A 203,273-nucleotide genomic window follows, 5' to 3' on the forward strand; every position below is an offset into this window, starting at 1 on the left:
CTTCCCAGCCGTAGTCGCCGATCTTCACGGCCCCGGTGTAGCCTACGTTGCTGCCGCTGACGGTGCCCGTGCCACTGTAAAGCCAGAGGGAGCCGTCAGCCCGCCTTGCCAGCAGGTCATTCTTGCCATCCCCATTGAAATCTCCGGTTCCCGTCAGAGCGGTGAAGACATCCCAGCCGTAGTCTCCGATTCGCTTCGGGGCCGAGAAACCTGAGCTCGTGGCGTCCACGCGCCCGGTGCCGGGGTACAGCCAGAGGGAGCCGTCGGGCTTGCGGGCCAACAGGTCATTCTTGCCGTCACCGGTGAAGTCACGGATGCCGATCAAGGAGTTGAAGGCCTCCCAGCCGTAGTCGCCAATCTTGCGTGCCGTTCCGTAGGCGCCGTGTCCGTTGCCAGGGTAAAACCAGAGGCTTCCGTCCGGCTTGCGCGCCAGCAGATCCGCGATCTTGTCTCCGTTTAGGTCTTCAGCGGCCGTCAGGGAGTCGAAGGCCTCCCAGCCGAAGTCGCCGATTTTCCGGGCACCAGTGTAGCCCTGGTCCCTCATAGCGGTCCCGGCAAAGAAGAAGACGCTGCCGTCGGCCTGGCTTGCCACAAAGTCAGCGGTACGGTCCCCGTTGGCGTCGCCGGTGCCCATGATGGTGGTATAGATGCCCCAGCCCGTTCCAATCTGCTGGGGACTGACGAGCTTCGCCGGACCGGAGTTCGAGTACAGCCAGAGAGAGCCGTCAGGACGCCGTGCGGCGAGGTCATTGGTTCCGTCGCCGTTGAAATCCTGAATCGGGATCAGCTGGTCGAAGACTTCCCAGCCGTAGTCGATATTGCGGGGTGTCCCCGGGCGGCCCGTGCCCATGCCCGGGTACAGCATCAGTACACCGTCAGGGCGACGGGCCAAGATGTCCGGCTTGCCGTCGCCGTCAAAGTCACGGACGCCCAGCAGCACGTCGAAGGCGTCCCATCCGTAGTCGCCGATTTTCACCCCGCTGAGATATCCCTCGCTGGCGCTGGAAATCCGGCCGGTGCCGGCATAGAACCAGAGGGAGCCATCGAACCTCCTGGCCACCAGGTCGTTCCTGCCGTCACCGTTGAAGTCGCCCGTGCCGAGGATACTGGTGAAGACTTCCCAGCCGGTCCCAATTCGTTGGCCCGTCCGGGACTTGCCGGTGCCGTCGCCCGGGTAGAGCCAGAGTTCGCCGTTGGCCTTGCGCTGAATGAGGTCTGCGATTCCGTCGCCGTTGAAATCGCCGGGGGCGACCAGAACCGGCTTGGCCGGCGGCAATGCATCAATCGTGATGCCTGCAGCCGAATTCGAGATCCAGTCGATGGTGACCTTGGTCCCTGCGTGGGTCTTGAAAGTCTGTCCGGGCTGCCATGCCTGGTTATAGCTGAAGTAGCCGTTGAACGTGGTGGTGCTGGGCTGCAGGGCGATGGAACCCGCGCCGTAAGCTTGGACGACTTTGACTCCGCGGTTGCCGCCGACGGCCGTTGCCGCATCGTTGCCCACCGGAAGACGAAGTTCGAGATAGTATGTCTCTCCGCTGACGGGATCCGCGAACCTGATGGCGCGGTTGTCGTCCGCGCTTCCCCAGGCCTTCAACTGATAGGAGTTCTTCCCGGCTACCTTCCCCAGGTTCCTAACCTCGTTGCCTGAGCCGAATCCGCCAAACTCATAAATGGGGGAGCTCACCACCGGCTGGCTAGGCTGTGAAACACCCATCAGGTCAAGATTGTCCTTGTATTCTTCGGTGCTGCACGAACCGTTGGCGAATGACCCGTCTGCGTTGCTGGCCGTGTCCACGGCTCCGTTTGTGCAGCGAAGCCTGTTCGCGTGCATCAGCCCCAGGACGTGCCCGAATTCGTGGGTCAGGACGCTCCTGGTCAGCGTCGCCGGGAGCGGCATAAGGACGCGTCCGCTGGTTCCGTTGTAGCTCCAGCCCGCCCCGTACGCCCCGTCCGAGAGTGTGGGTGCGGAAACGAACACCACGAGTGCCGTGTAGGCGCTGGGGACCCAGCCGATTTCTCCGGCGATGGTGTTCATCATCGAGGAATAGCTCTGGGTCGACGTCGCTCTGCTGGTCCTGTTTTCGACCTCGGTGACGCTCATCAGCAGTCTGCCGTTGGATATGGCGCTCCAATAGTCACTGCTGGTGTTGACTGCTGCCCGCGCGGCCGATTCTGAGATGGCCGCTTTCCTGTCCGCCAGCTGGACCATTACCAGCTTCACCTTGATATTGCCACCGCGAGCAAGGGAAAAAGCCTCGGTGGTTGCTTCGTGTGGGGCAGCCCCTTTTTCTCCGTGTGCCGACGTGCTCTCCACGGAGGAGCTGGACGAGGGGCGACTGCCCCCAATGACTTCAGTGAACAAGGGCTCCGGAGTTACCAAGGCCTGCGACTCTGCCGCTGCATGGGGAGCCGTGGTTGCCGGTTGAGAAGGTGCTGGTGTGGGCGAAGTTATGGCCTCGGGGGAGACAGCGGCCGTCGGCGTCGCCTTCGCCGTTGGCGTGGCCGATGCAGTCGTGGTGGGGGTCGACGCCGGATCAGCCAAGGCAGGCGAGAGCGTCACAGCGGTGAGCGAGGCAAGAGTAACAACAAACGCCGTCAGAAGCGCTGTCGTCTTCCGTATTGAATTCACTTTTTGTCTTTCATGAGTCCGCCGCCACACTGAAGCCTCAGCGTGGCGGCGGGGGGAGACCGGGAAGTGAGGTCAGTCTATGGAGGGTACGCCACCAGACTCGGCATGCTGCAGCAATCTTGCGGCTTAGGTAGCGAATCGTTGCCGAATCTTGAGCAAAGCCTGTGTCACCCTCAAAAAGTGCTGGCCCTTATCCGCGCAGCTCCAGCTCCAGGGCATTCGCCTCGACGTAGTCCAGGGCGTGCCGGATGGCGCCGACAGTGACAATCGCATCGCCCAGCGGGGAGACCGTCACGCGCGGCGGGGTTGCGGTGAAGCGGGGGAGCAGGGCGGTAATGCCGGGCAGCAGCACGCCCGCGGATTCCGCCACGGCGCCGCCGATCACCACCTGCTCGGGGTTGATGAAGCTCGCCACCGTGGCGATGACGCGCGCCATCCGCTCCGAGATCCGGTCCAGGATCGCCAGCGCCGCCGGGTCGCCGGCGGCGGCGTCCGCAAACACGCGCCGCGCACTCGCCGTGCCGCCGCCTGCCGCGGACCATTGCCGGGCCAGGCTCGCAATGCCGTCGCTCGAGCCCACACCCTCGACCATGTCCAGGTATCCCATTTCGCCGGCGGCGCCGCTGCGGCCATGCTGCAGCCGGCCGGACTCCAACACCCCGGCGCCCAGCCGTTCGCCGGCCAGAAGCACAACAAGGTCGTCCACCCCGGCGCCGGAACCCCGCCAGCGTTCGCCGAGTGCGGCGAGGTTCGCGTCGTTCTCCAGCAGTACCGTCCAGCCGTGCAACTCCTTCAGGGCGGCGCGGAGCCCGACGTCGAACAGGCTCCAAAAGTGCTGGGTCACCAGCACGTTGCCGTCGCGGTCCACCGGGGCCGCAATGCCTGCCCCGGCTGCGAGCACCTGACGGGCGTCGGTCCCGGCGGCTTCAAGGGCCTGCCGGCAGACCCGGTCCACGACGTCGATGCGCTCCGCGGCGGGGATGTCGGCGGCCCGGAAGCTCTCGCTGGACCGCCCGAGGACGCTGCCGCGCAGGTCCGCGACGGCCGCGGTGGTGGTCGCGGCGCCGATATCGATCCCGAGGACAAACCCGGCCCGGGAATTGAGCTCGAAGCGCCGGGCCGGGCGGCCCTTCCGCGGGTTGCCGGGCTGTTCCTCGTCCCGGGCCTCCAGCTCGCGGATCCAGCCCCGCCGGATGAGGTCCTCACAGACGGCGATGACCGAAGCGCGGGTGAGCCCGGTACGCGCCATTAGCCCGGTTCCGGTGGCCACGTCGGTGCTCCGGATGAAGCCCAGCACTGCCTGGGCATTCACCCGGCGCAGCAGCCGGGGTGTGGCGGCGCCCGCCTTCGGCTTCAAATCTTGACCTCTTCCGGATCCGGACCCATAATTGTTCAGGCAATATATTTAGCTTGTATCTAAAATACTAAAATAACAGAAACCGTTTCGAGCTCCGAAGGATCATCCCTTGCCCAATACCGCCACGCTGGCAACCCTGTCCGGTTCCGACCTCGCCGCCGACCCCAACTGGTGGCGCCAGGCGTCCGTCTACCAGATCTACCCGCGCAGCTTCGCCGATTCCAACGGTGACGGCCTCGGCGACATCAAGGGCATTACCGCGAAGGTCCCGTACCTGGTGGGCCTCGGGATCGACGCCGTCTGGCTGAGTCCGTTTTACCCCTCGGCTCTCGCCGACGGCGGCTACGACGTCGACGACTACCGCGACGTGGACCCCAAGCTCGGCACCCTGGATGACTTCGATGAGATGTCCGCCGCCCTCCACGCCGCCGGCATCAAGCTGATTGCGGACATCGTCCCGAACCATTCCTCCAACCGCCACATCTGGTTCCAGGAAGCCCTCGCATCCCCCCGCGGCTCCGACGCGCGTGAACGCTACATCTTCCGCGACGGCACGGGCGAAAACGGCGAGATCCCTCCCTCGGACTGGGAATCGGTCTTCGGCGGCCCGGCCTGGGAACGCATCACGGAACCCGACGGCACCCCCGGCCAGTGGTACATGCACATCTTCGCCAAGGAGCAGCCGGACCTGAACTGGTCCAACCGCGAAATCCGCGACGACTTCCTCAAAACCCTCCGCTTCTGGTCCGACCGCGGCGTGGACGGCTTCCGCGTCGACGTGGCACACGCGCTGACCAAGGACCTCACCGAACCGCTGCTGTCCAGGGTCGAGCTGAATCCCGCAGGCACTGGCGCTGACGGGCACGACGACGGCTCGCACCCGTTCTGGGACCGCGACGAGGTTCACGAGATCTACGTCGAGTGGCGCGAAGTCTTCAACGAGTACAACCCGCCGCGCACCGCCGTTGCCGAGGCCTGGGTCCACGCCAGCCGCCGCGGCCGCTACGCGAGCCCGCAGGGCCTGGGCCAGGCATTCAACTTCGACCTCCTGCAGGCCGACTTCGACGCCGAGGATTTCCACGAGATCATCACCCGGAACCTGGCCGAGGCCACGCAGTCCGGCGCGTCGTCCACCTGGGTCTTCTCCAACCACGACGTCGTCCGGCACGCCACCCGCTACGGCCTGCCCAAGGGCGGCGGCCGGCATGCCAAGGGCCAGGACGGCAAGGGCTGGCTGCTTGCCGGCGCCCCGGCGGAGGAGCTCGACGTCGAACTCGGCCTGCGCCGTGCCCGCGCCGCCACCCTGCTGATGCTGGCACTTCCCGGCTCGGCGTACCTGTACCAGGGTGAGGAGCTGGGGCTGCAGGAAGTCGCCGAGATCCCCGACGCGCAGCGGCAGGACCCCACCTTCTTCCGGAACAAGGGCGTCGAGATCGGCCGTGACGGTTGCCGCGTGCCACTGCCATGGACTCCCGAAGGCTCTTCGTTTGGCTTCGGCGACGGCGGCGCCCACCTGCCGCAGCCGGCCTGGTTCAGCCGCTACGCCGTTGCGGCCGAGGACGGGGTGGAGGGCTCCACCCTGGAGCTCTACCGCAAGGCACTCAAGCTGCGCCGTGAACTGCAGACCTCGGAGGAACTGGACTGGCTGGAATCCGGCAGCGACGACGTCCTGCACTTCAGCCGGCCGGGCGGCTGGCAGACGGTCACCAACTTCGGCGACATGCCGGTGGGGCTCCCCGCCGGCGAAGTGCTGGTCAGCAGCGGGCCGCTCGACGGGAAGCTGCTGCCGGGCAACACCACCGTCTGGCTGCGGTGAGTCCCTCGGCTTCCAGGACCGGGCCGCTGAGCAGCCGGCCCGGCCAGGAGCTGATCTACGGCTGCATGGGCCTCGGCGGCAGCTGGTCGGCGGAACCGTTCTCGTCCGCACAGGTGGACGAGGCGGCTGCCGCCGTCGACGCAGCCCTCGAAGCCGGCATCACCCTGTTCGACCATGCGGACATCTACCGCAGCGGCAAGGCCGAGGCGGTATTCGGCGAGGTCCTGGCGAACACCCCGGGCCTGCGCGACAAGATCCGGCTGCAGACCAAATGCGGCATCCGGCTCAATGAACAGGGGCTGGACACGCACTACGACCTGAGCCGGGACGCCATCCTGGCCCGGGTCAACGAAAGCCTGGCGCGGCTGCGCACGGATTATGTGGACGTGCTGCTGCTGCACCGCCCGGATCCGTTGATGGACCCTGCGGAGGTGGCCGCCGCCGTCGGGCAATTGATGGCGGAAGGCAAGGTGCGGGCCCTGGGCGTGTCCAATATGTCGGGTGTGCAGATCGACGCGCTGCAGGACCAGCTGGAGACCCGGGTGGTCGCCAATCAGCTGGAAATGAGCCTTTCAAAGCGGGCCTGGCTGGAAAGCGCTGTGCTGGTCAACCACGCCGACGCTACGGACTACAGCTTTCCGCACGGCACAGTGGAGCACTGCGTCCGCCACGGGATCACTTTGCAGGCCTACGGCACACTGGCCCGCGGGCTGTACACGGGGTCGCCGGCCGCGACGCCCAGCGACGCGGAGGAAGCCACCTCCGCTCTTGTCGCCGAACTGGCCGCGGAGAAGAACACAACCGGCGAGGCGGTCCTGCTGGGTTGGCTGATGAAGCACCCGGCCGGGATCGCTCCCGTGATCGGCACCGCCAACCCGGACCGCATCCGGGCCTGTGCCGGTGCCGCGGATGTCGCCGCAGCCATGACCCGGGCCGAGTGGTACCGGCTCTGGGTTACGGCGCGCGGCAGCAACATCCCGTAGCCGGACTCCGTCCTGCCCCACCCAAGTAGCTCACAGTTGGGGCGGGACGTGATTTTGGTCGTAATGGTCGCCCTGAGGACGGGATCGCTTGGCGGGAGTCGCCCCGGAACGGCTAGCGTAGATACATGACCTCTACCACCACTGCCGGGATCGTCCGGCCTCAACGCAACGTTCCGGCTGAAATCGCCCGCTCCTGGCTCCTGGTCAATGCGATGAAACGTGAGCTGTTCGATCAGTCCGCCGTCTCCCGTGCCGACGCCATCATCCTGGATATCGAGGATGCCGTGGATCCTTCCCAGAAGGACGCCGCCCGCGCCCACGTGGTCGAGTGGCTGGCCGCCGGCGGCAACGCCTGGGTGCGGATCAACGACGCCACGAGCCCTTTCTGGGCCGACGACCTCGCCGGCCTCCGCGGCACCCCGGGGCTGTTGGGCGTCATGCTGGCCAAGACCGAGTCCGCGGACCAGGTCACCGAAAGCTTCCACAGGATGGACGGCAAGACTCCGGTCATACCGCTCGTCGAGTCCGCCGTCGGCATCGAGGAGGCCAACCACATCGCCAGGGCCCAGGGTGCGTTCCGGCTGGCCTTCGGCTCCGGCGACTTCCGCCGCGACACCGGCATGGCGGCCACCGCCGAGGCCATGGCCTACCCGCGCGCCAAGCTTGTGGTGGCCAGCCGGGTCGGCAACCTGCCGGGGCCCATCGACGGACCCACGGTGGGCACCAACCACCCGATCCTGCGCGAGCAGACCGGCATCACCGTGATGATGGGCATGACCGGCAAGCTGTGCCTCGCCATCGACCAGACCAGCGTCATTAACGAGGTCATCAGCCCGACGCCGTCCGACGTCGCCTGGGCCACGGACTTCATGGCCGACTTCGAGGCCAGCGGCCGCGTCATCCGGGACGGCTCGGATCTGCCCCGCCTGGGCCGCGCCGAGAAGATCATGAAGCTCGCGGTAGCGTTTGGCGTGCAGCCGGCCCTGTAGCCGCCACCCGGAGCAGAGAAGACCCCGTGACCGCTCCCTGACGGCCGGGTGGTCCGAATCCTCGCAGTCGAGGCCTGAATTTCCTGGCGACGCGCAAAATACCGGACGCGCCCGTATTTCCGCGTCGCCAGGTAATTTGAGTGTCGCCAGGAAGTTTGCGCCTCGCGGCGTTCCGGTGCGCCCCGGTAGACTGGCCCGGTGCTGAAAGAATTCTGGGACTCCGCGCCAACCACTTACAAGGTGCTGGTTTTCAGTGCCATGGCCCTGATTGCCGCCGGCATCGTCCTCAATCTGGTGGGCAACTCCACGGGTAACCAGGCCCTCAGCGTAGCCTCGCTGCCGGTCATCGGCCTGGGCCTGGTCCTTCACATCGCCGGGATTGTGGTGCGCGGCCAGACCATCCGGAAAAACCTCAAGCGCTAGCCTCGGCGTTCCGCCGGACATGGCTCCGGGCATGCTCCACGGCGTCGGGCAGGGACGAGAACAGGTGCTTGTGATGCCGCAGTGAGCGGATCACCCCGACGTTTGTCACAAGGTCCAGGTGCTGCGGCTGGACACCTTTAAGCAGGACCGTGATGCCGCGCAGCTCCAGTGCCGAGATGACTTCCACCAGGGTGTGGGCGCCGGTGGCATCAAGCATTCTGACCTGCGAGAGCCGGATGATGGCGACCTGGATGTCCCTGACCTGGCTGATTTCCTGCAGCACGCGTTCCGCGGCGCCGAAGAACATGGCCCCGTCCAGCCTGAAAATGGCGATGTGCCCGTCCCCGGGGATGGATGTCCCGGGAATCTCCTCGCGCCGGACCCCACTCAGGGATGCGAACTTCCGCAGCGTGAAGACGGCAGCGGCGACAAACCCGATTTCGATTGCGACGATCAGGTCGAAGGCCACGGTGATAATGGCAGTCAGCACAAAGACGAAGGCGTCGGCGCGGGTGGAGCGCATGATGGCGGTGACCGTGCGCTGTGAAACCATGCGGGTTGCCGTCACCATCAGGATGCCGGCCAATACCGCCAGCGGGATCTTCCCGACGAGCCCGGCTGCGAGGTAGATGATGGCGAGCAGCACCAGCGCGTGGACGATCGCGGAGAGCCGTGTCTTGGCGCCGGAGCGGACGTTGACAGCGGTCCTGGCGATGGCGCCGGTTGCAGGCATGCCGCCGAAGAATCCTGCCGCGACGGACGCCAGCCCCTGGCCGGTGAGCTCCCGGTCCGGGCTGTAGGCCCCGGAGGGCCTGCCGTCCGGACCCACCATGCCGGCGGCCACCCGGGCAGAGAGCAGGGATTCTATGGCGGCGAGTGTCGCGATGGACACCGCGGGCATGAGCAGCCCGCCCAGCGCACCCGGATCGAGGGAGGGCATCGTAGGCGCGGGCAGGGAGTGCGGCAGGGCGCCGATCCTGGGGATGTCGAGCCGGAGCAGCTCGGCGGCGACGGTGGCCAGCAGCACCGCGATCAGGCTCGCGGGCAAGGACTTGTGCAGCTTCGGCAGCAGGTACATCACGGCCGAGACCCCCACGACGACGGCGAGCGTCTGCAATACGGTGGGTGACGACGCGCGGGAGGCACTCTCGAGGGCGGCCAGCAGGGTGTTGTGGCCGGGGATCCCCTCGGTGCCGGTGGCCATGGGCACCTGCTGGAGGAAGATAATCAGGGCGATGCCGAGGGTGAAACCCTCCACCACCGGCCAGGGGATGAACGCCACGGCCCGGCCCAGCCCGCTGAGGCCAAGGAGGATGACCAGCACGCCGGCCATCAGCGAGACCAGGGCGATGCTGCCGACGCCGTGGATTGCCACCACCGGGGCTAGCACCACCACCATGGCGCCCGTCGGGCCGGAGACCTGGACATGGGAACCGCCCATAACGGCGGCCACGAGGCCGGCCACCACCGCGGTGATGAGTCCGGCCTCGGCGCCTACGCCGGAGCTGACGCCGAAGGCGAGGGCCAGCGGCAGGGCCACGATGCCGACCGTGATGCCAGCCACCAGATCAGCTTGCCAGGATGAGCGCAGTCCGTCGTAGTCGCGGCGGGACGGCAGGAAGGTCCGCAGCGAAAACCGCCGGCCCCCGCCGGGCTGCACCCCGTCGGCCAGCAGCGTGCGGGGGTCTTTCCCGGTGGATCTGCCGGCGACGCGGGGCTCTGGCGGAATGCTCATAATGCCGATCCTTTCGTGGGGGAGGAGACTGGTCCTTCGGCCGGGGAAGCGGCGCCGCCGACGCGGACTGCGAGGTGTCCGCCCGGCAACTCCTGCGCCAGCCGCAGCTGTTCGTTGGAGCCGGCCAGGCTGTCCAAAAGGAAGGTCCTGGCGATGGAGAGCAGCTCTGAAATCATCGGATGCGCCAGCCGGTAGGTCACCGCGTTTGCTGTCCGCACTGAGGTGACTACCCCGTGCCGGCGGAGCGTGGCCAGATGCTGGGACAGGTGCGAGGCTTCAAGGCCAGTCTCTGCCAGCAGGTAGCTGACCGGCGCCGAGTTCTCCGGGGCCGCGGCCAGGAGTTCCAGCACCCGGATTCGGGCCGGGTGGGCGAGAGCCTTGAACAGGTTGGCTTTGATCTCATACAGAGGGCTTTGTGCTACTGAAATCACGGTTGGTCCGCTCCCTCTCTGTGCCGCGGGCTGGAAAGAGTCCGCATGAATTGATGAATTTATGTTTTCATCATACCGTGGTGGCCGGCGGGTGTCATAACAGATGAGCTGCGCGCAGGCCCGATAGGCTGGAACCATGACTATCAATCCGGATCTGCAGGGCAGAAGCTACCCTGCCGCAGAGGTGTACGATGTCGGCCGCGAGAAGATCCGCGAGTTCGCGCGCGCCGTCAAAGCCACCCACCCCGCCCACTTCGAGGTCGTCGCGGCAGCGGCCCTGGGCCACCGCGATTTGGTGGCGCCGCCCACCTTCGCGATCATCGTCGCGCAGCGGGCCGACGCCCAGCTGATCGAAGACCCGGACTCCGGCATCGACTTTTCCCGCGTGGTCCACGCAGACCAGCGCTTCATCCATCACCGGCCGATCATCGCCGGCGACCGGCTTGTCGCCGAACTGCACGTCGACGGCGTCCGCTCCATGGGCGGCGGCGCGATGATCACCACCCGCTCGGAAATCTTCGCCCTGGCCCCCGACGAGTCCCCCGACGGTTCCGGCGTCGAATCCCGCGAGGCCGTAGCCACCGCCACCTCGTCCATCCTGGTCCGCGGAGAGGGACAGTAGACATGACACCCACATTCTCGGAACTCACGGTCGGTCAGGTCATCGGCAGCCGCAGCATCGACGTCACCCGCTCGGACCTGGTCAGGTACGCCGGTGCTTCCGGCGACTTCAACCCGATCCACTGGAACGGCTCGTTCGCCACCGGCGTCGGGCTGCCGGGGGTCATCGCCCACGGCATGTTCACCATGGGCGCAGTGGTCCAGCTCGTGACTGACTGGGCAGGCGACCCCGCCGCCGTCGTCGACTTCCAGACCCGCTTCACCAAGCCCGTCCCGGTGGCCGACACCACCGGGACGCCCGACGCCGGTGCCGTGATCGAGGTCAGCGGCGCCATCGGGGCGCTCGACGCCGGGGCCGGCACCGCGCGCGTCGACCTCACGGTCGTCTCGGCCGGCCAGAAGGTTCTGGTGAAGGCCCAGGCCGTCGTCAGGCTGGCCTGAACCCGCCTGTCGCTGCAGTGAAGACAGAAACTGCAACGGCTGCAGAGACCACCCGCTGGCGCAACGCCGTCGTCGCCGCCTACGCGATGAGTGGCATTGCCTTCGCCAGCTGGGTGTCCCGGCTCCCGGCCATCCGGGACGGCCTCGAACTCACACCGGGGAACATCGGGCTGCTGCTGCTCAGCATGTCGTTTGCTTCCTTCATCTCCGTGTCCGCCTCCGGGCTGATCGTGCTGCGCTTTGGGTCCAAGCAGACCATCCGGATCGGCAGCATCATGGTCGGCGCCGGTCTGGTTCTCGCCGGGTTCGGCACCTCGGTACTGGTCAACCCGCTGGTCGTGGCCGCCGGACTCACCGTCATTGGTCTGGGCACCGCCAGTTGGAACACGGCCTCCAACGTCGAGGGCGCCGCAGTGGAACGGGCTGTGCGCCGGCACATGATGCCGCGGCTGCACGGAGCCTTCAGCCTGGGCACCGTCGCAGGCGCAGGGGCCGGGGCATGGGCCGCCGGCGCGAGTGTTCCGGTCTTCTGGCATCTCGCCGCCGTGGGGATCATCGTGGCATTCACCGTAGCGACCGCCGCGGGGTGGTTCCTGGCTGACATCACGCCGGTGGAGGCCCCACAGAACGCCAGACCGGCTACACCGGACACCTTCGAGGATCCCTCGACCGGCCCGCTGGCCATCATCACGGCCGCCACCAGCCCCGGAGTGCCACTGGACAACAAACGCCGGATCGCGCAGGCCTGGCGGGACCGCCGGACCCTGCTCCTCGGCGTCCTGGTGCTGGGGCTTGCCCTAGCCGAAGGGGCGGCGGCGGACTGGGTGGCGCTGGCGCTCGCCGACGGCCACGGCCAGTCCGACGCCGCGGGAGCCGCCGGGTATGGCCTCTTCGTCACCTTCATGACCGTGGGCCGCTTCGCCGGAACTCTGGTCCTGGATCGCTTCGGCCGCGTCCCGGTGATGCGCTGGTGCGCCGCGCTGGCCGTGCTCGGCCTCGGCCTGTTCGTCGTTGCGCCGGTGCCGTGGCTGGCTTACGTGGGGCTGGCCGTGTGGGGGCTGGGCGCCTCGCTGGGCTTCCCGGTGGGCATGTCCGCCGCCGCCGACGACCCCGTCAAGGCAGCCGCCCGCGTTTCCGTGGTTTCCACGATCGGCTACGGCGCGTTCCTCTGCGGGCCGCCGCTGCTGGGCCTGCTGGCGGAACACGTGGGAATCCTGCACTCGCTGCTGGCCGTCATGGTGATGCTTGTGGTCAGTTTCCTGCTGTCCCCGGTGGCGCGGAAGGCCGGCCCGGCGTAGCCCTGGCGGGCGGGCCACGGAACCGGCTCATCCCCGTTAGGCTGGTCGGGTGACCCAGATTCTGCTTTCTGACTTGACCACGGCTGCCGTCGGCGGCCCCGCCGGCACTTTCGTCGAAGCCCGCACCGAGACCGAAATCATCGACGCCGTCCGCTCGGCCGACGCCGCCGGCGAGCCGCTGCTCATCATCGGCGGCGGCTCCAACCTGCTGGTGTCCGACGACGGGTTCCCCGGCACCGTGCTGAAAATCGCCTCCGAGGGGTTCACCGTCAACGCGGAGGACTCCTGCGGCGGCGTCGCGGTCGTAGTCCAGGCCGGCCATAACTGGGACGCCTTCGTCGAACACGCCGTGCGGCACGCCTGGTCCGGCATCGAGGCGCTGTCCGGCATCCCGGGCGCCACCGGCGCCACACCGGTGCAAAACGTCGGTGCGTACGGCTCGGAAGTCTCCCAGACCATCGCCGCAGTGCGGACCTGGGACCGGGAGCGCACGGCCGTGAAGACGTTCACCAACTCGGAGCTGAAGTTCGGCTACCGCGACTCCCTCCTGAAACAGACCACGGTCCACGGATCCCCGCGCTATGTGGTGCTCACCGTCGAGTTCCAGTTGCCGCTGGGCCGGATGAGCGCCCCGATCCGCTATGCAGAACTCGCCCGGGTACTCGGCGTCGAGACCGGGCAGCGGGCCTACGCGAACGAGGTCCGCCGGGAGGTGCTGCGGCTTCGGGCGTCCAAGGGCATGGTGTGGGATGCGGCAGACCGGGACACCTACTCCACCGGTTCCTTCTTCACGAACCCGATTGTGCCAGCCGATGTGGCCGCGCAGCTGCCGGCGGACGCGCCGAGCTATCCGGGTGGCGCGGAGGGGATGACGAAGCTCTCGGCGGCCTGGCTGATCGACCAGGCCGGCTACGGCAAGGGATTCGGCCTCGGGCAGGACAGCATCTCCGGCGGCCGGGCATCGCTGTCGACCAAGCACACCCTGGCCATCACCAACCGCGGTGGTGCCAGCACCGCGGACATGCTGGCGATCGCACGCGAGGTACGCCGCGGCGTCGTCGAACGCTTCGGCATTGAACTGCACCGGGAACCGCTGCTGATCGGCGTCGAGCTTTAGGAAGTCGGGCTCTAGGCAAGTCGGGCTCCGGGAAAGTTGGGCTCCCGGCTGCGGAGTCAGTCGCTGCTGCCGGGAGGGGCCGTCTCGGGCGGGCCTACCTTGCTGAAGAGCATAAAGGTGAAGCCGGACGCCGCGGCGCCCAGCAGGAAGACCTGGCAGAAAGCCACGGACTGGGCGCTGGGCCCGCTCCGGAGCAGCAACCCGGCGCAGGCGAAGGCGACGGCCCCGGCGAGCAGCGCGAGGGAACCGAGCAGGAAACTCTGCACCGTGGCGGGAAAGTCCGCGGGGGAATCAAAACGGAGTTCCCGGTCGCGCTGCCGGGCCTCGTGCGGTGTCCCGGCGCGGGGCTGCAGCGTGGCGGCCGTGACGAAACTGGTGACGGACACCGCCATGCACACCCCGGCCGTCAGCTGCAGGGTGCTCATCATGGGGGAAAGCCGGGTGCCGCTGGCGATCGCGACGGCCAGGCCGGCGGCCATGCCGGCCGCGCTGGCGGCCCAGCCCAGCACAGCCAGCCTCCTGCTCAGGGGCCGCAGCCGCGGCCACATCTCACTCATGGTCATCCATCAAGGGTAGGCAGCTCTGCTGGACGGTGGCTGGGAACGGCATGGGCCGGAGCCGGGCCGGGCGGGGAATGACGGTCCCCGGCCCTAGGATATGTCCATGGCAGCAGCGGCTAACTCCCGGCTCAGTAAGGGCATCATCGGCAGGCTCCGGCTGGCGTCGCAAGGTCTGGTGGGGCCGGGTTTCAACAGCGCCGCGGACGCCGTCCGGTGGATGACGGCGATGCAGGGCCAGGATCTGCAGGCCGCCCTCTGGGCCGTCGGGCAGCGGGTCCCGGGCTCCCGCATCGGAGATGTCCGGTCGGCGATTGACCGGGGCGAAATTGTCCGGTCCTGGCCGATGCGCGGCACGCTGCACCTGCTTGCCCCCGAGGACCTGAAATGGATCCTGGGCATTACCGCCGATCGGCTGCTCCGGGGTATGGCCGGGCGTCACCGGGAGCTCGAGATTTCCGCGGCCGACGTCGGCGTCGCGGCCGACGCCGCGCAGCAGCTGGTCGCCGGCGGATCAGCCGCCAGCCGCGCGGAGCTGTTCCGGGCCTTCGGACGGGCCGGGCAGTCCAGCGCCGGCCAGCGCGGCATCCACCTGCTGGGGATCCTCTGCCAGCGGGGATGGCTGGTGCAGGGTCCGCTTGCCGGCAACCAACAGCTCGTCATGGCCTTTGACGACTGGGTCAAAGACTCGCGCACCCTGGACCGGGCAGAGGGCATTGCGGAGTGGCTGCTGCGGTACCTGCGCAGCCACGGTCCCGCCACCGAGCGTGACTTCTCCTGGTGGGCGGGTATCCCGCTCACCGAGGTCCGGGCGGCGCTGGCCGAAGTCAGGGGACAACTGGTGGAGCTTGAGTTTGACGGGACCAGCTACTGGCTCTCCCCGGAGACGGCGGCGCTGCTCGACGGCGGTGTCCCCGGCGCGCGGACGGTGCTCGCGCTGCCGGGCTTTGACGAGTTCCTGCTGGGCTACACCGACCGGTCCCTGGTAGTGCCGCCGGAGCATGCGGACAGGATCGTGCCGGGCGGCAACGGCGTGTTCAAGAAGACCATCGTGGCCGGCGGCGGGGTGATCGGCACCTGGGCACGCTCCGCGACCGGCCGGGGCGCCGTCGTCGTGCCCGAGCCCTTCGACGCCGTTAACGGATTGCGGCCCGCCGCTCAAAAGTCCTTTGAGCTGCAGGCCGCGAAATACCGGAGATTCCTGGGACCCTGAACGGCGGCGGGTGAACGTCCCTAGAGTGTGCCGGTGGCGATGTTGAGCATACGCCGCAGCGGCTCGGCCGCGCCCCACAGCAGCTGATCTCCGACCGTGAAGGCGCTGATGTACTGCGGGCCCATCTCCAGCTTCCGGATCCGGCCCACCGGGATGTCCAGGGTGCCGGAGGCCGCCACCGGGGTGAGGTCTGCCATGGAGGCCTCCTTGGTGTTGGGCACCACCTTGGCCCACTGGTTGTCAGCGTCGAGGAGCCCCTCGATCTCGGCGACGGAGAGGTCCTCCCGGAGCTTCAGTGTCAGCGCCTGGGAATGCGAGCGCATGGCGCCGATCCGGATGCACAGGCCGTCCATGATGATGTGGTCATCGCCGGCGGTGCCCAGGATCTTGTTCGTCTCCGCCCCGGCCTTCCACTCTTCCCTGGACTGGCCGTTGCCGAGGTCCGCGTCGATCCACGGGATCAGGGAGCCGGCCAGCGGCACCCCGAACTGCGAGGCATCGATGCCGCTGCGCTGGTGCGCCAGGACCTTCCGGTCGATCTCGAGGATGGCCGACGCCGGGTCGTCCAGTTCGGTGCTGACCTCGGCGTTGAGCGTGCCGAACTGGCTCAGGAGCTCGCGCATGTGCCGGGCGCCGCCACCGGAGGCCGCCTGGTAGGTCATTGAGGTGCCCCACTCCACGAGGCCGTTTTTGAACAGCCCGCCGAGGCCCATCAGCATGCACGAGACCGTGCAGTTGCCGCCGATGTAGTCCTTCACACCGCCGGCGAGGCCGGCATCGATAACGTCACGGTTGATCGGGTCCAGGACGATGATCGAGTCGTCGTTCATCCGCAGTGTGGAGGCGGCATCGATCCAGAGGCCGTCCCAGCCGCGGCTGCGCAGTTCGCCGTGGACCTGCTTGGTGTAGTCCCCGCCCTGCGCGGTGACGATGATCGGCAGCTTCGCCAGAGTGTCGACGTCGAACGCGTCCTCGAGCCTGCCAGTGTCGCCGGCGGCTGGACCGGCAAGGGCCGGGGCGGCACCTCCGGCGTTCGAGGTGGAGAAAAATACCGGGTTGATGGTGGCGAAGTCGCCCTCGTCCTGCATACGCTGCATCAGGACGGAACCGACCATGCCACGCCAACCGACCAGTCCGACGGACGGAGTAGCTGCTGTAGTCATTGGGCCAGTTTAGACTTCGCCGGCGCAGTGGCGCAGCCGGTTACGTCACCGCGGCGCTACAACCGGCCGTCCCGTTACTCGACGGGCCTCGGGAGGTTGCGCGTCTTGCGCAGTTTCTCGGCCCGGCGCTCCTTGGCGAAGCTGGTCCACGCGACCAGCGGCACCAGGATTCCCACCGGGATAGTCCACCAGATGTCGCCCAGCATCTCCCAGGTGCCGTCAACCGCCATGCGGGCCAGGCCGTAGGCAACCCCGCCGGCGAAGAGCGAGGCAAGGATGGCCAGGAAGAGCAGACCGCCGGAGGAGCTGACGGGTTTGACCAGCCCGTGGCCGCGGTCCTTCCGGACCCCGTACTCCTCGGCGGTGTAGGCAATCAGTTCGCCGTTTCCGGCCCGGCGCTGGATGCGGCCGTCTTTCCCGGGCCGGGCGTGCGGGTAGCCCGGTTCCTGGGGCACATCCGAACTACGCCTGGCCACGGATGTCCTCAATGGTGCGCAGCAGCCCGCCGTCGTCCAGGCCTTCGGTTTCCGTGACCTCATCGGCGGCGAAGTCCGGAATGCCCGTGGTCCACGAGCTTGCCTCGCGGCGGACAAGCAGGTGCTGTTCCGCGTCGAGGGTCTTGACGACGAGGTAGGCGGAGCCGCCGGCGTGCTGTTCTACATGCTGGCGCACCAGGCGGAGCGTCGCTTCGGCGGAGCTGATAGCGGGGTCCTGGGCGAAGACGAACCAGGTTCCCAGGAGCCGCGGCTGCAGCATGAGGGCCACGCCGGGAGCCTCGATCAGCACTACGTTGTCCATGGTGTCCCCGGTGAGCAGGGATACTTCGGTCCACCGGGTTGCCTTGCCGAGGGCCGTGGCGACGGCCGCGGCCACCCCCTTCACGCCTAGGTCACCGTCATCATCGATGCTGGCCATGTCCCGCGCCATCAGGGACGATGCTCCGGCCGTGGACAGCGTGACATCGTCCACCATGTCCGCGGCGCGGAAGACGCTGACCGAACGCTCCCGGCAGGGGCCCTCGAACACGTTGAGCAGGTAGGCGAATTCGCCCACGCCAAAGCCGATCACATCGACGCCGAGCCGCGGCTCCTGCGTTGTCTCGTTCTGCATCGTCTCGTTCTCGACAGTCATAGTGGTCTCCTAATCCCCGAAGCCGAAGAACTTCGCCACGGATTTGCCTGCATCTTTGGCGGTATCTGCCGCGTCACTGACGAACTCGCCGGGATCCTGCACCGCGTTGACGATACCCTCCCCGATGTTCTTCCCGACGCTGGAGATGGTGTCCCAATTCTCGTAGATTGCAATCCCCACGCTGGCGACCTGGCAGACGGTGCCCGCGGGCGGCGGCAGGAAGGAGCCGACCGCGAGGAGTCCCTTTCCCGCGCTGGCCATACCGCCTTTGACATCGCCATCAGCGAAACTCCGCACGGAGTCGACTGCGCTGAAGCCGACGCCGGCCCAGCCGAGACCGCGGGCGAGCCCGGATTTGCCGAGCCACTCAAGCTTGGTGCCGGCTCCGAGCCAGGGTTTCTCCTCCAGCAGCGGCCCGAACCTGGCCAGCGGCCCGATGTACTGGTTGAGGTTCTTCAGCGACGCGATATCTGAGACCTTGTCGATCGCGGCGAGGCCGCGGTTCGCTGCTGCGGAGCCCTTGAGCAGGTTAGCAAGGGCCGGGTTGCTGATCAGCCGGTGCGGGGCGAATCCGGGACCGCCGATCCGGTGCTTCCCCTGCGCGAAGGACCTGACAAAATCCGCGCGCTGGTTGTTCAACACCCAGCCCAGCTGGCCGGTGTGCTTGGCCAGGGTCAGGGGCGCCTTGATGAGCTTTTGCACGCCCATGGCGACCCTGAGCCCGCCGACTCCGCCCACCAGTGCTCCGCCGAGCAGCGCCCAGCCGCCTGCGCCGTTTCGGGCCCCGCCGATGGTTCCCGGCCCCCCGCCGGATCCGGTGGTCCCAGGCCCCCCGGCGGCGCTGGCCTTCTCCTGCTGGTCCGCGTGCGTCAGCAGCCGTTTGGACTCTTCCTTGAGCGCCCGGGCCGTCTTCTGGATAAGCGCGCGGTGGCTCCCGTTCCATTCAGACGTGAAGCGGGCGCCGTCGGCACCCTTCCAGGAGGAGCTGTTGTTGATGGCCGACGTGAGTGTGGTCGACTGCTGCAGCAGGGTCTCGGACGTCTTACCGAACTGCTCCGCGAGCGTGCGCAATTGGGTCACGTCGGCGCCCCACAAATTTCCTGCCATTTCGGCTCCCCCTCTCTGTGCACCAGCCCCGCCGTGCACCAGCCTGGACCTGATGTCTTCCGGCACTGGTATCTAACCGGCTCCAATGTAGCCGGAATGGCCGAATCCCGCGATGGGGTGATCTCCCCATTCGGGCCCGCCCGGCCACGGCGGCGCCGCCGTTACTCGCCCTTGTGCTCCGAAAGCAGCGCGTGTTTGCGCTTCCGCAGCGCAAACACCGCCCCGAAGACGAACACCTGGGTGACCACCACGAGAACGATTGCCCCGACGATCCTGCTGTCACCCAGGATCATGGTCAGTCCCACAATCGCCGAGAGCAGTGCCAGCAGCGGAAGCAGCATATAGCCGAGGACAAAGAGGGTTTCGGGTTTCTTCAGCATCCCTCAGCCTTCCGTCCGGCGCCACACATTGATGCGGTAACGGGTGCCGTTGTCGGCGGCCTGCCAGCCGTCGGGCGGCAGGGCGGATTCCGCTGTCCAGTCGTAGCCGAGTTCCGGGGCGAAGGTGTCGCCTTCCGTGGTGGTGTCGATTGTGGTGATGACGGCGACGTCGGCGAGGTCCATGGACCGGCCAAAGATGGTGCCGCCGCCGATGATCCAGACCATGTTGTTGCCCGGCGCGAACGCGGACTCCAGCAGCGCGTCATCCAGGGACTTGACCGCGATGGCGCCTTCCGCCCCCGGCGTGCCGCCCCAGCCCTCCTGCCGGGTGATGACGATGTTCGTCCGCCCGGGCAGCGGGCGGTATTTGTCCGGGAACGATTCCCAGGTCTTCCGGCCCATGATCACCGGGTGGCCGGTGGTGAGACGGGTGAAGTGCGCCATGTCCTCCGGGAGGCGCCACGGCATGCCGCCGTCCTTGCCGATGACCCCGGTGCTGGTCTGGGCCCAGACGACTCCGAGCCCGGTGAGGGCAGCCAGCGTGCCGGCAAAGTCGGCGGGCGGTGCGCCCTGTGTTTTGTCGTTGCTCATACGGCTATCGGGGCCTTAATCGTCGGGTGGTGCCGGTATCCCACCACTTCAAAGTCCTCGAGGGTGTAGTCGAGGATGGACTGCGGTTTACGGGTGATCACCAGCCGCGGGTAGTCGTAGGGCTCACGGGTCAATTGCTTGAGGACCTGGTCCATGTGGTTGTCATAGATATGCACATCGCCGCCGGTCCAGACGAATTCGCCGGGTTCCAGGCCGGTCTGCTGGGCGATCATGCAGGTCAGCAGGGCGTAGGAGGCGATGTTGAACGGCACACCCAGGAAAGTGTCCGCCGAGCGCTGGTAGAGCTGGCAGGAGAGCTTGCCGTCGGCCACATAAAACTGGAAGAACGCGTGGCACGGGGGCAGGGCCATGTCCGTGAGTTCGGCGACATTCCAGGCGGAGACGATGTGTCGGCGCGAGTCCGGGTTGGTCTTGAGGTTCTCCACCAGTTCTGCGATCTGGTCGATGTGTCCGCCGTCGGGCGTGGGCCAGGAGCGCCACTGGACGCCGTAGACCGGGCCGAGTTCGCCGTCGGCGTCGGCCCATTCGTTCCAGATGGTCACGCCCTGGTCCTGCATCCACTTCACATTTGTCTCCCCCCGGAGGAACCAGAGCAGCTCCACGGCAACGGACTTGAAGTGCACGCGCTTGGTAGTGATCAGGGGGAAACTCGTTGCCAGGTCGAAGCGCAGTTGTCGGCCGAACACGCTGAGCGTGCCCGTCCCGGTACGGTCCGATTTGTGCGTGCCGTGTTCCAGGACATCGCGCAGCAGATCTTCATAGGGCGTAGGAATGCTCACCGTCACAGTCTACTGAGCTATCCGGGAGCCCCGCCCAGTGTTAAGGCCGTCAGTCGTCGAAGGGCCTGAACCGCTCCACCGCGACCACTTTGTTCTTGCTGCCGCGCGCCACATGGCACACCACGATCTCGCCGGGGGCCAGGAACGGATCGGAGTCCGGCAGCAGGGCACGCAGCCGGGCGCCCATGTGCTTTCCGAGCTGGGCAAACACGGTGGGCAGGGCCGGGCGGTGGGTGCAGAGCGCCACGGCCCGCTGCTTGTCGAACAGGCCCTCGACGGCGGCCGCCGTCTTGTGCGGATGCCGGCCGTGCCGGTGCTCGGTGAGGGCGTCATTGAGCTTGACCTTGGCCCCGGAGGCCTTGGCATAGGGGGCGATCGTGGCCACGCACCTGCGCCACGGGCTCGAGACGATGCGCAGGGGTTTCCAGACCTGCAGGAGCCGCCCCACCGCCTGCGCCTGCCGCACCCCGGTGGCGGCCAGCGGGCGGTCCCCTTCGGCCTTGGTCCAGGAGGAACGCGGCTTGGCTTTGGCATGCCGCACGATCACCAGCGGCCAGGTGTCCAGTTCGCCGCGGGCATGGGCCGCCGCCAGCTGCTCCAGCGGGCCGACGTCGCTCGGGTTGCTCAGCAGCCGGGCGGCCTTCTCCGGCGGACACCACATCACGCTGTCCACCTCTTTACCGTCGGGCACCAGCGCGGCGCCGTCGACGTCGACCGCCCAGTAGTGGACCACCTTCAGCCCGGCCGGTACGCGGTAGCGGATCGGCGGGAGCGGGATACCCAGTGTGGCCTTCAGCCCGATTTCTTCCTCCACCTCGCGGATGGCACATTCGGGAACCGTCTCGCCGGGGTCGATCTTGCCCTTGGGCCAGGACCAGTCGTCGTACCGCGGGCGGTGGATCAGCAGGACCTCAAGCTGGCCTTTGTCGCCCGGATTCGACGTCAGGCGCCATGGCAGGGCACCCGCCGCCGTCACGGCAATCTCCTCGCCGGAATGCTCTGTCTGGTCGGCGAGCGGGGAATCGCTACTCAATGCCAGAGCCCCTACCGCAGGCCGGTGGAGCGTTGGCGCGAGCGCGACGCCAGCAGCCAGGACTGGATGTCCGCCAGGTTCCGGCCGTCCTCCGCCAGGTGGTGGCGGGTCCATTCCCCGCCGTTGTCCAAATGCCAGCTTGCCGTCGCCGGATCCATGTAGCGGCGCAGCAGGTCCATGACGTACGTCGTGTCGTCCCCGCTGGTGAGCTGGACCAGGGCTTCCACGCGGCGGTCCAGGTTCCGGTGCATCATGTCGGCCGAGCCGATGTACACCACCGGATCCCCGCCGTTGGCGAACGCGAAGACGCGGGAGTGCTCCAGGAAGCGGCCCAGAACCGAGCGGACCGTGATGTTCTCGCTGAGGCCGGGAATTCCGGGGCGCAGGGAGCAGATGCCGCGGACGATGATATCCACCGGGACGCCGGCCTGGGACGCGCGGTAGAGGGAATCGATGAGTGCCTCGTCCACGATCGAGTTGACCTTGATCTGGACCCGCGCGGCGAGGCCCGCCTTGGCGTTGCGGATTTCGGTTTCGATCCGGTCAATGAGACCGGACCGCACGGAGCGGGGTGCCACCAGCAGCCGCTTGAAGGTCGACTTCGGGGCGTAGCCGGAGAGCTGGTTGAAGAGCTTGGAGAGGTCCTCACCCACTTGCTCGTTCGCCGTCAGCAGTCCAAGGTCCTCGTAGTAGCGGGCCGTTCGCGGGTGGTAGTTGCCGGTGCCGATGTGGCAGTAGCGGCGCAGGCCATCCACTTCCTGGCGCACCACGAGGGAGAGCTTGCAGTGCGTCTTCAGCCCCACGATGCCGTAGACCACGTGGACACCGGCCTGTTCGAGTTTCCGGGCCCACGAGATGTTGGCCTGCTCATCGAAGCGGGCCTTGATCTCCACGAGGGCCAGGACCTGTTTGCCTGCCTCGGCGGCGTCGATCAGGGCATCGACGATCGGGGAGTCACCGGAGGTCCGGTACAGGGTCTGCTTGATCGCCTGGACCTTCGGATCCGAGGCGGCCTGCTCGAGGAACGCCTGGACCGAGGTGGAGAAGGAATCGTAGGGGTGGTGCAGGAGGATGTCCCGGCGGCGCATGGCCGCAAAGACGTTGGCCGGCTTGGAGGTCTCCGACTCATTGAGGTAGCGGGAGGTGTGGGGGACGTGCTTTGGGTAGTGCAGGTCCGCCCGGTCGATCCCCGCGATGACCGAGAGACCGCGCAGGTCCAGCGGCGCCGGGACGGAGTAGACCTCGGATTCCTCGACGCCGAGCTCGCGGATCAGCAGCGCCCGGATGTTCGGGTTGATGTCATTGGTGACCTCGAGCCGGACCGGAGGGCCGAAACGGCGGCGCAGCAGTTCCTTTTCCAGCGCCTGCAGCAGGTTCTCGGCGTCGTCCTCTTCGACCTCAAGGTCCTCGTTGCGGGTAACCCGGAAAGTGTGGTGCTCCAGCACCTCCATGCCGGCAAACAGCTGGTCCAGGTGGACGGCGATGACTTCCTCAAGGGCGATGAAGCGGGCCACCCGTCCCGGAATGGAGCCGGCGCGCGGGCCGTCCACCGAGATCAGCCGGGGGAGCTGGTCCGGGACCTTGAGGCGGGCGAAGAGTTCTTTGTCGCTGACCGGGTTGCGGACCACCACGGCCAGGTTCAGGGACAGCCCGGAGATGTAGGGGAAGGGGTGCGCGGGGTCCACGGCCAGCGGCGTCAGGATGGGGAAGACCTTCTCCGCGAACATGGCGCTGAGCTGGTCTTTGGCCTGGGAATCGAGCTCATCCCAGTGCATGAGGTGGATGTGTTCGTAGGCCAGCGCAGGCCGGATCTGATCGGCGTAGACCTGTGCGTGCCGCTGCTGCAGCCGGCGGGCCTCCTCGCCGATCTGCTCCAGCACCTGAACGGGGCTCAGTCCGGCGGGGGAGGGCACGGCGAGGCCGGTCGCGATCCGGCGTTTGAGCCCGGCCACCCGGACCATAAAGAACTCGTCCAGGTTCGACGCGAAGATGGACAGGAAGCTGACACGCTCCAGCAGATGCAGATCCGGGTCTTCGGCCAGTTCCAGGACGCGGGAGTTAAAGGCAAGCCAGCTCAGCTCCCGGTCCAGGAAGCGGTCCGGGCTGATGTCGCCCTCCGGTTCCAGGTTGGGGGCGAACTCGGGGATGTCGATCCGGTCCTGGGTGGCGCGTGAGGCCGGCACTTCGGACGAGCCAAAACGGGCACGCACCGGAAGTGCTCTCTTCTCCGAGGTTGCGGGGTCAGACGTGGCGGTCCGGGCGGCGTCCGGTTGCATGGTCTCTCCTAATGCTGGCGCGATTTAGTTTCAACCATACAAGCATTCGCCGCACGGTCACGTTCCGCAGAGTCCGGGTTCCGGCCGGTACGGACCTGAAGTCCGGCGCCTTGATTAACGCTGCTCCAGGGGTGCGTACATAACGTCGACGTCCCAGCGGGCGAAGCCGAGCCTCCGGTACAGCGACACGGCCGGAACGTTGTCCGCGTCGACGTACAGCATGACCGCGTTCAGACCCAGGTTCTGGAGGTACCTGATGCCAGCGACGGTGAGCGCCTTGCCCAGCCCTGTTCCCTGCGCTTCCGGGGCGACGCCCACCACATAGACCTCGCCGATGGCCGGGTGCCCGCCGTGCCGGGGGTGCACCTTGGTCCAGTGGAAGCCGAGGAGCCGGCCCGAGGCGTCCACGGCCAGCAGGAAGCCGGCGGGATCGAACCATGGCTCGGCCATCCTGGCGTCGAGGTCGGCGCGCGTCATGGTTCCCTGTTCCGGGTGGTGCGCGAACGCCGCCCTGTTCGCCACGAGCCAGGCGTCCTCGTCCTGGCCCGGGACGAAGGCGCGCAAGCTGACGCCGTCGGGCAGGGCAGCGTCCGGGAGGGCGTCGCCGTCGGGCAGGTCGACGTCGGACGGGGCGGCCGCAGCGGTGGTGAGCCGCATCTTCCACAGTTCACGGACCGGTCCGTAGCCGTATCGGGCCGCCAGGTCCGCGGCGGCCTCGTGGTTGCCATGGGACCAGGCGCTAAGCCCGGCGAGACCGCGGGTGTCCCGGAGCTCGGCGACGAGCCGGTCCGCCGCACCCTGGTTGCGGTAGCTGGGATGCACGGCGATTTCCAGCACCCCGGTGCCGTCCGGTTCGCCGACGACGACGGCGACGCCCGCCAGATCCTGCGCTGTGGCGGGGTCGGACTTGTCATCGGGCGAGTAGAGGGCGAGGGTCAGCACGGTGTGTTCGCCGGCGTCGGACGCCCGGAGCGTCACCAGGGTCTGCTCGGACAGCGGCGGGTTGCCGTCGGACTCCTCGGCGGCGGTCACGAGGGCCAAGACGTCCCTCCACAGCTGTTCATCCACAGCTCCCACGGCAGCGAGTACGGGCCAGTTTTCCGGATGCGCAGGACTCATGGTGCAAGGCTATACGCTGGCGCCGAAGCGGGGCCGGTTTTGTTGTTTCCGGAACTGTTACGTATAGTCGTTATCTCATCCGGCCTGCGAGTGACTTGCTGCGCCGGAGGCGAGGGGGATCCACCACTGGGGTGGCCTCGATACGTTCGACCCGTATGTCCTCCACCAAAGAAATTCCGCAGTGAACACGGCGAAAGCCCCGGACCCATGGTCCGGGGCTTTCGCTTTCGCCGTGGCGTTTGAGCCGGTGATTCCGCATTCGACGGCGTGCCGGCTCGGTAGTGGGCCGGGCTGAACCTGTCTCATCTTCCGATGGCGAGCACGCGGATATCCGACGTCGAGTAGATTGACCATTTTCTTCAACCGTGGACCGCACGGAACTACTGCGGTACTCGACTTGTGGGATGAACGCGAGACAACGCAGGTCATCGCCGCCCTCGATGAGGTGCCTGACCCGAGGGCGCGACTTTTGCGGGACGCTTATACTTCGAGCGGGCGCTCAAAGTGGTGGACTAGTCTCGCTCTGAATGGTTTCTTGGAAACGCTCACAATAGTGTACTAAACCAAGCTGCGCGGGACTTTTATCTCAATGGGCGGGTACAAGAGAGACGCATCATCGATTACTCAATCGACGAGCTCTTCCCGTCGTTCGCTATGGCAACGTGAATGCGCCGTATTCGAGCCGAATGCGCGAGATGTAGGTGGTGAGGAACGAACTGACTCGCCGCCACACCGAGCGTGAGGCAGGGCGGACCTCCATGTGACTCGATACTTCAGGCTCGGGTCTTCATAGCCGCTGGTCGGTTCGTGGCTCATCTTTCATGCTCCCTTTAGCGTGTGGAGCGACGTCAGCATCTTCATCCTTAGCCGTCGAACGGAAATGCAGAGCAGAAAGCGCGGCACGATCCCTGAACGGGCGTCCTTGGGGGTTCGACCCGCTGGTGTCTGGCGTTGGCCGAACGCGAGACCTATATCCCCAGGATTAGTTTGGCGAGCCTCTTAGGTTGGCTGATGAAGGGTGAATGGCTCGAGTTCAAACTGACATTGTTGGTGCATCGGCCGGCCATACGTTCCTGAAGGACTGGGTTGAGCGCCTTGTCCAGTTCGCAGTTAATATAGGTGCTCTCGGTGGTTGCCCAAGCAATACGGCTGGGTACGCCACGACCGTGACCCGGTTGTTGAGGCACGAGGAGCGAGGTTGCCCATGCGCCGTCGGCTTCGGAGCAATCGTCGTACAGAACCTCGCGAGCCCGTTCCGGATGGATGCTGGTCGACCCGTCCTCGTTGTGCCGGACGGCGTCGTTGACCAGTGCTGAGGGCCCACCTAACATCGCGCCGCTTTCACCGGCTGCAGGTACGAACGCGGCAACGTACAAGAGGTGCCTGACCCGTTCGAGGCCCGTGATGACAGATCCGCCGTACGAATGGCCAAGGACATTTGGCGTCACGACACATCCATCGACTATCTCCTGTACGACTGCAGTGTCCGCAGCAAGCGAGCCTCTGTGCAGACGAGGAACATGCACGCTGGCCCCTTGGTGGCGCAGATCGTCCGCCAACCGGTCGAAGTGGGCCGGCTGATGCCACAGTCCATGGACGATTACGACTTCGGTCCGCTGATTCATTCAGCCAGCTACGTTTGGAGACACAGCTTGTGGTGAGCATGGGAAAGCATGAGTAGGTCATTGAGCTGGCTGACAGGCCGCAATGCCGGTTCCACGATGGCTTTGCGCCGGGCGTAGACCGCCTTGCCCTTCTTCGTTTTCAGTTTCCGGGCCATCCGCTCGGCTAGGAGAGTAAGGCTCGGGGAACGGGGCAAGGCAGTTCGAAACAACGGCATGCCAACGTCCGTCCCGATCAGGGTTTCCGCAAGCGGTCCGGCTGGCCGTTCGGCAGGACGGCCAGTGGCGGTTACCGGATCGCGTGGTCCGGGTTTTGCTGGTCGTACAGTTCCCGTGATTGCCCGATGGAATCCTTATGTTTCAGTGACCAGTCCGCAAGCTGTTTGACCAGATGGGTGAGGCCGCTTCCGCGCTGCGTGAGCTCGTAGGTGACCTGTGCGGGGACCGTGGGGTAGACGGTCCGGGTGACTAGGCCGTCGCGTTCGAGCCGCCTGACGGTGAGGGTCAGCATGCGCTGGGAGATACCGTCGATCGCGCGCTGCAGTTCCCTGAAGCGCCTGGTGCCGGAGGCCAGCTCCACAATCACCAGCACCGACCATTTGTCGCCGATCCGGTCGAGCACGTCACGGATACCGCAGTCCGGATGACCGGCATCACCGCACGGCTCAAGCAGGGCGGTTACTTCCGTGTGACTGTCCAACACCAAAGTGCCTCCTTGTGTATATTCAGCTGGTTACCGAGGATGAGTCTAGTTACCGAAGAGTACCAGCGGAAAGAGCGCATCCATGATTCTCGTTACCGGGGCCTCCGGCCACCTCGCCACAGCGGTCCTCGAGCACCTCGCGGAATCCGGTGCGCCGGCAGTCGGGGGAACCCGCAACCCCGCTGGAAACCCGGAGCTCCGTCAGCTGGACTTTGATGATGCCGGAACGCTCAGTATGGAAGGGGTGGAAACGCTGGTTCTCATCTCCGCCGGCACCGCCGAAGACGACGTGGTCATCGACCGGCACACGAACGCCATCGCGGCCGCGGAACGCGGCGGGGTACGGCACATTGTTTACACCAGCCTGGCTGGCGACGGCGACCATCTTGGCTTCGCCCTGGCCCACCGGTGGACCGAACGCCGTCTCCGGAGCGGAAATGTCGCGTGGACGGTCCTGAGGAACGGCTTGTACGCCGAGCTGATCGGTCAACTCCTTACGCCACGCGAGGGCGTGATTACTGCCCCCTTCGGCCGCGGCGGGGTGGCGGCCGTCGCCCGGCAGGACCTCGCCGAAGCGGCATCCATCGTCGCCCACAACCCCCGGCTGCACAGCGGCCGGACCTACAATCTTGTCGGGAACCGGGTGATCACGGCCCAGGACGTCGCCGACGAGCTGGGCGTGACGTACCGGCCGGGCACGATGGAGGATCTACGGCAGTCCCTGGACGCGGCAGCACTCCTGCCGTTTCAGCCCTCCATGCTGCTGTCCATCCACTCTGCCGCAGCCCATGGATTTCTCGAAGGAACCGCCACCGACGTCGCACACCTCCTTGGACGGGAACCGCGTGACCCGCTGACTGTTGCCGCCGCCGCCGCACAAAACTGATAGCAATCGAGAAGGCGTCCGCTCAGGGTTCCTCTATCGGGACACAGGGATTGCCAGCTTCGATTAGCCGTGAAAGATGGTGAGCATGACACATGACCCGTGGGAGTGCACTGAATTGTCGGAAGCTTCTCAGGATTGGATACTTGCCTCCGAGAACGGCTGGGGCGCCCTGGTCCTCTGGGCTGCCGGTCCTGGGAACTTTGCGAGGGTACGCCCAGCAGCGCGTGACCGTTTCGGTTCGATTGTCCGTCGACTACCAGGGGGCGGAGAACAAAGACACCCATTCATGCTGACTGAAGCCGACCTGTCATCCATCGACGACGACATTGATGACTACCTGGCCGAGGCGGACATCCCGCCGAGACCCCGCGGATTCGATTGGTTCATACGTCGCCCATCCAATTACGACCTGGACGACGAGACGTTCTGGGATGTCGTATGGGCGGCCACGACCGAGAGACTTCCTGACGATGGACTGCGTCCGTTGACGATGGCAGGTCGCGCGAAAGAGGCCATGGCTAGCTTTTACCGCGATTGAGCGTGTCTCAGCCAACCCGATCGACAAATTCGGTCCGCCGAGGGTTCCGCTTGCGGGACGGCGCGGGTCGTCGGTGTAGGGACCACACGGTCAGGCTGTCGGGTGGTCTAGCGCTGCTGCTTGGACGGCCTCGGCGTAGGCCGCGTCGAGTCGTCCACCGACGGACGGCCGCCCGGTGTCCGGTGCCGGGATGCCCAAGTGACGTTCACGTAGCTCGTTCATAAAGTCATCCCATAACGCGGGGCCTCCGTCGTGCAGAATCTGTGCGCGCACGCGCAGCAGTTCGGTCGTGGGGCGGTGACGCAGTCCCCACCAGCCGAGTTCGGCCAGTACGGGAACCAGCTGTATCGCGGCTTCGGTGAGGCTGTAGGCGGCACGGCGGCCGGCGCCGGGATCCTCCCGAGTGAGCAGGTCTGCGGCGACGAGGCCGTGGAGACGGCTGGCGAGGATGTTCGAGGCGATGCCCTCTTCTGATCCGCGCTGGAGAGTTCGGAAGTGGCGTCGGTCGCCGAACATGATGTCGCGCAGAACGATGAGGCTCCAACGGTCGCCGAGCACCTCGACGGCGACGTTGATGGGGCAGCCCGACCGTGGCGTGATGGTCAACTTGGCCTCCTAAGGGCGACTGCTTGCAATCTACCATCACCTGTGCTCCGCTAGAGGTGCTTGCAAATGACCATCACCGGGAAGGACACCTTCATGATTCGCAGCGTGTACGCAAACTAATCCGTCACGGACCTGGATCGCGCCGACGAGTGGTACACCCGTCTGTCCGGTCGCGAGCCCGCAACCCGACCGCGGAGCGCATATCCTGCCGCTTTCCGATCCCGACGGCAACAGGGTGGATCTCACCGGGGCCCGAGCGACAACGTCACAAGAGAACGACTCGACGAAGGCACCGTCAGACGTTCACGCCGAAAGGAACAGCGCATGGATCTAGCCCACGACACCCTCCGCTTCACTCGCAAGGTCGAAGCACCAATCGAGGCGGCATGGGTGGCCTATGCCAGTGTGGAGGACCGGTGTCGCTGGTCGGCCCCCGACGGTGAGCAGATCGTCTATGACACTGCCGACTTCACCGAAGGTGGTGAAGACAGCTACCGATGTGGCCCACCCGAAAACCTGTTGAACGTCGGAGCTCACCGCTATCACCTCATCGAGCCACCCCATCGCCTCGTCTACTGCGACTCGATCCAACGCAAAGGTCAGCTGATGGCCATCGCCGTCTTGACCTGGATATTCGAGGAGAGCGAAGGGGGGACTCGGATCACCGTCGTCGATCAGGTCACCTCGCTCGCCGGCCAAGGCATGATCGACGGGCACCGCAACGGCCACGCCAAGACTCTTGACCAGCTCGTGCAATGGCTCACCGGCGCCGCCGGCGCGAACGCACGCAGCCTGGACGAACCAACACTTCACGCAGGAGACGAAGCCCGATGAAGGCGCTGCTGTACTCACTCGACCTCACACCGGACATCGCCGCGGCATTAGCCGGCCTGGTCGGACGCAGGCCCGATGAAACCCGGGTGGCGGCCATCGAGAACGCCGCAGACGTGGTGACCGAAGGGCCACCCGGTTGGGTCGAGGTGATCCGACGGGGGCTCACCGACCTCGGCTATGACGTTCTCCCCGTCGACCTCCGCAAGTACGAAACAGGTGCCACCACAGAGCTGGCCACACTGTTCGAGCACGTCGACGTCATCTGGGTCGGCGGCGGGAACGCCGCTTACCTGAGTTGGCTCGTTCAGCGTAGCGGTGCGCGCGAGCTCATCCGCGCACGAGTGTCCGCAGGGACTGTGTACGCCGGGTGGAGCGCCGGCGCTGTCCTAGCTGGACCTTCGCTTCGCCACATCGACAAGATCGAGGACGTCACAGTCGTTCCTGGCCACGTCCCCGAGGACGGGCTGGACCTATACGATCACGTAATCATTCCCCACACGGGCAACCCCGACTTCGACACAGCCAACAGAGCTTGGAGGAACGCGCTCGTCGCGGACGGGATTCCGACCCGACCACTCGGCGACCAACAAGCGATCCTCATCCAGGACAGCGACGTCCGCGTACTCGGCTGAACAAACATCAGCCAGAACAACAACCCTGAAGTCCAACCTGCCCGCCAGGGCAGACAGTCGTTCCGCAAAGGGATCCCCCACCGGAAACGGGCTGCGGGTGGAAAACCCACTCTGTCCGGCATGGTCGGGTGGACCTTGAGCAGCACGGGACGATGACCACGGCGATAATCGACGTATGACTGAGCATTTACCGTCCTGGCCGACCACACCACTGACCTGCGGTTCAGTGGTCTTGCGCGAGTTCACCGACGACGACGTGCATCTCGCCTTCGAGTTGGGGGACGATCCTTACATCCCTCTCATTGGCAGCCTTCCCCCACTCCCCACCGCACAGCAGGCTCTGGAGTGGATCTACCGGCAGCGCGGCCGGTTAGCCGAAGGAAGAGGGCTGTCCTTCGCCATCGCCGATGCCGAGTCCGACAACGCCGTCGGTGCCATCGGACTGTGGCTTCAGAATATGTCGGCCGGCCGCGCAACGGTCGGCTACTCGGTTGCCCCCGCGCACCGGGGCCGCGGGATCGCCAGCAGCGCGTTGAAGGCACTGACCGCGTTCACTTGGACCATCCCCACACTGCACCGGATCGAGCTGTACATCGAGCCGTGGAACAGCAACTCAAGTCGTGTTGCCGAGGCGTCTGGTTTCCAGCGTGAGGGCCTGCTCCGCAGCCACCAGGAGATTGGTGGCACCCGGCGCGACATGCTGCTCTATGCGATAACGCGGCCTTGACCGCATCTTGGCTGTTGGTGTTCGTTTCTGCTCAGCCGGAGTGTCGCAGCAGAGTCCGCTTTCGTAATGGTGAGGCGTCCCGCAGCAGGTTCCCCGAACGGGCAGCTCGTCGAACGAACTATCTTGCCACTAGGTGCTTGGGCTCGCCTTGGACCAGACGGGAGCCAACTGCTTGACGTCAGGGGGGCCCAGGAGCAGAGGGTTGACCTCTTGCTCGTAGTCGCAGTAGGCGGCAGTGGTCAGAAAAGCAGCGGAAGCGGCGGCATCGCGGTACACCTGAAAGGCGCAGACGACGTCTTTGTCAGCGGGGTCAACGCAATAGAAGTACGCGGCATGGCCATCGTTGGCCTGGATGGCTGGGGCCATGTGCCGTTGCCAGATGGCACGAACGGCATCACGTTGACCGGGCTTGGTCCGGTGCGTAATGAACAGGGCGATCTGAGACATAAACAGTCCTCTCCATTTCTCCGAAACGAAACGTTTCGTTCCGAAGACTACACGAGTCGTTTCGTTTCGATAGGATCACTTTGTGACCAATCAACGGCGAGAGAAGCCGATGCCAGCGTCGCGGCGTTCTTCGCGCACACAGGCGGCAGTGTTGCGGGCCGCGATCGGGCTATTTGACGAATCTGGATACTCACGCATGACCGTCGACGCGATCGCGGACCGGGCTGGCGCGAGCAAGGCGACCATCTACCGGTGGTGGCCGGGCAAGGGAGCGATACTGCTGGAGGTGTTCTTGTCCGAGGTTCAAACCGACCTTGCCTTTCCGGACAGCGGATCCCTGCGGGAGGACCTTGTCGTACAGTTATCCGCTCTCGCGCGCGTGCTCGGACAAACCAGCATGGGGCAGATGGCTATAGCGCTCTTGGGAGAAGCCCAGCACGACACCCAGCTGGCGACGGCCTTCCGGTCAGGCTGGCTGGAGCCGCGTCGGAAAGAAGGACGCGAAGTCCTCAACCGCGCCATTGAACGTGGTGAACTGCGTGCCGATCTCGACCACGAAGTAGTGCTCGACGGCCTGTACGGACCCGTGTACCTGCGGTTGTTGTTCGGACACGGGCCCCTGAACCGGACCACGGTGGAGGCGTTGGTAGATCAAGTGCTGCACGGAATCGCGCAGCCAGACCAGCGTGCTGAAATGACGTAACCGTCAGCTCACAGACCCACGCGAATCAGTTGGTGAGTCCGGGGCCGACAGGCCAGCAACCCCGATTCTTGCTCGTTCAGGGGCTATAAGAAAGGTAACGGGGGGCTAAACGCTACATTCAACACCATGACCGGACTCCTCTGGATACCTGATGTCGAGGTGTGACCGATGAGCATCAGAGCGGGTACAGACGGGCCTTGAGCAGGCAGAACTCATTGCCTTCAGGATCGGTCAGGACATGCCACTGCTCCTGCCCTGTCTGGCCGATGTCGGCCGGGCGCGCACCGAGCATCAGAAGGCGTTCGAGCTCGGCGTTCTGATCGCGGTCGGTGGCGTTGACGTCGACGTGCAGCCGGGATTTCCCCGTCTCCGGCTCATCCCGGCGACTGAGGATGATCGTCGGCTGCGGAGCGCCGAACCCTTCGCGCGGCCTGATCTCCACGGAGCCGTCGTCCTCGCGATCGAGCACCACGAAGTCCAGGACCTCGCACCAGAACCGCGCCAGCACCTCAGGGTCGCGGCAACCGAGCACCAGCTCACTGATACGACATGCCATTAACGAGACCTGCGCTCAGCCTGGGAACTGCCGGGGAGGCACACGCGAACCTCATGCTGAGAAACACGACCTAGGCTTCGGCCAGCTCTCCCTCTGGGTGGCGGACCAGGGTCAGGCGGTAGCCGACGTTCCGCACGGTGCTGATCAGGTTCTCATGATCCGCGCCGAGCTTCGCGCGCAGGCGCCGGACGTGGACATCCACGGTTCGGGTGCCGCCGTAGTAGTCGTAGCCCCACACCTCGGTGAGCAGCTGCTGGCGGGTGAAGACGCGTCCGGGGTGCTGGGCGAGGTACTTGAGAAGTTCAAATTCCTTGAACGTCAGGTTCAGTGCCGCGCCGTTGACGCGGGCCGTGTAGCTTGCCTCATCGATGACGACGCCAGCGGCCCGGATCTCCGTCGGGGCATCGTCCTTGGCCGGGACGGCGCGCGCCATCCCCAGACGGATGCGGGCTTCGACTTCGGCAGGCCCTGCGGATTCGAGCAGGATGTCATCGACCGCCCAGGCCGAGGAGACTGCCGCCATGCCGCCCTCGGTGAGGATGAGCATAAGCGGGGCGCTCAGGCCGGTGGCCTTGAGCAACTGGGTGAGGGAGCGGGCTCCGACAAGGTCCTTGCGGGCGTCCAGCAGGACAATATCGCACGGATCGGTCTCTAGCAGGGCCGTAGGCTCGGCCGGAAGAATGTGTACTCGGTGGTTCAGCAGTTCCAGAGCAGGCAGAACATCCACCGATGAGCCGGTGCTGTTCGTCAGGAGCAGGATGTGCGACATGGTTCCTCCAAGGGGTGTCCGCGCATCTTTGGGCGTCTGTAGCTGATGCCGAGTATACCCAAAGGCCCCTTTCCGGACACGGTCCCGTCACCTGGAGCCGGTTCCTTTGCGACATAAAACGGTCACATAGGGCAGGATTGATCCGTCAGGGCCCGCAGCCCTCCGAGGTTGATCAGGTCGAATTGGGGTCCGCAGTGAGCGAAGGTACGGATTGATGGCGGGTACGCAGTGAAGTCGTGGAGCATCGGATTCATCGGCCTGGCCGGGCTCGCGGCCATTGTCGGCGCCGCGTATTCCTCGCCGGAGGCCCTGCTGGTAGTCGCTGTGCTCACGGCCGCCGGCGTCGGTATCGGCTGGCCGCATTTCCTCGGCATCCCGGCCAAAAAGACACTGGCCGCCCTGATCGCGCTGCCTGGCATCGGCTCCGCCGTGGCCGCCACCTATCTTCCCGCCCCGGGCTTCCTGGATTGGACCCCCGGCTTTATGGCCGCCGGTGTCATGGCGGTCTTTGTTATGCAGCTGATCCGCGGCACCGGCCAGGCCCAGCGCCTCGAATCGACGCTCGGCTCCAGCGCCGGAGTGATGCTGTCCTGCCTGGGTGCGGGCTGGATCGCCTGCTCCCGCTTCAACGGCGTGCGGGAAATGCTGCTGGTCGCCGCCATCAGCTCCGCGATCGCACTGATGGCCGGCCTGATCCGCTGGCCGGACCGGATTGTGGCGCCGCTGGGGATTGTCGGCGCAGGGCTGGCCGGGCCTCTCGCCGGGCTCGTGTTCTCCGACATCGCCGTCCTTCCGGCTGCGCTCGTCGGCGTTGTGGTGGGGGCCGTGCTGGTGAGCTTCCGCCGCCTCGTGATCCTCCGCGGCGAATCGCTCAACCTTGCGGCGGCTTTGGGCATGGGTCTGGGGCCGGTCTCCGCCGTCGGCTCTCTGGCTTACTTCATAGACAAACTCCTCATCTACTAAGCGTTAGGATGGCATCATGTCCGTACTTGCCTTTGAAATCTTCTTCCTTGTTCTGCTTGGCATCGCCAGCCTCTCCATGGCCTGGTTCGCCGGCTTTGTGGTGTACCGCCTCTTCAAGGGCCAGAAGTAAAGACCCCACACTTTCCGCCCGTCGTTTCCAGAGGTAGCTGCTGTGCCGATTGAAATACCCACAGATCTGACCCCCGAAATCGTCCCGCTGTCATGGCTCATTGGTGAGTGGGAGGGCGGCGGCCGGCTGGGCGCCGGGGAAGAGGATTCCGAGCACTTCGTGCAGCGAGTCTCCTTCACCCACAACGGTCTGCCGTACCTGCAATACCGGGCTGAGAGCTGGCTGACAGACGACCAGGGGACCAGGCTTCGTCCGCTGACGGTCGAGACCGGGTTCTGGGCCCTGGAACGCACGCAGCGCGAAGAGGACGGCGGCCCCGGCCTGGTGCCGGCCGACATCGTTCCGGTGCTCAAAAGCGCCGATGAGGTGGAGGCCCTGCGCAACAACGACGGCGGTTTCGACATCGCCGTTTCAATTTCCCATCCCGGCGGCATCTCCGAGCTGTACTACGGCCAGATCAAGGGTCCGCAGATCCAGCTCAGCACCGATATGGTGATGCGCGGCAGCCACTCCAAGGAGTACGCGGCGGCCACCCGGATCTTCGGGCTCGTGAACGGGCAGCTGCTGTGGCGCTGGGACGTTGCAGCCGGTAAGAGTACGACGCCGGGCGGCGGCCTGGAGGCCCATGCCTCCGCCATGCTCAGCAAAGTCAGCTGACACGGCCGGTAGCGTCCCGCCGCCGGGTTCGAAGTGTCAATGGTTGTCCGTAGTCCGCAGCGACCGTAAGGAGCACTACCGTGAATGCCACACCAACCGAGGCTTTGAAAAAAGCTGATTACAGCGATCTCAAAGCCGTGTACTTCAACGGCACCCTCAAGAAGTCGCCCGAGACCTCGAACACCGAGGGATTGATCGACGTCAGCCGCCGGATCATGGAGAAACAGGGCGTTGGCACCCGCGTCATCCGGACGGTGGACCACGACATCGCCAGCGGCGTTTACCCGGACATGCGCGAGCACGGTTGGGAAACTGATGAATGGCCGAGCCTGTATCCCGCCGTCCTGGCAGCCGACATCGTCATTGTTGCCGGACCCATCTGGCTGGGCGACAATTCCTCCGAGACCAAAAAGCTGATTGAACGGCTTTACGCGCATTCGGGCCAGCTCAACGCCAAGGACCAGTGGGCGTTCTACCCGAAGGTGGGCGGCTGCCTGATCACCGGCAATGAGGACGGCATCAAACACTGCGCCATGAACGTCCTCTACAGCCTCCAGCACGTCGGCTTCACCATCCCGCCGCAGGCCGACGCCGGCTGGATCGGCGCCGTCGGTCCCGGTCCCAGCTACCTCGACGAAGGCTCCGGCGGCCCGGAGAGCGATTTCACCAACCGCAACACCACCTTCATGACGTGGAACCTGCTGCACCTGGCCCGGATCCTCAAGGACGCCGGCGGCATCCCCGCGTACGGCAACCTGCCTGAGGCCTGGGAAGCCGGCACCCGGTTCGACTTCGAAAATCCGGAATACCGCTGACACCGCCGGTGGACAACGCTGCGGTGCCCGTGCCAGCCGAAACCGGAATACACCCTGACCAAAGGATGTTCCCTTGAATATGACAATCAAGAGCCCCCTGCTGTCGCGCCCGGGTGCCGTCGAAGCCGGAGGCGCTGACGCCGGCGTCGCCTCCCACTACGGCGAGCCGCTCCGTGAGCAGCGGGCGCTGGCCGCCGGCACCGCCGTCGTCGATCTGTCCCACCGCGGTCTGGTCACCGTGAGCGGGCCAGACCGGCTGAGCTGGCTCAACACCCTGTCCTCCCAGCAGCTCACCGATCTGGTCCCGGGCCGGTCCACCGAGCTGCTCCTGCTGAGCGTGCAGGGCCGGATCGAGTTCGACGCCGGTGTGGTGGACGACGGCGAGACCACCTGGCTGATCGTCGAGGCCGCCGAAGCCGCCCCGCTGGCAGAGTGGCTGAACAAGATGAAGTTCATGCTCCGGGTCGAAATCAGTGACGTGACGGATGACTGGGCGGTACTCGGCTCCACCCGGCTGACTCCGGAATGGTCCGCGCTTCAGGTCTGGGAAGATCCCTGGCCGCACGTCGGCGCCGGCGGCTACTCCTACGCCGTCGTAGCCGAGGAGTCCCACCCGGGGATCGAACGGCCCTGGTTCGAATACCTCATCCCGGCGGCCGACCTCGAAGCCACGGTGGGCGACCGGCCGCTGGCCGGCGTCTGGGCTGCCGAGGCGCTGCGGATCGCTGCATGGCGGCCCCGCTGGGGCGCCGAGACGGACGACAAGACCATCCCGCACGAACTCGACCTGCTCCGCACGGCCGTGCACCTGAACAAGGGCTGCTACAAGGGTCAGGAAACCGTGGCGCGCGTCCACAACCTGGGCCACCCGCCGCGCCGGCTCGTGTTCCTCCAGCTCGACGGCTCCCAGCACACGATGCCCGCCGTCGGCAGCGAGGTCCGCGTCGGGGGCCGCCTGGTGGGCGCCGTGACCTCCGTGGCGCAGCACTACGAGATGGGCCCGGTGGCCCTGGCCGTCGTCAAACGGTCCGTCGCCCCGGACCAAGTACTGACCGTGCTCGACGGCGAGGAGCCGTACACCGCAGCGCAGGAAGTCATTGTGGCCCCCGACGCCGGCCAGGTCGTGGGGCGCCAGACCGGATTCCTGCGGGGACCGCGATGACCGGCGACGTCGCAGCGGCCGGCACAGCGTCGGGCACAGCGCCGGATGACGAGACGCTGGCGCTGGCCCATCGGCTCTTTGACGCGGCGCGTGAGGGGAACTCTGCGCTCCTCGGCGGCTACCTCGCCGCGGGCGTGCCTGCCACACTGACCAACGACGCCGGCGACACGCTGCTTATGCTCGCCGCCTACCACGGCCATGCAGGCACCGTCCGGCTGATTCTGCAGCACGGCGGCGACGCCAACACCGCCAACGACCGCGGCCAGACACCACTCGCCGGCGCCGTGTTCAAGGGCTATCCGGAGGTTGTGCAGGTGCTCGTGGCGGCGGGTGCCGATCCCGACGCCGGGACCCCTTCCGCGCGGGCGTCGGCCCGGATGTTCGAGCGCAAGGATATCCTCGCCCTGCTCGGCTGACTCTTTCCGCCACAACCACGGCAAGACGCTCACCCAAAGGAACCGGATGGAGAACGTAGCAAGGCCGTGGCCGGCACTCTGGTCCCTGGTGATCGGATTCTTTATGATCCTGGTCGACACCACCATCGTCTCGGTGGCCAACCCCAGGATCATGGAGGGCCTGGACACGGACATCAACTCGGTGATCTGGGTGACCAGCGCCTACCTGCTGGCCTACGCGGTCCCGTTGCTGATCACCGGCCGGCTGGGAGACCGCTTCGGCCCGAAAAAGCTGTACCTGACGGGGCTCGTGGTCTTCACCCTGGCCTCGCTCTGGTGCGGGCTGTCCGGCGACGTCCAGACCCTTATCGCGGCCCGGGTGCTCCAGGGCTTTGGCGCGGCCATGATGACGCCCCAGACCATGGCCGTCATCACCCGGATCTTCGCGCCGGACCGGCGAGGCGCCGCCATGGGTATCTGGGGCGCCACCGCCGGCGTTGCCACCCTCGTCGGGCCGATCCTCGGCGGCGTACTCGTCGACGCGCTCGGCTGGGAATGGATCTTCTTCATCAACGTCCCGGTGGGAATCGTCGGGTTTATTCTGGCCCTGCGCTTCGTGCCCGCGCTCAGTACCCACCCGCACAAGTTCGACATCCCCGGCGTGCTGCTCAGCGCCGTCGGGCTCTTCCTGCTGGTGTTCGGCATCCAGGAAGGCGAGACCTATGACTGGGGCACCATCACCGGCCCCATCACCGTCTGGGGGCTTATCATCGCCGGGACCGCCGTGCTCACCGTCTTTGTGGTGTGGCAGCGGTTCAACAAGGGCGAACCCCTGCTGCCGCTGTCCCTGTTCAAGGACCGCAACTTCTCGCTCGCCAACATCGGCATCACCACGGTCGGCTTCACGGTGACGGCCTTCAGCCTGCCGCTGATCTTCTACTACCAGATCGTCCGCGGCCTGACGCCTACCCAATCCGCGCTCATGATGGTGCCCATGGCGGTGATCTCGGGAGGACTCGCCCCCTTGGTGGGCAAGATCATCGACCGGGTCAACCCAAAGTTCATCACCGCCACCGGCCTGGTCCTTATGTCCGTGGCGCTTTTCTGGAATGCCGCCCTCATGCACCCGGACACGCAAATCTGGTTGTTCCTGCTGCCGAGTGCGGTCCTGGGATTCGCCAACGCCGGCATCTGGGCGCCGCTGAGCACAACCGCCACCCGGAACCTGCCGCCCCGGCAGGCCGGCGCCGGTGCCGGCGTCTACAACACCACCCGGCAAATCGGGGCGGTCCTTGGCAGCGCCGCGATCGCCGTGCTGATCCAGGCGCGCCTAGCGGCGGAGCTCCCCGCGGCTCCGGGGGGATCCGGAGGGGCCGGTCCGATGTTGTTCGGCGGCACCCTGCCCGAGCCCTTGCGTGCGGGCTTCTCGACGGCGATGGGCCAGTCCATCCTGCTGCCCGCCGCGGTTATCCTGCTGGGCGCCGCGGTGGCCTTGTTCTTCACCAAGCCGCAGCCGGTGCACGGCTGGGGCGCTCCGGGCCCGGTGCCGGCGGCGTCAGCCGGCGCCCGTTCAGCCCAGCAGCACGCTGGTCTGGATGCCGCCGGCGGTAAAGCCCAGGCTCCGGGCGATGGCCAATGAGCCCTTGTTGCTGACTTCGGCACGCCACTGCAGGGTCAGGCCGGAGGCGAGGGCCTCGTGGGCCGCGATGGAGACAGCCAGCGATCCCACCCCGCGGCGCCGCCACTCGGGTGCGACCAGCACGCCCATGTGCGCCAGGATGCCTTCCCACTCGGTGTAGGCCGCGCATGCGACGGGTGACCGGCGGCCGTCGTCCACATGCATGATGGTGAAGCGGTGCTCAAGCTCCGAGAGACCGACTTCGTTGACGTCATCCGGCGGGCAGGCCGCTTCCAGCTGGAACGCTTCAGGGTTTCCGTGCGAGACGGTCAACTCCTCCGACGGCTGCCGCAAGGGCAGATCGTCAGCGAAGAACAGTGCGGCGCCGCCAAGCCCGTGCCCGCCATGGCTGCGGGTGATGGTCAACAGCGTGACATGCTGCGCGAGCTCCTCGTCGGCCAGCCCGGCGGCGGCATCCAGGGCCCACTGCGGACCCACCAGGGCGGAGTTGCCGAACAGGCGGACAAACTGGACGGCACGGGCCGCGTCGTCGGCCCGCGTGAGGCGTTCGCCCGCGGCGGCGGCAAACGCGCCGTCGTCGAACCCCAGGCGGCGGGCCCAGGCGAGCTGGACGATGTCGGCGGAACCTGGCTCAAGAGTCATGACTCAACCCTACCCACGCCCCCTTCCCGTGCACCGGCGGCGGCGGCTGGGCACTTGCGTCGGGCGCCCGGGCACTCGACGTCGGCTCAGCCGAAGAGGACTGCGGCTTCGTCGTAGCGGTGCTGCGGGACGGTCTTCAGGTTGCCCAGGGCCGCCTCGAACCCCACATGGACGATGTCCGTGCCGTTGAGGGACACCATGGTGCCCCAGCGCCCTTCCACCACGGAGTCGATGGCGGCCATGCCGAGGCGGGTGGCCAGCACCCGGTCGAAAGCCGTCGGAACCCCGCCGCGCTGGATGTGGCCGAGCACGGTGGCGCGGGTCTCGATGCCTGTCATGGCCTCCAGCTCGGGGGCGAGCCGTTCGCTGATGCCGCCGAGCCGGGGCCGGCCGAAGGTGTCCAGGCCGCGTTCGGAGTGCGGCGTTTCCTTGCCGTCGGGGACGAAGCCTTCCGCCACGACGACGAGGGGAGCGCGGCCACGGTCGCGGGCCGAGAGGACCCACTCCGCGATCTGGTCCATCGAGGCTTTCTGCTCGGGAATCAGGATGGCGTGCGCGCCGGAGGCCATGCCCGCGTGCAGCGCGATCCAGCCCACGTGCCGGCCCATAACCTCGGCGATCATGCAGCGGTGGTGGGACTCTCCGGTGGTGCGCAGGCGGTCGATTGCCTCGGTGGCGATCTCCACGGCGGTGTCGAATCCGAACGTGTAGTCGGTGGCATCGAGGTCGTTGTCGACCGTCTTGGGGACGCCGACGATCCTGAGGCCGGCGTCGGTGAGGCGCTTGGCTGCGGCGAGGGTGCCCTCGCCGCCGATCGCGATGATGGCGTCGATGCCGAGCCGGTCCATATTGGCCTTGATGACCTCGGGGCCGCCGTTGTTTTCGAACGGGTTGGTGCGGGAGGTGCCAAGGATGGTGCCGCCCTGCTTAGCGATGCCGCGGACCATGGCGCGGGGGATCTCGACGATGTCGCCCTCGACGACGCCGCGCCAGCCGTCCAGGAACCCGACGAATTCGTGGCCGTGAACGGCGATGCCCTTGAGGACGGAGCCGCGGATGACGGCGTTCAGCCCGGGGCAGTCTCCGCCGCTGGTGAGAATTCCAATTTTCATGACTCGGCTCAAATCCTGGTTCGAAGGGGTACAGGCAGAGCGCCACTCTGAGCTCACCAAGAGTCTAGTGGGGGATGTGGGGAAGGACACAAATGGTTACAGCACCAAGTGCCCCCGTCTGAGCGGCGGGGGCACCTCGTTTTTGCTGATGGGCCGGGCCCGGTGGGTGCGCTTCGCGGACGGGCCTCAGAGCCGGGGGGAGCGCTTGTCCAGGAAGGACTGGAGGACTATTGCGTTCCGCTGGTCCGGGAGGAGCAGCCAGGCTGCGAGGTAGGCCACAAACGCGGGTCCGGGGAGCAGGGAGAGCAACAGGAAGGCGATCCGGACGAACGCCACATCGACGTTCAGCCGGGCGGCGATGCCGCCGCAGACACCACCCAACCAGCGTTGCGGACCACGTTTCAGGCCGAGGCCCCTGACGGTGCTGAAGAATTTATCCATGGTTCAAGACTTCCTTGTCGACGACTCTTTGTCACGTCCGCGGGCCGAGAGGAGCCCGCCGATCACGAGTGCTGCCCCGGCGCCGATCATCAGGCCGATCAGCACATAGGTTCCGTTCAGGGCGACCAGGCCTAGCCGGGAGATGATGACCAGTGCGGCGAGGGCCAGCACGATCAGCCCCCAGACGACGGTTCCCACGCGGGCCGGGGAGTCCTCCCGCGGTTCCGGGTCCCCGGACTGCAGGGGAGCGGCCGGCCCGCTGACCGTCGATTCGCCGGCGCCGGGAGTCGACTTGCCTGTCGACTTGCCTGTCGGTTCGTCAAAGCTGCTCATGTCAGTTCCCTTCCTGGATGGTCACGTTGCTGGCGGTGCCGGAGATCTTGAGGATCAGCCGGGCCCCCGGCATGCCTGTGTTGTAGTCGCTTTGCCGGGTAGTCATCCCGCCCTGGCTCCGGCCGCCCTCGTTGAGGTTGCCCATTGTCATGTCTGCCTGGATCTGTACGGGAACGGTGTCCGGGATGAGCACGGTGAGATTGCTGGCGGTGGCGTCGATGGGGACCACGACGTCGGTGCCCAGCGGCGGGTTGAGAGCCAACGTCCTCAGATCCGCCGTCCCGGTGCCGCCGGTGAGCTCGAACCCGTCCCGGGCCTGCTCGATGCTGGCCGGAGACCAGTCGGCGTTCTGGAAGCGGAACCTGTCGCCGTTCGGGACAACGTTGAAGATTCCTCCGATGATCAGGGCCACCGCAGCGAAGAATCCGAGGATTCCCGAGGTGCGTCCCCTGAGCCCGGCGACGAGGATCCCGAGTCCCAGGACGGCCGCCCCGCCCGCCCAGACCACGGCGTTACTTGAATCGCCGAGGTTGACTACGCCGGCGGCGTCGAGCGCCTTGATGCCGCCGCCCACCAGGAGCGCGATTCCGGCCGTGACTGCCACGGCGGGCGCGCCGGGGCCAAGGTTGCGGGCTTTGGCCGGCGTTACCGGACCCGGCGGGACGGGACCCCCGCCGGGGACGGGACGGTAGCCGCCGCCTGGCGGGAGCGTGGGTCCGGACGGCAGGGGTGCGCCCCACGCCGGGCCGGGCACGGTGGAATAGTCATACCCGGACGCGCCATAAGCCGGCAGCGTGCTGCTGGTCTGGCCATGGCTCGCCGGGGTGGACATGGCGGCTGTTCCGTTCCGGGTCTTCTTGCGTTGGGTCAGGTAGTAGGCGAGGTAGATGGCGCCGCCTACCCAGAACACGGTCCAGACGAAGCCGCCGAAGCCGTAGCGGTCCCAGCCCCAGACTCCGCTGCCCAGGCTGGGAAGGCCGATGATCGTGGTGATCAGGGCGCCGGTCATTCCTGAGGTCCACCGGCCGGCGGCGGCTTCCTGGACATGGATGCGTCCGTCGGGTTCGGGCAGCAGCGCCCAGGCGATGCCGTAGAGGAGTACGCCGACGCCCGCGAAGATCGTCAGGACAATCAGGATGCCGCGGACAATCAGGGGGTCGATGCCGAGCCGCTGGGCGATGCCGCTCGCGACGCCGCCGATCCAGCGCTCGCGTCCGCGGTAGATGCCGTGGCTGCGGATCCAGTCGAAGAAATTCTGCGGCTGTGCCCCGGCAGGCGGAGGGGTGGGTCCGTAGTAAGGCGGCAGAGGCGCCCCGGGTCCGTCCGGCTCGGCGACGGATTGCCCACCGGTCTGTCCACCGGTCTGTCCACCGGTCTGTCCACCGGGCTGCCCTGCCGGGCTGCCGGAGGGGTCGTTGCTTTCATCGGGGTGCGGAGTGTGCGGATTCATACTTCGATCCTGCCGTCGGTGGCGGTTCCGTTCTACTGGGGAACACCCTGAACTGTCCCTGAGCCGCCCCCGGTTAGAGCCGTAGACCGGTCCGGGGAACCCTGATCCGTGCTTGGATTGATCCATGACAACCGCCGTATCCCGCCCGCCGCTGGTCCGCGGCGGCGACCGTGTGATTGCCGGCGTCTGCGCCGGCCTCGCCAATCATCTGGGCTGGCCGGTCCGGATGGTCCGGATCGCCATGGTGGTCGCTGCACTCGCCGGCGGCGCCGGCGTCGTGCTCTACGCCTGGTTCTGGATTATGGTCCCCACCGCCGATGAAAGCGCCAAGCGCGACGCCCGCCGGCCGGCGTCGCCCATCGCCCCTGCAGTGAGCGCACCATATTCGGGCTTTCCCGCACCCTCCACCCCGGCGCCCCAGCCGCCGGCCCCAGCGCCGCGGGTCCCGGTGCGGCCAGGCCCGGCTGCACCGGAGCAGCCTGCCGCACCGGAGCTGGCGGCCGCCACGGAGTCCTGGCGGAGCCGGGTCAGCGGCGTGAGGTACGGCAAGGAGATCCTGCTCGGCGCGGGTCTGCTCCTGGCCGCCGGGATCCTGATCGCCCGGTTGCTGGGATTCGACATCCCGCTGGGCACCCTCATCCCGGTGGCGGCGATCCTCGGCGGCGCCGCCATCGCCTGGATGCAACTGGACGAAACCCGGCGGGCGGGGCTTGTGGACAAGACCAAGGCCGATCAGGCCGGCGGCTGGGCCCGGCTGGCGGCCGGGCTGGCGCTGGTGGTGGCCGGCGTGCTCGTGATGGTGTCGGGTTCGGGGTCCTGGGAGCAGACCTGGCTGGCCTTGCTGTCCTCCGTGGCGGTGCTGGGAGGCGTGGCCCTGGTGCTGCTCCCCTGGGGGCTGAAGTTCTGGCGTGATCTGGAGACCGAGCGCGCCGGCCGCGTCCGCGCCACCGAACGGGCCGAGATTGCCGCCCACCTGCACGACTCGGTTCTCCAGACCCTGGCCCTGATCCAGCGGCGTGCCGGCAACGAGCACGACGTCGTCCGCCTGGCCCGTGCGCAGGAACGCGAGCTGAGAGGCTGGCTGTACCGGGACCCGGGCAAGGAGGCGGGCCAGCTCTCCGAACGCATCAGGGCCGCGGCCGCGGAAGTCGAGGACTCGCTCGGCCACGCTGTCGAAGTGGTGAGCGTGGGCGACGGCGCCATGACCGACCGCCGCGAGACCCTGGTCCAGGCCGCCCGCGAGGCCATGCTGAATGCAGCGCGTCACGGCGGAGGCGCGGTGTCCGTGTACCTGGAAGTCACCGACGACGCCGCTGAAGTATTCGTCAAGGACCGCGGCCCCGGCTTCGATCCGGACACCGTCCCCCCGGACCGGTTCGGCGTCCGCGAATCGATCGTCGGCCGGATGAGCCGGCACGGCGGCACCGCGGCTATCACCAGCGGCCCGGACGGCACCGAGGTGCGCCTGCGGCTGCCGCTGGCCGCGGACCATACCACCGCTGCCGCCAACACGGCCGGCGCCGACAACGGAGAGGCAAGAGTGTGAATCACGCAGAAGCAGGGAGCCCGGCCCCCGGGATCCGGGTGGTGATCGTGGATGACCACGCCATCTTCCGGTCAGGCCTGAAATCCGATCTCGATCCCAGCATCGTCGTCGCGGGGGAGGCCGGAACGGTCGAAGAGGCCATCGCGGTCATCGCCGCCGTGCGCCCCGACGTCGTCCTGCTGGACGTGCACCTGCCCGGCGGGCTCGGCGGCGGCGGGCGCGAGGTGCTGGCCGGTTCGGTGCCGCTGCTGGGCAGCACCCGGTTCCTTGCCCTCAGCGTCTCCGACGCCGCCGAAGATGTTGTATCCGTGATCCGGGCCGGGGCCCGCGGCTATGTCACCAAGACCATTTCCGGGGCGGAAATTTCCAACGCAGTGCGCCGTGTGGCCGGAGGAGACGCCGTCTTTTCGCCCCGGCTGGCAGGTTTTGTGCTGGACGCGTTCGGCACCGCGCCCGCGGACATCGCCGACGACGAACTGGACCGCCTCTCCGCCCGTGAGCTCGAGGTGATGCGGCTTATTGCCCGCGGCTACAGCTACAAGGAGGTCGCGAAAGAGCTGTTCATTTCGATCAAGACGGTCGAAACCCACGTCTCGGCGGTGCTGCGCAAACTCCAGCTCTCCAGCCGGCACGAACTCACCCGCTGGGCCGCCGAACGCCGCCTCCTCTGACTAGGGATGCGCTATCACTTTTGGTCCCTTTGGGGCAGGCTTAAGGACCATAAGTGCTAGCGCATCGGGGTTGTCGGGTTATGTGGCCTTGCCCAGGAAGTCCTGCAGGCGGGCGACGCCGGTGGCCAGGTCTTCGTCGCCGAGGGCGTAGGACAGGCGGAGGTAGCCGGAGGGGCCGAACGCCTCGCCCGGAACCACGGCCACCTCGATCTCGTCCAGAATCAGGGTGGCCAGCTCGGCCGACGTCGAGGGCCGGACCGGGCCGTTTGCGGACGGGAATTCCTTGCCCAGCAGGGCGCGGACGTCGGCGTAGACGTAGAAGGCGCCCTTCGGCGTCGGGCATTCAAGGCCTTCGATGGCATTCAGGCCGGCCACGATCGCCTTGCGGCGACGGTCGAAGGCGAGCTTCATCTCATCGACGGCGGTCAGCGGGCCGGACACGGCGGCCAGGGCGGCCATCTGCGGAATGTTGGAGACGTTGGAGGTGGCATGCGACTGCAGGTTCGTGGCGGCCTTGATGACGTCGGCCGGGCCGATCATCCAGCCCACGCGCCAGCCGGTCATGGCATAGGTCTTGGCGACACCGTTGAGGATAACCACCTTGTCGCCCAGCTCGGGGACGGCGGTGGCGATTGAGGTGAAGGGCACGCCGTCGTAGGTCAGGTGCTCGTAGATCTCATCGGTGACCACCCACAGGCCCTTGGCGGCGGCCCACCGGCCGATCTCCTTGACTTGTTCCGGCGGGTAGACGGCACCGGTGGGGTTGGACGGGGAGACGAAGAGCAGGATCTTAGTGCGGTCCGTCAGGGCGGCGTCGAGCTGTTTGACGGTGACAAGGTAGTCCTGTTCCGGTCCGGCGAACACCTCGACTGGTACGCCGCCGGCGAGCCGGATGGCCTCCGGATAAGTGGTCCAGAACGGTGTGGGGACGATGACCTCGTCGCCCGGATCGAGCAGCGTGGCGAAGGTGTTGTACACGGCCTGCTTGCCGCCGTTGGTGACGAGAACCTGCGATGCCCCGGCTTTGTAGCCGGAATCCCGGAAGGTCTTGTCCGCGATGGCCTGCTTCAGCTCCGGCAGTCCCCCGGCAGGGGAGTAGCGGTGGTATTTGGGCTGGCCGGCGGCCTCGATGGCGGCCTGCACGATGTACCCGGGAGTTGGAAAGTCCGGTTCGCCGGCGCCGAAACCGATGACCGGGCGGCCGGCCGCCTTCAGCGCCTTCGCCTTGGCATCAACAGCCAAGGTGGCGGATTCGGCTATGGCGGAAATGCGCTGTGAAATGCGGGCGGCAGGCATAACAGGTCCATTCTTCGCTTACAGCCGGAAGGCTGGTTGTGGGATTCGACGAAATCTACTCTATGCCGTACAGCGGATCGTCCGGGGTGACGGCGTGGAAATGAGACTGCAGGCAGTCAGCGGCTTTCCGCGGCGTGCCAAGGGGGCAGGGTGAGGCCGGTTCGACGTGGGCGCAGTTGTTGCGTAGACTATATTTCCGGTGTTGAAAACACGATGATGGCCTGCGCCTCAGAGAATTCTGGGGATCAAGCGGCCGGAATGGTTTTTCGATCCTTAGGGTAGTGGCGCAATTGGTAGCGCAGCGGTCTCCAAAACCGCAGGTTGCAGGTTCGAGTCCTGTCTGCCCTGCGCAAGCTGTTCCGGGCACTCCGGAGCAAGCGCAGCAACCATGGTTCAGTTCAGAGCCGGGAATCCGACATTGCGAGGATGAGTGAGGGACCAGGTGACCGAAACAGCTGCCAGCAGCTCCAAAGGCCGCCCCATCAAGAATGCCGCCAAAAAGGCAGGCTTCTTCGCTCGAATTGCGCTCTTCGTCCGCCAGGTCATCGGCGAACTGAAGAAGGTCGTCGCACCGACGCGTAAAGAACTGATCAACTACACGCTGGTGGTGCTGGTATTCGTGGTCATCATGATGATCATCGTCACCCTGCTGGACCTGGCCTTCGGGACCGGAGTGAGCTGGGTCTTCGGCGGCACTGGCCCCACGGACCGCTAAGGCGGCCGGTCCGCAGACTGCGTGGATTTCCCCGGTATACCGGAGGCTCTGCGGGGTGTGCGGAATTGAGTCATTTAAATAGGCATGTTAGGCAATGAGGAAGCAGGAGACCAAGTGTCTGAGCAGGAGCTCGAGGTAACTGAGACTGAGCTGGATAAGAGCCAGGACGCCGCGGTGGACGCCGGGGATGAGTCCCAGGCCGTGTCTGCTGCGCCCGAATCCGACGTCGCTGACGAGGCTGTAGCCGGCGAAGCCGCCGGGACAGACGAAGAGTCCGACGCCGTAGCCGAAGAGTCCACCGACGCTGAAGCTGCAGAAAATGCGGACGCTGAAGGCGATGCATCCGATGCCGGGGAAGGCGAAGCGTCCGACGACGCGCTGGCCGCTGCGGCCGCCGCCGCCGAGGTTGATCCGGCCGATGAGTTCAAGGCCAGGCTGCGCCGCCAGGAAGGTGACTGGTTCGTCATCCACTCCTACGCCGGCTACGAAAACCGCGTCAAGGCCAACCTTGAGACCCGAATCCAGACCCTGGACATGGAAGAGTACATCTTCGAAATCCAGGTCCCGATGGAGGAAGTCGTTGAGATCAAGAACGCTCAGCGCAAGGTGATCAACCGCGTCCGCATCCCCGGCTACGTTCTGGTCCGCATGGACCTGACGGATGCCTCCTGGGGTGCCGTCCGCCACACCCCCGGTGTGACCGGATTCGTGGGCAACGCCCACAACCCGGTTCCGCTGCGCCTCGACGAGGTCTTCTCCATGCTCGCCCCGGTCTTCGAAGAAGAGCAGGCCGAGAAGGGCAAGCCCATCAAGCACGCTGCCGCGCAGATCGACGTCGACTTCGAGGTGGGCGAGTCTGTCATCGTCAAGGAGGGCCCGTTCGAGACCCTTCCGGCCACGATCTCCGAGATCAAGGTGGATTCCCAGACCCTCGTGGTGCTGGTCTCCATCTTCGAACGCGAGACCCCCGTGACGCTGGCATTCAACCAGGTCAGCAAGATCTAGTTTTCCGCAAAGAATTCGCCCCGGGCTGCCTGCTTAGCAGCCACGGAGCGGCAGGCCGCCTCGCCATGGCGGCCACCAAGCTGAGGCACGCTCCTGTGTCCCAGGACGTATTTGAAAGAAGGACCTACATTGGCTCCCAAGAAGAAGGTCACCGGCCTCATCAAGCTGCAGATCCAGGCAGGTGCCGCTAACCCGGCCCCGCCGATCGGTCCTGCGCTTGGCCAGCACGGTGTCAACATCATGGAATTCTGCAAGGCGTACAACGCTGCGACGGAAGCCCAGCGCGGCAACGTTATTCCGGTTGAAATCACGGTTTACGAGGACCGCTCGTTCACGTTCATCACCAAGACCCCGCCGGCTGCGGAGCTCATCAAGAAAGCTGCAGGCGTTGCCAAGGGTTCACCGACCCCGCACACCGTCAAGGTTGCCAAGCTGACGCAGGCGCAGGTCAACGAGATCGCCACCACCAAGATGGAAGACCTCAACGCCACGAGCCTCGAAGGCGCCGCGAAGATCATCGCCGGCACCGCCCGTTCCATGGGTATCACCGTCGAGGGTTAATTCCCCACCGCTGAGGCGCCGGGTTCGGGAAACCGATCACGACGCCGGTCAGCACCGCCGGGCAACCGGCACCACCCAATCATTGAAAATGTTGGAAACCCGGCACGGATAAACCGGCCGAAATCCCGACTGTGGCAGGGCCCAGCGCGGTCCGCAGACCACAACTGCACAAGGAGAATGAGCAGCATGGCAAAGCGCAGCAAAGCATATGAGGCAGCCGCAGCCAAGATCGACGCGGAGAAGTTCTACGCGCCGTTCGAGGCAGTGACGCTGGCCAAGGACAGCAACCCGTCCAAGTTCGACGCCACCGTTGAGGTCGCTTTCCGCTTGGGCGTTGACCCGCGTAAGGCCGACCAGATGGTTCGCGGCACCGTGATCCTGCCCCACGGCACCGGTAAGACCGCCCGCGTCCTCGTCTTCGCAACGGGCGTCAAGGCCGAAGCAGCAATCGCTGCCGGTGCCGACTTCGTCGGTTCCGATGACCTGATCGAAAAGATCGCAGCCGGCTGGACCGACTTCGACGCCGCCGTCGCCACCCCCGACCTCATGGGCAAGGTTGGCCGCCTCGGAAAGGTCCTGGGTCCGCGTAACCTGATGCCGAACCCGAAGACGGGCACCGTGACCGCCGACGTCGCCAAGGCTGTCAACGACATCAAGGGTGGCAAGATCGACTTCCGCGTCGACAAGCACTCGAACCTGCACTTCATCATCGGCAAGGTTTCGTTCGACGCCCTGAAGCTGGCCGAGAACTACGCAGCCGCTCTGGAAGAGGTTCTTCGCCTCAAGCCCTCCGCTTCCAAGGGCCGCTACATCCAGAAGGCCACTGTCGCCACCACGTTTGGCCCGGGCATCTCGGTTGACCCCAACGTCACCAAGGTCCTGACCGAGGTCTAATCCTCACCAGTCGTACTGCAGGCCACAGAAAAGACCGCCCCGCATCCGCGGGGCGGTCTTTTCCGCATTCCGGCGCCCGGTTAGGCTGTGCCGGTGACTACAGCGCCGTACCTCATAGAACCGCTCGTCCTCCCGGCCGCCCTTGACGCACCTGACTCCGGCGACTTCCGGGACCTCGGGGAGCTGTGCGATGCCCTCACGCTCGAAATCTGGGGCAGCCTTGACCGGGCTACCCCGCCCGCTGCACGGTTGCAGTTCTGGCGGGACGATGCCTACAGGCGGATGAGGATCTTCTTCGTACGCCAGAACGGGCGGATGGTGGCTCGGTCCTGGGTGCGCTGCGAACTCCAGGAAAACCTGGGCAGCTCCCTGATCCATGTCCAGGTCCTGGCGGAGTTCCGCGGGCGTGGGATCGGCCTGGCCCTGCTCCGGCATGCAGAAGGGCTGGCCGCCGCGGATGGCCGCACTATCCTGCAGAGCTTCACCGAACACCCTGCCGACTTCGACGTCGATGGGCCCGGTCTGGTCCGGCCGGCCACCGGAACCGGCGCTCTGCCCGCTGCGGCCCGGGGCGTCCGCTTCGCGGTGGAGGCGGGCTACCGCCTTGAGCAGGTGGAGCGCTTCAGCGCACTGGATTTGCGGGAACATGACGCCGCGTGGGATCCGCTGGAGGGCGAGGCCCTGGCCAAAGCGGGGCCGGAGTACGAACTTCTGGCCTGGACGGGCAGCTGCCCGGAGGAGGCGGCGGGGCAGCTCGCGGTCCTGATGTCGCGGATGAGCACCGACGCGCCCACCGGAGAGCTGAGCTATGACCCGGAACAGTGGGACGTGGCGCGGGTCCGCCACGTCGAGGACACTTGGCAGCGGGCCGGCCTGACCGCCCTCGTTGCGGCCGCCCGGCACCGCGGCAGCGGCGAACTGGCTGCCTACTCGGTACTGCAGCTGACGCCGTCGAAACCGTGGCTGGCCGACCAGGACGACACCCTGGTGGCCGCCGGCCACCGGGGCCACCGCCTCGGCATGCTGGTCAAGCTCCGCAACCTCCGCCGGCTCCGCTCCGAGTACCCCGCGGTGGAACGGGTGGTCACCTACAACGCCGCGGAAAACGACCATATGCTGGCCATCAACGTCGCGCTCGGCTTCCGGCCCGCGGGGTACGACGGCGAATGGCAGCGGGCGCTGACGGCGTAACCCCGGACGGGCCGACCGGCCGATGGATCGGCGGCGTAAACAGGCATATGCTGTCGCTTGAAAGCCCGGCCAAAGCCGGGTTTCCGTTACCCGTAGTGGATGGCAGAACGGCGGGGATGATGCCCTCTATGTCAAGCGATGTGCGGATTGAACAGCTGTGGATTCCCGATTCCCTGGACGGGCCGGACGCCGCGGACTTCGTTGCCGCCGTCGAAGTCGGCCGCAAGGTGCGGATGCAGACCTGGGGGAGCGACGACCTCGCGTATGCTCCGGGGGAAAAGCTCCTCGAGATGGCGGACCCGTACGAACGCCAGGTGATCCTTGTGGCCAGGATCGGCGGTGAGATTGTCGGGACCGTCCACATCGCGCTGCCCCTCGCGGACAACCTCGACCTCGCGGAATTCACCCTCGATATCCTGCCCGAGTTCCAGCGCCGGGGCGTCGGCCGGCAACTGCTCGAGGCCGCCGAGCACTTCGCCCGCGACGAAGGCCGGCACACGATCCTGATTGACACGAACCATCCGGGGGCGTCACTCAGCGACAGCGAGTCCGGCCAGCTGGTGCCCGGGAGCGGAACTGGCTTCGTCCCGCTGGGCAGCCGCGAGGTGGAGTTCGCCCGGCACACCGGCTACACGTTGCAGCACATCGAACAGTTCAGTGCCTGCCGGCTTCCCCTGGACAGCAGACTCGTCGTCGAGCTGGCGGCCGAGGCCGCGGAGGCCAACGGCGGCCGTTACCGCCTGCACCACTGGACGGACCGCTGCCCGGACCAGTGGCTTGAGGCCGTCGCGACGCTGGAAAACAGCGCCGGCGAGGACGGCGTGCCGGGGGTCGAGGACCCGGAGATGGTGCTCGACGGCGGCATCCTGCGCCAGGCCGAAGAGGTCGCCATCGCGCAGGGACGCCGGACGGTGGTGACCGCCGTCGAAGACCTCAACAGCGGATTGCTCGTTGGCCTGACCACCATCAGCGTCCTCGCGCTGCGCCCCGACGTCGTATTCCAGGACGACACGGTGATGCTCCAGGCCCATCGCGGCAACAAGTTGGGCCTGCTGATGAAGGTCGCCAATATGGAGCGGCTCACCGAGCAGTTCCCGGGCGCCCGGGTGCTTTACACCTGGAACGCCCCGGAGAACCGCTATCTGCTCAAGGTCAACCAGCAGCTCGGGTTCACGACGGCGGGCGTGACCGGCATCTGGCAGAAGGAGCTGCCGGACTTCGGGCCCAGGGTCAGCTGACCCTGACCCTGACCCTGACCCTGGGTCGGGCCCCTGGTCTGGCCGATTTGGAGCAGGCGCACGGTGTCCCGTAGGCTGGGGGGACCAAAGACCGTCGGTTGTTGGACATCCACTCTCCCAAGCAAGACTCACTTCTGCAGTCGCGCCGGGGAGAGCCAGTGGATCTCCGGACGAAGGACCCTGAACATAGGGCGGCCGGCGCAGGTGAACGAAGCGAAGCTCCGCGGTCATGGACCGCGTCGTGACAAGCCCCGTGCATCTGCGCGGGGCGTTTTTTTGTTTTAGCTCTGTTGAGCGGGGACCCGGAAACACCGGCACTATCCCCGGAAGGAGGGTTATGGCAACGCCTAGCAAGGTTTCAGCAGTAGCTGAGATCACTAACGATTTCAAGGAATCGAACGCCGCTGTCCTGACCGAATACCGCGGGCTCACCGTTGCACAGCTCAAGCAGCTGCGTGTCTCTCTCGGCCAGGACACCAAGTTCTCGGTCGTCAAGAACACCCTGACCGCCATTGCAGCCAAGGAAGCCGGTGTCGAAGCATTCGACGGCCAGCTCGCCGGCCCCACTGCAATTGCGTTCATCAAGGGTGACGCAGTTGCCGCTGCCAAGAGCCTGACGGATTTTGCCAAGACCAACAAGCAGCTGGTTATCAAAACCGGCTACTTCGAGGGCAAGGCACTGAACGCCAGCGAAGTTGCTGCCCTGGCAGCACTCGAGTCCCGCGAGCTGCAGCTCGCCAAGGTTGCAGGCATCCTCAAGGCTCCTGCTGCCGCCGCTGTTCGCATCATCGACGCACTGCGCCTCAAGCTTGAAGAAGAGAACGGTGCCCCGGCAGAAGCCGAAGCACCCGCCGCTGAAGAAGCCCCGGCCGACGCTGAAGCTCCGGCTGAGGCACCCGCAGCAGATGCAGCAGTAGAGGCTGAAGCTCCCGCTTCTGCCGCAGCCCCCGAAGAGAACTAACTCTCTAAACCAGACTCCGGTGTGAAGGCATGGCCCCAGGCCGCCGAACACCACTATAGGAAGGACGCCACACCATGGCGAAGCTCACCAACGAAGAGCTCATTGAAGCTTTCAAGGAACTGACCATCATCGAGCTCTCTGAGTTCGTAAAGCTCTTCGAAGAGACCTTCGAAGTTACGGCCGCTGCTGTTGCAGTTGCTGGCCCCGCTGCCGGTGGCCCCGCCGAAGAAGAAGAGCAGACCGCATTCGACGTCATCCTGGAGCACCCGGGCGACAAGAAGATTGCAGTCATCAAGGAAGTTCGTGCAATCACTTCCCTGGGCCTCAAGGAAGCCAAGGACGTTGTTGACAGCGCTCCGAAGGCCATCCTCGAAGGCGTCACCAAGGAAGCTGCCGAGAAGGCTGTTGCTCAGCTCGAAGAAGCCGGCGCACGCGTTACCCTCAAGTAACTCGCTGTTCCGGCAGCACGGGAACGTTCATTTCCTGCGCTGCTCCGGGAACCCCGTCCACTCCGGTGGACGGGGTTTTCTGCGTCCCGGGCGGTATCCGGGCAGAAACCAACAGCCTATGAAGTTTGCAAAAAAGATTGCGAACTCTCTATTCCACGGTCTGCCGTCCCCCTAGACTTTGGCTTTGTGCCAACAGGCCGCCAACGTTGAGGAGTTCACACAATGACAGACCCCAATACTTCGCTCTCCCGCCGCGCCATGCTCAGCGCGGCCCTTGTGGGCGGCAGCGCCGCCGCCGCGACCATGGCCGGGGCCCCCGCCGCCCAGGCCGCGCCCGGCGTCCCGGCCAACGGCAAGAAGCAGTTCACCCTGACGATTCTCGGCACCACCGACCTGCACAACAACGTCTTCAACTGGGACTACTTCAAGAATGCGCCCTATGCGGACAACGCAGGGAACAAGATCGGCATCGCCCAGGCCTCCACCCTCATCAAGGCCATGCGGGCCGAGCGTGGTGCGGCGCACACCCTCACCATCGACGCCGGCGACACCATCCAGGGCACGCCCCTGGCCTACTACTTCGCCAAAATCTCGCCCATCTCAGCAACTGTCAAGCACCCCATGGCGCTGGCCATGAATGCCGTGGGCTACGACGCCGTCGGCCTCGGCAACCATGAATTCAACTACGGCATCCCGCTGTTGCGCAGCTGGGAAAAGCAGCTCGACTTCCCGCTGCTCGGTGCCAACGTCCACGACGCCGTGACCGGCCGGCGCGCCTTCACCCCCTACGTCCTCAAGCGGGTGAAGACGGACAACGGCTGGCTGACCGTGGGCCTGGTGGGCTTCGTGACCCCCGGCTGTGCGCTCTGGGACCGTGACAATGTCCAGGGCAAGCTGGACTTCAACGGCATCGTCGAGGAGGCCAGGATCGTCATCCCGCAAATGAAGGCGGACGGCGCCGACGTCGTGATCATTTCCAGCCATTCAGGCGCGACGCCGGGCTCCTCTTACGGTGACGCCCTGCCGTTCCCGGAGAACGCTTCCACGCAGCTCGCCGAAGAGGTCCCCGGCATCGACGCCATCCTGGTGGGCCACGCCCACCAGGAGATTCCGGAACGCTTCGTGACCAACAAGGCCACCGGCAAGCAGGTGCTCCTGACGGAACCGCTCAAGTGGGGCATGCGGGTCTCCGTCATGGACCTCGAACTGGCCAAGGTGAAGGGCTCCTGGTCTGTCACCGCCGCGCACTCGCACCTGCTTGACGCCCGGACGGCCGACGCCGATCCCGCCGTCGTCCGCGCCGTGCAGGCCGGGCACGAGGCCACGGTGAAGTACGTGAACGAGGTGATCGGCACGTCCACAGGTGCGCTCAGCACCGCCACCGCCTGCTGGGAGGACTCTGCCGCGATCGACGCCATCAACTATGTCCAGGCCAGCACCATCAAGGCGGAGCTGGCCAGCGGGCCGGCCGCGGGCCTGCCCGTGCTGTCCATCGCGGCGGCGTTCTCGCGTGCGGTGGATGTCAAGGCCGGGCCGCTGACCATCCGCGACGTGGCCGGGCTCTACATCTTCGACAACACCCTGCTGTCCGTCAAGGTCACCGGGGCCCAGGTCAAGGCCTATCTGGAGTGGTCCGCCCGGTACTTCAAGCCGGTGTCCACCGCCACGGCCCGCGCCGCGGATGTCACCAACGCCGTCACGGCAATGGCGCCGGGCGGAACGCCGGACTACAACTACGACGTCGTCTACGGCCTGGACGCGCCGCTGAACTACGAGATCGACCTTGCCAGGCCGGTGGGGGAGCGGATCGCCAATCTCACGTACGGCGGCGCAGCCCTGCGGCCGGACCAGGAGTTTGCGCTGGCCATCAACAACTACCGCCAGAGCGGCGGCGGCAACTTCCCCGGCGTGAAGACGGCGCCGGTGCTCTCCAACAGCCAGCAGGAGATCCGGCAACGCATCATCGACTACGTCGTGGACCACGGCACCCTGGAGGTGGCTGTGTTCAGCCAGAACAACTGGCGGCTCACCGTGGACGGCCGGGCGCTGTCAGTAACCCCATAGGCCCACCCCCAACAGCAACGCGGGGTCACATATGGCCCATCCCACCCGGTGGGATGGGCCATATGTGACCCCGCGTTTCTTGTTGGCCGGGGGAGCCGTGCGGATCAGTCGCGGAACAGCAGCAGGGCTTCGCCCTGACCGCCGCCGCCGCACAGGGACACGGCCGCCTTGCCCGTGCCGCGCCGCTTCAGCTCGTGCGCGGCGTGCAGGGCCAGGCGGGCACCGGACGCGCCGATCGGGTGGCCCAGGGCGATCGCGCCGCCGTGGATGTTGCATTTCTCCAGCGGGTAGTCGAGGTCCTTGAGGGACTGGACGGCGACGGAGCCGAACGCCTCGTTGATTTCGATGAAGTCCAGGTCGGCAGCGGACCAGCCCGCCTTGCCCAGCGCGCTCGTGATCGCGTTCGAAGGCTGGGAGTGCAGTGAGTTGTCCGGCCCGGCAACCTGCCCGGGCTTGCCGACGACCGCCAGGTATTCCAGGCCGTTGTCTTCGGCGAACTTCCGCGAGGACAGCACGAGGGCGGAGGCGCCGTCGGACAACGGAGAGGAGTTGCCGGCGGTGATGGTGCCGTCCGTGACGAACGCGGCCCGCAGGCCCGCGAGGGACTCCACCGTGGTGTCGGGCCGGAGGCCCTCGTCCTTGGCCACAACCACCGGCTCCCCCCTGCGCTGCTTGACGCTGATGGGGGCGATCTCGCCGTCGAAGATCCCGTCCTTGGCGGCCCGGGCGGCGCGCTGGTGTGACATGGCCGCCACCTCGTCCTGCGAGGTGCGGTCGATACCGAGAGTGAAGTTCTTGGTCTCCGTGGACAGGCCCATGGACTGCCCGTCGAAGGCGTCGGTCAGACCATCGTGGGCGGCGACGTCGAGCGCCTGGATGGCACCGTAGGTCCAGCCCTGCCGGGATCCCGGCAGGATGTGCGGGGCACGGGTCATCGACTCCTGGCCGCCGGCGACGACGACGGTGGCGTCACCGCTGCGGATCATCCTGGCCGCGTCGATCACGGCGGTGAGACCGGAAAGGCAGACCTTGTTGATGGTCACGGCGGGGACATTCCAGCCGATGCCGGCGCCGATGGCGCCCTGCCGGGCGGGGTTCTGCCCGGCGCCGGCCTGCAGGACCTGGCCCATGATGACCGCGTCCACCCGCTCCGCCGGCACTCCACTGGCGGCAAGGGCCGACCGGATGGCATGGGCTCCGAGTTCGACGGCCGTGAAGCTGGCCAGCTGCCCGTTGAGGCGGCCCTGGGGGGTGCGGGCGGCGGCGAGGATCACAACATCATTGTTGTCTGCGGGGCTGGTCATGGTAGGTCTCTTCCGATCTGTAGCGAGGTAGGACAAGGCTATCGTGAGCCCCGTCACCTGGCCATTTCGGCCGTCGTCCGGCGGTCCTTCAGCGGTCCTTCAGTGAAAGACCGGGGCCGCGCCCGGTGCTTGCAATCGCGCCGGAAGTGGGGTAGACAAGTAGGTTGCTTTACCGTATTGTAGATATTTGCGTCTTCCCTGTTTACCTTCAGCCTTCATATAGCGGTGGGCTTAGCCTGGCAGCTGCGCCATTGATGTGCCGTCTATACGCGCACCACCATGGCCAGTGCCGGGTTCCGGGTCATATAGCGGAACCGGACTGGTAGCACTGCGGAGTCACTCCGCAGGGTACATAGCGGGGAAGATCTGAAAACGCCTGAAGGTCTGTGGAAGGATCCCTCTTGGTCGCCTCGAGCACCTCTAATGTAAACAACGCTACCGCTATCAATGCCGACAGCACCGACGGTGCAACCCGCCGGCTCTCATTCGCAAAGATTCACGAACCTCTTGATGTTCCGAATCTGCTTGCCCTGCAAACGGACAGCTTTGACTGGCTGGTCGGAAACGAACGCTGGCAGGCACGCGTGGCGAAGGCCACCGAAGAAGGCGACCTCAGCGTCGCCACCTCCTCGGGTCTGTCTGACATCTTCGAAGAGATCTCCCCGATCGAGGATTTCCAGGGCACCATGTCCCTGAGCTTCTCCGAGCCGGAGTTCGCTGATCCGAAGTACACCATGGCCGAGTGCAAGGACCGGGACGCCACGTACTCGGCTCCGCTGTACGTCAAGGCCGAGTTCATGAACAACAACACGGGCGAAATCAAGCAGCAGACCGTGTTCATGGGTGACTTCCCGCTGATGACCGAAAAGGGTACCTTCGTCGTCAACGGCACCGAGCGTGTTGTTGTCTCCCAGCTGGTCCGTTCCCCGGGCGCCTACTTTGAGCGCACCGCGGACAAGACCAGCGACAAGGACATCTTCACCGCGAAGATCATCCCGTCCCGCGGCGCCTGGTTCGAACTCGAAATCGACAAGCGCGACCAAGTCGGCGTTCGCCTCGACCGCAAGCGCAAGCAGTCCGTCACGGTACTGCTGAAGGCCCTCGGCTGGACCGAAGGCCAGATCCTCGAAGAGTTCGGACAGTACGACTCCATGCGCGCGACGCTGGAGAAGGACGCCACCGAGACCCGTGAAGACGCGCTGCTGGACATCTACCGGAAGCTGCGACCGGGCGAGCCGCCCACGGTCGAGGCTGCCCAGTCACTGCTGGACAACCTGTACTTCAACTCAAAGCGCTACGACCTGGCGAAGGTTGGCCGTTACAAGATCAACCGCAAGCTCGGCATCGACCGTTCCCTTGGTGACAAGGAAGCGTCCGTCCTGCACGTTGAGGACATCGTTGCCATGATCAAGTTCCTCGTGGCGCTGCACGCCGGTGAGAAGACCCTCACGGGCAAGCGCGACGGCCAGGACCACGAGCTGCGCGTTGAGATCGATGACATCGACCACTTCGGCAACCGCCGCATCCGCGCCGTCGGCGAGCTCATCGAGAACCAGGTCCGCACCGGCCTGTCCCGGATGGAGCGCGTCGTCCGCGAGCGGATGACCACCCAGGACGTCGAGGCCATCACGCCGCAGACGCTGATCAACATCCGCCCCGTCGTGGCAGCCATCAAGGAGTTCTTCGGAACGTCCCAGCTGTCCCAGTTCATGGACCAGAACAACCCGCTCTCGGGTCTGACCCACAAGCGCCGCCTGTCGGCTCTTGGCCCGGGTGGTCTGTCCCGTGACCGTGCCGGCATGGAAGTCCGCGACGTGCACCCGTCGCACTACGGACGTATGTGCCCCATCGAAACCCCTGAAGGCCCGAACATTGGCCTGATCGGTTCGCTGGCTTCCTACGGACGCATCAACCCGTTCGGTTTCATCGAGACTCCTTACCGTCTCGTGTCCGAGGGCGTTGTGTCCGATGAGGTGGAGTACCTCACGGCCGACGACGAAGCCGAGGTCCTGATTGCCCAGGCCAACGCGCCGCTGGATGCGAACAAGAAGTTCGCCGAAGAGACCGTCCTGGTCCGCGCCCGTGGTGGTGGAGGCGAGCCTGTGCTGGTTCCCGCCGCCGAGGTCGAGTTCATGGACGTCTCCCCGCGCCAGATGGTGTCCGTGGCTACCGCCCTGATCCCGTTCCTCGAGCATGACGATGCAAACCGCGCCCTCATGGGTGCCAACATGCAGCGCCAGGCCGTGCCGCTGGTCCGTTCCGAGGCACCGTTCGTCGGTACCGGCATGGAGCGCGCCGCCGCCGTCGACGCCGGTGACGTCACCATCGCGAAGAAGGCAGGTGTGGTTACCGAGGTCTCCGCCGAGCTGGTCATCATGCTCAACGACGACGGTACGGAAACCAACTACCGGATCAACAAGTTCGCCCGCTCCAACCAGGGCAACTGCTACAACAACCGTGTCCTGGTGAACGAAGGCCAGCGCCTTGAGGTCGGCGGCATCATCGCCGACGGCCCGGCAACGGACCAGGGCGAACTGGCCCTCGGAAAGAACCTGCTGGTGGCATTCATGTCATGGGAAGGCCACAACTTCGAGGATGCCATCATCCTGTCCCAGCGCATCGTGGCCGAGGACGTCCTGTCCTCCATCCACATCGAGGAGCACGAGATCGATGCCCGCGACACCAAGCTTGGTGCCGAGGAAATCACCCGTGACATCCCCAACGTGTCCGAGGAAGTCCTGGCGGGCTTGGACGAGCGCGGCATCATCCACATCGGTGCCGAGGTTGAAGCCGGCGACATTCTGGTCGGAAAGGTCACGCCGAAAGGCGAGACCGAGTTGACCCCGGAAGAGCGCCTGCTGCGCGCCATCTTCGGTGAAAAGTCCCGCGAAGTGCGCGACACCTCCCTGAAGGTTCCGCACGGCGAGTCCGGAACCGTGATCGGTGTCCGCGTCTTCGACCGCGACAACGACGACGAGCTGCCCCCGGGCGTCAACCAGCTGGTCCGCGTCTACGTGGCTGCCAAGCGTAAGATCACCGACGGCGACAAGCTCGCCGGCCGGCACGGCAACAAGGGCGTTATCTCCAAGATCCTTCCGATCGAGGACATGCCCTTCCTTGCCGACGGTACCCCCGTTGATATCGTCCTGAACCCGCTGGGTGTTCCGGGCCGGATGAACGTCGGTCAGGTGCTGGAAACGCACCTCGGCTGGGTTGCCAAGACCGGCTGGAAGATTGAAGGCGAGCCCGAGTGGGTCAAGCAGCTGCCGAACCTGCCGCGCGAGAGTGGCTCCACCACTGTTGCAACGCCGGTCTTCGACGGCGCGCGTGAAGAGGAAATCACTGGTCTCCTCGACTCCACCAACGTCACCCGCGACGGCGTCCGCCTGATCAACTCTTCAGGCAAGACCCGGCTCTTTGACGGCCGCTCCGGCGAGCCGTTCCCGGATCCGATCTCGGTCGGCTATATGTACATCCTGAAGCTCCACCACCTGGTGGACGACAAGATCCACGCGCGCTCCACCGGCCCGTACTCCATGATCACGCAGCAGCCGCTGGGTGGTAAGGCACAGTTCGGTGGCCAGCGCTTCGGTGAAATGGAAGTGTGGGCGCTCGAAGCCTATGGCGCCGCCTACACGCTCCAGGAACTCCTCACGATCAAGTCCGATGATATCCACGGTCGTGTGAAGGTCTACGAAGCCATCGTCAAGGGCGAGAACATCCCGGAGCCGGGCGTTCCTGAGTCCTTCAAGGTCTTGATCAAGGAAATGCAGTCGCTGTGCCTGAACGTGGAAGTGCTTTCCACGGACGGGACCACAATTGAAATGCGTGACTCTGATGACGCAGTCTTCACGGCTGCGGAAGAACTGGGCATCGATCTGTCTCGTGCAGAGCCCAGTTCCGTAGAAGAGGTCTAGCAGGGGCGCCGAGAAAAGCAGTCGGACCATCCGCGCTGACTTTTCTCGGGGCTCCTCCCTCTTCCCGTAACCCAAGACCTCAGAATTTAGCGAACAAGAGAGAACAGGGACCATATGTCCAGCGAATCCTCCTTCGGCCTCATGCAGATCGGCCTCGCCACCGCGGAAGACATCCGTGGCTGGTCTTACGGCGAGGTTAAGAAGCCGGAAACCATCAACTACCGCACGCTCAAGCCTGAGAAGGACGGCCTCTTCTGCGAGAAGATCTTCGGCCCGTCCCGCGACTGGGAGTGCTACTGCGGTAAGTACAAGCGCGTGCGCTTCAAGGGCATCATCTGCGAGCGGTGTGGCGTTGAGGTCACCCGTGCGAAGGTGCGCCGTGAGCGCATGGGCCACATCGAGCTGGCCGCCCCGGTCACGCACATCTGGTACTTCAAGGGTGTTCCGTCCCGCCTGGGCTACCTCCTTGACCTGGCGCCGAAGGACCTCGAAAAGGTCATCTACTTCGCCGCTTACATGATCACGAGCGTCGACGCCGACAGCCGCCACGAGGAACTGCCCAACCTCCAGGTTGAGCACGACATCGAGAAGAAGCAGCTGATCGACAACCGCGACTCGGACATTGCCACGATCGCCCGCGACCTCGAGAACGAGATTGCCCGTCTCGAAGGCGAAGGCGCCAAGGCTGCCGACAAGAAGAAGGCCCGCGACTCCGCTGACCGCCAGATGGCCAACGTCCGCAAGCGCGCGGATGCTGAAATCGAGCGCCTCGAGCAGGTCTGGGACCGCTTCAAGAACCTGAAGGTCGCTGACCTCGAAGGCGACGAAGGCCTGTACCGCGAACTGCGCGACCGCTACGGCATGTACTTCGAAGGCTCCATGGGTGCGGAGGCCATCAAGAAGCGTCTTGAGAACTTTGACATGCAGGCCGAGTCGGACATGCTCCGCGACATCATCGCCAACGGCAAGGGCCAGCGCAAGACCCGCGCCCTTAAGCGGCTCAAGGTTGTCAATGCCTTCCTGACCACCAACAACAGCCCGCTCGGCATGGTGCTGGACGCCGTCCCGGTGATCCCGCCGGAACTGCGCCCGATGGTCCAGCTGGACGGTGGCCGCTTCGCGACCTCCGACCTCAACGACCTCTACCGTCGTGTGATCAACCGCAACAACCGCCTCAAGCGCCTGCTTGATCTCGGTGCCCCGGAGATCATCGTCAACAACGAGAAGCGCATGCTTCAGGAAGCCGTTGACAGCCTCTTCGACAACGGCCGCCGCGGCCGTCCGGTCACCGGACCGGGCAACCGTCCGCTGAAGTCCCTGAGCGACATGCTCAAGGGCAAGCAGGGCCGTTTCCGCCAGAACCTCCTGGGTAAGCGCGTTGACTACTCCGGCCGTTCCGTCATCGTCGTGGGCCCGCAGTTGAAGCTGCACCAGTGCGGTCTGCCGAAGCAGATGGCCCTGGAGCTCTTCAAGCCGTTCGTGATGAAGCGCCTGGTTGACCTCAACCACGCCCAGAACATCAAGTCGGCGAAGCGGATGGTGGAGCGCTACCGCCCGCAGGTCTGGGATGTCCTCGAAGAGATCATCACCGAGCACCCCGTGCTGCTGAACCGTGCACCCACCCTGCACCGTCTCGGCATCCAGGCGTTCGAACCGCAGCTTGTTGAAGGTAAGGCAATCCAGCTTCACCCGCTGGTTTGTGGCGCTTTCAACGCAGACTTCGACGGCGACCAGATGGCAGTGCACCTGCCGCTGAGCCCCGAAGCCCAGGCTGAAGCCCGCATCCTGATGCTGTCCTCGAACAACATCCTGAAGCCCTCCGACGGCCGCCCGGTGACGCTGCCTTCGCAGGATATGATCATCGGCCTGTACCACCTGACCACCAAGCGTGTCGGTTCAGCTGGCGAGGGCCGGATCTTCTCCTCTGTGTCGGAAGCCATCATGGCGTTCGACCTGCACGAACTGCACCTGAACTCCCAGGTCAAGATCCGGCTTGAGGGCTTTGTCCCCTACGCCGGCTGGGAAGCTCCGGAAGGCTATGAGCAGGGTCAGACCGTCCTGGTCCAGACCTCGCTGGGACAGGTCCTCTTCAACGAGACCCTGCCCGCCGATTACCCGTGGGTGGAGAACGTTGCGGACAAGGGCGAACTGTCCACGATCGTCAACGACCTCGCCGAGCGCTACCCGAAGGTGGTCACGGCGGCAACGCTGGACAACCTGAAGGATGCCGGTTTCTACTGGGCCACCCGGTCCGGCGTCACCGTGGCCATCTCCGACATCGAGGTGCCGAAGGACAAGCCGCGGATCCTCGCCGGTTACGAGACCATGGCCGCCAAGATCCAGGGCCAGTACGACAAGGGCCTGATCGACGACGACGAGCGTCGCCAGGAACTGATCGAGATCTGGAACAAGGCAACGAACGAAATCGCCCAGGCGATGCGTGACAACCTGTCGCCGATGAACACCATCAACCGCATGGTGTCCTCCGGTGCCCGTGGTAACTGGATGCAGGTCCGTCAGATCGCGGGTATCCGTGGCCTGGTGGCCAACCCCAAGGGTGAGATCATCCCGCGTCCCATCAAGTCCTCCTACCGCGAGGGCCTGTCGGTGCTGGAATACTTCATCGCCACGCACGGTGCCCGTAAGGGTCTGGCTGACACCGCGCTGCGTACCGCCAACTCGGGTTACCTGACCCGTCGTCTGGTGGACGTGTCGCAGGACGTCATTGTCCGTGAGGAGGACTGCGGCACCGAGCGCGGCCTCATGACGGCCATCGCGGTGGCTGACGCCAACGGCGAGCTGGTCCTCGACGAGAACGTCGAGAACAGCGCGTACGCCCGGACCCTGGCCGTGGACGTCGTGGACTCCAAGGGCAAGGTCCTGGCCGAAGCCGGCACCGACTGCGGCGACGTGGTCATTGCCGAACTGTTCGCAGCCGGCATCACCGAGGTCAAGGTCCGCTCCGTACTCACCTGTGAGTCCGGCGTCGGCACCTGCGCCCTGTGCTACGGCCGTTCGCTGGCCACGGGTAAGACGGTGGACATCGGTGAGGCAGTGGGCATCATCGCCGCACAGTCCATCGGTGAGCCGGGTACCCAGCTGACCATGCGTACGTTCCACACCGGCGGTGCTGTTTCCTCCAGCGGTGGCGACGACATCACCCAGGGTCTGCCCCGTATCCAGGAGCTCTTCGAAGCCCGTACTCCGAAGGGTGTCGCACCGATTGCTGAAGCAGCCGGCCGCATCACCATCGAAGAGTCCGAGCGCCAGATGCGCCTGGTCATCACCCCCGATGACGGATCCGAAGAGATCGCTTACCCGGTGCTGCGCCGTTCACGTCTCCTCATCGAAGACGGCGAGCACGTCAGCGTCGGCCAGAAGCTCATCAACGGTCCGGTCGACCCCAAGCAGGTTCTGCGCATCATGGGCCCCCGTGCCGCGCAGAAGTTCCTGGTGGACGAAGTCCAGGGCGTGTACCGCAGCCAGGGCATCGGTATCCACGACAAGCATGTCGAGGTTATCGTCCGCCAGATGCTGCGCCGCGTCACGGTCATCGAGTCCGGCGAATCGGATCTGCTGCCCGGCGAGCTCGCCGAGCGCAGCCGCTTCGAGGATGCCAACCGCCGTGTTGTGTCCGAGGGAAAGACGCCGGCATCCGGGCGTCCCGAGCTCATGGGCATCACCAAGGCGTCCCTGGCGACCGAGTCCTGGCTGTCCGCAGCTTCCTTCCAGGAGACCACCCGCGTCCTTACGCAGGCGGCCATGGAAGGCAAGAGCGATCCGCTGCTCGGCCTCAAGGAAAACGTCATCATCGGTAAGCTCATCCCGGCCGGCACGGGTCTCCCGCGCTACACCGAGGTCACGGTGGAGCCCACTGAAGAAGCAAAGGCCAATCTGTTCACCGGCCCCAGCGCGTTCAGTGACTTCTCCTACGATTCCCTGGGCGGCGACGGGGCTCCCGAGTTCCACGCCATCCCGCTGGATGACTACGACCTGGGAAGCGACTTCCGCTAGCGGGTAGGTCAAAGCCTGCACCATGGGATGGTCCCGCACCGCAAGGTGGGGGACCATCCCCTTTTAAACCCGTCGATTGCTCCCCACCGGCTCCCTCGCCTCGCAAGCTCGGCCAGGGAACCCTGCCGGCGTGGGCCCACCGCCCTTTTGAGTCCTCAAAACGGCGGTATCGGAGCAATCGACGGGAGGGGAGTGGGCGCCGATTAAGGGCTGGGGGCCGTCCGTGTTAGTCTTAGTTCTAATTGTTTTGTGGCAGTGGATGAGTGCGCCGGCTACAGCTGAGAAGCTGGGTCAGGACGACGTTTCCGGTTTGCAGGGTTCCTGTGCAACGTATGCCACATTTTCGCATGCCTAGGGGCACTCCAGGATGTAAATCCGTGAGTCCCGGCGTGCGGTCCGACTATTAAGGCTTCGCCACAGCTGCCCCGGAGAGAACTTCAAGGCTCGGGCGGCGGGGCGCAGCGACAAGAGAGCGGCTGCCACCGGCCGCTCCGGATAAAACGGAGAACACGAGAGTGCCTACGATTAACCAGCTGGTCCGCAAGGGCCGCACGCCTAAGGTCAAAAAGACCAAGGCTCCCGCGCTTAACGGCAGCCCGATGCGCCGCGGTGTTTGCACCCGCGTGTACACCACCACCCCGAAGAAGCCGAACTCGGCTCTCCGTAAGGTGGCACGTGTGCGCCTCAACGGCGGCGTTGAAGTCACCGCTTACATCCCCGGTGTAGGTCACAACCTCCAGGAGCACTCCATTGTGCTGGTACGTGGCGGACGTGTTAAGGACCTTCCGGGTGTCCGCTACAAGATCGTCCGTGGCGCCCTCGATACCCAGGGTGTCAAAAACCGTAAGCAGGCTCGTAGCCGCTACGGCGCAAAGATGGAGAAGAAGTAATATGCCTCGCAAGGGTCCGGCCCCTAAGCGGCCGCTAGTTCTAGATCCCGTTTACGGCTCCCCGCTGGTCACCCAGCTCATCAACAAGGTGCTGGTTGACGGCAAAAAGTCCACCGCAGAGCGCATTGTCTACGGTGCCCTTGAGGGTGCCCGTGCCAAGTCCGGCGGCGACCCCGTTGCATCCCTCAAGAAGGCCATGGAGAACGTCAAGCCTTCCCTCGAGGTCCGGTCCCGCCGCGTCGGTGGCGCCACCTACCAGGTTCCGGTTGAGGTTAAGCCGGGCCGCTCCACCGCCCTCGCCCTGCGCTGGCTGGTCGGCTACTCCAAGGCCCGCCGCGAGAAGACCATGACCGAGCGCCTCCAGAACGAGATTCTGGATGCATCCAACGGTCTCGGTGCCGCTGTGAAGCGTCGCGAAGACACCCACAAGATGGCCGAGTCCAACAAGGCCTTCGCACACTACCGCTGGTAATACTTCCCGGACGCCGCCGGCTCAACCGAGCCGGCGGCGAACGTGCAGTCCATCCGAAAGGGAGACACCGTGGCACAGGACGTGCTTACCGACCTTAGCAAGGTCCGCAACATCGGCATTATGGCCCACATCGATGCCGGCAAGACCACTACTACCGAGCGCATCCTGTTCTACACAGGCGTGAACCACAAGATCGGCGAAACGCACGACGGCGCGTCGACGACTGACTGGATGGAACAGGAAAAGGAACGCGGCATCACCATCACGTCTGCCGCCGTGACCTGCTTCTGGGAAAACAACCAGATCAACATCATCGACACCCCCGGCCACGTCGACTTCACGGTCGAGGTGGAGCGCTCCCTGCGCGTCCTCGACGGTGCAGTTGCCGTATTCGACGGCAAGGAAGGCGTGGAGCCGCAGTCTGAGACTGTCTGGCGCCAGGCCGACAAGTACAACGTTCCGCGCATCTGCTTCGTCAACAAGATGGACAAGCTCGGCGCTGACTTCTACTTCACCGTGGACACCATCATCAGCCGCCTCGGCGCCAAGCCGCTCGTTATGCAGCTTCCGATCGGCGCCGAGAACGACTTCATCGGCGTCGTGGATCTGCTCTTCATGCGTGCGCTGGTCTGGCCCGGCGACTCCAAGGGCGACGTCACCATGGGTGCCAAGTACGAGATCCAGGAGATCCCGGCTGACCTCAAGGAAAAGGCCGAGGAGTACCGCGCGACGCTCGTTGAGACCGTTGCGGAGTCCTCCGAAGAGCTGATGGAAAAGTACCTCGAAGGCGAAGAAATCTCCGTCGAGGAGCTCAAGGCCGGCATCCGCAAGATGACGATCAACTCCGAGCTCTACCCGGTCTTCTGCGGCTCCGCGTTCAAGAACCGCGGCGTTCAGCCGATGCTCGACGCCGTCGTGGACTACCTGCCGAACCCGCTCGACGTCCCGCCGATGATCGGTCACGATACCCGCGACGAAGAGAAGGAACTGACGCGCAAGCCGTCCTCCGAAGAGCCGTTCTCGGCCCTGGCGTTCAAGATTGCTACGCACCCGTTCTTCGGTCAGCTGACCTTCATCCGCGTGTACTCCGGTCACGTGGAAGCAGGCTCCCAGGTTGTCAACTCGACCAAGGGCAAAAAAGAGCGCATCGGCAAGCTGTTCCAGATGCACGCCAACAAGGAAATGCCGGTTGACGGCGCTACCGCCGGCCACATCTACGCAGCGATCGGGCTCAAGGACACCACCACGGGAGACACCCTGTGCGACCCGGCAAACCAGATCGTCCTTGAGTCCATGAGCTTCCCGGAGCCCGTGATCTCTGTTGCGATCGAGCCGAACACCAAGGGTGACCAGGAGAAGCTCTCCACCGCCATCCAGAAGCTCTCCGCTGAGGACCCCACCTTCCAGGTCTCCCTCAACGTGGACACCGGTCAGACCATCATCGCCGGCATGGGCGAGCTCCACCTGGACATCCTGGTGGACCGCATGCGCCGCGAATTCAAGGTCGAGGCGAACGTCGGCAAGCCGCAGGTTGCTTACCGCGAAACCATCAAGAAGGCTGTAGAGCGTCACGACTACACGCACAAGAAGCAGACCGGTGGTTCCGGCCAGTTCGCGAAGATCCAGATCGCGATCGCACCTTTGGACACGTCCGACGGCGAGATGTACGAGTTCGAGAACAAGGTCACCGGTGGCCGCATTCCGCGCGAATACATCCCGTCCGTCGATGCCGGTATCCAGGATGCGCTGAACGACGGCGTCCTGGCCGGCTACCCGGTTGTCGGTATCAAGGCCACGCTGATTGACGGCGCGTACCACGATGTTGACTCCTCGGAAATGGCGTTCAAGATCGCCGGCCGGATGGCTTTCAAGGAAGCCGCACGCAAGGCGAACCCCATCCTGCTCGAACCGCTGATGGATGTCGAGGTCCGTACCCCTGAGGAATACATGGGTGAAGTAATCGGTGACCTCAACTCCCGCCGTGGCCAGATGCAGTCCATGGAGGATGCCCAGGGCGTCAAGGTCATCCGTGCGCACGTCCCGCTGTCCGGCATGTTCGGCTACATCGGCGACCTGCGCTCGAAAACCCAGGGCCGCGCTGTGTACTCCATGACGTTCCACAGCTACGCCGAGGTCCCGAAGGCGTTTGCCGACGAGATCATCCAGAAGAACCGCGGCGAGTAGTCCCCAGGACTTTTCGCAGCAGCAAACTCGGTGGTGTTTCCGGTTCCGGAAATTCACCTGGTGCAGGTGGCCGGCTCCGGCCTGTCCGGCCGGCCATCTGCACCGACAGGCTCGAGGGACTAGTGTTAGTTCCTGAATCTGCAATTTCATCAATCCAAAGCCCCCCAAGTAGACTTACTGAAGTTTCGCCGCGACAAGCGCGGTCGAAGGGTAAGTCATTTGAAAACGTTCTAGGAGGAACCTGTGGCAAAGGCAAAGTTCGAGCGGACTAAGCCGCACGTCAACATCGGCACCATTGGTCACGTTGACCACGGTAAGACGACGTTGACGGCCGCGATTTCCAAGGTGCTGTACGACAAGTACCCGACACTCAACGAGCAGCGCGACTTCGCGTCCATTGACTCTGCTCCCGAAGAGCGTCAGCGCGGCATTACCATCAACATCTCCCACGTTGAGTACCAGACCGAGAAGCGCCACTACGCACACGTAGACGCTCCGGGTCACGCTGACTACATCAAGAACATGATCACCGGTGCTGCCCAGATGGACGGTGCAATCCTCGTGGTTGCCGCCACTGACGGCCCGATGGCTCAGACCCGCGAGCACGTTCTGCTGGCCCGCCAGGTTGGCGTTCCCTACCTGCTGGTGGCGCTGAACAAGTCGGACATGGTCGATGACGAAGAGCTCCTCGACCTCGTCGAAATGGAAGTTCGCGAGCTGCTTTCGGCTCAGGGCTTCGATGGCGATGAGGCTCCGGTTGTTCGTGTTTCCGGTCTGAAGGCTCTCGAAGGCGACCCGGTTTGGGTCAAGTCCGTCGAGGACCTCATGGAAGCCGTGGACAACTCCGTTCCGGACCCGGTGCGTGACCGTGACAAGCCGTTCCTGATGCCGATCGAAGATGTTTTCACGATCACCGGCCGTGGCACCGTTGTAACGGGCCGCGCCGAGCGTGGAACCCTCGCTATCAACTCCGAGGTCGAGATCGTCGGCATCCGCCCGATCCAGAAGACCACGGTTACCGGTATCGAGATGTTCCACAAGCAGCTCGACGAAGCATGGGCCGGCGAGAACTGTGGCCTCCTGCTCCGCGGTCTGAAGCGCGATGACGTAGAGCGTGGCCAGGTTGTCGTCAAGCCGGGGTCCATCACCCCGCACACCGACTTCGAGGCCAACGTCTACATCCTCTCCAAGGACGAAGGCGGGCGTCACAACCCGTTCTACTCCAACTACCGCCCGCAGTTCTACTTCCGCACCACGGACGTAACCGGCGTTATCACCCTGCCGGAAGGCACGGAAATGGTTATGCCCGGCGACAACACTGAGATGACCGTTGCGCTCATCCAGCCCATCGCCATGGAAGAGGGCCTCGGCTTCGCTATCCGCGAAGGCGGCCGCACCGTTGGTTCGGGACGCGTCACCAAGATCGTCAAGTAATACTTGAAGATCTTTGTTTAGATCTCTGACCGGTTCGGCCGTCTGACGGCCGCCGTGACGTCTGGAACAGCCCCGCTGCACTCGCAGCGGGGCTGTTCTTTGATATGATTTCTCTATTCATTGGATTTATGGGCTGAGCGGAGCAGGACAGCCTTCGTAGAGAAGGATTTTCTTATGTCGACGGCTGTCCAAACTCTGCTGATTCTATTGCTGCTCGCGGGGGCTCTGCTGTTGGGGATCCGTTGGGGGAGGGACAGGGAACGCCGAAGGGCCGCCGACGTCGGGAATGCAGCGTTCGCCGCCGGTTTCCGTGCGGGGCATCTCCGGGGCTGGCACGATGCGTGCGCCGCCGCGGAACAGCGGCCAATTCCTGTTGCCGCCGTGGCGCCGGCCCCCGTGGAGCCGCCGGTTGCCTCGGCGCCCCCGCGGCGGCAGCAGCCGCCGGTACCGTGGTTCCCGCCGGGGCAGGCGGCGCCGCAGCGACAGCAGCCGGCCCCGCGCCCGGCCCCGGGGCCGGCTCGGCTTCCGCAGGCCGCGTGGCCGGTGCGGACGCCACAAGCTCCGCCACAAGCTCCGCCGCCCGAGTCGGCCGGGGAGCGCGCCGCCCGGAAGGAACGGCGGGACCGTCAGAACATCAACATCACGCTCTACATTGCCAGTCTGCTGCTGGTGGCCGCAGGTGCCCTGTTTCTGGGAACGTCGCTGCCGGAAGTCCTTCGCTTCGCCGGAGTCTGCGCCATCACGGCCCTGTTCTACGGTTCGGGCCTGGTGCTTCATGCCCGGGTCCCGCGGCTTAGGCCCGCGGCCGTGGCGTTCGCGGGAACGGGGCTGGCGCTCGTTCCAGTGGCCGGCCTGGCCATGTACAACTTTGTCCTCCACGACGGCCCCGCCGCCTGGCTGGTGACATCCTTTGTAGGAACAGTGGCCTACATCGCCGCGGCCGTGCGGATGGACAGCCGGATCCTCGTCTTCCTGTCCCTCACCTTCCTGGTCTCCACCACCTACTCCGGTATCGCGGTCCTGGGCGGCGCGCTGGTCTGGTATTTCGCGGCCATGATCGGCCTTGCCGCAGTCCTGACGCTGCTTGCCCAGCTGCGGCCCCGCTGGCTGCCGCCCGTCTACCTCAAGCCGCTGATGGATCTCCACCCCTTCGTGGTCCCTGCCGTAGCGCTGGCCGTGACCTTTGTGCCGCAGTTGCTGGGCGAGGGCGAGTACGCCTTCATCATGTTCCTCTGTGGGGCCTTCTTTGCCCTGATGACGGCTGTGCCGCAGGGCCGGTTCCGTGTCGCCCAGTACTACGGTGCGCGGCTGAGCCTGACGATCGCGGCCGCCGTCGGCGTGTGGGCCGTGAGCGGTAGCCTGCCCGGGCCACTGCTGGTAGCGCTCATGCTGGCGGCCCTGCAAGCGGCGCTGCTCGCCTCCGGCTTGAACCTCCTTCCTGACGTGCTGCTGGGATCTGCCGGCCGCCGGCGGGCGGACGCCCTCGGCACCTACGGGCTGCAACTGTTGCTGACCCTGCTCTGGTCAGCGGCGACCCTCTTCGACGCCGCCGGGAGCCCGGCCGCCGACGTCCCCCTGTGGGGGCCACTCCTGCTGGCGCTACTCACCGGAATGATCATCGCGCTGCGGTTGGGCGGTGCGGCGGAGTGGGCTCCGGTTCCGGCCCTGATGCTTGCCGGGACCTTCGGTGACAGTGACAGGGCCGCGGTCTGGGCGCCGTCCGGCTTCCTCGTCCTGGCCGTGCTGTTCTGGTCCCTGCGCTCCCGGCCCGCGGCGGAACCCCTGCGCCGGCACTTCGTCCTTGCCGCCCGGATCGTCGCCACGGCGGCCGTCCCCACAATCGCCGCCGCTACGATCGGGGACGGCCCCGACGAGGCCGCGGCGATCGTGTTCGCCCTCTCGCTGGCACTGATGGCTCAACAGCTCGGCACAGCAGCTCTTCTTCGGGCGGGCGTGGCGACGTTTGCCCCGAACGCCAGCCTCTTCGGCTTCTCCGCGGCAGCCGTCCCGGCCCTGGCCGTCCTGGCGCTGACAGACCCCTCGGACGGGAGGACCCTCACCGGAGCTGCCGTCGTACTGCAGCTTCTGGCGTCGTTTGGCGCCGGCTGGGCACTCAACCGCCGTTCCGATGCCGCGGCGCCCTGGCGTCCCGCCGTCGCAGAACTGCTGCCTGTGGGAATGGCGCTGGCGCTGGCCGGCATGGCGTTTACCGCCGTATCCCTGGGGTGTGGAAACCTCGCCCTCGTCCTGACCGTGCTCTATCTGGCCGCGACCGGGCAGCGACGCCGGGCGATTCAGCAACGATGGGGCTACTGGTGGCTGGGACGGGCAGCCGGCACCGTCCTGCTGCTAACAGCTTTCCACCAGCTCAGCCGGGCAAGCGGACCGCTGCTGCTCGGCGGCGAGGAAATCGCTCTGACTACGGTCGCCGTGTTTGCGCTGGGGCTGCAGCTCGCCCTCCCGCTCCTGGCGGAGGTCCGCGGCAGGGCTCCCCGCGGCGTCCTCGCCGACGCCGCTGCGGTGCTGGCGCTGGAGGTCCTCACACTGCTGGTGTTGCTGGCCGACGGTTTCCGTGGCCCGGACGCCGGGGGATGGCAGCTCACCGCGGCGGTAGTCATCATCGCCGTCGGCGCGGCGGCCTCGGGCTTTGTGATGCGGGCGCGTGCCGGCGCGGTGGCCTTCGCGCCCGCCGCTTTGGCCGTGCTGCTCCTGGCCCGCGCGGGAACGGCTCTCGACGTGGAGCTGGTGCTCGGCATCATGGCCGTCTTCAGCGCCGTTATGGTGGTCTCCGCCGTCGGCCGCACGGCGAAGGGCGCGTACTTCGCGGCCGCACGGGTGCTGGCCCTTGCGCTGGCACTTGTGCTCAGCTACGACGCCACAGCGTCGGTGACTGCGGTGTCGGTGACTTTTGCGCTGGTGCTTGCCGCACAGCACGTGGTCCGCTGGCTGATGCGGCACCGCCTTGAGGAGGTCCCCTTCCAGCAGGCCGCGGTCTGGATCACCCTGGCCGGCCAGGCGGTCCTTCCCGTCAGCTACCTGACGGCCCAGGCGGACGACGGCGGCCGCTGGGTCGTCCTGCTGCAGCTTGCCCTGCTGCTGGTCTCCGCCGCGGTGGCGAGCCGGCTGTTCGCAGCCCGCGGGGCGGCCTACCTGACCGTCCCCGCGGCGGTATTCGGCCTAGTGGTACTGGGGCCGGTGCCGGACTTCGAGGGCACCTCGTCGGCGGAAGCGTTCCTCGCCGGGCCGCTGCTGAGCCATAACGGCGTGGTCCTGGGCCTGCTGGGGCTCTCCATCGCCGCGGTGGCGGCCGGACTCCTGAGCCGGGGCAGGGCCCGGACGGACGGGGAGCGCTGGCTCTGGCTGGCAGCGGCGGGTGGCTTCGTCATTTCGGCCGTGGCACTGGCGCCGTTTGCTTCCGGCTGGCTGACGGGGGCTTCCTTGTTGGTGCTGGCAGCCGTCTGCTTCACGGCCTCGCACCTGGAACGGTGGCCCATGCTCTACCTTCCGGCCGCAGTTGCGGTGCTTGCCGGGGCAACGCTGGTAGTGTCCGGACTAACGGACGCCGTGCCGGGCCCTTGGGGCGGCTTCCTGCCGTGGCTGGCAGGCTGTGGACCGGCCGCCGCCGCACTCTACGCGGCCCGGTTGCTGGGCCGCGACCCGCTGGCCACTGACCGCGTCCGTCGCTGGTCGCTGGCGGGGGCGGCCAGCCTCGGCCTGGCCTTGGCCGCTGCCGCCGGACTGCGGCTCGACGCAACTTCCTGGACAGGGGCTGTTCTGGTGGCAGCCACCGCCGCGGTGGTCAGCGTCGAGGTGCCCGCGAAGGACCGGAGGCTGAGTGCCGAACTGGGGCTTTTTGCGACGACGGCGGCGTTCCAGCGCGCCGTGCTCTTAACCGGTCCCGGTGGGCCCGATCCCTTCTGGGCGCTGCAGTGGTATGTGATCCTCGCCGCGGCGCTCGGGGTGCTGCGGATGTTTTCCGGGGACCGGACGGCGGGCCGTATTCTGATCTCAGTTGCCGCCGGGCTGCTCTCATTGGGCGGCCTGGGGATTATTTTCGGTGGCGACGCCGGGCAACAGCTCTGGACGCTGGCGCTTCTCGCGGGGCTCCTGGTCGCCGGTCTGGCCTACAGTGAAAGGCTGTTGGTCTGGTGGGGCGCCGCGGGCGTGGCACTGTGCATCATGTGGGCCATGCGCCAGTATACCTTTGCACTGCTGGCACTCATCGCCGCGGCCCTGATCGCCGTCGCGGTCTGGCGGCTCAACCGCGACAAGCCGGCGGCCGCCGAGCCAGCCGTGGAGCGCCAGCCTGCCGACCATTTTTAGCGGGCAGCGGGCACTGATATCGTTGCTCCCAACGAAGGGAGCTCACCGTGGGCTGGATCATTTTCCTGTTGGTGGCCGTTGCCGTTGTCGCGGCCGTCTTTTGGGCCAAGAAGCATTTCCGCCACGAGATTGACCGCGCCAAGCGTATCAACCGGGCCAATAAGGAGCAGTAGCACCCGGCGACCGGGAGGGCCCAGCCCGCTCAGCCTTTCCTGGCCCGGCTGAGTGCCTGGTACCAGTAGTAGGAATCCTTGGGGGTGCGCTCCTGGGTGTCGAAGTCCACATGGACCAGTCCGAAGCGCTGCGAATATCCCGCCGCCCACTCGAAGTTGTCCATCAGGGTCCAGACGTAGTAGCCCAGCAGTTCCACGTCCTCGGCGATGCCGCCGGGGCCGGTGGCGTCAAGTGCATGGTTGAGGTGGGCCGCAATGTAGCTGATCCGGTCCGCATCCGCTATCGGCCCGTCGACGTGATCGGGTTCGGGGAAGCTGGCGCCGCTTTCGGTGATGTACAGCGGGGGGAGCTGCCCGCCATAGCGGTCCTTCAGTTCGCGGAGCAACGGTCCCAGGTGATCCGGTGCCACCGGCCAGCCGAAACCCGTGGTCGCGTATTCCGGGAAGGCCGCGAGATGGAACGGCATCTTGAGCATGGCGTCCGCAGCGCCGGCCGGACTCTCGCCGGGGCCGCGTCCGGTGGCAACCTTGACCGGGTAGTAGTAGTTCAACCCGTAGAAATCCAGCGGCTGGTGGATGGTCCGCAGATCCGCATCGGAGATCTTGCCCATCGACCGGAACCACGGCCTGGCAATCAGCGGCACCTTCGGGTACCGGCCCAGGAGGATCGGGTCCGCGTAGACCCGGTTCAGGACCAGATCGAAGATGTTTGCGAGGAAGCGGTCCGTCACCGAGCGGGAAGCGGGCCGGACCGGGGAGTGCAGATTGGTGACGCCCACGGCGCCGGTGACTCCCTCAGCACGCAGCGCCTGCACAGCCAGTCCATGGCCGAGGAGCTGATGGTGGACCGAAGGCAAGGCGTCGAAGAGCAGGCCGTGTCCCGGGGCGTGGACCCCCAGTGCATAACCGTTGAGGGTCACCGAAACCGGTTCGTTGAGTGTTACCCATTGGGCAACGCGGTCGCCGAAGCGCCGGCCGGCCGCCGCACTGTACTCTGCGAAGCGCTCCGCGGTGGAGCGGTTCAGCCAGCCGCCGCGGTGCTCCAGCGGCAGGGGAGTGTCCCAGTGGTACAGGGTGGCCATGGGGGAGATGCCTGCCTCGAGCAGCTGGTCGATCAGCCGGTCGTAGAAGTCGAGACCTGCACGGTTGAACGGGCCGGTACCGTCAGGCTGGATCCGCGGCCAGGAGATGGAAAAACGGTAGGAGTCGATCCCCAGGGCGCGCATCAGTTCGACGTCTTCGGGGGCTCGGTTGTAGTGGTCGCAGGCGACGGCGGGGGAGTGGCCATCCTGGATGCTGCCTGGTTTCTCGGCAAAGGCATCCCAGCCGGAGGGCCCGCGGCCACCGGCCGAGAGGGCGCCCTCTATCTGGAAGGCAGCCGAGGCAACTCCCAGCTGGAACTCCGGGTCCAGGCGCGCGGCGAGGGCCTGAACAGCTGCAGAATCCTGCACAGTCATGTCCCCATCATCCATTCGAAGGTTGCTGGGGGCAATGAGCGGACGGCTGCCGCCGTCGTCGGGAACCTGCCGCCGCAGGCACCCCCCCTTAGTCTGGCGCTGATTCGCTTCTGTCCGTATATTCCGGCATACTAGATGAGTTGTTCAAGCGCTCCTTCGCGTCCCGATCCGGATAATGCCGGGTGTCAGGGTCCAGGTGGGAGACCAAACATAACCAACTCCCCATGGAACTGCGGACGAGTACGCGTAAAAAGCGCGACACGCCCGACCGCGGGGGTCGGTTACGCCGGCAGGTTGAGGAACCCGGAGTTTTCCGGATTCAGCTTGTGCGGCGGGTGGTAGTTACGACTTCAATTGCTTCGGCAGCCACATGCAACACGCAAGTAAACAGAGCAGCCCTCACCGGAGCAGCACTAACTGAAAGAGAGTCAGGCGACATGGCGGGACAAAAAATCCGCATCCGGCTGAAGTCATACGACCACGAGGTCATTGACTCTTCAGCACGGAAGATCGTTGAGACGGTCACGCGCGCAGGCGCCACGGTAGTTGGCCCTGTGCCGCTGCCGACGGAGAAGAACATCTACTGCGTCATCCGCTCTCCGCACAAGTACAAGGACAGCCGTGAGCACTTCGAAATGCGGACTCACAAGCGTCTGATCGACATCATCGACCCCACGCCCAAGGCTGTTGATTCGCTGATGCGTCTCGACCTGCCGGCCGACGTGAACATCGAAATCAAGCTGTAGGGAGGTGCTGAGAGACTATGACCGCAACCCGTAACGTAAAGGGCCTGCTGGGCACGAAGCTCGGCATGACCCAAGTCTGGGACGAGAACAACAAGCTCATCCCCGTCACTGTGGTCCAGGCTGACTCAAACGTCATCACGCAGCTGCGTAATGCAGCCACTGATGGCTATGTCGCCGTTCAGATCGGCTACGGCCAGATCGATCCCCGCAAGGTCACCAAGCCGCTGGCTGGTCACTTTGACAAGGCAGGCGTCACGCCTCGCCGCCACGTCGTCGAACTGCGCACTGCAGATGCTGACTCTTACGAGCTGGGCCAGGAGCTTTCTGTTGAGCTCTTCGAAGCCGGCCAGAAGATCGACGTCGTTGGCACCACCAAGGGTAAGGGCTTCGCCGGTGTTATGAAGCGTCACGGCTTCCACGGCGTTGGTGCTTCCCACGGTGCACACAAGAACCACCGTAAGCCCGGTTCAATCGGTGGCGCATCCACCCCGAGCCGCGTCTTCAAGGGCATGAAAATGGCCGGCCGCATGGGCGCCGTGCGTCACACCACGCTGAACCTCACGGTCCACGCGGTTGACGTCGAGAAGTCGCTGCTCCTCATCAAGGGCGCCGTTCCCGGCGCCCGCGGCCAGGTCGTCCTCGTACGCACCGCCGTGAAGGGAGCCTAGTTCAATGACTAGCACTGTCAAGGTTGACCTGCCTGCAGAGATCTTCGACGTACAGACCAACGTGCCGCTGCTGCACCAGGTCGTCGTTGCCCAGCTCGCTGCTGCTCGCCAGGGTACCCACAAAACCAAGACCCGCGCCGAGGTTTCCGGTGCAGGTCGCAAGCCGTTCAAGCAGAAGGGCACCGGCCGCGCCCGTCAGGGTTCAATCCGTGCTCCTCACATGACCGGTGGTGGCGTTGTCCACGGCCCCACGCCGCGTGACTACAGCCAGCGCACCCCCAAGAAGATGATTGCTGCTGCACTGCGCGGAGCTCTCTCTGACCGCGCCCGCAACAACCGCATCCACGTTATTGCTGAACTGGTGGCCGGCACCAAGCCGTCCTCCAGCGCTGCACTGGCAACTCTGCGGGGTGTCTCCGAGCGTAAGAACCTGCTCGTCGTCATCGAGCGCGCCAACGATGTTGCTGCACTCTCCGTGCGCAACCTCACGGATGTTCACGTTCTGTACGCAGACCAGCTGAACACCTACGACGTTCTCGTTTCCGATGACGTTGTCTTCACCAAGGCTGCCTACGAAGCATTCGTTGCTGACCGGGCAGTGGCAAAGAACGGGGAGGATGCCAAGTGAGTGCAGCCACCATCAAAGACCCGCGCGACGTGGTGCTTGCACCCGTCGTCTCGGAAAAGAGCTACGGCCTGATCGATGAGGGCAAGTACACCTTCCTGGTGGACCCCCGCTCGAACAAGACCGAGATCAAGCTGGCCGTGGAGAAAATCTTCTCCGTCAAGGTCGACTCGATCAACACCATCAACCGTGCCGGTAAGCGCAAGCGAACCAAATTCGGATGGGGTACCCGCAAAAACACCAAGCGTGCAATTGTGAGCCTCAAAGAAGGCACGATCGACATCTTCGGCGGTCCGCTCTCGTAGCGGAGACCACTTTAACGAGGAAATAAATTATGGGAATCCGTAAATATAAGCCGACTACCCCGGGCCGACGCGGCTCGAGCGTAGCGGACTTCACTGAAATCACGCGGTCGACGCCGGAAAAGTCGTTGGTACGTCCCCTCCCGAAAAAGGGTGGCCGTAACAACACCGGTAAGATCACGACCCGTCACAAGGGTGGTGGACACAAGCGCCAGTACCGTCTGATCGACTTCCGTCGCCACGACAAGGACGGCGTCAACGCCCGCGTTGCCGAGATTGAGTACGATCCGAACCGTACGGCTCGCATCGCACTCCTGCACTACATTGATGGAACCAAGCGTTACATCATTGCCCCGAACAAGCTGGCCCAGGGCGACACCGTAGAAGCAGGTGCCAACGCTGATATCAAGCCTGGCAACAACCTGCCGCTGCGCAACATCCCGGTGGGTACCGTTATCCACGCAGTCGAACTGCGTCCGGGCGGCGGCGCCAAGATGGGCCGCTCCGCCGGCGCATCGATCCAGCTCGTTGCCAAGGAAGGCCGTTTCGCCCAGCTGCGCCTGCCCTCCGGTGAAATCCGCAACGTTGACGTGCGCTGCCGCGCAACCGTCGGCGAGGTCGGCAACGCCGAGCAGTCGAACATCAACTGGGGTAAGGCCGGCCGTATGCGCTGGAAGGGCGTTCGTCCGACCGTCCGTGGTGTCGCCATGAACCCGGTTGACCACCCCCACGGTGGTGGCGAGGGTAAGACGTCCGGTGGACGTCACCCCGTCAACCCGAACGGTAAGCGCGAAGGCCGCACCCGCCGTCCCAACAAAGAGAGCGACAAGCTTATTGTTCGTCGCCGTCGTACTGGCAAGAACAAACGATAGGAGTCTGGACACATGCCACGCAGCCTGAAAAAAGGTCCTTTCGTTGACCAGCACCTCTTTGTGAAGGTAGCAAGGGAAAACGAAAAAGGCACCAAGAACGTCATCAAGACCTGGTCCCGCCGCTCGATGATCATCCCCGACATGCTCGGGCACACGATCGCCGTGCACGACGGACGCAAGCACATCCCGGTGTTTGTCACTGAGTCGATGGTCGGGCACAAGCTCGGCGAATTCGCTCCCACGCGGACATTCCGCGGCCATGTCAAGGACGACCGTAAGGGCAAGCGCCGCTAGGCGCCTGCACTTACGTCAAAGACGAGAGAAGGAAAGCAATGGAAGCCAAGGCAATTGCGCGTCACATCCGCGTAACGCCTATGAAGGCCCGGCGCGTCGTCAACCTTGTTCGTGGTAAGCAAGCGAATGAGGCTCTGGCAATTCTGAAGTTTGCCCCGCAGGCAGCTTCGGAGCCGGTATTCAAGGTAGTTCAGTCGGCAATCTCCAACGCCCGGGTCCTCGCGGACCGCGACGGCGTGGCGTTTGACGAAGGTGACCTCATCATCAGCGAAATGTATGTTGATGAAGGCCCGACCATGAAGCGGTTCCAGCCGCGAGCCCAGGGTCGTGCATTTCAGATCAAGAAGCGCACGAGCCACATCACCGTGGTAGTCGCTACCCCGGAGAAAGAGGAGGCTCGCTAAGTGGGACAGAAAGTTAACCCGCACGGGTTCCGACTCGGCATCACCACCGATCACGTATCGCACTGGTTTGCTGACAGCACCAAGCCCGGCCAGCGGTACAAGGACTTCGTCCGCGAAGACATCCGCATCCGCCAGCTCATGTCCACGGGTATGGAGCGCGCCGGTATCGCCAAGGTTGAAATCGAGCGCACCCGCGACCGTGTCCGCGTGGATATCCACACGGCACGTCCGGGCATCGTTATCGGCCGCCGCGGCGCAGAAGCAGACCGCATCCGCGGCGAGCTCGAAAAGCTCACGGGCAAGCAGGTCCAGCTGAACATCCTCGAGGTCAAGAACCCCGAGATGGAAGCTCAGCTTGTTGCCCAGGGCGTTGCTGAGCAGCTGACTTCCCGCGTGGCTTTCCGCCGTGCGATGAAGAAGGCCATGCAGTCCGCACAGCGTGCCGGTGCCAAGGGCATCCGGATCGCTTGCTCGGGTCGACTGGGCGGCGCAGAAATGTCCCGCTCGGAGTTCTACCGCGAAGGCCGTGTGCCCCTGCACACCCTCCGCGCGAACATCGACTACGGCTTCTACGAGGCCAAGACCACCTTCGGCCGCATCGGCGTGAAGGTCTGGATCTACAAGGGTGACGTCACCGCCAAGGAATTGGCTCAGCAGGCAGCTGCTGCTCCGTCCCGTGGCCGTGGTGCCAGCGACCGACCGGGCCGCCCGGGTGGCGCTGACCGTGGTGGCGCTGACCGCGGTGACCGCCGTCGTCGTCCCGACCGCCCGGCCGAGGCTGCACCTGTTGCTGCCGAAGCTCCGGCTGCCGAAGCCGCTACCGCAGCTGCACCGGCAGTAGAAGGAGGACAGGCTTAAATGCTTATCCCACGTCGAGTCAAGCACCGTAAGCAGCACCACCCGGGTCGTTCCGGGGCTGCTACGGGCGGCACCAAGGTCTCGTTCGGTGAGTGGGGTATCCAGGCTCTGAGCCCGGCATATGTCACGAACCGTCAGATCGAGTCTGCCCGTATCGCGATGACCCGCCACATCAAGCGTGGCGGCAAGGTCTGGATCAACATCTACCCGGACCGTCCGCTGACGAAGAAGCCGGCCGAAACCCGCATGGGTTCCGGTAAGGGTTCTCCGGAATGGTGGGTCTCAAACGTCAAGCCGGGCCGGGTTCTCTTCGAGATCTCCGGTGTCGATGAAGAAACTGCCCGCGAGGCACTTCGCCTGGCGATCCACAAGCTCCCGTTGAAGGCACGCATTCTGCGTCGCGAAGGTGGTGAATAGAAATGTCAGTAGGATCCAAGGAACTTGCATCCGCACAGCTGGACGGTTTCGACAACGAGCGACTCGTTGAAGAACTCCGCAAGGCCAAGGAAGAGCTGTTCAACCTGCGTTTCCAGTCCGCCACCGGTCAGCTGGAGAACCACGGTCGGCTGCGCGCGGTAAAGAAGGACATCGCCCGCATCTACACCGTTCTCCGTGAGCGTGAGCTGGGCATTCGTGCCGAGGTTGCCGCACCGGTTGTGGAAGCCAAGGAAGAAAAGAAGTCCAAGAAGTCCGCAGCCAAGGCTGAAAAGGCTGAAAAGCCGGCCGAGGCCAAGACTGAGGAGGACGCCAAGTGAGTGAAAAGGACGAGAACGTGACGGAAACTGTTTCCGACGCAGCTACGGCTGCCGAGCGCGGTGACCGTAAGACGAAGCGCGGCTATGTGGTCTCGGACAAGATGGAAAAGACCATCGTTGTCCAGGTCGAGGACCGTGTGAAGCACGCCCTCTATGGCAAGGTCCTTCGCCGCAACACGAAGATCAAGGCTCACGACGAAGAGAACAGCGCCGGCATCGGCGACCTCGTTCTCCTCGCCGAGACCCGCCCGCTCTCCGCTACCAAGCGGTGGCGCCTGGTGGAGATCCTCGAGAAGGCCAAGTAACACCTGCAGCCCCGCTGCAAGTAGACGCTTGAGTGAAACCCCCGTTCCCTTCTGGGAGCGGGGGTTTCTGCGTTCCGGAGGGTTCCCGCCGCGCGCCGCGTCACGCCGTGCAGGTTTTCATCAGGCGTACGACGCCGGCGGGCCCGGTTCCCGGGGGAGCGGGCAGCCGTGTGGTCAAGAATCTGTCGTGCGTGACGCCGTCGTCGGTGGCATTTCCTGATTCTGCCCACCGGGCCAAAACGTGCTAAGATCTTGAGTTTGTATGGCGCCCTCTGTGCGCCATCGTCAACCTCGTAAACTTCGGTGCCACGGCATAGTGCCCCCTTGAACCCGACTCGTCGGGATCCGCCTGGGAAGCAAATGTTTTTGGCACGGGATTTTAGGCCTGGTCTGGCAAAATCCAGGCAGGTCAAGAGACACCCCGATCAACCGTTCCGCAAGGCTCATTCCGTAGGAAGATTTTCGGTCTGAGAACCAGCGCGACGCAAGGAGTAAATAGTGATTCAGCAGGAGTCGCGACTCAAGGTCGCCGACAACACGGGTGCTAAGGAAATCCTTACCATTCGCGTTCTCGGTGGATCTGGCCGTCGCTACGCAGGCATTGGCGACGTAATCGTCGCTACCGTCAAGGACGCAATTCCGGGCGGCAACGTAAAGAAGGGCGATGTCGTCAAGGCGGTCATCGTCCGTACCAAGAAGGAACGCCGCCGTGCGGATGGTTCCTATATCAAGTTTGACGAGAACGCAGCTGTGATCCTGAAGAACGACGGTGACCCCCGCGGTACCCGTATCTTCGGACCGGTTGGTCGTGAACTTCGCGATAAGAAGTTCATGAAGATCGTTTCTCTGGCTCCGGAGGTGCTGTAGTCCATGGCTAAGATCAAAAAGGGTGACCTGGTTCAGGTCATCACTGGCGCCAAGGCTGAGCGCGGCGGCGACAAAGGCAAGCAGGGCAAGGTTCTGCGCGTTTTCCCCGAGAGCAACCGCGTGTTGGTCGAAGGCATGAACCGCGTAACCAAGCACACCAAGGTCGGTCAGTCGCAGCGCGGCACCAAGACCGGTGGCATCGAGGTCGTTGAGGCTTCAATCCACATCTCCAACGTGGCTCTGGTTGACCCCTCCACCAAGAAGCCCACCCGCGTCGGTTTCCGCACCGAGACCGTTGAGCGCGATGGCGTGAAGCGCGACGTGCGTGTCCGCGTGGCCAAGAGCTCAGGGAAGGACATCTAATGACTGAGACTCTCGAGACTCCGGCAAGCAAGATGGTTCCTCGTCTGAAGACCAAGTACGCGGATTCCATCAAGAGTTCGCTCGTTGAGGAATTCAAGTACGAGAACGTCAACCAGGTTCCCCGTCTGGTCAAGGTCGTTGTGAACATGGGTGTTGGAGATGCCGCCAAGGACTCCAAGCTGATCGACGGCGCCGTCCGCGATCTGACCCTGATCACCGGCCAGAAGCCGCAGGTAACCAAGGCCCGCAAGTCGATCGCACAGTTCAAGCTGCGCGAAGGCATGCCGATCGGTGCACACGCAACTCTGCGTGGGGACCGCATGTGGGAATTCCTGGACCGTCTGGTCACGCTGGCTCTGCCGCGTATCCGTGACTTCCGGGGCCTCAGCGGCAAGCAGTTCGACGGCAACGGCAACTACACCTTCGGTCTGACCGAGCAGGTTATGTTCCACGAGATCGACCAGGATTCCATTGACCGCGTGCGCGGCATGGACATCACCGTCGTGACCACTGCCAAGACCGACGACGAAGGCCGCGCGCTGCTCAAGGCACTTGGCTTCCCGTTCAAGACCGACGATTAATCTAGCTACGTAAAAGGTCCGCCCGCGCCGGTTCCCGAGCCACGTTCGGGAAAAGCCGCACGGCGGAAACCGTTATGAGGAAGGGCAAGAGCCCACCATGACAATGACAGATCCCGTCGCAGACATGCTTACGCGTCTGCGCAACGCAAACTCGGCATACCACGATTCCGTGTCTATGCCTTACAGCAAGCTCAAGGCACGCGTTGCCGACATCCTGAAGGCCGAAGGTTACATCGCCTCCTGGAAAGAAGAAGACGCTGAGGTTGGCAAGAAGCTGACCCTCGAGCTCAAATTCGGTCCGAACCGCGAGCGTTCAATCGCTGGCGTTCGTCGTATTTCCAAGCCGGGACTGCGCGTTTACGCAAAGTCCACCAACCTGCCGCACGTGCTCGGTGGCCTGGGTGTCGCAATCCTGTCCACCTCTTCCGGCCTCTTGACTGACAAGCAGGCCGGCAAGAAGGGCGTGGGCGGCGAAGTCCTCGCTTACGTCTGGTAACGGGAAAGGAAGAGAATAATGTCACGTATTGGACGTCTCCCCATCACCGTTCCTGCCGGCGTTGAGGTCAAGGTTGACGGCTCTGCCGTCAGCGTCAAGGGTCCCAAAGGCGAGCTGAGCCATACTGTGCCCAGCCCGATCGAGGTTTCCCTGGAAGATGGCACCCTGACTGTCGCCCGCCCGAACGACGAGCGCGCCTCCCGTTCGCTGCACGGCCTAACCCGCACCCTGATCGCCAACATGATCCAGGGCGTCACCGCAGGCTACGAGAAAAAGCTTGAGATTGTCGGTACCGGTTACCGCGTCCAGGCCAAGGGAACTGATCTGGAGTTCGCTCTGGGCTACAGCCACCCGGTTAGCATCACGGCACCGAACGGCATCACCTTTGCAGTAGAGACCCCGACCAAGCTCTCTGTTTCAGGTATCTCCAAGCAGCAGGTCGGCGAGGTTGCTGCCAACATTCGCAAGCAGCGGAAGCCGGACCCCTACAAGGGCAAGGGCATTCGCTATGCAGGCGAAGTCATCCGCCGCAAGGTCGGAAAGGCTGGTAAGTAACCATGGCGATCGCAATTAACAAGAAGCGTACGAACAAGAGCAAGTCTGCCCAGCGCAGCCGCCGCCAGCTTCGTATCCGTAAGCGCATCTCCGGAACGGCTGTACGTCCTCGTCTGGTCGTCAACCGTTCCGCACGTCACATTTTCGTCCAGGTTGTCGATGACACCAAGGGCCTGACTGTAGCGAGTGCATCCACACTGGAAGCCGACCTTCGTGTATTCGACGGTGACAAGACTGCCAAGGCCAAGCGCGTTGGCGAGCTCGTCGCCGAGCGTGCCAAGGCTGCCGGTATCGAAGCAGTTGTCTTCGACCGCGGTGGTAACAAGTACCACGGCCGGATCGCCGCCGTCGCTGACGGCGCACGTGAAGGTGGGTTGTCACTGTGACCGAAAATAACGAAAAGGACAAACAGGTGACTGAAGCTGTAGCCGCTCCGGCAACTGAGACCGCTGCGCCCGCTGCCGCTGATGACCGCCGTGGTGGCGCTCGTCGTGGCGAGCGTGGTGGCCAGGGCCAGGGCCAGGGCCGTGGCGACCGCGGTGGCCGTGGTGGCCGCGATGGTGGCCGCGAAGCCGAAAAGAGCCAGTTCGTAGAGCGCGTCGTCACCATCAACCGTGTTTCCAAGGTCGTCAAGGGTGGTCGTCGCTTCAGCTTCACCGCCCTCGTCGTCGTCGGTGACGGCAACGGAATGGTCGGCGTCGGCTACGGCAAGGCCAAGGAAGTTCCCGCCGCCATCGCGAAAGGCGTCGAAGAAGCCAAGAAGTCCTTCTTCCGCGTTCCCCGCATCGGCAGCACCATCCCGCACCGCGTTCAGGGTGAGGCCGCTGCAGGCGTTGTTATGCTGCGTCCGGCTTCCGCCGGTACCGGTGTTATCGCCGGCGGTCCGGTCCGTGCAGTACTGGAGTGCGTGGGCATCCACGACATCCTCTCCAAATCGCTCGGATCTTCCAACGCCATCAACATCGTTCACGCGACCGTTGACGCGCTGAAGCGCCTCGAAGAGCCGGCAGCAGTGGCAGCACGCCGCGGCCTGCCGCTCGACGAGATCGCTCCGCCGGCCATGGTGCGTGCACTGCTCAACCAGAAGGCAGGTGTCTGAGTCATGGCTAAGAACGTGCTTGTCTCCGACGCTTCGTTGGAGATCACTCAGATCAAGTCCGCCATTGGCGGCAAGCAGAACCAGCGCGACACCCTGCGGTCCCTCGGCCTGAAGCGGATCGGACACACCGTTGTCCGCACCGCCGACGCCGTCACCGTCGGAATGGTCAACACGGTTCCGCACCTGGTAAAGGTAGAGGAGGCGAAGTAATGGCAGAGAACAAGACCGCCGAGAAGGCACAGGGCGCCGCTGCTGAGAAGCAGAACGCACTGAAGGTTCACCACCTGCGTCCCGCCCCGGGTGCCAAGACCGCTAAGACCCGTGTGGGTCGAGGTGAAGGTTCCAAGGGTAAGACCGCCGGCCGTGGTACCAAGGGTACGAAGGCCCGTTACCAGATCAAGGCTGGCTTTGCCGGTGGCCAGCTGCCGCTGCACATGCGCCTGCCGAAGCTGCGCGGGTTCAAGAACCCGTTCCGGGTTGAGTACCAGGTGGTAAACCTGGACAAGCTCAACGAGCTGTTCCCGGAAGGTGGCTCAGTTACTGTGGAGAACCTGGTAGAAAAGGGTGCCGTTCGCAAGAACCAGCCCGTCAAGGTGCTTGGCACCGGCGATATCACCGTCAAGGTTGATGTCACCGTCCACGCATTCTCGGCCAGTGCCGCAGAAAAGATTGCCGCAGCAGGCGGAAGCACCACCGCCCTCTAACGAGGCGGCGGGGCAGTTGCCCGTTGTTTGAAACTCCCGGTACCAGGGGCTCAGGCCTCCGGTGCCGGGAGTTTTCTTAATTCCGGCCTGGCCGATTGTCCGCAGGACGCATCTACCCGTTAGACTCGGTTGTTGGGTTTATTTGACCTGTCTCACACGACTTTACTTATTCATCAGGAGGACGCTTGCTTAGCGCATTTGGCCGGGCCTTTCGCACGCCTGATCTGCGACGCAAGTTGTTGTTCACGCTGGGAATCATCACAATCTTCCGCTTGGGTGCCTTCATTCCCTCGCCTGGTGTGAACTACCAGAATGTCCAGCAATGCTTGCAGAGCGGTTCGACCTCGGGCGGTATCTACCAGCTCGTCAACCTGTTCAGCGGCGGTGCATTGCTGCAGGTCTCGGTCTTCGCGCTCGGGATCATGCCGTACATCACGGCCAGCATCATCGTGCAGTTGCTCCGGGTGGTCATTCCCCGGTTCCAGACGCTCTATGAGGAAGGCGCCTCCGGCCAGTCAAAGCTGACGCAGTACACGCGCTATCTGACCATAGCCCTGGGTCTGCTCAATGCCACCACCCTGGTGTCCCTGGCCCGTTCCGGCCAGCTGCTGCCGAACTGCCAGCTGCCCATCATCCCGGACACAAGCATCGTCACCACGATCCTCATCATCATCACGCTGACCGCCGGCACCGGCCTCATCATGTGGATGGGGGAGCTCGTAACCGAAAAGGGTGTCGGCAACGGAATGTCGCTCCTCATCTTCACCTCCATCGCCGCCAGCTTCCCAGGCTCGCTTGGCGCGATCTGGAGCTCGCAGGGCCCCGGAACCTTCTTTATGGTGCTTGCCATCGGCCTGTTGACGGTGGCCGCGGTGGTCTTCGTGGAGCAGTCCCAGCGCCGGATCCCGGTGCAGTACGCCAAACGCATGATCGGCCGCCGCACCGTGGGCGGCACCAGCACGTATATCCCGATCAAGGTGAACATGGCCGGCGTCGTGCCCGTCATCTTCGCCTCCTCGATGTTGTACCTGCCGGGCCTGATCTCGCAGTTCAACCAGCCGAAGCCCGGCGAACCGGTCGCGCCCTGGGTTGAGTGGATCAACAACAACCTCACCACGGGTGACCACCCGATCTACATGGCCCTCTACTTCGCCATGATTGTGTTCTTCACGTACTTCTATGTTGCGATCACTTTCAACCCTGAAGAAGTATCTGAGAACATGAAGAAGTACGGCGGCTTCATTCCGGGAATCCGTGCCGGCAAGCCGACGGCGGACTACCTGCAGTATGTCCTGTCCAGGATCACCCTGCCCGGTGCCATTTACCTGGGCTTTGTGGCACTGATTCCGCTCGTTGCCCTGGTCCTGATCAACGCCAACCAGAACTTCCCGTTCGGCGGCACCTCGATCCTGATCATGGTGGGCGTGGGTTTGGAGACCGTCAAGCAGATTGACGCGCAGCTGCAGCAGCGTCACTACGAAGGGCTTTTGCGATGACGAGAATGTTGATTATCGGACCTCCCGGGTCCGGCAAGGGAACACAGGCGGAACGCATTTCGGAGCGCCTCGGCGTCGTTGCGATCTCCACCGGAGACATCTTCCGGGCCAACGTCAAAGGTGAGACGCCGCTGGGCGTCGAAGCCAAGAAGTACATGGACGCCGGCGACTTTGTCCCGGACACCGTGACCAACAAGATGGTCCGTGACCGCCTCAAGGAGGCCGACGTCGAGAACGGCTTCCTCCTGGACGGGTACCCGCGCACCACCGCGCAGGTTGACTACCTCGACGACATCCTGGCCGACGGCAACCAGAAGCTCGACGTCGTCCTGCAGCTCACGGCCGATGACGAGGAGCTCGTCACCCGCCTGCTGGGCCGTGCGAAGGAAACCGGCCGCACGGATGACAACGAAGCCGTCATCCGGCACCGCCTCGACCTGTACCGCAGCCAGACGGAAGCGGTGGTCGCCAAGTACGCCGACCGCGGCATCCTGACCCAGGTCGACGGTATCGGCGGCATGGACGAGGTCACCGACCGCGTTATGCAGGCCATCGGAGCGGCCCAGTCGGCCTGACCGCCCACCATCTTCGAGGCCCCTCCCGGACCACTGGGAGGGGCCTCAGCCATTTGGCCGCGCAGCCCTGGAGGCAAGCGCGGCTCCACCGAAAGGAAGCTGCAGATGGCCTTCGGCCAGCCCCGCATCGAATACAAGACCAACGCCCAGATGCGCACCATGCACGAAGCCGGTCTGGTCCTCAGCCGCGCCCTCGATGCCGCCGTCGCGGCAGCGGCCCCGGGGAGGACCACCCGGGACCTCGACGCTGTGTTTGCGGCCGTGCTCAAGGACGCCGGCGCCACCTCCAATTTCCTGGGCTACCACGGCTTCCCGGCCACCATCTGCACCTCGGTCAATGAGGAAGTGGTCCACGGTATCCCGGGCGACCGCGTCCTGCAGGACGGAGACATCCTCTCGATCGACGGCGGGGCGATCCTGGCCGGCTGGCACTCCGACTCGGCCCGGACCGTCATCGTGGGCACCGCCGATCCCGAGGATCAGCGGCTCTCCGATGTCACCGAGACCGCAATGTGGCACGGCATCGCGGCACTGGCCACGGGCAAGTTCGTGGGGGACATCGGCAACGCCGTGGACGACTACGTGTCCTCCGTCCAGGGCAAGCCGCTGGGCATCCTGGAAGACTATGTGGGCCACGGGATCGGCTCCGAGATGCACATGTCCCCGGACGTCCCGAACTACCGCACGGGCCACCGCGGGACCAAGATCCGGCCGGGGCTCTGCCTGGCCATCGAGCCCATGCTGGTCCGCGGCAGCATTGACACCGCCGTGCTCGCGGACGACTGGACGGTGGTGACGACGGACGGCAGGCGGTCCTGCCAGTGGGAGCACGCTGTGGCGGTCCATGAGAAGGGAATCTGGGTGCTTTCGTCGCCCGACGGCGGTGCCGCGAAGCTGGCGCCGCTCGGCGTCGTGCCCGTTCCGATTCCCTGACGGCTGCGCACCCGGCGATACACAAAGTCGCCCGCGACACGGGAAATCCCTGGCGACACGGAAATCCCCTGGCGACGCGGAAATCCCTGGCGACACGGAAATCCCCTGGCGACGCGGAAATCCCCTGGCGACGCGGAAATCCCCTGGCGACGCGGAAATCCCCTGGCGACGCGGGAAAACCAGCATCGCCAGGGATTTTCTGCGTCGCCAGCGTTTTTGTGCGTCGCTCGGGGAACACTAGCCCTTGGTCAGGGGGACGACGGTTGCTTAGGTGCCCCCGGGCTGGGGCCAGCGATGCGAAAAACGCCGGGCGGCGCCGATCCGCCGCCAGTTGCGGTCCCGGCGCGCACAATGGAGCCATGACTGCTTTGACTGCCATGACTGCCATGACTGCGATTACGGACGTGCCGGGAATACGGGTGGGCCACTCGACGAAAACGGCTGACGGCTGGCTCAGCGGGGTTACCGTGGTGCTTCCCCCTGCCGGGACTGTCGGGTCCGTTGATGTGCGCGGCGGTGGCCCCGGAACGCACGAGACTGATGCCCTCGACCCCACCACGCTGACTTGCACCGTCGACGCCGTAGTCCTCACCGGGGGCAGCGCCTACGGCCTGGTGGCCGCGCACGGTGCCCAGCGCTGGTGCGAGGAAAACGGCCGCGGCTTCGCCGTTACCGGGGGCGTCGTCCCCATTGTCCCGGCCGCGGCCATCTTTGACCTCGGACGGGGCGGGGACTTCACCGCACGCCCGGACGAGGCCATGGGCCACGCGGCCGCCGCGGCCGCCGCGGCCAGGCAGAACGGGCACGACGTCGAACGCGGCAACATAGGCGCCGGCACCGGAGCAACAATCGGCCGGGGCACATACAAAGGCGGAGTAGGTACAGCCTCCATGACTTTAGACAACATCTCCAGCGAGGGCCCTGTGGTGGTCGGCGCGATCGCTGTGGTGAACGCGCTGGGACTGCCATGGGGCACATCGCCGGAGCGGACGGAACCCGGCAGCGTGCGTCTAAGCGAGGGACGAGCGAGCACGCCGAGGGTTTCGGCCGCTGCGGCGGAGGCCGGGAACGGCGGCATCGGCGCGCCAGCCCGTGGCGAAACGGGCCCCCCGCCCCTCAACACCACACTCGTCGTCGTCGCCACGAACGCGGTCCTGGACAAGGCGGAGTGCAAGCGCACAGCGTCGGCCGCGCACGCAGGGCTGGCCCGGGCGCTGAACCCGAGCCACACCCTCGCGGACGGGGACACGGTGTTCTGCCTGGCCACGGGAATTGTGGCACTGGACCGCAGCAGCGAGGCCGCCAGGCAGGTGAGTCACATCACCCTGCAGAGTGCGGCAGCCGACGTCGTCCGCCTGGCCATCCTCGATGGGATCGCCCGCGCGGAGGCTGTGAGCACTCCTGCCGGTGAAATTGCGGCATACGGCGCCCGAGTGCGCTAACATGGCCGGATTTAACATTCGGCCCGCAATGGCGTAACGTTGCCTGTTGGTTGTCTGCCCTGTTGTGCCCTTTTGTGGCCGGGAGGCATCAGCCAATCAATCAAAAACGTCCGCAGTCATTTCCGGTGCAAAGCCGGCAGGCTGTGGCAAACAACAGTTAGCGGAGGGTATGGCCAAGAAGGACGGGGTCATTGAGATCGAGGGCGTTGTGACTGAGGCGCTGCCCAACGCGATGTTTCGCGTTGAGCTCACCAACAAGCACGTCGTTCTGGCACACATCTCTGGAAAGATGCGCCAGCACTACATCAGGATTCTCCCTGAGGACCGGGTAGTGGTGGAGCTGAGCCCGTACGACCTGACACGTGGTCGTATCGTCTACCGCTACAAGTAAACACTGGGTGGCCAGAGCAATAGCCGAAGGCCGGTCCAGTCGACCAACTGCAACACGCAAAGGAACGCCATGAAGGTCAAGCCGAGCGTCAAGCAGATCTGCGAAAAGTGCAAAGTGATCCGCCGTAATGGCCGGGTCATGGTGATCTGCGAGAACCCGCGCCACAAGCAGCGCCAGGGCTAATTTCCCTTTCGGGAAAACCCTGGGTTGCTAACCCACGCAAGTAAATAAAGGCAGCACAAGCTGATCTGGGACATATGGGCCCGTACAGCTAACCCCCGGTCGGAGGCTGGGGCCGCACCAACCGTGCGGGTGTACTGCCTACGACCTCCGGTTTATTCAAGGAGCACTGCCTCTATGGCTCGTCTCGCTGGCGTAGACATTCCCCGCGAAAAGCGGTTGGAAATTGCGCTTACTTACATCTACGGCGTGGGCAAGACCCGTGCACACGAAACCCTGGCTGCCACCGGCATCAGCGCGGACGTTCGGGTCAAGGACCTGTCCGACGCCGAGCTGGTCCAGCTGCGTGATTACATTGAAGGCAACTACAAGGTTGAGGGTGACCTTCGCCGCGAAGTAGCAGCAGATATCCGCCGCAAGGTTGAAATCGGCAGCTACGAAGGTATTCGCCATCGCAAGGGCCTGCCAGTGCGCGGACAGCGTACGAAGACGAACGCGCGTACCCGCAAGGGTCCGAAGCGCACCGTCGCAGGCAAGAAGAAGACCCGCTAAACCCCATTTTCCCCTTGAAATTGCTGGCGTAATTTCGAGGAACCCGGTGAATGAAGGAACAAGCGTTCGTCTTCCCCGATAACTTTCTGTAGGAGAAAAAATGCCCCCGAAGACTCGTGGCGCGGTTCGCAAGCCGCGTAAGAAGGACAAGAAGAATATCGCGCTGGGCCAGGCGCACATCAAGAGCACCTTTAACAACACCATCGTTTCCATCACGGATCCGAACGGTGCTGTCATCTCCTGGGCTTCGTCCGGTGAGGTTGGCTTCAAGGGCTCGCGTAAGTCCACCCCGTTCGCTGCCCAGATGGCTGCCGAAGCCGCCGCAAAGCGTGCACAGGAGCACGGTATGCGCAAGGTTGACGTATTCGTTAAGGGACCGGGTTCCGGACGCGAAACGGCAATCCGTTCACTGCAGGCTGCCGGCCTCGAGGTTGGCTCCATCCAGGACGTCACCCCCAGCGCCCACAACGGCTGCCGGCCGCCGAAGCGCCGTCGCGTCTAAGGCTTTCCAGCGCTCAGGAGCTTGCCCGGACCCGCAACGGTCCGGGCAGGCCCAGCCGCGTTAAGTCTTCAGACCGATCTTTCCACCACCTGTGTTGCGTCATATAGCGGATGCTCGCCGAAAGGAAACCTAAGTGCTCATTGCACAGCGCCCCACCCTCTCCGAAGAGGTCGTCTCCGAAAACCGTTCCCGTTTCATCATTGAACCGCTGGAACCGGGTTTCGGTTACACACTCGGAAACTCCCTCCGCCGTACCCTGCTCTCCTCCATCCCCGGCGCTGCTGTCACCAGCATCCGGATCGATGGCGTGCTGCACGAGTTCACCACGGTTCCGGGTGTCAAGGAAGATGTCACTGAGATCATCCTGAACATCAAGAGCCTGTCGGTTTCCTCCGAGCACGATGAGCCGGTTGTTGCCTACCTGCGCAAGCAGGGCCCGGGAGTCGTCACCGCCGCGGACATCGCGCCGCCGGCCGGCGTCGAATTCCACAACCCGGATCTGCACATTGCCACGCTGAACTCGAAGGGCAAGTTCGAACTCGAACTGACCATCGAGCGCGGCCGCGGCTACGTTTCGGCAGCTCAGAACAAGTCCGGCGATTCCGAGATCGGCCGCATCCCGGTCGACTCGATCTACTCGCCGGTCCTGAAGGTTACCTTCCGCGTGGAAGCTACCCGTGTTGAGCAGCGCACTGACTTCGACAAGCTCATTGTCGACGTCGAGACCAAGCAGGCCATCGCCCCGCGCGATGCCGTCGCTTCGGCAGGTACCACCCTGGTGGAACTGTTCGGTCTGGCCCGCGAGCTGAACACCGCAGCCGAAGGTATCGAGATTGGCCCGTCGCCGACGGATGCTGCCCTGGCAGCTGATATGGCCCTGCCGATCGAGGATCTGGATCTTACCGTCCGTTCCTACAACTGCCTCAAGCGTGAGGGCATCCACACCGTGGGTGAACTCGTGGCCCGCTCCGAGGCTGACCTCATGGACATCCGTAACTTCGGTGCGAAGTCCATTGACGAGGTCAAGGCAAAGCTGGTTGAACTGGGCCTGTCCCTCAAGGACTCGCCTCCCGGTTTTGACCTCGCAGCCCGCGCCGCAGCAATTGAAGAGGACGACGCCGCGTTCAGCGACGACGAACTCTAACAAACAGATCTTGGCCGGCGGGCTGACTGCACCATGGTGCGTGACCAGTCCACTGGCTTCCATATGAGGAGAAACTATTATGCCTACCCCCGCTAAGGGTCCGCGCCTCGGAGGCGGAGCAGCTCACGAGCGTCTGATGCTCGCGAACCTGTCCGCCGCTCTTTTCGAGCACAAGCGGATCACCACCACGGTCACCAAGGCCAAGCGCCTGAAGCCGTACGCCGAGCGCCTGGTGACTTTCGCCAAGCGTGGCGACCTGGCTTCCCGCCGTCGTGTACTCGGTCTGATCAGCAACAAGGGCATCGTCCACGAGCTGTTCACCGACATTGCACAGGCAGTGGAGAACCGCAACGGCGGCTACACCCGCATCACCAAGATCGGCAACCGGAAGGGCGACAACGCTCCCATGGCTGTCATCGAACTGGTTCTCGAGCCGGTTTCCGCCAAGCAGGCAGTGGTGGCCGAGGCTTCCTCCGCCGCCAAGCGCGACGCTGACAAGAAGGATGCCGCCAAGACCGCTCCGGTTGCTGCAACTGAAGTTGTTGAGACCGAAGTTGTTGAGACCGAAGAGGCCCCCGAGGCTGAGGTCGTTGAGACCGAAGCTTCAGCTACCGAAGAGGCTCCGGCCGCTGAGGAAGCAGCCGAGAAGTCTGAGAAGGACGCGAAGTAATTCACTGAATTCTTCGCCTAGACTCAAGTCTATGAACCACCAGAAACCCGCCGTCCCCTTGAGAGGGGGCGGCGGGTTTTTGCGCATCCGGCTGGATCTCGCGTACGACGGCGGGCCGTTCAGCGGCTGGGCCGTGCAGCCGGGCCGGCGCACCGTTCAGGGCACGCTGGAAGAGGCCCTCGGGATGCTGATCCGCCGCCCGGTCCGGGTCACCGTCGCCGGCCGCACCGACGCGGGGGTGCACGCCCGCGGCCAGGTGGTCCACCTTGACCTCAGCGGTGCCGAGTGGACGGGCCTGAACCGCGGTGTGGAGCTGGATCCTGCGGTTGCCCTGCTTCGGCGCCTCCGTGGTGCTCTCAGCCATGGGCTGGGGGACCTCACCGGGGCGATCGAGGTCCACAAGGTCTCCATCGCACCTGCAGGCTTTGACGCCCGTTTTTCAGCGCTCTGGCGCCGCTACAGCTACCGGATTGCCGATGGCCCGGAGCTCTGGGACCCGTTGGGCCGAACCTCGACCCTCTGGCACGAGGAACCGCTCGACGTCGGGCTGCTCAACGAAGGCGCCTCCCAGCTGCTCGGTTTGCAGGACTTCAGGTCCTACTGCAAGCCCCGCGAGGGCGCCACGACGATCCGGGAACTGCAGCGCTTCGAGTTTGCCCGCGGATCCGACGGGGTGATCGTGGCCACCGTCCAGGCCGACGCGTTCTGTCATAACATGGTGCGCTCCCTCGTGGGTTCGGCGCTGTTTGTGGGAGCGGGGGTGGAATCCCCGGGCTGGATGTTGGACCGGCTGCTCGCCCGCCAGCGGGACGCCAAGTCCGTGTTGGCTGCCCCGCATCCGCTGGTGCTGGAGAAGGTGGACTACCCCTCTACCAGCGGCCTGCTCGCCAGGGCTGAACTGACCCGGGCGAGGCGCCGGTAGCGGCTGCCCCACCGAGGCGCGGGGTCACACATTCGTGAGGCGCCGCCGCCAGCTAGGTCGCCGCGGGTGTGCGGTCGGCGGGGAGCGCAACGGTGAACGTGCTGCCGTGCCCCGGCCGGCTGTTGCAGGTGATCGTTCCGCCATGTTCCTCGACGATGGCCTTCGTGATGGACAGGCCCAGCCCCGCGCCCGGAATGGAATGGGCGCGGACAGCCGGGCTCCGGAAAAACCGGGTGAAAGCCTGCGAGGCATCGGCCGCGGTCATTCCCATGCCGGTGTCCTCAACATGAAGCCGCACCCAGCCGTCCCCGGTACTGGCATAGACCCGGACGACGCCGCCATCCGGGGAATACTTGATGGCGTTGGAGACGAGGTTATCAAGTACCTGGCCGATTCGCAGGGGGTCGGCCTCTGCCCACAGCGGCGCGGAGACGTCGGCTGAGAGCACCACCCGCATTGAGCTGGCACGCGCCTGGGCCGAGCTCAGCGCTGCGTCCACCAACGCGGCCAGATCGCTGCGGCGCGGGTTCACCGATACCGCCGGGCGGCCCGGCATCAGCAGGTCAGAGACGAGGGCCAGCAACCGTTCCGCGTTGCGTTGGGCGATCTCGATGCGGCGCACAGCAGGATCCGGAAGGCCGTCTGCGTCGCCGAGGACGAGGTCCAGGTTTCCGATAATCGAGGTCAGGGGGGTGCGCAACTCGTGCGAGAAGTTGGACACCACCTCATCCTTGGCGGCCAGCGACTCGACGAATCCCGTCACCTCGTTGAACTGCACCACGGAGCCGCCGGATCCGCCGTCGGCGTCGGTGAAGGGGCGGCCCCCGGCGGACACCACTCTTCCGCCGGGGGTGTCGCCGAAACACACAAGGTAGTCCGCAAACGTCTCACCGGCAGCGGCCCGCTGGATGGGACGACGGCCGAGGGGGAGCGGTGTAGCCTGGCCGTGGCTCGTCAGGATCAGCTCCGCTTCCTGTACCGGAGACGACGCGGCGCAGGGCGCCGCCGAGGCCTCCAGCTGCGACTGCCAGCTGTTGGTGAGCAGCCGCCTGCCGTCGGTATCGAGGGCGACGATTCCGACGTCGACGGTATCGAGGATCTGGCTCAGCAGGCGCTCGCGTCCGGTGCCGTCCGCGAGCAGGGAGTGCAGCTGGGCTTCCTTGGCCGCATTCCCTCGTTGCTCGCGCCGCAATCGCGAACCCACCAGCCACACGGCCAGGGACACCCCCAGCATCATGAAGGGCACCAGCACAGCCGAGGCGATCCGGCCCGGCGTGGGGCTGGACCCTGGCTCGAGCAGCCATGGCAGTCCGGCGAGCAGTGGGCCGAAGAAACTCAGCGCGAGGCTCACGGGGGCCGGGAGGCGCGAGCACGAGATCCACACCACGGGAAGGACGGCGAGCACCCCCAGATCCGGGAGGCCTTCGACGCCGCCGCCGCGGGCCAGGCCGATTGCTACGAGGTCCAGCACCGGGATGGCGAGCGGAGCATTCGGCCCGAATCGCTGCCAGGGCACAAGGACGGAGGCCAGGAGCAGCCCCGTCAGCAGGGCAAAGGCGGCGCGGCCCGGGGCGTCGCCGAGCAGGCCGGGCCAGAAGGCTGGCGCCGAAATAGCCACGGCGGCCATGACCAGCGTCAACGGCAGTTGATACAGCAGCACCTGGAAACGTGGCGGCACTGCCCGGAAGTAACCGTCCGGAGCCCGGACCAGTTGCTGTTCACTCAATGCGCGTGTACCTCTTTCTCCTGCTCCAGTTTTACACCTTTTGTCACAAAGTTGACACCATGAATCGGCATTCTGGTGCGTGTTGCTGCGGCGGATGCAATTTTAGGCCCTCGGCGTGGGTATTCTGACAGGGCCGATGCAGCGCAAACGGGCAGTTCACGGGGACTGCTCCGGCGCATCCGCCGCAGAGGCAGCAATTCCAGATGTGAGGGGGGCCATGAGTGACCTTGGAACCGCCGTCGTTGTTGAAGACGACGAAGACGTTCGTAACCTTATCCACGCCGTGCTGAGCCAGGCCGGATTTGAAGTCCATTCCGCAGCCTGCGGAAAGGACGGAGTGGACATGGTCCGGCTCCGCGAGGCCAGCGTCGTGACCCTCGATGTGGGCTTGCCGGACATCGACGGCTTCGAAGTTCTCCGCCGGATCCGGCAGTTCAGCGACGCCTATGTGGTGATGCTGACGGCGCGGACCGATGAACTGGATACCCTGACCGCCCTTCATACCGGGGCGGACGACTTCATGACCAAGCCCTTCCGGCCGCGTGAACTGCGGGCCAGGGTGGCGGCGATGATGCGGCGGCCCCGCCAGGACAAGCCGGGCGGCCGGCCCCTTGACGCGGCCCCGCAGGCAGCGGCGGATCCGCCGCCCGTCGCCGATGCCGTATTCCGCCACAACGGGCTGGCGCTGAACCCGGACACCCGATCGGTAACGGTCGACGGCGACGCCACCAGCCTGACGCGCAGCGAGTTTGATCTCCTGCACGCCCTACTTAAGGGGGCAGGCGCCGTCCGGTCCAAAACCGATCTGGTGAGGGTGGTGCGCGGCGAGTACTACAGCGCCGACGCGTACATCAGCGAATCTGATGAACGGGCCGTGGAAGTCCACATCGGCAACCTCCGGCGGAAACTGCGCGAAGACTCGCTGCGGCCGCGCTGGCTGCAGACCGTCCGCGGAGTGGGCTACCGGCTGGCGCCGGAACGGATCTAGTTTGGCCTCGTCCCGTATGGCCTCGTCCCCTGTGGCCTAGTCGCGCGGATGCGGGGCGGTGCTGTCCCGGAGGACGTAGCCGAACTGCAGTTCGTCCACGGTTTCGCTGCCGCGCTCCGCCACGTCATCCAGCATCGAGTGTGCCTGGTCCATGTGACCATCCCGGACGGCGTCCTCAAGCTCGCCGGCGAGCTGGGCCAGCTGGACGCCTCCCACCATCGTCGAGGACGTCTTGAGGCTCAGCACGGCGTCCAGGGCCGCAGCCTGATCGCAACGGTTGACCGCCGAAGCAATCGAGTCGTAGCGTTGGTCCCACATGTTCGCGTAGTCACGGGCGAAGCCCTTGGCCACCGCAGCGCTGTCCAGCTGGACACCCAGCTCCTGCAGGGCCGCCGGATCCACGAGCGGTGCCGCCGCGGCAAGGGTCGCATCTCCAACAACCAGCCCGGCTCCGCCGGGGGAGGACTCGGGAGAAAGGTTAGTGTTCGCGTCGCCGTCGACTGGGGCACTTAGGAAAGACATGCTCCTAGGCTACTTCCTGCCGCGGACGCCGCCGCAGACTCCGGGCATTCCTGCGGAAAACTTGTGGCACCCCGGGGAAGCTCCCTCTACATTCCGCTGAAAGTCTCGATGGCGTTAATGGCGGCCGGGCCGAGCAGTGCGATGAAGAGCACGGGCAGGATACAGAGCATGAGCGGGAAAAGGACCTTGACGGGGATCTTCATGGCTTGCTCCTCGGCCCGCTGCCTGCGCTTGCGACGCATTTCGCTGGCCTGCGTCCGGAGTACCGCGGAAATCGAGATTCCGTACCGGTCCGCCTGCAAGATGGCGTTGACGAAGCGACGGAGGTCCGGCGCGCCGGTCCGGTCCGCGAGGGCCAGGTACGCCTCGCGACGCGACATCCCGATGTGCATATCCTGCAGGGTCCGGACCAGCTCGGCGGCCAATGGCCCTTTTCCGTTTTGGCCGGTCCGTGACATGGCGGCGTCGAACCCCAGGCCGGCTTCTACGGCGATGGTCATCTGATCCAGCGTGTCCGGCAGCTCCAGCCCGATGGCGGCCTGGCGCTCAACCCCCCTGCTGTAGATCAGGAGATCGGGAAGGAAATAGCCAACCACGGACACGGCGATCGAGAGCCACAGTGTCTTGGCGCTGGGATCACCTCTGATCAGCAGTAACCCGACGACGACGGCGATGACGGCCGCGGCGAATTTGGCGGCCATGAGCCGCCTGAGCGGCCACGCGGGAGGACGGCCCGCCAGGGCGAGCTGCCGGTCCAGGTTTGCCACCAGACGCCGGGGGGTGAACCGTCCGGCGAAAGACTCCAGTACCGAGTTCCTCGCTTTGACGGGCTTCTTGGCGGGAACAAGCCCCCGGGACAGGTTTGCCTCGATGGAATCCTTCCCGGCGACACGCGTGCCGACGACGGCCCACGATGCCAGGGCAATAGCCGCCATGATCAATCCGATAGCTACAACAGCCGTCGCCGACATAAAGAAACTTCTCCTCTCAGGCCTTCGCTAGAACTTGAACTGAACGACTTTGCGCAGCCAGAGGCCGCCCAGACTGAAGAGGACTGCCGCGGCGCCGACCATCGCCAGGCCCAACGGGGTGGTCACCATGGGATCCATGTACCCCGGGCTGATGACCATCAAGGCTCCCGTGATCGCCACCGGCAGCAGCATCAGGACCAGCGCCGAGATCTTCCCTTCGGCGCTGAGAGCCTTCACCTGGCCGCGGATCTGGCTCCGCTCCCGGATGGTCTGGCCCACCTGGTCCAGCACGTCAGCCAAGTTGCCGCCGACCTCCCGATGGATGGCGATGGCTTGGGCCACCCAGGAAAAATCCTCCGAGCGCATGCGCAGGGCGGCGTCGTCCAGAGCCTCGCCCAGGTCCCGGCCGAGCCTCGTTTCGTTGATGATCCGGGCAAACTCAGCGGTGGTGGGGGCCTCGGCCTCCCCGGCCACCGCATCAATGGCGCGCAGCAGGCTGTGGCCGGCGCGCAGGCCGCCGGCGAGAAGCTGCAGGGTCTCGTCGAGCTGTTCGGCGAATTTTGCACGGCGGCGCGAGGCCAGGAACCGCAGGATGAAGCGCGCACCGAACGGCGAGAGAAGCAGGACGATCAACGCCGGGAGCGGACCTAGCACGGCCAGCGCTACAGCGCCGATGATGGCCGCGCCGGCCAGTGCGAGCACCACAAATTCCGGGGCCTTCATGCTGAGGCCTGCCTGTTCCAGCGATGCCGCCACCGCAGCAGTGTAGTTCCGCCGCTTCAACAGGGATTCCACGGCGGCAGTGGCACGGGCCCCCACACCCCCGGCCAAGGTGCTCCGGCCGGGAATTGCGGCGGCCCGCCGGTTCAGCAGGGTGGCCGGTCGGCGCGGCGCCACAACGAACAGGACGGCAACGCCCAGGGCCGTGTAGCTCAACAGAAATCCCAGCATCATTTCCATGAGTTAGCCTTCGTCATCGGGCCCGGGCTAACACGGGAGCAGGATTGAAGATCCCGGGGGAGAGTTCTATGCCGAGTTCCGTGAAGCGGTCCGTAAACCGCGGGCGGACCCCGGTGGGCATCGGCTTGCCGAGGAAACGGCCGTTGGCATCGAGTCCCGCGCTGTAGTCGAAGACAAATGCGTCTTGAAGGGTCACAATCTCGCCTTCCATGCCCTGGACCTCGGTGACATGGGTGACGCGGCGGGTGCCGTCGCGGAGCCGGGTGAGTTGGACGATCACGTCCACGGCGGAGGCTATCTGTTCCCGGACTGCGCGCAGCGGCAGGTCCATCCCGGCCATCAAGACCAGGGTTTCGAGCCGGGCGATGGCGTCCCGGGGGGAGTTCGAGTGGACCGTGGACAGGGAACCATCGTGGCCGGTGTTCATGGCCTGCAGCATGTCCAGGGTCTCTCCGCCTCTGACCTCACCCACCACGATCCGGTCGGGCCGCATCCGGAGGGAGTTGCGGACGAGGTCGCGGATGGTGATTTCGCCTTTACCTTCAATGTTGCTGGGCCTGCTCTCCAGCCGAACCACATGGTCCTGCTGCAGTTGGAGCTCGACGGCGTCCTCGATGGTGACGATGCGTTCGCCCTCCGGAATGAAGCTGGAAAGGACGTTGAGCAGCGTGGTTTTGCCCGTCCCTGTGCCGCCCGAGACGATGATGTTCAGACGGGCTTTGACGCAGGCGTCGAGGAGCTCGGCCATTTCCGGAGAGAGCGTGCCGAAGCCGATGAGGTCGTGGACCTGGAAGGGGTCGGTGGCGAATTTGCGGATTGTCAGTGACGACCCGTTGACGGCTAGCGGCGGGACAACGGCGTTGACTCTCGATCCGTCGGCCAGCCGGGCGTCCACCAAGGGCGAGGATTCATCGATGCGCCGTCCCACCCGCGCAACGATGCGCTCGATGACCTTGCGGAGGTGCGCTTCGGAGGCGAAACGGACCCTGCTGCGGGTCAGTTTCCCGTCCTGTTCGACGTAGATCATGTCCGGGCCGTTGACCATGATCTCCGTGATGCTCTCGTCGTCGAGGAGGCGCTGCAGGGGTCCGTAGCCCAGGACGTCATCGCTGACGCCCTTGATCAGGCGTTGCCTTTCATCCTTCGTCAGCGGCACCTGCTCGGCCTCGACCACCTCGATGAGCTCTTGCTGCACCAGCGCGTGCAGTTGGTCCTCGGTCAGGGACGTATCAATCAGCCGGGTGCCCAGCCGTTCGAACAAAATGGAACCGGCCCGGTCTTTCAACTTCGCCAGGGCGTCCCGGGCTGGGGCGGCCTCCGCCGGCGCCGTTTTCCGGGGACTCCCGGCGGCGTACGGGGGAGCCGGCTGGGTGGTGCCCGCCGCGCGAACGGAGCGGGTGTCCGGCGCACGCTTGACCGGGACAGGGACAGGGACAGGGACAGAGGTCGGGTCCGGGGCGGGGGTCCGTGAGGCTGCCGGCGCGGGACGGTCCGGACGTGCGGGTGCCTCAGGACGGGGCTGCTGCCCGGATGTATCGCGGGCAGCCTGCAGGCGCTGGGCGAGATTCATCAGGCTCCCACCCGGTGGCGGGGCCCGAAGCGCCGGGGCGGGACTGCAGGGGCGACGAAGCGGGCCAGCAATTTTTGCAGCGCTTTGGTGGCCGGTCCGCGGACCGTCCCGTTCAGCAGGGGAGATCCCTGGTTGGTGGAAAGAGCGACCGCACGGGAGCGCGGTATCACCACGTCCACGCTGGTTCCCAGCGCAGTCTCCACGTCGCGCAGTGAGACGCCGGCCTTGAAGTCGGCGCCGTTGAGGACCATATGCCGCTTGAGCGGATGCATCCCCAGCTCGGCCAGCACGTCCAGTTCCCTGCGCATACCCCGGACGCCCGGCACGTCGGGACCGGTGACGAACACGAAATCCGTGGCTTGGTCTAGGGCGGCAAGGGTGTGGTCGGACAGGCCGGGGGCGGTGTCCACTACAACATAGCGGTACTGGCTGGCCAGTTGGCCGAGCAGGTGGGCAACGTCCTCGCCGGTCAGTCCCTCGGCGGCATCGGGGGAGTCCGGGGCGCAGAGTGCATAGAGGCCACTGGGATGGGCGCTCAGGAACGTCTTGAGCACCATGGTGTCCCGCCGTGCGGGACCGTGTACGGCGTCGGAAACCGAGTGTTCAGCGGAGATGGCGAGTGCGCTGGCAACGTCGCCGAACTGCAGATCCAGATCCACCAAAACGGTTCCGTGCGGCGCTGACTTGGCGAGGCCCACTGCGAGATTGCTCGCGATGGTCGTCTTTCCGACGCCGCCCTTGGGTGAGACGACGGCGATGACCCGCCCGGCAGGCGCCTCAGACTTGGTCTGTTCCACGGGCACGGCTCTGCGGTACAGCGCGGCGCTACGCACGGCACGGTGGAGCAGCGCCGCGACCTCGTCAGCACCGGCCTCCGGTTCCAGCAGGTCAAGGACTCCGGCGCGCAGCGCCGCCAGCACAACGCCGGGGTCCGGCTGAGCCGCCAGGAGCACCGCCACTTCGGGGCATTCGACGTCGAACGCCGTCGCGAGCGTCAGCGCCAGCTCCAGCGGCATGCCCGAGCCAAGGATCAGAACCTCAAGATCAGCGGGGCGTTCCAACTGGCTGCGAACCTCGGCAGGGCGGCCCGGAAGCCTGCCGCCCTGCCAGCGGTGGACGTCTCCTTGCAAGGGCCCCGTTGCGGCTGCCCCGATCCGGCCCGGCAGGCCAGGATCATCGGTTACTACAACGTAGCGGCTCACTTGTAGATCCCCTCGCGGGTCAGCTCGCGGGTGCCGTCTTCCCCTGCGGTTGAGGGTTCGTCGGAGAGCCAGATGGTGCCGAATTCCTGTCCGTAGACAAGCTTCTCCGCGTTCGCGGCGGTCAGTGCCAGGGTGACCATCACGGCCTCGGACGCGGCGCCGGGGCTGGCTCCGGAAGTCGAGTCTTCCGGGGCCGCGACGGGGGCTCCCTGCACGGCGGTGACAAGGACTTTGTGCAGCGTCAAACGCGTGACTTCAGTCTTCAAGGAAATGAAAACCCCAACGGTGTCCCCGGCCTTGAGCAGTCCGCCCACCGCGCGCTGCGGTGCCAGCAGGATTGAGACCTCCTGCATCCCTGCCGGCACGGCGGTGGTCCCCGGGTCCTGCATGGTGGCCGGATCGCGGAATCGGGTGCGCAGGAGCTGTTCACCGGGCACCAGGTCCACGGTGCTGACGAGTCCGCTGATGGCTGCAGGATCGGACACGGCGTCAGCCGGGAGAGTTTTTGCCGGTACTGCCTGCCGCGTGGCGCTCTGCAGCACAACGTCGGCCGGGGTGCCGGCGGGCACTGCCGTGCTGACGATGAGCACCTCGGCGGTTTGGACGCCAGCGAAAGCGCGCTGCTCTGCGCCGTTGGTGTAGGAGATCAGCAGGATGCTCCCGGCCACTGCCAGCACGACGGCTGCTACCGCTGCCAGGACTCTGCTATTCACTCTGATTGCTCCTACAGGCTTAGTGCGACGAAGAAGGCGTTGAGGGACTTTCCGTCCAGCTCTTCAACGCCGAAAGACTGGAGATCCGCGAGGGAGACCAGCGTGATGAACTTACCCTTGATGCCGGTGCAATTGTTGCAGCCGGCCTCCGATCGCTTCTCGCTTGGCCAGCTGTGCGCCGAAACTTTGAAGGCGGCGAAACCGTCAATGACGTAAGACACGTTGTTGCCGTTGCCGGAGGCGCTGGCGTAGACCGGAAGGAGGATGGTTGTGCCATCGATATCGCAGTTCTGCGGGCCGCTCTTGCCAGGCTCGCCGCCGATGACCTGGTCAACGTCGACGGAGGTCCGGCAGCTTTTCTTTGCGTCTTCGTCTAGCCAGCCGAAAGCGCCCGGCAGGGTCTGGCCGCCCGGACCGGTGCAGGAGGACGTGCTGGTGATCCAAAATTCATTCGTGGGCGCAGTATCGAACACGCAACGGGGGGCCGTGAAGGGAAACACCGTGGCTTTTGACGGGCTGCCCCAAGATGCTTTTGCGACAGCCTCTACTGTGGTGGAATCTATGCCCAGCACCGGGGCAAACCAGTGCTGGACGGCACTGCCACCGTCCGGGGTGGCGGTGCTGGTCCGGACCGTCACGGTTTTGCCGGAGATGACAGCGGTGGCGGCAGACACACCGTCATGCGCGTTCTTACCTGCAAGCAGATTGGCCGTGGCACCGGGGTTGGCGCACCTTCCCGCGGCACAGTCCTGGGCAATCGCCAGTGCGGCGGCGTCGGCCCCGTTTTGCAGTTGGAACCTTTCCGCGTAGACCATGCCGACGTCCACCACGATTGCGGTGATGCCGAGCAACACCACCATAAAAAGTGCCGTGATCACGGCCACGGCGCCGTCTTCCCTCGTGCTTGGCCGCCTTGTTACCCGCCTGTTCAGCCGCCGCATCGCATCACCGCCCGTCCGGTAAGCGGAACCGCATCGGCGAAGAGTCCGGACAGCAGATCCACCGAATATGTGATGGTGACCGTCACATCCGTGGCGGCGGCGCAGGACGCCGGCGTGACCTGGACGTTCCCGGCGGTGAGCCGGGGGTTAAGGTTTGGCGCCGCGGCGATCGCCGTGTTGATCGCCGTGCCGGGCTGCTTCTGGATGGCCATCACCCGGACTGATTCCCGGGCCGCGGCGCTAAGCTGCAGCTGCGCATTGAAAACCCGGCCAAACTCGATGACGCCCAGCAAAAGCAAAAGAAGCAACGGAACGATCAGTGCGAACTCGACCGCGGCGGCGCCGCGTTCAGAGGATGATCGTTCCATTGCTTCTTTCCTAAGGAAATGCTGGACGGCGTCGGCCGAGGCGCCGCGACGTCCTCTATGAGGGCCGGCTTTCCGGCCCGGACTGGCTAAGGCGTGAACTTAAGCGATTTTCCGAGGCCGTTGAAGAAGGTGTTCAGCTGCCCACCGAAGGCGCCGACGCCGGCGATCAGGACCACGGCGATCAGGGCCACCATCAGGCCGTACTCGACGGCCGTGGCGCCCTTTTCGTCGTTGCGAAGGCGGGACTGGAGCGTGAAACCGAGGGTGTGCAGGTTTGCTGCCAGACGAGCGAACATAAGGACTCCTGAAGAGAGATGCGGCTGGCCCAGCGCCAGCTCCAGTTGATACATTAGAACGCGCCAGGACGCTCCGGGACGGCGCTGCGCGCAACCTGCGCAAAGGCTTGACTTACGGGCTGTTCCTGCGCCGGACCTGTGCCTACGCTGGGAATTGGAGCGCTCCTGGCGGGCTACGACGTGAACAAAATAAGCCCCAGGGCCGCCGCGAGCAGAGAGGGCCCGAAAGCAACTTCGGCCGCTCGGCCCGGTATCTGTCGCCGCATCGCGACCAGGGAGACAATTCCGCCGATGACGAAGCCCAGGGCCCCGCCGTAAAATACCTGGCTCCAACCCAGGAAACCCAGGTACAGGCCCACCGGCGCGGCGAGCTTCACATCTCCCATTCCGATGCCGTGCGGAGACACGAGCGCCAGGATCAGGAATACGACGAACAAGACCGTCGCTCCGGCCACTGCGCGAAGAAACCCGAACCAATCGGTCGTGGCGGCGCTGCTGACAGCGAAGAGCGCCAGGCCGGACACGAGCAGGGCGCCCACGAGCGGATTTGGCAGCAGGCGGAAGGACAAGTCGATGCGGGCCAGCTGGACGGCGAGCACGCCAAGCACCAGAAAGGCTGGCAGCGACCAGCCCATCCCGAACCGCAGTGCCAGGGCGGCGCAGAGAAGGCCGGTCAGGGCCGCCGTCGTGATTCGTGTCCGTCTGGCCGGCAATACGCCAAGGCGGGGGAGCGAGCGGGCGATCACCAGCTCGGAGAGCATCCCCGCGAACAGGCCGAACAGCCCTGCGGAGATGACGAGAAGCGGCCCGGCGCTGGCTGCTATACCTGATAAGGACACAAGGACTCCCTGACTGGAGCAGCCCGGGCGGGCCGGGCTGACCGTGCACTGTGCACGGGGACATCCCATTTTGACCCAAGCGCCCGTCATCGGCTATTCTTGGTAGTCGTTGTGCGTGTCCTTTCTCGATGATGCGTGCCCGTATGAGAATCCGGTTGCAGGATAGCTACTCATCGTGCACATTCGGGACCAATAGGACTACTGGTTGCATGGAGCCCTCACCTCTGTTCCGGTAGCGCATAGATAGTAGGTGCACCTTCGCGTGACGCCTAAAACAAGAACGCCAGAACAAGAACGAGGCAAACACCGTGCGTACGTACACCCCGAAGCCCGGCGATATCAACCGCCAGTGGCACGTCATTGACGCCACAGACGTTGTCCTTGGTCGCCTCGCGAGCCAGACCGCAATCCTGCTGCGCGGCAAGCACAAGGCCACCTTTGCGTCCCACATGGACATGGGCGACTTCGTCATCATCATCAACGCTGAAAAGGTTGCCCTCACCGGCGCCAAGCTGGAGCAGAAGCGCGCATACCGCCACTCCGGTTACCCGGGCGGCCTGACCTCGGTCACCTACGCGGAGCTGCTGGAATCCAACCCGGTCCGCGCCGTGGAGAAGGCCATCAAGGGCATGCTCCCGAAGAACTCCCTCGCTGCACAGCAGCTGGGCAAGCTGAAGGTCTACAAGGGTGCAGAGCACCCTCACGCCGCCCAGCAGCCCAAGACATACGAAATCACCCAGGTCGCCCAGTAGTCCTGGCCACCAACCAACTTTTAATCAAGGAGAATCGTGGCTCAGAACGAAGAACTGACCACCGAGGCCGTTGTGGCTGAGGAAAACCTGACCAGCTACACCTCGGAAAGCGGTCCTGCGGAAGCAGAAGCGCCCAAGAAGGAACGCCCGGCCCTCACGGTCGCCGGCGCAGCAGTTGGCCGTCGCAAGGAAGCCGTCGCACGTGTTCGCATTGTGCCCGGCACCGGCAAGTGGACCATCAACGGCCGCGAGCTGGCCAACTACTTCCCGAACAAGCTGCACCAGCAGGACGTCAACGAGCCCTTCAAGATCCTCGATCTTGATGGTGCCTACGACGTGATGGCCCGCATTCACGGTGGTGGCATTTCCGGCCAGGCCGGTGCCCTGCGCCTCGGCATCGCCCGTTCCCTGAACGAGATCGACACCGAGAACAACCGCGCCACCCTGAAGAAGGCCGGCTACCTGCGCCGTGACGCCCGCGTCATCGAGCGTAAGAAGGCCGGTCTCAAGAAGGCCCGTAAGGCTCAGCAGTACTCCAAGCGCTAGACAGCGCCTTCCCTACAGATGGCCGCTGGCGCGACCGTCTGTTGGGGCCCGCGGCGTTTTCGAGCGCTCGGATCCCCAAGCGCTAGAAAGCGCTCCAAGCGCATTTGGCGCTTGCACGAAAGCCCGTTCCGCCCCTTCTGGCGGGGCGGGCTTTTGACGTTGACGCCGCCCGTCGGGTGCCCCGGACGGGAGGCCGGGCCGGAATATTGCGGCCATCGTCTAAGCTTGATTCGATGTCTAGATTATTTGGAACAGATGGAGTCCGAGGTTTGGCCAATGGCCTGCTGACTGCCGAGCTGGCTTTGCAGCTGGCCCAGGCCGCCGCCGTTGTGCTTGGCCATGACCGCAATACCAACGGAACGCGGCCGCGAGCTGTGGTTGCCCGCGACCCCCGCGCCAGCGGTGAATTCATTGCAGCCGCCGTCGAGGCGGGCCTGGCCAGCTCCGGCATCGATGTCTACGATGCCGGCGTGCTGCCCACCCCTGCGGCGGCCTACCTCGTGGCCGATCTGGACGCAGACTTCGGCGTGATGATCTCCGCCTCCCACAATCCCGCCCCGGATAACGGCATCAAGTTCTTCGCCCGCGGCGGCCAGAAGCTCCCCGACCACGTCGAGAACGCCATCGAAGAGCAGCTGGGTAAGGACCCGTTCCGCCCCACCGGCGGCGAAGTCGGCCGCATCCAGCGCTTCTCCGACGCTGAGGACCGCTACATCGTCCACCTGCTGGGCACGCTCCCGCACCGCCTCGACGGACTCAAAGTCGTCCTGGACTGCGCGCACGGAGCGGCCAGCGGCTGTTCCCCGCAGGTCTTCAAGGACGCCGGCGCTGACGTGGTGGTGATCGGCGCCCAGCCCGACGGCCTGAACATCAACGAAGGCGTCGGTTCCACGCACCTGGGGCCGCTAAAGCGCGCTGTCCTGGAGCAGGGAGCGGACCTGGGTATCGCCCACGACGGCGACGCGGACCGCTGCCTCGCCGTGGACCATGAAGGCAACGAGGTTGACGGCGACGAAATCATGGCCATCCTCGCCGTGGCGCTCAAGGCATCCGGGAAGCTCACGGACGATGTACTGGTAGCCACCGTGATGAGCAACCTTGGACTCAAGATTGCGCTCCGCGAGGCCGGCATCGTCCTCCGCGAGACCGGGGTTGGTGACCGTTACGTGCTAGAGGAAATGCGTGCCGGCGGCTTCAACCTCGGCGGTGAGCAGTCCGGCCATGTGATCTTTGCCGACCACGCGACCACCGGCGACGGCGTCCTCACCGGCCTTCAGATTGCAGCGCAGGTGGCCCTCACCGGACGTCCGCTGAAAGAGCTTGCCAAAGTGATGACCAAGCTCCCGCAGGTGCTGATCAACGTCAAGGGCGTTGACCGCACCAGGGTGAACGGCGACGAATCGGTGGCCGGGGCTGTCGCCCTCGCCGAAGCCGAACTCGGTGACACCGGACGGGTCCTGCTGCGGCCCTCCGGCACCGAGCCGGTGGTCCGGGTGATGGTGGAGGCGGCAGACCACGACACCGCCCAGTCCGTGGCCGAACGCCTGGCCCTGGTGGTCCGGACCGAGCTGGCCCTAGCGCTCGTCTCGGACTGAGCCGGCGCAAGCCCCACGGGGGCGCCTAAACGGCGGCGCCGTCGCAACATGGCAGTATCAGGGCATGGGGAAAATTTACGGCGCGCTAGCGCGTGCCATCGACGGGCCGCCACGAAGTTGGTCTGATTTCGCGTCAAAGTATCCGCTATTTATGAGGCTGGCGGTTTTCCTCATCTGGCCCCTGGGTTTGCTGTATGCATTTATGTCACTCCGGGCAGCGTTCCTGAGTGATGCGCTTGGGCAAGACGCACATGCCTACTGGCTCGCAGCCCAAGGCGAGCTTGACTACGAGAGGGCTCCGGGCCAAAGAGACGCTTACCTCTACTCGCCCGCCTTCATTACGGTGCTGAGGCCCTTGGCGATTCTCCCTTGGCAGCTCTTTCTGGCGATGTGGATCTGCCTCGAAGCAGTAGTCCTTTGCTGGCTCCTCAAGCCGCTGCAGCTCCGATGGTCGGTCCCGACATTCATGCTCTGCCTGCCGGAGCTTGTGGTGGGCAACATCTACATTTTGCTTGCCGCCGCCGCTGTTGTAGGCATGCGGACGCCAGCCATGTGGTCCTTTCCCATCCTGACGAAGGTCACGGCCGGCGTCGGCCTTCTATGGTTTGCGGCACGCGGCGAGTGGCGCCAACTCCGGCGTGGCGTTGGCGGTCTGACCCTCATTGTCCTTGTTTCCTATGCCCTGGATCCTATGGGTTGGCAGGCGTGGCTGCAGTTTCTTGTCGAACACAGGGAGGGCACGCCGGATTCCCGAACAAGCTTCATCTTGCGTTGCCTGCTCGCCGTAGCGCTGGTGCTGATTGGGGCGCGAAAGCAGTGGCCGCTGCTTGTAGCTCCCGCTATGGTCCTGGCATCCCCGATACTTGTTGGCTTCATCCCGCTGACCCTGCTGGCCGCGGTGCCCAGGCTCACCGGGATGGCCTCCAAAGGGGCGGAAGTTTCCTCGTCCTCTGACGATGCTCGTCTTGGACTGAGCTGAGCGGCCAGCGTACCCGGCCGGGCCTACTTCCGGAGCGCGTCGCGGATCTCGGTCAGGAGGGCGATCTGCGGGTCCTCGGCCGCTTCCTCCTTGACGTTCGGGTTGATGCCGAGCCGGCGGTTGCGGCGTTCGATCATGTGGTTCATGGGCACCACAACAACGAAATAGATCGCGGCCGCGATGAGGAGGAAGTTGACGATCGCCGTCAGCAGCACGCCAAACTTCATGTCATTTCCGTTCAGGGTGACGACGGCAAACCTGTCGAAGTTGGGCGCACCGACCAGCCCGGCAATGAACGGCATAAGGACGCTCTGGACGAGTGCCGTTACCACCGCGCCAAATGCGGCGCCGATGACTACTGCGACGGCAAGGTCGACGACGTTGCCTTTGAGAATGAAGTTCTTGAATCCGGTCAGCATGATTCCACGGTAGCCCAGGGGCATGAACGCGGCGTGGCGCGCAGATGAGGCGCATGGCCCGTGTCGGCCGTCCCGCCGGACGGTTTCCGCTGTTCGACCCGGACAGGACCGCTACAGGTAGGCCGGTGCCGCTTCGAGCCCGAAGTATTCCTCAAGCGTCGCGATGCCGCGCTGGTGCATGTCCGTTGCCGCGTCGACGCCGATGAAGCGCAGGTGCCAGGGCTCGTAGTAGTAGCCGGTGATGGGGTGCAACAGCCACGGATAGCGCACCACAAAACCGAAGCGGTGGCAGTTCGCCTTGGCCCAGACCGCTGCCGGCTGCCCGGCGAAGCAGGGCTGGAAGCTGCACGCGCCCCCGCCGTCGCCGATATCGAAGCACCAGCCGGTCTGGTGTTCGGAGTGGCCGGGACGCGCGGAAGCGGTGTCGGCCTCGGGCTGTCCCCGCGAGTCCACATAGCTGTTGTAGGTGAGTGTCTGCGTCGCGAAGGACCGGTAGCCGCTGGCCAGGGTCAGCACGACGCCGGCGGTGGCTGCCGCCGCAAACATCCCTTCCGCCGCTGCCGCCGTCGAACTGTTCAGCAGGGCTGCCTCACCGGATACGGCGAGGCGGACGGACGGCTGGACCAGGTCCACCGGTACGTAAGCCGCGGGGGAGAGCGGCCGGTGCTTGTTGACCACTACCCAGGGGCTCTCCGGATCGGAGAGTGAGTGCCGAGCCGCGGCCCCGGCGGCGGACGGTGCGGGGGCTGCCGGAGGCGTTTCCGGTGCCGTGCTGGCGGAGGTAGCCGGGACGGACTCCGTCGGGGAAACGGCTGCTGCGGTGGACGGTGCCGCCGGGCTGGGCTCCGTCGTCGCCGTGGCGGTACCGGAGGCGGACGACGGCGGCGGCATCGGTTCTGGGGTGCAGGCGGCCAGGGCGGCGAGGCCGGATCCGGCGATCAGGAGCCGGCTGAAGGTCCGTCGGTTCGGGGTCTCCTGGGGCGGGTGGTCCTGGCTTGCCGGCGGAGTCCCGGCAGTGCCGGATCCGTCGTGGCACATCTGTGCTAAACCTTCCGAAGAAGCATGCGCCGGATGGAGTGGTCAGCATCCTTCGTGAGGACCAGCTGCGCCCGGCCGCGGGTGGGCAGGACATTCTCTTCCAGGTTCGGTTCGTTGATGCGCTTCCAGATTTCGCGGGCGGTCTGCTCAGCCTCCGCGTCCGAGAGCGTGGCATAGCGGTGGAAGTAGGACTCTGGCTGCGCGAACGCAGTGGTGCGAAGCTTGCGGAAGCGGTCCACGTACCACTCCTCAATGTAGGGCGTTTTGGCATCAACATAGATGGAGAAGTCGAAGAAGTCACTCAGGGCCAGGCCCTGGCGGCCGTCGTGCCGCGGGCGGGCCGGTGCCAGGACGTTCAGTCCCTCGACAATCAGCACGTCGGGGCGGCGCACCACCACTTCCTTGCCCGGGACGATGTCGTAGGTCACATGGGAGTACCAGGGGGCCCGGACTTCCTCGGCGCCGCCTTTGATTTCGCTCACAAAACGCAGCAGTGCGCGGCGGTCATAGGACTCCGGAAAACCCTTGCGCTCCAGCAGCTGGCGGCGCTTGAGCTCGGCCAGGGGGTAGAGGAATCCGTCCGTGGTGATGAGTTCCACGTTGGGTGTTCCCGGCCAGCGGCGGAGCATCTCGCGGAGGACCCGGGCGATGGTCGATTTGCCGACGGCCACCGAACCGGCCACGCCGATCACGAACGGGGTGCGTTGGGTCTGCTCCCCGAGGAAGGTGGTGGTGGCCGCGTGCAGCTGGCCCGCGGCCTCCACATACAGGTGCAGGAGCCGGGAGAGCGGCAGGTAGACGTCGCGGACTTCCTTCATGTCGAGGGGATCGCCGAGGCCGCGGAGCCGGAGCACGTCCTCTTCGTTCAGGGGCTGCTCCATCTGGGCCGCGAGCCGGGACCAGGTCTGCCTGTCCAGCTCCACGAACGGGGAGGCGCCGTCGCCGTTCGCTTCATTGCGTTGCAAAGTCACCCTAGAGATTCTGCCCTTCACGGGGCCGAGAGCGAAATGGGCCGGCCGGGCAAGCCCCGTCCGGGCCGGAGGAGGGGGCCATTGCCGCGGCGCAGCCTTCGTTTGCGGTCCGGGAAACCCGCTAGGCTTATGCCCATGTGTGGAATCGTTGGATATGTGGGCCACTCAACTGGCCGGGTAAATACTGGACACAATGCCCTGGACGTTGTTCTTGAAGGATTGCGGCGGCTGGAGTACCGCGGCTACGACTCGGCGGGAATCGCGGTGGTGGCGGACGGAACCATCTCCGCACGCAAGAAGTCGGGCAAGCTGCTCAACCTGCTCGCGGAGCTGGAGGACAATCCCTTGCCGGCGTCCCTGACCGGCATCGGTCACACCCGCTGGGCAACCCACGGCGGCCCGACGGACCAGAATGCGCACCCGCACCTCTCCGACGAAGGCAAGCTGGCGGTGATCCACAACGGCATTATCGAAAACTTCGCCGAGCTCAAACTGGAGCTCGTGCGCAAGGGTGTGAAATTCCTCTCCGAGACGGACACCGAAGTGGCAGCGGCGCTGCTGGGCGATATCTACCGCAACCAGCTGGGCGGCGACCTCTCCAAGGGTGGCCTGACCAAGGCCATGCAGCTTGCCTGCCAGCGCCTCGAGGGCGCCTTCACCCTCCTTGCAGTGCACGCCGACCAGCCCGACGTGGTTGTTGCGGCGCGCCGAAACTCCCCGCTGGTGGTGGGCCTCGGCGACGGCGAGAACTTCCTCGGCTCCGACGTTTCCGGTTTCATCGATTACACGCGGCGCGCCGTCGAGCTGGGCCAGGACCAGATCGTCACCATCACCGCAGACACCGTGGAGATCACCGACTTCTACGGCGCCCCGGCCGAAGGCAAGGAATACCACGTCGACTGGGACCCGGCCTCGGCAGAAAAGGGCGGCTTCCCGTCCTTTATGGAAAAGGAAATCCACGACCAGCCCGACGCCGTCCTGCAGACCCTGCTGGGCCGCTCCGACGTCCACGGCAGGCTGACCCTCGACGAACTCCGGATCGATCCGGAACTGCTCAAGAGCATCGACAAGATCATCGTCCTGGCCTGCGGAACCTCCGCCTATGCCGGGCAAGTTGCCAAGTACGCGATCGAGCACTGGTGCCGGATCCCCACCGAGGTGGAGCTCTCCCACGAATTCCGCTACCGGGACCCGATCGTGGACGCCAACACGCTCATCGTGTCGATCTCCCAGTCCGGCGAGACCATGGACACCCTGATGGCCGTCCGCTATGCCAAGGAACAGGGCGCCAAGACGGTCTCCATCTGCAACACCAACGGATCCACGATCCCGCGCGAATCCGACGCCGTGCTCTACACCCACGCCGGCCCGGAAATCGCGGTGGCTTCCACCAAGGCCTTCCTCGCGCAGATCACCGCAGCGTATCTGCTGGGACTGTATCTGGCACAGCTGCGTGGCAACAAGTTCCAGGGCGAGATCAAGGACATCCTGGCCGATCTGGGCAAAATCCCGGCCAAGATCCAGCAGATCCTCGACAACGAGGGCCAGATCAAGGCACTCGGCGAGTCCATGGCCGACGCCAAGTCGGTACTGTTCCTGGGCCGCCACGTCGGGTTCCCGGTGGCGATGGAAGGCGCGCTCAAGCTCAAGGAGCTCGCCTACATCCATGCGGAGGGCTTTGCGGCCGGCGAGCTCAAGCACGGCCCGATCGCGCTGATCGAAGAGGGCCAGCCCGTTTTCGTTGTGGTCCCGTCACCCCGCGGCCGGGATTCGCTGCACGCGAAGGTGGTCTCCAACATCCAGGAAGTCCGCGCCCGCGGCGCCATGACCATCGTCATCGCCGAAGAGGGCGACGAAGCGGTCAAGGCCTACGCCGAGCACGTTTTCTACATCCCGGAGTCGCCCACCCTGCTGGCGCCCCTGCTCAGCACGGTGCCGCTTCAGATCTTCGCTCTCGCCCTCGCCTCCGCCAAGGGGTACGACGTGGACCAGCCTCGCAACCTCGCCAAGAGCGTGACCGTAGAATAGCGCCATGATTGTTGGCATTGGCGTAGACGTCGTAGACATTGAACGGTTCGGCCGGCAGCTGGAGCGCACCCCCGGGCTGCGCGACAGGCTGTTCGTCCCCGCAGAGCGCGAACTGAACACGCGGTCCCTGGCGGCACGGTTTGCCGCGAAGGAGGCCGTGGCCAAAGTGCTGGGGGCGCCGGCCGGCATGAACTGGCAGGACTGCTGGATCGGACTGGACCAGAACGGTCCCACCGTGCAGATCAAGGGCACAGTGCTGGCCGTGGCAGAATCCAAGGGCGTCAAGCGCTGGCACCTGTCGATAAGTCACGACGGCGGGATCGCCACCGCGACCGTCCTCGCCGAAGGCTAAGCATCGCCGGCGTGTCGAGGACCGCACTTCCCGCAGCCACTGCACCGCGAATGGACTGAACCCATGATCAGCGCCTACACCGGAACCCAGATACGCGCGGCCGAAGAGCAGTTTATCCAGGCAGAACCGGCCGCCGACGCGGTCCTGATGCAGCGGGCCGCCTACGGGCTGGCCAACGCCGTCGTCCGCGAACTGCACAGCCGCGGGAGCCGCCTCTACGGTGCCAGCATGACGGTACTTGCAGGAACGGGCAACAACGGCGGGGACGGGTTGTTCGCCGCCGCGCTGCTCGCCGGCCGGGGCATGCGGACGACGGCGGTGCTCACCGCGGGCGGGGCCCACGCGGCCGGACTTGCGGCGTTCGAACGGGCCGGCGGCCGGGTGGTTCGCCTGACTCCTGACAACGTCACCGAAGTATCGGCAGCCGCCGCGCGGACCGACGTCGTGATGGACGCGGTCCTCGGAACCGGCGCCCGGGGCGGGCTCCGGGGCCCCGCCGCCGCGCTGCTGGGGCGGCTGCAGGTCTCCCGGCCGGGCCTGGTGATCGCCTGTGACATCCCCAGCGGGGTCGATGCCGACACGGGCGAGGCCCACACACCCGTGCTTGGTGCGGACCTGACCGTGACTTTTGGCGCCGCTAAAGCGGGCCTGCTGGCCGACCCCGGAGCGGACTTCGCCGGACGAATCCATGTCATCCCGATCGGCATTGAATCGGCGCTTCCGTCGCCTGCTTTGCGCCGGCTGGAAGCCGAGGACCTTGCCCTGCTGCTGCCTCGTCCGGAACGGCGGTCCCAAAAGTACTCGCGCGGCGTGCTGGGTGTGGTGGCCGGATCGCAGCGGTACCCCGGCGCCGCCGTGCTGGCCTGCAAAGGCGCCCTGGCGGCCGGCGTCGGCATGGTGCGGTACCTCGGCCCGCCGGAAGTCGCGGACCTCGTCCGCCGGGCCTGCCCCGAGGTGGTCTGCGGCCCGGAACGCCCGGCGGAGACCCATGTCCAGGCCTGGCTGCTGGGTCCGGGCCTCGACGCGGACGCCCATGATCAGCTGGACCGTGTCCGCGAGGCGGCAGCCACCGGGCTTCCGCTCGTGGCCGACGCCGGAGCACTGCCGGCCCTGCCCCGAGTCCTCGCTCCGCACACGGTCCTGACGCCGCACGCCGGCGAACTGGCCGCCCTGCTGGCGCGGTACGGCGCGGAAGCCGGCCGCACCGGGGTGGAGAACGCAACGCTCGCCGTCGTCGTGCAGGCCGCGTCACTGACAGGAGCCACCGTGCTGCTCAAGGGCGCTACCACTGTTGTGGCGGCCGCTTCGGGAACAATTTTCAGTCAGGCAGAGGCAAACCCCTGGCTGGCCACGGCCGGCAGCGGGGACGTCCTGGCCGGCGTGCTCGGTGCGCTGCTGGCGCAGCTGTCCGGCAGCGGGGAGGCGTTCGCGGCGCATGGGATAGCGGGTTCGGACCGGTGGGCGGCGATGGCGGCGATGGCCGCGAGCCTGCACGGCCGGGCCGGAAGCTCCGGATCGGCCGGGGGGCCGGTGACCGCCACCGAGATCGCGGAGTCCGTCCCGGCGATCCTGCGGGGGCTGTAATGAAGAGGACACCCGGCGTCCCGACAAGGATGCTAACCCTACTTACCAGTAGTCTGTCTAGAGATTGTCCGCATCACACGAGGAGAACACATGGAAGTCTGGCCCGGAATGGCGTACCCGTTGGGAGCCACTTTTGACGGCACCGGCACCAACTTTGCCCTGTTTAGCGAACTCGCCGAGCGGGTGGAGCTCTGTATCCTCGCCGATGACCTGACCGAGACCCGGATCGAGCTGACCGAAGTGGACGGCTACGTGTGGCACTGCTACCTGCCGCTCATCCAGCCCGGCCAGAAGTACGGCTACCGTGTCCATGGCCCGTACCAGCCGGAGACCGGGAGCCGTTTCAACGCCAACAAGCTGCTGCTGGACCCCTACGCCAAGGCCATACAGGGCCAGATCGACTGGGACCCGGCCCTCTTTTCCTACGAGTTCGGCGATCCGGACTCGCGCAACGACGGCGATTCCGCGCCGCACACCATGCACGGCGTGGTCATCAACCCGTTCTTCGACTGGGACGGCGACCGCCTCCTGCGCATCCCGTACCACGAATCGGTCATCTATGAGGCCCACGTCAAGGGCCTCACCGAGCTGCACCCGGAGATCCCGAAGGAACAGCGCGGCACCTACGCCGGAGTGTCGCACCCGGCCGTGATCGACCACCTGAAGAAGCTCGGCATCACCGCGATCGAGCTTATGCCCGTGCACCAGTTCATCAACGACGGCACCCTCGTGGAAAAGGGCCTCAACAACTACTGGGGCTACAACACCATCGGCTTCTTCGCCCCGCAGAACACCTACAGCTCCTCCGGCGACGTCGGGCACCAGGTCCAGGAGTTCAAGGCCATGGTCCGCGATCTGCACAAGGCCGGCATCGAGGTGATCCTGGATGTGGTCTACAACCACACCGCGGAGGGAAACCACCTGGGCCCCACCCTGTCCTTCAAGGGCATCGACAACCAGGCATATTACCGTCTGGTTGACGACGACCAGAAGCATTACATGGACTACACCGGAACCGGGAACTCGCTCAACGTCCGGCACCCGCACTCGCTGCAGCTGCTGATGGACTCCCTGCGCTACTGGGTGACGGAAATGCACGTGGACGGCTTCCGCTTCGACCTGGCCTCCACCCTGGCCCGCGAGTTCTACGACGTGGACAAGCTCTCCACCTTCTTCGAACTCATCCAGCAGGACCCGATCGTCTCCCAGGTCAAGCTGATTGCAGAACCGTGGGACGTCGGCCCCGGCGGCTACCAGGTGGGCAACTTCCCGCCGCAGTGGACCGAGTGGAACGGCAAGTACCGCGACACCGTTCGTGATTTCTGGCGCGGTGAGCCCTCCACCCTGGGCGAGTTCGCCTCGCGCCTGACCGGCTCGGCGGACCTGTACGAAAGCTCGGCGCGCCGGCCGGTCGCCTCCATCAACTTTGTCACCGCGCACGACGGCTTCACCATGCGCGACCTGGTCTCCTACAACGAGAAGCACAACGACGCCAACGGCGAAGATAACAACGACGGCGAATCCCACAACCGCTCCTGGAACTCCGGCGCCGAGGGGGACACCGACGACCCGAAGGTGCTGACCCTCCGGGCCCGCCAGCAGCGCAACTTCATCGCCACTCTGCTGCTCTCCCAGGGTGTCCCGATGCTCCTGCACGGCGATGAGCTTGGCCGCACACAGCAGGGCAACAACAACACCTACTGCCAGGACTCCGAACTGAGCTGGGTGCACTGGGAAGCGATGGACCAGCCGCTGGTCGAATTCACGGCCTTTGTCAACAAGATCCGCCACGACCACCCGACCTTCCGGCGCAGCCGCTTCTTCGAGGGCCGCCCGGTGGTCCGCGGTGAGGGCGAGAAGCTGCCGGACATCGTCTGGCTGAAAACGGACGGCACAGAAATGCGACCGGAGGACTGGGACAGCGGCTTTGGCCGGACCATCGGCGTGTTTTACAACGGGCACGGCATCCAGGAGCAGGACTCCCGCGGGCGCCGGATCACCGACGACAGCTTCCTTCTTGGCTTCAATGCCCACGACGACGACGTGGACTTTGCGCTGCCGCCCGAGGAATACTCGCGGTTCTGGGACGTGCTGGTGGACACCGCGGACCAAGCCGACACCGAGCAGCCGCTCAAGGCCGGATCGGTGCTGAAACTGGCCGCCAAGTCCATGGTGGTGCTCCGCGCGCACTCCGGCCCGGAGGTGGAAGTGGACTACTCCGCGGCCGCTTCCCTGGCCGCCATGGCCGAGCATGAGGACGAGGAAGAGGGCACCCGCACCTTGACCGCGGTGGAGGAAGCTCACCCCGTCACCATCGTTGCCCCCGCAAAGGCCGCCACGGAGGACCCGGCTTCATGAGGACGCCAGTCTCCACCTACCGGCTGCAGATCCGGTCCGGCTTCACCCTCCAGGATGCCGCCGACGCCGTGCCGTACCTGAAGTCACTCGGTGCGGACTGGATCTACCTCTCGCCGATCCTGACGGCGGAGAAGGGCTCGGACCACGGCTACGACGTGACCGACCCCTCCGCGATCGACCCCGACCGCGGCGGGCCCGAGGGGCTCGCCGCGGCGTCGGCGGCCGCCCGGAAAGCCGGCATGGGAGTGCTCGTCGACATTGTGCCCAACCACGTCGGCGTCGCCACCCCCGTCCAGAACCCGTGGTGGTGGTCGCTGCTGAAGGAGGGACAGCAGTCCCGCTACGCGCCGGCGTTCGACGTCGACTGGGACTTCGGCGGCGGCCGGATCCGGATCCCCGTGCTGGGATCAGACTCCGACGTCGACGCGCTGGAAATCGAGGACGGGGAACTGCGGTACTACGACCACCGTTTCCCGCTCGCCGAGGGCAGCTACGCCGAGGGGGATGACCCCCGTGAGGTCCACGACCGGCAGCACTACGAACTGGTCGGCTGGCGGCGTGCCGACAACGAGCTGAACTACCGCCGGTTCTTCGCCGTCAACAGCCTCGCCGGGATCCGGGTGGAGCTCCCGGAGGTCTTCGACGAAGCCCACGCCGAGATCGTCCGCTGGTTCCGGGACGGGCTGGTTGACGGGCTGCGGATTGACCACCCGGACGGTCTTGCCGACCCGGAAGGCTACCTCCGACGGCTGCGCGAGGCCACCGGCGGCAGCTACCTGCTGATCGAGAAGATCCTCGAGCCGGGCGAGCAACTCCCGGCCGGCTTCGACTGCGAGGGCACCACCGGCTACGACGCCCTCGCGGACGTGGACCGGGTCTTCGTTGACGCCGCAGGCCAGGAGCTGCTCGACGCGCTCGATTCCGGGCTGCGCGGCGGGACGGCGGACTACGAGGACATGATCCGCGGCACCAAGCGGCGGATCACCGACGGGATCCTGCATTCGGAGATGCTCCGGCTCGCGCGCCTGGTGCCTGCAGACGCCGGCCTCACCCCCGACGCGGCCGCCGACGCACTGTCCGAAATCATCGCCGCGTTCCCGGTCTACCGCAGCTACCTTCCGGAGGGTGCGGACGTCCTGAAGGAAGCCTGCGGGCTTGCCGTCCGCCGCCGTCCGGAGCTGGCCGGCGCCGTCGGGGTGCTGCTTCCGCTGCTGCTCGACGCCGGTCCTGACGCCGGCGCGGAACTGGGGCGCCGTTTCCAGCAGACCTCCGGCATGGTCATGGCCAAGGGCGTGGAAGACACCGCGTTCTTCCGCTACACCCGGCTGGGCACCCTCACCGAAGTCGGAGCCGATCCCACCGAGTTCTCCGTCTCGCCGGCGGAGTTCCACACCCGGATGGCCCGCCGCCAGGCCGAACTCCCGCTGTCCATGACCGCGCTCAGCACCCACGACACCAAGCGCAGCGAGGACACCCGGGCGCGGATCTCCGTGATAGCCGAGCGTCCCGCCGAATGGAAAGCCGCCCTGTCCCGCCTGCAGGAACTGGCGCCGCTGCCCGACGGGCCGCTCGCCAACCTCTTGTGGCAGGCCGTTGCCGGCGCGTGGCCCGCGGACCGTGAGCGGTTGCAGTCCTTCGCCCGGAAAGCCGCCCGCGAGGCGGGGAACTCGACCGATTGGCTGGACCCGGACGCGGCCTTCGAGGACAAACTGGCGGCCGCCGTCGACGCGGTCTTTGACAACAGTGATGTCCGCGCGGAGCTGGACTCCCTCGTGGCCCTGCTGGAACCCTACGGTGCGGCCAACTCCCTCGGCGCCAAGCTGGTGCAGCTGACCATGCCGGGGGTACCGGACGTCTACCAGGGCACGGAATTCTGGGACCGCTCGCTGACCGATCCGGACAACCGCAGGCCCTTCGACTTCGGTGCGCGCCGCGCGGCCCTGGCCGCGCTCGACGCCGGTGAGCAGCCGGCGTCGTACACCGATGACGCAGCGAAACTGCTGGTCACCTCGCGGGCGCTCCGCCTGCGCCGGAACCGCCCGGAGCTGTTCACCGGCTACACCCCGGTCCAGGCCACCGGCGCTGCCGCGGCGCACCTGCTTGGCTTCGACCGGGGCGGGACCGCAGGCGGCGGGGCGGTCACACTCGCCACCCGGCTGCCGCGCGGACTCGAACGGCAGGGCGGCTGGCAGGACACCGCCGTCGAACTTGCCACGGCCATGACGGATGAGCTGACCGGGAACACCTTTGGTCCCGGCCCGGTGCGCGTGGCCGGCATCCTGCGCGACTACCCGGTGGCCCTCCTGGTGCCCGCCGCCTAAGCAGTCCTTGAAGAACCGACATGGGGAACGGAAGAATGCCATGACCTTGCCTGCACACGGAACCGAACGCTTCGATCTCTGGGCGCCGGACGCTGAGTCAGTGACGCTGCTCGCCGACGGCCGGAGATACCCGATGAGCCGGGTCGTTGGAGCCGGCCGGGCCGCCGGAGGTACGCCCGGAGCCGGCCCGGACGGCGACAACCACGACGGCTGGTGGACGGCCGCCGGAGCCCCCGCCACCGGCGAGGTGGCCTACGGCTACCTCCTGGACGGGGACACGACCCCACTGCCGGACCCGCGGTCCCGTCGGCAGCCCGACGGCGTGCACTCGCTGTCGCGGACCTTCGACGCCGGCAGCCACGCCTGGGCTGACGGGCAGTGGTTGGGACGCGGGCTGCAGGGTGCTGTGATCTACGAGCTGCACCTGGGAACCTTCACCCCGGAGGGGACCCTGGACGCGGCGATCGGGAAGCTCGGCTACCTGGCTGAGCTCGGCGTCGACTTCGTGGAGCTGCTCCCGGTCAACGGCTTTAACGGCACCCACAACTGGGGTTATGACGGCGTCCTGTGGTACGCCGTGCACGAAGGCTACGGCGGACCCGCCGCGTACCAGCGCTTCGTGGACGCGGCCCACGCCGCCGGCCTGGGAGTGATCCAGGACGTCGTCTACAACCACCTCGGGCCCAGCGGGAACTACTTGTCACGGTTCGGGCCGTACCTCAAATCGGGGGAGGGCAACACGTGGGGCGACTCTGTCAACCTCGACGGCCCCGGCTCCGACGTCGTGCGCCAGTACATCCTGGAGAACGCCGCCATGTGGCTCCGGGACTATCATGTGGACGGGCTGCGGCTCGACGCCGTGCACGCCTTCAAGGACGAACGGGCAGTCCACCTCCTGGAGGAGTTCGGCGCGCTCGCGGATCACATCTCCGCCGAAACCGGGCGTCCTGCCACGATGATCGCCGAGTCGGACCTCAACGATCCCCGGCTGCTGTACCCCCGGGAGGTCAACGGCGACGGCCTGGCCGGGCAATGGAGCGATGACTTCCACCACGCGGTCCACGTCAACGTCAGCGGCGAGGCCACCGGCTACTACGCCGACTTCGAATCGCTCGGGGCGCTGGCCAAAGTCCTGGTTGACGGGTTCTTCCACGACGGCGGCTACTCCACTTTCCGGGAACGCCACCACGGCCGGCGCATCAACACCGGCATCGTCCACCCGTCGGCGCTGGTGGTCTGCAGCCAGAACCACGACCAGATCGGCAACCGGGCCACCGGTGACCGGCTGTCCCAGTCGTTGGGCTACGGGCAGCTGGCGCTCGCGGCCGTCGCGACCCTGACGTCGCCGTTCACACCGATGTTGTTTATGGGCGAGGAATACGGTGCGACGACGCCGTGGCAGTTCTTCACGTCGCACCCGGAACCGGAGCTCGGCAAGGCCACCGCCGAGGGCCGGATCAGGGAATTCGAGCGGATGGGCTGGGACCCCGCCGTCGTGCCCGACCCGCAGGACCCCGGGACCTTCACCCGTTCCAAGCTCAATTGGGCCGAAGCCGCCGAAGGTGACCACGCCCGGCTGCTGGAACTCTACCGCTCGCTGATCGAACTCCGGCGCTCGACACCGGAGCTCGCCGGTCTGGGGTTCGAGGACACCGCGGTGGACTTCAGCGAGGCGGACGGCTGGCTCCTGTTGCGGCGCGGCGGCGTGGAAGTAGCGATGAACTTCTCCGCCGAACCGCGCGGTGTCGCCGTCACCGGTGCTTCGGTTGTGCTGGCCACCGACGACGGCGTGCGGCTCGGGACCGGGCGGCTGGACCTTCCCGGGCACAGCGCCGCAATTCTCTCAAAGTAGTTCTCTGCAAGTATTTTTTAGATGAGGCAGGATGGAATGTATGACTTATTCGGCAGCTGACACCCGCTATGACACCATGCCCTACCGCCGCGTGGGACGCAGCGGCCTGAAACTCCCCGCGATTTCGCTGGGCCTGTGGCACAACTTTGGGGACGACAAGACGTTCGAGGCCCAGCGCGCCATCCTGCGCCGCGCCTTCGATCTCGGCGTCAACCACTTTGACCTGGCCAACAACTACGGCCCGGCGGCCGGTTCGGCCGAGACCAACTTCGGCCGCCACCTCAAGGACGACTTCCGTCCCTACCGTGACGAGCTGGTCATCTCCACCAAGGCCGGCTACAACATGTGGCCGGGCCCGTTCGGCGAATGGGGCTCCCGCAAATACCTGCTCGCGAGCCTGGACCAGTCCCTGAACCGGATGGGCCTGGACTATGTGGACATCTTCTACAGCCACCGGCCTGACCCGGAGACCCCGATGGAGGAGACCATGGGCGCCCTGGACCAGGCGGTCCGCTCGGGCCGGGCCCTGTACGCCGGCATCTCCTCCTACACCCCGGAACAGACCCTCGAGGCCGCCCGCATCCTCAAGGAGCTCGGCACCCCGCTGCTGATCCACCAGCCCAGCTACTCCATGCTGAACCGCTGGACCGAGAACGGCAGCCCCAACCTGTACGAGGCGCTGGAACAGGTGGGTGCAGGATCCATCGCTTTCTCGCCGCTGGCGCAGGGCATGCTGACGGACCGCTACCTCAACGGCATCCCGGCCGATTCCCGCGCCGCCCAGGATAAGTCCCTGGACCAGTCGATGATCACGGAGGAAAACCTGGAGCGCGTGCGGGGCCTGCGCCGGATTGCCGAGGGCCGCGGACAATCGCTCGCCCAGCTGGCCATCGCCTGGATCCTGCGCGAGCAGGGCAAGGGCTCGTCCGTGACGTCCGCGCTCGTGGGCGCCTCCAGCGTCCGGCAGCTCGAAGACACCCTGTCCGCCATCAACAGGCTCGACTTCACGGCCGGGGAACTCACCGCAATCGACGAGTTCGCCGTCGAGTCGGACATCAACCTGTGGGCCCAGAAGTAGCCCGCTGAGCGCCTGCGGTAAGAAATTCGACGGCGGCGCCGGGAAGTCGGCGCCGGGAACAAGCGGAGCCCCGGCGCCGTTGAGTAGAATGCTAAGGGCGCCGTATGGCGCCGTGCCCGTCTGCCGCCGTCGCGCATCAGAGCGCGTCCGCGCCGGGCATAAGAAGTTTGTCCTCAAAGGAGTTCCGTGTCTTCACATCCGATTCGTGTTGCAATCGTCGGCGTAGGTAACTGTGCCACCTCGCTGGTCCAGGGCGTCCAGTACTACAAGGATGCTGATCCCCAGGCCACGATCCCGGGTTTGATGCACGTGGAGTTCGGCAAGTACCACGTCAACGATGTGCAGTTTGTCGCCGCTTTCGATGTGGATGCCAAGAAAGTCGGCCAGGACCTGTCCGCAGCCATCCTGGCCAGTGAGAACAACACCATCAAAATCGCGGATGTCCCGCCGGCCGGTGTCATCGTGCAGCGCGGCCCCACCCTCGACGGGCTCGGCAAGTACTACCTCGAGACGATCGAGCAGTCCGCGGAGGAGCCGGTGGACGTCGTCCAGGCCCTTAAGGACGCCAAGGTGGACGTTATGGTCTGCTACCTGCCCGTCGGTTCGCAGGAAGCTGCCGAGTTCTACGCCCAGTGCGCGATCGATGCCGGCGCGGGCTTCGTCAATGCCCTGCCGGTCTTCATCGCCGGGACCAAGGCGTGGGCGGACAAGTTCACCGCCGCCGGCGTCCCGATCGTGGGCGACGACATCAAGAGCCAGATCGGTGCCACCATCACGCACCGGGTGATGGCCAAGCTGTTCGAGGACCGCGGCGTCACCCTGGACCGCACCTACCAGCTGAATGTCGGCGGCAACATGGACTTCAAGAACATGCTGGAGCGGGACCGCCTCGAATCCAAGAAGATCTCCAAGACCCAGGCCGTCACTTCCAATGTGGAGGCTGATATTGCGCCGCGCGACGTCCACATCGGCCCGTCGGACTACGTCCAGTGGCTCGACGACCGCAAGTGGGCCTTTGTCCGCCTTGAGGGCCGGAACTTCGGCGACGCCCCGGTGTCGCTGGAATACAAGCTGGAGGTCTGGGACTCGCCCAACTCCGCCGGCGTGATCATCGACGCCATCCGTGCCGCCAAGATCGGCCTGGACCGCGGCATCGGCGGCCCGTTGCTCTCGGCTTCGAGCTACTTCATGAAGTCCCCGCCGGAGCAGTTCAACGACGATCTCGCCCGGGAAAAGGTCGAGGCCTTCATCCGCGGCGACCTCGAGCGCTAACCGGCCTCCCCCTCCCTCCTCCTCTCGGTTGCCCTATCACTTACGGTCCCCAAACCCCCGGTTTGGGCGCCGTAAGTGATAGGGCAACCGGCGTTTAATGGCCGCGGAGCGCGATCCGGACTCTTCGGACGGCATCGTGGAAGTCATCCGCGAGGTCGTCGGCATTGAACTTGAAGTAGCGCCAGCCGGCCGCATTGAACGATTCGTCGCGGCGATTGTCGCGGGACTGTTGTTCTTGGGTGAGGTGGTGGCCGCCGTCGTACTGGATGGCGATCCTTTGCCTCCGGTAGCCAAGGTCCGCAGCGGGGGAGTAACGGTCGCCCGGCACAATCCGAAGCTGCAACTCGGGCTCGGGCAGCCCGGCAGCGGTCAACGCCAGGCGCAGGAACGTTTCCGGTGCGGAGTCGGAGCCCGGCCGGATGAGCTCCAGTGCCAAGCGCGCATTGACGATTCCTTTAAGTTTCGGGTGCCGTCTGAGCATCGCCGCGAGCTGGGGGACCGTTGCCCACGGCTCCGTGCGGTCCTCAAGCTCAGGGCGGGGCCGGCGCACCAACTGGTCGCCGAGCGCGACAAGATCCTTCAACGGCAGGATGCGGGCCAGATCCAGCCAGGTCCGGGCGGGAGTTGAAATCCGGATTCCGTCCCAGACCGTGAGTTCGGCGTCGAACGCCAAGACGGTGTGTCCGACCACGCCGGCACGCCGGACCGGCGGGAGCGCCTTGGGCTTGCTCAGATGCAGTTCCCGGCACCCTCGGAACCACGACGGGAGCCACAGGCCCAGCAACATTGCAGCCGTGAGGTGCGAAATCCATGCGCCCGGCGTCGCGGCGGAGAGAGCTCGGGTCAGGCCGCGGAGTTCAAATTCCCAGCCCGTGGGCAGATAGAGCAACCGGCCGGCCGTCGCGAGATCGGAAGCACGGAGCCGGGAGCTGCCCAGGGCCGCAGCCCGCGCCTCATAGACAGTGAACGGGGCTGAGGCGAGATGGGCCGGCAGAGCTGCTGAGGGTCGCATGCGGACCATTCTTATCCGAACGCCGGTTCGCCGCTCGCGTTATCCACAGGGGCCCGTTGCGCTATCACTTTTGGTCCCCATTCCCCGGGAATGGCAGCCAAAAGTGATAGCGCAACGGAGATTAGAAGAGGCCGACGGGGTTGCCGTCGGCGTCGACGTCCATCCGCATGGCGGCCGGGACCTTGGGCAGGCCGGGCATTGTCATCACAGCTCCGGTGAGGGCCACAATGAAGCCTGCCCCGGTCTTGGGAATGAGGTCCCGTACGTGGACCGTGAAGCCCTTGGGCGCGCCGAGTTTGCTTGCGTCGTCGCTGAAGGAGTACTGGGTTTTCGCCATGCACACCGGGAAACCCGACCAGCCGTTCTTCTCGATCTCCGCGAGCCGCTTGAGCGCCGGCACCGAGAAGTCCACGCCGTCGGCCCCGTAGATTTCCTGCACGATGGTGCGGATCTTGTCCTCCACCGACATCTCCAGCGGGTACAGGTGCCGGAACGTGTGCGGCGCCTCGATGGCTGCGGCAACCTTGGCCGCCAGTTCGTCCCCGCCATCGCCGCCGCCGCCGCGGCCCCAGACATCCGCCACGGCCGCCTGGACACCCTCGGCCGCGCACCAGTGGAGCAGCCAGTCCAGTTCCGCCTGGGTATCGGTGGTGAACTTGTTGATCGCCACCACGGGCGTGATACCGAACTTCTCCACGTTCCGGACGTGCCGCCGGAGGTTCGCGACGCCGGCGGCCAGCGCCTCGACGTTGGGCTCCTTGAGCCGGTCTTTAGCGATGCCGCCGTGCATCTTGAGGGCCCGGATGGTTGCCACCAGGACCACGGCGGACGGTGCGACGTCGGCGATCCGCGCCTTGATGTCCATGAACTTCTCCGCCCCCAGATCGGCGCCGAACCCGGCCTCCGTGACGACGATGTCCGCCAGGCTGCGGGCGGTCTGCGTCGCGATCAGGGAGTTGCAGCCGTGCGCGATGTTGGCGAACGGGCCGCCGTGGACCAGCGCCGGGGTGCCGGCGATGGTCTGCACAAGGTTGGGCTTGATGGCGTCCTTGAGCAGCATGGTCAGGGCGCCCTGAACGCCAAGGTCGGCCACGGTGACGGGCCGACGGTCGTAGGTGTAGCCGAAAGTGATCCGGCCGAGCCGTTCGCGGAGGTCGGCGATGTCCGTGGCGAGGCAGAACACGGCCATGATCTCCGAGGCCACGGTAATGTCGAAACCGTCCTGCCGCGGGATGCCCTGCGCCGGGCCGCCCAGGCCGATCACGACCTCCCGGAGGGACCGGTCGTTCATGTCCAGAACCCGTTTGAAGGTCATCCGGCGCGGGTCGATGTTCAGTTGGTTGCCCTGGAAGATGTGGTTGTCCACGAGCGCCATCAGGGCGTTGTTCGCCGAGGTGACGGCGTGGAAGTCGCCGGTGAAGTGCAGGTTGATTTCGTCCATCGGCAGCACCTGGGAGTAGCCGCCGCCCGTGGCCCCGCCCTTCATGCCCAGGATGGGACCCAGCGAGGGTTCGCGCAGCGCGATCATCACCTTGTGTCCGGCCCGGGCCAGGGAGTCCGCGAGCCCCACCGTGGTGGTGGACTTACCCTCGCCGGCGGGCGTCGGTGACATCGCGGAGACCAGCACCACTTTGCCGGGAGCACGGGCCGGTGCGCCGGCCTGGGACGCTGCCAGCATCCCGGGATCGATCTTGGCCTTGTAGCGGCCGTAAAACTCCAGCGCCTCGGCGTTGATGCCGGCCGCGGCGGCGATTTCGCCGATCGGCCGCATCGTGGCCCGTTGCGCGACCTCCAGATCGCTAAGCGGAGCGCTTGAGGCGGCGGCCTCAGCGGCGGCCCCGGTATGCGTAGGTTCAGACATCGTTGTCCTTCGGCTCGTGGCGTCGGTGGGTTTTCCGGCCAATGATTGCCGGCCGGCTGTTACCGGCCGATTGCCCCGGCTGCGGGCAGGTGGCCCACCGGGACGGTCAGGTTTCCAAAATACTGGCTCAGGGCCGTGTGATAGCTCTCCACAGTAATCGCGGCGGTTCGTTGCCAGCCGAATTCCTGGGCGTGCAGGGAGGCGGCCCGGCCCATGTCCGCGCGGGTAGCCGGGTCGTCGTACAGGGCCTCGAGGGTATCGGCCCAGTCGGCGGCCTTGTGGCCGTCCACCAGCAGGCCGGTGCGGCCGTCGAAAATCGCGCGGGACAGCCCGCCCACCCTGGTGGCAACCACGGGGGTCCCGCAGGCCTGGGCCTCGAGGGCCACAAGGCCGAAGGACTCGCTGTAGGAAGGCATCACGACGACGTCGGCCGAGCGGTACCAGCCCGCGAGCTTCGGCGCGCTCACCGGCGAGTGGTGCGTGACGACGTCGTCCATTCCGGCGGAGCTGATCAGCGACTTTAGGTCAAAGTCCTTGGCCCCGCTCACCGCGCCCAAAATGGTCAGCTGCAGGTCGATGTCCGGGCGGCGGGCCCGGAGCAGCGCGGCCGCCTTGATGAGGATCTGCGGGCCCTTGAGCCGCTGGATCCGCCCGGCGAACAGCAGGTGGAACCTGCCCGGCGGCACCCCGTGGTGGGCCCGGGAGCGGCTCCGGAAGGCCGGTGTAAAGATAGTCAGGTCCACGCCGGGCGGCGCCACATCGATGCGGTCGCTCTCCGCGGTGTAGTGCGAGACGAGCTCGCCGGCTTCCGTGCCGGTGTTGGCGATCAGCCGGGTGGCGCCGTCGACGATCCGCTGCTCGCCGTCCTCGCGCCGGCGCGGTTCCGGCTGCTCACCGGATTCCAGCAGCAGGTTCTTCACCTTGGCCATGGTGTGCATCGTGTGCACCAGCGGCACCCCCCACAGCCTGGCGAGCTCCAGCCCGGCCACACCGGACACCCAGTAATGCGAATGGATCACGTCGTAGCGGCCGTGCGGCTGGAGCCGGCGGATCCTGTCGATCTCGGCCACCATGCTGTGCAGCAGTTTGGGCAGCTCCTCCTTGGGCAGCTTCCGCGGCGGCCCGGCCAGGACGTTGTGGACGCACACCCCCGGGGCAGGATGTTCGACGGCGGCCTGCCCGGCGGCGGTGGACCGGGTGAAGATCTCCACCTCGACGCCGGTCTCGGCGAGGGCCGCGGCCAGCGCGCGGATGTACACGTTCATGCCCCCGGCGTCGCCCGATCCCGGCTGCTCCATGGGCGAGGTGTGGAGCGAGAGGAAGGCGACGCGGCGGATCAGTGACATCCTGCTACCCTCCTGACCTGTGCAACACCTGAACATGGATTCGATAAAACACTACTCCTGAAGTGCGGGCGGGTTCACCGGAGGGCTTTACCGGCCGGCGGCTGGTGCTAACGTGGCCGCTGTGAGCAGAAGCACGGAAACTGGCTCCCTGACGGCCGGCTGGGATATCCGGGAGGCCACGGCACAGGACTGGCCCGCAATCTGGGGGATCCTCGAGCCCGTTATCCGGGCGGGGGAGACCTTCACCTGGGACCGCGGCACCACCGAAGAGCGGGCCCGCGAACGGTGGTTCAAACAGGCCCCGGGACGGACGTTCGTCGCCGTCGGCCGCGGGGATCTCGACGGCGTCGTGCTGGGCACCGGGGAGCTGCACGCCAACCAGGGCGGCGCGGGAAGCCACGTGGCCAATGCCGGCTACATGGTCCACCCGGCGTACGCGGGCAAGGGCGTGGCGCGGGGGCTCTGCACCTATTCCCTCGACGCCGCGCGCCGGGCCGGTTTCCGCGCCATGCAGTTCAACGCTGTAGTGGAAAGCAACGTCCGGGCCGTCGCGGCATGGCAGGGCCTGGGCTTCGAGGTGCTCGCCACCGTTCCTGAGGCGTTCCTTCACCCGCGCCTGGGCTATGTGGGCCTGCACCTGATGCACCGCACGCTGTAGCCTACGCTTCGTGCCAAAGCCGCTTCAGCTCCGGGAATGCGGCCTCGTAGCCGGTGAGCAGTTTCCCGCCGAGGACATCCGAGTCAACGAGGGGATGCCGGGCGAAGGCTGCCTGGGCCGCTTCCCGCCGGCCGGCCCCCGACGCCGGGCCGCCGCCTGTAGCCGGGCCGGGCCCCGACGCGGGCGGGAGCCCCGACGCCGGGCCGGGCGAGGTCGCCTGGACGACGAGCCGCTCCACGTCCTTGATCCGCCGCATCAGCGTCAGTTCCGCCTCCGCCGGGCGATCCTGCGGCAGCGGCGCAACGCCGTCGGGCGTCACCCGGCATGGCACTTCGACGACGGCGTCCGCGGGCAGCCCCGGAATCGCGGGGCCCGCCGCGTCCGCAAGCGTGTTGGGTGTATTCAGGATCAGCTCCGCCCCGCCCCCGCCGGCGAGGGCGCGCATGACAGCCAGCGCGACGCGCTCGTAGCCGCCGCCGGCAAGGTCCGTCTCGTCCCGGCGCTCGCCGGCTGGCCGCGCCTCGGCGAGGTAGCCTTCCTCACGGGACCTCCGCGCGGCGTCCCAGAGCCTGAACGCCTCCGGACCCGCCGCCGCGAGCCGCGGGTAGAGCTCCGCCTGCTGCCGGTCAATGGACTCCCCGCGGGTCCGGGGGGAGGAACGGATGCCGGCCAGGGCGCGGGCGGTCTCGTAGTAGTAGTAGAGGTACTCGTTCGGCAGGCAGCCCAGCCCGGCGAGGAAAGGCTGCGGAAACAGCCGGCCCTCCTCGAAACCGGCCAGGGCGCCGGCATCGGCCAACAGCCCCGGCAGCAGATCCCGTCCGCCGGACTCCAGCCGGTACAGCCAGCCGAGGTGGTTGAGGCCGTAGTAGCCGACGCCGTCGAGCCTGCCCTCTTGCAGCTCGACGCCGGCGGCCCGCGCCGCGCGGTGCACGAGCCCGCTGGCGGAGTCACAGATGCCGATCACTTTGGCGCCCAGCATGGGGGTCAGCGCCTCGGTGACCATGCCTGCCGGGTTGCTGAAGTTCAGCAGCCACGCATCCGGGCAGCGGCGGCGCATTTCCGCGGCGAGTTCCAGCATCCGGGGGATCGACCGCAGCGCGTAGGAGATGCCGCCGGCGCCTGTGGTCTCCTGGCCCAGGAGCCCCAGCCCCAGGGCGACCCGCTCGTCGGCGATGCGGCCGGCAGTGCCGCCGGGGCGGATCGCGGCAAACACCAGGTCCGTGCCGTCGAGGGCTTCGGGCAGGGACGTGGTGGCCCGGACCGCAGGGGGGTGGCCGCCGGCGGCCGGGGCCTGCCCGGAAATGGCCTGCCCGGAAATGGCCCGCCCGGCCGGGGCCTGCCCCGCCAGGGCGGCCAGGACCGCCTCGATGGCGGCCAGCCGGCCGGCGTCGACGTCGTAAAGCACCAGTTCACGGACGAGCCCCGCATAGGGCCCGGCGCAAAGTGCCCGGTAGACCAGCGGTACCCGGAATCCGCCGCCGCCGGCAATCATGAGCCGCATGCCGACAGTCTAATCATGCTGCCTCCCCCGGGCCGGGCGCACACCTTTCCAGCAGTACCTGGACGGCGTACTGTGCCATACATGGACGCGATGCCGACGCGGCGATTTGACCCACTTTCCTCCGTCCGGACCCCGGCGGCGGAAGGCTTTGACCTGCTCCTGACCGGGACCGTGTTCCAGGACATCATCTTCACCGGCCTCCCGCACGCTCCCGTTGCCGGAACCGAGATCTGGAGCGAGGGAATGGGCAGCTGCCCCGGCGGCGTGGCCAACCAGGCCATCGCGGCTGCCAGGCTGGGCCTGCGGACCGGCCTGGCAGCCGCCTTCGGCGATGACGGCTACGGTGACTACAACTGGAAGATCCTGGCCGGGCAGGAACACGTGGACTTGTCCCTGTCCCGGCGCATCCCCGGCTGGCATTCGCCCGTCACGGTGTCCCTGAGCGTTGAGCAGGACCGGTCCATGGTGACGCACGGCCATCCCGCCCCGGTGAGCTCCACGGAACTGATCGGCTGCCCGCCACCCGCGCTCGCCGCCGTCGCCGGCCTTGATGAGGAAATGGAGCCGTGGGCACTCGACGCGCACAAGGCCGGAGTCCGGCTGTTCGGCGACGTCGGCTGGGACCCCACCGGGGCGTGGGCGCCCGCCCGGCTGGACAACCTGCAGTACTTCCACGCCTTTATGCCCAACCAGCGCGAGGCGATGGCGTTCACCAAGCGCGACAATGCGTGGTCTGCGCTCTACTCGCTCGCGGACAAGGTGCCTGTCGCGGTGGTGACCCTGGGCCCGCAGGGTGCCATGGCCGTGGACTCCGAAACGGGGGAAGAGGAGTGGGTGCCGTCCCTTCCGGTCTCGGCCTTTGATCCGACCGGGGCGGGGGACTGCTTCGGCGCCGCCTTCATCGTCGGTTGCCTGGCCGGCTGGCCGCTGGGGGACAGGCTGCGGTTTGCCAACCTGTGCGCGGCGCTGGCTGTGCAGGAGGTCGGCGGCTCGCTGGCCGCACCGGGCTGGGGCGATATTGCCGACTGGTGGCAGCGCGCCAACGCCCGGAAGGAACGGCAGGGCAGCCAGTGGCTCCGGCGCTACTGCTTCCTGGAAGAGATCATCCGCGACGTGCCGCAGGAGGCGCTGCGGAGGGCGACGGCGACCATCGCGCACCTGTCGGACGCGTAAGTGTCCCGCCTTCGTGCGTAATCGCGGCTGGACATGTCCTCCGCTGGGGCGCTGGGATGGACATGGTGCCACTGTGCGCACTGCTTGGCGCGAAGAATGGGCATGTCCCGTGCCCGGGAGTGGCTCCGGTTCTGGTTGCCGTGGGACATGTCCTCTGCCCGGCCCGGGGGATGGACATGGTGCCATTGTGCGCACTGCTTGGTGCGAAGAATGGGCATGTCCCGCGGGCGGGGTTGGCCGCTGCTCACGAATTCAGTGCTGCGCGCTGCCGCCCCTAGAATCGTTAAGTGACTTACCCAGCAGCAACAGGCGACTCCAGGCCAGTTTCGGGAGCCGTGCCGGCCTACGTCGAGGAACGTTCGGCAGTAATCGACCTCGAGGCCATCCGGCACAATGTGCGGCGGCTCGCAGCCATGGCCTCGCCCGCCCAGCTCATGGCGGTGGTCAAGGCCGACGCTTACGGCCACGGCGCCGTTCGCGTGGCCCGGGCCGCGCTCAGCGCCGGTGCCAGCTGGCTGGGAGTCGCCCACATCTCCGAGGCCCTGGCCCTGCGCGCCGCCGGTATCGAGGCGCCCCTGCTGGCCTGGCTGCACACCCCGGAGAGTAACTTCGCCGCCGCCGTCGCCGCCGGAATCGACATTGGCTGCTCCGGCTGGGAACTGCAGCGGATCGTGGCGGCGGCCCGCGCCCAGGAACGGCCCGCCCGTGTCCATCTGAAGGTGGACACCGGTCTGGGCCGCAACGGAGCCACCCTCGATGCCTGGGACAGCCTCGTCGGCGAAGCCATGGAATACCAGGACCAGGGGCTGCTGCGGGTGGTGGGGGTCTTCTCACACCTGGCGGTAGCGGACGAGCCGGACCGCCCGGAAACGGATGAGCAGCTTGAGACCTTCCGAGAAGTCCTCGCCATCGCGCACGACGCCGGCGTGGACCCCGAGGTCCGGCACCTCGCCAATACCCCGGCCACGCTGTCTCGCCCCGACACGCATTTTGACCTGGTCCGCGTGGGACTGGGCCTCTACGGGCTGTCCCCGTTCGAAGGGCAGAGCTCCAAAGAACTGGGCCTGCGCCCCGCCATGACACTCCGGACGGTGGTCTCGCATTGCAAGGACGTTCCCGCCGGCCAGGGCGTCTCCTACGGACTGAACTACCGGACCCGCGGCGCCAGTACGCTGGGGCTCATCCCCCTCGGCTATGCCGATGGCGTTCCGCGCGCCGCCACCGGCGGCCCGGTCCGGGTGGAAGGTGTTAACTATCCCGTGGTGGGCCGCATCGCGATGGACCAGATGGTGATTGACTTCGGACCGCTCCACGTCTCGGCCGGCGGGCGCAGCCTCCTTGGCGCCGAGGCCGTGCTGTTTGGCGACGGCGCCGACGGCGGGCCCACGGCGGACGACTGGGCCGGGGCTGCCGGCACCAACAACTACGAGATTGTCACCCGGATCAGCCCCCGGGTGCCGCGCCGCTACGTCAATGAGGAACCGGACCGCAGCGCGGCGAAGGACGTCACGGCAGGACCGCGGCAGTGACCGCCCCGGCCTGGGAACGGACCCTCAACGTCCGGACCGCGGAGCAGACGCACGCCCTCGGCGCGGCCCTCGGTGCCCGGCTCGGGGCCGGCGATCTGCTGGTCCTCACCGGCGAACTCGGCGCGGGAAAGACCACCTTCACGCAGGGACTCGGGGAAGGACTGGGCGTCCGTGCCGGCATCATCTCCCCGACCTTCGTGCTGGTCCGAATCCACCCGAACCTGCCCGACGGGCTGCGTCCCGGCGGGCCGGACCTTGTGCACGTGGACGCCTACCGGCTGGGTTCGGCCGCCGAAATCGACGACATCGATCTGGAAAACACCATGGACAGTGCCGTGACAGTGGTGGAATGGGGCCGCGGCCGGGTGGAGCATCTGAGCGACAGCCGGCTCGAGGTGGATCTGGTCCGCAGCCTCGGCGGTGCCGCCGCCGCTGTCACCCTGGACTTTGATACGGACGACGACGACGAGCCCCGCACGGTCCTGATCCGCGGCTTCGGCCCGCGCTGGGTGCACGCGCCGGTACTGCCCGAGCCGGCACTGCCCGAGCCCGGGCACGATCCCGAGCCCACGCCCAAGCCCACGGAACGGAACTCCCGATGCTGATTCTCGCCATCGACACCTCGGCCGTGGCCAGCGCCGCCCTCCTCTCCGACGACGCCCTGGAATCCCTGATCGGCAGCTTTTCCACCGCGGATACCCGGAGCCATGCCGAAGTCCTTGCCCCGGGCATCGAGAAGCTCCTCGCCGTGGCGGGCCTGGGCGGAGCCGACATCGACGCGATCGTCACCGGGGTGGGCCCGGGCCCGTTCACCGGCCTGCGCTCCGGAATCGTCACCGCCCGCACCCTCGCTTTCGCCTGGGGCAAACCGCTGTACGGACTGATGAGCCTGGACGCCATCGCCCTTGAAGTGGCGGAGTCCACCGACGCGGCGCCGGAGTTCCTCGTGGCCACGGATGCGCGGCGCAAAGAGGTCTACTGGGCCCGCTACGCCCAGGCCGGCGGCCAACTCCCGCAGCTGACGGACGGACCCCATGTGGGATTCGCCGCGGACCTCCCCGGGCTTCCGGTCTACGGTGCCGGGGCCGGAATCTACTCCGACGTCGTCAAGGCAGTCCCCGGGTTCAGTACCCGGCAGCCTGAAGCTCTCTCCCTGGGCCAGTTTGCGCTGGCCCGGCTCGCAGCCGGGGAAAAGCTGCTGGACTCGACCCCGCTGTACCTGCGCGAGTCCGACGCCCGGGTACCGGGCCCCCGGAAGAGGGCACTGTGACCGGCCCGGCAGAAGTTCGGGCCCCGGGCGAGGCAACGCTGCGGGAAATGACCGCCAGGGACATTCCCGCGGTTCACGAACTCGAGCGCCGGCTGTTTCCGGTGGACGCCTGGCCGCTTCAGATGTTCGTCGATGAGCTCTCGCAGGCCGAAACCCGGCACTACCTCGTGGCCGAGCACGCCGGGACAATCGTCGGTTACGCCGGGCTGATGTGCATGCAGCCGATCGCGGACGTCCAGACCATCGCCGTCGTACCCGAGCAGGAGGGAAAGGGGATCGGCTCCGCCCTGCTCACCGGGCTCATCCGCGAGAGCCGGAGCCGCCACGCCGAGGACGTGCTGCTGGAAGTCCGCGCCGACAACCCCCGCGCCCAGCAGCTCTACCGCCGTTTCGGATTCGAACAGATCCATGTCCGGCCGCGCTACTACCGCGACGGCGTCGATGCACTGATCATGCGGCTCCGGCTCACCGGCGCACGCTCCGACACCACATCCCGGGAAGCAGGCCGCCCATGAACCGCCCCCAGCACAGAGACGGGCCGCTGGTCCTTGGCATTGAGTCCTCCTGCGACGAGACCGGCGTCGGGATTGTTCGCGGGACCCGGCTGCTGAGCAACACCGTGGCCTCCTCGATGGAGGAGCATGTCCGGTTCGGCGGCGTCATTCCCGAGATCGCCTCCCGAGCCCACCTCGACGCATTCGTCCCGACCATCCGGGAGTCGCTGGCCAACGCCGGTGTGACCCTGGCGGACCTCGATGCCATCGCCGTCACCTCCGGTCCAGGACTCGCCGGAGCCCTGATGGTCGGCGTCTGCGCGGCCAAGGCCCTCGCCGTCGCCACCGGCAAACCGCTGTACGCGATCAACCACCTTGTGGCGCATGTCGGCGTCGGCCTGCTCCGGGCGGACGACGGCGGGGCGGCGCCGCCGCCGTCGGGGGCGCTGCCGGAGACCCTGCCGGAGACCTTTCCGGAGACCTTTCCGGAAAATTTGGGCGCGCTGCTGGTCTCCGGCGGCCACACCGAGATCCTGCGGATCCGGAACATCACGGACGACGTCGAACTGCTCGGCTCCACGATTGACGACGCCGCCGGCGAGGCCTATGACAAGGTGGCGCGGCTGCTGGGCCTGGGCTATCCGGGCGGCCCGGCCATCGACAAGCTGGCGCGCACCGGCGACCCCAAGGCGATCCGATTCCCGCGCGGCCTCACCCAGCCGAAGTACATGGGCACCGCCGAGGAACCCGGACCGCACCGCTACGACTTCTCCTTCAGCGGACTCAAAACCGCCGTCGCCCGCTGCGTCGAGCAATTCGAAGCCCGCGGCCAGCCGGTCCCGGTGGCGGACATCGCCGCAGCCTTCCAGGAAGCCGTGGTGGATGTGATTACGTCCAAGGCCGTGCTGGCCTGCCGGGAGAACGGCATCACGGAGCTGCTGCTGGGCGGCGGTGTGGCCGCGAACTCGAGGCTGCGCCAGCTGACCGAACAGCGTTGCAGTGCCGCCGGGATCCGTCTGACCGTCCCGCCCCCGGGTCTGTGCACCGACAATGGCGCCATGGTGGCGGCCCTCGGGGCCCAGCTGGTGATGGCCGGGATTGCGCCGAGCGGCATCGGCTTCGCACCGGATTCGTCCATGCCGGTCACCACCATCTCCGCCTGAGCCGCAGCGTCCCGCGCGGGATTCCGGGTGTGCCCCGCGCGGGATAAAAGATGCGCCCACAGGCCGGCCGCGCCGCGAAGACGCGCCGGAGTCAGGCTTTGGGGCCCTTGCGCATCTGCTTGACCAGGTCCAGGACGACGGCGCGCAGGTCGCCGCCGTGCTCTGCCGCCACGCGGCGCTGCCGCTGGTAGCCGGCACCGCGCTCAATGATCGTCAGGACATCGGCCAGCTCGGCGGAACAGTTGAGCTTCACCGCGACGGGCTCAAGCCGCTTGACCGTCTCGCGGATGTGGTCCGTGACGAGTTGTTCGTTGCCTTCGGCATCGAGGATGATGATGGCGTCCAGGCCGTAGCGGGCCGCCCGCCACTTGTTTTCCTGAACATGCCAGGGCGGCATGGTGGGAATGGTGCCGCCGTCGTCCAGCGTGGTGGAGAACTCGTCGACCAGGCACTGGGTCAGGGCAGCGATGGCGCCGACCTCCTCCAGAGTGGCCAGGCCGTCGCAGATGCGCATCTCGATGGTGCCGAGGTTGGGGACCGGCCGGATGTCCCAGCGGATCTCGGAGAGCGTGTCGATCACACCGGTGGTGAACATGTCCTGGACGTAGGACTCGTAGTCCTCCCAGCTGGAGAACTGGAACGGCAGGCCGGCGGTAGGCAGCTGCTGGAACATGAGGGCACGGTGCGAGGCATAGCCGGTGTCCTCGCCGCCCCAGAACGGGCTGGACGCGGAGAGCGCCTGGAAGTACGGGAAATAGTTGACCAGGCCGTCCAGCACGGGAAGGACCTTGTCCCGGCTGTCGAGGCCGACGTGCACGTGGACGCCGTAGATGACCATCTGGCGGCCCCACCACTGGGTGCGGTCAATGAGCTTCGCGTAGCGAGCTTTGTCGGTCACGGGCTGGAGCTGGGGCGGGCTGAAGGGGTGGCTCCCGGCGCAGAAGATCTCAACACCCATAAGATCAGTGACTTCCCGGACCGCGGCCAGCGAACTTTCCAGGTCAGCTTTCGCTTCCGCAACCGTGGTGCAGATCCCAGTGACCAGTTCCACGGTGTTCAACAGCAGTTCCTGCTTGATGTGGGGGTGCTCGTCGTCCTCGTTCAGCTCGGGATGCCGGGCGGCAACGCCGCGGAGCACCTCATTGGCGACCGAGGACAGTTCGCCGGTTTCCGCATCGACGAGGGCAAGCTCCCATTCCACACCAAGAGTTGATTGCCTTGATGAAGCGAAATCAATCTTCATGTGGTCCCTTCACTGTTCTGCTGTGACGTTGCCGCAACTCCGGCTGGCAAAGTCACGGGCGGAGTCGCCGGACAGTTGGCAGGGCAACGGTGGTCCAAGTCTAGTGCAGGGGCAGCGCCGGGACGGTGGCCAGGTTGCGGCGAAGAAGTGAAAGTGTTCACAAATGGACCCCGGCCGCTTCGGCGCTCAGCGCAATCCTGGCGCGGGCCCCCGCGTCCGCCGCTTGCCCGGTGCGTCTTTACCGCCGCGTCGCCACCGGCTCCGCCGGCCACTGGCCTCTCTGCCGTCGCAGCGCCGCGCCGCCGTTTAGTGCGCGCTGTCGTTTAATGAAGGGGTGCCCATCCTGGATAAAGATATGACCCTGTGCATCTCCCTCTCGGCCCGCCCGAGTAACAACGGGACGCGCTTCCACAACCACTTGTATGGACAGCTGGGCCTGAACTGGATCTACAAGGCCTTTGCCCCGACCGATCTGGCGCAGGCGATCGCCGGCGTGCGCGGCCTCGGAATCCGCGGCTGCGCGGTCTCAATGCCCTACAAGGAAGCTGTCATTGCCCTCGTGGACGTGATGGACCCGTCCGCGAAGGCCATCGACTCGGTCAACACGATCGTTAACGACGGCGGCCGGCTCACCGCCTACAACACCGACTACACGGCCATCGAGGAGCTGCTGCAGCGCAATGCCGTGCCGACTTCGTACTCCGTGCTGTTGAAGGGTTCCGGCGGCATGGCCAAGGCCACCGTGGCAGCGCTGCGGGACGCCGGATTTACGGACGTCACGGTGATCGCCCGCAACGAGGCCGCCGGGCGGACGCTCGCGGAGCTGTACGGCTTCAAGTGGTGTGCGGAACTGGGCTGTGCAGATGCCGACGGCGGTGCCGGCACCGGCATGGCGGACATGCTCATCAACGTCACACCCATCGGTATGGCAGGGAGTGTGGCGGGCGGCCCCGATGCGGGGGCGCTGTCCTTCCCGCAGGAAGCCGTCGACGCCGCGACGGTGGTGTTCGACGTCGTTGCGCTGCCGGCGGAAACTCCGCTGATCCGGGCCGCCCGCGCGGCCGGCAAGACCGTTATTACCGGCGCCGAGGTGGCCACCATCCAGGCGCTGGAACAGTTTGTCCTCTACACAGGCATCCGGCCCAGCGATGAGCAGATCCGGGCCGCCGAGGAGTTTATGCGGGCGCAGTAGACATGGTGCAGTAGACCGGGCGCGGCGGCACGCCCCTGGGGCAGGCCCGGCCCGGGTGCTCCACTCCGTTACCCCTGGACCTCAACCCCCGACGAACCAACCAGAGTGGCTCCTAGACCGGCTCCACCGAGATGGCTACCCGGTCCTCGCCGATCCTGGTGAGGACCAGGGTGGCTGTTTTCCTGGCGGCATTTCCTCCAGTTTTCCCTCCGGACTTGCCACCGGACAGCAGCTGCTTGCGCAGCTCCTCCGGAGTGACCGAGGTGCCGCGTTTCTTGATGTCCAGCACACCGATGCCGTGGTCCTTGACCCAGGCCTTGAGCGACTTGACGTTGTACGGCATCACCTCCAGGACCCGGTAGGCCCGGGCAAACGGGGTGTCCCGCAGTTCCGGGGCGCAGATGTAGGCGATGTGCTCGTCCACGAGGTGCCCGCCCAGCTGGAGGGCGACGTCGGCCACCAGCCCGGCGCGGATGACGGCGCCGTCGGGCTCATAAAGATAGCCCTCGACCGGGCCGACCGGTGCAACCGGGCCGCCGGCAAAGTCCTCAGCGCTGGTGAGTTCCGCCGCACCCTCGGAGCCCAGCAGGAGGGCGGCACGCCTGATCCCGGGGCGCCGGACCGCGTTGAACCACAGCGCCACCTCGGTGACGTCCCCGCCCACCGAGACCCACTGCGCTTCACAGCCACCGGGCACCGCGTCGTGCGGCATGCCGGGGCCCATTTTGACGCCCACGGCGAGTCCGGTGCCGGCCAGGGACTCGACAAAGGACAGCGGCGGCGAGAAGTCTTCCGGGTCCCAGAGCCGTTTGGTGCCCGAGGTGGAGGTGGTGCGACGGGCCGGGTCCAACCAGACGCCGTCGATGCCGTCGAGGGGCACGGAGGTGGCGTCCGAGTGGACGACGGTGGCATTCCGGAACGGGATCAGGTTCATCGTGGCGCAGGCAGCCGTGGTCTCGTCCATTTCCACCGCCGTCACCTGGATATCCAGGGATGCCAGGGCCATCGCGTCGGCGCCGAGGCCGCAGCCAAGGTCCGCGACGTGGGCGACGCCGGCTGCCAGGAACCGCTGGGCGTGCCGGGCCGCGACCGGGAGCCTGGTTGCCTGCTCCAGTCCGGCCTGGGTGAAGATCATCTGCCGGGCGAACTCGCCGAACTTGGCTTCGGCCCTGGTCCGCAGCCGGGACTGGGTGAGCACGGCGGCGACCAGTTCGGGGGAGTGGCCGGCCTTCCGGAGCGAGGCATTCAGCCGGAAGGCATCGTCCTCCCGGTAGGGTCCCAGCGACGCCAGGAGATCCCAGCCCTCGGGATTGAGGAGCGGTGCGATCTGGTCCTGCGGTGCGTCAGCCATGCGATCAAGCCTAGGGCAGACACGGTTGGGGCGCCGTCCGCCCGGTGCGCCCGGTCCTTCCGGTCCGCCCGATAGGGTTGACGGCATGGATGACAGCGGCACGGCGAACAGCGGCACGGACGAAAACTTCCCGAACGACGACGCCGCCGACCAGGACGCCGACGGCGGCCGGCCCGCCCGCCGGGGACTCGCCCCGTACGCCCGGCCGGCTTTGATCGCGGGCAGCGTCATCGCCGTCGTCTGCGTGGCGCTCCTGGTCATCATCTTCTTCCTGGACACTTTCAACGCGACCATCTATTCCGTCGGGGGCCAGGACGTCACGGACGCCACCGACGAGGCACGCAACATCCGCGAGACTTACGCCGCGGCCCGGGTTGGCGGCGTCGTCTTCCTCGGCGCCGGCGTCCTCCTGGCCGCCGCAGGCGCCGTCGTCGTCTACCGCCACCGCAACGAGCGGAGCCCGGACGCGGGCGAAGAAGACGGCGAAGACGTGGACTTCGACGATCTCGGAGAACGGTAGCCGGGGGTATTACCCCGCCCCGATCCGGGCCCGTCCCAGGCTGCGCCGGCGTTCACCCGCAACGAACTTCTGGCACTCGCCTTGACCGAGTGCTAACTCCTTACATAGAGTCATCATTAGCACTCTCCCTAGGAGGGTGCTAACACCTGAAGCCCTATCAGCCAGGCTGCTGCCGGCACCGCGACGACGGTCTGTACGCCATGGCACCGGAGCTTCACAGTCCACGAATTTGCTGACGAATAGGAGAGGTCCTTGTCGGTCTCTATTAAGCCTCTTGAGGATCGTATTGTTGTCCGCCCGCTCGAAGCCGAGCAGACCACGGCCTCCGGCCTGGTTATCCCGGACTCCGCGCAGGAAAAGCCGCAGGAAGGCGAAGTTGTTGCAGTAGGCCCCGGCCGCTTTGACGACAACGGCAACCGCGTCCCGATCGATGTTGCCGTCGGCGACATTGTCATCTACTCCAAGTACGGCGGAACTGAAGTCAAGACCGGCGGCACCGAGTACCTCGTGCTGTCCGCCCGCGACGTTCTGGCGATCGTCGTAAAGTAACTCTCTTGGACCCCCGCGCCGCCGATCCCTCTGGTCCATCCCGGACAGGTCAGCTGCGCGGGGTTCTGTCTTTGAAAGGACAAAACCATGGCAAAGCAGCTCGCGTTTAACGACGCTGCCCGCCGGTCGCTCGAAGCCGGCATCGATAAGCTCGCCAACACCGTCAAGGTGACGCTTGGCCCGCGCGGCCGCAACGTCGTGCTGGACAAGAAGTGGGGCGCCCCCACGATCACCAACGATGGTGTCACCATCGCCCGTGAAGTCGAGCTGGATGACCCGTACGAAAACCTTGGCGCGCAGCTTGCCAAAGAGGTCGCCACCAAGACCAACGATGTTGCCGGCGACGGCACCACCACAGCAACCGTGCTGGCACAGGCCCTCGTCAAGGAAGGCCTCCGCAATGTTGCGGCGGGCGCTGCCCCCGGCGAGATCAAGCGCGGCATCGAGGTCTCAGTCGAGGCCATCGCAGCCCGCCTGCTGGAAAATGCCCGTCCGGTCGGCGGCACCCAGGTAGCCAACGTCGCTTCCATCTCCGCCCAGAGCGACGAGATCGGCGAGCTCCTGGCCGAGGCGTTCGGCAAGGTCGGCAAGGATGGTGTGATCACCATCGAGGAATCGTCCACCACGCAGACCGAACTGGTCCTCACCGAGGGCATGCAGTTCGACAAGGGCTACCTGTCCCCTTACTTCGTCACCGACGCGGAACGCCAGGAAGCAGTCCTCGAAGACGCCCTGATCCTGATCAACCAGGGCAAGATCTCGTCGGTCCAGGATTTCCTGCCGCTGCTTGAAAAGGCACTGCAGAGCTCCAAACCGCTGTTCATCATTGCCGAGGACGTCGACGGCGAGGCGCTCTCCACGCTGATCGTCAACCGCATCCGCGGCACCCTGAACGTCGTTGCCGTCAAGGCGCCGGGCTTCGGTGACCGCCGCAAGGCCATGCTGCAGGACATCGCCACCCTCACGGGCGCACAGGTTGTCTCTGCGGAACTGGGCCTCAGCCTGGACACCGTCGGCCTTGAGGTGCTGGGCACCGCCCGTCGAATCACCGTCACGAAGGACAACACCACCATCGTCGACGGCGCCGGTTCGGCCGAGGACGTCGCAGCCCGGGTTTCCCAGCTGCGCGCCGAGCTGACCCGCACGGATTCCGATTGGGACAAGGAAAAGCTGCAGGAACGCCTGGCCAAGCTGGCCGGCGGCATCGGCGTGATCAAGGTCGGCGCAGCCACCGAGGTGGAGCTAAAGGAAAAGAAGCACCGCATCGAAGATGCTGTCTCCTCGACCCGCGCAGCCCTCGAAGAAGGCATCGTGGCCGGCGGCGGCGCTGCCCTCATCCACGCCCTCAAGGCGCTCGACGAGGATCCGGCCGTGAAGGCGCTCGACGGCGACGCAGCAGCAGCTGTCGGCATCGTCCGCCGGGCACTGACCCAGCCGCTGCGCTGGATCGCCCAGAACGCCGGCTTCGACGGCTACGTTGTCGTCGCCAAGGTGGCCGAATCCGCCGACAACCACGGCTTCAACGCCAAGACCGGCGAATACGAAGACCTGATCGCCGCCGGAGTCATCGACCCGGTAAAGGTTACCCGTGCGGCCCTCCGCAACGCTGCCTCCATCGCGGCCCTCGTTCTCACCACGGAAACCCTCGTGGTGGAGAAGCCTGCCGACGAAGACCAGCACGCAGGCCACCAGCACTAAGCCTGGCCGACGGCGCCCTGACCGGCACCGCAGCTCCACCAGCACATAGAAGAAGGGACCGGACCAGCGCGAGCTGTTCCGGTCCCTCTTTTCGTGACAGGACACTTGAGTCAGTGCCGGGAGCGGAGCGCCCTTCGGCGAAGCCGCAGCGCGGCGTCCCGCGGAAGCCGCCTGGTAATCAGCCGGTAGAAGATCAGGACGGTAACAGCCGCCACCACGATTCCCATGAGATTCAACCCCAGCTGGAGCGCCGATCCGGCCGCCTTCTGGTACTCGCCCAGGACCAGTGCCACAGCCACGAATCCGGCGGCCGGGACCGTCGTGACGGAGATGAAGACGCCCACCAGGGCTGCGGACCGGCGGCTGATCACGGACAGCATTCCGGCGATCCCGGCCAGCACGGCAACGATCAGCGAATAAGGCCCCGGGTGGTAGATGAAATCGACCGCGGAGCCGCGGTCGAGCACGTCGGCGGGAAAAAGACCGAGCGGCACGGACAGCCAGGCCGTGAGGGCCGCCGCGAGCATGGCCACCGGGAAGCCGACGCCGAGCGCGAGTGCCGCGCCGCGGCCGAGCTGCCACTGCCGCCGGACGAGTGCCACCGCCAGGGCCGCCAGCGGGCCGAACTCCGGCCCCACCGCCATCGCCCCGACGATGGCGATGGTCGAATCCGTGACGATGCCGATGGCCGCCAGCTGGGTCGCGAGGACGAGGAACGCCAGGTAACTCCAGGTCAGCCGCGAGTCCTCACCCGTCTGCCGGGACACCTCGTCCCAGATCACGGCGTCGGCACCTTCGCCCGGGGCGGCCGCCTCAGCATGGTCCGCCCGGTCCGAGAGCACCAGCTCCGGCGTGGTGACCGAGATCGAACCCGCTTCCTGGACTTTCAGCGCATGGAGTTTCTCCACCAGCCGCTCCACGGATTCGCGTGCCAGCAGGACCTGGATGACGTCGCCCGGTGGAACGAGGGAAGCGCCGGAATGGCGTGCGACTTCGGCGACGCCGATCTCGCCGGAGCAGCAGTCCACCACAACCGGGGACAACTTCTCCGGGACACAAATTCGCAGTTGCACGATCACGGGCCCACCTCCTTCGACTCCCACCACACTGACATGAAATGCGGTAACCGTATCCCGGTGACGCGGGGGTCCGGCGGGCTTGTATGGGGACCGGTCGTCATCCGGCCTTTTGGAGGGGTTCGGGGGTCACCTGCCCGACGCCCTCGACGGCGGTGAGCATCGCACAACTGTTCCTGCCGGGCTTTGCGGGATCGCGAGGTTCTTCGTGGACCCGTCATCAGGAGCAAGACGGCGGAGGACTCCAGCTCGCGGAGGCCAGACGTCGTCGGTGCCGATATCGCTTTGCTGGACCAGGACCAGGACCCGGATTCCCCATCTGCGCCGGCGGCCGGCGAAGCCCGTGCGGTTGCTCACATTTCCGCCCCGGAATATGGGGATCGCCGCCAAGGTTCTACTATCTATTCAACACTTCTGCACAGGCCATGCCCGTAATGACGGGCTGGTCATCTGCTGCAACCCCTACCCGTGACACCCTGCAACCAAGGTAAGAGGCGCACTCATGACCCAGCCCGGACACGACCCCTTCGGCTTCATCGGCCTGACCTATGACGATGTCCTGCTCCTGCCGGGCCACACGGATGTCATTCCCTCTGAGGCGGACACCTCATCCCGGATCTCCAAGCGCATCACGGTCCAGACGCCGTTGCTGTCCGCCGCCATGGACACCGTCACCGAGTCCCGGATGGCCATCGCGATGGCCCGCCAGGGCGGTCTCGGCGTCGTGCACCGCAACCTCTCGATCGCCGATCAGGCCGACCAGATCGACCGGGTCAAGCGCAGCGAGTCCGGCATGATCACCAACCCGCTGACCATCGGTCCCGAGGCCACACTGGCCGAGCTGGATGAAATCTGTTCGCACTACCGGGTCTCCGGGCTGCCCGTCGTGGACGAGGGAATGCGGCTGCTGGGCATCGTCACGAACCGCGACACCCGCTTCGTGCCGGAGGCTGATTTCCCGCTCCGCCTCGTCAGCGACGTTATGACCAAGATGCCCCTCGTCACCGGGCACGTCGGCATCAGCCGCGAGGAAGCCTCGCACAAGCTGGCCACCAACAAGATTGAGAAGCTCCCGCTGGTGGACGAGCAGGGCCGGCTCAAGGGCCTCATCACCACCAAGGACTTCACCAAGGCCGAGCAATACCCGCTGGCCACCAAGGACGAGGCGGGCCGGCTGCGTGTCGGTGCCGCCATCGGGTTCTTCGGCGACGGCTGGGAACGTGCCATGACCATGATCGACGCCGGCGTGGACGTCCTCTTCGTCGACACCGCCAACGGCCACTCGCAGGGCGTGCTGGACATGATCAGCCGGCTGAAGGCGGATCCCGCCGCCGCCCACGTGGACATCATCGGCGGCCAGGCCGCCACCCGCGAAGGCGCCCAGGCGCTCATCGACGCCGGCGCCGACGGCATCAAGGTGGGCGTGGGCCCCGGATCGATCTGCACCACCCGTGTTGTCGCCGGCGTGGGTGTACCGCAAATCACCGCCATCTACGAATCCGCCAAGGCTGCCATCCCCGCCGGCGTTCCGCTGATCGCCGACGGCGGCCTGCAGTACTCGGGCGACATCGGCAAGGCGCTGGTGGCCGGAGCCGACACCGTAATGCTGGGCTCCCTGCTGGCCGGCTGCGACGAGTCCCCGGGCGACCTGATTTTCGTCAACGGCAAACAGTTCAAGCTCTACCGCGGCATGGGTTCCCTCGGCGCCATGCAGACCCGCGGCAAGAACACCTCCTACTCCAAGGACCGGTACTTCCAGGCGGACGTCTCCGGCGATGACAAGCTCATCCCGGAAGGCATCGAAGGCCGGGTGGCCTACCGCGGCCCGCTGGCCTCGGTGGCGCACCAGCTGGTCGGCGGCCTCCGCCAGACCATGTTCTACACCGGAGCACCGACGATTCCCGAGCTCAAGGCCCGCGGCAAGTTCGTCCGCATCACGCCGGCCGGGCTGAAGGAATCCCACCCGCATGACATCCAGATGACAGTGGAGGCACCGAACTACGGTTCGCGCTAGTCCCCACCCGCTCCCTGACCTGCAAGTCCGCACCGGCTCCCGGCCCTCGCAAGCTCGGGTCGGGGCCCTCGCCGGAGCGGCTCCACGCACCGGCTCCCGGCCCTCGCAAGCTCGGGTCGGGGCCCTCGCCGGAGCGGCTCCACGGCCAGGGAACCCGGCGGGCGTGGCCCCAGGGCAGACGCCGCGACACGCAGGCCATGGGGACCTCTCCCCATGGCCTGTTAGTTTCTGCGCACGGTAGCGTCGAGGGTGAACGGCGGTCCCGGGATTTCCTGGCCCGCGGCCCATTGGCGCCGGCTGTACGGGGATGGCACATGGCTGTTGGATTTCAGGGGGCGGATACTGCCCAGCTCAGGCGGCTGGGCGCCCAGATGGGTTCTTCCGGCCGGATCCTGCTTTCGCAGCTGGGCACCCTGGGCGCCGGTGTGGCGCAGGCGCCGTGGCCGGGGCCCGACGCCGACAGGTTCCGCCATGACTGGCAGTCCGGCCACAGCCGGGCGCTGCGCCAGGCCGCCGCTTTCCTGAACGCAGCGGGCCAGGAACTGGTCCGCAACGCCGACGAGCAGGAGCAGGCCAGCCGGGCCGGCGGATCCGGAGCGGCCGGGGGCCCACTGTCGACGGCGGTGGCCGCACCGAACCCCTCCGCTCTGGCGGGCCTGGCGCCGGCCCGGATCCGGTCCTGGTGGGACGGGCTGGCTGCCGGGCAACGGACCGCCTTCATCGCCCGGTACCCGGTCCTGGCCGGAAACACCAACGGCATCCCGTTCGAAGACCGTATCCGCGCGAACGCCTTCAATGCCCGGCACCGGATCGACTGGCTCGGCAGCTCCGATCAGGAGCCCACATTCAATCCGCTGATCATTGCTGCCGGGTATCCCGCGATGTACGCGAAAGAGCACGACGCGTGGGCGGCGCGGCAGGCGGGTGCGGCCTACCTGCAAAAGGTGGTCGACGGGAAGATCAAACTCGTGGCCTACGATCCGGAGCACAGCGCGATTGTGGAAATGATCGGGGACTACGACGCCGGCACCACGACCGTGGTCACTTACGTACCCGGAACCCGAACGAACGAGCAGTCGTTCTACGGCGGCGGCCCGCAGTCCGTTGCACAATGGCTGGTTGGCGCTGACCCGGCAAAGGGCACAGTCGCCCTGGTCTACAAAGGAACCGAATTTCCCGACGGCCCCTTTGCGGAAGCCTTCTTCGACGAAGCCAAAAGCAACGAATTCGTGGCTGAGACGGCCCCCGCGCTCCGGGATTTCCAGACCGCCGTCGAGCTGGAGAAACCGGCCGGAGCGCAGACCGTTGCCGTCGGCCACAGCTGGGGGCTGCGGAACGTCACCGGGTCCGAGGCCGCCGGTGCCCACTACGACAGGGTCGTTGCCTTGTCGGGAGCCGCGATGCCTCCCGGCTGGACGGCCAGCGCCGGCACCCAGTACTCCAGCTACACGTATCCTGACATCCTGCTGACAGCAGAACTCAGCGGAGTCGGGGGAGAGAACTACCCCATGAAGGAGCCCGCCTTTGAAAAGCATGTCTATGCCCCGCCGGGAGGCTGGAACTGGCAGGAGGCCTACAGCATCGATAACCACAGCCTCATCGCGACGACGGATCCGTTCAATGCGCCCGTCCTGGAAGATGTCCGAAGCGAGATTCATGCGAGGTAGCAGGCGGTGGTCCCCCCTGGCCCGGATGGGGTGCGTGCCTTTGGCCATCAGCCTCGGCCTTGGCCTGGCCGGCTGCGGAACAGAAACAGGAACAGGTCCACAAGAGGGGGAAACGATGTCACCAGCAACGTTGGAAACTGCCAAGTCCAAGCTCCTTGCCGTTCAGCACGAGATCATCGGGATGGTGCCGGCCGATGTGGTCGTCTCGGTTTTCGAGAACGACACCTCGAGCCTGATGCCATGCCGGGGCGAGCAAAAGAAGTGGGTGGGCACCGGCCAGGTCGGGCTGCGGCCGGGCCTCGACCGAACGAAGTTCCTGGACGAGGTTCGGGATTCACTCTCCGGACAGACTGGCTGGTCCGCGACGGATGGCACGGACAACGACGGTAACCGTCGGGTGGACCTCCTCCACAACGACGGCACCCAGTTGCTGGTGTCCTTTTGGGACGATCCGGAGAGCCTCCAGATCGGCAGTTTCAGCGCCTGCTTCGACTTTCCGGAATACCAGTACGGGGAGAAGTACTAGCCGGCATTCACGTGTCGCTGCCCGCAACTAGGCTGGTGGCATGTCCGAACTCGTGCCCGCGCGTGAACCGACGCGCAAGCTGGCGCTGAGGCCCTACGCCCGGGCCGTCGCGCAAGTGCTGCGCGTAAGCTTTCGGGCCTCGCCCGCCGCCGTCGTGATGAAAGTGGCAGGCTCGCTGATTTCGGCGCTGCTGCCGCTGGTCACCACGTACTTCGCTGCCCTGACCACGACGGCGCTCGCGGCCGCCTACTCCGGCGACGCCGCGGCCGGCCGGCAGGCGATCATCTACGTCATCATCACGGCAGTGCTGGGCCTCTTCTGGGGGGCTTTCAGCAGCGTGGACCGCTACATCCAGCAGCTCATGAGCTTCAAGGTGGGCGCGATTGTCGGCGACCTCATGTATGAACGGTTCCTTGCCCTCGAATTCTGGCGCTACGACGACAAGGAAACGGTCGACCTGTACGACCGTGCCAAGCGCTTCTCCGATTCCTACGCCAGGGTCCTGGACCGGATCGCCGCCATCTTCACTCAGCTGGCCTCGGTGATCCTCGCGATCGGGGCGCTGCTGCTGGTCAGCTGGTGGATAGCCCTGATCGTCCTCGTGGCGATCGTGCCGAGCGTCTACCTGCAGTTCAAACTCTCCCGCGAACAGATCGCGCACTGGAACACCCAGATTGACTCCCGCCGCCAGCGGCGGATGATCGAAACCAACCTCCTGCGCCCCCAGCACATCGCCGAGATGCGCCTCTATGGGATCGTCGGCTACCTGATGGGACTGCGCTCGCGGCTGCGGGACGCCGACGAGAAGCGCCGGCTGGATTTTCAGAAACGCTACATCCCCAAGCAGCTCGCCGCCGACGCGCTGCAATACGGGGCCGAGGTTGTGTCGCTGATCTGGGTGGTGGGCCAGATCATCGCCCGCGCGCAGCCGGTGGGCCAGTTCCTCTACGTCCAACAGATAGTCAGCCGTGCGCTCTCCACCGCCAACAGCCTCGTGTCCTCGCTCAGCTCCATCGACGAGGACCTCGCGAACCTCAAGGACTACGAGCTGTTTATGGCCCTGCCGGTGCACTCCGACCACGCCCCGCCCCTGCTGGAGTCGCCCGGGACGGTGGAGCTGCGGGACATCCGCTTCACCTACACCGGCAGCGAACTGGAGGTCATCAAAGGGATCTCGCTGACCATCCGAGAGGGCCAGCACATCGCCATCGTGGGGGAGAACGGTGCCGGCAAGTCCACCCTGATACGCGTCCTGGCCGGACTCTACCGGCCGGATTCCGGGCAGGTCATGCTCGACGGCGTCGACCTCGCCGCCGTCGACGTCACCTCCTGGCACCGCCATCTGGCTGTGCTGAGCCAAGAGTTCCTCAAGTACGAGTTCGCCACCGCGGCGGAGAACATTTTCTTCGGCGACGTCGACTCGCCGCGGGACGATGAGCGGATCCGCCGGGCCGCCGGCGCCGCGGAGGCCCTGTCTTTCATCAACAAGCTGCCCAACGGCCTGGACAACCACGTCAGCAACTGGATGGAGGATCCGCGCGGGCGGAAGGGCAGCGGGCTGTCAGGCGGGCAGTGGCAGCGCCTGGCGATGGCCCGGAACTTCTACCGGAACGCCTCGTTCATGGTGATGGACGAGCCGACCTCGGCCATCGATGCCCTCGCCGAGCACCGCATCTTCAGCCGGCTCTTCGCCGACCGCAGCAGCACCATCATCGCCATCAGCCACCGGCTCGCGACGATCGAGAAGGCGGACATCGTCTACATGCTCGAGGACGGCAGGCTTGTGGAGCAGGGCACCCACAAGGAACTCGTCGCCCTGCGCGGCCGCTACTTCCGGATGTTCGAGTCCCAGCTCACGGTGGATGACATCGGAGGCGTCTGACCGCTCGAGGTGTCTCACCGCTCAATTGGGGGTCCGCCGCCACGGGACATGCCCTCCGCTCACCCTGTCCGCTGGACATAGCGCCCATATGTCCGCTCCCGGGCACGAAGAATGGACATGCACCCTGCCTGCGGCGTCTGCGGGACATGATGCCCATAGGTGATGTCCAGGCGCCCACTCCCGGGTGCGAAGAATGGGCATGTCCCTTGCCTGCCGCGTCGGCCGGACATGATGCCTGTATGTCCGCTCCCGGGCACGAAGAACGGACATGTCCACCCGGGGACCGAGGGCACGCCCATTCCTCGTGCCTCGGCCGGCGCGGCCCGGCTGGCCGGGTCAAGTAAAGTGGGGACGTGACTTACGAGATTGAGCTTGGCCGTGGCAAGCGTGGGCGTCGTGCCTACTCCCTGGACGACATTGCGATCGTCCCCAACCGACGAACGCGTGACCCCAAGGACGTATCCGTAGCCTGGCAGATCGACGCCTATAAGTTCGACATGCCGGTCATCGCGGCGCCGATGGATTCGGCCATGTCGCCGGAGACCGTCATCGCCCTGGGCCGCCTCGGCGGGCTCGGCGTTCTCGACCTCGAGGGCCTCTGGACCCGGTATGAGGACCCGCAGTCGGTCCTGGACCAGATCGGTGCGCTGCAGGACGAGACCAACAGCCCCGCCGTCACCCGGCGCATGCAGGACCTCTACCAGGCGCCGATCCAGCCCGAGCTGATCACTTCGCGGCTCGCCGAGATCCGCGCCGCAGGCGTCACAGTCGCCGGTTCCCTCACCCCGCAGCGGACCCAGGAACACTACAAGACGGTCCTGGCCGCCGGCGTCGACATCTTCGTGATCCGCGGCACCACCGTCTCGGCTGAACACGTCTCCAAGGACGACGAGCCGCTGAACCTCAAGCAGTTCATCTACGAACTCGACGTCCCCGTCATCGTCGGCGGGGCCGCCGGCTACACCCCGGCGCTGCACCTCATGCGCACCGGCGCCGCCGGCGTGCTGGTCGGCTTCGGCGGCGGCGCCACAAGCACCACCCGCCGTGCCCTCGGCATCCACTCGCCCATGGCCTCCGCCATCTCCGACGTGGCCGCTGCCCGCCGCGACTACATGGATGAGTCCGGCGGCCGCTACGTCCATGTGATTGCCGACGGCGGCATGGGCTCCTCCGGCGACATCGTCAAGGCCATCGCCATGGGCGCCGACGCCGTGATGCTGGGCAGTGCCCTCGCCCGCGCTGAAGAGGCCCCGGGCAAAGGCTGGCACTGGGGCCAGGAGGCGCACCACCTCGAACTTCCCCGCGGCGACAGGGTCAATGTGGGCACTGTCGGACCGCTGAAGGAGGTCCTGTTCGGTCCGGGCCACCACACCAACGGAACGTCCAACCTGATCGGTGCGCTGCGCCGTTCGATGGCGACTACCGGCTATTCGGACCTGAAGGAATTCCAGCGGGTCGACGTCGTCGTCTCGCCGTACGCCGGCAACTAGACGCCCCCTGCCCATCCGGGGAAGTTGGAAGTAGTGTGGTGCACTACGAGCTTTGATCCGGATGGAGGCGTGACATGAACAGTTATCCCGGCGGTTCACCCAAGGCAGGCGGTGCCCTTGGTCCTGCGGAACGCGAAGCGTCACTCGCGGTACTCAGGGGCACCACCAGTCCGGGGAAGGAACTCGACATCCTCATTGTCGGCGGCGGCATCGTCGGCACCGGCGCCGCCCTGGACGCAGTCACGCGCGGCCTGAGCGTCGGCATCGTCGAGGCGAACGACTGGGCTGCGGGCACCTCCTCCCGCTCCTCGAAACTGATCCACGGCGGCCTGCGCTATCTGGAGATGCTTGATTTTGCGCTCGTCAAAGAGGCGCTGCACGAACGCGGCCTGATCCTCTCGGTGCTCGCCCCGCACCTGGCCCGGCCGGTGCCGTTCCTGTATCCGCTGACCAAACCCTTCTTTGAACGGCCCTACGTCGGCGCCGGAATCGCCTTGTACGACGCCATGTCCATCTCCAGCGGCCAGCGCCGCGGCGTGCCGTTCCACAAACACCTGAGCCGCCGGGGCACGCTGCGGGCGGCGCCGAGCCTCAAAGACGACGCCTTCGTCGGCTCCATCCGGTACTACGACGGACAGGTCGACGACGCCAAGTACTGCGCCAACCTGGTCCGCACCGCGGCTTACCACGGCGCCCACGCGGTGAACCAGACGTCAGTGGTCTCCTTTCTCCGGGAAGGCGAACGCGTGGTTGGCGCCAGGGTGGTCAACCATGAGGACGGCTCCACCTTCAATATCAGGGCCAAGCAGGTCATCAACGCCACGGGCGTCTGGACGGACGAAACCCAGGCCATGGTGACCGACCGAGGTCAGCTCAAGGTCCGCGCCTCCAAAGGCATCCACCTCGTGGTGCCGCGGGACCGCTTCCAATCGACGGTGGGGCTGATCCTGCGGACCGAAAAGTCCGTTCTTTTCGTCATCCCTTGGGGCCGGCACTGGATCATCGGCACCACGGATACCGACTGGCACCTGGATAAGGCCCACCCGGCGGCGTCCAGCAAAGACATTGACTACATCCTTGAACATGTGAACAAGGTTCTGAAACGCCCGCTCACCCGCGAGGACGTCGAGGGGGTCTATGCCGGGCTCCGCCCACTACTGGCCGGCGAAAACGACTCCACCGCCAAACTGTCGCGCGAACACATCGTGGCTCACCCGGTCCCCGGCCTCGTGGTGGTGGCCGGCGGCAAATGGACCACCTACCGGGTTATGGCCAAGGACGCCGTTGACGAGGCGACCCGCAGCATGGACGAGCGCGTTCCGCCCAGCTGCACGGAATCCATTCCGCTGCTGGGCGCCAGCGGATTTAAAGCCGCGTGGAACAAACGGAACCGGATGGCCGAGGAGACCGGCGTCCATGTGGCGCGGATCGAGCACCTGCTCAACCGTTACGGTTCGATGACCCCGGAGGTGCTGGCTCTCATCACCGAGAACCCGGAACTGGGCGAACCGCTGCCCGGTGCTGACGACTACCTCGCCGCCGAGGCCGTGTACGCAGCTTCCCACGAGGGCGCCCGCCACGTGCAGGACGTGCTGACCCGCCGGACCCGTGTATCCATTGAGGCCTGGGACCGTGGTGTGTCCGCGGCGCCGGTAGTCGCTAAACTGATGGGAGATGTCCTCGGCTGGAGCGATGCGCAGCGCGAGGGCGAAATCAAGCACTACCTGGCCCGGGTCGACGCCGAACGGCTCAGCCAGGAGCAGCCGGACGACGAATCCGCCGACGCCGCACGACTGGGTATCGAGGACATCGTTCCGTTGCGCTGACGGGCCGCGCTGACGGTCAGCCAACTGGCTGCCGGTCGGTGCAGCGACGCCAACTTCGAAGGGATACCTCTTGGCGGAACCACTGGACCGGTATGACGCCGAGCTCACCACCCCTGGAATGGTGATCCTCGAGATGGACGCCACCGACAAGCTCGACGCTGCCTCCCAGCTCGCGGAGAGGATGCACGCCGCCGGACGTATCTCCGATCTTTCGGGATTCCTCCGGCACGTCAACGCCCGGGAACACCAGCTGGCCACCGGGCTGCCGGGCGGAATCGGATTGCCGCACGCCCGCAGCGAATTCGTCTCCCGCACGTCCATCGCCGTCGGCATCACCAAATACGGCAAGGCCCTTGACTTCGGCGCTGCCGACGGTCCGGCCACGGTGGTCCTGCTGATCGCGACGCCGGCCAGCTCCTTCTCGGAGCACCTGGAAGTGCTGGCCACCCTGGCCCGGTCCTTGTCCAAGGAATCGTTCCGCGAGTCGCTCCGCCGGGCCTACGACCCCGAAGTGATCGCGGAACTCATCAACTCCAGCCTCGTCTTTTTCGACCACTGAAAAGTGGGCCCGGCAGGACCGTTTCGTTGTTCTACATGCGGACGAAGTACGGTTAAGGGGTGCTGAAAACTGCCCTCAAACCCCGCTGGATCGCAGGCCTCGTGTTTGCGATCGTGATTTCAGGGATGTTTGTGCTGCTGAGCCAATGGCAGTTCGGCCGCTCGACGCAGCCGGAGGCACCCGTCGCCACCACCACCGAGGAACGCAAACCGCTGACCACGGTGCTGCAGCCGGGGGACTTCTTCCCCGGTTCGGTCGCGGACCAGATGGTCACCGCCACCGGCAGCTATGATCCGCAGAAGCAGGTCCTGGTTCCCGGCCGCCTGAACAACGGCGCCAAGGGCTACTGGATTGTGGCGGCCTTCGCCGTCAAGGATGCGCCCGTCCTGACCGGGGCCGGAGCCTCGCCGCAGACCTGGATCCCGGTGGCCCGCGGCTGGGTTGCCGACCCGGCGGACGCCGTACGGCCGCCGTCGGGCAGCATCGAACTGACCGGCCGGCTGCTGCCCTCCGAGGCCCCGCTGGCAAAGACGGATGCCGGCCCCGGGCGGGCCAGCGCCGTCTCCGTCGCCGAGATCATTAACATCTGGGAAATCAGCAGCTACCCCGGCTTTGTCGCCGCGAGCTCCGAGGTTGCCGGCGGCAGCGATGTCGGTGCCGCGGCGTCCGGCGGAGAACTCAAGCCCCTCAACATCGGCACCCAGCCGCCGCCCCAGCAGTTCAACTGGCTGAACCTCTTCTACGCCGCCGAGTGGGTTGTCTTCGCCGGATTCGCGCTGTTCATCTGGTGGCGGCTGGTCAAGGACGACTACCGCCGGGAACGTGAGGACGCACTGGATGAGGAGCAGGAAGCCGCCGGCGCACGGGCTGCCGGCGGCGCCACCGAGTCGCATCCGAACCTTCAGCCCACCGACCCGAAAGTCCAACCATGATCGAGCCCCAGCCGGCCGTCCAGCCGCAGCAGTCCAACGCAACGGGAAGCGCGCGCGGCAAGAAGCGCCGCTTCGGCGGAACCGAGGCCCAGATCCGCTCCGCCCTCAAGTTCTACAAGGTACTCGCGTACCTGACGGGCAGCATGCTGCTTCTGCTCTGCGGGGAACTCATCGCCCGGTACGCGTTCGGCCAGTACCTGTTCGCGGGCGGCACGGACGCCGTCACCGGGCAGCCCCACTTCTTAGGATTCGCTGACGCCGAGCCGGCCGGAGTCCTCGGCGGCGTGAACCTCTCCGTCGCGGTCCTGATTGTGCACGGCTGGATGTACGTCGTGTATCTCATCTCCAACTTCCGGCTGTGGTCGCTCATGCGCTGGCCATTTGCCAAGCTCATCATCCTGGCACTCGGCGGCGTTGTGCCGCTGCTGTCCTTCTTCGTGGAGAAGAAGTTCCACGCCGAGGTGGAAGCGGAACTGGCCGCGAACCCGCAGGCGCCGAAGCGCTACTGAACGGCCCCCGGCTCAAGGCGCATCCCGCCGTCGTCCGCCCTGATCTTCCTCCGCGGCGGCGTGTTCCCCTCCAGGCCCGGCTCCGGTGTGAGTTCGCTTACCCGGCGGCCGGTTCCGGGGCCGGACCGGCATCCCGATGTGCGGGCGGACGGCGGCGCAAAGTAGGCTGGGACGGTGACTATTCCCACTGCATCCCAGACGTCCCACAGGCCCGTGCTGGTTGTTGACTACGGTGCCCAGTACGCGCAGCTGATCGCCCGCCGCGTCCGGGAAGCGAATGTGTATTCGGAAGTGGTTCCGCATACCTACAGCACCGAGCAGTTGCTGGCGAAGAACCCGGCCGCGATCATCCTTTCCGGCGGCCCCGCAAGCGTCTACGCCGAAGGCGCCCCAGGCGTCGGCGCCGAGCTGTTCGAGGCCGGCATCCCTGTCCTCGGCATCTGCTACGGCTTCCAGGCCATGGCCAACGCCCTCGGCGGCAAGGTGGCCCGGACCGGACTCCGCGAGTACGGCGCCACCGAGACCACCATCATCGGTGAAGGCCGCTCCATCCTCGCGGGCATGCCCCAGCACCAGAGCACCTGGATGAGCCACGGCGACTCCGTCCACGAGGCGCCCGATGGCTTCGAGGTCCTCGCGACGACGGCCGGCGCCGAAGTGGCAGCCTTCGCCAACGAAGAAAAGTGCCTTTTCGGCGTGCAGTGGCACCCCGAGGTGAAGCACTCGGCCTACGGCCAGCAGGTCCTGGAAAACTTCCTGTTCAAGGGCGCCAAGCTGGAACCGAACTGGACCGCGGGAAACATCCTCGACGAGCAGATCGAGCGGATCCGCGCGCAGATCGGTGACGCCCGGGTCATCTGCGGCCTCTCCGGCGGCGTCGATTCCGCCGTCGCCGCCGCCCTCGTCCAGCGCGCCGTCGGTGACCAGCTGACCTGCGTGTTCGTGGATCACGGCCTGCTGCGCGAGGGTGAAGCCGAACAGGTGGAACGCGACTTCGTTGCCGCCACCGGCGTCAAGCTCTATGTCGCCAACGAGCAGGAGCGCTTCCAGTCCGCGCTGGCCGGCGTCAGCGACCCGGAAACCAAGCGCAAGATCATCGGCCGCGAATTCATCCGTGCCTTTGAGGAAGCCGAGCTGGCCATCATCGCCGAGGCTGCGGCCCACGGCGAGAAAATCAAGTTCCTCGTCCAGGGCACCCTGTACCCGGACGTCGTCGAATCCGGCGGCGGCGAAGGTGCAGCAAACATCAAGAGCCACCACAACGTGGGCGGACTGCCGGAAGACCTGCAGTTCGAACTCGTCGAACCCCTGCGGGCACTGTTCAAGGACGAGGTCCGTGCCGTGGGCGCTCAGCTTGGCCTGCCGCAGGAAATCGTGGGACGCCAGCCGTTCCCCGGCCCCGGCCTCGGCATCCGGATTGTCGGCGAAGTCACCAAGGAGCGGCTGGACCTGCTGCGCAAGGCGGACGCCATCGCCCGCGCGGAACTGACCGCCGCCGGCCTGGACAACGAGGTCTGGCAGATGCCGGTGGTGCTGCTGGCGGATGTCCGCAGCGTCGGTGTCATGGGCGACGGGCGCACCTACGGCCACCCGATCGTGCTGCGCCCTGTGTCCTCCGAGGACGCCATGACGGCGGACTGGTCACGGCTGCCGTACGATCTGCTGGCCCGGATCTCGAACCGCATCACCAACGAGGTGGACGGGGTCAACCGCGTGGTGCTGGACGTGACCAGCAAGCCGCCGGGAACCATCGAGTGGGAATAGCGCCGGCGTAAACGGGCCGGTAAATGGGCCCGTGACACGGCCGGTCTCCGCTGGGGGCCGGCCGCTTCGTGTCCGGGCTGCCAGGAGTCTCCGGACCGGGTTTGGGCCGGAGCCGGGATCCTGTGAATTCGGCCCAATTTGGGTCCCGCCAGTGTTGCGGACTCTCACCGGGGCCGGATTCGGGCTACCCTCGAAAGCATGCCGGTATGGTCCAGGACGTCCCGCGCGAGTACAAAACACGCGAGCACAGAAAAGAAGGCAGCAGTGTCAGTTGGTCAAGGCCACCCCGAGGGTTCCGAGGAGCTCCGGAAATGGCTGTCCGGGCTGAAGCCCGTCACGGGAGCAGACACGATGCTGCGCTTCACCAAGACCCCTGAGGGTTCCATCGACCTGACCCACGCGCATCCGTCCGGCCTGGCCCAGCTGATGGCAGGGCGCCGCACCCGGCTGTCCACCCTGATCCGCGACCGCCAACAGTACATCGTGGCGGCCGGAGCCTCCCGTAACCTGCGGTCCAAGATCTTCGAACTCGCCAACGACCGTGGCATTGATGCAGGCTACTTCTCGGCGGGCACGGTCGTTTGGACCTCTGCCGTGGGGGGCAAGCCGCAGCGGGTCTCCGCTCCGGTCATGCTGGCGGCGATCTCGCTCACCATGCGCGCGGGCGAAGACGACTACGAACTGCAACTCACCGAACAGGCCAGGATCAATCCGGCCCTGGTCCGCCACCTAAAGACCATCCACGGGATCGTCTTCGACGTCAACGCCGTGACCCGGATGGCGTACAGCACCGCACGGTACGACCCGCAGCCGGTCATGGACCGGCTGGGCACACTCATCCAGCCCATCCACGGCGCCGAGGTTGAATACAACCTTCTGGTTTCCACCTTCGCCGATCTTTCCGGCAACCTGGATGACCCGTGGATCAACGAGAACAACGCGCTCGTGACCGCCTTGGGACGCGCCGCCGGGGGCGAATCCGTGGCTGTCCCTGAACTCAAGCCCGGCCGCTTCCCGAGCACCGACGAGCGGGACCCCGCGGACGAACTCCTGCTGCTCGACGCCGACACGGACCAGCAGTACGTGGTGGATGCCGTCCGCGCGGGGGACTCCCTCGTGGTCAGCAGCCCGCCGGGAACCGGCCAGACCCAGACGGCCCTTAACACCATCGGCGCGCTCGTCGATGAAGGCAAAACCGTGCTGGTGGTGGGGGACAGACGAGCCAGCCTGGGCGAAATCTCCGCCCAACTGGACACGCTGGGACTCGACTCGGCCCTGTTCCAGCTCACCGGGAACGCCGCTCCGCTGCAGCTCAAGGGCCAGCTTGTGCGGGCCATCGTGCGCAACGAGAAGTCCCTCGAGCCCCAGCTGGGCAACCTTCATGCGACCCTGACCGAGCACCGTCACGCGCTCAGGGACCACGTAGCGTCGCTCCACAATGTCCGCCAGCGCTGGGACTGCTCCCCGTATGAGGCCATGCAGTCGCTGGCCGCGCTGACCTCCATCCAGCCGGAGGCCCCGGCCACCACCGTCCGGCTCAAGCGCAGCGTGCTGGACAGCATCCGCGACCGCGAGGAACTGGCCGGACGGCTCCGCCGCGCCGCCGAGCTGGGCAGCTTCAGCCGGTCCTCGACCACGAGCCCCTGGCATGGCGCACGGCTCCTCACCCGCAAGGAAACCCAGGAAGCCCAGCAGGTTGCCCGGTCCGTGGCGGAAAGGCTGCCGGAATTGCGCGGGCGGATGGACGGCGTCGCCGACCACGCCGAGATCCGCCTCGGCGAGACATTCTCCGAGTGGGGCGACCAGATCGAACTCCTCGTAGCGGTCCGCGAAAGTCTCGACAAATTTACCCCGGACATCTTTGACCGCCCGGTCCACGACCTCATCTCCGCGACCGCCGCCTCTTCCTGGCGCCGCGAACGGAACATCGAGATGCCATCCATGCAGCGCTCCCGCCTGCGCCGGGTGGCAAAAGAGTACGTCCGGCCCGGTGTGCACATCGCCGATCTGCACAGCTCCCTGGTCCTCGTGCAGGACCAGCGCGCCGCATGGTCCGGGTACGCCACGACGCAGCGACACCCGGCCGTCCCATCCGGCCTCGCGGAAATCATCGCCCTCTACCGCGGGCTGGAAGCTGAACTCGCCGAGCTGGGTCAGGCCGTCCGGCACACCGCGGCCGGCGGGGAACTTCACGGCACCCCGTATGAGGAACTGATGGAGCGCCTGGAACGCCTGGTGGCGGACACGGGCACCCTCGAGACCCTGCCGGAGCGGACGCTCCTGGTCGAAAACATGCGCGAGCACGGCCTCGGTGAGCTGCTCTCCGACCTCGCGGAACGCGAAGTGCCTGCCGAGTCGGTGGCGGCGGAACTCGAACTTGCCTGGTGGCAGTCGGCCCTGGAAGCCATGATCAGCGGCGATGACTACCTCGCCATGTCCGACGGCGACGCCCTTCGCCAGCTCGAAGCGGAGTACCGCCTCGCGGACAACGCCCACATCGCGAGCGGTGCTGCAAGGTTGCGATGGAAGCTCGCCGAACGCTGGCGGGCCGCCATCGGGGAAAACCCGCGCCAGGCTGACCTGCTCCGGAGCCTGCTCAAGGACGGCCGCGTGACCCTGGCTGCCCTGACCGGACAGGCCCCGGAGCTGCTGCCCATGCTGGTGCCTGTGTGGTCGGTCAGCCCGTACCTGATGACGGGCGTGCTTCCGGTGGAGCAGAGGTTCGACGCCGTCGTCATCCTCGACGCCGAGGCGACCTCCCTGCAGGCCGTGCTGCCGTCCATCGCCCGCGCGACGCAGGTCATTGCCTTCGGCGACGACCGGATTGCCAGCCCCCGGACCTTTACTGTCGGCGTGGAGCGGCTCGCCGCGGGGGAAAGCTCGCACCAGGGCGTTGAGAGCGCCTACAAGGCCCTCACCCGCGTACTGCCCGTCTGGAACCTCCGCACCGTGTACCGCGCGGTCGACGAAGACCTTGTGCGGCAGTTGAGCCGATCCTTTTACGACGGCGGGCTCCGCCGGCTTCCGGAGGGACAGTCCGCGACCGGCCTGGACCGGGCGTTGACGGTGGAATACCTGCCGGACGGCACCGGTCTGCCCAGCGCGGACCAGGACGGCGTCGAGTCCGTAGTGGCCGAGGTGAACCGGGCCGTTGAGCTCGTCTTCGAACACGCCAGGCTCCGGCCCCGGACGTCGCTCGCCGTCGTGACCGGAAGCCTCCGCCACGCCGCCCGGATCGGCGAGTCCATCCGGCTGCAGCTGCCCAACTACCCGCTGCTGGCCAGCTTCTTCACCGCGGGGGACGAATCCTTCCGCGTGGTGGACCTGGAACGTGCCCAGGGCCTGGTCCGCGACCATGTGATCTTCTCCCCGGGCTATGGCCGCACCCCGCACGGGCGCGCGCTCCACAGCCTGGGCCCGTTGTCCGCAGAGGGCGGCCGCGCCAAGTTCGCCCTCGCGATGACCCGGGGACGCCGCTCCCTGCACGTGCTCAGCTGCTTCCGTCCCGAGGACCTTGACGTCACGAGGCTAAGCCACGGCGCGGTTGACTTCTATGAGCTCCTGGACCGTGAAATCGCCGGCAACTCCGATCTGGGCAGCCCTGCCTCGCGGGCCGCCGCCAGCGAGCAGGCGCTTGGTGCGGACCCGCTCGTGGCGGACCTGGGTGACCGGCTCCGTGCCCGCGGGGCACGGGTTTGGCACCAGTACGACGGGGCCCTGAATATGGTGGCGGCGGCCGACCCGCTGAGCACTATGGGCCAGGACGACGCCGACGTTCCCCGGCCGGTGGCCATCGAGTCCGACGGCACCGAGCAATACCGGCGGCTGACCGTGCGGGAACGGAGCAGGCTCCGGCCCCAGCTGTTGGAGCGGCTCGGCTGGCGCTACATGCCGCTATGGACCATAGAGGTTTTCACCGATCCTTCCGCGTGCGCCGACCGGATCGGCGGCTACCTGGGCCTGGAAAAGCCTGCAGTGTCCAGCAGGAACCGGACCTCGCCGGGATTCTTCGACGACGACGTCGAGAACCTGGCCGGCAATGACGCGCAGGAGCGGATCCAGTGGTTCCAAGCGCGCTCGGACTGGCCGGACATCGAGGACGGACGCGGAACGGATCACCGAAGCAAGGAGACCGACGGCATGAGCGCAGACGGCGATAGCGGGAACGACGCTGCCAGCGGCGACGCCAGGGGCCGGGACACCCATAACCGGGAAGCCCCAGGTTGGGACGCCCAAGGTTGGGACACCCACGGCCGGGACACCGGCGACCGAAAGGATGCACTGGAATCGGCACGCCAGCCGGCAGCCCAGGCCACGGTCCCCGAGGATGTGCTGCCCAACAAGGCCACCGAAGACGATCCCCGGCGCTGGGGCGACCGGCCCAGCGGGTACGACCACGATTCCTGGCTCCAGGAGCAGAAACCTCCGCACTGGGGCTAATCACCTCACGGGGGAGTCCCGGAGGGACAGCCTACCCGGGAACGGCAGTGACGAGGACGAAGAACAGCTTTCCCTGGGTGGAGGACCCGGCGAGCCGCCGCGCCTGATCAGGGTCGGCTGCCACGACCAGAAGGCCGTCCGGTTCCCCGCTGGCCAGCCATTGGCCCGCCTCCCCGCCGTGCTCGGAGGTCCACAGCACAGGCACGGCCGCGGCCAGAAGCTGGGACACCGCCGGTTGTTCGAAGCCGTTGCCGCTCGTCATCACTACGTTCACAAGCTGCCCGGGGGAGAGTAGCCGGATTGACGCCGGATCCGCCATTCGGAGCGGCACGGCGGCGGATCCTGCCGGGCTGCCGGCCAGCAGCCCGGGCCCCAGCAGTTGCGCATCGGTGAGCAGTTGGCCTTTGCGAAAGGCAACCGCCAGTTGCTTGCCCTGTAGCTCGGCGCTGGTGCTGAAGCTGCCGCCGGGCACAACGCCGCGGGGGACGTTCAGTACCGTGAGGTCATCTACTGCCAGTGTCTTGCCGGCCGGCAGGTCCCTGGCCGCAGCGAAGGCGGTCACGGTGTCTGCAGGCTCGGGAGTCAGCTGCTGCACCGTGAGGCCCGCGGCGACGCATAGCAGGAGGGCCACGGCGAGACGCCGGTTGCGGTTCAGCCAGCGGCTCAGGCGCCGGCGCTGCGGCAGACGTTGAGGCAGATGGGGCGGTCTGCTGGTCCGCCCGGGGTGTGTGGGTGGACCGTGCAGTCGGCTGGAAACGGGGGACATACCGCCACGCTACGCAGCGGATCTGCCAAGCGGCAGGCGTGCAAGTGCCTATGTGGACAAGTTGGCGTCCACCGCGCAGTGGCGCGGCCTAGGAAGCAGAAGCGGAAGCGGAAGCAGCCGCGGGCGTTGCTGCGGGAGTAGCTGCCGGTGCGGGCGCGACGGCGCTGCCCTTGGCCTGACGGGAGTCCGTCCGGTAGAAGCCGGAGCCCTTGAAGACGACGCCGACGCTGTTGAACTTCTTGCGCAGGGTCCCCTGGCATTCGGGGCAGGACGTGAGGGAGCCATCGGTGAATGACTGCACGATCTCGAAGTTGTGGCTGCAGTCCTTGCAGGCGTATGCGTAGGTGGGCACTGGAAATCCTCCTCTAGGACAAACGAGCAGGTCCCGTGCTGCCCGGTCAGGATCACTGCCGACATATCCGCCGACAGGTTCCGTCCCTTAGCAGTCGCAGGGCCTGAGTGCTAATTCTATCATCCGGGAGGCGGGGTCTCCCGAGGGCGTTTACAGCAACCGGATCAGCCCGGCCGGTGTCAGGGCGGCAGCTACCTTGCGGTCAAAGTACTCCGCCGGGATGCTCCCGGCGGGCAGCACCTCGCCGGCGAAGACGACGGCTGCGGTCGGCAGCGGCGGGAACGCGCCGTCGTCGGGCAGCGTGGGCCGCGCTGGCAGGACGGCATCCAGAGCCGCGAGGAACTTGTCGTAGTAGCCGCCGCCCTGCCCGATTCTGTTGCCGGCGAGGTCCACCGCGGTGGCCGGCAGGAAGATGCCGGCGACGTCCCCCATCACCGCCGTGCCGTGGCGTTCCCCGGCAGGTTCCTGGATGGGGGCGTAGCGGCTGCGGACAAACCCTGACGACGGCGTCCAGAAGACCCAGCTCAATTCGAGCGCGGGCTCGCAGACCGGCAGCAGCACCCGGTGCCCGGCGCCGTGCAGCGCCGTCAGCAGGGGGAGGGTGGGCGGTTCGGACCCCACGCCCAGATAGGCGGCGAATGTGGCGGGCACGTTAGCGCCCGCAGCAACCGCGGCAACTGCGGCAGCAACAACCGCGGAGGCCCAGGCCAGGCCGTGGCGTGCGAGGCCCACCCCTGCGCTCTCCAGCTCAGCCGGCGACAGGGCGGCGCGCCGGGCGCGGTGGCTGGACCGGATCTCTTCCTTGGACGCCATGACGGCCCGTACCTCCATCTGGCGAAGGCCGGGAGTGCGTGCCCCCCGGCGGCTGGAATGATTACCTATTGTTTTGGTCCCTCCGTTAGATTAGTCCAGTGACTACACCCAACGCTCCCGTCCGCAAGGCCGTCATCCCCGCTGCGGGCCTCGGCACCAGGTTCCTTCCCGCGACGAAGGCCATGCCCAAGGAAATGCTGCCCGTCGTCGACAAGCCGGCCATCCAGTACGTCGTCGAGGAAGCAGTCAACGTCGGCCTGAGCGACATCCTGATGATCACCGGACGCAACAAGCGCGCGCTCGAGGACCACTTCGACCGTGTCCCCACGCTTGAAGCCACCCTTGAAGCCAAAGGGGACACCGCCAAGCTCGAGTCGATCCAGGCTGCCAGTAACCTCGGCGACATCCACTATGTGCGCCAGGGCGATCCCCTGGGCCTGGGCCACGCGGTCCTCCGCGCCAAGCAGCACGTCGGCTACGAGCCGTTCGCAGTCCTGCTCGGCGATGACCTGATCGATGCCCGCGACGAACTGCTCAGCACCATGATCGAAGTCCAGGCCAAGACCGGCGGATCCGTCATCGCCCTGATTGAGGTGGATCCCGCCCAGATCAGCGCCTACGGCTGTGCCGACGTCGAGGCGATCAGGGGTGAGGAGTACGTCCGGATCAAGCACCTCGTGGAGAAGCCCGACGTCGATGACGCACCGTCCAACCTTGCCGTGATCGGCCGCTACGTCCTCCACCCGGCGGTCTTTGAAGTACTGGAACGCACCGAACCCGGCCGTGGCGGTGAAATCCAGCTCACCGACGCCCTGCAGGAGCTCTCCTCCGGCGACGGCGAAGGCTACGGCGTCTACGGCGTCGTGTTCCGCGGCCGCCGCTACGACACCGGCGACAAGCTCAGCTACCTCAAGGCCTGCGTCCAGCTTGCCTGCGACAGCGAGGACCTGGGCCCCGGCCTGCGTGAATGGCTGCCCGGCTTCGCCTCTAGCCTCGCTCCGAGCCTCACCAAGTAATTCCCATGGCGGGCTTCAACTGGCCGGTCACGCTGGAAAGCGGTGACCTCGTCCTGCGGCCGATCCGCTACCGCGACCGCAAGGCATGGACCGAGGTCCGCACCCGCAACAGCGAGTGGCTGGCACCCTGGGAAGCATCGAACCCCGCTCCCGGCGGCGGGCTGCCGGACTACCGGCAGATGGTGCGGTCCCTCAAGGTGCAGGCGGGCCAGGCCACCGCCCTGCCGTTTGTCATCACGGCCCGGACCCCGGGTTTCCAGGAACCGGTGCTGGTGGGCCAGTTGACTGTGTCCTCGATCGTATGGGGCTCCGCAATGATGGCAACGCTGGGCTACTGGGTCGATAGGGACCGGGCGGGCCACGGCATCGCCCCGACCGCGGTGGCCATGGTGACGGACTACTGCTTCAGCACCCTGGGGTTACACCGGATGGAGATCAACATCAGGCCCGAAAACGGACCCAGCCTCCGGGTGGTCGAGAAGTTGGGCTTCCGCGATGAGGGCTCCCGGCCGCGCTTCCTGCACATCAACGGGGCATGGGCCGACCACCGCAGCTTCGCGCTGACGTCCGAGGAAGTCCCCGATGGTCTGCTGGACAGATGGCTCCGGGGCCGCCCGGAGTGAGTCCGCGGCCCGCTCCCGGGCCGGCCTTGCTTCATAAATCCACTGAATTGCAGTTGCCGGGCGACACACCGCGGATAATGCGGCGCCGATCCCGGTGTTGCTCATACGGTTTTGAGTGTGGACTTCCCTCTCAGCAGCTCTGTGATCCTTGTGAGTGCTGTTGCGCTCTGGATTGTGTGGGTTGGCCCCTATCTGCTCCGGAACGGCCGCCACCGGCTGCAGCCTGCGGGCGAGCTCCTGGCGGATGTCATCGATCGCGAAAAGCCAGAAACCCAAGCCGGGACTGTCATGAAAATGACAGCCCAGCAGGAGAAACCCATGACCAGTACGCAGCGCACGGAATCCGCAACGAGCATCGCCGGCAGCGACGGCGCCCGGAAGCTTGCCGTACCCGGTCCGGCTTTCAGGATCCGCTACGGCCGCTTCGCCCTCGCCCTGGCGGGCCTGGTGTCGCTGCTCACCGGGGTGGTCTTTGCGGCCCTTCGAATTTTTGGCATCGGCCCCGCGTTGCTGCCCGTCGTGGCACTGCTGGCAGCTGTCGGCGCCGTCGTGATGCTCCGCCGGCTGGCTGTCCGGGACCGCCGCCGCACAGTGAACGCCGCTTTCCGCGCGGCGATGAGCGCACCGGCCCGGCCGGCGCAGCCCGCTCCGGAGAATGCCGACGCCGGGCGGCCAGCCGGGGACACCGGGTTCACCAAGCGGACCGAAACTACGCTCTTCGACGCCCAGGCTGAGCCTGCCGCCCGCCGACCCGCACCGAAGCTCCTCACAGCCCAGGAACTGCGCCAGGCGGCTTTGGCGGAAGCGGTGGCCTCGGGTGACACGTCTGTCCGCGTCGCCGCGGACCCCGCCCCGACTGCCACCGGGGGATCCAGCTGGGAGCCGGTGGAAGTTCCGAAGCCCACCTACGTTGAAGCGCCGAAAGCCGAGCGTGCCGCACCCGAGCCGCTCGACCTGCCGGAAACTCCAAAGGCAGTCGGCAAGCCCTCACTCAAGCAGGGCACTGCCACCCAGTCGGCGTCGTCCGCGCCGCTGGGTGCTGGCACCGACGCCGACGCGAAGACGCCCGGGAAGGCTCAGAGCGCGCTCAGCAACCTCGACGACGTCCTGCAGCGCCGCCGCGCCTGAATCACTCCGTCAATGCCCCGGGCCGCCAGCAAAGGGCAGCCCGGGGTTTTTCGTGCGGTCCGGGGACTGCCCCAACCGGCCGCAGGGCGGTAGCCTCGGGGCATGAGCAGAATCTGCATCGCCGGGGGAACAGGTCAAGTTGGCCGCGAGGTGGCCCGTCAGGCCCTTGCCGCCGGGCACACGGTCGCCGTCGTCAGCCGGAACCCGCCGCCGGCCGGTACGCCGGAGGTGGCAGGGGGAGCGGAGTACTTTCAAGCCGACGTCACGACGGGGGTGGGGCTGGCAGCGGCGCTGGCCGGGGCCGACGTCGTGATCGATTGCCTGGAAGGGCGCTCCGGCAAGGCCTTGAAGAACTTCGCCGACGGCGGCGCGCGGCTGCTCGCCGCTGCCCAGGACGCCGGCGTGGCCAGGGCAGCGTTGCTGTCCATCATCAACTGCGACCGGAGCGGCTTCGGCTACTACAAATCCAAGGCCGCCAAGGAACACGTGTACGAACTGTGCGGGCTCGAGACTTCTGTGCTCCGGGCAACTCAGTTCCATTCGCTGTTGGCCACGATATTTGCGGCAGGCTCGAAGCTTCGGATCATCCCGGTCATTGGCGGCGCCCGGTTCCAGCCGATCGCCCCCTCGGAGGCCGCGGCGGCGCTGCTCGCTGCGGCACTCGACGCGCAGTCCGGTCGCCGGCACCGGGTCCTCACCATCGGCGGACCGGAGATCGCCGGGATGGCTGAACTGGCCCGGGAGTGGAAGCAGGCGAGCGGGTCCCGCGGACGGCTGGTCCGGCTGCCGCTGCCGGGCGCGATGGGCAGGTACCTGCGTGCGGGCCTGAACCTGGTTCCGGAGGAACGACACGGCACGGAGACATTCGCGGGCTGGCTGGCAAAGAGCGCAGATAGTTTGTAGCCTAGGGACACCGGCAACGCCGTTCCCTCGGGACCGGCGTTGTTTCGGGGCTATAGCTCAGTTGGTAGAGCGCTTCGTTCGCATCGAAGAGGTCAGGAGTTCGAATCTCCTTAGCTCCACTGCAAAAGCCTTCTGAACTGCGGAAACGTTGGGTTGGAAGGCTTTCTGTTTGCCTCTCGATGGCTCAGCCACACGGAAACCACACGCTTTCGTTAAAATTCTGGTGTGGGTTTCACGTCTTGAAGTCCGTGCGCCGGACTCCGTGGCGGCTGCCGGCATTCATCTGGGCATGCGGTCCGGGCCGGATGGTGATTCCTTGCCGAACTTTTGGAGTGTGTCCGTGAGATCCGGTGACTCGTTGGCCTTGGCGATGTAGTGCTTTTCCGTAATGGCCGTTCCCGAATGCCCGAGTTGCGCCGCGGCATGCTTGGAGCTGTAGTCCTGGTCAATCAACGTGGCAACAGATTTCCGGAAGACATGCGGCGTGACCCATTCATAATCCGATCCGGCCCGGGCGTCCCGCCACTGCCTCCGGAAGTTATGTGGGCTCCGCACGGTTCCAGTAGAAGACGGGAACAACATGTCTTTGGGTTTGGGCTCCTCGGCTAGATGCCGGCGCCGGAGGGTTTGCACGGCATAGGGAGGTACCTTCATGGTGCGGAAGCCGGCTTTTGTCTTCGGACGGTCCTGTCTGTAGGCACCGCGGCCTTTTTCCATGACGACGGTGCCGGAGATGGTGATCGTGGGCGGTTCCGCTTCGAGATCGATATCTTGCCAGCGGATGGCTAGGACCTCTCCTATTCGGGCGCCGGTGGCAAGAAAGATATCTAGGACGTCGAGTAGGTCTGTTGCACGTGGACGTCCCTGGTGACTGGGGTCCTCCTGCCACCTGCCAATGACGATCCTGAGCTTCTGAACGTCTTTGACGGACAGGGCTTTGACGTTCTTGGTTGCGATCTTGATGGGTCCGACATCCCGGATTGGATTGCTGTGCAGGGCATCATGCCGGACCGCGAGACCGATCATGCCGGTCAGAACGATTTTCGAATGACGTGCGGTGGCCGGGTGGTCTGCGGCGACGTTTTTGAGGAACCGGTCGATGCGGCCGGTGCTCAGTTCGTGCAGTCGGAGTCCGGCCAATGCGGGCTTGATGACACGCCTGTAGGTGTCGCGATAGCCATCGATGGTCCTCCGGCCTGCGCGACCATTGTTCTCGATTTCGTCGAACCACATATCGCTGAGCTCGGATAGCCGAGTGTTTCTGGAAATTTCACTCGAGGTAGGGGCTTGCCGATCCTGGAATGAAGTGACCAGGTTTCGCTCTGCGGCGGCTCCACTATTTCCCCAAGCTTCCGCGGTGCGGGTGATGCCGTCGGTGTCACGGTATCTCGTTGCAGCACGCCACCGGCCGTTCGAGTGTTTCTTCCGGCTAATCTTCCCCCAGGTGCCGAGCGGCAGCGGTGGTCTTGGTGACATCTAGGCTTCCAGGCGAGAGGACAACCAGGAATCGTAGTCGGTCCGGCTGATCCGCAGGTGCCTACCGATGCGGTACGCGCGAGGCCCGAGGTGTTTGACCCGCCACTGGTAGAACGTCTGCTCCGGAATCTGAAGCTGGGTGCAGATGTCCTTAGGGGTCAGCCACTGATCGTCGGCAGTTTCTGCAGTGTTGCTGCTTTCTGGGGTGGTAGTCATGAGGTTCTCCGTCGTAGTTGCCGGCCCAAGGGCAAGGTCTGTTCCTGGTTCATAGGAGCAGGGCATTGGGACGGCATGACGGACACTTGGAAGCTTGCCGCCAGTGCGCCGGCGTGGCGCTGCACGTGTTCGGGGGAAGCGCTGAACTGAGCCGATGAGTGTTGCACCAGTCCAGCGTCTTGAAGCAGGTCGAGGTGCCGGCGGACGTTCGACGGCGCGGCGTGGAGTTCACTGCCGATCTGGCTGCAGGTTGACGGGCCGGTTCTCAGGAGGAAGCGAATGATTCGGCTTCGCGTTCTGTTCATCAAGATGCTCGACATGGAGACCACAACCTGAGGAGTGATGAGGGAGGCTTGTGTAGACGGGTCTACACAAGCAGGGTACCCCCGGTCCAGGTCATGTTGGAAGAGGCTCACTTCGGAAATGAATGCCCGACGAAAGTGAGGGCATTCCCATGCTGGATCACCCGCAGATCAAAGCGTTCAACGAAGCCGCCGCGATGCTCCGTGCTGAACGGTACTGGGACTACGGTTCAAAGGACGAGCACCTCGAGTTTCTGAGGGCGCTGAGTGAGGTGCTGGCCGAGGTCTGCTACCACCTGGACGAAAATGACGTGCTCCCGCCGGAGCTCCTCAAGGCCGGTCGGGACATGGCGGCTCCCGCGATCCGGAACCTGCCACTGCGTCCGTCGGCGCACCTTGTCCTAATGTCTTATCTGGACCGTCGGATCGAGCAGTTGATTGCCGCGCCGGATGACTCAGGCAATACTGGGGCGAAGGGGAGTCGTAGCGCCTGACCGGACTGCCGGCCCCCGATCGAATGAAGGGGTGGGCAGCGACGATGGACGATACAGGGCCAAGTGACGTGTTGTCTTCCCAGGCCCAGCTGGCTCGTCGTCTGAACCTGTTGCTCGACGTCGTGGTTGCTGAACGCGGGAAGCCCGTAACGTTCCGCGAGGTTCAGGCCGAACTCGAGGGTAGGGGCATCAAGTTGTCCCGCGCGCGCTGGTTCTATATGAAAGAGGGGACTGGGCGTCTGGTCAGCGATCCGGTGCTGTTGGCAGGGTTGTGCAACATCTTCAACGTTGACCCCTCTTACCTGATCGGCGACGACGCCGAATTGCCCGAACGGATCGATTCGCAACTCGAGTTTGTGAAGTCCCTGCGTGCGGCCAGGGTGAAGTCCTTCGCGGCGCGGACGCTGGGCGACGTGTCGCCGGAAACGCTAAAGGCCATCTCTGAATACCTCAACAGGGACATCGACCGCCATCCTGGAGCGGAAGAGGCTGCAGCTAATCCTCCAGGAGATACTGAAGATGAGCCGCCAACAACACTTTGATCCGCGCGGGGTTGGCTGAATAGCGCGGCGAGCGTCCATGCCGTCGGCCAGGCTCAAGGTCCACCGCGATGGCGCCGGTCTCCTCAAGGGCAAGCAGGTGCTTGGCCACGCTCGGCTCACCGGCGCTCACTGCTGCCACGATGTCACCGCGGGTTGCCGGACCATGCGCGGAAAGGTAGCGGAGGATCTCGTTGCGTGATCTGTTGCCAAAGGTCGCGACGGCGGCTTCGACGTCGTTCGACCAGGCTTCGTCGTGCGGCTGCGTGATCCTGGGCATGGAACCATTCTTACCGAACGAACCCCGAAAAGTAAGACTCGCAGTCTTGACGATACTTTAAGTAACCTTGACAATAGTTTGTATAGCCTTGTTGTAGTCGTGGTTGGCGCTGATTGTCGTGGCCACACCTGAGGCGCCGGCCGTGCCGACGCCGGCCTTATTGGAATCGTTTAGTTAATGCGGTGAAGACCATGCGCGTCGAATCCAGGGCGAACCACGCCCAACAAGATCAAGCAAGTGCAGGAACCATCGATGTCTCATTGCGCGGTGCGCCGGAGCCGGCCGAGGTTTCAGTCCCGGTAGATCAAATCATGATCGCCGTCGACGGCGTTCAGCGATACGTGGTTTCGCATCTGGCGCGGATCGGCAGGTCCTGCGACGTGGACGACGTTATGCAGGACATCCGGGTCGCGGTGTGGGATGGGGTGACCCGGGGTCATTACCGCCAGCTACCCGGCATTCCGTTTGGTGCCTGGGTTCAGGGGGTGTGTGCGAACGTGTGCGCCGCGCACGTCCGTCGAGAGCTGAGCCATCAGACGCTCCCGCTGATCGTTGAACCAGGGAATGCCGACGGGTATACGCCGTTTGTTGCTCTGGCGGTGCTGGGCATGGACCGGAGCGGGGCTCAAAGTACTGAGAAGATCATTGATCAGCAGTGGGCGCGAATGATCATTGAACTGACGCGGGGCAGCGTGCCCAAGGTAGTTTGGGACCTTGCCGTCGACAGCCTCACCGGGCCGCGTCACTACGGTCCGCCGTCGCCGCAGGACCGCCGTCGCTGGCACGCGGTGACCGTAGTGCGCCAGACGGCGAAAACCGTTCAAAATGCACTGGACGTTGATCAGGGAGCCATCCGCAACATCGGAGACGTGTCCCGGCACGCAGCAGAGTGCCTGCCCACACCGGTACTCCGCCGAACAGCCGAAAGTATCGTTCGTGCTGGTCTCCGAGGACCTGAACGAAAGAGGGCTCTGGAGGGGTTGGCCGCCCAGTTGGGTGTCACCGAGCGCTATGTGGCTGTCCAGATCGGCTTCGCGCGGCGGCTGTATCAAACTGCGTGGAGGATTCTCCAGGCCGGGACGCGGACTGCCTGCTGAGTCATGTTGTGGGTCCGCACTCTCTCGATGAACAGGCGAGGAGGAGGCCGGAATGTCCGTATTGCGGAGAAGCTCACTGCCAGGAACAAACAGCCGGCGTCGATGGTGGATCGCAGCAATCGCGCTCTTGAGTGTGGTCACGGCGCTCATCGCTGTCATGCGGCCCACGCCGGCAGTGGCTCCGGTTCCACCATCGTCAACGATGCCCATCCCGCAGAGTCCGGCGAATGCTTCCCCCGAGACGCAGGCACAAACTCCGAGGGTGGCTCCTGACGTTGTGATTGCCGATGCGGACGGCGCACCTCGAACTGCTGACTTCCGCAAGCTCGCCGCCACGGCGGCGACGGCGATCTACACCTGGGACACGCGAACGTCGTCCTACTCGGAGGTCTACTCACGGCTCCGTGACTGGTGGGACGTGCTTCCGGACGGGTCCAACCCCTTGGCAGTCCTGGTGCAGGAGTTCGAAGCGACCGGGGTCAACGCGGGAAGCTACGCGACTTTGGCTGATCAACAGGCGTACCGTTCGGCCGCGGTTGAATCCCTGCGCTGCGACAGCGAGTTGGCCAAGGTGAGGGAGCGGCCGGCGCCATGGGCGGGCCTGCATGTGTGCACAATCTCGCTTAGGGTTCTGGATCAATCGGCTTCGACCAGCAACACCTACACGGCGCCCGTCAGCGTCATGGTGAACTGCCCGCCTGCTGTGACGGCCCCGCCGGATCATTGCGTCATGGTCGGCTTTTACGCGGCACCGAGCAGGATCGTGTACTGATGCCAGCCGCCATGCTGTTTGCTGGGCTGGTCAGGCGCCGGGCCATCCTGCGGGTTTTTCTGGCCGCGGCCTCAGTCTTGATCCTCGTGGGGGCCTTCGCTTTTAGCGCAACCGTGGCGGTGCTCGGCGCGGGCGCCGTTGACACAACGAGTGTCTGCTCGCAAGGCGGCGCGGGCGGGCAGCCAGCCGCGAACAGAGCGGGTGCCATCAGCATCCGCGCGAGCAGCCAGGCCCCGGTCAGTGTGACCGCGAGGCAAATGGCCGTCGCGGGGGACTATGTTTCGATCGGCCAGCAATTGGGCGTTCCCCGAGACGGCCAGATCATCGCAATCATGATGGCACTGCAGGAATCCAGCCTCAGAGTCCTCGCCAACGTAAACGTACCTGCCTCCCTCCAGTACCCGCATGACGGCCTCGGCAGCGACCACGATTCCCTCGGTACCGCCCAACAGCGCCCGGCGGCCGGCTGGGGGTCCGTTGGGCAGCTAATGGATCCCAAGTACAACGTGCGAGCTTTCTACGGCGGACCTGCCGGTCCCAACCGTGGCAGCCCGCCCGGGTTATTGGATATTCGCGGTTGGCAATCCATGAACAAAGGCCAAGCTGCGCAAGCTGTTCAGGTGTCGGCGTTCCCGGAGCTGTATGCGCGGTGGGAGGCTGAAGCAACGGCCATAGTTGACGCGCTCGACGGCGGGATAACACCGGCTACGTGCGTCGATAGGCTGCATTCCTCGAAGGACGCGGTCGTTCCCACAAATCTGAGTCAAATCCGCAAAGATATCCTGCGGTTTACCCAGCAAGGGGTCGGCGGCGCCTACGTATGGGGTGGCACGGAGTATAAGGCGTGGGACTGTTCCGGTTACGTCCAGTGGATCTACGGACAGGCTGGATTCAATCTGCCGCGAGTGGAGCAATGGAGGGTCGGTACGCGGACCGACAATCCGCAGCCCGGGGACCTGGTGGTCCAGAACGCACAGGGGTCGAACAACTGGGGCCATGTTGGCATTTATGCGGGGGACGGCATGATGTACAGCGCGCTAAATCCCGCGGTGGGTACGCTACTGCATCCAATAGCTTGGAATACGGATTCGGCGTATTTTGATCTATTGACGTGACGCGTAGTTACGCCGAACGTAGAAGCCCGAATTTAGCTCCTGCGGGCGGGATAGGAACGGAAAAATTCTCGATACAGGCTCTAAGGAGATGTCCGTGACCGGGCGAGCGCATGCAGCGCTTGCCAAGGGTGGGGTGCGCGGGGGAGCCGTGGCCGGCGCTTGGAGTCGCTGAGGAGGTTGATAGGGCGCAAAACGCGAGAGAGCGCGCCGTCATGCCAGCAATCGTTGTTCGGGACATTCCGAGATCGCGGGCAAGCTGCGCAACGGGTTCACCGCCTTCGACCCAGCGGTCAGCGCTTCGAATCTCGGTCGGTGGACTTCTGTCGCGCCGAAACGCGTGCGGAGCCGATCAGGTTCGTCATTGGCTGCTCCGATGTGTCTGGTAACCAACGGTGGATACGCCGATTCCATCAAAAGGTTTCGACCGTCACCGACATTCGAGACATAGTTACGAGAATCGACGGCCGCGGACGAGCCCACACCATCCCGCGGAAACTAAAGTATTGCCGACGCACCGGTCGCCGGGTCGACGAGACGCCTCGTATCCTAAGGGTTACGAGACTGCCTGGTGCTCCAGTTGGGGGACCATAAGCGGGCGATAAACCGGGCAGGTCATACGGGCTTCCGGACACCAGGCCTCACGTAGGCGAGAATTCGAGGCGATGCGCCCTTTCATCGACCCACTTACGCGGCTCACACTGTGTGAGCCGGCGCGAATTCACTCGGCTGCTTGCGCGCTGAGTGCTTCCATTAGTCCTTGTGAAAGTGCGTGTTCGATGGCGAGCAGGCTTGCGCCGATGACTCCTGCTTCGGCGCCTGAGCGCGACTGTCCGATGTGCAGATTCTGGGTGGCTAGTGGCATGGACCGGGCGTAGACGACTTCCCTGATGCCTGCGATGAGGTGCTCTCCGGCTTGGGCCATGGACCCCCCGACCGTGATGACGGAGGGATTGACGATGCTGACGCATGCGTTGAGGACCTCGCCAATGTCTCGTCCGGCCTGGCGGACGGCCTGTATAACGGCGAGGTTCCCCGCGCTGGCTTGATCGATCACATCGGAAACTGTTTCAATCTGCTCGCCGCTTGCCCGCAGGGCTGCGGCAATAGCGGGCCCGCTGGCGACCGCCTCCAAGCAACCTGTATTGCCGCAGGAGCAGGCGATGCCTGCGCCTCTGGAGACGGAGATATGGCCGATATCGCCTGCGGTGCCATCAGCGCCCCGTTGTAACTGCCCTCCGCTGATAATTCCGGATCCTATGCCTGTGGCCACCTTGACAAAGATCATGTGCTCGGTATCGGGCCATATCGCTGAGCGTTCGCCGAGGGCCATGATGTTTACATCGTTGTCGACCAGCACCGGGACGGGGAAGGCTTGCTGGACTCTGCCCGGCACATCGAATCCGTCCCATCCGCGCATGAGCGGCGGCTTGGACGGCTTCCCTGTGCTGTGCTCTACGGGGCCGGGCAGACCTATACCGACGGCAACCAGGTCAACCGCGTCGCGTTGAATCTGTGCGAGCAGCTTTGCGATGGTGTCGCAAAGACAGGCGAGGACCTCTTCTGGGCCGGTCCTGATGTCAAGGGGTGTATGAATTTCGGCCAGTATCGAACCGGCGAGGTCGGTGATGGCCATCGTCGCGTGGGTGGCTCCGAGGTCAGCCGCAGCGACGATGCGTGCCGTGGGATTGAAAGCAATCCTAGCGGACGGACGTCCCCCTGTGGACAAGGCATCCGATACCGGCATTACGAGCCCAAGCCGGGTCAGGGAATCGATCCGCAGGGCAACAGTCGAACGAGCGAGACCGGTGGTGGCCGCCAAATCAGCTCGCGTCCGCGGCTTCCCGTCGCGCATGAGCTGGAACAGCTCAAAGGTGCCGAAGCCGGCGGCAGTCGCTACTCCTGGCTTGTTGATACCAATCGCCTTCCGTTCTTTACATCGCAAATTCCCTCAGCCTATTGCATCATGCGCGTCAGCTTCTCGGTCCGTGTTGTAAGTATATCCTCAAACAGCGATCTTTTGTATTGGCCTTGACAGAAGTCCAGTGACGAGTGTCATACTTTGGTGGTGAAGACAAATGACCTCGACGCTGAGCGGCCTGTCCTGCGGGCCGGCTTTATTGGCAGCGGATTTATGACCGGCATCCATGCGCGGGCCGTCAGGGCCGTTGGGGCAATCCCGGCCGGGGTAGCGTCTTCCACTCCGGAGAGCGCAGAGGCGGCCAGTGTTCGCTTAGGTCTGGGACCGGCCTTTTCCTCCGTCGAACAGCTTCTGGCCGACGATTCCATAGACGTTGTCCACATCTGCACACCCAACACCACGCATGCGGAACTGACGGAGGCCGCGATCAGGGCGGGAAAACACGTCATCTGCGAAAAGCCGCTGGCGACAAGCGCCGCGGACGGGGCGCGGCTGACCCGTCTGGCCGCGGAAGCCGATGCGGTCGGCGTCGTACCGTTTGTATACCGGTTTCACCCTATGGTCCGGGAAGCCAGGTCCCGAGTACGAAATGGTCAAGCGGGCCGGATCCTGAGCGTTCAGGGCTCGTACCTGCAGGACTGGCTGCTGTCCAGCGAGGACAATGACTGGAGAGTGGATGAAAAACTGGGAGGCCCGTCACGGGCCTTCGCGGACATTGGATCCCACCTCTGTGACCTCATAGAGTTCGTGCTCGATGACCGCATCCAGCATCTGACGGCACTCACCCGGACTGTCTTCGGGCAGCGGGGCAGCACCACCGAGGTCAAAACGGAAGACATTGTTTCCGTGCTTTTCGAAACACGGAAGGGCACTGTCGGCACGCTCATGATCAGTCAGGTCGCGCCAGGCCGGAAAAACCGTCTGGCCCTGGAAATCGGCGCTATGGCCGAAAGCCTGTTCTTCGATCAGGAAAACCCTGAATTGCTCTGGATCGGACGTCGCGGCGGGGCGCAGCTCCTGCAGCGGGACGCAGCAGTGCTCGACCCTGCCGCTGCAAAATACTCGGTGGTCCCGGCCGGTCATCCCCAAGGATATCAGGATGCGTTCAACGCCCTGATGGGTGATGCCTATGCAGCCATGGACGGGCGGGTACCAGACGGGCTTCCTGTGTTCGCGGACGGCTACCGGTCAGCTGTTCTGACCGAGGCCATCCTCGAATCCAATGCGCGAAGAACCTGGGTGGAAGTGCCGGCGCATCCCCCTGATCCTTTGTTTCACAAGCCATTGAACGCTTCAATACATGAGGCCTGAAGGACCAGCAACTCTACTGGCCCCGGGCAAGACAACGAAAGAAAAGGAAAGGCACCAACGATGCTGCAGATCAAAGATCACGAAGGAAACCCGGTAAAGCACGGACGGGCAACGGTCAACGGCGTGCGCCTGCACTATGTGATCGCCGGACAGGGAGAACCGCTCGTGCTGGTCCACGGGGTTCCCAAGACCTGGTACTACTGGCACCGTCTAATCCCCTTACTCAGCAAGCACTACACCGTCATTGCACCGGATGTCCGCGGTTTCGGTGACTCATTCAGGCCCAAAGACGGTTATGACATGGAAACCATCGCGGACGACATCGTGGCACTCGTGCAGCACCTCGGGCATGAAAAATTTCGTCTCGCGGGTGAGGACTGGGGTGCTGCCTTCGCATATGCCATCGCCGCAAAGTACCCGGAGAAGGTCAGCAAGCTCTCCTACGGCGAAATGCTTCTGCCCGGATTCGGTCTGGAGGAATGGTCGAACCTGAACTCCGACAACGTCAACTCCAATCATTTTCTGTGGCACGTCAACTTCTTCCATGTCCGGGACATCCCGGAGATGCTCATCCAGGGCCGCGAACAGCTGTTCTGGGAGACCTGGATGAAGAATGAGACCTACGACCCGGCAGCAATTACGCCGGACTGCGTCCAGGAATGGGCGAGGACTTCCGCTGCCCCCGGCGGTCTCCGCGCCATTTTCGAGGTGTACCGCGCAACTTTCAAGAACATCGAGGACGACGAGAGGTGGGCAAAAACGAAACTCCCCATGCCAGTGCTCGCCGTGGGAAGTGAATACTTCATCGGCACCGAAGTCAAGAACCAGATGGACCGGGTATCTGACAACGTGAAGTACGTCCAACTCGATTGCGGCCACAGCATGGCTCTCGAGCGCCCCCAGGAGCTTGCCGAGCTCCTCATCGAATTCTTCAAAGACTAGACGACCCGTCCCGGCTCAGTTGGCCGGGTCACCGTCCGAACATTTCTTCCCTCCAAATAGTTCAACCCGCAACCTAAGGTCAAAGGACATTCATCGTGATCAATAAAAACAGTGCACGTGTGACCGGCGCCGTCGCCGGCGCCGCGGCCATAGCCCTGGCCCTCATGGGCTGCACGCCCAACTCGGGCGGACCAGCTGCCGGAGGCGCCGCAACGGCTAACAAAACCCAGATTGACCAGTTCCTTCTCGCCCCCGCCGATGCCGCCAAATTCCAGGCCAAGCAGGCCAGCACACCGATCAAGGGGCCGATCCAGGGGAGTGACCTGTACATGCCGTACACGGACGTTCTTCCCCTCCCCGACGGCCCGGTCGGAGACCCCAACAAGATCTACAACGTTTGCTTCTCGCAGGCCCTGACGGGCTCCACCTGGGCTGTTGCCCAGCAGGAGAGCGTCATGGTCGAAGCTGCCAGGCACCCTAATGTCAAGGTCAAGTCCTACAACACGAACAATGACCCGCTGAAGCAGGTGGCTGACGTTGATTCCTGCCTCGCGCAGAACGTGGACGCGGTGGTCATCTGGCCGCATTCCGTGGAACCGCTGACTCCGGAGATCGAGAAAATCAAGAAGTCGGGCAAGGTCGTCGTTGGTATGGAGCGGACCGTCGCGACCCGCGATTACAGCTCCTGGGTGTATCTGGATAATGCCCAGGCGACGCGCGACCTGGCGAAGGCTGTCGGGGAAAAGCTCGGCGGCAAAGGCATCGTAGTCGAAACCGACGGCGCGGTCGGGTCATCACCGCAGATTCTCCGCCGTGCAGGGTTCGTGGACGCTCTCGCTGAACTTTACCCGGACATCAAGGTCGAGTTCACTGCGCCGACCGACTACAGCAGGGGCAGCGGGTACAAGGTGGCGCTCGACTACCTGCAAGCCAACCCCGACAAGAAGATCGGTGCGTGGTACGACCAGTACAGCGAAATCGGATTCGGGATCGACCAGGCCCTCAAGGACTACAAGCGGACCGACATTCCCCACTACTCGATCGTCGACGGCAAAGCTGCAGTACAAGCCGTAAAAGATGGAGTCTTCGAAGCTGTCGCCCCATGGAATCCGCTTCACGGTGACGTCGCCCTTCGTGCCGCGCTCTACCACCTCACCGGAAAAGACGTACCTCAGAACATCCTGCTCCAGCAGCCGCCGCTGATCACCAAGGACAACGCAGCGGCGCAGCTTCAGCAAAGCTGGCCTGGATAATCGTCATGACTATCACGACGGAAGATAAGAATGTCTCGGGGGAGAGGAGCGGTACCCCGCTCCTCTCCCTGCGGGGAATCAGCAAAGCCTATCCGGGTGTTCAGGCGCTATCGGGCGTCAGTCTTGACCTCTACCCTGGGAAGGGGCATGCTCTCGTGGGCGAGAACGGCGCCGGGAAGTCGACCCTCATCAAGGTCATTGCCGGCCTCGTGCACGCCGACGAAGGCGAGATCCTCCTCAATGGCGAGCCCACTCATATCCGTACGCCTGCGGAGGCAAGACGGTTAAGTATCAGTCTGGTGCCGCAGGAAATTTCGCTGGCGGATGACCGAAGCGTCGCGGAGAACATATTCCTGGGCCATCTCCCCCAGAAGAACTTTTTTGTTAAGCAGAAAAAGCTCGTCAGGCAGGCCTCCGACCTGCTGGGCCGCCTCGGACTGACCAACGTCAACGCGCGCCTGCCCCTTGGTGATTTCCCTCCGGCGGTCAAGCAGATGGTGATGATCGCCCGCGGCATCGCTGCCGAAGGAAAAATCTTCATCCTGGATGAGCCCACGGCCACGCTCACCGGCCCCGAGATCGAGCGCCTCTTCACGGTCATCGCCGAACTGAAGAGCCAAGGGGCTGCCGTGCTTTACGTCAGCCATCGCCTGCCCGAACTCGAACGTGTCGCCGATGACATCACAGTCCTTCGGGACGGCCAGGTCGTCGCCGAAATGCCCATGCAGGGCACGACGGAAGACGCGCTCGTCCAGGCAATGGTCGGCCGTTCCGTCGAGAAATTCTTTGACACCAAATCTGCCCATGACGTGAGCAGCGCAACACTCCTGGAAGTCAAGGGACTTGGGCGCGACGGGGTATTCGAGGACATCACCTTCAGCCTCAAAGCCGGCGAGATCGTGGGCCTCTCCGGCCTCGTGGGGGCGGGGAGAACCGAGGTCGCGAAAGCAATTTTCGGGATAGATAAATTCCAGCGCGGAACGGTAACAATTGCCGGCACGCAGAAAAAAATCCGTTCACCGAGGGACGCGATCCAGGCGGGCATCGCGCTCGTGCCGGAAGAACGCAAGGCCGAGGCCCTCGTGCTCGATTTCTCCATTTCGAACAACATCGTGCTGCCCCATCTTCGCGAACTCAGCACCCTTCGGTTCATCCGGGAGCGAAGACTCTCCAAATACAGCAAAAAGGTCGCCGCCGACGTCCGGGTGAAGGCCCCCAGCGTCCAGACACCGGTCCGGTCCCTCAGCGGCGGCAACCAACAGAAAGTGGTACTGGGGCGGTGGTTCACCAGCAATCCAAAAATCTACATCCTGGACGAGCCGACACGTGGAATTGATGTCGGCGCCAAGGCGGAGATCTATCAAAACATCGGCAGGCTGGCCGAAAGGGGAGCGGCGGCCCTGGTCATTTCTTCAGAGCTTCCGGAACTCTTGGGAATCTGTGACCGCATTCTGGTCATGCGTGCCGGCCGCATAGTCGGCGAGGTGGTCGCATCCGAAGCGACCGAAAAATCACTTCTTGAACTGGCGATTGGAACGACACCGTGATTCAGACCCATACAGCGGCACCTGCCTCCGCAGGGCCCGAAGAAAACTCGGCGATGCGGGAACGCGCCAGGCGGATTCTCGCGGCGAGCGGAATGCTGCCTGCCCTGATCATCCTGATCATCGTCGGTGCAGCATTGTCTCCGGCCTTCCTGACCGCGACAAACTTCTCCAACGTCCTTCGTCTCGGAGCCGTGATCGGCCTTCTCGCCATCGGCCAGACGCTCGTCATCCTCTGCGGCGGCGGCGGCATCGACCTGTCGGTCGCGTCTGTGGCGGCAGCATCTGCAGTGGTAGGGGCCATGTACCAGGGATACGGCCTACCCGCGGTGATATTCGCCAGCCTCCTGACCGGAGCCTTTTTCGGTCTGGTTAACGGACTCGGTGTCGCAATGGCAGGACTGCAACCATTCATCGTGACGCTGGCAACCCTGACCATAGCCCGGGGCGTCGCGTTCGAGCTCACCAACGCACAGCCGCTCTACCTTTCGCTTCCCGGCCTTGAAACGTTGGCGCGCGGAGCAGTGCTCGGAATCCCGGTGCCCATCGTGATCCTTGCCGCCGCGGTCGTCATCGGACAAATCCTGTTAAGCCGAACAGTCTTCGGCCGCAGTCTCTACGCCGTTGGCGGCAACGAGGACGCGGCCTTCGGATCGGGCATCAACGTCCGCAACTACCGCATAGGCGTCTACATCATCAGCGGCATACTGGCCGCCCTGGCAGGGCTGATCGGCATGGCCCAGCTCAACACCGCGGATCCAAACTTCGCCAACGGATACGAGTTGAGTGCCATTGCGGCCGTCGTCGTGGGCGGCGCCCTGCTCTCCGGCGGCCGCGGCACCATCGTCGGGACCGTCGTCGGCGTCGTAATTATGGCTCTGGTCTCCAACCTTCTCAACCTTCTGAACGTGAACCCCTGGACGAACCTCATGGTGACCGGCGTCATCATCGTCGTAGTCGTTGCACTCAACCGTTCGAAGGCCGGGGGAAAGAAGGCCAGCGGGCTACTCCAGACCCTGCCGTTATTCGGCGCCCTCATCGTGGGGGCCGTCGTACTCTACGGCGTCATCAAATAGCCCTCTCTCAAACCGCGGAGAATAAATCATGCGCGCAGTAATCCTTCCAGGCAACAAGCAAGTAACCGTGGTCGACAAGCCCGTTCCGGTGCCCGGACCTCACGAAGTGCTGGTCAAGACCCAGGCGTCGGCGATCTGCCGAAGTGACATGAGCATCTACTACGGCAAGCCCATCGTCGGCGGCGAAGATGCCGGCACAGGAAGCTTCGTGCCAGGACACGAAGCTGCCGGCACGGTCGTCGAGGTCGGGAGCGCCGTGACCGGCGTGGCGGTCGGCGACAGAGTTGCCGGGTACCTCGCCCTCGGCTGCGGCAAGTGCGAATACTGCGCGACCGGCTACCTGATGTTGTGCCCTGACTGGCGGTGTTTCGGATTCGACCTGGACGGCGGAGACGCAGAGTACTTCGTCCTGCCCGAACGAAACGTACTCCCTCTGCCAGACAGCATCTCTTTTCCCGCCGGAGCCGTGTTGACAGACATGGTCGGCAGCCAATACCACGTCCAAAAACAACTTGGGGTCTCCGGGAACAAGACCATTGCCGTGATAGGTCTTGGCCCCATGGGAGCAGCCGCGATACTTGTCGGAAAGGCCTTCGGCGCCCGTGTCATCGCCGTGGACGTCCTGGACTCACGGCTGCACCAGGCAACGGCACTCGGCGCCGACGAGGTCATCAACAGCCGGGACACCGACGCCGTCACGGCAATCCGGGAACTAACACACGGCCGGGGCGCCGAAATCAGTATCGACTGCTCGGGGAACCCCGCCGGGCAGAACACGGCCCTGGACGCGGTCGCCAAGCAGGGTTCCGTAGCATTCGTCGGCGAGTCGAGAGCGACTGAAATCAATCCCAGCGACCAGTTCATCCGGAAGCTGCTGACTGTTGTGGGCGGCTGGTACTTTCCCCTCGGAGACTGGGCCGAAATTATTCGCTTCGTACAGGATCATCAGATCCCCGTCGAAAAACTGATTAGTCACGAATTCTCCCTCGAGGACGCCGAAGAGGCGTTTGCCGCATTCGACCGCCGCGAAACAGAGAAGGCCGTATTCATCTGGTGACCCCCGTCCCGGAACAACGTAAGGACCAAGAAATGTTCAGATACACCGCAGAAATCCTGCCCTACCACGACATCGACTTTGAAGATGCAGTCAGAGACCTGGCCGATATCGGGTTCCGGGAAATAAACCTGTGGTCATCGGCCGCGCCGCTGGGGCACCACGTCAATCCCGGAGACGATCCGGGCAAGATCCTCGGAATACTGGACAAGTACAACGTTCGCCCGTGCGGGCTCACCGTGTACGGCAAGAACCAGGACGAGATCCTGGAACGGATCGAGTTCGCCAGCGACCTGGGCATCGACACTGTCATCTTCGACTGCGAGGCCAACTATCCGGACTTCGTATCCGCCTTCCTTCCTCCGCTCGTAGAGTCCGGGGCGAAGCATGGCGTGCGCATCGCCGTCGAGAACCACCTGACCGTTCCGTTCTCCGCAGACTTTGAAGCTGGCGGCAACGAGGACAAACGGTGGGAAGAGGGCGTCGACACACTGGCCCAGATTAAACGGCTCATCCGCGACATAGATGATCCGTTCCTCGGTATCTGTCTAGCACCCCCGCACCTGTGGGTCATGCAGGAAACCATCAGCGAGGCGATCACATTCCTTGCGGAGCGCAAGCGGCTCTATTACTACTACATCTGGGACATCGACCGGAACTATCGGCACGGCGTGGATGGTTTGAATTTTGGGCCCGGAGACCGCCAACTTCCGCGGCCCGACGGAACGCTGGATCACACGGTGCTGCTCGGGGCTCTAGACCGCGTCGGATACACCGGGGCCGCCAGTCTCAAATGCCACGGAACGCACGGGTGGGAATCCGTGAAAATCAGCCAGCATCTGCGGGACTCCGATGCCTACGTCAAATCATGCCTGAAAAAAATCCGGTCCTGATGCCGGCGCAGCCCCGGATGGCACCGCGCGGCCCATCCGCCGGCCGGCTGGCCGCGTTCCCGTCCTAAGCCCGTATCCAGCACCGAACAGGAACTCTCATTCGCTCCCCAACAACCCACGATCGAAGGACACCGACCATGCGCCCGGACACCAGCATTCCCCTGATCACCCAAAACAATGGATTGACCATTCCCCAGATAGGCCTCGGCGTATTTGGCCCCGAGAATCCGGCTACGGCGGATGTCGTGGCAGCGGCACTTGAGCTGGGCTATCGCAGCATCGATACTGCCGCCATATACGGGAATGAGGCCGGCGTCGGCGACGGCATCCGTCGTTCGGGGCTTCCCCGCGAGCAGATTCACGTGACCACCAAGCTGTGGAATGACGGCCACGGATCCGACCGGGCGCTGGCGGCATTCGAGCAAAGTCTAAGCGAACTCAAACTGGACTACGTGGATCTCTACCTCATCCACTGGCCTGTGCCCAGCCAGAATATGTACGTGGAAACATGGAGGGCATTGGAAAAGATCTTGGCAGATGGGCGTGCCCTGTCCATTGGAGTCTCGAATTTTCAGCCCGATCACCTCGAGACCTTATTGGCGCAGTCCACTATCAAGCCAGTGGTCAACCAAGTGGAGCTGCACCCCGGGTTTCAAAATGAACGCGTGCGCTCCTTCAATACCAAGCACGATATTCTGACACAGGCCTGGTCGCCGCTGGGCCGTGGACGGGTGTTCGGCAACCCCATTCTGGAGGCGATCGCGCAGAAACACTCCAAAACCGTGGCACAGGTAGTCATCCGCTGGCATATCCAGCTGGGCAACGCGGTGATCCCGAAGTCCATCACACCCGCCCGTCTCGCGGAGAACCTGGACGTTTTTGATTTCGCCCTCGATATGCAAGACATGGAAGCAATCAACGGACTCGAAAACGGGGAACGCACCGGGCTTGACCCCGACGTCTTTGCTTAGCATCGGGTGTTCCGTCCCCGTCCGAACCCAGGCAGTCAGGCTTTGCTGCTCCAGTCAAACGACGGCTCATTCTCTGATTGTGGACGGACTTCCTGGCATCGCCGGAAGGCAAAACGAAACTCCGTGCCCTGGCCGGACGGAGGCCGGACATCGCAACAGAGCGCGTCCACACGTCGAATCTAAAAATCTTTCTGAAGGAGTCTGACATGCCCCGCCCGTACACCCTCTTCACCGGACAGTGGGCCGACCTGCCCTTCGAGGAAGTCGCACGGCTGGCCTCCGGCTGGGGCTACGACGGCCTGGAAATCGCCGTGTCCGGCGACCACCTGGACGCCTGGCGCTGGGACGAACCCGGCTACGTCGAGTCTCGGCTCGCCGTCCTGGACAAGTATGGCCTCAAGGTCTGGGCCATCTCCAACCACCTCAAGGGCCAGGCCGTGTGCGATGACCCGATCGATTTCCGCCACGAGGGAATCGTCGGCCCCAGGGTCTGGGGGGACGGGGACCCCGAAGGCGTCCGCATCCGCGCCGCCGAGGAAATGAAGCACACCGCCCGCCTCGCCAAGGCCCTCGGCGTGGACACCGTGGTCGGGTTCACCGGCTCCTCCATCTGGCAGTACGTGGCCATGTTCCCGCCCGTTCCGGAGAAGGTCATCGACGCCGGCTACCAGGACTTCGCGGACCGCTGGAACCCCATCCTGGACGTCTTCGATGAATGCGGGGTCCGCTTCGCCCACGAGGTCCACCCGTCCGAGATCGCCTACGACTACTGGACCACCGTCCGCGCGCTGGAAGCGATCGGCCACAGGGAAGCGTTCGGGCTGAACTGGGACCCCTCCCACTTCATGTGGCAGGGCATCGACCCCGTGTCCTTCATCTGGGATTTCAAGGACCGGATCTACCACGTGGACTGCAAGGACACCAAGCTGCGCCCCACCGGGCGCAACACGGTCCTGGGCTCCCACCTGCCTTGGGGCGATCCGCGCCGCGGCTGGGACTTCGTCTCCGCCGGCCGCGGCGACGTGCCCTGGGAATCGGCCTTCCGCGCCCTGACCGCGATCGGCTACGACGGGCCCATCTCCGTGGAGTGGGAAGACGCCGGCATGGACCGCCTCCACGGCGCCCCCGAAGCCCTCACGAACCTCAAAAAATACGACTTCCCCGCCTCGTCCACCTCCTTCGACGCCGCCTTCAGCACCGGGAAGTAAGCATCCGGAGCATGCCGGGACTGGACCGATGACTCCGTACAAAGTTTCGTCAGGCCCGATATTAACCACTCAATACCCTCCTTCACCTGCAACGAATCGATGAAGCACATGCTGGAAGACTCAAGAAGCATTGCCCTCGCGGCCGAACAAGCCGCAACGGAAGCTGGCGTCAACATAGTGGTCAGCGTCGTCGACGCGCACGGTAACAGCATTCTTCTTCACCGGATGGACGGTGCGCCCCTTCACGCCTTGGACATGGCGTTCAAAAAGGCATATACGGCTGCGTCACTTAACACCGACACGGAGAGTCTCAGCGAACTGGTACAACCCGGACAGCCTCTCTACGCCTTGACCGTAAGCTCAGGCGGCAAGCTGGTGGCATTCGGGGGCGGAGCCCCTGTTCAACTCCCCGGGGGCGCGATTGTGGGAGTTGGGATTTCCGGGGGTACGACTGGAGAAGACGTCGCTGTTCTCAGGCGTGTGTTAGACCAGCCCTTGGCAAGGAAGGATCACCGCGGGCTAGGAAATTCGTCAAACGACGGAGCGATCCGAGCCACCTAGGTTGGTCACGAGGGACTGTTGAAGGACGGTCCTGTGGACGTCAAAGTAGTCCGAGGTCGGTGCGTGGGTCATCCACGATAACCGGCCCTTCGCATTTAGGCATGGTTGGTCTGTTTGATCCGGTAGGGGCGGTGTCCGCCGGCGGCGAGTAGGCATCTGAGTCTGTAGTTGGGGAAGTTGCGGAAGCCGCGGGCGATTCTGCGGGTGGTTTCGATGACGCCGTTGATCGCTTCGGTGGGTCCGTTGGAGGCGCCGTTCGTGTCGAAGTAGGCCAGGATCGCGGTCTTCCATTGTTTGAGTGTCCGGCCGAGGCGGGCGACTTCCGGGATCGGGCAGGTCGGGAATGAAGCAATGACCTCGTTGACGAGTTCCCGGCCCTTCTCCGGCCTGGCGTGGTAGATGTTGCGGAGCTTCTGGTAGCACTGCCAGGCGAGGGTGACTTCGTGGTCGGGGTCTCCGGAGGCAAGCTTGGCATCGAGCCGTGCGGTCTGGTTCTCGGTCAGGTGTTCGGCGCCGATCTGCAGCGTCCGGCGGATCCCGTAGAGCGGATCGCCTTTGCGGCCGCGGTGTCCCAGGGTGTCCTGCTGGACCCTGCGGCGGACTTCGTCGACCATGGCTGATCCGAGCTTCACGACGTGGAATGCGTCCAGGACCGTGATGGCTTCGGGCAGTTCGTCGCGGATCGCGTTGGCGTAGCCGCGGAACGGATCCAGCGCTGCTGTTTTGATGCCGGCGGTGAATCCGGTGCCGCGGTCTTTGAGCCAGTCGGCGTAGGCCTTCCCGGATCGTCCCGGAACGAGGTCCAGCAGCCGGGCGTGGACGACGCCGTGGGCGTCGCGGGTGTGGTCCACGATTCCGGTGACCATGCCGGATCCGGGCGGGCCGGTGTGGGACCAGACGTGCTCATCGACACCGAGCGCATTCACACCCGTCAGCCTGCCGGTGCTTCCGATGCGCCGGGTGGCTTCTGCCTTGATGGCGTCCCAGGCTGTGTGCCAGGAGACGCCGAGCTGGTGGGCCAGCGCGGAGACCGAGGTGTCGAAACGCTGCAGCGCGTCGGTCGCCCACCCAACGGCCCGGGCGGTGAGTTTCGCCCGTGGCCCGGCCAGCGGGTGTTCCTCGGTGAATGTGGTCCTCGGACAGTCCGGGTCCGGGCAGCGCCAGACCCGCTTGGCCCACAGCAGCCGCACCGGCCTACCGAAACAGGGAATGTCGTGCAGGCGGACCTGACGGCGTCCGTGGCCGACCGCGACGACGCCGCAGCCCGGGCAGCCGCTGACGGTTTCGCCGGTCTCGACACGAAGAAGCAGGCAGGCCGTGGTTGCCGTGACGGAGCTGACGTGGATGCCCTCGACACCGAGCAGCGCATCCGCGCGGGTGCACCAGCGGCCACCGGAACAAGACATAGAGTTATCTATGCAAACATCCGCATAGCTTGACGAGGTCGGCTACGTCAAGCTCGATACCCACGGAGCGGAGCTGCTCTTCCAAATCATCACCGCCCGGGAAGAAAGGGCATCCATCGCCTGCGCCTCCAACGCCAACTTCAGCGAGTGGGGCCAGACCTTCACCGACCCCCGCCTCGCGGCGGCCATCGTGGACAGGCTGACATTCCGCGGCCGCATCATCAACACCGGAACCGATTCCTACCGCCTCAAAACCACCCGCCAAGCACAGAAAGGATAACCCCGGCCGCACCGGCGGCCAACCCGGAAACCCCTACCCGGGGTGGGGCCAAAACAAGCGACTAAACCGGGGCCAAATCAACTTGCTATTCCCAACGATGGAGACATCCCCGGAGATTTCGCGGACGTCGCATGGCTACACGTCCTCGACATCGTGGCCCGTCCTGAAAAATTGGCGAAGTTCGAGCTGAGACGCAAGAAGAACGAGAGCAACGCTCGACGCGCAAACGCAACTGAGGGTGGCTGTGACAGGTTTGGATGGCCCGGGTACGACAGTTGTAGGGGCCCCTGACCCTTGTTCCATCAGATGGACAAGGCTGGAGGGTTGCATGTGACCGGATAGCCCGTTAAGACATCCAGATTCCCCTGGCGGCGAAGGCCGATTGCACTGCTCATATCCGGATCACTGATGGCTCCAGTGAAAAACTGGCAGCCGAGATCTCTACATCAGCGGTTAACGGCTGAGGGCCCCGCAGCAAGACGTCGAAATCCTTCCAAGGCCGACCTGGATCTCACTTACCAGGTGCGAATTTCCCACGCCTCCGTGACGGCGGCCATGGCAGGTTCCTTGGCTGAGATTTCCACACCGGCAGTTGCCGTGGCGACCTCCGTCAACCCCAAGTCAGTCCGTCGCATCCAGTAAGCCCAGCAGGTACCGTTGCCTACCCTGGATTTAAATCTGATACCGGCCAGCTCGCTGCCGTCATCGAGAGTCACGCTACGGAGCCATTCTGCAATGCGCGTGGTGACATTACGATCGTTCGAGAATGCGGCTGCCCGGTCGATTTCCTCGTGGCCGGTGAAGGGCATGATGTCGGCCGCAGGACCCAACGACAACACGTCCAAGGTGGCCTGCTCTTCCATGTCCACCCATACACCGGCACTCTCTGGGACGTCGATGACGTGCTTCAGGCGCGAGTCCCGCCAGGAGAAGGGGAGGTGGCCAGGCTGCATGTGACCGAGGCGGGCAAAGTCGTCCTGGATTTCCTTCATCACGTCCTCCGGTGTGATGCCCCAGAGTGCGGCCAGTTTTCCAAGCTTCTGCTTGTGGCTGGGCTTCATCCGCGCCCAGGCCAGGCACTCGCGAAACGCCGTTTCAAGCGTGTCCGCGATGTAGAGAGTGCGCCCGGGGGTGTCCCAACGGCTCCAGTCCTCACGAGACTCGCCATCGTGGCGTTTCTCGGGATTCAGCGCGCCGTAGGTAGCGGTGGCAATTCGGAAGCCGGAGATCGGCCCGGAGACCAGGGCCAGACCGGTGGTCTTGCAGATGCGTGAGCTCAACCGGAGAAGCCTCCGGTGAGCATGGCGTTCGCTGCGACCCGAACCTCTTTGAAGCGGTCTTCCATGATCGCCTCAACGGGTGAGTCCTCGTCCAGCCAAGGGTTCGAGCCGATGAACCACAGTCGGGCCACATGCTCGCCGTGCGCATCGGAAAGTTCCGTCCACAGCCGGATTGCTGACATGAGGCGGCGAACTGCGGGCGCGTTTGGTTCGGGTCCGTCTTCCTTCGCCCACTTGTGTGAGATGCGACGGTCCTTGCTGCCGGTCAGCCCTGCGACCAGGGTCGGCCCGAGACCGGTGTTGAGCCGGCGAACGATCTCCCGGATACCCAGTTCGTTGGTGCGGACCGCCGCCGTACCCACGGTTGCGTCGATAGACATTTTCGGCTCCCTGCTTGGTTATATCCAGCCATACTACTCGCAAGTTACCTCCAATGCCACACTTAAACTACATCCAGATAGGCGTGATTCATCGAAGAAACAGGTCTCAAATCGGATTCGATCGAGTTCCACACTCCACAGCCGAGGAGGAGATCGCTATTTAGACTTTTCATCCTGGCCCCGGTGAAGAGCATCCTCGTCTTTTGTCGCCAGTCGGCGAAATAGACAATCTCTAAGGTCCTGCGCCTTTCTTGAAGCTGCCATGCTCCCAGTCGGTTCTGGGCATGTTCGACGTAAGTGCAGGCGAGGTCCCACCAATACCGATCAAAGGTTTGCATGGGCCTGCTGTCAGCTGCGGGATCTTCGGCGATTGCCGCCGGAGAACCGAAACAATTCGCTAGAGCCTGACGGATGCTTACACGCAGGTGTCTTGCTCCCGTTGGCAGCGTCGGTTCCCAGTGTTGGCATTCCCATTCGAAATCCCGCATGACTTTGCCGATCTCAGCAGCCGATAGGACTCTCACATCAGCGTGTTCTATCAGAATGCGAACCGGCCGAAAGGCCTCGGCGACCTTATCAACGGCCCGGTTCTGGGCGTCATGCGAGGCTCGGCGACGCTGATGGAGCTCTCCACTGAGTATTTGAGGTAGTGAGCACCACCCAATCGTGCGGTTCAGCACCACCGATCGTGCGAGAGAGCGCCAGTGATGGTGTGACTCGGAGCCACTGACGCCCCCTCACGGTTTTAGACGCTGGCCAGGGCGGTGTGCTCGCGCATGTTGTAGGTGCCGGTCTCAACCCAGATCGTGTTGTGGATGATCCGGTCCATGATCGCGTCCGCGTGAACGCCCGAGCCGAGACGCTGGTGCCAGTCTTTCTGCGAGTATTGGGTGCAGAACACTGTTGAGGTTTCGCCGTAACGGCGTTCCATTAGCTCCAGCAGCATGCCCCGCATGGATTCCGTCGGCTTGTCCAGCAGCCACTCGTCAATGATCAACAGGGTGAAGGCTGCATACTTGCGCAGGAACTTCCCGGACCCGCCGGGGGTGTCTTGCGCGGCGACCCATGCTTCCTCGAGGTCTGGCATCCGGACGTAATGGGCGCGGATCCGGTTCTCGCAGGCACGCTTCGCGACCGCGCAGCCCAGATACGACTTCCCTGACCCGGTGAAGCCCTGGAAGACAACGTTCTGCTGTCGGGACACGAAAGAGCAGGTGCCGAGCTGGGTCAGCAGCTGCCGGTTCAGACCGCGCTCGTCGAGTAGATCGATGCGGCGCAAATCAGCGTTCGGGTAGCGCAGTCCCGCCCGCCAGATCAGACCCGCGACCTTGGAATGGGTGAACGTGGAGTAAGCGTCATCGACGACCAGCCGCACGCGCTCCTCGAACGACAGGCTGATGGACAGCGTCTCGTCCTGGGTGTCGATCGCCTCCAACAACTCGCCCGCGTTCATCTCGCGTAGCTTGCGTTTGGTTTCCCGTCCAGCCGGCTCATCGGACCCCTCCGGCGTAGTAGGCGCCGCCCCGAACGTATCCACCATCGTCACTCTCAGACTCGTCAGGGACGTGCCCGGTTTTGTCTTGCCCGGTGTCGAGGATCGGCCGCAGGTGCGCATAACGGGGGGAGCGGATCGGGCCGCGCAGCGCGAGCTGACAGGCCGCTTCCACCCTGGCTGGAGAAAACCGCCGAGACAGGCGCAACACTGCAAGTGCGGGGTCGTAGCCCGCCTCCTCGATGCTGACGGATTCGAAGATCTTGCCGATCACCGTCACCGTCGCCGGTCCCATTCGAGCAGCCCACTCATCGATTCGAGCCGGGTCCCAAGCCTGGAAGCTGCGCCCTTCGGGAAGGTCCGCCGCGTTCGTCTGATACTGATTCGTTGTCGTTGCTGGCAGCAGCAGGTGACTCGTCAGGCGTTCATCGCTGCGATAGATCTCCAACGTTCGATTCATCAGTGTAGCCCGCCCGGCCGACAAAAGTTGTTCCCTGCGGAGTGGTATCCGATGCAGGATGCCCAAGGGGGTGCGAATCCGTCCCGGGCAGCAAAACGTCATGTAGCCCCGCCCCGCCACCTCCATGAAGTCGTGAGCCCAAACCCCTCATCCCTTGGAATACGACAGATGGAGCGCCCGATGTTGCTGGCAGCTGTGGATCCCGGAATCACCCCCAACGCCAACTTCCCCTTTCTCGAATCGCTGAAACAGATCGGCGGCGGCATCCTCGTCGGCGCCTTTATAGTGATCGCCATTGTCGCGATCATCGGAGCCGCGATGCTCTTGGCGGGCAAGTTGAGCCAATCGTCACGTCTGGCCTCCGGTGGGGGCATGATCCTGCTCTGGACTGGGCCTGTGGCCGCGATCCTGGGCGGCATCAACGGCTACATTCTTTGGTCCCAGTCGGCGTTCAATCTCGGATTCTAGGTCCGACTAGTCATGCCGGTTCAGTGTGATCTGAACGGATGGTGGCCGCCCGGATGTGGTCTCGTCTCCCAGGCCAATGACGGCGTTCAAAGTTCCATAGCGTCGTTCTTCGCGAACATTCTCCAAAACATCGCCTCCTGGATCTGGTCATTCATCACGGGCGCGTTCAGCTTCTCAGACGTGGATGATTCGCAGTGGACCGCCGTCGAAGGGCTCACGAGTTGGTGGGTCGTCGTCATGATGACGCCACTTGTCGTGGCCATGATCCTTCAGCTGCTGTCCGGTTTGATCAGCCAACAACCCCGCCGTCTTGTGCGGGCCCTGGTAGGCGGGGCCGCCGCTGTCCCGATGGTGGCAGGTGCGGTGTACTTGGTCCGCCAGCTCACCAAAGTCAGCGATTCGGCGTCGACGGCGCTTCTCGGCTCCATGGGAACGGATCCCTATGTGCTGTTCATGAGGCTGTTCGGCTTCGAAAAAGCTCCGGCCGGCGCCGGCAGAGAGTGGAACGTCGTCTCTCTGGCGCCCGGGTCCACGGGAGGTGCGGCCGGGGCGGTAGTCGTCACCGCCATGGCAGTCATCGTTGTCTGGGTTCTGGCGTTCATCCTGATGTGTTCAATGATTTTTCGATCCTTTGCGCTCCTCGTGCTTGCCGCAGTCGCCCCGGTCGCTCTCATGCTCATGCCGTGGGAGAAGACTCAAACGTGGGCCCGGCGGTGGTGCGAGATCGTCGTCGCGTTGCTTCTCGCCAAGCCGCTGGCCGCGACCGTGCTGGCCGTCGCCATCAAGCTCTTTGCCGAGTCGAAGTCATTCGCCGGACTGGCAGCCGGAGTAGTCGGCATGGCCTTGGCTTGCGGTGCCCCGCTGATGGCGTTACGCCTTGTTAGTTTCGCCGGTGGTGAGCTTGCAGCAGCTGCGCAAACTGCGGGCGGCGGACACATACTCTCTCGAAGCTCTGGAGTTGTCGCACGGCAGATCAGCCGACAGACCGGCGGCCGCTTCACGCTCGCGGGCCTGGCATCGCACACATCTGCGAATCGTCCGATCCAGTCGAGCCGACCGCAGTTTCCCACTCGCGTGCTGCCGCCCCGGTCTCCACTGCCGCAATCGCAGACAGTCATGACCTCGCCCCAGACTCCCGCGGGTGGTGCCACACCGTTGATGCTCGACGCCGGTGCCGCGGCTACCGGGCGACCCTCGCCGCGGGCGCGTGGCAACCGGCGTGGGTCGGATTCGAGTCCGGGCGCTCCGCGCACTGGGCCGGGCCAGCGTGCGATTGGAGAGCAGCCCCCGGCGCCGAGGCAGCCGGTTGATCCGGCGGCCTCTCGCACGGCACCATCGCCAGCGGCATCACTGCCAGCGGCTCCTCGACCGGCACCGACGCAGGCGCCACACCCGGCCTCCCCGCTGGGGCCGCCGATGGCAACTCCAGGCCCGCCCATCCGACAGCAACCAGTCGTTCAGTCCCCGAATGATGGTGATCCCCATGTCTGAAAGTTCGCGGGCCCTCGAGGCTGTCAAATTCCCCCGGTACGAGCGTCGAGGCTTGTTTATGGGTTTGAAGTGGTATCAGCTGCTGCTGCTGGCTGCCGGGGTCCTTGTAGCCAGCACGGCATCGGCACTTCGCGGACCAGTTGGCCTCTTCGCATCCGGGCCATTGTGGCTGTCGCTCATCCTGCTCGGGTTGCTCCAGTATTCGAGGATTCCCTACCCGGTGTGGGCCGGGCATGCTGCCCTGTTCTTCTACCGGATGGCCGCCAAGCAAACCCGCTTCCTAGTCAGGCCGGAGCGGGCGGTCCTGGCCGGGCGGCTGGCGCTCCCGGGCGGACTGGGGAACCTGGAATTGCGTCGGACCTCAAACGGTGAGTCGTTCATTGTGGACGCCCGGGGCAGAGAGGCGATCGCCGTGCTGCGCTGCAGCACCAGATCATTCGCGCTCCTTGATTCTGACGACAAGGCGTGGGCGGTTCAGGCCTGGTCCCGGGTGCAGGCAGGCATGGCCCAGCGCAGCAGCGTCGCCAGAATCGCTGTCCAGGATTACACCGTCCCGTATCCCTCGTCGGCCCTGCGCGATTTCTATGAACGCACTGCCCCAGAGCGGGCGAGCACCCCTGAAGAACTCACCTGGGGTCAGCGCGCCTACGAGGATCTGATCGCTGCGGCCGGATCGGCGATGAGCCACGATCTTTTGCTCGCCCTTGTGGTGGATACCTCCAAGGCACGGCGCCGCATCAGGGAGTCAGGCGGGGGACTGATCGGCGTCGAACAGGTGCTGCGGCTGGAGGTCGAGGCCATGACCACCGCACTGGCGACGCACAGCGTCAGGGTGGAGGAATGGCTCTCGGAGACAGGCCTCCTCGACGTCGTCCGTGGCGCCTTCGATCCGGCCGCCCCGGCAGCCCCGGTCCGGCAGCCCGCAGTCAGCACGATGGCGCCGGGGCCCCAGAACGAAGAGCCCAAGGCGCCCAGCGCCACTGCCGGGCCGATGGCGGTCGATGAGCACTGGACCTATGTGCGGACTGACTCCGGTTTTCATCAAACGTTCTGGATCGCCGAATGGCCGCGGCAGAAGGTCTTTCCGGGCTTCCTCCACCCCTTGATCTATGTCGGCGATTTCCGCCATACGGTGACTGAGGTGATCCGGGCTGTGCCGACAACTGAGGCGCTGCGGGACATTCGCTCCGCCCAGGAAGCCCATGAAACGAGGCGACGGATCAACTCACGCTTCGACAGGCCGCTCACCCGCGAGCAACGCGCAGAGGAAGAAGAAGTGACCCAGCGCGAGGAAGAGATCGTCGCCGGTCACGGAGACGTGCGGCCGGCCGCGTACGTGACCATCACGGCGGGCACCCTCGAAGACCTAGCTCGACATAGGCAGGAGCTCGAGTCGGCGGCGGCGGGAGCCTTTGTCGAACTGCGGCTGCTGGCCGGGCAGCAGTGGGCTGGGTTCGTCGCTGGTGCGCTCCCGTTTGGGCGGGGACTGCGATGAAGAGGACAAGCCAATCGGTTCACTACGTGCCGGCGGGTGGGAACCGCCAGGAGCGGAAGGAACGACGCCGGGACTCGGCTGCCGCGGACGGCAAACCGTGGGAGGGGATGCTCCAGCAAGTCGGAGAGACTATCGGCGCCGGGCTCGACAGAAGGGAGCGCGGCGGCGACTGGGGGAGCGGTGAACCGAATTCCCTGCGCGGCCCGCACCGCCTGCGCCCGGCACCGCACCGGGCGTCCACTATGACCTTTGCCGCTGCCTACCCGTTTATCACCGAATCGGGCCTGGGCCACGAGGGAACATACATTGGCACAGACGTCTTCGGCTCGGGAGCGTTCTCCTACGATCCATGGATTCTCTATGACAAGGGCGTCATCAGCGGCCCTTCGATTGTTGTTATCGGCACCGTCGGGACAGGGAAGTCTATGTGCGGAAAGTCCCTGGTGGCCAGGTCGGTCACGCTGGGTCGGAAGGCTGCTGTAGCTTCCGACCCCAAGGGTGAGTGGGTTGCCGTCGCCAACGCCGTTGGCGGGAAGGTGATCTCTGTGGGGCCCGGCCGGGCTGCCCGGGTCAATCCGCTCGACGCCGGGCCGCGGTCCAGTGCGCTGAGCGAGGCGCAGTGGCAGGCCGTGGTCCGGCAACGACGCCGCTATTTGCTGGTGGCCCTGGTGTCCCTCATGCGGCAGGGGATGCCGCTGCGTCCGGTCGAGCACACGGCCCTGGACATGGCGCTGATGGAGACCGTGGCCCAGAACTCCAATCCCACGCTGCCCATGGTCCTGGACCACCTGTTGAACCCGTCCAGGGAAACGATCGGGCTGGTCGGCAAGGACGGGGGACAGGCAGTCAGCCACTCCCTCCGGCGCACGGTCTCGGGCGACCTCGAGGGCATGTTTGATGCACCCTCCACCGTCTCCTTCGACGCCGATGCGCCCATGATGGTGATGGACACGTCCGCGCTGATCGGTGCCTCGGAGCAGGCGCTGTCCCTCGCCGCGGCGTGCGGCGCCACCTGGCTGGAAGCCGCCGTCACCAATCCCGACGGCGGCAAACGGCTGGTGGTCTACGACGAAGGCTGGCGCATGCTGGCCGACCCTTACATGCTCGCCAAAATGAGCGAGCAATGGCGGCTGGCCCGCACCTACGGCATCGCGAATCTGCTCATCATGCACAAGGTGGCCGACCTCAACGAAATCGGCGACAGCACCAGCGGCCACCGCCAAAAGGCACTCGGACTGCTCACCGAAGCCGACACCAGGATCATCTACCGGCAAAAGCACGATGCCATGCGCCTGACCAAAGAAGCCCTGGGCCTGTCAGAGGCCGAATGCGAGCACGTGGAGAACCTCCCCAAAGGCGTCGGGCTCTGGAAAGTCGGGAACCGTTCCTTCATCGTTGCCAACCGTGTCACCACAGATGAACTGGCAGTCTTCGGCACCGACGACCGGATGATCTGAGGGCTGCCATGAACCGGCGGGCAGGGGACAACACTCCACTGGTCACGGCCGGGCTTATCGTCACAGCCGGCTACGTTAGCCTGTGCGCCCTCGTCCAGGGCGCAGCACATCTCCTGATGCTCTGGCGCTGCGGCGGCGGTCCGCCGTCGCCCTTCAACCCGGCCGCCGCCGTCGGGCTCCTCATCGGCCGGATCGATTGGATCGTCCGTCAACCACAAGGATGCGACGTCGGCACCGGCACAGTGTGGTGGATGGTCGGCCCGGCGCTACTCCTGACGGCCACGCTCGCCGTCGGGTCCGTCCTGGCATGGCGGCGGTGGAAGCAATCAGGTGCATGGCTGCGCCAGGACATCCTGAACCGCGAGGGGATCGCCCGGCGCGCGGAAATCCTGCACGACTTCGGAGCCAGGGCCGTCCGAAGGCGAGGAAAGTTCACAAGGCCAGGCCTAGCCAACCCCCGGATCGAGGACGTGGCCTGGACTTTGGGACGTTCCCGCGGCGTCACGATCCACGTCTCCACCGAGGAATCCATGGTCATCCAAGGCGCGCCGCGCTCAGGCAAGGGCCTCTACGTGGTCATCAACGCGATCCTCGACGCGCCTGGCGCTTTGGTCACCACGTCCACCCGGTCCGACAACCTGGTGGTCACGATGAAGGCCCGCGCCACCGGCAGCAGGCCGGTAACAGTGTTCGATCCACAGGGCATGTCCGGGCTGCCTTCAACGCTCCGCTGGTCGCCAGTCCGCGGCTGCCAGGATCCTGACACCGCCACCCGCCGCGCCCTCGTCATCACCGCAGACACCGAGATGAAAGGCGAAAACGCGGCCTGGCAAAAGCGCTCGCTGATCATCCTGCAATGCCTCCTCCACGCTGCGGCACTGTCCGGGGAAGGCGTCCGCGCGTTTCGCCGCTGGTCCTCGAGCCCTGTCCTGGCGCGTGAGGCGCTGGAGGTACTGAGCCGGCCCGAGTCTGCGCTGGGATGGCATGCCGATCTGATGGGGATACTCGATGATGACCCCAGGAACACGTCGAACTCCTGGATCGGTGTCTCGGCTGCTGTGGCGCCGCTGTCATCGCCGAAAGTACTCGCCGCGCTGGACCCCTTGGACGAATCCGAGGAATTCGATCCAAAGACATTCATCCGTGACTGCGGCACCCTGTATCTGATCGGGACCCGCGCCGGAGCCGCCGCAGCAGGTCCGTACCTTTCGGCCCTAATCGACGACATCGACAATGCCGCCCGCGAAATGGCCTTTATCGCCCCCGGAGGCAGGTTGGATCCGCCCCTGTCCCTGATCCTGGACGAGATTGCCAACCTGGCACCGTGGCCGGGCCTGCCCATCGCCCTCTCTGACGGCGGCGGCATCGGCATTTCCACTCTTGTGGTCCTGCAGTCGCTGTCCCAGGCGCGGACGGGCTGGTCGATCGATGAGGCCGCAACCATCTGGGACTCGGCCATCATCAAGGTGATCTTCGGCGGCGGCTCTGACGAGCGTGACCTTCGTTCGCTCGCCGGGCTGCTGGGGGAGCGGAGCCTGACCCTTAACACCCGTTCCTGGTCAGCGCAGGGCCGCCAGGACGGCGAACAGATCAGGGAGAGCCCAGTCTTGCCGCTCGATGAGATCCGGCGCCTCCCGACTGGCACAGCACTCATGCTGGGGCGTCGAACCCGCCCCATCCTGTTGGATCTACGCGAATGGCACAAGCGCAAGGACGCCGCCGAACTTGGCCGGTCGAAGCTGGAGCTTGAACAAGCCCTGGCCGACGGGCACCGCGTGCGGCAGCAAGCAGCGGAAGAGGCGAGCGATGGCGAGCCGTGATGACACCGAACACTTTGAGATCCCCTCAGTCGGGGGAGACGACGACGAGCTGACGGCCGAGCTTTTCCGATCCGCATTCCGGCCGCCCGGGAGGGCGAACGGCGTGACGTACCGTTGGCGGGAACTGACGGCCGCGCAGGCCGGGACCGTGTGGGGCGACCTGGCGGTGTGGGTCAGATGGCTTGTTTCCACGTACCAGCTGACGACGTCGGTGGTTCCGGATTGCTGGTGGCGGCACACCGAGATCGTTGCCGAGCTCTACGCGCTGCACCGGGCGGAACTGGCCTCCTATGACAGCGACGATCCCGGTTTCGGGCCGCTCGCCTTCCACGAGAGGCTGCCACACGCCGTCGAGCGTCTGCGGACCCATACCCGGACGGCTGGCTGTGTCAGCCTGCAGTCCCACAAGGAGCCCGCACTGAGAATCCTGCGGCTGGACGCGCCGGGCTTCGTTGAGTGGCAGGCGGCTTCCCACCAGGTCGGTGACGAGTTCTGAAGTTAGGCGCTTCACGTGTAGCAGGGCTGAATCGGCGTTTGCAGAGTAGCCCGGCCAGATTCAAAGTCCAATGCGACGGTAAACGGGCGCTGCTGTGGCCTCTCCACCTGTCATGTGTTGATCCTACTGGCCAGGGCTGGCGGTTTAGTCCCGAAGGTCGCGGACAGCGGCTTCAGCGAGCTTTGAGAATCCAAAGTAGAAATGGGTAAGAGCAATTTGGATCGAGTGAAATCTGAATTCAAGGATGGCGCTTAGTGCAGGATTTCGCTGAATGGCCGCGTGAAGGTTGCGATGCTCACCCCAGTGGATGTACTCGCCGTACTGAAATAGTTCGATTAGCTCTGAGGGCGTGAATAGGTTCTCGGGCTCGGGAACAGTTGATCCGTTGGGCCATTCGGCCTTCAAAACTTTCGACTGAACAATCTCGTCCAATGAGAACTTCAGTAGCTCAGCCCGAGCTCGCTTCCACTGCCGGATCTGGTCGCTGCCCATTGTGGAGAGAGGCGGTCCTTCCTTCCCCAGCGCCTGGCTAATGATGTTTCGTACTTTCGTGTAGCTGGCAGGGTCATCGGAGTGAAGCTGGCGAAAGCGGACTGCAAAGCCAAGGATTACTTCCTTTGAAGGCATGGTGAAGGAGACTTGGGTCTCCATTCCGATTCCGCCGCTCAGTTGGAGACTTCGCCTATCAACCAGCATGGAAAAGCCCGCAAGCTCTCGACAAGTCAGGACATACCGCTTTAAGGCTGCCATGTCCCCATCGCCTAAAGCCAGCCTCAGGGCGGGAAAGGTGGATGGGTCAGGTAGCCCAAAGGCGTAGTTTAGAAGCCTCCACTGGCGCTCGAAGACTTCTGGACTCCGTGACTGATCGGCGTATGGTGCAGGGAACGCTAGCGTCAACTCCGAATCAGCGGGGACAAGTGCTTCGACGTGAATCATTCTGTCGGGATAATCGCCGGACGACGGAACATTTGATGACATGCCCTGATCGTATCCTCAGAGGTGCGCGGCAAAAGCAGTGGAATAGCGTTCATATGGCGCATCACTTTGTGTTAGGAGTTAGGTGTGGATTTTGGGGGCGTTCTTGTTTCGCGAGATTGGGGCACTGTCCCGGACTGGCTGGCAGCAGTCGGGACACTGGGCGCGGTCTTCTACGCCGTGGGTTCCGGCCCGGCTACCAGGAACCAGCTTCGGCGAGAGCGTGAGCAGGCCGCCGAAGATCGTCAGCTTTTCGAAGGCAGCAGGAAGAACAGACGGAGAGTAGCAAGCGCCGCTTAGCAGGTTCATAACGGCGGGGACGAGCCCATCTCAATGGTTTCAGTCGTTTAGAGACTCCGGCCATACACGCTGGGCGCGGACTAAGCGGCCACCGAGATACTGCGAACGTGGCGGGCGATCAAGCCCGGCGACACAGGGCAAGACTCGATGCTGCTTTATCGCGACTTAACTGAGTTCCTGCCGCAGCGAGAAGTGGAGTTCACGGATGGCACCGGCGAGCGATGGCAACGCAAGGAATTTAGGGCATTGCGTGTTGAAGCCCTAGGTTTCGTGCTGGTGTAGATGTCGAGGACGGGAAGTTCCGCCATCGTGCGATCGCAATATAGCGCTGATCAGCGGCTGACTAATGAAAAAAGGCCCCTCTCGCGGCTTGGGACGCAGGGTCCTGGGCTCTGAGGGGGGCCCTTGATCTAGCCGTCACTGTTCGCGCGCGGGCCGCTATTCGCCGCGTTCAGAGTTTTGCGTTCTTCGCGGTGTCGGGCCTTGTGCTCGGTAATGGCTTGCTCAGGCCACGCGACTGACTCGTGGTTTATGTATGACCTAAGTGCGGTGCGAGTTAGTCCTATCCAGAAGTGGAGGGACTCGTCGGCATGCCTCGCTGCGGTGACAGTTACGGGATCACCCTGCTCAAATTGTGTACCAACCTTCGACCACAGCATGCTTCCGACGCTGTCGTAGGTGGTTTTCACGTGACGGTAAACGTCGGGAGCAACGAGGCCAATCTCCTCCACGGTTTCTCGTACCTCGTCGAGAGTCTGCTTGTGGCCCATGAAAGTTGCGTGACTGATGGGAGTGCCCCATGCCTCCTCCCGTTGGATCCCTTCTACCGTGGCAAGGAACCGTGAAAAGAGGGTTGTCTTTTGGTCCAGGCTTCGATCCCTGCGCTTTGCGTTTGCCTCGATCTGCCAACGGCGCTCATCGGCTTCAGCCTTCTTTTTCTCGCGTCTGCTCGTGATGTATCCGCCAACTGCTTGTGAGAGGACGGAGCCCCCTGCGCCGATAGCTGCGCTGCCTAACGCCAGAGCGACGGCTACTTCTTGTGCAATTTCCCCTGCCAATTGGCACCCCCATTCTCATTGTCACCAACGGGGACAGCGTACTTGGTGATTGGGACACAAGAGACACGAAAGTGTGGTGCCCCAAAGCGAAAAATCTCCTCCGCACAGCAAATTGGGGCAGGGCTCGCGAAGGGCTTTCGGGGGTTGCCCTACGTGTCAGGGTTGGGTGAGGCCAGCAGCTCGTAGCAACTTCGTCTAATTCGTAGGGCGAGAATCAGGAACATCACCAATGTCTATCTCCACGATTTCCCCGGTGCGGGAAGATGGGTCCATG

General features: G+C 65.4%; 199 protein-coding genes, 2 tRNA genes and 1 pseudogene (1 of these 202 cut by a window edge). 136 read left to right on the plus strand and 66 right to left on the minus strand.

The genetic code is table 11. The features are described 5' to 3' along the window. Positions 1 to 2,221, minus strand: partial view of an FG-GAP-like repeat-containing protein gene (locus AC50X6_RS02670; RefSeq protein ID WP_494964775.1) — the 5' portion only. 308 nt of this gene lie to the left of the window's left edge; 2,221 of the gene's 2,529 nt are visible here — the first part of the coding sequence; it begins with the start codon at positions 2,219 to 2,221; its stop codon lies off the left edge, out of view. A 217-nt stretch (positions 2,222 to 2,438) separates the two neighbouring features. Here AC50X6_RS02670 and AC50X6_RS02675 point away from each other — a divergent pair, with 217 nt between their 5' ends. Beyond that, positions 2,439 to 2,645: a hypothetical protein gene (locus AC50X6_RS02675; RefSeq protein ID WP_494964776.1), complete on the plus strand. Its 207-nt coding sequence runs from the start codon at positions 2,439 to 2,441 to the stop codon at positions 2,643 to 2,645. Between the two features lie 174 nt (positions 2,646 to 2,819). Here AC50X6_RS02675 and AC50X6_RS02680 read toward each other — a convergent pair whose 3' ends face one another. Further along, positions 2,820 to 3,986, minus strand: coding sequence for an ROK family protein (locus tag AC50X6_RS02680; RefSeq protein ID WP_494964777.1), 1,167 nt, complete (start codon positions 3,984 to 3,986; stop codon positions 2,820 to 2,822). A gap of 109 nt (positions 3,987 to 4,095) precedes the next feature. Here AC50X6_RS02680 and AC50X6_RS02685 point away from each other — a divergent pair, with 109 nt between their 5' ends. The 4 genes from AC50X6_RS02685 (at position 4,096) to AC50X6_RS02700 (ending at position 8,197) form a co-directional block, all read left to right on the plus strand. Further along, positions 4,096 to 5,802, plus strand: coding sequence for a glycoside hydrolase family 13 protein (locus AC50X6_RS02685; protein ID WP_494964778.1), 1,707 nt, complete (start codon positions 4,096 to 4,098; stop codon positions 5,800 to 5,802). After that, positions 5,799 to 6,785, plus strand: a complete 987-nt coding sequence (locus tag AC50X6_RS02690; protein ID WP_494964779.1) for an aldo/keto reductase — start codon at positions 5,799 to 5,801, stop codon at positions 6,783 to 6,785. The genes AC50X6_RS02685 and AC50X6_RS02690 overlap by 4 nt, the downstream gene beginning before the upstream one ends. Positions 6,786 to 6,910: 125 nt before the next feature. Continuing rightward, on the plus strand, positions 6,911 to 7,774 hold the full coding sequence (locus AC50X6_RS02695; protein WP_494964780.1) for an HpcH/HpaI aldolase/citrate lyase family protein: 864 nt from the start codon (positions 6,911 to 6,913) through the stop codon (positions 7,772 to 7,774). A gap of 198 nt (positions 7,775 to 7,972) precedes the next feature. After that, complete coding sequence (locus AC50X6_RS02700) at positions 7,973 to 8,197, plus strand: DUF3188 domain-containing protein (RefSeq protein WP_326967786.1); 225 nt, start codon at positions 7,973 to 7,975, stop codon at positions 8,195 to 8,197. On the opposite strand, the gene AC50X6_RS02705 is transcribed toward AC50X6_RS02700, so the two are convergent. Both AC50X6_RS02705 and AC50X6_RS02710 read right to left on the minus strand, forming a co-directional pair. After that, positions 8,187 to 9,932, minus strand: a complete 1,746-nt coding sequence (locus AC50X6_RS02705; protein ID WP_494964781.1) for a SulP family inorganic anion transporter — start codon at positions 9,930 to 9,932, stop codon at positions 8,187 to 8,189. The two genes, AC50X6_RS02700 and AC50X6_RS02705, sit on opposite strands and share 11 nt — an antisense overlap. Next, positions 9,929 to 10,363, minus strand: a complete 435-nt coding sequence (locus AC50X6_RS02710; RefSeq protein ID WP_494964782.1) for an ArsR/SmtB family transcription factor — start codon at positions 10,361 to 10,363, stop codon at positions 9,929 to 9,931. Before AC50X6_RS02710 ends, AC50X6_RS02705 begins: the two co-directional genes overlap by 4 nt. Positions 10,364 to 10,499: 136 nt before the next feature. Here AC50X6_RS02710 and AC50X6_RS02715 point away from each other — a divergent pair, with 136 nt between their 5' ends. The 4 genes from AC50X6_RS02715 (at position 10,500) to AC50X6_RS02730 (ending at position 13,840) form a co-directional block, all read left to right on the plus strand. Further along, entirely contained in the window at positions 10,500 to 10,985 is a 486-nt protein-coding gene (locus AC50X6_RS02715; protein WP_494964783.1) for an FAS1-like dehydratase domain-containing protein, read from the plus strand. A gap of 2 nt (positions 10,986 to 10,987) precedes the next feature. Then, positions 10,988 to 11,425 (plus strand): MaoC family dehydratase, encoded by a 438-nt coding sequence (locus AC50X6_RS02720; protein WP_494964784.1) that lies wholly within the window; start codon positions 10,988 to 10,990, stop codon positions 11,423 to 11,425. 86 nt (positions 11,426 to 11,511) lie between these two features. Beyond that, complete coding sequence (locus AC50X6_RS02725; RefSeq protein ID WP_494964922.1) at positions 11,512 to 12,723, plus strand: MFS transporter; 1,212 nt, start codon at positions 11,512 to 11,514, stop codon at positions 12,721 to 12,723. A 49-nt stretch (positions 12,724 to 12,772) separates the two neighbouring features. Continuing rightward, the gene (locus AC50X6_RS02730; RefSeq protein ID WP_494964785.1) at positions 12,773 to 13,840 is read left to right on the plus strand and encodes a UDP-N-acetylmuramate dehydrogenase; all 1,068 of its coding nucleotides are present in this window, start codon (positions 12,773 to 12,775) and stop codon (positions 13,838 to 13,840) included. Positions 13,841 to 13,896: 56 nt separating this feature from the next. Here AC50X6_RS02730 and AC50X6_RS02735 read toward each other — a convergent pair whose 3' ends face one another. After that, positions 13,897 to 14,403, minus strand: coding sequence for a hypothetical protein (locus AC50X6_RS02735; protein WP_326967780.1), 507 nt, complete (start codon positions 14,401 to 14,403; stop codon positions 13,897 to 13,899). A 100-nt stretch (positions 14,404 to 14,503) separates the two neighbouring features. Between AC50X6_RS02735 and AC50X6_RS02740 the strand changes: the two genes are divergently transcribed. Then, the gene (locus AC50X6_RS02740) at positions 14,504 to 15,610 is read left to right on the plus strand and encodes a winged helix DNA-binding domain-containing protein (RefSeq protein WP_494964786.1); all 1,107 of its coding nucleotides are present in this window, start codon (positions 14,504 to 14,506) and stop codon (positions 15,608 to 15,610) included. 20 nt (positions 15,611 to 15,630) lie between these two features. On the opposite strand, the gene asd is transcribed toward AC50X6_RS02740, so the two are convergent. The 12 genes from asd to AC50X6_RS02800 form a co-directional block, all read right to left on the minus strand. After that, positions 15,631 to 16,773, minus strand: a complete 1,143-nt coding sequence (gene asd / locus AC50X6_RS02745) for an aspartate-semialdehyde dehydrogenase (protein WP_494964787.1) — start codon at positions 16,771 to 16,773, stop codon at positions 15,631 to 15,633. 74 nt (positions 16,774 to 16,847) lie between these two features. Next, the gene (locus AC50X6_RS02750; protein ID WP_494964788.1) at positions 16,848 to 17,228 is read right to left on the minus strand and encodes a hypothetical protein; all 381 of its coding nucleotides are present in this window, start codon (positions 17,226 to 17,228) and stop codon (positions 16,848 to 16,850) included. A gap of 7 nt (positions 17,229 to 17,235) precedes the next feature. Next, positions 17,236 to 17,904 (minus strand): hypothetical protein, encoded by a 669-nt coding sequence (locus AC50X6_RS02755; RefSeq protein ID WP_494964789.1) that lies wholly within the window; start codon positions 17,902 to 17,904, stop codon positions 17,236 to 17,238. A 9-nt stretch (positions 17,905 to 17,913) separates the two neighbouring features. Next, complete coding sequence (locus AC50X6_RS02760) at positions 17,914 to 19,011, minus strand: WXG100 family type VII secretion target (RefSeq protein ID WP_494964790.1); 1,098 nt, start codon at positions 19,009 to 19,011, stop codon at positions 17,914 to 17,916. A gap of 161 nt (positions 19,012 to 19,172) precedes the next feature. Beyond that, complete coding sequence (locus tag AC50X6_RS02765; RefSeq protein WP_494964791.1) at positions 19,173 to 19,391, minus strand: NF038396 family protein; 219 nt, start codon at positions 19,389 to 19,391, stop codon at positions 19,173 to 19,175. A 3-nt stretch (positions 19,392 to 19,394) separates the two neighbouring features. Beyond that, positions 19,395 to 19,982, minus strand: a complete 588-nt coding sequence (locus tag AC50X6_RS02770) for a dihydrofolate reductase (RefSeq protein ID WP_494964792.1) — start codon at positions 19,980 to 19,982, stop codon at positions 19,395 to 19,397. Continuing rightward, entirely contained in the window at positions 19,979 to 20,782 is an 804-nt protein-coding gene (locus AC50X6_RS02775; protein ID WP_494964793.1) for a thymidylate synthase, read from the minus strand. Before AC50X6_RS02775 ends, AC50X6_RS02770 begins: the two co-directional genes overlap by 4 nt. 49 nt (positions 20,783 to 20,831) lie before the next feature. Continuing rightward, positions 20,832 to 21,815 carry an NUDIX hydrolase gene (locus tag AC50X6_RS02780; RefSeq protein WP_494964794.1) on the minus strand — a complete coding sequence of 328 codons (984 nt, stop codon included), beginning with the start codon at positions 21,813 to 21,815 and terminating at the stop codon, positions 20,832 to 20,834. Between the two features lie 11 nt (positions 21,816 to 21,826). Next, on the minus strand, positions 21,827 to 24,091 hold the full coding sequence (locus AC50X6_RS02785; RefSeq protein WP_494964795.1) for an RNA degradosome polyphosphate kinase: 2,265 nt from the start codon (positions 24,089 to 24,091) through the stop codon (positions 21,827 to 21,829). A gap of 114 nt (positions 24,092 to 24,205) precedes the next feature. Next, on the minus strand, positions 24,206 to 25,210 hold the full coding sequence (mshD, locus tag AC50X6_RS02790) for a mycothiol synthase (protein ID WP_494964796.1): 1,005 nt from the start codon (positions 25,208 to 25,210) through the stop codon (positions 24,206 to 24,208). A 968-nt stretch (positions 25,211 to 26,178) separates the two neighbouring features. Next, positions 26,179 to 26,835: an alpha/beta hydrolase gene (locus AC50X6_RS02795; RefSeq protein ID WP_494964797.1), complete on the minus strand. Its 657-nt coding sequence runs from the start codon at positions 26,833 to 26,835 to the stop codon at positions 26,179 to 26,181. Positions 26,836 to 27,121: 286 nt separating this feature from the next. Next, positions 27,122 to 27,535: a winged helix-turn-helix transcriptional regulator gene (locus AC50X6_RS02800; RefSeq protein WP_494964798.1), complete on the minus strand. Its 414-nt coding sequence runs from the start codon at positions 27,533 to 27,535 to the stop codon at positions 27,122 to 27,124. Positions 27,536 to 27,617: 82 nt separating this feature from the next. On the opposite strand from AC50X6_RS02800, the gene AC50X6_RS02805 reads away from it, so the two are divergent. Together AC50X6_RS02805 and AC50X6_RS02810 are read left to right on the plus strand one after the other, a co-directional pair. Continuing rightward, the gene (locus AC50X6_RS02805) at positions 27,618 to 28,421 is read left to right on the plus strand and encodes an NAD(P)H-binding protein (protein WP_494964799.1); all 804 of its coding nucleotides are present in this window, start codon (positions 27,618 to 27,620) and stop codon (positions 28,419 to 28,421) included. Between the two features lie 85 nt (positions 28,422 to 28,506). After that, the gene (locus AC50X6_RS02810) at positions 28,507 to 28,959 is read left to right on the plus strand and encodes a DUF5956 family protein (protein ID WP_494964800.1); all 453 of its coding nucleotides are present in this window, start codon (positions 28,507 to 28,509) and stop codon (positions 28,957 to 28,959) included. 90 nt (positions 28,960 to 29,049) lie between these two features. Here AC50X6_RS02810 and AC50X6_RS02815 read toward each other — a convergent pair whose 3' ends face one another. After that, the gene (locus AC50X6_RS02815; RefSeq protein WP_494964801.1) at positions 29,050 to 29,565 is read right to left on the minus strand and encodes a winged helix-turn-helix transcriptional regulator; all 516 of its coding nucleotides are present in this window, start codon (positions 29,563 to 29,565) and stop codon (positions 29,050 to 29,052) included. Between the two features lie 324 nt (positions 29,566 to 29,889). Here AC50X6_RS02815 and AC50X6_RS02820 point away from each other — a divergent pair, with 324 nt between their 5' ends. From AC50X6_RS02820 to AC50X6_RS02830, 3 genes are all read left to right on the plus strand, one after another. After that, a complete protein-coding gene (locus AC50X6_RS02820; protein ID WP_494964802.1) occupies positions 29,890 to 30,399 on the plus strand; it encodes an SRPBCC domain-containing protein in 510 nt (169 codons plus the stop codon). After that, on the plus strand, positions 30,396 to 31,031 hold the full coding sequence (locus AC50X6_RS02825) for a Type 1 glutamine amidotransferase-like domain-containing protein (protein WP_494964803.1): 636 nt from the start codon (positions 30,396 to 30,398) through the stop codon (positions 31,029 to 31,031). Before AC50X6_RS02820 ends, AC50X6_RS02825 begins: the two co-directional genes overlap by 4 nt. 175 nt (positions 31,032 to 31,206) lie before the next feature. Continuing rightward, positions 31,207 to 31,758 (plus strand): GNAT family N-acetyltransferase, encoded by a 552-nt coding sequence (locus tag AC50X6_RS02830; protein ID WP_494964804.1) that lies wholly within the window; start codon positions 31,207 to 31,209, stop codon positions 31,756 to 31,758. A gap of 129 nt (positions 31,759 to 31,887) precedes the next feature. Here AC50X6_RS02830 and AC50X6_RS02835 read toward each other — a convergent pair whose 3' ends face one another. After that, positions 31,888 to 32,205 carry a putative quinol monooxygenase gene (locus AC50X6_RS02835; protein ID WP_494964805.1) on the minus strand — a complete coding sequence of 106 codons (318 nt, stop codon included), beginning with the start codon at positions 32,203 to 32,205 and terminating at the stop codon, positions 31,888 to 31,890. Between the two features lie 82 nt (positions 32,206 to 32,287). Here AC50X6_RS02835 and AC50X6_RS02840 point away from each other — a divergent pair, with 82 nt between their 5' ends. After that, the gene (locus AC50X6_RS02840; protein WP_494964806.1) at positions 32,288 to 32,908 is read left to right on the plus strand and encodes a TetR/AcrR family transcriptional regulator; all 621 of its coding nucleotides are present in this window, start codon (positions 32,288 to 32,290) and stop codon (positions 32,906 to 32,908) included. 175 nt (positions 32,909 to 33,083) lie between these two features. Here the strand turns inward: AC50X6_RS02840 and AC50X6_RS02845 are convergent, their stop codons facing one another. Further along, positions 33,084 to 33,464, minus strand: a complete 381-nt coding sequence (locus AC50X6_RS02845) for a VOC family protein (RefSeq protein WP_494964807.1) — start codon at positions 33,462 to 33,464, stop codon at positions 33,084 to 33,086. Positions 33,465 to 33,534: 70 nt separating this feature from the next. Next, positions 33,535 to 34,233: a winged helix-turn-helix transcriptional regulator gene (locus AC50X6_RS02850; protein ID WP_494964808.1), complete on the minus strand. Its 699-nt coding sequence runs from the start codon at positions 34,231 to 34,233 to the stop codon at positions 33,535 to 33,537. A 228-nt stretch (positions 34,234 to 34,461) separates the two neighbouring features. Between AC50X6_RS02850 and AC50X6_RS02855 the strand changes: the two genes are divergently transcribed. The 6 genes from AC50X6_RS02855 to AC50X6_RS02880 all read left to right on the plus strand — a co-directional run bounded on the left by AC50X6_RS02855 (position 34,462) and on the right by AC50X6_RS02880 (position 39,994). After that, complete coding sequence (locus AC50X6_RS02855; protein WP_494964809.1) at positions 34,462 to 35,196, plus strand: permease; 735 nt, start codon at positions 34,462 to 34,464, stop codon at positions 35,194 to 35,196. 172 nt (positions 35,197 to 35,368) lie between these two features. Beyond that, entirely contained in the window at positions 35,369 to 35,983 is a 615-nt protein-coding gene (locus AC50X6_RS02860) for a nitrobindin family protein (RefSeq protein WP_494964810.1), read from the plus strand. An 80-nt stretch (positions 35,984 to 36,063) separates the two neighbouring features. After that, positions 36,064 to 36,798 (plus strand): flavodoxin family protein, encoded by a 735-nt coding sequence (locus AC50X6_RS02865; protein WP_494964811.1) that lies wholly within the window; start codon positions 36,064 to 36,066, stop codon positions 36,796 to 36,798. Positions 36,799 to 36,877: 79 nt separating this feature from the next. Beyond that, positions 36,878 to 37,960 (plus strand): CAF17-like 4Fe-4S cluster assembly/insertion protein YgfZ, encoded by a 1,083-nt coding sequence (gene ygfZ, locus AC50X6_RS02870; protein ID WP_494964923.1) that lies wholly within the window; start codon positions 36,878 to 36,880, stop codon positions 37,958 to 37,960. Beyond that, on the plus strand, positions 37,957 to 38,376 hold the full coding sequence (locus tag AC50X6_RS02875) for an ankyrin repeat domain-containing protein (protein ID WP_494964812.1): 420 nt from the start codon (positions 37,957 to 37,959) through the stop codon (positions 38,374 to 38,376). The genes ygfZ and AC50X6_RS02875 overlap by 4 nt, the downstream gene beginning before the upstream one ends. Before the next feature lie 46 nt (positions 38,377 to 38,422). Continuing rightward, positions 38,423 to 39,994 carry a DHA2 family efflux MFS transporter permease subunit gene (locus AC50X6_RS02880; RefSeq protein WP_494964813.1) on the plus strand — a complete coding sequence of 524 codons (1,572 nt, stop codon included), beginning with the start codon at positions 38,423 to 38,425 and terminating at the stop codon, positions 39,992 to 39,994. Here the strand turns inward: AC50X6_RS02880 and AC50X6_RS02885 are convergent. From AC50X6_RS02885 to AC50X6_RS02905, 5 genes are all read right to left on the minus strand, one after another. Continuing rightward, entirely contained in the window at positions 39,926 to 40,636 is a 711-nt protein-coding gene (locus tag AC50X6_RS02885) for a GNAT family N-acetyltransferase (protein ID WP_494964814.1), read from the minus strand. The genes AC50X6_RS02880 and AC50X6_RS02885 overlap by 69 nt on opposite strands. Before the next feature lie 86 nt (positions 40,637 to 40,722). After that, positions 40,723 to 41,748: a 6-phosphofructokinase gene (locus tag AC50X6_RS02890; protein WP_494964815.1), complete on the minus strand. Its 1,026-nt coding sequence runs from the start codon at positions 41,746 to 41,748 to the stop codon at positions 40,723 to 40,725. A gap of 186 nt (positions 41,749 to 41,934) precedes the next feature. Beyond that, on the minus strand, positions 41,935 to 42,189 hold the full coding sequence (locus AC50X6_RS02895) for a PspC domain-containing protein (protein WP_494964816.1): 255 nt from the start codon (positions 42,187 to 42,189) through the stop codon (positions 41,935 to 41,937). Between the two features lie 3 nt (positions 42,190 to 42,192). After that, positions 42,193 to 42,522 carry a hypothetical protein gene (locus tag AC50X6_RS02900; RefSeq protein WP_494964817.1) on the minus strand — a complete coding sequence of 110 codons (330 nt, stop codon included), beginning with the start codon at positions 42,520 to 42,522 and terminating at the stop codon, positions 42,193 to 42,195. A gap of 1 nt (position 42,523) precedes the next feature. Beyond that, positions 42,524 to 43,972 carry a PspC domain-containing protein gene (locus AC50X6_RS02905; RefSeq protein ID WP_494964818.1) on the minus strand — a complete coding sequence of 483 codons (1,449 nt, stop codon included), beginning with the start codon at positions 43,970 to 43,972 and terminating at the stop codon, positions 42,524 to 42,526. A 124-nt stretch (positions 43,973 to 44,096) separates the two neighbouring features. On the opposite strand from AC50X6_RS02905, the gene AC50X6_RS02910 reads away from it, so the two are divergent. Together AC50X6_RS02910 and AC50X6_RS02915 are read left to right on the plus strand one after the other, a co-directional pair. Beyond that, positions 44,097 to 45,518, plus strand: coding sequence for an ATP-binding protein (locus tag AC50X6_RS02910; RefSeq protein WP_494964819.1), 1,422 nt, complete (start codon positions 44,097 to 44,099; stop codon positions 45,516 to 45,518). Next, positions 45,515 to 46,189 (plus strand): LuxR C-terminal-related transcriptional regulator, encoded by a 675-nt coding sequence (locus AC50X6_RS02915; RefSeq protein ID WP_494964820.1) that lies wholly within the window; start codon positions 45,515 to 45,517, stop codon positions 46,187 to 46,189. Before AC50X6_RS02910 ends, AC50X6_RS02915 begins: the two co-directional genes overlap by 4 nt. Positions 46,190 to 46,267: 78 nt before the next feature. On the opposite strand, the gene AC50X6_RS02920 is transcribed toward AC50X6_RS02915, so the two are convergent. Then, a complete protein-coding gene (locus tag AC50X6_RS02920) occupies positions 46,268 to 47,485 on the minus strand; it encodes a pyridoxal phosphate-dependent aminotransferase (protein WP_494964821.1) in 1,218 nt (405 codons plus the stop codon). A gap of 275 nt (positions 47,486 to 47,760) precedes the next feature. Here AC50X6_RS02920 and AC50X6_RS02925 point away from each other — a divergent pair. From AC50X6_RS02925 to AC50X6_RS02970, 10 genes are all read left to right on the plus strand, one after another. Beyond that, positions 47,761 to 47,833 (plus strand) — tRNA-Trp (locus AC50X6_RS02925). Between the two features lie 94 nt (positions 47,834 to 47,927). Next, positions 47,928 to 48,200: a preprotein translocase subunit SecE gene (gene secE / locus AC50X6_RS02930; RefSeq protein WP_494964822.1), complete on the plus strand. Its 273-nt coding sequence runs from the start codon at positions 47,928 to 47,930 to the stop codon at positions 48,198 to 48,200. 114 nt (positions 48,201 to 48,314) lie between these two features. Continuing rightward, positions 48,315 to 49,205 (plus strand): transcription termination/antitermination protein NusG, encoded by an 891-nt coding sequence (gene nusG / locus AC50X6_RS02935; RefSeq protein ID WP_494964823.1) that lies wholly within the window; start codon positions 48,315 to 48,317, stop codon positions 49,203 to 49,205. Positions 49,206 to 49,334: 129 nt separating this feature from the next. Beyond that, positions 49,335 to 49,766: a 50S ribosomal protein L11 gene (gene rplK, locus AC50X6_RS02940; RefSeq protein WP_024365990.1), complete on the plus strand. Its 432-nt coding sequence runs from the start codon at positions 49,335 to 49,337 to the stop codon at positions 49,764 to 49,766. Between the two features lie 186 nt (positions 49,767 to 49,952). Continuing rightward, positions 49,953 to 50,660 carry a 50S ribosomal protein L1 gene (gene rplA, locus AC50X6_RS02945; protein WP_326966684.1) on the plus strand — a complete coding sequence of 236 codons (708 nt, stop codon included), beginning with the start codon at positions 49,953 to 49,955 and terminating at the stop codon, positions 50,658 to 50,660. 93 nt (positions 50,661 to 50,753) lie between these two features. Further along, positions 50,754 to 51,851: a GNAT family N-acetyltransferase gene (locus tag AC50X6_RS02950; protein WP_494964824.1), complete on the plus strand. Its 1,098-nt coding sequence runs from the start codon at positions 50,754 to 50,756 to the stop codon at positions 51,849 to 51,851. A 128-nt stretch (positions 51,852 to 51,979) separates the two neighbouring features. Then, positions 51,980 to 53,089: a GNAT family N-acetyltransferase gene (locus AC50X6_RS02955; RefSeq protein WP_494964825.1), complete on the plus strand. Its 1,110-nt coding sequence runs from the start codon at positions 51,980 to 51,982 to the stop codon at positions 53,087 to 53,089. A 337-nt stretch (positions 53,090 to 53,426) separates the two neighbouring features. Further along, the gene (gene rplJ / locus AC50X6_RS02960; RefSeq protein ID WP_494964826.1) at positions 53,427 to 54,050 is read left to right on the plus strand and encodes a 50S ribosomal protein L10; all 624 of its coding nucleotides are present in this window, start codon (positions 53,427 to 53,429) and stop codon (positions 54,048 to 54,050) included. Positions 54,051 to 54,124: 74 nt separating this feature from the next. Further along, positions 54,125 to 54,499: a 50S ribosomal protein L7/L12 gene (gene rplL, locus AC50X6_RS02965; RefSeq protein ID WP_301226786.1), complete on the plus strand. Its 375-nt coding sequence runs from the start codon at positions 54,125 to 54,127 to the stop codon at positions 54,497 to 54,499. 222 nt (positions 54,500 to 54,721) lie between these two features. Further along, positions 54,722 to 56,563: a bifunctional metallophosphatase/5'-nucleotidase gene (locus AC50X6_RS02970; RefSeq protein WP_494964827.1), complete on the plus strand. Its 1,842-nt coding sequence runs from the start codon at positions 54,722 to 54,724 to the stop codon at positions 56,561 to 56,563. Positions 56,564 to 56,667: 104 nt separating this feature from the next. Here AC50X6_RS02970 and AC50X6_RS02975 read toward each other — a convergent pair whose 3' ends face one another. Beyond that, positions 56,668 to 57,867: an acetyl-CoA C-acetyltransferase gene (locus AC50X6_RS02975; protein ID WP_326966690.1), complete on the minus strand. Its 1,200-nt coding sequence runs from the start codon at positions 57,865 to 57,867 to the stop codon at positions 56,668 to 56,670. 401 nt (positions 57,868 to 58,268) lie between these two features. On the opposite strand from AC50X6_RS02975, the gene rpoB reads away from it, so the two are divergent. The 8 genes from rpoB (at position 58,269) to AC50X6_RS03015 (ending at position 75,274) form a co-directional block, all read left to right on the plus strand. Beyond that, entirely contained in the window at positions 58,269 to 61,784 is a 3,516-nt protein-coding gene (gene rpoB, locus AC50X6_RS02980; RefSeq protein WP_326966691.1) for a DNA-directed RNA polymerase subunit beta, read from the plus strand. A 114-nt stretch (positions 61,785 to 61,898) separates the two neighbouring features. Further along, entirely contained in the window at positions 61,899 to 65,798 is a 3,900-nt protein-coding gene (locus AC50X6_RS02985) for a DNA-directed RNA polymerase subunit beta' (RefSeq protein WP_494964828.1), read from the plus strand. 515 nt (positions 65,799 to 66,313) lie between these two features. Next, on the plus strand, positions 66,314 to 66,688 hold the full coding sequence (rpsL, locus tag AC50X6_RS02990) for a 30S ribosomal protein S12 (RefSeq protein ID WP_011692814.1): 375 nt from the start codon (positions 66,314 to 66,316) through the stop codon (positions 66,686 to 66,688). 1 nt (position 66,689) lies between these two features. Further along, complete coding sequence (rpsG, locus tag AC50X6_RS02995; protein ID WP_326966693.1) at positions 66,690 to 67,160, plus strand: 30S ribosomal protein S7; 471 nt, start codon at positions 66,690 to 66,692, stop codon at positions 67,158 to 67,160. A 69-nt stretch (positions 67,161 to 67,229) separates the two neighbouring features. Further along, entirely contained in the window at positions 67,230 to 69,344 is a 2,115-nt protein-coding gene (gene fusA, locus AC50X6_RS03000) for an elongation factor G (protein WP_494964829.1), read from the plus strand. 243 nt (positions 69,345 to 69,587) lie between these two features. Further along, positions 69,588 to 70,778, plus strand: a complete 1,191-nt coding sequence (tuf, locus tag AC50X6_RS03005) for an elongation factor Tu (RefSeq protein ID WP_326966695.1) — start codon at positions 69,588 to 69,590, stop codon at positions 70,776 to 70,778. A gap of 174 nt (positions 70,779 to 70,952) precedes the next feature. Next, entirely contained in the window at positions 70,953 to 75,101 is a 4,149-nt protein-coding gene (locus AC50X6_RS03010) for a hypothetical protein (RefSeq protein ID WP_494964830.1), read from the plus strand. 47 nt (positions 75,102 to 75,148) lie between these two features. Next, the gene (locus tag AC50X6_RS03015; protein ID WP_326966697.1) at positions 75,149 to 75,274 is read left to right on the plus strand and encodes a hypothetical protein; all 126 of its coding nucleotides are present in this window, start codon (positions 75,149 to 75,151) and stop codon (positions 75,272 to 75,274) included. Between the two features lie 29 nt (positions 75,275 to 75,303). On the opposite strand, the gene AC50X6_RS03020 is transcribed toward AC50X6_RS03015, so the two are convergent. Next, complete coding sequence (locus AC50X6_RS03020) at positions 75,304 to 76,731, minus strand: GH1 family beta-glucosidase (protein ID WP_494964831.1); 1,428 nt, start codon at positions 76,729 to 76,731, stop codon at positions 75,304 to 75,306. A gap of 437 nt (positions 76,732 to 77,168) precedes the next feature. Here AC50X6_RS03020 and rpsJ point away from each other — a divergent pair, with 437 nt between their 5' ends. The 31 genes from rpsJ to AC50X6_RS03175 all read left to right on the plus strand — a co-directional run bounded on the left by rpsJ (position 77,169) and on the right by AC50X6_RS03175 (position 96,032). After that, entirely contained in the window at positions 77,169 to 77,477 is a 309-nt protein-coding gene (rpsJ, locus tag AC50X6_RS03025; RefSeq protein WP_024366135.1) for a 30S ribosomal protein S10, read from the plus strand. Positions 77,478 to 77,494: 17 nt separating this feature from the next. After that, positions 77,495 to 78,145 (plus strand): 50S ribosomal protein L3, encoded by a 651-nt coding sequence (gene rplC, locus AC50X6_RS03030; RefSeq protein ID WP_494964832.1) that lies wholly within the window; start codon positions 77,495 to 77,497, stop codon positions 78,143 to 78,145. A gap of 4 nt (positions 78,146 to 78,149) precedes the next feature. Beyond that, on the plus strand, positions 78,150 to 78,773 hold the full coding sequence (rplD, locus tag AC50X6_RS03035) for a 50S ribosomal protein L4 (protein WP_326966700.1): 624 nt from the start codon (positions 78,150 to 78,152) through the stop codon (positions 78,771 to 78,773). Next, the gene (gene rplW / locus AC50X6_RS03040; protein ID WP_024366132.1) at positions 78,770 to 79,075 is read left to right on the plus strand and encodes a 50S ribosomal protein L23; all 306 of its coding nucleotides are present in this window, start codon (positions 78,770 to 78,772) and stop codon (positions 79,073 to 79,075) included. Before rplD ends, rplW begins: the two co-directional genes overlap by 4 nt. Before the next feature lie 29 nt (positions 79,076 to 79,104). Further along, the gene (rplB, locus tag AC50X6_RS03045) at positions 79,105 to 79,944 is read left to right on the plus strand and encodes a 50S ribosomal protein L2 (RefSeq protein WP_326966701.1); all 840 of its coding nucleotides are present in this window, start codon (positions 79,105 to 79,107) and stop codon (positions 79,942 to 79,944) included. 12 nt (positions 79,945 to 79,956) lie between these two features. Then, complete coding sequence (gene rpsS, locus AC50X6_RS03050) at positions 79,957 to 80,238, plus strand: 30S ribosomal protein S19 (protein ID WP_003803803.1); 282 nt, start codon at positions 79,957 to 79,959, stop codon at positions 80,236 to 80,238. 38 nt (positions 80,239 to 80,276) lie between these two features. Beyond that, entirely contained in the window at positions 80,277 to 80,642 is a 366-nt protein-coding gene (rplV, locus tag AC50X6_RS03055) for a 50S ribosomal protein L22 (protein WP_069949298.1), read from the plus strand. Further along, positions 80,643 to 81,500, plus strand: a complete 858-nt coding sequence (gene rpsC, locus AC50X6_RS03060; RefSeq protein WP_326966702.1) for a 30S ribosomal protein S3 — start codon at positions 80,643 to 80,645, stop codon at positions 81,498 to 81,500. Further along, positions 81,501 to 81,917: a 50S ribosomal protein L16 gene (gene rplP / locus AC50X6_RS03065; RefSeq protein ID WP_024366129.1), complete on the plus strand. Its 417-nt coding sequence runs from the start codon at positions 81,501 to 81,503 to the stop codon at positions 81,915 to 81,917. A 2-nt stretch (positions 81,918 to 81,919) separates the two neighbouring features. Continuing rightward, the gene (gene rpmC, locus AC50X6_RS03070) at positions 81,920 to 82,255 is read left to right on the plus strand and encodes a 50S ribosomal protein L29 (RefSeq protein ID WP_326966703.1); all 336 of its coding nucleotides are present in this window, start codon (positions 81,920 to 81,922) and stop codon (positions 82,253 to 82,255) included. Next, the gene (gene rpsQ, locus AC50X6_RS03075) at positions 82,252 to 82,560 is read left to right on the plus strand and encodes a 30S ribosomal protein S17 (protein ID WP_326966704.1); all 309 of its coding nucleotides are present in this window, start codon (positions 82,252 to 82,254) and stop codon (positions 82,558 to 82,560) included. The genes rpmC and rpsQ overlap by 4 nt, the downstream gene beginning before the upstream one ends. A 498-nt stretch (positions 82,561 to 83,058) precedes the next feature. Beyond that, positions 83,059 to 83,427 (plus strand): 50S ribosomal protein L14, encoded by a 369-nt coding sequence (gene rplN, locus AC50X6_RS03080; RefSeq protein ID WP_003803789.1) that lies wholly within the window; start codon positions 83,059 to 83,061, stop codon positions 83,425 to 83,427. A gap of 3 nt (positions 83,428 to 83,430) precedes the next feature. Then, entirely contained in the window at positions 83,431 to 83,790 is a 360-nt protein-coding gene (gene rplX, locus AC50X6_RS03085) for a 50S ribosomal protein L24 (protein WP_326966705.1), read from the plus strand. After that, entirely contained in the window at positions 83,790 to 84,371 is a 582-nt protein-coding gene (gene rplE / locus AC50X6_RS03090) for a 50S ribosomal protein L5 (RefSeq protein WP_326966706.1), read from the plus strand. Before rplX ends, rplE begins: the two co-directional genes overlap by 1 nt. Before the next feature lie 97 nt (positions 84,372 to 84,468). Continuing rightward, positions 84,469 to 84,867, plus strand: a complete 399-nt coding sequence (gene rpsH / locus AC50X6_RS03095; protein WP_056425243.1) for a 30S ribosomal protein S8 — start codon at positions 84,469 to 84,471, stop codon at positions 84,865 to 84,867. Positions 84,868 to 84,885: 18 nt separating this feature from the next. Continuing rightward, entirely contained in the window at positions 84,886 to 85,422 is a 537-nt protein-coding gene (rplF, locus tag AC50X6_RS03100; RefSeq protein ID WP_494964833.1) for a 50S ribosomal protein L6, read from the plus strand. Positions 85,423 to 85,424: 2 nt separating this feature from the next. After that, positions 85,425 to 85,808, plus strand: coding sequence for a 50S ribosomal protein L18 (gene rplR, locus AC50X6_RS03105; protein ID WP_494964834.1), 384 nt, complete (start codon positions 85,425 to 85,427; stop codon positions 85,806 to 85,808). Between the two features lie 26 nt (positions 85,809 to 85,834). Continuing rightward, the gene (gene rpsE, locus AC50X6_RS03110; RefSeq protein ID WP_326966709.1) at positions 85,835 to 86,521 is read left to right on the plus strand and encodes a 30S ribosomal protein S5; all 687 of its coding nucleotides are present in this window, start codon (positions 85,835 to 85,837) and stop codon (positions 86,519 to 86,521) included. 3 nt (positions 86,522 to 86,524) lie between these two features. Then, a complete protein-coding gene (rpmD, locus tag AC50X6_RS03115; protein ID WP_326966710.1) occupies positions 86,525 to 86,731 on the plus strand; it encodes a 50S ribosomal protein L30 in 207 nt (68 codons plus the stop codon). Continuing rightward, positions 86,731 to 87,225 (plus strand): 50S ribosomal protein L15, encoded by a 495-nt coding sequence (rplO, locus tag AC50X6_RS03120; protein ID WP_326966711.1) that lies wholly within the window; start codon positions 86,731 to 86,733, stop codon positions 87,223 to 87,225. The genes rpmD and rplO overlap by 1 nt, the downstream gene beginning before the upstream one ends. A gap of 185 nt (positions 87,226 to 87,410) precedes the next feature. Further along, on the plus strand, positions 87,411 to 88,721 hold the full coding sequence (secY, locus tag AC50X6_RS03125; protein ID WP_326966712.1) for a preprotein translocase subunit SecY: 1,311 nt from the start codon (positions 87,411 to 87,413) through the stop codon (positions 88,719 to 88,721). Between the two features lie 5 nt (positions 88,722 to 88,726). After that, positions 88,727 to 89,296 (plus strand): adenylate kinase, encoded by a 570-nt coding sequence (locus tag AC50X6_RS03130; RefSeq protein ID WP_494964924.1) that lies wholly within the window; start codon positions 88,727 to 88,729, stop codon positions 89,294 to 89,296. Between the two features lie 105 nt (positions 89,297 to 89,401). After that, complete coding sequence (map, locus tag AC50X6_RS03135; RefSeq protein WP_494964835.1) at positions 89,402 to 90,229, plus strand: type I methionyl aminopeptidase; 828 nt, start codon at positions 89,402 to 89,404, stop codon at positions 90,227 to 90,229. Positions 90,230 to 90,615: 386 nt separating this feature from the next. Continuing rightward, positions 90,616 to 91,671 (plus strand): P1 family peptidase, encoded by a 1,056-nt coding sequence (locus AC50X6_RS03140; RefSeq protein WP_494964925.1) that lies wholly within the window; start codon positions 90,616 to 90,618, stop codon positions 91,669 to 91,671. A gap of 169 nt (positions 91,672 to 91,840) precedes the next feature. Next, positions 91,841 to 92,062 (plus strand): translation initiation factor IF-1, encoded by a 222-nt coding sequence (infA, locus tag AC50X6_RS03145; protein WP_011775571.1) that lies wholly within the window; start codon positions 91,841 to 91,843, stop codon positions 92,060 to 92,062. Positions 92,063 to 92,131: 69 nt separating this feature from the next. Beyond that, complete coding sequence (rpmJ, locus tag AC50X6_RS03150; RefSeq protein ID WP_009358722.1) at positions 92,132 to 92,245, plus strand: 50S ribosomal protein L36; 114 nt, start codon at positions 92,132 to 92,134, stop codon at positions 92,243 to 92,245. 174 nt (positions 92,246 to 92,419) lie between these two features. After that, positions 92,420 to 92,794, plus strand: coding sequence for a 30S ribosomal protein S13 (gene rpsM, locus AC50X6_RS03155; protein ID WP_024366110.1), 375 nt, complete (start codon positions 92,420 to 92,422; stop codon positions 92,792 to 92,794). A 100-nt stretch (positions 92,795 to 92,894) separates the two neighbouring features. Further along, positions 92,895 to 93,296, plus strand: a complete 402-nt coding sequence (rpsK, locus tag AC50X6_RS03160) for a 30S ribosomal protein S11 (protein WP_018773682.1) — start codon at positions 92,895 to 92,897, stop codon at positions 93,294 to 93,296. Between the two features lie 133 nt (positions 93,297 to 93,429). Continuing rightward, a complete protein-coding gene (locus tag AC50X6_RS03165; RefSeq protein WP_136321891.1) occupies positions 93,430 to 94,440 on the plus strand; it encodes a DNA-directed RNA polymerase subunit alpha in 1,011 nt (336 codons plus the stop codon). Positions 94,441 to 94,519: 79 nt separating this feature from the next. Beyond that, on the plus strand, positions 94,520 to 95,110 hold the full coding sequence (gene rplQ / locus AC50X6_RS03170) for a 50S ribosomal protein L17 (RefSeq protein WP_494964836.1): 591 nt from the start codon (positions 94,520 to 94,522) through the stop codon (positions 95,108 to 95,110). A gap of 31 nt (positions 95,111 to 95,141) precedes the next feature. Then, positions 95,142 to 96,032: a tRNA pseudouridine synthase A gene (locus tag AC50X6_RS03175; RefSeq protein WP_494964837.1), complete on the plus strand. Its 891-nt coding sequence runs from the start codon at positions 95,142 to 95,144 to the stop codon at positions 96,030 to 96,032. A 52-nt stretch (positions 96,033 to 96,084) separates the two neighbouring features. On the opposite strand, the gene AC50X6_RS03180 is transcribed toward AC50X6_RS03175, so the two are convergent. Then, positions 96,085 to 97,758: a sensor histidine kinase gene (locus tag AC50X6_RS03180; protein WP_494964838.1), complete on the minus strand. Its 1,674-nt coding sequence runs from the start codon at positions 97,756 to 97,758 to the stop codon at positions 96,085 to 96,087. Between the two features lie 217 nt (positions 97,759 to 97,975). Here AC50X6_RS03180 and AC50X6_RS03185 point away from each other — a divergent pair, with 217 nt between their 5' ends. Next, positions 97,976 to 98,746: a response regulator transcription factor gene (locus AC50X6_RS03185; protein WP_494964839.1), complete on the plus strand. Its 771-nt coding sequence runs from the start codon at positions 97,976 to 97,978 to the stop codon at positions 98,744 to 98,746. A 36-nt stretch (positions 98,747 to 98,782) separates the two neighbouring features. Here AC50X6_RS03185 and AC50X6_RS03190 read toward each other — a convergent pair whose 3' ends face one another. From AC50X6_RS03190 to AC50X6_RS03235, 10 genes are all read right to left on the minus strand, one after another. Continuing rightward, positions 98,783 to 99,268: an Hpt domain-containing protein gene (locus AC50X6_RS03190; RefSeq protein WP_494964840.1), complete on the minus strand. Its 486-nt coding sequence runs from the start codon at positions 99,266 to 99,268 to the stop codon at positions 98,783 to 98,785. An 86-nt stretch (positions 99,269 to 99,354) separates the two neighbouring features. Beyond that, the gene (locus tag AC50X6_RS03195; RefSeq protein WP_494964841.1) at positions 99,355 to 100,203 is read right to left on the minus strand and encodes a type II secretion system F family protein; all 849 of its coding nucleotides are present in this window, start codon (positions 100,201 to 100,203) and stop codon (positions 99,355 to 99,357) included. 63 nt (positions 100,204 to 100,266) lie between these two features. Continuing rightward, positions 100,267 to 101,199: a type II secretion system F family protein gene (locus AC50X6_RS03200; protein WP_494964842.1), complete on the minus strand. Its 933-nt coding sequence runs from the start codon at positions 101,197 to 101,199 to the stop codon at positions 100,267 to 100,269. Between the two features lie 13 nt (positions 101,200 to 101,212). Then, the gene (locus AC50X6_RS03205) at positions 101,213 to 102,769 is read right to left on the minus strand and encodes a TadA family conjugal transfer-associated ATPase (RefSeq protein WP_494964843.1); all 1,557 of its coding nucleotides are present in this window, start codon (positions 102,767 to 102,769) and stop codon (positions 101,213 to 101,215) included. Further along, positions 102,769 to 103,971: a CpaE/TadZ family protein gene (locus AC50X6_RS03210; RefSeq protein WP_494964844.1), complete on the minus strand. Its 1,203-nt coding sequence runs from the start codon at positions 103,969 to 103,971 to the stop codon at positions 102,769 to 102,771. Before AC50X6_RS03210 ends, AC50X6_RS03205 begins: the two co-directional genes overlap by 1 nt. Beyond that, positions 103,968 to 104,684: a Flp pilus assembly protein CpaB gene (gene cpaB, locus AC50X6_RS03215; RefSeq protein WP_494964845.1), complete on the minus strand. Its 717-nt coding sequence runs from the start codon at positions 104,682 to 104,684 to the stop codon at positions 103,968 to 103,970. The genes AC50X6_RS03210 and cpaB overlap by 4 nt, the downstream gene beginning before the upstream one ends. A gap of 11 nt (positions 104,685 to 104,695) precedes the next feature. Next, entirely contained in the window at positions 104,696 to 105,568 is an 873-nt protein-coding gene (locus AC50X6_RS03220; RefSeq protein WP_494964846.1) for a pilus assembly protein TadG-related protein, read from the minus strand. Between the two features lie 44 nt (positions 105,569 to 105,612). Further along, a complete protein-coding gene (locus tag AC50X6_RS03225) occupies positions 105,613 to 105,993 on the minus strand; it encodes a TadE/TadG family type IV pilus assembly protein (RefSeq protein ID WP_494964847.1) in 381 nt (126 codons plus the stop codon). An 86-nt stretch (positions 105,994 to 106,079) separates the two neighbouring features. After that, a complete protein-coding gene (locus AC50X6_RS03230; protein ID WP_494964848.1) occupies positions 106,080 to 106,289 on the minus strand; it encodes a Flp family type IVb pilin in 210 nt (69 codons plus the stop codon). Between the two features lie 173 nt (positions 106,290 to 106,462). After that, positions 106,463 to 107,128: a prepilin peptidase gene (locus AC50X6_RS03235; protein WP_494964849.1), complete on the minus strand. Its 666-nt coding sequence runs from the start codon at positions 107,126 to 107,128 to the stop codon at positions 106,463 to 106,465. Between the two features lie 308 nt (positions 107,129 to 107,436). Between AC50X6_RS03235 and rplM the strand changes: the two genes are divergently transcribed. The 4 genes from rplM (at position 107,437) to AC50X6_RS03255 (ending at position 111,000) form a co-directional block, all read left to right on the plus strand. After that, positions 107,437 to 107,880 (plus strand): 50S ribosomal protein L13, encoded by a 444-nt coding sequence (gene rplM / locus AC50X6_RS03240; RefSeq protein WP_024367145.1) that lies wholly within the window; start codon positions 107,437 to 107,439, stop codon positions 107,878 to 107,880. A 36-nt stretch (positions 107,881 to 107,916) separates the two neighbouring features. Next, complete coding sequence (gene rpsI, locus AC50X6_RS03245; protein WP_427129832.1) at positions 107,917 to 108,426, plus strand: 30S ribosomal protein S9; 510 nt, start codon at positions 107,917 to 107,919, stop codon at positions 108,424 to 108,426. A gap of 233 nt (positions 108,427 to 108,659) precedes the next feature. Further along, the gene (gene glmM, locus AC50X6_RS03250; RefSeq protein ID WP_494964850.1) at positions 108,660 to 110,021 is read left to right on the plus strand and encodes a phosphoglucosamine mutase; all 1,362 of its coding nucleotides are present in this window, start codon (positions 108,660 to 108,662) and stop codon (positions 110,019 to 110,021) included. Between the two features lie 64 nt (positions 110,022 to 110,085). Beyond that, positions 110,086 to 111,000 (plus strand): glycosyltransferase family 87 protein, encoded by a 915-nt coding sequence (locus AC50X6_RS03255; protein WP_494964851.1) that lies wholly within the window; start codon positions 110,086 to 110,088, stop codon positions 110,998 to 111,000. Between the two features lie 23 nt (positions 111,001 to 111,023). Here the strand turns inward: AC50X6_RS03255 and mscL are convergent, their stop codons facing one another. The 3 genes from mscL to coaA form a co-directional block, all read right to left on the minus strand. Continuing rightward, positions 111,024 to 111,419 (minus strand): large conductance mechanosensitive channel protein MscL, encoded by a 396-nt coding sequence (gene mscL, locus AC50X6_RS03260; RefSeq protein WP_494964852.1) that lies wholly within the window; start codon positions 111,417 to 111,419, stop codon positions 111,024 to 111,026. Between the two features lie 111 nt (positions 111,420 to 111,530). Further along, a complete protein-coding gene (locus AC50X6_RS03265; RefSeq protein ID WP_494964853.1) occupies positions 111,531 to 112,457 on the minus strand; it encodes a M15 family metallopeptidase in 927 nt (308 codons plus the stop codon). A gap of 5 nt (positions 112,458 to 112,462) precedes the next feature. Beyond that, the gene (coaA, locus tag AC50X6_RS03270) at positions 112,463 to 113,428 is read right to left on the minus strand and encodes a type I pantothenate kinase (RefSeq protein ID WP_326966731.1); all 966 of its coding nucleotides are present in this window, start codon (positions 113,426 to 113,428) and stop codon (positions 112,463 to 112,465) included. Positions 113,429 to 113,563: 135 nt separating this feature from the next. Here coaA and glmS point away from each other — a divergent pair, with 135 nt between their 5' ends. The 8 genes from glmS (at position 113,564) to AC50X6_RS03310 (ending at position 126,273) form a co-directional block, all read left to right on the plus strand. Beyond that, the gene (gene glmS, locus AC50X6_RS03275; RefSeq protein WP_494964854.1) at positions 113,564 to 115,456 is read left to right on the plus strand and encodes a glutamine--fructose-6-phosphate transaminase (isomerizing); all 1,893 of its coding nucleotides are present in this window, start codon (positions 113,564 to 113,566) and stop codon (positions 115,454 to 115,456) included. Positions 115,457 to 115,460: 4 nt separating this feature from the next. Further along, positions 115,461 to 115,808: a holo-ACP synthase gene (locus tag AC50X6_RS03280; protein WP_131682854.1), complete on the plus strand. Its 348-nt coding sequence runs from the start codon at positions 115,461 to 115,463 to the stop codon at positions 115,806 to 115,808. A 63-nt stretch (positions 115,809 to 115,871) separates the two neighbouring features. Beyond that, positions 115,872 to 117,392 (plus strand): NAD(P)H-hydrate epimerase, encoded by a 1,521-nt coding sequence (locus AC50X6_RS03285; RefSeq protein ID WP_494964855.1) that lies wholly within the window; start codon positions 115,872 to 115,874, stop codon positions 117,390 to 117,392. 90 nt (positions 117,393 to 117,482) lie between these two features. Continuing rightward, entirely contained in the window at positions 117,483 to 119,750 is a 2,268-nt protein-coding gene (gene glgX / locus AC50X6_RS03290; protein WP_494964856.1) for a glycogen debranching protein GlgX, read from the plus strand. Then, the gene (gene treY, locus AC50X6_RS03295) at positions 119,747 to 122,071 is read left to right on the plus strand and encodes a malto-oligosyltrehalose synthase (protein ID WP_494964857.1); all 2,325 of its coding nucleotides are present in this window, start codon (positions 119,747 to 119,749) and stop codon (positions 122,069 to 122,071) included. The genes glgX and treY overlap by 4 nt, the downstream gene beginning before the upstream one ends. A gap of 40 nt (positions 122,072 to 122,111) precedes the next feature. Beyond that, positions 122,112 to 123,923, plus strand: coding sequence for a malto-oligosyltrehalose trehalohydrolase (treZ, locus tag AC50X6_RS03300; RefSeq protein WP_494964858.1), 1,812 nt, complete (start codon positions 122,112 to 122,114; stop codon positions 123,921 to 123,923). Positions 123,924 to 123,963: 40 nt separating this feature from the next. Continuing rightward, positions 123,964 to 125,001, plus strand: a complete 1,038-nt coding sequence (gene mgrA / locus AC50X6_RS03305) for an L-glyceraldehyde 3-phosphate reductase (RefSeq protein WP_326966737.1) — start codon at positions 123,964 to 123,966, stop codon at positions 124,999 to 125,001. 186 nt (positions 125,002 to 125,187) lie between these two features. After that, on the plus strand, positions 125,188 to 126,273 hold the full coding sequence (locus AC50X6_RS03310; RefSeq protein ID WP_494964859.1) for an inositol-3-phosphate synthase: 1,086 nt from the start codon (positions 125,188 to 125,190) through the stop codon (positions 126,271 to 126,273). A 94-nt stretch (positions 126,274 to 126,367) separates the two neighbouring features. On the opposite strand, the gene AC50X6_RS03315 is transcribed toward AC50X6_RS03310, so the two are convergent. The 3 genes from AC50X6_RS03315 to mshA form a co-directional block, all read right to left on the minus strand. Then, the gene (locus tag AC50X6_RS03315; RefSeq protein ID WP_494964860.1) at positions 126,368 to 127,285 is read right to left on the minus strand and encodes a DUF559 domain-containing protein; all 918 of its coding nucleotides are present in this window, start codon (positions 127,283 to 127,285) and stop codon (positions 126,368 to 126,370) included. 121 nt (positions 127,286 to 127,406) lie between these two features. Further along, entirely contained in the window at positions 127,407 to 129,146 is a 1,740-nt protein-coding gene (locus AC50X6_RS03320; protein ID WP_494964861.1) for a formate--tetrahydrofolate ligase, read from the minus strand. 59 nt (positions 129,147 to 129,205) lie between these two features. Beyond that, positions 129,206 to 130,492, minus strand: a complete 1,287-nt coding sequence (mshA, locus tag AC50X6_RS03325; RefSeq protein ID WP_494964862.1) for a D-inositol-3-phosphate glycosyltransferase — start codon at positions 130,490 to 130,492, stop codon at positions 129,206 to 129,208. A gap of 112 nt (positions 130,493 to 130,604) precedes the next feature. On the opposite strand from mshA, the gene AC50X6_RS03330 reads away from it, so the two are divergent. Beyond that, a complete protein-coding gene (locus AC50X6_RS03330) occupies positions 130,605 to 131,150 on the plus strand; it encodes a GNAT family N-acetyltransferase (RefSeq protein WP_494964863.1) in 546 nt (181 codons plus the stop codon). 1 nt (position 131,151) lies between these two features. Here the strand turns inward: AC50X6_RS03330 and AC50X6_RS03335 are convergent, their stop codons facing one another. Then, positions 131,152 to 132,651: a family 4 glycosyl hydrolase gene (locus AC50X6_RS03335; protein WP_494964864.1), complete on the minus strand. Its 1,500-nt coding sequence runs from the start codon at positions 132,649 to 132,651 to the stop codon at positions 131,152 to 131,154. Between the two features lie 81 nt (positions 132,652 to 132,732). Here AC50X6_RS03335 and AC50X6_RS03340 point away from each other — a divergent pair, with 81 nt between their 5' ends. The 6 genes from AC50X6_RS03340 (at position 132,733) to tsaD (ending at position 138,280) form a co-directional block, all read left to right on the plus strand. After that, positions 132,733 to 133,824, plus strand: coding sequence for a carbohydrate kinase family protein (locus tag AC50X6_RS03340; RefSeq protein ID WP_494964865.1), 1,092 nt, complete (start codon positions 132,733 to 132,735; stop codon positions 133,822 to 133,824). Positions 133,825 to 134,111: 287 nt separating this feature from the next. Further along, the gene (gene alr, locus AC50X6_RS03345; RefSeq protein ID WP_494964866.1) at positions 134,112 to 135,353 is read left to right on the plus strand and encodes an alanine racemase; all 1,242 of its coding nucleotides are present in this window, start codon (positions 134,112 to 134,114) and stop codon (positions 135,351 to 135,353) included. Continuing rightward, on the plus strand, positions 135,350 to 135,958 hold the full coding sequence (tsaE, locus tag AC50X6_RS03350) for a tRNA (adenosine(37)-N6)-threonylcarbamoyltransferase complex ATPase subunit type 1 TsaE (RefSeq protein WP_494964867.1): 609 nt from the start codon (positions 135,350 to 135,352) through the stop codon (positions 135,956 to 135,958). The genes alr and tsaE overlap by 4 nt, the downstream gene beginning before the upstream one ends. Continuing rightward, positions 135,952 to 136,623, plus strand: a complete 672-nt coding sequence (tsaB, locus tag AC50X6_RS03355; protein WP_494964868.1) for a tRNA (adenosine(37)-N6)-threonylcarbamoyltransferase complex dimerization subunit type 1 TsaB — start codon at positions 135,952 to 135,954, stop codon at positions 136,621 to 136,623. Before tsaE ends, tsaB begins: the two co-directional genes overlap by 7 nt. A 47-nt stretch (positions 136,624 to 136,670) precedes the next feature. After that, positions 136,671 to 137,138 carry a ribosomal protein S18-alanine N-acetyltransferase gene (gene rimI, locus AC50X6_RS03360; RefSeq protein WP_494964926.1) on the plus strand — a complete coding sequence of 156 codons (468 nt, stop codon included), beginning with the start codon at positions 136,671 to 136,673 and terminating at the stop codon, positions 137,136 to 137,138. Then, a complete protein-coding gene (gene tsaD / locus AC50X6_RS03365; RefSeq protein ID WP_494964869.1) occupies positions 137,135 to 138,280 on the plus strand; it encodes a tRNA (adenosine(37)-N6)-threonylcarbamoyltransferase complex transferase subunit TsaD in 1,146 nt (381 codons plus the stop codon). Before rimI ends, tsaD begins: the two co-directional genes overlap by 4 nt. A 91-nt stretch (positions 138,281 to 138,371) precedes the next feature. On the opposite strand, the gene AC50X6_RS03370 is transcribed toward tsaD, so the two are convergent. Beyond that, a complete protein-coding gene (locus tag AC50X6_RS03370; protein ID WP_494964870.1) occupies positions 138,372 to 139,523 on the minus strand; it encodes a glutamate--cysteine ligase in 1,152 nt (383 codons plus the stop codon). Between the two features lie 334 nt (positions 139,524 to 139,857). Between AC50X6_RS03370 and AC50X6_RS03375 the strand changes: the two genes are divergently transcribed. Then, complete coding sequence (locus tag AC50X6_RS03375; protein WP_494964871.1) at positions 139,858 to 140,715, plus strand: shikimate 5-dehydrogenase; 858 nt, start codon at positions 139,858 to 139,860, stop codon at positions 140,713 to 140,715. A gap of 112 nt (positions 140,716 to 140,827) precedes the next feature. Here the strand turns inward: AC50X6_RS03375 and AC50X6_RS03380 are convergent, their stop codons facing one another. Beyond that, on the minus strand, positions 140,828 to 142,066 hold the full coding sequence (locus tag AC50X6_RS03380) for a THUMP-like domain-containing protein (protein ID WP_494964872.1): 1,239 nt from the start codon (positions 142,064 to 142,066) through the stop codon (positions 140,828 to 140,830). A gap of 85 nt (positions 142,067 to 142,151) precedes the next feature. Between AC50X6_RS03380 and AC50X6_RS03385 the strand changes: the two genes are divergently transcribed. The 3 genes from AC50X6_RS03385 to groL all read left to right on the plus strand — a co-directional run bounded on the left by AC50X6_RS03385 (position 142,152) and on the right by groL (position 144,833). Beyond that, on the plus strand, positions 142,152 to 142,586 hold the full coding sequence (locus AC50X6_RS03385; RefSeq protein WP_494964873.1) for a hypothetical protein: 435 nt from the start codon (positions 142,152 to 142,154) through the stop codon (positions 142,584 to 142,586). Between the two features lie 252 nt (positions 142,587 to 142,838). Next, positions 142,839 to 143,135 (plus strand): co-chaperone GroES, encoded by a 297-nt coding sequence (gene groES, locus AC50X6_RS03390; RefSeq protein WP_326966753.1) that lies wholly within the window; start codon positions 142,839 to 142,841, stop codon positions 143,133 to 143,135. 87 nt (positions 143,136 to 143,222) lie between these two features. Next, positions 143,223 to 144,833 carry a chaperonin GroEL gene (gene groL, locus AC50X6_RS03395; protein WP_326966754.1) on the plus strand — a complete coding sequence of 537 codons (1,611 nt, stop codon included), beginning with the start codon at positions 143,223 to 143,225 and terminating at the stop codon, positions 144,831 to 144,833. 110 nt (positions 144,834 to 144,943) lie between these two features. On the opposite strand, the gene AC50X6_RS03400 is transcribed toward groL, so the two are convergent. Further along, a complete protein-coding gene (locus AC50X6_RS03400; RefSeq protein WP_494964874.1) occupies positions 144,944 to 145,912 on the minus strand; it encodes a DUF389 domain-containing protein in 969 nt (322 codons plus the stop codon). A 499-nt stretch (positions 145,913 to 146,411) separates the two neighbouring features. Here AC50X6_RS03400 and guaB point away from each other — a divergent pair, with 499 nt between their 5' ends. The 11 genes from guaB to AC50X6_RS03455 all read left to right on the plus strand — a co-directional run bounded on the left by guaB (position 146,412) and on the right by AC50X6_RS03455 (position 163,518). Then, the gene (gene guaB, locus AC50X6_RS03405; protein ID WP_494964875.1) at positions 146,412 to 147,923 is read left to right on the plus strand and encodes an IMP dehydrogenase; all 1,512 of its coding nucleotides are present in this window, start codon (positions 146,412 to 146,414) and stop codon (positions 147,921 to 147,923) included. 314 nt (positions 147,924 to 148,237) lie between these two features. After that, positions 148,238 to 149,590: a hypothetical protein gene (locus AC50X6_RS03410; protein WP_494964876.1), complete on the plus strand. Its 1,353-nt coding sequence runs from the start codon at positions 148,238 to 148,240 to the stop codon at positions 149,588 to 149,590. A gap of 115 nt (positions 149,591 to 149,705) precedes the next feature. Next, on the plus strand, positions 149,706 to 150,116 hold the full coding sequence (locus tag AC50X6_RS03415; RefSeq protein WP_494964877.1) for a hypothetical protein: 411 nt from the start codon (positions 149,706 to 149,708) through the stop codon (positions 150,114 to 150,116). Positions 150,117 to 150,156: 40 nt separating this feature from the next. Next, on the plus strand, positions 150,157 to 151,998 hold the full coding sequence (locus tag AC50X6_RS03420) for an ABC transporter ATP-binding protein (protein WP_494964878.1): 1,842 nt from the start codon (positions 150,157 to 150,159) through the stop codon (positions 151,996 to 151,998). 353 nt (positions 151,999 to 152,351) lie between these two features. Beyond that, on the plus strand, positions 152,352 to 153,488 hold the full coding sequence (locus AC50X6_RS03425) for a GuaB3 family IMP dehydrogenase-related protein (protein WP_494964879.1): 1,137 nt from the start codon (positions 152,352 to 152,354) through the stop codon (positions 153,486 to 153,488). Positions 153,489 to 153,562: 74 nt separating this feature from the next. Then, a complete protein-coding gene (locus AC50X6_RS03430) occupies positions 153,563 to 155,314 on the plus strand; it encodes a glycerol-3-phosphate dehydrogenase/oxidase (protein WP_494964880.1) in 1,752 nt (583 codons plus the stop codon). 70 nt (positions 155,315 to 155,384) lie between these two features. Next, positions 155,385 to 155,873, plus strand: a complete 489-nt coding sequence (locus AC50X6_RS03435) for a PTS sugar transporter subunit IIA (RefSeq protein WP_494964881.1) — start codon at positions 155,385 to 155,387, stop codon at positions 155,871 to 155,873. Positions 155,874 to 155,932: 59 nt separating this feature from the next. After that, entirely contained in the window at positions 155,933 to 156,805 is an 873-nt protein-coding gene (locus tag AC50X6_RS03440; protein ID WP_494964882.1) for an SURF1 family protein, read from the plus strand. After that, a complete protein-coding gene (locus AC50X6_RS03445) occupies positions 156,802 to 157,314 on the plus strand; it encodes a DUF3817 domain-containing protein (protein WP_494964883.1) in 513 nt (170 codons plus the stop codon). Before AC50X6_RS03440 ends, AC50X6_RS03445 begins: the two co-directional genes overlap by 4 nt. A gap of 174 nt (positions 157,315 to 157,488) precedes the next feature. Continuing rightward, positions 157,489 to 159,078, plus strand: a complete 1,590-nt coding sequence (guaA, locus tag AC50X6_RS03450; protein WP_494964884.1) for a glutamine-hydrolyzing GMP synthase — start codon at positions 157,489 to 157,491, stop codon at positions 159,076 to 159,078. A 264-nt stretch (positions 159,079 to 159,342) separates the two neighbouring features. Continuing rightward, a complete protein-coding gene (locus tag AC50X6_RS03455) occupies positions 159,343 to 163,518 on the plus strand; it encodes an AAA family ATPase (RefSeq protein WP_494964885.1) in 4,176 nt (1,391 codons plus the stop codon). A 31-nt stretch (positions 163,519 to 163,549) separates the two neighbouring features. Here the strand turns inward: AC50X6_RS03455 and AC50X6_RS03460 are convergent, their stop codons facing one another. The 3 genes from AC50X6_RS03460 to AC50X6_RS03470 all read right to left on the minus strand — a co-directional run bounded on the left by AC50X6_RS03460 (position 163,550) and on the right by AC50X6_RS03470 (position 165,449). Beyond that, on the minus strand, positions 163,550 to 164,149 hold the full coding sequence (locus AC50X6_RS03460; RefSeq protein ID WP_494964886.1) for an RcpC/CpaB family pilus assembly protein: 600 nt from the start codon (positions 164,147 to 164,149) through the stop codon (positions 163,550 to 163,552). Between the two features lie 223 nt (positions 164,150 to 164,372). Continuing rightward, positions 164,373 to 164,636: an FmdB family zinc ribbon protein gene (locus AC50X6_RS03465; protein ID WP_494964887.1), complete on the minus strand. Its 264-nt coding sequence runs from the start codon at positions 164,634 to 164,636 to the stop codon at positions 164,373 to 164,375. 150 nt (positions 164,637 to 164,786) lie between these two features. After that, complete coding sequence (locus AC50X6_RS03470; protein WP_494964888.1) at positions 164,787 to 165,449, minus strand: 5-formyltetrahydrofolate cyclo-ligase; 663 nt, start codon at positions 165,447 to 165,449, stop codon at positions 164,787 to 164,789. A gap of 98 nt (positions 165,450 to 165,547) precedes the next feature. On the opposite strand from AC50X6_RS03470, the gene galU reads away from it, so the two are divergent. From galU to AC50X6_RS03495, 5 genes are all read left to right on the plus strand, one after another. Continuing rightward, complete coding sequence (gene galU, locus AC50X6_RS03475; RefSeq protein WP_326968556.1) at positions 165,548 to 166,465, plus strand: UTP--glucose-1-phosphate uridylyltransferase GalU; 918 nt, start codon at positions 165,548 to 165,550, stop codon at positions 166,463 to 166,465. A gap of 5 nt (positions 166,466 to 166,470) precedes the next feature. Beyond that, positions 166,471 to 167,088 carry a GNAT family N-acetyltransferase gene (locus AC50X6_RS03480; RefSeq protein ID WP_494964889.1) on the plus strand — a complete coding sequence of 206 codons (618 nt, stop codon included), beginning with the start codon at positions 166,471 to 166,473 and terminating at the stop codon, positions 167,086 to 167,088. Between the two features lie 141 nt (positions 167,089 to 167,229). Beyond that, entirely contained in the window at positions 167,230 to 168,216 is a 987-nt protein-coding gene (locus AC50X6_RS03485) for a hypothetical protein (RefSeq protein ID WP_494964927.1), read from the plus strand. Positions 168,217 to 168,318: 102 nt separating this feature from the next. Next, on the plus strand, positions 168,319 to 169,119 hold the full coding sequence (locus tag AC50X6_RS03490; protein WP_494964890.1) for an SDR family oxidoreductase: 801 nt from the start codon (positions 168,319 to 168,321) through the stop codon (positions 169,117 to 169,119). Positions 169,120 to 169,165: 46 nt separating this feature from the next. Continuing rightward, a tRNA-Ala gene (locus AC50X6_RS03495) sits at positions 169,166 to 169,238 on the plus strand. Between the two features lie 160 nt (positions 169,239 to 169,398). Here AC50X6_RS03495 and AC50X6_RS03500 read toward each other — a convergent pair. From AC50X6_RS03500 to AC50X6_RS03510, 3 genes are all read right to left on the minus strand, one after another. After that, complete coding sequence (locus AC50X6_RS03500; protein ID WP_494964891.1) at positions 169,399 to 170,259, minus strand: tyrosine-type recombinase/integrase; 861 nt, start codon at positions 170,257 to 170,259, stop codon at positions 169,399 to 169,401. 336 nt (positions 170,260 to 170,595) lie between these two features. Beyond that, entirely contained in the window at positions 170,596 to 170,811 is a 216-nt protein-coding gene (locus tag AC50X6_RS03505) for a helix-turn-helix transcriptional regulator (RefSeq protein WP_494964892.1), read from the minus strand. Beyond that, positions 170,808 to 171,131 (minus strand): winged helix-turn-helix domain-containing protein, encoded by a 324-nt coding sequence (locus AC50X6_RS03510; RefSeq protein WP_494964893.1) that lies wholly within the window; start codon positions 171,129 to 171,131, stop codon positions 170,808 to 170,810. Before AC50X6_RS03510 ends, AC50X6_RS03505 begins: the two co-directional genes overlap by 4 nt. Positions 171,132 to 171,238: 107 nt before the next feature. On the opposite strand from AC50X6_RS03510, the gene AC50X6_RS03515 reads away from it, so the two are divergent. Next, positions 171,239 to 171,607 (plus strand): hypothetical protein, encoded by a 369-nt coding sequence (locus AC50X6_RS03515; protein WP_494964894.1) that lies wholly within the window; start codon positions 171,239 to 171,241, stop codon positions 171,605 to 171,607. 44 nt (positions 171,608 to 171,651) lie between these two features. Then, the gene (locus tag AC50X6_RS03520) at positions 171,652 to 172,149 is read left to right on the plus strand and encodes a hypothetical protein (protein WP_494964895.1); all 498 of its coding nucleotides are present in this window, start codon (positions 171,652 to 171,654) and stop codon (positions 172,147 to 172,149) included. On the opposite strand, the gene AC50X6_RS03525 is transcribed toward AC50X6_RS03520, so the two are convergent. Further along, positions 172,103 to 172,426, minus strand: coding sequence for an ArsR/SmtB family transcription factor (locus AC50X6_RS03525; RefSeq protein WP_494964896.1), 324 nt, complete (start codon positions 172,424 to 172,426; stop codon positions 172,103 to 172,105). The genes AC50X6_RS03520 and AC50X6_RS03525 overlap by 47 nt on opposite strands. Positions 172,427 to 172,608: 182 nt before the next feature. On the opposite strand from AC50X6_RS03525, the gene AC50X6_RS03530 reads away from it, so the two are divergent. The 3 genes from AC50X6_RS03530 to AC50X6_RS03540 all read left to right on the plus strand — a co-directional run bounded on the left by AC50X6_RS03530 (position 172,609) and on the right by AC50X6_RS03540 (position 175,410). Then, positions 172,609 to 173,523: a hypothetical protein gene (locus AC50X6_RS03530; protein WP_494964897.1), complete on the plus strand. Its 915-nt coding sequence runs from the start codon at positions 172,609 to 172,611 to the stop codon at positions 173,521 to 173,523. Between the two features lie 262 nt (positions 173,524 to 173,785). After that, positions 173,786 to 174,295, plus strand: coding sequence for a hypothetical protein (locus AC50X6_RS03535; RefSeq protein ID WP_494964898.1), 510 nt, complete (start codon positions 173,786 to 173,788; stop codon positions 174,293 to 174,295). Further along, on the plus strand, positions 174,295 to 175,410 hold the full coding sequence (locus AC50X6_RS03540; RefSeq protein WP_494964899.1) for a C40 family peptidase: 1,116 nt from the start codon (positions 174,295 to 174,297) through the stop codon (positions 175,408 to 175,410). The genes AC50X6_RS03535 and AC50X6_RS03540 overlap by 1 nt, the downstream gene beginning before the upstream one ends. 718 nt (positions 175,411 to 176,128) lie before the next feature. Here AC50X6_RS03540 and AC50X6_RS03545 read toward each other — a convergent pair. Then, complete coding sequence (locus AC50X6_RS03545) at positions 176,129 to 177,262, minus strand: ROK family transcriptional regulator (protein WP_494964900.1); 1,134 nt, start codon at positions 177,260 to 177,262, stop codon at positions 176,129 to 176,131. A gap of 213 nt (positions 177,263 to 177,475) precedes the next feature. On the opposite strand from AC50X6_RS03545, the gene AC50X6_RS03550 reads away from it, so the two are divergent. The 10 genes from AC50X6_RS03550 to AC50X6_RS03595 all read left to right on the plus strand — a co-directional run bounded on the left by AC50X6_RS03550 (position 177,476) and on the right by AC50X6_RS03595 (position 188,141). Next, positions 177,476 to 178,639: a Gfo/Idh/MocA family protein gene (locus tag AC50X6_RS03550; RefSeq protein ID WP_494964901.1), complete on the plus strand. Its 1,164-nt coding sequence runs from the start codon at positions 177,476 to 177,478 to the stop codon at positions 178,637 to 178,639. A 60-nt stretch (positions 178,640 to 178,699) separates the two neighbouring features. After that, positions 178,700 to 179,581, plus strand: coding sequence for an alpha/beta fold hydrolase (locus tag AC50X6_RS03555; RefSeq protein WP_494964902.1), 882 nt, complete (start codon positions 178,700 to 178,702; stop codon positions 179,579 to 179,581). Positions 179,582 to 179,676: 95 nt separating this feature from the next. Beyond that, on the plus strand, positions 179,677 to 180,834 hold the full coding sequence (locus tag AC50X6_RS03560; RefSeq protein WP_494964903.1) for a sugar ABC transporter substrate-binding protein: 1,158 nt from the start codon (positions 179,677 to 179,679) through the stop codon (positions 180,832 to 180,834). Positions 180,835 to 180,839: 5 nt separating this feature from the next. Continuing rightward, positions 180,840 to 182,381 (plus strand): sugar ABC transporter ATP-binding protein, encoded by a 1,542-nt coding sequence (locus AC50X6_RS03565; protein WP_494964904.1) that lies wholly within the window; start codon positions 180,840 to 180,842, stop codon positions 182,379 to 182,381. Further along, positions 182,378 to 183,454 carry an ABC transporter permease gene (locus AC50X6_RS03570; protein WP_459317021.1) on the plus strand — a complete coding sequence of 359 codons (1,077 nt, stop codon included), beginning with the start codon at positions 182,378 to 182,380 and terminating at the stop codon, positions 183,452 to 183,454. Before AC50X6_RS03565 ends, AC50X6_RS03570 begins: the two co-directional genes overlap by 4 nt. Before the next feature lie 28 nt (positions 183,455 to 183,482). Then, positions 183,483 to 184,511: an alcohol dehydrogenase catalytic domain-containing protein gene (locus AC50X6_RS03575; protein WP_459317020.1), complete on the plus strand. Its 1,029-nt coding sequence runs from the start codon at positions 183,483 to 183,485 to the stop codon at positions 184,509 to 184,511. A gap of 32 nt (positions 184,512 to 184,543) precedes the next feature. Further along, a complete protein-coding gene (locus AC50X6_RS03580) occupies positions 184,544 to 185,401 on the plus strand; it encodes a sugar phosphate isomerase/epimerase family protein (RefSeq protein WP_494964905.1) in 858 nt (285 codons plus the stop codon). Positions 185,402 to 185,538: 137 nt separating this feature from the next. Then, entirely contained in the window at positions 185,539 to 186,372 is an 834-nt protein-coding gene (locus tag AC50X6_RS03585; protein WP_494964906.1) for an aldo/keto reductase, read from the plus strand. Positions 186,373 to 186,578: 206 nt separating this feature from the next. Beyond that, positions 186,579 to 187,580, plus strand: coding sequence for a sugar phosphate isomerase/epimerase family protein (locus AC50X6_RS03590; protein ID WP_494964907.1), 1,002 nt, complete (start codon positions 186,579 to 186,581; stop codon positions 187,578 to 187,580). Between the two features lie 99 nt (positions 187,581 to 187,679). Further along, positions 187,680 to 188,141: a GlcG/HbpS family heme-binding protein gene (locus AC50X6_RS03595; protein ID WP_494964908.1), complete on the plus strand. Its 462-nt coding sequence runs from the start codon at positions 187,680 to 187,682 to the stop codon at positions 188,139 to 188,141. A 95-nt stretch (positions 188,142 to 188,236) separates the two neighbouring features. Here AC50X6_RS03595 and AC50X6_RS03600 read toward each other — a convergent pair whose 3' ends face one another. Further along, a complete protein-coding gene (locus tag AC50X6_RS03600; protein WP_494964909.1) occupies positions 188,237 to 189,547 on the minus strand; it encodes an ISL3 family transposase in 1,311 nt (436 codons plus the stop codon). A 28-nt stretch (positions 189,548 to 189,575) separates the two neighbouring features. On the opposite strand from AC50X6_RS03600, the pseudogene AC50X6_RS03605 reads away from it, so the two are divergent. Beyond that, positions 189,576 to 189,827 (plus strand): annotated as a pseudogene (locus AC50X6_RS03605) (ATP-binding protein); the annotation flags it as partial. Between the two features lie 515 nt (positions 189,828 to 190,342). Here AC50X6_RS03605 and AC50X6_RS03610 read toward each other — a convergent pair. The 4 genes from AC50X6_RS03610 to AC50X6_RS03625 form a co-directional block, all read right to left on the minus strand. Continuing rightward, positions 190,343 to 191,107, minus strand: a complete 765-nt coding sequence (locus AC50X6_RS03610; RefSeq protein WP_494964910.1) for a hypothetical protein — start codon at positions 191,105 to 191,107, stop codon at positions 190,343 to 190,345. Continuing rightward, positions 191,104 to 191,487 carry a hypothetical protein gene (locus AC50X6_RS03615; protein ID WP_494964911.1) on the minus strand — a complete coding sequence of 128 codons (384 nt, stop codon included), beginning with the start codon at positions 191,485 to 191,487 and terminating at the stop codon, positions 191,104 to 191,106. The genes AC50X6_RS03610 and AC50X6_RS03615 overlap by 4 nt, the downstream gene beginning before the upstream one ends. Positions 191,488 to 192,232: 745 nt before the next feature. Next, entirely contained in the window at positions 192,233 to 192,940 is a 708-nt protein-coding gene (locus tag AC50X6_RS03620) for an ATP-binding protein (protein ID WP_494964928.1), read from the minus strand. Between the two features lie 37 nt (positions 192,941 to 192,977). Next, complete coding sequence (locus tag AC50X6_RS03625) at positions 192,978 to 193,427, minus strand: hypothetical protein (RefSeq protein ID WP_494964912.1); 450 nt, start codon at positions 193,425 to 193,427, stop codon at positions 192,978 to 192,980. A 192-nt stretch (positions 193,428 to 193,619) separates the two neighbouring features. Between AC50X6_RS03625 and AC50X6_RS03630 the strand changes: the two genes are divergently transcribed. After that, a complete protein-coding gene (locus AC50X6_RS03630; protein ID WP_250821336.1) occupies positions 193,620 to 193,907 on the plus strand; it encodes a hypothetical protein in 288 nt (95 codons plus the stop codon). Between the two features lie 86 nt (positions 193,908 to 193,993). Here the strand turns inward: AC50X6_RS03630 and AC50X6_RS03635 are convergent, their stop codons facing one another. Then, the gene (locus AC50X6_RS03635; RefSeq protein WP_494964931.1) at positions 193,994 to 194,170 is read right to left on the minus strand and encodes a hypothetical protein; all 177 of its coding nucleotides are present in this window, start codon (positions 194,168 to 194,170) and stop codon (positions 193,994 to 193,996) included. Between AC50X6_RS03635 and AC50X6_RS03640 the strand changes: the two genes are divergently transcribed. The 5 genes from AC50X6_RS03640 to AC50X6_RS03660 all read left to right on the plus strand — a co-directional run bounded on the left by AC50X6_RS03640 (position 194,169) and on the right by AC50X6_RS03660 (position 200,666). Continuing rightward, a complete protein-coding gene (locus tag AC50X6_RS03640) occupies positions 194,169 to 195,398 on the plus strand; it encodes a type IV secretion system protein (RefSeq protein WP_494964929.1) in 1,230 nt (409 codons plus the stop codon). The genes AC50X6_RS03635 and AC50X6_RS03640 overlap by 2 nt on opposite strands. Continuing rightward, the gene (locus AC50X6_RS03645) at positions 195,391 to 196,893 is read left to right on the plus strand and encodes an SCO6880 family protein (protein WP_494964913.1); all 1,503 of its coding nucleotides are present in this window, start codon (positions 195,391 to 195,393) and stop codon (positions 196,891 to 196,893) included. Before AC50X6_RS03640 ends, AC50X6_RS03645 begins: the two co-directional genes overlap by 8 nt. Before the next feature lie 107 nt (positions 196,894 to 197,000). Next, the gene (locus AC50X6_RS03650) at positions 197,001 to 198,350 is read left to right on the plus strand and encodes a putative type IV secretion/conjugal transfer ATPase (RefSeq protein ID WP_494964914.1); all 1,350 of its coding nucleotides are present in this window, start codon (positions 197,001 to 197,003) and stop codon (positions 198,348 to 198,350) included. A gap of 8 nt (positions 198,351 to 198,358) precedes the next feature. Next, entirely contained in the window at positions 198,359 to 200,170 is a 1,812-nt protein-coding gene (locus AC50X6_RS03655) for a type IV secretory system conjugative DNA transfer family protein (RefSeq protein WP_494964915.1), read from the plus strand. Continuing rightward, on the plus strand, positions 200,157 to 200,666 hold the full coding sequence (locus AC50X6_RS03660; RefSeq protein ID WP_494964916.1) for a hypothetical protein: 510 nt from the start codon (positions 200,157 to 200,159) through the stop codon (positions 200,664 to 200,666). The genes AC50X6_RS03655 and AC50X6_RS03660 overlap by 14 nt, the downstream gene beginning before the upstream one ends. Positions 200,667 to 200,810: 144 nt before the next feature. Here AC50X6_RS03660 and AC50X6_RS03665 read toward each other — a convergent pair whose 3' ends face one another. Beyond that, positions 200,811 to 201,644 (minus strand): hypothetical protein, encoded by an 834-nt coding sequence (locus AC50X6_RS03665; protein WP_494964917.1) that lies wholly within the window; start codon positions 201,642 to 201,644, stop codon positions 200,811 to 200,813. Between the two features lie 444 nt (positions 201,645 to 202,088). On the opposite strand from AC50X6_RS03665, the gene AC50X6_RS03670 reads away from it, so the two are divergent. After that, positions 202,089 to 202,223, plus strand: coding sequence for a hypothetical protein (locus tag AC50X6_RS03670; RefSeq protein WP_494964918.1), 135 nt, complete (start codon positions 202,089 to 202,091; stop codon positions 202,221 to 202,223). Positions 202,224 to 202,351: 128 nt separating this feature from the next. Here AC50X6_RS03670 and AC50X6_RS03675 read toward each other — a convergent pair whose 3' ends face one another. Next, positions 202,352 to 202,999, minus strand: a complete 648-nt coding sequence (locus AC50X6_RS03675) for a hypothetical protein (RefSeq protein WP_494964919.1) — start codon at positions 202,997 to 202,999, stop codon at positions 202,352 to 202,354. Between the last annotated feature and the right edge of the window lie 274 nt (positions 203,000 to 203,273).

The organism is Pseudarthrobacter sp. HLT1-7, from assembly GCF_059383435.1.

Coding starts and splice junctions, on each gene's coding strand:
- AC50X6_RS03200 (WP_494964842.1), bottom strand. CDS start 101,199: ATGGAAATGATGCTGGGATTTCTGTTGAGCTACACGGCCCTGGGCGTT.
- AC50X6_RS03515 (WP_494964894.1), top strand. CDS start 171,239: ATGCCCGACGAAAGTGAGGGCATTCCCATGCTGGATCACCCGCAGATC.
- guaB (WP_494964875.1), top strand. CDS start 146,412: ATGACCCAGCCCGGACACGACCCCTTCGGCTTCATCGGCCTGACCTAT.
- AC50X6_RS02825 (WP_494964803.1), top strand. CDS start 30,396: ATGAAGGCGCTGCTGTACTCACTCGACCTCACACCGGACATCGCCGCG.
- AC50X6_RS03580 (WP_494964905.1), top strand. CDS start 184,544: ATGTTCAGATACACCGCAGAAATCCTGCCCTACCACGACATCGACTTT.
- AC50X6_RS02905 (WP_494964818.1), bottom strand. CDS start 43,972: ATGAATCCGCACACTCCGCACCCCGATGAAAGCAACGACCCCTCCGGC.
- AC50X6_RS02880 (WP_494964813.1), top strand. CDS start 38,423: ATGGAGAACGTAGCAAGGCCGTGGCCGGCACTCTGGTCCCTGGTGATC.
- AC50X6_RS03255 (WP_494964851.1), top strand. CDS start 110,086: ATGGGGAAAATTTACGGCGCGCTAGCGCGTGCCATCGACGGGCCGCCA.
- AC50X6_RS03205 (WP_494964843.1), bottom strand. CDS start 102,769: ATGAATCTCGCCCAGCGCCTGCAGGCTGCCCGCGATACATCCGGGCAG.
- rplA (WP_326966684.1), top strand. CDS start 49,953: ATGGCAAAGCGCAGCAAAGCATATGAGGCAGCCGCAGCCAAGATCGAC.
- AC50X6_RS02985 (WP_494964828.1), top strand. CDS start 61,899: ATGTCCAGCGAATCCTCCTTCGGCCTCATGCAGATCGGCCTCGCCACC.
- AC50X6_RS03280 (WP_131682854.1), top strand. CDS start 115,461: ATGATTGTTGGCATTGGCGTAGACGTCGTAGACATTGAACGGTTCGGC.
- AC50X6_RS03630 (WP_250821336.1), top strand. CDS start 193,620: ATGTTGCTGGCAGCTGTGGATCCCGGAATCACCCCCAACGCCAACTTC.
- AC50X6_RS03520 (WP_494964895.1), top strand. CDS start 171,652: ATGGACGATACAGGGCCAAGTGACGTGTTGTCTTCCCAGGCCCAGCTG.
- AC50X6_RS03590 (WP_494964907.1), top strand. CDS start 186,579: ATGCCCCGCCCGTACACCCTCTTCACCGGACAGTGGGCCGACCTGCCC.
- AC50X6_RS03640 (WP_494964929.1), top strand. CDS start 194,169: ATGATCCTTCAGCTGCTGTCCGGTTTGATCAGCCAACAACCCCGCCGT.
- AC50X6_RS02895 (WP_494964816.1), bottom strand. CDS start 42,189: ATGGATAAATTCTTCAGCACCGTCAGGGGCCTCGGCCTGAAACGTGGT.
- AC50X6_RS03195 (WP_494964841.1), bottom strand. CDS start 100,203: ATGGCGGCTATTGCCCTGGCATCGTGGGCCGTCGTCGGCACGCGTGTC.
- treY (WP_494964857.1), top strand. CDS start 119,747: ATGAGGACGCCAGTCTCCACCTACCGGCTGCAGATCCGGTCCGGCTTC.
- glmS (WP_494964854.1), top strand. CDS start 113,564: ATGTGTGGAATCGTTGGATATGTGGGCCACTCAACTGGCCGGGTAAAT.
- AC50X6_RS02810 (WP_494964800.1), top strand. CDS start 28,507: ATGACACATGACCCGTGGGAGTGCACTGAATTGTCGGAAGCTTCTCAG.
- AC50X6_RS03370 (WP_494964870.1), bottom strand. CDS start 139,523: ATGAAGATTGATTTCGCTTCATCAAGGCAATCAACTCTTGGTGTGGAA.
- AC50X6_RS02805 (WP_494964799.1), top strand. CDS start 27,618: ATGATTCTCGTTACCGGGGCCTCCGGCCACCTCGCCACAGCGGTCCTC.
- AC50X6_RS02785 (WP_494964795.1), bottom strand. CDS start 24,091: ATGCAACCGGACGCCGCCCGGACCGCCACGTCTGACCCCGCAACCTCG.
- map (WP_494964835.1), top strand. CDS start 89,402: ATGGCCTTCGGCCAGCCCCGCATCGAATACAAGACCAACGCCCAGATG.
- asd (WP_494964787.1), bottom strand. CDS start 16,773: ATGACTACAGCAGCTACTCCGTCCGTCGGACTGGTCGGTTGGCGTGGC.
- AC50X6_RS02705 (WP_494964781.1), bottom strand. CDS start 9,932: ATGAGCATTCCGCCAGAGCCCCGCGTCGCCGGCAGATCCACCGGGAAA.
- mscL (WP_494964852.1), bottom strand. CDS start 111,419: ATGCTGACCGGATTCAAGAACTTCATTCTCAAAGGCAACGTCGTCGAC.
- AC50X6_RS02910 (WP_494964819.1), top strand. CDS start 44,097: ATGACAACCGCCGTATCCCGCCCGCCGCTGGTCCGCGGCGGCGACCGT.
- AC50X6_RS03470 (WP_494964888.1), bottom strand. CDS start 165,449: ATGGCGTCCAAGGAAGAGATCCGGTCCAGCCACCGCGCCCGGCGCGCC.
- rpsJ (WP_024366135.1), top strand. CDS start 77,169: ATGGCGGGACAAAAAATCCGCATCCGGCTGAAGTCATACGACCACGAG.
- groL (WP_326966754.1), top strand. CDS start 143,223: ATGGCAAAGCAGCTCGCGTTTAACGACGCTGCCCGCCGGTCGCTCGAA.
- rplE (WP_326966706.1), top strand. CDS start 83,790: ATGACTGAGACTCTCGAGACTCCGGCAAGCAAGATGGTTCCTCGTCTG.
- glmM (WP_494964850.1), top strand. CDS start 108,660: ATGTCTAGATTATTTGGAACAGATGGAGTCCGAGGTTTGGCCAATGGC.
- AC50X6_RS02755 (WP_494964789.1), bottom strand. CDS start 17,904: ATGACTGTCGAGAACGAGACGATGCAGAACGAGACAACGCAGGAGCCG.
- AC50X6_RS02900 (WP_494964817.1), bottom strand. CDS start 42,522: ATGAGCAGCTTTGACGAACCGACAGGCAAGTCGACAGGCAAGTCGACT.
- AC50X6_RS02890 (WP_494964815.1), bottom strand. CDS start 41,748: ATGAAAATTGGAATTCTCACCAGCGGCGGAGACTGCCCCGGGCTGAAC.
- AC50X6_RS02830 (WP_494964804.1), top strand. CDS start 31,207: ATGACTGAGCATTTACCGTCCTGGCCGACCACACCACTGACCTGCGGT.
- AC50X6_RS03230 (WP_494964848.1), bottom strand. CDS start 106,289: ATGTTCGCTCGTCTGGCAGCAAACCTGCACACCCTCGGTTTCACGCTC.
- AC50X6_RS03565 (WP_494964904.1), top strand. CDS start 180,840: ATGACTATCACGACGGAAGATAAGAATGTCTCGGGGGAGAGGAGCGGT.
- AC50X6_RS03340 (WP_494964865.1), top strand. CDS start 132,733: ATGGACGCGATGCCGACGCGGCGATTTGACCCACTTTCCTCCGTCCGG.
- rplO (WP_326966711.1), top strand. CDS start 86,731: ATGGCAGAGAACAAGACCGCCGAGAAGGCACAGGGCGCCGCTGCTGAG.
- rplC (WP_494964832.1), top strand. CDS start 77,495: ATGACCGCAACCCGTAACGTAAAGGGCCTGCTGGGCACGAAGCTCGGC.
- AC50X6_RS03415 (WP_494964877.1), top strand. CDS start 149,706: ATGTCACCAGCAACGTTGGAAACTGCCAAGTCCAAGCTCCTTGCCGTT.
- AC50X6_RS03185 (WP_494964839.1), top strand. CDS start 97,976: ATGAGTGACCTTGGAACCGCCGTCGTTGTTGAAGACGACGAAGACGTT.
- AC50X6_RS03655 (WP_494964915.1), top strand. CDS start 198,359: ATGAACCGGCGGGCAGGGGACAACACTCCACTGGTCACGGCCGGGCTT.
- tsaB (WP_494964868.1), top strand. CDS start 135,952: ATGCTGATTCTCGCCATCGACACCTCGGCCGTGGCCAGCGCCGCCCTC.
- AC50X6_RS03430 (WP_494964880.1), top strand. CDS start 153,563: ATGAACAGTTATCCCGGCGGTTCACCCAAGGCAGGCGGTGCCCTTGGT.
- tsaD (WP_494964869.1), top strand. CDS start 137,135: ATGAACCGCCCCCAGCACAGAGACGGGCCGCTGGTCCTTGGCATTGAG.
- AC50X6_RS03490 (WP_494964890.1), top strand. CDS start 168,319: ATGAGCAGAATCTGCATCGCCGGGGGAACAGGTCAAGTTGGCCGCGAG.
- rpsK (WP_018773682.1), top strand. CDS start 92,895: ATGCCCCCGAAGACTCGTGGCGCGGTTCGCAAGCCGCGTAAGAAGGAC.
- rpmD (WP_326966710.1), top strand. CDS start 86,525: ATGGCTAAGAACGTGCTTGTCTCCGACGCTTCGTTGGAGATCACTCAG.
- mshD (WP_494964796.1), bottom strand. CDS start 25,210: ATGAGTCCTGCGCATCCGGAAAACTGGCCCGTACTCGCTGCCGTGGGA.
- AC50X6_RS03385 (WP_494964873.1), top strand. CDS start 142,152: ATGGATGACAGCGGCACGGCGAACAGCGGCACGGACGAAAACTTCCCG.
- infA (WP_011775571.1), top strand. CDS start 91,841: ATGGCCAAGAAGGACGGGGTCATTGAGATCGAGGGCGTTGTGACTGAG.
- rplD (WP_326966700.1), top strand. CDS start 78,150: ATGACTAGCACTGTCAAGGTTGACCTGCCTGCAGAGATCTTCGACGTA.
- AC50X6_RS03410 (WP_494964876.1), top strand. CDS start 148,238: ATGGCTGTTGGATTTCAGGGGGCGGATACTGCCCAGCTCAGGCGGCTG.
- AC50X6_RS03665 (WP_494964917.1), bottom strand. CDS start 201,644: ATGTCATCAAATGTTCCGTCGTCCGGCGATTATCCCGACAGAATGATT.
- rplL (WP_301226786.1), top strand. CDS start 54,125: ATGGCGAAGCTCACCAACGAAGAGCTCATTGAAGCTTTCAAGGAACTG.
- AC50X6_RS03175 (WP_494964837.1), top strand. CDS start 95,142: ATGAACCACCAGAAACCCGCCGTCCCCTTGAGAGGGGGCGGCGGGTTT.
- AC50X6_RS03600 (WP_494964909.1), bottom strand. CDS start 189,547: ATGTCTTGTTCCGGTGGCCGCTGGTGCACCCGCGCGGATGCGCTGCTC.
- AC50X6_RS02885 (WP_494964814.1), bottom strand. CDS start 40,636: ATGACTCTTGAGCCAGGTTCCGCCGACATCGTCCAGCTCGCCTGGGCC.
- AC50X6_RS03505 (WP_494964892.1), bottom strand. CDS start 170,811: ATGACTACCACCCCAGAAAGCAGCAACACTGCAGAAACTGCCGACGAT.
- AC50X6_RS03225 (WP_494964847.1), bottom strand. CDS start 105,993: ATGGAACGATCATCCTCTGAACGCGGCGCCGCCGCGGTCGAGTTCGCA.
- rpsM (WP_024366110.1), top strand. CDS start 92,420: ATGGCTCGTCTCGCTGGCGTAGACATTCCCCGCGAAAAGCGGTTGGAA.
- rplB (WP_326966701.1), top strand. CDS start 79,105: ATGGGAATCCGTAAATATAAGCCGACTACCCCGGGCCGACGCGGCTCG.
- rplF (WP_494964833.1), top strand. CDS start 84,886: ATGTCACGTATTGGACGTCTCCCCATCACCGTTCCTGCCGGCGTTGAG.
- rpmC (WP_326966703.1), top strand. CDS start 81,920: ATGTCAGTAGGATCCAAGGAACTTGCATCCGCACAGCTGGACGGTTTC.
- AC50X6_RS02720 (WP_494964784.1), top strand. CDS start 10,988: ATGACACCCACATTCTCGGAACTCACGGTCGGTCAGGTCATCGGCAGC.
- AC50X6_RS03020 (WP_494964831.1), bottom strand. CDS start 76,731: ATGACTGTGCAGGATTCTGCAGCTGTTCAGGCCCTCGCCGCGCGCCTG.
- AC50X6_RS02955 (WP_494964825.1), top strand. CDS start 51,980: ATGTCAAGCGATGTGCGGATTGAACAGCTGTGGATTCCCGATTCCCTG.
- AC50X6_RS03555 (WP_494964902.1), top strand. CDS start 178,700: ATGCTGCAGATCAAAGATCACGAAGGAAACCCGGTAAAGCACGGACGG.
- AC50X6_RS02760 (WP_494964790.1), bottom strand. CDS start 19,011: ATGGCAGGAAATTTGTGGGGCGCCGACGTGACCCAATTGCGCACGCTC.
- AC50X6_RS03645 (WP_494964913.1), top strand. CDS start 195,391: ATGTCTGAAAGTTCGCGGGCCCTCGAGGCTGTCAAATTCCCCCGGTAC.
- treZ (WP_494964858.1), top strand. CDS start 122,112: ATGACCTTGCCTGCACACGGAACCGAACGCTTCGATCTCTGGGCGCCG.
- AC50X6_RS03130 (WP_494964924.1), top strand. CDS start 88,727: ATGTTGATTATCGGACCTCCCGGGTCCGGCAAGGGAACACAGGCGGAA.
- AC50X6_RS03315 (WP_494964860.1), bottom strand. CDS start 127,285: ATGCGACCCTCAGCAGCTCTGCCGGCCCATCTCGCCTCAGCCCCGTTC.
- AC50X6_RS03510 (WP_494964893.1), bottom strand. CDS start 171,131: ATGTCGAGCATCTTGATGAACAGAACGCGAAGCCGAATCATTCGCTTC.
- rimI (WP_494964926.1), top strand. CDS start 136,671: ATGACCGCCAGGGACATTCCCGCGGTTCACGAACTCGAGCGCCGGCTG.
- AC50X6_RS02695 (WP_494964780.1), top strand. CDS start 6,911: ATGACCTCTACCACCACTGCCGGGATCGTCCGGCCTCAACGCAACGTT.
- rplV (WP_069949298.1), top strand. CDS start 80,277: ATGGAAGCCAAGGCAATTGCGCGTCACATCCGCGTAACGCCTATGAAG.
- AC50X6_RS02970 (WP_494964827.1), top strand. CDS start 54,722: ATGACAGACCCCAATACTTCGCTCTCCCGCCGCGCCATGCTCAGCGCG.
- rplQ (WP_494964836.1), top strand. CDS start 94,520: ATGCCTACCCCCGCTAAGGGTCCGCGCCTCGGAGGCGGAGCAGCTCAC.
- AC50X6_RS02920 (WP_494964821.1), bottom strand. CDS start 47,485: ATGCCTGCCGCCCGCATTTCACAGCGCATTTCCGCCATAGCCGAATCC.
- AC50X6_RS03620 (WP_494964928.1), bottom strand. CDS start 192,940: ATGAACGCGGGCGAGTTGTTGGAGGCGATCGACACCCAGGACGAGACG.
- AC50X6_RS03445 (WP_494964883.1), top strand. CDS start 156,802: ATGATCGAGCCCCAGCCGGCCGTCCAGCCGCAGCAGTCCAACGCAACG.
- AC50X6_RS03285 (WP_494964855.1), top strand. CDS start 115,872: ATGATCAGCGCCTACACCGGAACCCAGATACGCGCGGCCGAAGAGCAG.
- rplR (WP_494964834.1), top strand. CDS start 85,425: ATGGCGATCGCAATTAACAAGAAGCGTACGAACAAGAGCAAGTCTGCC.
- AC50X6_RS03545 (WP_494964900.1), bottom strand. CDS start 177,262: ATGCGCGACGGGAAGCCGCGGACGCGAGCTGATTTGGCGGCCACCACC.
- AC50X6_RS03650 (WP_494964914.1), top strand. CDS start 197,001: ATGCTCCAGCAAGTCGGAGAGACTATCGGCGCCGGGCTCGACAGAAGG.
- AC50X6_RS03140 (WP_494964925.1), top strand. CDS start 90,616: ATGACTGCGATTACGGACGTGCCGGGAATACGGGTGGGCCACTCGACG.
- rpmJ (WP_009358722.1), top strand. CDS start 92,132: ATGAAGGTCAAGCCGAGCGTCAAGCAGATCTGCGAAAAGTGCAAAGTG.
- AC50X6_RS03585 (WP_494964906.1), top strand. CDS start 185,539: ATGCGCCCGGACACCAGCATTCCCCTGATCACCCAAAACAATGGATTG.
- rplJ (WP_494964826.1), top strand. CDS start 53,427: ATGGCAACGCCTAGCAAGGTTTCAGCAGTAGCTGAGATCACTAACGAT.
- mshA (WP_494964862.1), bottom strand. CDS start 130,492: ATGTCACTGATCCGCCGCGTCGCCTTCCTCTCGCTCCACACCTCGCCC.
- AC50X6_RS02735 (WP_326967780.1), bottom strand. CDS start 14,403: ATGACCATGAGTGAGATGTGGCCGCGGCTGCGGCCCCTGAGCAGGAGG.
- AC50X6_RS03320 (WP_494964861.1), bottom strand. CDS start 129,146: ATGTCTGAACCTACGCATACCGGGGCCGCCGCTGAGGCCGCCGCCTCA.
- AC50X6_RS03540 (WP_494964899.1), top strand. CDS start 174,295: ATGCCAGCCGCCATGCTGTTTGCTGGGCTGGTCAGGCGCCGGGCCATC.
- AC50X6_RS02795 (WP_494964797.1), bottom strand. CDS start 26,835: ATGAATCAGCGGACCGAAGTCGTAATCGTCCATGGACTGTGGCATCAG.
- AC50X6_RS02715 (WP_494964783.1), top strand. CDS start 10,500: ATGACTATCAATCCGGATCTGCAGGGCAGAAGCTACCCTGCCGCAGAG.
- AC50X6_RS02835 (WP_494964805.1), bottom strand. CDS start 32,205: ATGTCTCAGATCGCCCTGTTCATTACGCACCGGACCAAGCCCGGTCAA.
- rplP (WP_024366129.1), top strand. CDS start 81,501: ATGCTTATCCCACGTCGAGTCAAGCACCGTAAGCAGCACCACCCGGGT.
- AC50X6_RS03010 (WP_494964830.1), top strand. CDS start 70,953: ATGTCGACGGCTGTCCAAACTCTGCTGATTCTATTGCTGCTCGCGGGG.
- AC50X6_RS03670 (WP_494964918.1), top strand. CDS start 202,089: ATGCTGCTTTATCGCGACTTAACTGAGTTCCTGCCGCAGCGAGAAGTG.
- AC50X6_RS03595 (WP_494964908.1), top strand. CDS start 187,680: ATGAAGCACATGCTGGAAGACTCAAGAAGCATTGCCCTCGCGGCCGAA.
- AC50X6_RS03335 (WP_494964864.1), bottom strand. CDS start 132,651: ATGCGGCTCATGATTGCCGGCGGCGGCGGATTCCGGGTACCGCTGGTC.
- AC50X6_RS02845 (WP_494964807.1), bottom strand. CDS start 33,464: ATGGCATGTCGTATCAGTGAGCTGGTGCTCGGTTGCCGCGACCCTGAG.
- rpsG (WP_326966693.1), top strand. CDS start 66,690: ATGCCTCGCAAGGGTCCGGCCCCTAAGCGGCCGCTAGTTCTAGATCCC.
- AC50X6_RS03480 (WP_494964889.1), top strand. CDS start 166,471: ATGGCGGGCTTCAACTGGCCGGTCACGCTGGAAAGCGGTGACCTCGTC.
- AC50X6_RS02770 (WP_494964792.1), bottom strand. CDS start 19,982: ATGAGCAACGACAAAACACAGGGCGCACCGCCCGCCGACTTTGCCGGC.
- AC50X6_RS02850 (WP_494964808.1), bottom strand. CDS start 34,233: ATGTCGCACATCCTGCTCCTGACGAACAGCACCGGCTCATCGGTGGAT.
- AC50X6_RS03190 (WP_494964840.1), bottom strand. CDS start 99,268: ATGTCTTTCCTAAGTGCCCCAGTCGACGGCGACGCGAACACTAACCTT.
- AC50X6_RS03380 (WP_494964872.1), bottom strand. CDS start 142,066: ATGGCTGACGCACCGCAGGACCAGATCGCACCGCTCCTCAATCCCGAG.
- AC50X6_RS02725 (WP_494964922.1), top strand. CDS start 11,512: ATGAGTGGCATTGCCTTCGCCAGCTGGGTGTCCCGGCTCCCGGCCATC.
- AC50X6_RS03660 (WP_494964916.1), top strand. CDS start 200,157: ATGGCGAGCCGTGATGACACCGAACACTTTGAGATCCCCTCAGTCGGG.
- AC50X6_RS03615 (WP_494964911.1), bottom strand. CDS start 191,487: ATGTCTATCGACGCAACCGTGGGTACGGCGGCGGTCCGCACCAACGAA.
- AC50X6_RS03420 (WP_494964878.1), top strand. CDS start 150,157: ATGTCCGAACTCGTGCCCGCGCGTGAACCGACGCGCAAGCTGGCGCTG.
- AC50X6_RS02765 (WP_494964791.1), bottom strand. CDS start 19,391: ATGCTGAAGAAACCCGAAACCCTCTTTGTCCTCGGCTATATGCTGCTT.
- ygfZ (WP_494964923.1), top strand. CDS start 36,878: ATGACAATCAAGAGCCCCCTGCTGTCGCGCCCGGGTGCCGTCGAAGCC.
- AC50X6_RS03265 (WP_494964853.1), bottom strand. CDS start 112,457: ATGTGCCACGACGGATCCGGCACTGCCGGGACTCCGCCGGCAAGCCAG.
- AC50X6_RS02740 (WP_494964786.1), top strand. CDS start 14,504: ATGGCAGCAGCGGCTAACTCCCGGCTCAGTAAGGGCATCATCGGCAGG.
- rpsS (WP_003803803.1), top strand. CDS start 79,957: ATGCCACGCAGCCTGAAAAAAGGTCCTTTCGTTGACCAGCACCTCTTT.
- rplX (WP_326966705.1), top strand. CDS start 83,431: ATGGCTAAGATCAAAAAGGGTGACCTGGTTCAGGTCATCACTGGCGCC.
- AC50X6_RS02875 (WP_494964812.1), top strand. CDS start 37,957: ATGACCGGCGACGTCGCAGCGGCCGGCACAGCGTCGGGCACAGCGCCG.
- AC50X6_RS02975 (WP_326966690.1), bottom strand. CDS start 57,867: ATGACCAGCCCCGCAGACAACAATGATGTTGTGATCCTCGCCGCCGCC.
- rpsH (WP_056425243.1), top strand. CDS start 84,469: ATGACAATGACAGATCCCGTCGCAGACATGCTTACGCGTCTGCGCAAC.
- AC50X6_RS02820 (WP_494964802.1), top strand. CDS start 29,890: ATGGATCTAGCCCACGACACCCTCCGCTTCACTCGCAAGGTCGAAGCA.
- AC50X6_RS03635 (WP_494964931.1), bottom strand. CDS start 194,170: ATGGCCACGACAAGTGGCGTCATCATGACGACGACCCACCAACTCGTG.
- mgrA (WP_326966737.1), top strand. CDS start 123,964: ATGACTTATTCGGCAGCTGACACCCGCTATGACACCATGCCCTACCGC.
- AC50X6_RS03575 (WP_459317020.1), top strand. CDS start 183,483: ATGCGCGCAGTAATCCTTCCAGGCAACAAGCAAGTAACCGTGGTCGAC.
- AC50X6_RS03525 (WP_494964896.1), bottom strand. CDS start 172,426: ATGCCCAGGATCACGCAGCCGCACGACGAAGCCTGGTCGAACGACGTC.
- glgX (WP_494964856.1), top strand. CDS start 117,483: ATGGAAGTCTGGCCCGGAATGGCGTACCCGTTGGGAGCCACTTTTGAC.